Origin of the sequence: Flavobacterium quisquiliarum (assembly GCF_019308285.1) — a bacterium.
In the GTDB taxonomy this organism is placed as follows: Bacteria; Bacteroidota; Bacteroidia; order Flavobacteriales; family Flavobacteriaceae; genus Flavobacterium; species Flavobacterium quisquiliarum.
This window is the reverse complement of record NZ_WWEM01000040.1, coordinates 43,040-273,725: the sequence shown is the minus strand read 5'-3', so window position 1 is coordinate 273,725 and position 230,686 is coordinate 43,040. Positions and strand designations below refer to the sequence as shown.

220 protein-coding genes, 2 tRNA genes and 6 pseudogenes (1 of these 228 only partly in view) are annotated in these 230,686 nt (G+C 35.0%); 130 read left to right on the top strand and 98 right to left on the bottom strand.

The features are described from left to right. Window positions 1-61, bottom strand: partial view of a phenylalanine--tRNA ligase subunit beta gene (gene pheT, locus GSY47_RS24730; RefSeq protein ID WP_179004671.1) — the 5' end (the start) only. It extends 2,360 nt beyond the left edge of the window; 61 of the gene's 2,421 nt are visible here — the first part of the coding sequence; the start codon lies at window positions 59-61; the stop codon falls past the left edge of the window. A 275-nt stretch (window positions 62-336) separates the two neighbouring features. Between pheT and GSY47_RS24725 the strand changes: the two genes are divergently transcribed. The 3 genes from GSY47_RS24725 to GSY47_RS24715 all read left to right on the top strand — a co-directional run bounded on the left by GSY47_RS24725 (window position 337) and on the right by GSY47_RS24715 (window position 3,379). Next, window positions 337-1,842: an aldehyde dehydrogenase family protein gene (locus GSY47_RS24725; RefSeq protein ID WP_179004669.1), complete on the top strand. Its 1,506-nt coding sequence runs from the start codon at window positions 337-339 to the stop codon at window positions 1,840-1,842. A gap of 61 nt (window positions 1,843-1,903) precedes the next feature. After that, window positions 1,904-2,938: an alcohol dehydrogenase AdhP gene (gene adhP, locus GSY47_RS24720; RefSeq protein ID WP_179004666.1), complete on the top strand. Its 1,035-nt coding sequence runs from the start codon at window positions 1,904-1,906 to the stop codon at window positions 2,936-2,938. A 66-nt stretch (window positions 2,939-3,004) separates the two neighbouring features. Then, the gene (locus GSY47_RS24715) at window positions 3,005-3,379 is read left to right on the top strand and encodes a DUF779 domain-containing protein (RefSeq protein ID WP_179004664.1); all 375 of its coding nucleotides are present in this window, start codon (window positions 3,005-3,007) and stop codon (window positions 3,377-3,379) included. Between the two features lie 87 nt (window positions 3,380-3,466). On the opposite strand, the gene GSY47_RS24710 is transcribed toward GSY47_RS24715, so the two are convergent. From GSY47_RS24710 to GSY47_RS24690, 5 genes are all read right to left on the bottom strand, one after another. Beyond that, entirely contained in the window at window positions 3,467-4,390 is a 924-nt protein-coding gene (locus GSY47_RS24710; protein WP_179004662.1) for an AraC family transcriptional regulator, read from the bottom strand. Window positions 4,391-4,463: 73 nt separating this feature from the next. Then, window positions 4,464-5,327: a bestrophin family protein gene (locus tag GSY47_RS24705; RefSeq protein ID WP_179004660.1), complete on the bottom strand. Its 864-nt coding sequence runs from the start codon at window positions 5,325-5,327 to the stop codon at window positions 4,464-4,466. Window positions 5,328-5,545: 218 nt separating this feature from the next. Further along, complete coding sequence (locus GSY47_RS24700) at window positions 5,546-6,856, bottom strand: TolC family protein (protein ID WP_179004658.1); 1,311 nt, start codon at window positions 6,854-6,856, stop codon at window positions 5,546-5,548. Between the two features lie 64 nt (window positions 6,857-6,920). Further along, complete coding sequence (locus GSY47_RS24695) at window positions 6,921-10,019, bottom strand: efflux RND transporter permease subunit (RefSeq protein WP_219071576.1); 3,099 nt, start codon at window positions 10,017-10,019, stop codon at window positions 6,921-6,923. 87 nt (window positions 10,020-10,106) lie between these two features. Continuing rightward, window positions 10,107-11,165: an efflux RND transporter periplasmic adaptor subunit gene (locus GSY47_RS24690; RefSeq protein WP_179004654.1), complete on the bottom strand. Its 1,059-nt coding sequence runs from the start codon at window positions 11,163-11,165 to the stop codon at window positions 10,107-10,109. A gap of 491 nt (window positions 11,166-11,656) precedes the next feature. Between GSY47_RS24690 and GSY47_RS24685 the strand changes: the two genes are divergently transcribed. The 4 genes from GSY47_RS24685 to GSY47_RS24670 all read left to right on the top strand — a co-directional run bounded on the left by GSY47_RS24685 (window position 11,657) and on the right by GSY47_RS24670 (window position 14,202). Beyond that, the gene (locus tag GSY47_RS24685; RefSeq protein ID WP_179004652.1) at window positions 11,657-12,256 is read left to right on the top strand and encodes a TlpA family protein disulfide reductase; all 600 of its coding nucleotides are present in this window, start codon (window positions 11,657-11,659) and stop codon (window positions 12,254-12,256) included. A 32-nt stretch (window positions 12,257-12,288) separates the two neighbouring features. Beyond that, window positions 12,289-13,143, top strand: coding sequence for a histidine kinase (locus tag GSY47_RS24680; RefSeq protein ID WP_179004650.1), 855 nt, complete (start codon window positions 12,289-12,291; stop codon window positions 13,141-13,143). 51 nt (window positions 13,144-13,194) lie between these two features. Then, window positions 13,195-13,539: a hypothetical protein gene (locus tag GSY47_RS24675; protein WP_179004648.1), complete on the top strand. Its 345-nt coding sequence runs from the start codon at window positions 13,195-13,197 to the stop codon at window positions 13,537-13,539. Window positions 13,540-13,602: 63 nt separating this feature from the next. Next, window positions 13,603-14,202 carry a PAS domain-containing protein gene (locus GSY47_RS24670; RefSeq protein ID WP_179004646.1) on the top strand — a complete coding sequence of 200 codons (600 nt, stop codon included), beginning with the start codon at window positions 13,603-13,605 and terminating at the stop codon, window positions 14,200-14,202. 221 nt (window positions 14,203-14,423) lie between these two features. On the opposite strand, the gene recG is transcribed toward GSY47_RS24670, so the two are convergent. Beyond that, the gene (recG, locus tag GSY47_RS24665) at window positions 14,424-16,532 is read right to left on the bottom strand and encodes an ATP-dependent DNA helicase RecG (RefSeq protein WP_219071575.1); all 2,109 of its coding nucleotides are present in this window, start codon (window positions 16,530-16,532) and stop codon (window positions 14,424-14,426) included. 260 nt (window positions 16,533-16,792) lie between these two features. Here recG and GSY47_RS24660 point away from each other — a divergent pair, with 260 nt between their 5' ends. The 4 genes from GSY47_RS24660 to GSY47_RS24645 all read left to right on the top strand — a co-directional run bounded on the left by GSY47_RS24660 (window position 16,793) and on the right by GSY47_RS24645 (window position 20,079). After that, window positions 16,793-17,206 carry a hypothetical protein gene (locus tag GSY47_RS24660; RefSeq protein WP_179004642.1) on the top strand — a complete coding sequence of 138 codons (414 nt, stop codon included), beginning with the start codon at window positions 16,793-16,795 and terminating at the stop codon, window positions 17,204-17,206. 136 nt (window positions 17,207-17,342) lie between these two features. Continuing rightward, on the top strand, window positions 17,343-19,097 hold the full coding sequence (locus GSY47_RS24655) for a hypothetical protein (RefSeq protein WP_179004640.1): 1,755 nt from the start codon (window positions 17,343-17,345) through the stop codon (window positions 19,095-19,097). Between the two features lie 41 nt (window positions 19,098-19,138). Further along, a complete protein-coding gene (locus tag GSY47_RS24650; protein WP_179004638.1) occupies window positions 19,139-19,678 on the top strand; it encodes a DUF1697 domain-containing protein in 540 nt (179 codons plus the stop codon). Next, entirely contained in the window at window positions 19,678-20,079 is a 402-nt protein-coding gene (locus tag GSY47_RS24645) for a DUF4348 domain-containing protein (protein WP_179004636.1), read from the top strand. Before GSY47_RS24650 ends, GSY47_RS24645 begins: the two co-directional genes overlap by 1 nt. Here the strand turns inward: GSY47_RS24645 and GSY47_RS24640 are convergent. Beyond that, complete coding sequence (locus tag GSY47_RS24640) at window positions 20,072-20,356, bottom strand: hypothetical protein (protein ID WP_246611387.1); 285 nt, start codon at window positions 20,354-20,356, stop codon at window positions 20,072-20,074. The genes GSY47_RS24645 and GSY47_RS24640 overlap by 8 nt on opposite strands. A 101-nt stretch (window positions 20,357-20,457) precedes the next feature. After that, window positions 20,458-21,201, bottom strand: a complete 744-nt coding sequence (locus GSY47_RS24635) for a Dph6-related ATP pyrophosphatase (RefSeq protein WP_179004631.1) — start codon at window positions 21,199-21,201, stop codon at window positions 20,458-20,460. Between the two features lie 88 nt (window positions 21,202-21,289). Between GSY47_RS24635 and GSY47_RS24630 the strand changes: the two genes are divergently transcribed. The 4 genes from GSY47_RS24630 to GSY47_RS24615 all read left to right on the top strand — a co-directional run bounded on the left by GSY47_RS24630 (window position 21,290) and on the right by GSY47_RS24615 (window position 25,798). Then, window positions 21,290-21,952: a transposase gene (locus GSY47_RS24630; RefSeq protein WP_179004629.1), complete on the top strand. Its 663-nt coding sequence runs from the start codon at window positions 21,290-21,292 to the stop codon at window positions 21,950-21,952. Between the two features lie 68 nt (window positions 21,953-22,020). Continuing rightward, a complete protein-coding gene (locus GSY47_RS24625) occupies window positions 22,021-24,081 on the top strand; it encodes a M1 family metallopeptidase (RefSeq protein WP_179004627.1) in 2,061 nt (686 codons plus the stop codon). 107 nt (window positions 24,082-24,188) lie between these two features. Beyond that, a complete protein-coding gene (locus GSY47_RS24620; RefSeq protein WP_179004625.1) occupies window positions 24,189-25,097 on the top strand; it encodes a patatin-like phospholipase family protein in 909 nt (302 codons plus the stop codon). Window positions 25,098-25,204: 107 nt separating this feature from the next. Continuing rightward, window positions 25,205-25,798 (top strand): hypothetical protein, encoded by a 594-nt coding sequence (locus GSY47_RS24615; protein ID WP_179004623.1) that lies wholly within the window; start codon window positions 25,205-25,207, stop codon window positions 25,796-25,798. Between the two features lie 55 nt (window positions 25,799-25,853). Here GSY47_RS24615 and GSY47_RS24610 read toward each other — a convergent pair whose 3' ends face one another. Continuing rightward, window positions 25,854-26,375, bottom strand: a complete 522-nt coding sequence (locus tag GSY47_RS24610; protein ID WP_179004622.1) for a DUF7935 family protein — start codon at window positions 26,373-26,375, stop codon at window positions 25,854-25,856. Between the two features lie 124 nt (window positions 26,376-26,499). Between GSY47_RS24610 and GSY47_RS24605 the strand changes: the two genes are divergently transcribed. The 4 genes from GSY47_RS24605 to GSY47_RS24590 all read left to right on the top strand — a co-directional run bounded on the left by GSY47_RS24605 (window position 26,500) and on the right by GSY47_RS24590 (window position 31,277). Beyond that, window positions 26,500-27,267: a sulfite exporter TauE/SafE family protein gene (locus GSY47_RS24605; protein WP_179004620.1), complete on the top strand. Its 768-nt coding sequence runs from the start codon at window positions 26,500-26,502 to the stop codon at window positions 27,265-27,267. A gap of 97 nt (window positions 27,268-27,364) precedes the next feature. Further along, window positions 27,365-27,664, top strand: a complete 300-nt coding sequence (locus tag GSY47_RS24600) for a hypothetical protein (protein WP_179004618.1) — start codon at window positions 27,365-27,367, stop codon at window positions 27,662-27,664. Window positions 27,665-28,221: 557 nt separating this feature from the next. Further along, window positions 28,222-30,558 carry an ATP-dependent helicase gene (locus GSY47_RS24595; RefSeq protein WP_179004617.1) on the top strand — a complete coding sequence of 779 codons (2,337 nt, stop codon included), beginning with the start codon at window positions 28,222-28,224 and terminating at the stop codon, window positions 30,556-30,558. A gap of 98 nt (window positions 30,559-30,656) precedes the next feature. Further along, a complete protein-coding gene (locus GSY47_RS24590; RefSeq protein WP_179004615.1) occupies window positions 30,657-31,277 on the top strand; it encodes an L-threonylcarbamoyladenylate synthase in 621 nt (206 codons plus the stop codon). 156 nt (window positions 31,278-31,433) lie between these two features. Here the strand turns inward: GSY47_RS24590 and GSY47_RS24585 are convergent, their stop codons facing one another. Genes GSY47_RS24585 through GSY47_RS24575 form a run of 3 tightly spaced genes read right to left on the bottom strand, consistent with a single transcriptional unit; the run spans window position 31,434 to window position 33,793 of the window. Beyond that, window positions 31,434-32,267, bottom strand: coding sequence for an OmpA/MotB family protein (locus GSY47_RS24585; RefSeq protein ID WP_179004614.1), 834 nt, complete (start codon window positions 32,265-32,267; stop codon window positions 31,434-31,436). A 32-nt stretch (window positions 32,268-32,299) separates the two neighbouring features. Continuing rightward, window positions 32,300-33,319 carry a glycosyltransferase family 2 protein gene (locus tag GSY47_RS24580; RefSeq protein ID WP_179004612.1) on the bottom strand — a complete coding sequence of 340 codons (1,020 nt, stop codon included), beginning with the start codon at window positions 33,317-33,319 and terminating at the stop codon, window positions 32,300-32,302. A gap of 21 nt (window positions 33,320-33,340) precedes the next feature. Continuing rightward, the gene (locus tag GSY47_RS24575; RefSeq protein ID WP_179004855.1) at window positions 33,341-33,793 is read right to left on the bottom strand and encodes a type I restriction enzyme HsdR N-terminal domain-containing protein; all 453 of its coding nucleotides are present in this window, start codon (window positions 33,791-33,793) and stop codon (window positions 33,341-33,343) included. A 70-nt stretch (window positions 33,794-33,863) separates the two neighbouring features. Here GSY47_RS24575 and holA point away from each other — a divergent pair, with 70 nt between their 5' ends. The 3 genes from holA to ettA all read left to right on the top strand — a co-directional run bounded on the left by holA (window position 33,864) and on the right by ettA (window position 36,857). Beyond that, window positions 33,864-34,868, top strand: a complete 1,005-nt coding sequence (holA, locus tag GSY47_RS24570; RefSeq protein WP_179004610.1) for a DNA polymerase III subunit delta — start codon at window positions 33,864-33,866, stop codon at window positions 34,866-34,868. A 64-nt stretch (window positions 34,869-34,932) separates the two neighbouring features. Then, the gene (locus GSY47_RS24565) at window positions 34,933-35,115 is read left to right on the top strand and encodes a CAL67264 family membrane protein (protein WP_091497659.1); all 183 of its coding nucleotides are present in this window, start codon (window positions 34,933-34,935) and stop codon (window positions 35,113-35,115) included. A 50-nt stretch (window positions 35,116-35,165) separates the two neighbouring features. Continuing rightward, complete coding sequence (gene ettA, locus GSY47_RS24560; RefSeq protein ID WP_109193367.1) at window positions 35,166-36,857, top strand: energy-dependent translational throttle protein EttA; 1,692 nt, start codon at window positions 35,166-35,168, stop codon at window positions 36,855-36,857. 105 nt (window positions 36,858-36,962) lie between these two features. On the opposite strand, the gene GSY47_RS24555 is transcribed toward ettA, so the two are convergent. Both GSY47_RS24555 and GSY47_RS24550 read right to left on the bottom strand, forming a co-directional pair. Then, on the bottom strand, window positions 36,963-37,376 hold the full coding sequence (locus GSY47_RS24555; RefSeq protein WP_179004608.1) for a thiol-disulfide oxidoreductase DCC family protein: 414 nt from the start codon (window positions 37,374-37,376) through the stop codon (window positions 36,963-36,965). Window positions 37,377-37,667: 291 nt separating this feature from the next. After that, complete coding sequence (locus tag GSY47_RS24550; RefSeq protein ID WP_179004606.1) at window positions 37,668-39,833, bottom strand: endonuclease MutS2; 2,166 nt, start codon at window positions 39,831-39,833, stop codon at window positions 37,668-37,670. A gap of 120 nt (window positions 39,834-39,953) precedes the next feature. Here GSY47_RS24550 and GSY47_RS24545 point away from each other — a divergent pair, with 120 nt between their 5' ends. After that, on the top strand, window positions 39,954-40,619 hold the full coding sequence (locus GSY47_RS24545) for a uracil-DNA glycosylase (protein WP_179004604.1): 666 nt from the start codon (window positions 39,954-39,956) through the stop codon (window positions 40,617-40,619). 180 nt (window positions 40,620-40,799) lie between these two features. Here the strand turns inward: GSY47_RS24545 and GSY47_RS24540 are convergent, their stop codons facing one another. The 5 genes from GSY47_RS24540 to porX all read right to left on the bottom strand — a co-directional run bounded on the left by GSY47_RS24540 (window position 40,800) and on the right by porX (window position 45,349). Further along, window positions 40,800-41,174 (bottom strand): DUF4258 domain-containing protein, encoded by a 375-nt coding sequence (locus tag GSY47_RS24540; protein ID WP_179004602.1) that lies wholly within the window; start codon window positions 41,172-41,174, stop codon window positions 40,800-40,802. A 36-nt stretch (window positions 41,175-41,210) separates the two neighbouring features. Continuing rightward, window positions 41,211-42,410: an alanine dehydrogenase gene (locus GSY47_RS24535; protein WP_179004600.1), complete on the bottom strand. Its 1,200-nt coding sequence runs from the start codon at window positions 42,408-42,410 to the stop codon at window positions 41,211-41,213. 99 nt (window positions 42,411-42,509) lie between these two features. Beyond that, the gene (locus GSY47_RS24530; RefSeq protein ID WP_179004598.1) at window positions 42,510-43,280 is read right to left on the bottom strand and encodes a DUF4262 domain-containing protein; all 771 of its coding nucleotides are present in this window, start codon (window positions 43,278-43,280) and stop codon (window positions 42,510-42,512) included. A gap of 4 nt (window positions 43,281-43,284) precedes the next feature. Continuing rightward, window positions 43,285-43,692 (bottom strand): tRNA (adenosine(37)-N6)-threonylcarbamoyltransferase complex ATPase subunit type 1 TsaE, encoded by a 408-nt coding sequence (gene tsaE / locus GSY47_RS24525; protein WP_179004596.1) that lies wholly within the window; start codon window positions 43,690-43,692, stop codon window positions 43,285-43,287. A gap of 103 nt (window positions 43,693-43,795) precedes the next feature. Continuing rightward, window positions 43,796-45,349 carry a T9SS response regulator signal transducer PorX gene (porX, locus tag GSY47_RS24520; protein WP_179004594.1) on the bottom strand — a complete coding sequence of 518 codons (1,554 nt, stop codon included), beginning with the start codon at window positions 45,347-45,349 and terminating at the stop codon, window positions 43,796-43,798. Between the two features lie 226 nt (window positions 45,350-45,575). On the opposite strand from porX, the gene GSY47_RS24515 reads away from it, so the two are divergent. The 21 genes from GSY47_RS24515 to GSY47_RS24415 all read left to right on the top strand — a co-directional run bounded on the left by GSY47_RS24515 (window position 45,576) and on the right by GSY47_RS24415 (window position 70,840). Continuing rightward, window positions 45,576-46,805 (top strand): HD domain-containing protein, encoded by a 1,230-nt coding sequence (locus GSY47_RS24515; protein ID WP_179004592.1) that lies wholly within the window; start codon window positions 45,576-45,578, stop codon window positions 46,803-46,805. 39 nt (window positions 46,806-46,844) lie between these two features. Beyond that, complete coding sequence (lpxD, locus tag GSY47_RS24510) at window positions 46,845-47,888, top strand: UDP-3-O-(3-hydroxymyristoyl)glucosamine N-acyltransferase (protein ID WP_179004590.1); 1,044 nt, start codon at window positions 46,845-46,847, stop codon at window positions 47,886-47,888. Next, window positions 47,881-49,269 (top strand): bifunctional UDP-3-O-[3-hydroxymyristoyl] N-acetylglucosamine deacetylase/3-hydroxyacyl-ACP dehydratase, encoded by a 1,389-nt coding sequence (locus GSY47_RS24505; protein WP_179004588.1) that lies wholly within the window; start codon window positions 47,881-47,883, stop codon window positions 49,267-49,269. The genes lpxD and GSY47_RS24505 overlap by 8 nt, the downstream gene beginning before the upstream one ends. 74 nt (window positions 49,270-49,343) lie before the next feature. Continuing rightward, window positions 49,344-50,129, top strand: a complete 786-nt coding sequence (gene lpxA / locus GSY47_RS24500; protein ID WP_095951251.1) for an acyl-ACP--UDP-N-acetylglucosamine O-acyltransferase — start codon at window positions 49,344-49,346, stop codon at window positions 50,127-50,129. A gap of 123 nt (window positions 50,130-50,252) precedes the next feature. Further along, window positions 50,253-50,819 carry an elongation factor P gene (efp, locus tag GSY47_RS24495; protein ID WP_095929274.1) on the top strand — a complete coding sequence of 189 codons (567 nt, stop codon included), beginning with the start codon at window positions 50,253-50,255 and terminating at the stop codon, window positions 50,817-50,819. A 122-nt stretch (window positions 50,820-50,941) separates the two neighbouring features. Next, on the top strand, window positions 50,942-51,871 hold the full coding sequence (locus GSY47_RS24490) for a UDP-3-O-(3-hydroxymyristoyl)glucosamine N-acyltransferase (protein WP_179004586.1): 930 nt from the start codon (window positions 50,942-50,944) through the stop codon (window positions 51,869-51,871). Between the two features lies 1 nt (window position 51,872). Continuing rightward, a complete protein-coding gene (locus GSY47_RS24485; RefSeq protein ID WP_179004584.1) occupies window positions 51,873-52,235 on the top strand; it encodes a nuclear transport factor 2 family protein in 363 nt (120 codons plus the stop codon). A gap of 86 nt (window positions 52,236-52,321) precedes the next feature. Then, window positions 52,322-53,194, top strand: a complete 873-nt coding sequence (gene sucD, locus GSY47_RS24480) for a succinate--CoA ligase subunit alpha (protein WP_115887225.1) — start codon at window positions 52,322-52,324, stop codon at window positions 53,192-53,194. 139 nt (window positions 53,195-53,333) lie between these two features. Next, window positions 53,334-53,762: a hypothetical protein gene (locus GSY47_RS24475; protein WP_179004582.1), complete on the top strand. Its 429-nt coding sequence runs from the start codon at window positions 53,334-53,336 to the stop codon at window positions 53,760-53,762. A 556-nt stretch (window positions 53,763-54,318) separates the two neighbouring features. After that, complete coding sequence (locus GSY47_RS24470) at window positions 54,319-54,924, top strand: RNA polymerase sigma factor (RefSeq protein ID WP_179004580.1); 606 nt, start codon at window positions 54,319-54,321, stop codon at window positions 54,922-54,924. 90 nt (window positions 54,925-55,014) lie between these two features. Next, window positions 55,015-56,130 carry a FecR family protein gene (locus GSY47_RS24465; RefSeq protein ID WP_179004578.1) on the top strand — a complete coding sequence of 372 codons (1,116 nt, stop codon included), beginning with the start codon at window positions 55,015-55,017 and terminating at the stop codon, window positions 56,128-56,130. Window positions 56,131-56,360: 230 nt separating this feature from the next. Next, window positions 56,361-60,086 (top strand): SusC/RagA family TonB-linked outer membrane protein, encoded by a 3,726-nt coding sequence (locus GSY47_RS24460; RefSeq protein WP_179004576.1) that lies wholly within the window; start codon window positions 56,361-56,363, stop codon window positions 60,084-60,086. Between the two features lie 11 nt (window positions 60,087-60,097). Continuing rightward, window positions 60,098-61,576, top strand: coding sequence for a RagB/SusD family nutrient uptake outer membrane protein (locus tag GSY47_RS24455; protein WP_179004574.1), 1,479 nt, complete (start codon window positions 60,098-60,100; stop codon window positions 61,574-61,576). Window positions 61,577-61,595: 19 nt separating this feature from the next. Next, on the top strand, window positions 61,596-62,456 hold the full coding sequence (locus tag GSY47_RS24450; RefSeq protein ID WP_179004572.1) for a substrate import-associated zinc metallohydrolase lipoprotein: 861 nt from the start codon (window positions 61,596-61,598) through the stop codon (window positions 62,454-62,456). 11 nt (window positions 62,457-62,467) lie between these two features. Then, window positions 62,468-63,832 (top strand): DUF4302 domain-containing protein, encoded by a 1,365-nt coding sequence (locus GSY47_RS24445; RefSeq protein WP_179004570.1) that lies wholly within the window; start codon window positions 62,468-62,470, stop codon window positions 63,830-63,832. Window positions 63,833-64,334: 502 nt separating this feature from the next. Further along, the gene (fabG, locus tag GSY47_RS24440) at window positions 64,335-65,081 is read left to right on the top strand and encodes a 3-oxoacyl-[acyl-carrier-protein] reductase (RefSeq protein ID WP_095929284.1); all 747 of its coding nucleotides are present in this window, start codon (window positions 64,335-64,337) and stop codon (window positions 65,079-65,081) included. Window positions 65,082-65,161: 80 nt separating this feature from the next. Continuing rightward, the gene (locus GSY47_RS24435; RefSeq protein ID WP_179004568.1) at window positions 65,162-67,189 is read left to right on the top strand and encodes a hypothetical protein; all 2,028 of its coding nucleotides are present in this window, start codon (window positions 65,162-65,164) and stop codon (window positions 67,187-67,189) included. Between the two features lie 64 nt (window positions 67,190-67,253). Further along, a complete protein-coding gene (locus tag GSY47_RS24430) occupies window positions 67,254-68,087 on the top strand; it encodes a DUF4846 domain-containing protein (RefSeq protein ID WP_179004566.1) in 834 nt (277 codons plus the stop codon). Further along, the gene (locus GSY47_RS24425) at window positions 68,088-68,834 is read left to right on the top strand and encodes a M15 family metallopeptidase (RefSeq protein ID WP_179004564.1); all 747 of its coding nucleotides are present in this window, start codon (window positions 68,088-68,090) and stop codon (window positions 68,832-68,834) included. A 69-nt stretch (window positions 68,835-68,903) separates the two neighbouring features. Then, window positions 68,904-69,800, top strand: a complete 897-nt coding sequence (locus GSY47_RS24420; RefSeq protein ID WP_179004562.1) for a LysR family transcriptional regulator — start codon at window positions 68,904-68,906, stop codon at window positions 69,798-69,800. A 74-nt stretch (window positions 69,801-69,874) separates the two neighbouring features. Beyond that, a complete protein-coding gene (locus GSY47_RS24415) occupies window positions 69,875-70,840 on the top strand; it encodes a YeiH family protein (protein ID WP_179004560.1) in 966 nt (321 codons plus the stop codon). Window position 70,841: 1 nt separating this feature from the next. Here GSY47_RS24415 and GSY47_RS24410 read toward each other — a convergent pair whose 3' ends face one another. Beyond that, window positions 70,842-71,792 carry a hypothetical protein gene (locus GSY47_RS24410; RefSeq protein WP_219071574.1) on the bottom strand — a complete coding sequence of 317 codons (951 nt, stop codon included), beginning with the start codon at window positions 71,790-71,792 and terminating at the stop codon, window positions 70,842-70,844. A gap of 176 nt (window positions 71,793-71,968) precedes the next feature. On the opposite strand from GSY47_RS24410, the gene GSY47_RS24405 reads away from it, so the two are divergent. Then, the gene (locus GSY47_RS24405; RefSeq protein WP_179004556.1) at window positions 71,969-72,967 is read left to right on the top strand and encodes a zinc dependent phospholipase C family protein; all 999 of its coding nucleotides are present in this window, start codon (window positions 71,969-71,971) and stop codon (window positions 72,965-72,967) included. Between the two features lie 79 nt (window positions 72,968-73,046). On the opposite strand, the gene GSY47_RS24400 is transcribed toward GSY47_RS24405, so the two are convergent. Continuing rightward, window positions 73,047-75,188, bottom strand: a complete 2,142-nt coding sequence (locus GSY47_RS24400; protein WP_179004554.1) for an LTA synthase family protein — start codon at window positions 75,186-75,188, stop codon at window positions 73,047-73,049. Window positions 75,189-75,387: 199 nt separating this feature from the next. On the opposite strand from GSY47_RS24400, the gene GSY47_RS24395 reads away from it, so the two are divergent. The 11 genes from GSY47_RS24395 to GSY47_RS24345 all read left to right on the top strand — a co-directional run bounded on the left by GSY47_RS24395 (window position 75,388) and on the right by GSY47_RS24345 (window position 86,361). Then, window positions 75,388-76,050 (top strand): response regulator transcription factor, encoded by a 663-nt coding sequence (locus tag GSY47_RS24395; RefSeq protein WP_109193394.1) that lies wholly within the window; start codon window positions 75,388-75,390, stop codon window positions 76,048-76,050. Between the two features lie 5 nt (window positions 76,051-76,055). Further along, window positions 76,056-77,456, top strand: a complete 1,401-nt coding sequence (locus tag GSY47_RS24390; protein WP_219071573.1) for a sensor histidine kinase — start codon at window positions 76,056-76,058, stop codon at window positions 77,454-77,456. A gap of 314 nt (window positions 77,457-77,770) precedes the next feature. Beyond that, a complete protein-coding gene (hisG, locus tag GSY47_RS24385; RefSeq protein WP_109193396.1) occupies window positions 77,771-78,628 on the top strand; it encodes an ATP phosphoribosyltransferase in 858 nt (285 codons plus the stop codon). A 118-nt stretch (window positions 78,629-78,746) separates the two neighbouring features. Further along, a complete protein-coding gene (gene hisD / locus GSY47_RS24380) occupies window positions 78,747-80,045 on the top strand; it encodes a histidinol dehydrogenase (protein ID WP_179004550.1) in 1,299 nt (432 codons plus the stop codon). 82 nt (window positions 80,046-80,127) lie between these two features. Continuing rightward, window positions 80,128-81,177 carry a histidinol-phosphate transaminase gene (hisC, locus tag GSY47_RS24375; protein WP_179004549.1) on the top strand — a complete coding sequence of 350 codons (1,050 nt, stop codon included), beginning with the start codon at window positions 80,128-80,130 and terminating at the stop codon, window positions 81,175-81,177. 109 nt (window positions 81,178-81,286) lie between these two features. Continuing rightward, window positions 81,287-82,423 (top strand): bifunctional histidinol-phosphatase/imidazoleglycerol-phosphate dehydratase HisB, encoded by a 1,137-nt coding sequence (hisB, locus tag GSY47_RS24370; RefSeq protein WP_179004547.1) that lies wholly within the window; start codon window positions 81,287-81,289, stop codon window positions 82,421-82,423. Between the two features lie 242 nt (window positions 82,424-82,665). Next, window positions 82,666-83,247, top strand: a complete 582-nt coding sequence (gene hisH / locus GSY47_RS24365; protein ID WP_179004545.1) for an imidazole glycerol phosphate synthase subunit HisH — start codon at window positions 82,666-82,668, stop codon at window positions 83,245-83,247. A gap of 90 nt (window positions 83,248-83,337) precedes the next feature. Further along, window positions 83,338-84,063 (top strand): 1-(5-phosphoribosyl)-5-[(5-phosphoribosylamino)methylideneamino]imidazole-4-carboxamide isomerase, encoded by a 726-nt coding sequence (gene hisA / locus GSY47_RS24360; protein ID WP_179004543.1) that lies wholly within the window; start codon window positions 83,338-83,340, stop codon window positions 84,061-84,063. A gap of 96 nt (window positions 84,064-84,159) precedes the next feature. Then, window positions 84,160-84,915: an imidazole glycerol phosphate synthase subunit HisF gene (hisF, locus tag GSY47_RS24355; protein WP_179004540.1), complete on the top strand. Its 756-nt coding sequence runs from the start codon at window positions 84,160-84,162 to the stop codon at window positions 84,913-84,915. Window positions 84,916-85,013: 98 nt separating this feature from the next. Next, entirely contained in the window at window positions 85,014-85,610 is a 597-nt protein-coding gene (gene hisIE / locus GSY47_RS24350) for a bifunctional phosphoribosyl-AMP cyclohydrolase/phosphoribosyl-ATP diphosphatase HisIE (protein WP_179004538.1), read from the top strand. A 157-nt stretch (window positions 85,611-85,767) separates the two neighbouring features. Then, window positions 85,768-86,361 carry a hypothetical protein gene (locus GSY47_RS24345; RefSeq protein WP_179004536.1) on the top strand — a complete coding sequence of 198 codons (594 nt, stop codon included), beginning with the start codon at window positions 85,768-85,770 and terminating at the stop codon, window positions 86,359-86,361. 12 nt (window positions 86,362-86,373) lie between these two features. On the opposite strand, the gene GSY47_RS24340 is transcribed toward GSY47_RS24345, so the two are convergent. After that, window positions 86,374-87,036: a carbohydrate-binding family 9-like protein gene (locus tag GSY47_RS24340; RefSeq protein ID WP_246611386.1), complete on the bottom strand. Its 663-nt coding sequence runs from the start codon at window positions 87,034-87,036 to the stop codon at window positions 86,374-86,376. A 204-nt stretch (window positions 87,037-87,240) separates the two neighbouring features. Between GSY47_RS24340 and GSY47_RS24335 the strand changes: the two genes are divergently transcribed. Both GSY47_RS24335 and GSY47_RS24330 read left to right on the top strand, forming a co-directional pair. Further along, a complete protein-coding gene (locus GSY47_RS24335; protein ID WP_179004532.1) occupies window positions 87,241-88,896 on the top strand; it encodes a M1 family metallopeptidase in 1,656 nt (551 codons plus the stop codon). 29 nt (window positions 88,897-88,925) lie between these two features. Then, complete coding sequence (locus GSY47_RS24330) at window positions 88,926-89,765, top strand: class D beta-lactamase (RefSeq protein ID WP_179004530.1); 840 nt, start codon at window positions 88,926-88,928, stop codon at window positions 89,763-89,765. A gap of 150 nt (window positions 89,766-89,915) precedes the next feature. On the opposite strand, the gene GSY47_RS24325 is transcribed toward GSY47_RS24330, so the two are convergent. Next, window positions 89,916-91,460: a hypothetical protein gene (locus GSY47_RS24325; RefSeq protein WP_179004528.1), complete on the bottom strand. Its 1,545-nt coding sequence runs from the start codon at window positions 91,458-91,460 to the stop codon at window positions 89,916-89,918. Window positions 91,461-91,615: 155 nt separating this feature from the next. On the opposite strand from GSY47_RS24325, the gene GSY47_RS24320 reads away from it, so the two are divergent. The 7 genes from GSY47_RS24320 (at window position 91,616) to acs (ending at window position 102,249) form a co-directional block, all read left to right on the top strand. Beyond that, the gene (locus GSY47_RS24320) at window positions 91,616-92,791 is read left to right on the top strand and encodes a 2-isopropylmalate synthase (protein WP_179004526.1); all 1,176 of its coding nucleotides are present in this window, start codon (window positions 91,616-91,618) and stop codon (window positions 92,789-92,791) included. Between the two features lie 54 nt (window positions 92,792-92,845). Next, the gene (leuB, locus tag GSY47_RS24315) at window positions 92,846-93,964 is read left to right on the top strand and encodes a 3-isopropylmalate dehydrogenase (RefSeq protein ID WP_179004524.1); all 1,119 of its coding nucleotides are present in this window, start codon (window positions 92,846-92,848) and stop codon (window positions 93,962-93,964) included. A 269-nt stretch (window positions 93,965-94,233) separates the two neighbouring features. Beyond that, the gene (gene ilvD, locus GSY47_RS24310) at window positions 94,234-95,907 is read left to right on the top strand and encodes a dihydroxy-acid dehydratase (RefSeq protein WP_179004522.1); all 1,674 of its coding nucleotides are present in this window, start codon (window positions 94,234-94,236) and stop codon (window positions 95,905-95,907) included. Between the two features lie 103 nt (window positions 95,908-96,010). Then, a complete protein-coding gene (gene ilvB / locus GSY47_RS24305; RefSeq protein ID WP_179004520.1) occupies window positions 96,011-97,699 on the top strand; it encodes a biosynthetic-type acetolactate synthase large subunit in 1,689 nt (562 codons plus the stop codon). 89 nt (window positions 97,700-97,788) lie between these two features. Next, complete coding sequence (ilvN, locus tag GSY47_RS24300; protein ID WP_179004518.1) at window positions 97,789-98,310, top strand: acetolactate synthase small subunit; 522 nt, start codon at window positions 97,789-97,791, stop codon at window positions 98,308-98,310. Window positions 98,311-98,373: 63 nt separating this feature from the next. After that, window positions 98,374-99,843, top strand: coding sequence for a ketol-acid reductoisomerase (gene ilvC / locus GSY47_RS24295; protein ID WP_179004516.1), 1,470 nt, complete (start codon window positions 98,374-98,376; stop codon window positions 99,841-99,843). Between the two features lie 495 nt (window positions 99,844-100,338). Next, window positions 100,339-102,249 carry an acetate--CoA ligase gene (gene acs, locus GSY47_RS24290; RefSeq protein ID WP_179004514.1) on the top strand — a complete coding sequence of 637 codons (1,911 nt, stop codon included), beginning with the start codon at window positions 100,339-100,341 and terminating at the stop codon, window positions 102,247-102,249. 64 nt (window positions 102,250-102,313) lie between these two features. Here acs and GSY47_RS24285 read toward each other — a convergent pair whose 3' ends face one another. The 5 genes from GSY47_RS24285 to GSY47_RS24265 all read right to left on the bottom strand — a co-directional run bounded on the left by GSY47_RS24285 (window position 102,314) and on the right by GSY47_RS24265 (window position 106,968). Further along, window positions 102,314-102,706, bottom strand: coding sequence for a hypothetical protein (locus GSY47_RS24285; protein ID WP_179004512.1), 393 nt, complete (start codon window positions 102,704-102,706; stop codon window positions 102,314-102,316). Between the two features lie 163 nt (window positions 102,707-102,869). Further along, window positions 102,870-103,466, bottom strand: a complete 597-nt coding sequence (locus GSY47_RS24280) for a 3'-5' exonuclease (RefSeq protein ID WP_091497795.1) — start codon at window positions 103,464-103,466, stop codon at window positions 102,870-102,872. Window positions 103,467-103,469: 3 nt separating this feature from the next. Next, window positions 103,470-105,383, bottom strand: a complete 1,914-nt coding sequence (locus tag GSY47_RS24275) for a DUF294 nucleotidyltransferase-like domain-containing protein (protein WP_179004510.1) — start codon at window positions 105,381-105,383, stop codon at window positions 103,470-103,472. A gap of 696 nt (window positions 105,384-106,079) precedes the next feature. Further along, window positions 106,080-106,463 (bottom strand): hypothetical protein, encoded by a 384-nt coding sequence (locus tag GSY47_RS24270; RefSeq protein ID WP_179004482.1) that lies wholly within the window; start codon window positions 106,461-106,463, stop codon window positions 106,080-106,082. 88 nt (window positions 106,464-106,551) lie between these two features. After that, window positions 106,552-106,968 carry a hypothetical protein gene (locus GSY47_RS24265; RefSeq protein ID WP_179004480.1) on the bottom strand — a complete coding sequence of 139 codons (417 nt, stop codon included), beginning with the start codon at window positions 106,966-106,968 and terminating at the stop codon, window positions 106,552-106,554. Window positions 106,969-107,112: 144 nt separating this feature from the next. Between GSY47_RS24265 and GSY47_RS24260 the strand changes: the two genes are divergently transcribed. Beyond that, window positions 107,113-108,342, top strand: a complete 1,230-nt coding sequence (locus GSY47_RS24260) for a multidrug effflux MFS transporter (protein ID WP_179004478.1) — start codon at window positions 107,113-107,115, stop codon at window positions 108,340-108,342. 195 nt (window positions 108,343-108,537) lie between these two features. Here the strand turns inward: GSY47_RS24260 and GSY47_RS24255 are convergent, their stop codons facing one another. The 4 genes from GSY47_RS24255 to GSY47_RS24240 all read right to left on the bottom strand — a co-directional run bounded on the left by GSY47_RS24255 (window position 108,538) and on the right by GSY47_RS24240 (window position 113,572). Beyond that, entirely contained in the window at window positions 108,538-109,803 is a 1,266-nt protein-coding gene (locus GSY47_RS24255) for an NAD(P)/FAD-dependent oxidoreductase (RefSeq protein WP_179004476.1), read from the bottom strand. Between the two features lie 80 nt (window positions 109,804-109,883). Then, window positions 109,884-111,218, bottom strand: coding sequence for a DEAD/DEAH box helicase (locus tag GSY47_RS24250; protein ID WP_179004474.1), 1,335 nt, complete (start codon window positions 111,216-111,218; stop codon window positions 109,884-109,886). Between the two features lie 172 nt (window positions 111,219-111,390). Then, complete coding sequence (locus GSY47_RS24245; protein WP_179004472.1) at window positions 111,391-112,929, bottom strand: DEAD/DEAH box helicase; 1,539 nt, start codon at window positions 112,927-112,929, stop codon at window positions 111,391-111,393. Between the two features lie 109 nt (window positions 112,930-113,038). Continuing rightward, on the bottom strand, window positions 113,039-113,572 hold the full coding sequence (locus GSY47_RS24240; RefSeq protein ID WP_179004470.1) for a DUF6155 family protein: 534 nt from the start codon (window positions 113,570-113,572) through the stop codon (window positions 113,039-113,041). A gap of 103 nt (window positions 113,573-113,675) precedes the next feature. Between GSY47_RS24240 and GSY47_RS24235 the strand changes: the two genes are divergently transcribed. Together GSY47_RS24235 and GSY47_RS24230 are read left to right on the top strand one after the other, a co-directional pair. Next, window positions 113,676-113,969 carry a DUF3817 domain-containing protein gene (locus tag GSY47_RS24235; protein WP_179004468.1) on the top strand — a complete coding sequence of 98 codons (294 nt, stop codon included), beginning with the start codon at window positions 113,676-113,678 and terminating at the stop codon, window positions 113,967-113,969. Then, window positions 113,962-115,218, top strand: a complete 1,257-nt coding sequence (locus tag GSY47_RS24230) for a mechanosensitive ion channel family protein (protein WP_179004466.1) — start codon at window positions 113,962-113,964, stop codon at window positions 115,216-115,218. The genes GSY47_RS24235 and GSY47_RS24230 overlap by 8 nt, the downstream gene beginning before the upstream one ends. A 147-nt stretch (window positions 115,219-115,365) precedes the next feature. Here the strand turns inward: GSY47_RS24230 and GSY47_RS24225 are convergent, their stop codons facing one another. The 8 genes from GSY47_RS24225 to GSY47_RS24190 all read right to left on the bottom strand — a co-directional run bounded on the left by GSY47_RS24225 (window position 115,366) and on the right by GSY47_RS24190 (window position 122,766). Next, window positions 115,366-115,782, bottom strand: a complete 417-nt coding sequence (locus tag GSY47_RS24225) for a hypothetical protein (RefSeq protein ID WP_179004464.1) — start codon at window positions 115,780-115,782, stop codon at window positions 115,366-115,368. 187 nt (window positions 115,783-115,969) lie between these two features. Beyond that, window positions 115,970-116,797, bottom strand: a complete 828-nt coding sequence (locus GSY47_RS24220) for an RteC domain-containing protein (protein WP_066434328.1) — start codon at window positions 116,795-116,797, stop codon at window positions 115,970-115,972. A gap of 151 nt (window positions 116,798-116,948) precedes the next feature. Next, a complete protein-coding gene (locus tag GSY47_RS24215; RefSeq protein WP_066434334.1) occupies window positions 116,949-117,170 on the bottom strand; it encodes a heavy-metal-associated domain-containing protein in 222 nt (73 codons plus the stop codon). A gap of 122 nt (window positions 117,171-117,292) precedes the next feature. Continuing rightward, window positions 117,293-118,147: a heavy metal-binding domain-containing protein gene (locus GSY47_RS24210; RefSeq protein ID WP_219071571.1), complete on the bottom strand. Its 855-nt coding sequence runs from the start codon at window positions 118,145-118,147 to the stop codon at window positions 117,293-117,295. A gap of 182 nt (window positions 118,148-118,329) precedes the next feature. Beyond that, window positions 118,330-119,526 carry an MFS transporter gene (locus GSY47_RS24205; protein ID WP_066434337.1) on the bottom strand — a complete coding sequence of 399 codons (1,197 nt, stop codon included), beginning with the start codon at window positions 119,524-119,526 and terminating at the stop codon, window positions 118,330-118,332. Between the two features lie 163 nt (window positions 119,527-119,689). Then, window positions 119,690-121,990, bottom strand: coding sequence for a multicopper oxidase family protein (locus GSY47_RS24200; protein ID WP_219071570.1), 2,301 nt, complete (start codon window positions 121,988-121,990; stop codon window positions 119,690-119,692). A 70-nt stretch (window positions 121,991-122,060) separates the two neighbouring features. After that, the gene (locus tag GSY47_RS24195; protein WP_065720927.1) at window positions 122,061-122,504 is read right to left on the bottom strand and encodes a DUF3347 domain-containing protein; all 444 of its coding nucleotides are present in this window, start codon (window positions 122,502-122,504) and stop codon (window positions 122,061-122,063) included. 40 nt (window positions 122,505-122,544) lie between these two features. Beyond that, window positions 122,545-122,766, bottom strand: coding sequence for a heavy-metal-associated domain-containing protein (locus GSY47_RS24190; RefSeq protein WP_065720928.1), 222 nt, complete (start codon window positions 122,764-122,766; stop codon window positions 122,545-122,547). 357 nt (window positions 122,767-123,123) lie between these two features. Here GSY47_RS24190 and hppD point away from each other — a divergent pair, with 357 nt between their 5' ends. The 3 genes from hppD (at window position 123,124) to GSY47_RS24175 (ending at window position 125,730) form a co-directional block, all read left to right on the top strand. Beyond that, window positions 123,124-124,284 carry a 4-hydroxyphenylpyruvate dioxygenase gene (hppD, locus tag GSY47_RS24185; RefSeq protein ID WP_159333301.1) on the top strand — a complete coding sequence of 387 codons (1,161 nt, stop codon included), beginning with the start codon at window positions 123,124-123,126 and terminating at the stop codon, window positions 124,282-124,284. A 73-nt stretch (window positions 124,285-124,357) separates the two neighbouring features. After that, entirely contained in the window at window positions 124,358-125,215 is an 858-nt protein-coding gene (locus GSY47_RS24180) for a helix-turn-helix domain-containing protein (protein ID WP_219071569.1), read from the top strand. 104 nt (window positions 125,216-125,319) lie between these two features. After that, window positions 125,320-125,730, top strand: a complete 411-nt coding sequence (locus GSY47_RS24175) for an OsmC family peroxiredoxin (protein WP_038330952.1) — start codon at window positions 125,320-125,322, stop codon at window positions 125,728-125,730. 249 nt (window positions 125,731-125,979) lie between these two features. On the opposite strand, the pseudogene GSY47_RS24170 reads toward GSY47_RS24175, so the two are convergent. Next, window positions 125,980-126,195 (bottom strand): annotated as a pseudogene (locus GSY47_RS24170) (dihydrolipoyl dehydrogenase); the annotation flags it as partial. 62 nt (window positions 126,196-126,257) lie between these two features. Between GSY47_RS24170 and GSY47_RS24165 the strand changes: the two are divergent. Then, complete coding sequence (locus GSY47_RS24165) at window positions 126,258-127,490, top strand: hypothetical protein (protein WP_219071568.1); 1,233 nt, start codon at window positions 126,258-126,260, stop codon at window positions 127,488-127,490. 37 nt (window positions 127,491-127,527) lie between these two features. After that, window positions 127,528-127,713, top strand: a pseudogene (locus GSY47_RS26250) (MFS transporter); the annotation flags it as partial. Here GSY47_RS26250 and GSY47_RS24160 read toward each other — a convergent pair. From GSY47_RS24160 to GSY47_RS24110, 11 genes and pseudogenes are all read right to left on the bottom strand, one after another. Further along, window positions 127,668-128,771, bottom strand: a pseudogene (locus tag GSY47_RS24160) (Nramp family divalent metal transporter); the annotation flags it as partial. The pseudogenes GSY47_RS26250 and GSY47_RS24160 overlap by 46 nt on opposite strands. A 63-nt stretch (window positions 128,772-128,834) precedes the next feature. After that, window positions 128,835-131,042: a heavy metal translocating P-type ATPase gene (locus GSY47_RS24155; protein WP_219071567.1), complete on the bottom strand. Its 2,208-nt coding sequence runs from the start codon at window positions 131,040-131,042 to the stop codon at window positions 128,835-128,837. A gap of 157 nt (window positions 131,043-131,199) precedes the next feature. Further along, a complete protein-coding gene (locus tag GSY47_RS24150) occupies window positions 131,200-132,507 on the bottom strand; it encodes an efflux RND transporter periplasmic adaptor subunit (RefSeq protein ID WP_066434357.1) in 1,308 nt (435 codons plus the stop codon). A 1-nt stretch (window position 132,508) separates the two neighbouring features. Next, window positions 132,509-136,826 (bottom strand): annotated as a pseudogene (locus GSY47_RS24145) (CusA/CzcA family heavy metal efflux RND transporter). Window positions 136,827-136,866: 40 nt separating this feature from the next. Continuing rightward, window positions 136,867-137,274: a hypothetical protein gene (locus GSY47_RS24140; protein WP_146193372.1), complete on the bottom strand. Its 408-nt coding sequence runs from the start codon at window positions 137,272-137,274 to the stop codon at window positions 136,867-136,869. Window positions 137,275-137,398: 124 nt separating this feature from the next. Then, on the bottom strand, window positions 137,399-137,890 hold the full coding sequence (locus GSY47_RS24135; protein ID WP_219071566.1) for a Fur family transcriptional regulator: 492 nt from the start codon (window positions 137,888-137,890) through the stop codon (window positions 137,399-137,401). 48 nt (window positions 137,891-137,938) lie between these two features. Continuing rightward, window positions 137,939-138,502: a DUF2652 domain-containing protein gene (locus tag GSY47_RS24130; RefSeq protein ID WP_066439821.1), complete on the bottom strand. Its 564-nt coding sequence runs from the start codon at window positions 138,500-138,502 to the stop codon at window positions 137,939-137,941. Window positions 138,503-138,584: 82 nt separating this feature from the next. Beyond that, window positions 138,585-139,880, bottom strand: coding sequence for a TolC family protein (locus GSY47_RS24125; RefSeq protein ID WP_066439822.1), 1,296 nt, complete (start codon window positions 139,878-139,880; stop codon window positions 138,585-138,587). Window positions 139,881-139,889: 9 nt separating this feature from the next. Then, the gene (locus tag GSY47_RS24120) at window positions 139,890-143,021 is read right to left on the bottom strand and encodes an efflux RND transporter permease subunit (protein ID WP_066439828.1); all 3,132 of its coding nucleotides are present in this window, start codon (window positions 143,019-143,021) and stop codon (window positions 139,890-139,892) included. Window positions 143,022-143,024: 3 nt separating this feature from the next. Continuing rightward, entirely contained in the window at window positions 143,025-144,095 is a 1,071-nt protein-coding gene (locus tag GSY47_RS24115) for an efflux RND transporter periplasmic adaptor subunit (RefSeq protein ID WP_050377138.1), read from the bottom strand. Between the two features lie 239 nt (window positions 144,096-144,334). Beyond that, on the bottom strand, window positions 144,335-144,925 hold the full coding sequence (locus GSY47_RS24110) for a helix-turn-helix domain-containing protein (RefSeq protein ID WP_066439830.1): 591 nt from the start codon (window positions 144,923-144,925) through the stop codon (window positions 144,335-144,337). A gap of 207 nt (window positions 144,926-145,132) precedes the next feature. On the opposite strand from GSY47_RS24110, the gene GSY47_RS24105 reads away from it, so the two are divergent. The 3 genes from GSY47_RS24105 to dapB all read left to right on the top strand — a co-directional run bounded on the left by GSY47_RS24105 (window position 145,133) and on the right by dapB (window position 146,568). Beyond that, window positions 145,133-145,399 carry a hypothetical protein gene (locus GSY47_RS24105; RefSeq protein WP_050377136.1) on the top strand — a complete coding sequence of 89 codons (267 nt, stop codon included), beginning with the start codon at window positions 145,133-145,135 and terminating at the stop codon, window positions 145,397-145,399. A 117-nt stretch (window positions 145,400-145,516) separates the two neighbouring features. Beyond that, the gene (locus GSY47_RS24100; RefSeq protein WP_219071565.1) at window positions 145,517-145,756 is read left to right on the top strand and encodes a phosphoribosylpyrophosphate synthetase; all 240 of its coding nucleotides are present in this window, start codon (window positions 145,517-145,519) and stop codon (window positions 145,754-145,756) included. 11 nt (window positions 145,757-145,767) lie between these two features. Further along, window positions 145,768-146,568, top strand: a complete 801-nt coding sequence (dapB, locus tag GSY47_RS24095) for a 4-hydroxy-tetrahydrodipicolinate reductase (RefSeq protein ID WP_066439833.1) — start codon at window positions 145,768-145,770, stop codon at window positions 146,566-146,568. A 61-nt stretch (window positions 146,569-146,629) separates the two neighbouring features. Here dapB and GSY47_RS24090 read toward each other — a convergent pair whose 3' ends face one another. From GSY47_RS24090 to GSY47_RS24050, 9 genes are all read right to left on the bottom strand, one after another. After that, window positions 146,630-147,700, bottom strand: coding sequence for a flavin reductase family protein (locus GSY47_RS24090; RefSeq protein ID WP_164467814.1), 1,071 nt, complete (start codon window positions 147,698-147,700; stop codon window positions 146,630-146,632). Window positions 147,701-147,808: 108 nt separating this feature from the next. Further along, window positions 147,809-148,225, bottom strand: a complete 417-nt coding sequence (locus GSY47_RS24085; RefSeq protein ID WP_109568750.1) for a helix-turn-helix domain-containing protein — start codon at window positions 148,223-148,225, stop codon at window positions 147,809-147,811. 105 nt (window positions 148,226-148,330) lie between these two features. Next, window positions 148,331-148,576, bottom strand: coding sequence for a heavy-metal-associated domain-containing protein (locus tag GSY47_RS24080; RefSeq protein WP_066439837.1), 246 nt, complete (start codon window positions 148,574-148,576; stop codon window positions 148,331-148,333). 107 nt (window positions 148,577-148,683) lie between these two features. Continuing rightward, window positions 148,684-149,193 (bottom strand): plastocyanin/azurin family copper-binding protein, encoded by a 510-nt coding sequence (locus tag GSY47_RS24075; protein WP_066439840.1) that lies wholly within the window; start codon window positions 149,191-149,193, stop codon window positions 148,684-148,686. A gap of 169 nt (window positions 149,194-149,362) precedes the next feature. Next, complete coding sequence (locus GSY47_RS24070) at window positions 149,363-149,701, bottom strand: four-helix bundle copper-binding protein (RefSeq protein ID WP_066436100.1); 339 nt, start codon at window positions 149,699-149,701, stop codon at window positions 149,363-149,365. A 250-nt stretch (window positions 149,702-149,951) separates the two neighbouring features. Beyond that, on the bottom strand, window positions 149,952-150,341 hold the full coding sequence (locus tag GSY47_RS24065) for a hypothetical protein (protein ID WP_066436101.1): 390 nt from the start codon (window positions 150,339-150,341) through the stop codon (window positions 149,952-149,954). A gap of 48 nt (window positions 150,342-150,389) precedes the next feature. Continuing rightward, a complete protein-coding gene (locus GSY47_RS24060; protein ID WP_066436104.1) occupies window positions 150,390-151,340 on the bottom strand; it encodes a cation diffusion facilitator family transporter in 951 nt (316 codons plus the stop codon). A gap of 88 nt (window positions 151,341-151,428) precedes the next feature. Further along, window positions 151,429-153,840 carry a heavy metal translocating P-type ATPase gene (locus tag GSY47_RS24055; protein WP_066436105.1) on the bottom strand — a complete coding sequence of 804 codons (2,412 nt, stop codon included), beginning with the start codon at window positions 153,838-153,840 and terminating at the stop codon, window positions 151,429-151,431. Window positions 153,841-153,930: 90 nt separating this feature from the next. Next, window positions 153,931-154,494, bottom strand: coding sequence for a helix-turn-helix domain-containing protein (locus GSY47_RS24050; RefSeq protein WP_066436106.1), 564 nt, complete (start codon window positions 154,492-154,494; stop codon window positions 153,931-153,933). 229 nt (window positions 154,495-154,723) lie between these two features. Here GSY47_RS24050 and GSY47_RS24045 point away from each other — a divergent pair, with 229 nt between their 5' ends. The 8 genes from GSY47_RS24045 (at window position 154,724) to GSY47_RS24010 (ending at window position 167,055) form a co-directional block, all read left to right on the top strand. Beyond that, a complete protein-coding gene (locus GSY47_RS24045) occupies window positions 154,724-155,569 on the top strand; it encodes an RteC domain-containing protein (protein WP_066436109.1) in 846 nt (281 codons plus the stop codon). A gap of 262 nt (window positions 155,570-155,831) precedes the next feature. Further along, window positions 155,832-156,185 (top strand): helix-turn-helix domain-containing protein, encoded by a 354-nt coding sequence (locus GSY47_RS24040; protein WP_109568748.1) that lies wholly within the window; start codon window positions 155,832-155,834, stop codon window positions 156,183-156,185. A gap of 11 nt (window positions 156,186-156,196) precedes the next feature. Beyond that, entirely contained in the window at window positions 156,197-156,505 is a 309-nt protein-coding gene (locus GSY47_RS24035; RefSeq protein ID WP_002978404.1) for a helix-turn-helix domain-containing protein, read from the top strand. An 85-nt stretch (window positions 156,506-156,590) separates the two neighbouring features. Beyond that, the gene (locus GSY47_RS24030) at window positions 156,591-158,069 is read left to right on the top strand and encodes a DUF3945 domain-containing protein (protein WP_213189188.1); all 1,479 of its coding nucleotides are present in this window, start codon (window positions 156,591-156,593) and stop codon (window positions 158,067-158,069) included. Window positions 158,070-158,075: 6 nt separating this feature from the next. Next, a complete protein-coding gene (locus GSY47_RS24025) occupies window positions 158,076-160,169 on the top strand; it encodes a type IA DNA topoisomerase (protein ID WP_213189189.1) in 2,094 nt (697 codons plus the stop codon). Next, window positions 160,159-161,040 (top strand): ORF6N domain-containing protein, encoded by an 882-nt coding sequence (locus GSY47_RS24020; protein WP_109568747.1) that lies wholly within the window; start codon window positions 160,159-160,161, stop codon window positions 161,038-161,040. Before GSY47_RS24025 ends, GSY47_RS24020 begins: the two co-directional genes overlap by 11 nt. A gap of 146 nt (window positions 161,041-161,186) precedes the next feature. After that, on the top strand, window positions 161,187-161,624 hold the full coding sequence (locus GSY47_RS24015) for a DUF1896 domain-containing protein (RefSeq protein ID WP_066434609.1): 438 nt from the start codon (window positions 161,187-161,189) through the stop codon (window positions 161,622-161,624). Further along, a complete protein-coding gene (locus tag GSY47_RS24010) occupies window positions 161,611-167,055 on the top strand; it encodes an N-6 DNA methylase (protein WP_213189190.1) in 5,445 nt (1,814 codons plus the stop codon). The genes GSY47_RS24015 and GSY47_RS24010 overlap by 14 nt, the downstream gene beginning before the upstream one ends. 65 nt (window positions 167,056-167,120) lie before the next feature. Here GSY47_RS24010 and mobC read toward each other — a convergent pair whose 3' ends face one another. After that, window positions 167,121-169,118, bottom strand: a complete 1,998-nt coding sequence (gene mobC / locus GSY47_RS24005; protein ID WP_109568746.1) for a conjugal transfer protein MobC — start codon at window positions 169,116-169,118, stop codon at window positions 167,121-167,123. A gap of 101 nt (window positions 169,119-169,219) precedes the next feature. After that, window positions 169,220-169,618 (bottom strand): annotated as a pseudogene (locus GSY47_RS24000) (conjugal transfer protein MobB); the annotation flags it as partial. Window positions 169,619-169,620: 2 nt separating this feature from the next. Here GSY47_RS24000 and GSY47_RS23995 point away from each other — a divergent pair. The 11 genes and pseudogenes from GSY47_RS23995 to GSY47_RS23945 form a co-directional block, all read left to right on the top strand. Next, window positions 169,621-170,079, top strand: a pseudogene (locus GSY47_RS23995) (TraG family conjugative transposon ATPase); the annotation flags it as partial. 28 nt (window positions 170,080-170,107) lie between these two features. Beyond that, window positions 170,108-170,740, top strand: a complete 633-nt coding sequence (locus tag GSY47_RS23990) for a DUF4141 domain-containing protein (protein WP_037438479.1) — start codon at window positions 170,108-170,110, stop codon at window positions 170,738-170,740. A 2-nt stretch (window positions 170,741-170,742) separates the two neighbouring features. Next, entirely contained in the window at window positions 170,743-171,738 is a 996-nt protein-coding gene (gene traJ / locus GSY47_RS23985) for a conjugative transposon protein TraJ (protein ID WP_002978255.1), read from the top strand. A gap of 19 nt (window positions 171,739-171,757) precedes the next feature. Beyond that, window positions 171,758-172,381, top strand: a complete 624-nt coding sequence (gene traK / locus GSY47_RS23980; protein ID WP_002978256.1) for a conjugative transposon protein TraK — start codon at window positions 171,758-171,760, stop codon at window positions 172,379-172,381. A gap of 11 nt (window positions 172,382-172,392) precedes the next feature. After that, a complete protein-coding gene (locus GSY47_RS23975) occupies window positions 172,393-172,821 on the top strand; it encodes a hypothetical protein (RefSeq protein WP_156309101.1) in 429 nt (142 codons plus the stop codon). Between the two features lie 19 nt (window positions 172,822-172,840). Beyond that, entirely contained in the window at window positions 172,841-173,125 is a 285-nt protein-coding gene (locus tag GSY47_RS23970) for a nitrogen regulatory IIA protein (protein WP_156309102.1), read from the top strand. Further along, window positions 173,112-174,461 carry a conjugative transposon protein TraM gene (traM, locus tag GSY47_RS23965; RefSeq protein WP_219071564.1) on the top strand — a complete coding sequence of 450 codons (1,350 nt, stop codon included), beginning with the start codon at window positions 173,112-173,114 and terminating at the stop codon, window positions 174,459-174,461. Before GSY47_RS23970 ends, traM begins: the two co-directional genes overlap by 14 nt. Window positions 174,462-174,548: 87 nt before the next feature. Next, a complete protein-coding gene (gene traN / locus GSY47_RS23960) occupies window positions 174,549-175,442 on the top strand; it encodes a conjugative transposon protein TraN (RefSeq protein WP_219071563.1) in 894 nt (297 codons plus the stop codon). A 20-nt stretch (window positions 175,443-175,462) separates the two neighbouring features. Beyond that, window positions 175,463-176,023 carry a conjugal transfer protein TraO gene (locus GSY47_RS23955; RefSeq protein WP_219071562.1) on the top strand — a complete coding sequence of 187 codons (561 nt, stop codon included), beginning with the start codon at window positions 175,463-175,465 and terminating at the stop codon, window positions 176,021-176,023. Window positions 176,024-176,034: 11 nt separating this feature from the next. Beyond that, window positions 176,035-176,484, top strand: a complete 450-nt coding sequence (locus tag GSY47_RS23950) for a DUF3872 domain-containing protein (RefSeq protein WP_219071561.1) — start codon at window positions 176,035-176,037, stop codon at window positions 176,482-176,484. 101 nt (window positions 176,485-176,585) lie between these two features. Then, window positions 176,586-176,864, top strand: a complete 279-nt coding sequence (locus tag GSY47_RS23945; RefSeq protein WP_219071560.1) for a molybdenum ABC transporter permease — start codon at window positions 176,586-176,588, stop codon at window positions 176,862-176,864. 85 nt (window positions 176,865-176,949) lie between these two features. On the opposite strand, the gene GSY47_RS23940 is transcribed toward GSY47_RS23945, so the two are convergent. Continuing rightward, window positions 176,950-178,986 (bottom strand): ATP-binding protein, encoded by a 2,037-nt coding sequence (locus tag GSY47_RS23940; RefSeq protein ID WP_219071559.1) that lies wholly within the window; start codon window positions 178,984-178,986, stop codon window positions 176,950-176,952. Between the two features lie 233 nt (window positions 178,987-179,219). On the opposite strand from GSY47_RS23940, the gene GSY47_RS23935 reads away from it, so the two are divergent. From GSY47_RS23935 to GSY47_RS23925, 3 genes are all read left to right on the top strand, one after another. Next, window positions 179,220-179,531 carry a helix-turn-helix domain-containing protein gene (locus GSY47_RS23935; RefSeq protein ID WP_135834316.1) on the top strand — a complete coding sequence of 104 codons (312 nt, stop codon included), beginning with the start codon at window positions 179,220-179,222 and terminating at the stop codon, window positions 179,529-179,531. Then, complete coding sequence (locus GSY47_RS23930; RefSeq protein ID WP_049038341.1) at window positions 179,512-179,811, top strand: helix-turn-helix domain-containing protein; 300 nt, start codon at window positions 179,512-179,514, stop codon at window positions 179,809-179,811. The genes GSY47_RS23935 and GSY47_RS23930 overlap by 20 nt, the downstream gene beginning before the upstream one ends. Before the next feature lie 272 nt (window positions 179,812-180,083). Next, window positions 180,084-180,473, top strand: a complete 390-nt coding sequence (locus tag GSY47_RS23925) for a response regulator transcription factor (RefSeq protein ID WP_037438467.1) — start codon at window positions 180,084-180,086, stop codon at window positions 180,471-180,473. Between the two features lie 11 nt (window positions 180,474-180,484). On the opposite strand, the gene GSY47_RS23920 is transcribed toward GSY47_RS23925, so the two are convergent. After that, a complete protein-coding gene (locus tag GSY47_RS23920; RefSeq protein ID WP_219071558.1) occupies window positions 180,485-181,474 on the bottom strand; it encodes a hypothetical protein in 990 nt (329 codons plus the stop codon). 95 nt (window positions 181,475-181,569) lie between these two features. Next, window positions 181,570-182,037: a DUF1905 domain-containing protein gene (locus GSY47_RS23915; RefSeq protein WP_219071557.1), complete on the bottom strand. Its 468-nt coding sequence runs from the start codon at window positions 182,035-182,037 to the stop codon at window positions 181,570-181,572. Window positions 182,038-182,434: 397 nt separating this feature from the next. Between GSY47_RS23915 and GSY47_RS23910 the strand changes: the two genes are divergently transcribed. Both GSY47_RS23910 and nhaA read left to right on the top strand, forming a co-directional pair. Next, window positions 182,435-183,478, top strand: coding sequence for an IS110 family RNA-guided transposase (locus tag GSY47_RS23910; RefSeq protein ID WP_041461711.1), 1,044 nt, complete (start codon window positions 182,435-182,437; stop codon window positions 183,476-183,478). Window positions 183,479-183,699: 221 nt separating this feature from the next. Continuing rightward, window positions 183,700-184,887 (top strand): Na+/H+ antiporter NhaA, encoded by a 1,188-nt coding sequence (gene nhaA / locus GSY47_RS23905; protein WP_002978293.1) that lies wholly within the window; start codon window positions 183,700-183,702, stop codon window positions 184,885-184,887. A gap of 2 nt (window positions 184,888-184,889) precedes the next feature. Here the strand turns inward: nhaA and arsB are convergent, their stop codons facing one another. From arsB to GSY47_RS23810, 19 genes are all read right to left on the bottom strand, one after another. Further along, window positions 184,890-185,930, bottom strand: a complete 1,041-nt coding sequence (gene arsB / locus GSY47_RS23900; protein ID WP_002978295.1) for an ACR3 family arsenite efflux transporter — start codon at window positions 185,928-185,930, stop codon at window positions 184,890-184,892. 2 nt (window positions 185,931-185,932) lie between these two features. Next, a complete protein-coding gene (gene gcvH / locus GSY47_RS23895) occupies window positions 185,933-186,310 on the bottom strand; it encodes a glycine cleavage system protein GcvH (RefSeq protein WP_002978297.1) in 378 nt (125 codons plus the stop codon). Between the two features lie 16 nt (window positions 186,311-186,326). Further along, the gene (locus GSY47_RS23890; RefSeq protein ID WP_002978299.1) at window positions 186,327-187,100 is read right to left on the bottom strand and encodes a metallophosphoesterase family protein; all 774 of its coding nucleotides are present in this window, start codon (window positions 187,098-187,100) and stop codon (window positions 186,327-186,329) included. 43 nt (window positions 187,101-187,143) lie between these two features. Beyond that, window positions 187,144-188,271 carry a chromate efflux transporter gene (chrA, locus tag GSY47_RS23885; protein ID WP_002978301.1) on the bottom strand — a complete coding sequence of 376 codons (1,128 nt, stop codon included), beginning with the start codon at window positions 188,269-188,271 and terminating at the stop codon, window positions 187,144-187,146. Continuing rightward, the gene (locus GSY47_RS23880; RefSeq protein WP_002978304.1) at window positions 188,261-188,692 is read right to left on the bottom strand and encodes a DoxX family protein; all 432 of its coding nucleotides are present in this window, start codon (window positions 188,690-188,692) and stop codon (window positions 188,261-188,263) included. The genes chrA and GSY47_RS23880 overlap by 11 nt, the downstream gene beginning before the upstream one ends. 12 nt (window positions 188,693-188,704) lie before the next feature. Continuing rightward, a complete protein-coding gene (locus tag GSY47_RS23875; RefSeq protein ID WP_002978305.1) occupies window positions 188,705-189,178 on the bottom strand; it encodes a DUF6428 family protein in 474 nt (157 codons plus the stop codon). A gap of 66 nt (window positions 189,179-189,244) precedes the next feature. Then, a complete protein-coding gene (locus GSY47_RS23870) occupies window positions 189,245-189,574 on the bottom strand; it encodes an ArsR/SmtB family transcription factor (protein ID WP_002978307.1) in 330 nt (109 codons plus the stop codon). Window positions 189,575-189,685: 111 nt separating this feature from the next. Continuing rightward, a complete protein-coding gene (locus GSY47_RS23865) occupies window positions 189,686-191,221 on the bottom strand; it encodes a SulP family inorganic anion transporter (protein WP_002978310.1) in 1,536 nt (511 codons plus the stop codon). A 474-nt stretch (window positions 191,222-191,695) separates the two neighbouring features. Beyond that, window positions 191,696-192,502 (bottom strand): PRTRC system ThiF family protein, encoded by an 807-nt coding sequence (locus GSY47_RS23860; protein ID WP_156309112.1) that lies wholly within the window; start codon window positions 192,500-192,502, stop codon window positions 191,696-191,698. Further along, complete coding sequence (locus GSY47_RS23855; RefSeq protein WP_156309113.1) at window positions 192,502-193,224, bottom strand: PRTRC system protein B; 723 nt, start codon at window positions 193,222-193,224, stop codon at window positions 192,502-192,504. The genes GSY47_RS23860 and GSY47_RS23855 overlap by 1 nt, the downstream gene beginning before the upstream one ends. Beyond that, window positions 193,221-194,384: a hypothetical protein gene (locus tag GSY47_RS23850; protein WP_156309114.1), complete on the bottom strand. Its 1,164-nt coding sequence runs from the start codon at window positions 194,382-194,384 to the stop codon at window positions 193,221-193,223. The genes GSY47_RS23855 and GSY47_RS23850 overlap by 4 nt, the downstream gene beginning before the upstream one ends. A 15-nt stretch (window positions 194,385-194,399) precedes the next feature. Beyond that, on the bottom strand, window positions 194,400-194,618 hold the full coding sequence (locus GSY47_RS23845; RefSeq protein ID WP_037438461.1) for a PRTRC system protein C: 219 nt from the start codon (window positions 194,616-194,618) through the stop codon (window positions 194,400-194,402). An 18-nt stretch (window positions 194,619-194,636) separates the two neighbouring features. Beyond that, window positions 194,637-195,248: a PRTRC system protein E gene (locus tag GSY47_RS23840; RefSeq protein ID WP_156309115.1), complete on the bottom strand. Its 612-nt coding sequence runs from the start codon at window positions 195,246-195,248 to the stop codon at window positions 194,637-194,639. Between the two features lie 12 nt (window positions 195,249-195,260). Continuing rightward, entirely contained in the window at window positions 195,261-195,443 is a 183-nt protein-coding gene (locus GSY47_RS23835; protein WP_156309116.1) for a 3-isopropylmalate dehydratase, read from the bottom strand. A gap of 18 nt (window positions 195,444-195,461) precedes the next feature. Continuing rightward, window positions 195,462-195,800, bottom strand: a complete 339-nt coding sequence (locus tag GSY47_RS23830) for a molybdenum ABC transporter ATP-binding protein (RefSeq protein WP_156309117.1) — start codon at window positions 195,798-195,800, stop codon at window positions 195,462-195,464. 11 nt (window positions 195,801-195,811) lie between these two features. Further along, window positions 195,812-196,294 (bottom strand): DUF1281 family ferredoxin-like fold protein, encoded by a 483-nt coding sequence (locus GSY47_RS23825; RefSeq protein ID WP_037438458.1) that lies wholly within the window; start codon window positions 196,292-196,294, stop codon window positions 195,812-195,814. A gap of 52 nt (window positions 196,295-196,346) precedes the next feature. Beyond that, complete coding sequence (locus GSY47_RS23820; RefSeq protein WP_156309118.1) at window positions 196,347-197,420, bottom strand: DUF932 domain-containing protein; 1,074 nt, start codon at window positions 197,418-197,420, stop codon at window positions 196,347-196,349. 43 nt (window positions 197,421-197,463) lie between these two features. Then, window positions 197,464-197,841 (bottom strand): single-stranded DNA-binding protein, encoded by a 378-nt coding sequence (locus GSY47_RS23815; protein WP_135834327.1) that lies wholly within the window; start codon window positions 197,839-197,841, stop codon window positions 197,464-197,466. A gap of 648 nt (window positions 197,842-198,489) precedes the next feature. After that, on the bottom strand, window positions 198,490-199,740 hold the full coding sequence (locus tag GSY47_RS23810) for a site-specific integrase (RefSeq protein WP_037438455.1): 1,251 nt from the start codon (window positions 199,738-199,740) through the stop codon (window positions 198,490-198,492). Between the two features lie 334 nt (window positions 199,741-200,074). Between GSY47_RS23810 and GSY47_RS23805 the strand changes: the two genes are divergently transcribed. The 4 genes from GSY47_RS23805 (at window position 200,075) to GSY47_RS23790 (ending at window position 202,618) form a co-directional block, all read left to right on the top strand. Then, window positions 200,075-200,476: a glyoxalase gene (locus GSY47_RS23805; protein WP_091497824.1), complete on the top strand. Its 402-nt coding sequence runs from the start codon at window positions 200,075-200,077 to the stop codon at window positions 200,474-200,476. Between the two features lie 19 nt (window positions 200,477-200,495). After that, window positions 200,496-200,966 (top strand): hypothetical protein, encoded by a 471-nt coding sequence (locus tag GSY47_RS23800; RefSeq protein WP_179004462.1) that lies wholly within the window; start codon window positions 200,496-200,498, stop codon window positions 200,964-200,966. A gap of 26 nt (window positions 200,967-200,992) precedes the next feature. Then, a complete protein-coding gene (locus tag GSY47_RS23795; protein ID WP_179004459.1) occupies window positions 200,993-201,568 on the top strand; it encodes a Crp/Fnr family transcriptional regulator in 576 nt (191 codons plus the stop codon). 78 nt (window positions 201,569-201,646) lie between these two features. Then, window positions 201,647-202,618 (top strand): quinone oxidoreductase family protein, encoded by a 972-nt coding sequence (locus tag GSY47_RS23790; protein WP_179004458.1) that lies wholly within the window; start codon window positions 201,647-201,649, stop codon window positions 202,616-202,618. A 248-nt stretch (window positions 202,619-202,866) separates the two neighbouring features. Here GSY47_RS23790 and GSY47_RS23785 read toward each other — a convergent pair whose 3' ends face one another. Beyond that, entirely contained in the window at window positions 202,867-204,843 is a 1,977-nt protein-coding gene (locus GSY47_RS23785; RefSeq protein ID WP_179004456.1) for an alpha-ketoacid dehydrogenase subunit alpha/beta, read from the bottom strand. 189 nt (window positions 204,844-205,032) lie between these two features. Here GSY47_RS23785 and GSY47_RS23780 point away from each other — a divergent pair, with 189 nt between their 5' ends. The 9 genes from GSY47_RS23780 to abc-f all read left to right on the top strand — a co-directional run bounded on the left by GSY47_RS23780 (window position 205,033) and on the right by abc-f (window position 212,415). Further along, window positions 205,033-205,983 (top strand): isopenicillin N synthase family dioxygenase, encoded by a 951-nt coding sequence (locus GSY47_RS23780; RefSeq protein WP_179004454.1) that lies wholly within the window; start codon window positions 205,033-205,035, stop codon window positions 205,981-205,983. 116 nt (window positions 205,984-206,099) lie between these two features. Further along, window positions 206,100-206,432 (top strand): translation initiation factor, encoded by a 333-nt coding sequence (locus GSY47_RS23775; RefSeq protein WP_179004452.1) that lies wholly within the window; start codon window positions 206,100-206,102, stop codon window positions 206,430-206,432. 88 nt (window positions 206,433-206,520) lie between these two features. Next, on the top strand, window positions 206,521-207,390 hold the full coding sequence (locus tag GSY47_RS23770; protein WP_179004450.1) for a nucleoside phosphorylase: 870 nt from the start codon (window positions 206,521-206,523) through the stop codon (window positions 207,388-207,390). A gap of 28 nt (window positions 207,391-207,418) precedes the next feature. Then, window positions 207,419-207,811 (top strand): VOC family protein, encoded by a 393-nt coding sequence (locus tag GSY47_RS23765; protein ID WP_179004448.1) that lies wholly within the window; start codon window positions 207,419-207,421, stop codon window positions 207,809-207,811. Continuing rightward, on the top strand, window positions 207,811-208,284 hold the full coding sequence (locus GSY47_RS23760; RefSeq protein WP_179004446.1) for a DUF4265 domain-containing protein: 474 nt from the start codon (window positions 207,811-207,813) through the stop codon (window positions 208,282-208,284). The genes GSY47_RS23765 and GSY47_RS23760 overlap by 1 nt, the downstream gene beginning before the upstream one ends. Before the next feature lie 54 nt (window positions 208,285-208,338). Continuing rightward, window positions 208,339-209,190, top strand: a complete 852-nt coding sequence (locus GSY47_RS23755; protein ID WP_179004444.1) for a substrate-binding domain-containing protein — start codon at window positions 208,339-208,341, stop codon at window positions 209,188-209,190. A gap of 19 nt (window positions 209,191-209,209) precedes the next feature. Then, complete coding sequence (locus tag GSY47_RS23750) at window positions 209,210-210,142, top strand: transglutaminase (protein WP_179004443.1); 933 nt, start codon at window positions 209,210-209,212, stop codon at window positions 210,140-210,142. 118 nt (window positions 210,143-210,260) lie between these two features. Continuing rightward, the gene (locus tag GSY47_RS23745; protein WP_179004441.1) at window positions 210,261-210,629 is read left to right on the top strand and encodes a hypothetical protein; all 369 of its coding nucleotides are present in this window, start codon (window positions 210,261-210,263) and stop codon (window positions 210,627-210,629) included. 199 nt (window positions 210,630-210,828) lie between these two features. After that, on the top strand, window positions 210,829-212,415 hold the full coding sequence (gene abc-f, locus GSY47_RS23740) for a ribosomal protection-like ABC-F family protein (RefSeq protein WP_179004439.1): 1,587 nt from the start codon (window positions 210,829-210,831) through the stop codon (window positions 212,413-212,415). 16 nt (window positions 212,416-212,431) lie between these two features. Here the strand turns inward: abc-f and GSY47_RS23735 are convergent, their stop codons facing one another. After that, the gene (locus GSY47_RS23735) at window positions 212,432-213,406 is read right to left on the bottom strand and encodes an alpha/beta fold hydrolase (RefSeq protein WP_179004437.1); all 975 of its coding nucleotides are present in this window, start codon (window positions 213,404-213,406) and stop codon (window positions 212,432-212,434) included. Window positions 213,407-213,677: 271 nt separating this feature from the next. Between GSY47_RS23735 and GSY47_RS23730 the strand changes: the two genes are divergently transcribed. The 5 genes from GSY47_RS23730 to GSY47_RS23710 all read left to right on the top strand — a co-directional run bounded on the left by GSY47_RS23730 (window position 213,678) and on the right by GSY47_RS23710 (window position 216,597). Continuing rightward, a complete protein-coding gene (locus GSY47_RS23730) occupies window positions 213,678-214,727 on the top strand; it encodes a linear amide C-N hydrolase (protein WP_179004435.1) in 1,050 nt (349 codons plus the stop codon). A gap of 131 nt (window positions 214,728-214,858) precedes the next feature. Beyond that, on the top strand, window positions 214,859-215,176 hold the full coding sequence (locus tag GSY47_RS23725; protein ID WP_179004433.1) for an ArsR/SmtB family transcription factor: 318 nt from the start codon (window positions 214,859-214,861) through the stop codon (window positions 215,174-215,176). Between the two features lie 3 nt (window positions 215,177-215,179). Beyond that, on the top strand, window positions 215,180-215,647 hold the full coding sequence (locus GSY47_RS23720; protein WP_179004431.1) for an SRPBCC domain-containing protein: 468 nt from the start codon (window positions 215,180-215,182) through the stop codon (window positions 215,645-215,647). Between the two features lie 2 nt (window positions 215,648-215,649). Then, window positions 215,650-216,027, top strand: coding sequence for a DoxX family protein (locus GSY47_RS23715; RefSeq protein WP_219071556.1), 378 nt, complete (start codon window positions 215,650-215,652; stop codon window positions 216,025-216,027). Between the two features lie 12 nt (window positions 216,028-216,039). After that, window positions 216,040-216,597 carry a DUF4256 domain-containing protein gene (locus tag GSY47_RS23710; protein WP_179004427.1) on the top strand — a complete coding sequence of 186 codons (558 nt, stop codon included), beginning with the start codon at window positions 216,040-216,042 and terminating at the stop codon, window positions 216,595-216,597. A 47-nt stretch (window positions 216,598-216,644) separates the two neighbouring features. Here GSY47_RS23710 and GSY47_RS23705 read toward each other — a convergent pair whose 3' ends face one another. Together GSY47_RS23705 and GSY47_RS23700 are read right to left on the bottom strand one after the other, a co-directional pair. After that, window positions 216,645-216,995 carry a DUF2200 domain-containing protein gene (locus GSY47_RS23705; RefSeq protein ID WP_179004425.1) on the bottom strand — a complete coding sequence of 117 codons (351 nt, stop codon included), beginning with the start codon at window positions 216,993-216,995 and terminating at the stop codon, window positions 216,645-216,647. A 30-nt stretch (window positions 216,996-217,025) separates the two neighbouring features. Then, window positions 217,026-217,790: an XAC2610-related protein gene (locus GSY47_RS23700; protein WP_219071555.1), complete on the bottom strand. Its 765-nt coding sequence runs from the start codon at window positions 217,788-217,790 to the stop codon at window positions 217,026-217,028. 111 nt (window positions 217,791-217,901) lie between these two features. On the opposite strand from GSY47_RS23700, the gene GSY47_RS23695 reads away from it, so the two are divergent. Together GSY47_RS23695 and GSY47_RS23690 are read left to right on the top strand one after the other, a co-directional pair. Continuing rightward, window positions 217,902-218,306 carry a VOC family protein gene (locus GSY47_RS23695; RefSeq protein WP_179004420.1) on the top strand — a complete coding sequence of 135 codons (405 nt, stop codon included), beginning with the start codon at window positions 217,902-217,904 and terminating at the stop codon, window positions 218,304-218,306. A gap of 166 nt (window positions 218,307-218,472) precedes the next feature. Continuing rightward, window positions 218,473-218,892 carry a serine O-acetyltransferase gene (locus GSY47_RS23690; RefSeq protein ID WP_246611383.1) on the top strand — a complete coding sequence of 140 codons (420 nt, stop codon included), beginning with the start codon at window positions 218,473-218,475 and terminating at the stop codon, window positions 218,890-218,892. A gap of 46 nt (window positions 218,893-218,938) precedes the next feature. On the opposite strand, the gene map is transcribed toward GSY47_RS23690, so the two are convergent. The 3 genes from map to GSY47_RS23675 all read right to left on the bottom strand — a co-directional run bounded on the left by map (window position 218,939) and on the right by GSY47_RS23675 (window position 221,427). Next, on the bottom strand, window positions 218,939-219,703 hold the full coding sequence (gene map / locus GSY47_RS23685; protein WP_179004416.1) for a type I methionyl aminopeptidase: 765 nt from the start codon (window positions 219,701-219,703) through the stop codon (window positions 218,939-218,941). Between the two features lie 337 nt (window positions 219,704-220,040). After that, window positions 220,041-220,778, bottom strand: a complete 738-nt coding sequence (locus GSY47_RS23680) for an SDR family oxidoreductase (RefSeq protein ID WP_179004414.1) — start codon at window positions 220,776-220,778, stop codon at window positions 220,041-220,043. Between the two features lie 79 nt (window positions 220,779-220,857). Further along, window positions 220,858-221,427, bottom strand: coding sequence for a Crp/Fnr family transcriptional regulator (locus GSY47_RS23675; protein ID WP_091497885.1), 570 nt, complete (start codon window positions 221,425-221,427; stop codon window positions 220,858-220,860). A 111-nt stretch (window positions 221,428-221,538) separates the two neighbouring features. Between GSY47_RS23675 and GSY47_RS23670 the strand changes: the two genes are divergently transcribed. Next, window positions 221,539-221,997 (top strand): DUF4262 domain-containing protein, encoded by a 459-nt coding sequence (locus GSY47_RS23670; protein ID WP_179004413.1) that lies wholly within the window; start codon window positions 221,539-221,541, stop codon window positions 221,995-221,997. Window positions 221,998-222,001: 4 nt separating this feature from the next. Here GSY47_RS23670 and GSY47_RS23665 read toward each other — a convergent pair whose 3' ends face one another. Further along, a complete protein-coding gene (locus tag GSY47_RS23665) occupies window positions 222,002-222,397 on the bottom strand; it encodes a VOC family protein (RefSeq protein ID WP_179004411.1) in 396 nt (131 codons plus the stop codon). 124 nt (window positions 222,398-222,521) lie between these two features. On the opposite strand from GSY47_RS23665, the gene GSY47_RS23660 reads away from it, so the two are divergent. The 4 genes from GSY47_RS23660 to GSY47_RS23645 are packed head-to-tail and all read left to right on the top strand — an operon-like array spanning window position 222,522 to window position 225,554. Beyond that, window positions 222,522-223,037 (top strand): hypothetical protein, encoded by a 516-nt coding sequence (locus GSY47_RS23660; RefSeq protein WP_179004409.1) that lies wholly within the window; start codon window positions 222,522-222,524, stop codon window positions 223,035-223,037. Between the two features lie 24 nt (window positions 223,038-223,061). Further along, the gene (locus GSY47_RS23655) at window positions 223,062-224,432 is read left to right on the top strand and encodes a hypothetical protein (RefSeq protein WP_179004407.1); all 1,371 of its coding nucleotides are present in this window, start codon (window positions 223,062-223,064) and stop codon (window positions 224,430-224,432) included. A gap of 6 nt (window positions 224,433-224,438) precedes the next feature. Further along, a complete protein-coding gene (locus tag GSY47_RS23650) occupies window positions 224,439-225,011 on the top strand; it encodes a hypothetical protein (protein ID WP_179004405.1) in 573 nt (190 codons plus the stop codon). A 39-nt stretch (window positions 225,012-225,050) separates the two neighbouring features. Beyond that, window positions 225,051-225,554, top strand: a complete 504-nt coding sequence (locus GSY47_RS23645) for an endonuclease V (protein WP_179004403.1) — start codon at window positions 225,051-225,053, stop codon at window positions 225,552-225,554. A 47-nt stretch (window positions 225,555-225,601) separates the two neighbouring features. Here the strand turns inward: GSY47_RS23645 and GSY47_RS23640 are convergent, their stop codons facing one another. Continuing rightward, window positions 225,602-226,177: an HD domain-containing protein gene (locus GSY47_RS23640; protein ID WP_179004401.1), complete on the bottom strand. Its 576-nt coding sequence runs from the start codon at window positions 226,175-226,177 to the stop codon at window positions 225,602-225,604. 121 nt (window positions 226,178-226,298) lie between these two features. Between GSY47_RS23640 and GSY47_RS23635 the strand changes: the two genes are divergently transcribed. From GSY47_RS23635 to GSY47_RS23615, 5 genes are all read left to right on the top strand, one after another. Then, window positions 226,299-226,862 (top strand): Crp/Fnr family transcriptional regulator, encoded by a 564-nt coding sequence (locus GSY47_RS23635; RefSeq protein ID WP_179004398.1) that lies wholly within the window; start codon window positions 226,299-226,301, stop codon window positions 226,860-226,862. A gap of 73 nt (window positions 226,863-226,935) precedes the next feature. Then, window positions 226,936-227,736, top strand: coding sequence for an MBL fold metallo-hydrolase (locus GSY47_RS23630; protein ID WP_179004396.1), 801 nt, complete (start codon window positions 226,936-226,938; stop codon window positions 227,734-227,736). A gap of 83 nt (window positions 227,737-227,819) precedes the next feature. Then, window positions 227,820-228,320: a hypothetical protein gene (locus tag GSY47_RS23625; RefSeq protein WP_179004394.1), complete on the top strand. Its 501-nt coding sequence runs from the start codon at window positions 227,820-227,822 to the stop codon at window positions 228,318-228,320. 2 nt (window positions 228,321-228,322) lie between these two features. Further along, the gene (locus GSY47_RS23620; RefSeq protein WP_179004392.1) at window positions 228,323-229,111 is read left to right on the top strand and encodes a hypothetical protein; all 789 of its coding nucleotides are present in this window, start codon (window positions 228,323-228,325) and stop codon (window positions 229,109-229,111) included. Between the two features lie 18 nt (window positions 229,112-229,129). Continuing rightward, the gene (locus GSY47_RS23615) at window positions 229,130-229,801 is read left to right on the top strand and encodes a hypothetical protein (protein WP_179004390.1); all 672 of its coding nucleotides are present in this window, start codon (window positions 229,130-229,132) and stop codon (window positions 229,799-229,801) included. Between the two features lie 7 nt (window positions 229,802-229,808). Here the strand turns inward: GSY47_RS23615 and GSY47_RS23610 are convergent, their stop codons facing one another. The 3 genes from GSY47_RS23610 to GSY47_RS23600 all read right to left on the bottom strand — a co-directional run bounded on the left by GSY47_RS23610 (window position 229,809) and on the right by GSY47_RS23600 (window position 230,539). Beyond that, entirely contained in the window at window positions 229,809-230,216 is a 408-nt protein-coding gene (locus tag GSY47_RS23610; RefSeq protein ID WP_179004388.1) for a helix-turn-helix domain-containing protein, read from the bottom strand. 114 nt (window positions 230,217-230,330) lie between these two features. Next, window positions 230,331-230,411, bottom strand: a tRNA-Tyr gene (locus tag GSY47_RS23605). 53 nt (window positions 230,412-230,464) lie between these two features. Continuing rightward, window positions 230,465-230,539 (bottom strand) — tRNA-Val (locus tag GSY47_RS23600). Window positions 230,540-230,686 lie beyond the last annotated feature (147 nt).

Genomic DNA, 230,686 nt, shown 5'->3' with positions numbered 1-230,686 from the left:
TCTGTTCAGATGTCCAATCTGTTTTAATAAATTGTTTTAACCAGTTGTAAGATATTTTCATTGTAACTTTTTTATTCTTAAATCAAGGTTACAAATATAAGGATTGCGTCGTGGAGTAAGAAAAAAATATTTGGTTTTTTCTTGTTGATTTTTATCTGTAAAAAAATACCTAATACTGAGTTTTTGATAATTTGACTGCTAAAATTTTATTAATTAAATATTATAAAAGCTTTAAAAAATCGAATGTGTAATTTTTGTGCTATAAGATGAATGATTAGTGCTATTCTGTTTCTTTTTATGAGACTAAATTTGGATTAAATCAAAAAAGAATATCTTATGAATACCACAGCAAAAAGACCTGAATTTAAGGCAAAATACGATAATTATATTGGTGGAAAATTTGTCGCACCAATCAAAGGAGAATATTTTGATGTACTTTCTCCAATTGATGGAAAAGTATTTACAAAAGCGGCACATTCCGGTAAAGAAGATTTAGAACTGGCTGTTGATACAGCTTATGAAGCATTTAAAACCTGGGGAAAAACTTCTGTAACCGAAAGAAGCATTTTATTAAATAAGATTGCTCAAAAAATTGAAGACAATTTAGAGTACATAGCAACGGTTGAAACTATTGATAACGGAAAACCTATTCGTGAAACTTTAGTTGCAGATATTCCATTGGCAATTGATCACTTTAGATATTTTGCAGGCGTAATTCGTGCTGAAGAAAGCTCAATTGCAGAATTGGATTCGCAGACAGTTTCCATCGCATTAAGTGAACCGTTAGGTGTTGTAGCGCAGATTATTCCGTGGAATTTTCCAATCTTAATGGCAGTTTGGAAAATTGCTCCAGCACTTGCAGCAGGAAACACAATTGTTTTAAAACCAGCAGAGAGCACACCAATTTCGATTATGGTTTTAATGGAATTAATTGGAGATATTCTTCCTTCGGGAGTTCTAAACATTGTAAATGGTTTTGGTGCCGAATTAGGGCGTCCGTTAGTAACCAATAAAAAAGTATCTAAAGCAGCATTTACAGGTTCAACTACTACAGGACGTTTGGTAATGCAGTATGCGACTGAAAACATTATTCCTGTGACTTTAGAATTAGGCGGAAAATCTCCAAATATTTTCTTCCCTTCTGTTGCAGATCACGATGATGATTTCTTTGATAAAGCAGTTGAAGGAGCGGTTTTATTTGCACTTAATCAAGGAGAAATTTGTACTTGTCCTTCCAGATTATTGATTCACGAAGATATTTATGACAAGTTTATTAAAAAAGTAATTGAAAGAACTGAAGCAATTGTAGCTGGAAATCCGTTGGATAAATCTACTATGATTGGCGCTCAGACTTCGATTGTTCAGAAGGAAAAAATCATGTCTTATATTAAATTAGGAAAAGAAGAAGGTGCTGAACTACTGACTGGAGGAGATGAAAATAAACTAGGAGGAGAATTAGAAGGTGGTTACTACATTAAGCCAACTTTGTTTAAAGGGCATAACAAAATGCGGATTTTTCAGGAAGAGATTTTTGGGCCTGTTTTGGCAGTAACAACTTTTAAAACTACTGAAGAAGCGATTGAAATTGCAAACGATACCATGTACGGTTTAGGAGCTGGAGTTTGGACGCGTGATGCACATGAAATTTATCAGGTGCCAAGAGCAATTCAGTCTGGTCGTGTCTGGATTAATCAATATCATTCTTATCCTGCAGGAGCGCCTTTTGGTGGCTACAAACAATCTGGAATTGGTCGTGAAAACCATAAAATGATGTTGAGTCAATACCGTCAAACTAAAAACATGCTGATTTCTTATGATAAAAAGAAATTAGGTTTCTTCTAAAGAATATAAACCAGAGAATTGAATTTCGATAGATTTTCTATTCTCGTAAAACCATAGAATTATGCTTCCAAAAACAATGAAAGCCGCGGTCGTCAGAGAATTTGGATCTCTTTTAAAAATCGAAGAGGTCGAAGTAAAACGCCCAGGCAGAAATGAAATTCTTGTAAAAGTAATTGCAAGCGGTGTATGCCATACCGATTTACATGCCGTTGAAGGAGACTGGCCGGTTAAACCTAAAATGCCATTAATTCCAGGACACGAAGCTGTTGGTTATGTTGCCGCAGTGGGACAGGATGTTAAAAACGTAAAAGAAGGTGATGCCGTTGGCGTGCCTTGGCTTTACAGCGCGTGCGGTGGCTGTGATCATTGCATTACAGGCTGGGAAACCTTATGTGAAAGTCAGCAGAATGGAGGTTACAGCGTAGATGGGGGATTTGCAGAATTTGTTATTGCAGATGCCAGATATGTTGGGATTTTACCTTCGAATGTAAACTTTATCGAAATGGCTCCGATTTTATGTGCTGGTGTTACTGTTTACAAAGGATTAAAAGAAACTGAGGTTAAACCTGGCGAATGGGTGGCGATTTCTGGGATTGGAGGTTTAGGTCACGTTGCAGTACAATACGCGAAAGCGATGGGAATGAACGTGGCTGCAATTGATATTGGAGATGATAAATTGGAACTGGCAAAAAAACTAGGTGCCGATTTGGTTGTGAATGCGAAAAATCAAAATCCTGGAGAATTCTTAAAGAAAGAAGTTGGTGGAATGCATGGGGCGTTGATTACCGCAGTTTCTCCAATTGCTTTCAAACAAGGGCTTGAAACATTGAGAAGAAAAGGTACAATGGCATTAAACGGACTTCCTCCAGGGAATTTTGATTTGTCTATTTTTGATACGGTTTTGAATAGAATTACGATTAGGGGTTCAATTGTTGGAACTCGTAAAGACATGAAAGAAGCCATCGAATTTGCTGCTGACGGAAAGGTTAAAGCAACCGTAACAACTTCTAAATTAGAAGATGTAAATACCGTTTTTGATAAAATGAAAAAAGGACAGATTGAAGGAAGAATTGTTCTGGATATCGCAAGTTCTTAAATAGTTGGTTATGTTAAAGCAGTAAACCTTAAAAAAGTTTGCTGCTTTTTTTAAATTTAGAAAGTTATGATTAAACGTATTGATGCCACAGAAAAAGCAGTTGAACTAATCAATATACTAAAAGAAAAACACGGCGATTTGATGTTTTACCAAGCTGGAGGATGTTGTGAAGGAACGCAACCGCAATGTTTTGAAAAAGGAGGTTATTATCAGCGAATGGGAGACGTTTGTATTGGTACAGTTGAAGACGTCGAATTTTGGGTAGATAAAGATCTATTCGAATACTGGAAACATGCTCATTTTACACTAACTGTAATTGATGCCTTTGGTGTAGGCGGTTTTTCCTTAGAAACTCCATTAAAAAAGACTTTTCAAATAGAATATAGAATTTTTACTCCAGAAGAAGAGAAAGATTTAGAACCAGTTTTTAGGATTGAGTAGCGTTTTTTTGTTTCAAGTTTCAAGTTTCAAGTTTCAAGTTTCAAGTTTGAAAAACTTAGAATCTTAGTGTCTCAGTATCTTAGCATCTTAGTTAATATAAAGTAACTGATACTGTTTCGGTGTAATTCCTTCGTGTTTTTTGAATAATCTAATGAAGTAATTTGCATCTTCAAATCCTGCTAAATAACAGACTTCGTTGATTTGCAATGTTGGATTTTTTAAAAGATTTTTAGCGCATTTTATTTTTTCACTCAAAATATATTCAATAGGACTCATTCCGAGTTCGCGTTTGAAAAAGCGATAGAAAGAAGTAGTGCTCATGCAGGCTTTCTCGCTTAAAGTTTTCAAATTCATGTTTTCCTTCAAGTTCTGCTTGATGTATTCTGTGACTTCTGTGATTGGATTATTAGTTTCATGAAATTTTCCTTCGTCCAAAGATTTTACAGTTTGGGTCTGAATAATTCGGATCAATAATTCTTTTAAAGTCAAATCAGCTAGAATGTCTTTTGTAATCGAAGTGCTCATGCATTCTTTGATTAATTTATTGATTGTAGCTGCCATTTCGACGTTATTGTAAAAGAAATAATTCTGATAATTTAACTGCCAGAACATATTGTTTCCTTCTTTTGGATATTGTTCGTTTAAGAAGTTTAATATTTCAGCGATTTTTGCTTGATCAATAGCTAAAGCCAGACATTGTGTCGGATTGTTTTTAGAAGCTTCAGGAAAATCAATTTTCATTTCTACATTCGATGGGACAATTACCGTTTCGCCCGGCAGATATTCAAATTCAGGATCGTCAAAAAGATGCATAACTTTCTTTCCGCGAAGCATGCTGGTCACAACCAAATCATTAAATTTTAACGGAACCATTTTAGTCGATTCGTAGGTTTCAAACAAATTCAATTCACAATGACTAAGATTGTAAATAGTTCTATTTTCAACAAGAGTCTTTAACGATTTTTCTTGTGATAATTGAAGAGGATTGACTAAAAATCGTTGGTTGTTCATTGAAATTTAATTTTTGGTGAAGACTCTAAATTTAATGAAAATAAGTAAATAAACAGGTAGATTTAACGTTTTATTAAATCAATTCTTCTACATGTTTTTTGATGTTTTCTGAGATTTTTTTAGTTGGTAAATCATTTTCATCGTCACCAAAAGGATCTTCAATTTCTTCAGCAATCAACTCTAAACTCGCCAATACATAAAATATAAAAACAACAACTGGAGCAACTAGATAACCTAAGCTAACAGAGTAACCAAACGGCAGTGTCATGGTATAAAAGAAAATGAATTTTTTTATAAAGGCACTGTAAGAGTAGGGAATAGGTGTGTTTTTGATACGTTCACAAGCGCCACAGATATCGGTAAAAGCAACCAATTCATCATTCAAGGTAATTAGTTGATCGCCAGAAATTTTCCCTGCATCGTACAAATCATTAATTTTATGATACATGATTCTTTTTAACTGATTTGGCTTGTGTTTGTGCTGGTCGATTTCTAACTCTACATCTTCAAAGAGTTGTTTACTGGTATCTTCATCTTTTAAATGTTTGTGTAAAATATCAGCATACATCGGAATGTATTTTTTAAAAAACTTTCTGTCATTTTCATCTTTTAAAATTGCAGAAAGTTTGATCGCAAAATTACGGCTGTTGTTTACTAGTCCGCCCCAAAGTTTACGGCCTTCCCACCAGCGGTCATAAGCGGTATTGGTTCTAAAAACAAGCAAAAGAGAAATTACAAAACCAAGCATTCCGTGCATAATTGGAATATTGTGGATATAATCGTTTTTAGTTACTTTAAAATATTCGACTTCGAGATAACCAACAATAGCGGCGTAAATTCCAATAGCAATCATAATCGGAAACAGTTTTCTAACTGTATCAGATTTATGAAAATGAAAAATAAAAGTAAACCAGTCTTTGGTATTGTATGTTATCATTTAAGTTTGTTTTGAAACAAATTTAGCTTAAAAAATATCTCATTTTTATAAAAAGGAAAAAATATTTTAACTCAAAAAAGTATTATTTTTTGGTAAAATTTAAAGCTATCAAATTTTCTGGTATGTATAAAAAAAATCTGCTGATCTGCCAAATCTGCGAGAGTAAATTTTAGCTCGCAGATTTGGCAGATCAACAGATAATATATTTTAAATAAGAATTAAAAATTAATAGTTCCTGCTAGTTCTTTTAGTGCAATTTCAGATAATTTGGCTTCATACTGTGCATTACTATAACGCACTTTTGCATTAACATAATTCAACTGAGCTGTTCTGAAATCTATAGTTGTAATGGTTCCGATTTTGAATTTATCCAACGTAATTTCTAGATTTTGTCTCGCAATAGCTTCATTATCTTCTTCTAAATCAATTAGCTCTAGATTGGTTAGGTAAGTCTGAAATGCAGTGCTTAATTGTGTGTTCAGAATCATGCCTTGTTGTTCGATAGCAATCTGCGTATTTTCAATCTGCATTTTGGCTACTTTTTCATTTCGATGCTGATTGAAACCATCAAAAATATTCATTGAAGCATTAAATCCGTAGTTCAAACCTCTTGAAGAGTTTTCGCTGGTAAAACCTAAACTCGACTGGCTTTCAGCAAAATTGTAACCGGTAGTTAATCTTAAAAGAGGATAACGATCTGCTTTAACTTGTTTTAATTGCAGTTCTGCAATACGTTTATTGATAATCTGCGATTCTAATGCGGGGTTTTGTTTCTGCGCCAATTCCATTAAATCTGCCAAAACAAGTTTATTGTCTACATTTACTTCATCTGTAACTTTGAAGTCAATTTTTGGGTCGCGTGCAAGATATTGGTTCAGTAAAATTTTAGCATTAGCGTAAGATTCCTTTTGTCTCAACATGGCAACTTGATCTGAATTTAAATCAACTTGTGCATTTAAAACTTCTAATTTGGAAGCTTTTCCAATGCTGAATCTGTTTTTAGCTAATGTTAATCTTTGGTTAGAAATCACAATGGTAGTATCTAAAGCCGCTAGTTGATGTTGTTGCTGCACGAGATCATAATAAGCTGAATTTACCTGACCAATTTTAACTAAAATAGTTCTTTTAAGCTCGGCATCGCCTAATTTTTGAAGTTCTTTCAATTGATCCAATTTGGCAAACATCTTCATACCATCAAATACAGTCCATCCTAAACTAACTCCATAGTTTAAACTATTGTTTTTAGCATTGTTTAAGGTAGTCGATGTACCATCTTGACGAACTTGTGTAGAATTCGTAAGGTTATTATTGTCAACAATTGAAGCCGTTGCAGTTGGAAGCATTCCAGCATTACCAATAGTTACGTTTGTTTCGCTTATTCTAGAATTATTCTTTGCGATTTTAATTTCAAAATTATTTTCCAAAGCTATTGTCATAGCCTGTTCAATAGTCAAGATTTCCTGCGCATTTGTCTGAATAATACAGGCAAACAGAATTAGTAAAGTGCAGTATATTTTTTTGATATTCATTTTTAATTTCTTTTACCGAATAATCACGAATTTTTGGTAAAGTAAAATTCGTGATTTTTTGGTTCTATTTAATACTTTCTCTTTCGTATTCATCGATATGGTCAAACTCAGGATAGTGTTTTCTAGCTCGAGACCACATTAAATAAATGGCAGGAATTACAAAAAGCGTTAATGCTAATGAAAATATAGTTCCTCCAACAATTACAACTCCCATACCAATTCTACTGGTTGACGCAGCTCCAAGTGACATTGCGATTGGAAGTGCTCCTAAAGCAATTGCTAAACTGGTCATTAAAATTGGACGTAAACGCGCTTCTGAAGCTTCTAAAATAGCTTCTAATTTCGGTTTTCCCTGCTCTCGCAACTGATTTGCAAATTCCACAATCAAAATACCATTTTTAGTTACTAGACCAATTAACATTACGGTACCAATCTGGCTGAAAATATTCCAAGTTTGATTGAATAACCATAATGAGAATAAAGCTCCTGCAACCGCCATTGGAACAGTAAGGATAATAATAAACGGATCAATGAAACTTTCAAATTGTGCCGCAAGAATCAAGAAGATTAATAATAATGCCAATCCAAAAGCGAAAGAAGTGTTTGAACTACTCTCTACGAAATCTCGTGATTCTCCAGCTAAATCAGTTGTAAAGCTTTCGTCTAGAACCTTGGCTTTAATTCGATCCATTTCTTTAATTCCTTCTCCTAAACTTTTTCCAGGTGCTAAACCAGCAGAAACGGTAGCTGACATATAGCGGTTATTATGATACAACTGCGGAGGATTACTCTGTTCGTAAACTTTTACAACGTTATCCATTTGAATCAATTGGCCGTTTTTATTTTTAACAAACATCGAGGTCAAGTCCAAAGGTTTAGATCTGTCTTTCTGGTCAAATTGCCCGATTACCTGATATTGTTTTCCGTTTTTAATGAAATAACCAAAACGCTGTCCGCTTAAAGAAAGCTGTAAAGTCTGTGCGATATCTAAAATAGAAATTCCTAAACTTTCTGCTTTTGCACGATCAATTGTTACGTTGATTTCTGGTTTGTTAAATTTCAAGTTTACATCAGTAGTAGAAAAGACATCGCTTTTTCCTACTTCATTCATAAACAACGGAATTTTTTCTCTCAATTTATCAAAATTGGGAGCCTGAATAATATATTGAATTGGTAAACCTCCACGTCTGTTTACAGCAATTGTTGGTTGTTGTGTTACAGAGGTTTTGGCATTAGGATATTTTTTTGTCCATTTAGTTAACTGGTCGGCAATTTCTTTTTGAGATTTTGTTCTTTCGTCAACATCTTTTAGCGTAAGTCTAACCAATCCGCTGTTTACAGAGTTGGAACTAAATCCAGGCGAAGTGATAACCAGACTCACTTTTTTCTCTGGAATAGAGTCATCAATCAGTCTTGAAATCTCCTGCATGAATTTGTCTGTATACTCGTAAGACGATCCTTCGGGAGTGGTCATACGCATCGTTACAGAACTACGGTCGTCATAAGGTGCTGTTTCTTTTGGAAGAATAGTAAAGAACAAATAAATCAATCCAAAACAAGCAATTAAAATTGGGAAACTAATCCATTTTCGATCCATGAACTTTGTTAGAGCTTCTGCATAACTACTGTTCATTTTTTCAAAAAACGGTTCGGTTTTAATGTAGAATTTAGATTTCTTCTGTTCGCCGCCTTTCATTAAATAAGCATTCAGCATTGGCGTTAAAGTCAGAGAAACGAAAGCTGAAATTAAAACAGCAGAGCCAATTACAACACCAAATTCCCTAAATAAGCGACCGACGAAACCTTCTAAGAAAATTACAGGTAAAAATACCGCGGCCAAAGTTACCGAAATCGAAATTACGGCATAGAAAATCTCATTTGAACCTTTAATTGCGGCTTCAATCGGAGACATTCCTTCTTCGACTTTTTTGAAGATATTTTCGGTTACAACAATTCCATCATCTACAACCAAACCAGTTGCCAAAACAATCGCTAATAATGTTAGTACATTAATTGAAAACCCAAACATCCACATAATAAAGAAGGTGGCAATTAATGAAACTGGAATATCAATTAAAGGCCTGAAAGCAATTGCCCAGTCTCTAAAAAACAGGTAAATAATGATGATAACCAAGATAATTGAAATTCCTAAAGTCTCAGCCACCTCAAGTACTGATTTCTTTACGAAAATGGTATTATCAAGTGCGATATTTAATTTAATATCTTTTGGAAGATCTTTCTTTAAAGCTTCGTATTTTTTGTAAAACTCAGCAGAAATATCCAAATAGTTTGCTCCTGGCATTGGTACGATAGCTAAACCAATTAATGGAAGTCCAGATTGGCTAAGTTTTGTTTCTAAGTTTTCTGGCCCTAATTCAGCACCACCAATATCGCTCAAACGAACAATTTTATCTCCATCGGTACGAATAATAATATTATTGAATTCTTCTGCTTTAGAAAGGTTTCCAACGGTTTTTACTGTTAATTCCGTATTGTTTCCAGTCAATTTTCCCGAAGGTAATTCGACATTTTGTGCATTTAAAGCGGTACGAACATCTGCTACGGTACAACCATAAGCAGAAAGTTTTGCAGGATCAATCCACAAACGCATGGCGTAACGTTTTTGTCCCCAAATCTGAACGGCACTAACGCCTGGAATGGTTTCCAATCGCTGTGAAATAACGTTTTCAGCATAATCGCTCAATTCTAGTGAACTTCTCGTATCACTTTGGACAGTCATCGAAATGATAGCTTCACTATCGGCATCGGCTTTAGATACAACCGGCGCAGCGTCTATATCTTGCGGTAAACTTCTAATCGCTTGCGAAACCTTGTCACGAACATCATTTGCCGCTTCTTCAAGATCTTTATCAAGATTAAATTCTATAGTGATGTTGCTGCTTCCTTGGTTACTAGAAGACGTAATATTTCGGATTCCATCAATAGCATTTACTGCTTTTTCAAGAGGTTCGGTAATCTGTGATTCAATAATGTCAGAATTCGCACCCGTATAATTGGTACGAATCGATACCTGTGCAGGATCGATAGAAGGGAATTCTCGAACGCCCAAAAAAGTATAACCAATAAAACCGAATAGAATAATTAATAAATTCAGTACAATGGTTAAAACGGGTCTTTTTATACTTGTAGTTGATAAACTCATGTTTGATTTTAGATTTTAGAGTTCAGATTTTAGATTTAATGAGATTTTAAAACTCATTACTCATGATCTGTAACTCATAACTCATAATTATTGTACTTTAACTTTAATTGGTGCTTCATTTTTTAATGACATAACACCACTTGTAATTAAAGTATCTCCAGCTTTCAATCCTGACAAAATCAAGATAGAAGAATCCGTTCTTGTTGTAGCGTCAACCATTACTTCTTTGGCTTGACCATTATTAGCAATAAATACTTTTTTACCGTCTTGAATTGGAATGATAGCTTGGGAAGGAACTACAATTGCATCTTTAATAGTATTTAAAGGCAATTTGATATCAGCAAAAGTTCCTGGGAAAAGTTTTCCGTCTGTATTATCTGCTATGGCACGAATTTGAAGTGTACGCGTTGCAACTGCAACTTCAGGTTCTATAGCATAAATTTTAGCATTGTAAGTTTTATTTGAACCAGAAACAGTAAAATCAATTACAGATCCTGATTGTACTTGCGAAGCATATTTTTCAGGAATAGAAAAAGTAATTTTTAGTTTGCTAGTATTTACCAATTTTGCGACTAAAACAGTTGGTGTGATATAAGTTCCAGGAGAAATATTACGCAATCCAATTTTTCCTGAAAATGGAGCTCGAACAGAAGTTTTTGAAATTTGTGCTCTAATTAACTGACTTTGTGCCTGTGCTGAAGCGTGATCTGCTCTTGCAATATCAGCTTCTTCTTGGCTGATGGCTTCTTTTTGAAGTAAAAGTTTGGCTCTTCTTTCATTTTCGGCTGCCAAACCTTCTTTGGTAACAGCTTGTCTTAACTGTGCTTTTAATTCAATATCGTTTACTTTAAAAAGGACTTGTCCTTTGGTTACAAAAGAGCCCTCGTTAAAAAATATTCCTTCTACAATTCCCGAAACCTCACTATGAATTTCAATTTGCTCATTGGCTTCTATCGAGCCCGAAAGTGATAAATTATTGTCAAAAGTGGCTGTTTTTATTACAATTCCGTTAACAGTTGTTGGAGAATTTTTATCATTAAATTTTTTAGAGTCATCATTTTTGCTCTTGTTTGATATAATTCTGTAGGTGATAAAACCTCCAATTGTGATGATTAAAAGGGTGTAAATGAGGTGTTTTACTTTCATAAAATTGAGGTGAATATAGATTTAAAGGTTTTTGTTTTTAGTAAGCTCACAAATTTAACTTTTTGGCACGAATTCAGAAGCTGTTAGCTTTTATTTAACATTTGTATGTACAAAGGTTTGCAATTAGACTGAAAAGAGATTAAAAGGTTTAATTAAAGATTAAATTTTTTAATTAAGGTTATCAATCATTTTTTTAATGTTTACAAGAGTTTAGGAAGAATTTTACAAAATAGAAACTCTAGCAAAATAATGTCAAAATTAAATTTCATGCATTTTGTCTGATTTTTTTTGCACTTTATCGATTTTATTTGTAACATTGGTATGTTAAACAAAAATATTTTTTTTAGCGATAATATTGATGTTTTATAACTGCGTTATTGTTAAAATTAAGGTTTGGAAGTTGTTTTTTAAGTTTTTTACAGAATATAGTTAATAAAAATATTAACAAGTGTTTACTTTTTTATTGTTCAAACTAATATAAAAGATGATTTATGAAGAAAAAAATACTTCTAACGTTATGGTTTTCCTTATTACTTCTTGCTATTGGTTATTTGTTTTGGCAGAACGAATTTAAATACAGTCTTCCAACACCAGTGCCTCAAAATTATAAAGCTATAGCAATGGGCTCTAAAATAGATTTAGGAGCTTGCTGTCCTTATGATCAAAGGCCCATTTTTATTCATTTCTTTAATCCGGATTGCCCTTGTTCACGATTTAACGTGCCTCATGTAAAAGATTTGATTAAGACGTATGGCAATCGAATCAATTTTAAAATTGTGGTGTTAAACAAAGAGAAGCGTTTTACCATTGCAGATATTCAGGAAAAATTTGATGCTGAAATTCCTGTGTATTTTGAAGAATCTATTGCTGAGAGTTGTGGTGTTTTTTCTACGCCTCAGGCAGTTCTATTAGATCCTTCGCATAATTTATATTATCGTGGTAATTACAATAAGACTAGATATTGCACAGATGCTAAGACTAACTATGCTCAAATGGCAATTGATTCTCTGTTAAATAAAAATCACAATCCTTCTTTTGACGCTTTCGCCATGAAAGCATACGGCTGTTCGTTACCAAAATGTACTAAATAAATCTATTTCCAAAAATCCAAAAACTAAAACCTATGAAAACTAAAGCTAGCTTAAACGAACAAGATTATCTGCACAGTTTTATGTCAACTATGACTCAAAAGTCAGATACTATTATTAATTATGTACTTGCCGTGTATTTTTTACTCGGTATAGGGTTGTCTTTTAAATATGACACTTTCGAAATTGGCGTTGGAGTCGGGACGCTGAATCTTTTGGCTTATTATTCTGCAAAGTTTTTTATAAAGAATTCTAAGTTTTACCAGTATGTACTGGCTGTTGTTTTATCCATTTTTATGGCGCAGTATATTTATCAAATGCATGGTATGTTCGAAATGCATTTTACGGTATTTATTGCCAGTACTATATTAATTGTATATCAGAACTGGAAATTACAGATTCCGTTAACTCTTTTGGTTATATTGCATCATGCTGGTTTGGCGTATCTTCAGAATTTCGTTTATAATGATGCAAACGGACTTCAAGTTTATTTTTCTCAAGTAAACTTCGACTTAGAAACACTTATTATTCATACTGTTCTAGCGGCAGTTGTGTTTTTTATGAATGGCTACTGGGCTTACTATTTTAAAGAGCATAGCGAAAATCATATTTCAAAAATCTCTGATGAATACGAATTAGAAAACATGAAATTGGCTTCTGCAAAATACAGCTCAATGTCGGCAACAAAAGACTACAATGATTTTATTCATAGAACCACTTTAGATTTAAAATTACCAGTAAATTCGGTTTTAAAACTCATAGACGTTTCGAAAGGTCATACAGATAACGATAAGCTTTTGTCTTATTTGGAAATGATGAGAGAAAGTGCCAAAAAAATTGATGATTTGGTTAATGATATTCATGTCAAATCAACAAACAGCAGAAATTAGCCTTAACTAATTAAGATTTATCCCCCAATATTAATTTTTTAACCCTGTTGTATGTTTAAGTATGATTTGCCTAGTGCAGTCCCTACACTGCATAATTTAAAAAAAACTATTAATCATTTTTTGAGTGACACCATTACATTAAATTCAATCGATAAAATTGGAGCCGATTCAGAATTCGCTTTAGAAGTTGCTGATATTCTAAAAGGATATAGAGATAATTTTCAAGTACATGATCTTGATTATCAATATAAAAAATTAATTCAGATTACAAATGATATTCACAATCTAAATCTGGCTGTTAATAATGAAATTCCCGAATGGCTTGAATATGAATTAGGAATTGTGTTTCATAAAATCAGAAATATTCTGCTTGTTTTAGAAATTGAGTTAAATTAAAAATTATTTAAGAATTCTTTTATGCGCTTAATCGAATTGTAAATTAATTTAAATGTAAAAGATATGGATACCAGAATTAATCGTCCAACACCTTCAGATAGAGAAGTAGATTGGAATAAGAGTAAAGTGCTGCTTAGTAAGACCGACAAAAAAGGAACCATTTTATATGCCAATGAAGACTTTATAGATGTTTCTGGTTATGACGAATTCGAACTTGTTGGACAGCCCCACAATATTGTTAGACATCCAGATATGCCCAAAGTAATTTTTAAATTTCTATGGGACAGCATTAAATCAAGTGAAAACATTCATGTAATTATAAAAAATATGGCCAAAACAGGCCGTTATTACTGGGTTGTAACTGATTTCAAAATTATCGCCGATACCGACGGAGAAATTGTTGGTTTCTTTGGAACTCGAAAATCGGTTCCAAATGATATTATAGTCAAATTTATCGAGCCTTTGTATAAAAAACTTTTGCAGATCGAAGAAACCAGCGGCATTCATGCCTCCGAAGAATATCTTGTTGGTTTCTTAGAGGAACGAAAAAAGACTTATATGGAATATGTTGATCATTTAATCGCAACAGGAAAAGATGATAAAAACAAAATAAGCAAAGGTCTTTTCAGCGGATTATTTGATAAGAATCCTTCAAAGAAATAAGATTTCTAAGAATATGCTTCATTGTATCATTTAATATTCAATAAAAAATTTGCCCCCAACAAATCTAAATCACCTGAATATTTAAAAACTTATTTTAAGTGAGATGCAGTGAAGTGTATTTTTTTTGAGGTACAAAGTAACAGAGTGGCAAAGTTACAAAGCTTTATAAAGTCACTTAAATTAAAGACTTTGTAACTTTGCCACTCTGCATCTTTGTCCCATTACGAAATATAATTCCAAATATTTTTCTTCTTAGTCAATTCAATGAAAATAGCTCTTAAAATCGCATTTTCAGGTTTTTGAAGAGCAGAATCTTCCTTTAATATTTTCAGAGCATAATTTCTTGCTAGAGATAAAATTTCTCTGTCTTTTACAATATCAGCAATTTGAAGATTTAAAACACCACTTTGCTGTGTTCCCATTAAATCACCGGGACCACGAAGTTTTAAATCTACTTCGGCTATTTCAAAACCATCATTGGCCTGAACCATTGTTTCCATTCTTGTTTTACTGTCAGAACTTAATTTATGTCCTGTCATTAAAATGCAATAGCTCTGTTCTGCACCACGGCCAACACGGCCACGCAATTGGTGTAATTGCGAAAGACCAAATCGTTCGGCACTTTCTATGATCATTACACTGGCGTTTGGAACATTTACACCAACTTCAATAACTGTTGTAGCCACCATTATGTTTGTTTTTCCTTCAGAAAAACGTTTCATTTCGGAATCTTTATCTGCTGGTTTCATTTTTCCATGCAAAATCGAAATCGAATATTGTGGCAGCGGAAAATCACGTGAAATACTTTCGTAACCGTCCATTAAATCTTTGTAATCCATTTTTTCAGATTCCTGAATTAATGGATAAACGATATAAATTTGTCTTCCCTTTGCAATTTCATCACGAAGAAATTTCCAAACTTTTAATCGATTAGAATCAAAACGATGTACAGTTTGAATTGGTTTTCTTCCCGGAGGCAGTTCATCAATTACGGAAATATCCAAATCGCCGTATAAACTCATTGCTAAAGTTCTTGGAATAGGAGTGGCAGTCATAACCAAAACGTGCGGAGGAATATCATTTTTCTTCCACAATTTAGAGCGCTGTTCTACACCAAAACGATGCTGTTCGTCAATTACAGACAAACCTAAGTTTTGAAATTTCACTTTGTCTTCCAGTAAGGCATGCGTTCCAATCAAGATTTTCAAAGTCCCGTTTTCTAATTCTTCATGAATAATTTTTCTTTCAGAAGTTTTAGTTGAGCCCGTTAATATTCTAATATTGATGCCAAGCATTTCAGCAAAATGAGATAATCCAAGAAAATGCTGATTGGCTAAAATCTCTGTAGGCGCCATCAAACAAGCCTGAAAGCCATTATCAATTGCCAGAAGCATGCTCATAAAAGCCACAATCGTTTTTCCAGAACCTACGTCACCTTGAAGCAGGCGATTCATTTGGGCGTTGCTCCCCATGTCAGTTCGGATTTCTTTGATTACCCTTTTTTGTGCGTTTGTCAAATCAAAAGGAAGGTGATTTTTATAAAATGCATTAAAAAGTTCACCCACTTTTGTAAATGGATGGCCTTTAATTTTATGTTTTCGAATTAAATTTTTGGTAATTAACTGCAGCTGAATAAAGAACAATTCTTCAAATTTCAATCGAAATTGTGCTTTCGCTAAAATATCGGCACTTTTGGGAAAATGGATATTAAATAAAGCCGCTCTTTTTGGAATCAGTTTTAATTCTTCGATTAAAGAAGGCGGAAAAGTTTCTGTGAATAATGCCTGTGTTTCTAGAAACAATTGTTCCATCATTTTATTAATGGTTCGATTTGAAATGCCTTTGTTGGCTAAAGCTTCTGTAGAAGGATAAACAGGCTGCATCGCAGAGCGCAGACTTTTTTCATGTTCGCTTAAAAGTTCAATTTCCGGATGTGCCATGCTAAACTGGCTTCCATACAAAGAACATTTTCCAAAAATTACTAGTTGTTCATTTAACTTTAAACTTTCGCGAATCCACTTATGGCCTTGAAACCAGTTGAGATCAATTTGCCCCGTTTCATCAACAAAACTAGCTACTAAACGTTTCTTATTTTTGGCAAATTCAACGGTTTTAATGTTAATTATTTTGCCGATAATCTGTACTTCAGAACCTGTATTCTGTAGTTCATTAATCTTATAATAACGTGTTCTGTCAATATATCGATTGGGATAAAAATTGACTAAATCCTCATATTTATGAATACCCAATTCCTTACGAAGAAGCTGACCACGGCTTGGCCCAACACCTTTTAAGTATTCGATTGGAGTATCTAGGAGATTATTAGACATTAAATTATTTTAGATTTTTGATTTAGAATAAAGAGTATGGAACTTAGAACATAGATTTTAAACTTTATACTCTTTATTCTATGTTCTTTTCTCTATTTTCTTTAAAAAAGCGAAGATAGATTTTAATTGGGAATTTTGAAAGTCAAATATGGTTCTTAAGGTTTTGAATGTTAAGCTTTCGTTACCATGTAAAAATTAACGCAACTATTTTAAGGAAGTAAAATCTTAATAATAGTTAATAATCATAAAACCTTAAAATAATGAAAAAAATTGGACTTTTAATCGTATTGTTTATTTCTTTAACTTCTTGTTCTAACGATTCAGATGACACTAAGTCTCCTAATTCAGTTTATTACGGAAAATGGATTGAGGTTCCAAATCCTGCTGCTAATAGTATTGCTGGTATGGAAGTTTATTATGAATTTAATAAAAATCAAACCTTCGTTAAAACGGTGCCGTATAGTGAAGGCAATAAATCTCTTTCGGGTAAATATGAGATCGTAAAAAATGATGCTGGAACTAGTTTTGTTTTAACTTATTTAAGCACTAACGAACTGATATCAAATTGCACAAGTGGTGCTTTAACTGAAACTTTTAAAATAAACCAAATGGATTATTTGGTTGATCAGGCATCATCATGTGGGAGATATAGAGTATTTAAGAAAGCAGAATAAATTTTTAATATTAAAAAAACTTGTAAAACTTCGTTAGAAAACTATCGGAGTTTTTTTATTTAATATCAGTATTGTTTTAATAAAAAAGATAATTCTTAGATTTGTTAAAGCATTTTAAAAAGTATAAGCCCCAAATATGAGCAAAGAAGAAAAAGTTCCTTTTGAAACTATGATATTTTCTGGTGTTACATTCAAAGTAATCAACCGACATGAAGCACATGAGATTATTGGAGATCTTACCGATTTTAAAGATCAAAAAATCTATAATGTTTTTGAAGACACTTGGCGTTTTCCTGATTATGAAGAAAATCCGTTATTTCTTTTGGCAGAAGAAGATGTCGAAATGGATTTGTTTGAAATGGATTTCAGTACAGAACAACATCCGGATATCTTTATTCTAGGTTTTATTTTTAAAGGAAATCTTAATGTCAGTAAATTAATAACCTCTTACGATACTGATAATTCTCCTGCTTTAATAGTATTTGGAAAAACAACTACCGTCAATATAACTTTGTTTGGAAGTGTACATTATTTAGGAGGTGGTTTAAAATGCGATGTTCTAACTGGAGAATATAATCATGGAGAACTTTTTGTAAAAGGAAATATTACAGCTTGGTTAATCTACAGTGATGATATGTGGATGCATTTCGAACGTTTTACAGATGTTCAGGCAATCGTGAATGTAAATAGGCCAGATGTGTTAATCTGCAGCAGCGTTACAGATACAGATGGGTCGGTTATTATGGTCGAAAACTACTTTCCTTCAACTCATAAATTGTCGGATATTGTTAATGATGATTTTATTGAATACACAAGTTACGGGACAGAAATATTAGGCAATAACTATTTAGACGTTTTTAAAGAAGGACTTTCAATTATAGATTACGATAAATCAGATCAATATTTATTTACTGATTTCCGCAATCAGTTTATAGAAATGGTTCAGGTTTTATCTGAAAAAAACGATGGAAGAATTCGTGAAAAGATTTCTGAGACAGAATATCAATATGTTCCTTTTGTTTATGAAGGACTCAATTACAGTCAGATTTCCGAAGAAATTGGAAATGGCTTTAATATTCAAATGAGAGCTTTGTGGTGTCACGATAATGAAGAAATCATGCTGATACTGGAATATCAAGATGAAGAAGGAAATCCAAAATACCAATGGATTAATAACGAAACTGCACCCGGAATAGAAATGTATTGCGTAAAAGCTGCCGCTATAAAAGCTTTTGAAGTTCTTACAGCAGAAACCGATTCTGATGAAGATGAAGACGATGAGACTGAATATGCGGAATATGACAGCAGTTTTTCATTAGAAGATTTTGCGGTTCAATTTGGAAATTATAAGATTCCAGAAGATTTAGTAAGATTGTATGAATTTCAGCAAGAATACGGCTCAGAAACTTATTCGGAATGTTTTGGATTATTAGTAATGAATGATAAAACAGGAATAAAAACTTGGTCTGAAGAAGAAGAATTTTACAATAGTTTTATTGAATTTGCTGGCGCAAATGGCTCAGGAAGTTCCTATGCTTATTGGCTTATTGATGAGGATTTAAATAATTGTCCGATAGTTGTTTTTGGTGATGAAGGAGGAATTCATGTTGTGGCAGAAAATATCCGTAAATTAATTCACTTGCTGACTTTGGACACTGAAATTTCCGTTGATTTTGATTACTGTTATTTTTACAAAGATGAAGAATACTACAGCGAAAATGAAAATAAAGACGAATTTCACGATTGGGTAAAAAGAGAATTTAATTTTGACGCCATAGAATCAAATGAAGAAACAGAAGTGATTATAAATGAGGCCAAAGAAAAGTATAAAAGAAGACTGAACGATTTTCTAACAAAATTTGATATCGAAATAGGAGACGAAGTGGAATAATCCTAAAAAGGAATTTTTATCTTTGAATAAATTTAAAAAGAATGATAACACATTTAGCTCTTTTACGAGGAATCAACGTTTCTGGTCATAATATGATGAAAATGGAAGCTTTAAAAGCAATGCTGGAAAATTTAGGCTTTCAAAATATTCGGACTTATCTGCAATCTGGAAATGTTTTTGTAGATAGTGAAGAAGATGCTGCTAAAGTCGGATTTATGATTAAACAGGAAATTTTTAAAGTTTTTGGGCATGAAGTTCCCGTTGTAATGATTACTAAAGAAAATTTAGAATCTTGTTTTGCTAATAATCCGTTTTTGAAAGAAAAAGAGATTGATACTAAGAAGCTTTACGTAGCTTTTGTTTCAACTTCACTGAAGAAAGAAAGTATAAATGATCTTAAAATCAGTCAGTTTAAACCTGATGAAGCCAGCATTGATGAAAACAGAATTTTTATAAAATATGCTGTTGGAGCTGGAAAAACACGTTTTGATCAAAAATATATCGAGAAAAAATTAAATGTAATTTCAACTATTAGAAACTGGAATACAGTGACTAATTTGCTTAATATGTATTCAGAATAATGAAAAAGTATCTTTTAATGTTTTTTGTTTTTACGATGAGTTTAACTTCTGCTGTTTACGCTCAAACTGCAAAAACAGCTCCTGAAGATTTTAATATGTTTTTTAAGAAATTCAATGAAGATCCGAAATTTCAGGTCAGCAGAGTGATTTTTCCTTTGAAGTATCAAATGAACAACGATGATTTTGAATTATCAGACTACACCATGGCAAAAGATAAATATAAAGTGCTAAAATTGAATAATAAGGCAGACGAAAAGTATTTGAAACGAACGATATCTATAAAGAAACATAAAGCTACAATTCAGCAGCGCGGTCTCGATAATGGAATTTATGTGGATTATATTTTTGAATTAAAAGACAATCAATGGTTTTTAAAAACCTGGATTGACCAATCTACTTAATTAGTGTCTTTTTTAAGTATAATGTATCCATTTTATGCAAGGCTCCTTTTTTCATTCCGCCTCCAAAAGTTTGCATAAAATTGATTTGCTGTGATTCATAACCTTCTTTGTTTATTGGTTCGTTTACCATTAAAGTTGGGGCTTCAAAACCAAAAAAAGTAAATTGGTGGTAACGTTTTTCATCCAAAGAAAAGTAGCCGTTTTGTTGACTTAAAGTTTCACCAACTTTACAGTTTGCAATTGGAAGTTTAGTTTCTGAATCGTAAATATAACCCATAATTTGCGGTCTTTTACATCTATTTACTAAACAGCTTTGTAGAGAAAAAGAAACTACAATTATGGTTGTTGCAAGTGCAATTTTATTATAAAAAGCCTTCATTATTTTTTAATTAAATCACAGTACCAAAATCCAAAATCAAAAGCCGTTTGATCATTTGTATCACATGCGGTCTTAGATGAATTTTGATTTTCAGGTTTCTCATATTTTCGATAAACAATCTCACCAATTTCAAAATCAATTGGTTTAGAAAAAATAGGGCCGTCAAAAGTAAAAGTGTGGAATTCTCCATTTTCACCACAAACATCAACGTTTTTAGGTAAATCGTTTATAAAATCCTGATCAATAATTCTTCCAACAAAACTTTTATCTAAATATTTCTCGTTTACACAGACCACAATAGTTTTAAATCCTAATGAAATAAAATCTTGAATCAAATCTCGGGTCGGTATTTTCCAAATAGGGAAAATACCTTCAAAGCCAATCTTTTCTAATTTTTTTTCTCGATACAATCGTAAATCTTCCAAAAAAATGTCTCCAAAAACAGAATATTTGACACCTTTAGTTTTTAATTCTATCAGCGTTTCCATCATTACATTTTCATAAACTTCCATTGTAGGCATTTCGGGAATTTCCATAATTTTTAATGGAATTCCAATGCTTTCGGCCTGTGATTGTAATAGGTCTACACGAACGCCATGCATAGAAATTCGCTGGTATTGCTGGTTTACGCTAGTCAGCAAATATTCAATTTTGTAATCAGGATTTTGTAGTATTTTATAAAGAGCCAAAGAAGAATCTTTTCCGCTGCTCCAATTAAATAAGGCTTTTTTGGGTGTAGGCACGATTTTGTATTTTATAATGTAAACTTACAAATTTCATTCTATTTGTTTGTGAAAGGTTTGTAACTTTGGGATTTTACATGCCAAAATGATGATGTTGTATAATGATAAATTTAAAACCGATTCTAACCGATTAAAAAATTGGGATTATTCTAGTGAAGCTGTTTATTTTATCACGATAGTGACAAAAAACAGAGAATCAATTTTCGGAAATATTGAAGAAGATAAAATGATTTTAAATGAAAATGGACAGATTCTTGAAAGAGAACTTTTGAGATCGATTAAAATCCGAAAAAATTGGTTTTTCCATAACTGGATTATTATGCCAAATCACATACATTTATTAATTGAAATTCAAAACGAAGATATTTCGACCGAAACGAATACGACGTCATGTATCGTAGAGACGCACAGCGGTGCGTCTACGCCCAGCATATCCACAACAGAATGCAACGAATCTTTGTCGATAAACGTTGCGGAGACGCACTGCAGTGCGTCTCTACAATGCCAATCTGATGAAATCATAGATTCCAAATTATCCACAACGAATATCGTAGAGACGCACTGCAGTGCGTCTACATCCAGTATATCAACAAAGAAATGTAGCGAATCTAAATTTTCTCGAAAATCTAATTCAATTTCATCCTTTGTAGCAATTTTTAAATCGATAACGACCAAACAGATAAACGGTACAGAATCAATTTGGCAAACCAATTATCACGATCATATTGTTAGAAATTACAAAACTTTTTAAAAGATTTACGATTATATTAAGCACAATCCAATATCTTGGGATACAGATTCTTTAAAATAAAATTTTCAATGAAATATATTCTCCTATTATTTACCAGTTTTATTTTTGCACAGCAAACACAGAATGTTGATTTCAAATCGGTTTCAGGACAATTGTCTTTGAATTCAAAAGAAAAAACAATTTCTGGCGCCGTTGATTTTCAATTTGAGGTTTTAAATGATTGTGACACCATTTCGCTTGACGCTAAAAAAATGGAATTTTCCAATGTTAAAATCAATGACAAAGAAGTAGTCATTCAAAATAATAATAAACAATTAAAATTGATTTCTCATTTTGAGAAAGGCCAAAATCGTTTAACTTTCAATTATAAAACAAAACCAAAACAAGCCTTATATTTTGTTGATATTGAAAATGACGAAGTTCAGATCTGGACACAGGGACAAGGGAGATATACCAGCAATTGGTTTCCAAGTTTTGATGATGTAAATGAGAAACTAATTTTCAATTTAGGAATTTCATTTGATAAGGAATATCAGGTTGTTTCAAATGGACTTTTAAAAGAAAAGAAAGAAGATGGAAATCTAATTTATTGGCAGTACAAAATGGAAAAACCAATGAGTTCCTATTTACTGATGTTGGCAATTGGAAAATTCGATAAAAAAGAATTTAAATCTAAAAGCAGAATTCCATTAGAGTATTATTACGAGCCAAAAGATTCCAATCGTTTTGAACCGACTTATCGTTATTCAAAACGTATTTTTGATTTTCTGGAGAAAGAAATCGGAGTTAAATATCCTTGGCAGATTAATAGGCAAATTCCAGTTCGTGATTTTTTATATGCGGGAATGGAAAATACAACTTCGACACTTTTTGCGACTCGTTATGTTGTAGATTCAATTGGTTTCTGCGATCGAAATTATACCAATGTTGATGCTCATGAATTGGCGCATCATTGGTTTGGCGATTTAATCACAGCAGAAAGCAGTACACATCATTGGCTTCAAGAAGGATTTGCAACTTATTTTGCTTTATTGGCGGAAAAAGACATTTATGGAGAAGATTATTTTTATTCCAAGTTATACGATACCGCACAGCAAATCAAATTTGCCTCCAGAACGGATACAATTCCAGTGTTAAATGAAAAGGCAAGTTCACTTACATTTTACGAAAAAGGAGCTTGGACTTTATTTGTTTTGCATGAATCTATTGGAGATAAAGCTTTTAAAAAGGCAATAAAAAGCTATTTGAATAAGTATGCTTATAAAACGGTAAATACACAGAATTTCTTCGACGAAATTAGAAAAGTTTGCGATTTTGATTTAGACAAGTTTCAGAAAACATGGCTGGAATCAACAACTTTTGATACATCAACAGCGAATGCATTACTGAGCAAGAATAAAACAATTGAGAAGAGACTGGAAATTGACAAGCTGAAGAAAACAACTTTAACTGAAAAAGCAGATATTCTAAAAGCTACTTTAGAATCTAATGTTTATCGTTCCGTAAAAGAAGCGATTGTAGATCAATTGGAAAATGAAAAATATGAAGCAAAGAAAGAGCTTCTACTTTTAGCATTAGAAACCAATGATATTCAGGTTCGACAAAATGTAGCCGAAACTTTAACTAAAATCCCGGAAGACTTCAGAGCAAATTATGAAACTTTACTAGATGATAAATCTTATCAAACACAAGAAATAGCCTTGTATTGGCTTTGGAGAAATTTTCCCTCTCATAGAGCAGAATATTTGGATAAATCTAAAAACTGGATTGGTTTTAATGATTACAATCTTCGTACATTGTGGCTTTCACTTGCATTATCAACGACAAATTACACTTCTGATCCTGAGTCTTTAATCAATGAATTAACAGCTTTTTCTTCTACTAAATATGAAGCTACAACTAGACAAAATGCTTTAGAAAAATTAATTGCTTTTAAAATAATTAACGATCAGGTTTTGAGTAATTTAGTTGGAGCAACGACACATCATATGTGGCAGTTTTCGAAGTTTGGAAGAGATACGATCCGGCTTTTATTAAAAAATCCTGAAATGCGTGCTTCATTTAATAGAATTTTGCCTAATTTAAACCCCGATGAACAATTTCAATTAGAGCGTTTATTGAAAGAGTAGAGCATAGAAAATAGAGTAAAGAAAATAGATATTTGAGAAGTCTATTTTCTATGTTCTAGTATCTATTTTCTTGAATAAAATCCAAAATAAAACCTACAATATATTTTATGAGAGCATTGGTTATTTCAGGTGGTGGCAGTAAAGGCGCTTTTGCCGGCGGTGTTGCCCAGTATTTAATAGAAGAAAAAAAGCACGAATACGATTTGTTTATAGGAACTTCAACAGGGAGTTTATTAATTCCGCATTTAGCTCTCGGTCATATTAAAAAAATACATTCTGTTTATACCAATGTTACAATGGCGAGTATTTTTAATATCTGCCCTTTTGTTGTTAAAAGTAAAGATGGAGTTGATATTGTAACTATTAATCACTTTAATGTTTTACGTCAGTTTTTTAAAGGAAAACGAACTTTTGGAGAAAGCAAAGGATTAAAGAAATACATCCAAAATAACTTTTCTCTATCTGATTTCAATAACCTTAAAAAACTGAAAACTGATGTTATTGTGACGGTAACTAATTTTACCAAAAACGAATCAGAATATAAATCGGTAAAAGATTGTAGTTACGAGGAGTTTTGCGAGTGGTCTTGGATTTCCAGCAACTATGTTCCTTTTATGAGTTTAGTTGAAAAAAACAACTGTGAATATGGAGACGGAGGATTCTCAAGTTTGGTTCCAATACGCGAAGCAATCAACAGAGGAGCTACTGAAATTGATGTTATTGTTTTAGAAACAGAAGTAAATACAACAAAAACAGTTATTGGTAAAAACCCGTTTTCTCTGATGATTGATTTATTCCGAATTGCTTTAGATCAAGTCGAAAAACACGATATTGCTATTGGAAAACTTATGGCAAGTAATAAAAATGTTAAACTTAACTTATATTATACTCCAATAAAATTAACTGATAACGCCTTAATCTTTAATAAAGATGTTATGAAAGAATGGTGGGAACAAGGTTATGAATATGCGCAGAATAAATCGGAAGTTATGAGTGATAATAAGATATTGATTTGAGAAAAGCTACACTAATTCTTTGTTTCTTTTTGAATTTCTGTTTATGGAGTCAAAATTTGTGTAGAACTCAAATTCTTGCAAAAGAGGAATTATTTCCTAAAAATGAAATGGATAAGTATCTGAAAAATGATTTTTCAAATATATGGAACAAAACAGAAAATAATTTGGTTTACGGAATTATTGGGGACAATTATGAGAGAATACTAATTAAGTTTACTTCAATAAGAAAAAGCAAAGAGAAAACAAATGAATATTTAGTCTCTGGTATATCTAAAGTTAAATCTAATAGTTGCAATTTTAAAGGAAAAATTACAATAATATCAATTAATGAACTTAAACAAGTAAAGTTTGGCGTTGATGACGAATATAAAAATGCTGGAATAAAGAAGCAGGGATTATTAAAAGCTGTCTACGAGTTTATTGAAGATGAAAAGCAAAAAGGTTCTGGTAAGTTTTCAGGAAAATTAGAGTCAATTTGGTATTTGGATAAAAATGATTTGATACAATATAATGATATCGAAATTGATTCAGATAAATATTTTAATAATGCGTTTACTGGTGTTTGGAAATCAAATAATACAGGAAACCAAAAAATATGCAATTGGGGAGATTACAGAGTTCCAAATGTAAATTGCGATTTTGATATTGGAAGTGCAGAGTTAAGCGTTTCTCAGAAATATCAAAAGAATGGATGGAAATAAAAACTAAATTAGTGTTTATAGAAAAGGCAAGATTTTAAATCTTGCCTTTTTAATTTTACCAAAGTTCAGCTACCTCACTTTTAATAAAGCTCAAAGCAGCATTACTTGGTGGTTGTTTTTCTAATAAATCATTCAAAATTACTTCACGTAATTTATCTGCATTTTCAATTTTATCACTCATTGCAGCTTTACGAATCATTTGAATTGTTGCATTTTTAGCTGTTGCTATAATGGTCCAGCATTCTTCAGACATATAAATCTGTTGCGTTAAATTGTGTTCGAATTCTTGTTCTATTTGATCGATTAGAAAGTTTTCGTAATCGTGCTTGTTTTGAGATATTGGAGCAATTCTAATCAATAATTTAGTTAGATTAATACGCTCTAAAAACAAAGTCATACGCTCGAAAGCCTGCAGTCGGATTGGAAGAGATTCTTTGTGGGCTTGTTTGTTTAGTAAAAAAGCACGCTTTCTGTCATTATTTTTAATATGCAGCTCAAAAAAACGATAAGCTACAAATCCTGTAACTATTGCCGGCAAAGTGTAACTAGCGAGTTCTATTATTTTGTTAAAATCCATTGGTATAATTTTTAAGCAAAAATATACTTTTTGATGAGAAATCCATTTTAAATTTGTGACAATAAACAAAAAGGAAGCTGTACTTTTGCGACTTGTTTTTTAACGTTGGTGAAATATATTTTTAATGGATTCATACATAATACTTTTCCTTTGTTTGGCCGCTTTTGCCGCGGGATTTATTGATGCTATTGTTGGTGGTGGCGGATTAATTCAAACTCCAATGGGATTAATTTTGTTGCCTAATCTACCAGTTTCTACAGTTATTGGCACTCTAAAAATTCCAGCTTTCAGTGGTACCGCTTTTGCCGCTTTTCAGTATTTAAAGAAGGTTGTAATTCAATGGAAATTATTAATCATCATGATGTGTTTGGCAGTTCCGTCTGCTTTTTTAGGATCGACAGTTTTGACGCTTGTCAGTAATGATTTTATGAAACCGCTTTTATTAGTTGTTTTATCGTTATTGTTTATCTATACGTATGCTAAGAAAAATTTCGGACAGCATGTGGCCAAAGATCATTCTGAAGTGACACAAATAATTTATGCCGTTGTGATCAGTATGATTGTTGGTTTTTATGATGGATTCATCGGTCCAGGAACTGGGAGTTTTTTTGTGGTTGCTTTTATAGCGCTTTTAGGTTTCGATTTTCTTCACGCTTCAGCGAATGCTAAAATGGTCAATTTGGCAACGAATTTTGGTTCGATTTGTTTATTTATGATAAAAGGAAAGATCATTTGGACAATTGCAATTCCAATGGCCATAAGCAACGGACTTGGAGGATGGCTTGGCGCTAAACTGGCGATTAATAAAGGAAATGGTTTTATTCGGATTTTCTTTTTAATTGTGGTTGTTGGAACTTTAATCCGATTTGCTTATGATGTGTTTTTTAAATGAGTTAAAAAGGCTATAAGACAATAATATAGTAGTTATAGTGTTATTATCAAAAAAGAACTATATTTGTATTGTATTTTAATACTTAAAGTATCAAAAAATGATAGAAATAGTTCAGAATTACGAAAATTACATTAATACTATTCCTGAATTAATAGGGAAATCTTATTATAAAGCTGAATTTTTTATGCAGAAGCTTGGCCTCAAACATGCAACGTATTATAGAAAACTGAAGTCAAAAAGCTTCACACATCAAGAAGTTAAGCTAATTACTAGTTTGTTATTTCCAGAAGAAATTTTGATGCAGGAATTACAGAAAAGTGAAGAAGATATAAAAGCTGGAAGAACTATTGATTTTGAAGACTTTAAACAAAAACTAAGAGCTAAGTATAACATCTAATTCTAAGGGATTTCTTTTATTATCCCAGAATACAACAATATATAAAGTTTGTTTTTCAATTGTATAGAATAAATAGACCTGATTCGATACTAGAAACTTCCGAAAGGAAGTTTTTTTATATTTTGTGCCAATATAATTGTTTTGTACAATCATTTCTATTGTCTTGATAGTTTGATTTGAAAACTTAGAAGCTTTGATATCACTGTATTTATTTATGATATGAGCAAATGTCTTTTCTGCGTTTTCTGTTAATTTTACATTCATTTACAATTATATAATTTTTGTAAATATAAGTAATTTTAAGTTTTTTCTTTCAAATTGTTTTGGAAAAGCCTATTGTTTAAATCTAGCCCCGATAGAGGCGATATCCTCGTATCCCGATGATAATCGGGAGGAGAGATAAAGCCGAAAGCGGGAATCCATGTTAAGAAAAACGCCTATTGTTTGGCTTCAAAAAAACTTAGAACCTTAGCGTCTCAGTATCTTAGAACCTTTGAATAGTATCTTAGGAACTTTCTTTTTTAATTCTTAATTTTGCATAAAAGGAGAAAAATTACATGCAGAAATATATTGACCAGCTCAACGAAGCACAAAGAGCACCTGTTTTAAAGAAAGACGGGCCAATGATTATTATTGCTGGTGCAGGTTCGGGAAAAACCCGAGTTTTAACAATTAGGATTGCCTATTTGATGGCTCAAGGAATTGATGCTTTCAACATTTTGTCGCTTACTTTTACCAATAAAGCAGCCCGCGAGATGAAACACAGGATTTCGGATATTGTAGGTGCGAGTGAGGCAAAAAATCTTTGGATGGGAACTTTTCACTCGATTTTTGCGCGTATTCTTCGAGCAGAATCAGATCATTTGGGATATCCTTCCAATTTTACCATTTACGATTCTCAGGATTCAGCGAGATTAATTTCTTCAATTATTAAAGAAATGCAGCTGGATCGTGATATTTATAAACCAAAGCAAATTCTGGGTCGTATATCTAATTATAAGAACAGTTTGATTACGGTTAAAGCGTACTTTAATAATCCGGAATTGGTTGAAGCCGATGCAATGGCTAAAAGACCAAGATTGGGAGAAATTTATCAGCAGTATGTAGAGCGCTGTTTCAAAGCTGGAGCAATGGATTTTGATGATTTGTTGTTGAAAACCAATGAATTATTGAATCGATTCCCAGAAGTTTTAGCTAAATATCAGGATCGTTTTCGTTATATTCTGGTTGATGAGTACCAAGATACGAACCACTCTCAGTATTTGATTGTTAGAGCTTTATCAGATAGGTTTCAGAATATTTGCGTGGTTGGAGATGATGCACAGAGTATTTATGCTTTCCGTGGTGCGAATATTAATAATATTTTGAACTTCCAGAAAGATTATGAAGGTGTAATAATGTTCCGTTTAGAGCAGAATTATCGTTCAACGCGAAATATTGTGGAAGCGGCCAATACCGTTATGGAGCATAATAAAACCAAACTGGATAAAGTAGTTTGGACAGCAAACGAATTTGGACCAAAAATTAAAGTTCACAGAAGTTTGACAGATGCTGAAGAAGGACGTTTTGTTGCGAGTACCATTTTTGAGCAAAAAATGCAGCATCAATTGCATAATGGATCTTTTGCAATTTTGTATCGTACCAATGCGCAGTCACGTGCGATGGAGGACGCCTTAAGAAAACGCGATATTCCGTATAGAATTTATGGAGGATTATCATTCTACCAGCGTAAAGAAATTAAAGATGTTTTGTGTTATCTGCGTTTGGTTTTAAATCCGAAAGATGAAGAAGCATTAATTCGTGTGATTAATTATCCAGCGCGTGGAATTGGAGATACAACTGTAGAAAAATTAACTATTGCGGCTAATCATTACAAACGTTCGATTTGGGAAGTAATGGTGAATATTGATAAAATAGACTTGAAATTAAACGCTGGAACAAAAAACAAATTAAAAGATTTTGTGACGATGATTCAGAGTTTTCAGGTAATTGATCAAAATCAGGATGCCTTTTATATTACGGATCACGTTGCCAAGAAAACTGGTTTGGTTCAGGAATTGAAGAAAGATGCGACTCCGGAAGGAATGGCAAAGATTCAGAATATCGAAGAACTTTTGAACGGTATTAAAGATTTTACGGAAGGACAAAGAGAAATTGACGGAGCAAGAGGTGCGCTTTCTGAGTTTATGGAAGATGTAGCTTTAGCAACAGATTTAGATAAAGATACAAATGACGATGATCGTGTAGCTTTAATGACCATTCACTTAGCAAAAGGATTGGAGTTTCCTCACGTCTTTGTGGTGGGTATGGAAGAAGATTTGTTTCCAAGTGCAATGAGTATGAGTACGAGAAGTGAATTGGAAGAAGAGCGTCGATTATTTTATGTAGCTTTAACAAGAGCAGAACATCAGGCGTATTTGACTTATGCACAATCACGTTACCGTTGGGGAAAACTAACAGATAGCGAACCTTCAAGATTTATTGAGGAGATTGAAGATCAATATTTGGAATATCTAACTCCTGCAGAAACCAATTACCGCTATAAGTCGCCAATCGATGGCGATATTTTTGGAGACGTTGACAAATCTAAATTAAGATTAAACAAACCTGTTGCAGGAACTCCTCCTAAAAATATTACAGATAATAATCCGAAACCGGATCTTAATATTAGAAAATTAAAGCCTGTTGCAGGAACTAATCCAAATACAAGTGCATCAAACTTGTTTGATAGTAAATTGACCATTGGAAATATTGTAATGCATGAACGTTTTGGGAAAGGCGAAGTTGTTAATATGGAAGGTGTTGGTGCAGATAGAAAAGCAGAAATAAAATTTGAAGTTGGTGGAATTAAGAAATTACTTTTAAGATTTGCTAAATTAGATGTTATCGGATAATCTTTTAATTATTATGCGATAAATATGAAATATGAAATTTTAAAAGTGTAATGTTCTTAACTCGAAACAAACCTAACTTTAAATAAAAAAAAAACAAAATGGCCGAATTTATAAAAATATACCCAGATAAGCCAAGTGAAGCTGCAATTGCAAAAGTGGTAAAAGTGCTTCAGAATGGTGGATTGGTTATTTATCCAACCGATACAGTTTATGGTTTAGGCTGTGATATTACCAATTCAAGAGCTTTAGAAAAAATTGCAAAAATAAAAGGTGTTAAGTTAGAGAAAGCAAATTTTTCATTTATTTGTCATGATTTGAGCAATTTATCAGATTATGTGCGTCAGATTGATACATCAACTTTTAAAATTTTGAAAAGAGCTTTGCCAGGCCCGTATACTTTTATTTTGCCAGGAAATAATAATTTGCCAAGAGAGTTTAAAAAGAAAACTACGGTTGGTATTCGTGTTCCAGACAATAATATCATTTTAGAAATTGTGCGCCAGTTAGGAAATCCAGTAGTTTCTACTTCTATTCGTGATGAAGATGATGTAATTGAATATACTACAGATCCGGAGTTAATTTTCGAAAAGTGGCAACATCTTGTTGATATGGTGATTGATGGAGGTTATGGAGATAACGTTGGTTCAACAATTATTGATCTTTCTGAGCATGAACCTGTTATTGTAAGAGAAGGGAAGGGCGATATTGATATTTTGTAAATAAATACTTTAATTGTATAAACTTAAAAAAATAATGACTAACTTTATTACAGTTAAAATTTAGTTAGTTATCTAAAATACTTTTTATTCTTTTTAGAATACAAAAAAGCAGGTCAATTGACCTGCTTTTTCTGTTTTATAAAATCTAAACAAGAATTATTTAGCTTGTTTTTTCATTTCTTTTTCAATCATATCATAGAATTGATCGATTTTCGGCATAACTACGATACGTGTTCTTCTGTTACGAGCTTTGTCTTCAGCAGTATCATTAGCAACTAATGGTACATAAGAGCTTCTACCTGCAGCAATTAATTTAGCAGGGTTAACACCAAGATCGTTTGTTAATACACGAACGATAGAAGTAGAACGTTTAACACTTAAATCCCAGTTGTCTAAGATAATTCCATTGCTTTTGTATGGTACATTATCAGTGTGTCCTTCAACCATACATTCGAAATCAGGTTTATCATTTACAACTTTAGCAACCTTAGCTAATACAGTTTTAGCTTTGTCACTTACATCATAGCTTCCGCTTTTGAATAATAATTTATCAGCTATAGAGATGAATACAACTCCTTTTTCAACATTGATTTCGATGTCTGGATCGTTGATTCCAACTGCTCCTTTCAAGCTTGTAACTAATGCTAAAGTAACACTGTCTTTTTTAGTTAAAGCATCCTGAAGTCTAGAGATTTTTAAATCTTTTTCTTTTAAGCTTTCAAGAGATTTTTCTAGGTTTTCAGCACCTTTAGTTGTTAAGATTGTTAAATCTTTTGAACTGTTGATTAAGTCTTGATTATGTTGTTTGTAGCTTTCAGCTGTTGCAGCTAATCCAGCTTTTTCTTCTAAGCACGTATTTAATTTTACAGTACAAGAGTTTAACAAATCTTGAGTCTCTTTGTTTTTAGCTTCTAATTCCGCATATTTCTTTTTAGAAACACATGATGTTAGGGCCATTAATACTGATAGTGCGATAACTATTTTTCTCATAAATTTAATTTTAATTAGACTTGATTACAAATTTAGTTTTTAATATTTTGAATACTGTTAAAGATTTCTTTAAATAAGGTCATTTTCCTGATATAGTAAAGGAAAACGATGCTTTTTACCATATAGTATTGCTGAATCTGAAATTCTTTTCGTTTTTCGAGATATTTTAAAGATAAGCAATAAAATGAAAAATGTGCCTTTAAAATAGCAAAAGTATGTCCGATTTTACCTTGTGTAAGAAAACGGATACCTGCAATACCGTCTAAAACCATACGGAAGAAAATTACCCAGAATAATCCTCTTTTTGGCAGATTTTTGACAAGCATTAATAATGAATTTCTAAAATTCAGATACGTTTTTTTGGGATTTCCTTGTTGTAAAGTTGCTCCTCCAACATGGTAAACCAAAGATTGATAATTATACTTAATAATATGACCTTCGTTAGCGGCTCTCCAGCATAAATCTATTTCTTCCTGATGTGCAAAAAAGCTTTCATCAAACCCTCCTAATTCGTGATAAACTTTTTTTCTGATGAAGAAACAAGCACCAGACGCCCAGAACAATTCACTGTTATCATCGTATTGGCCGTTATCTTTTTCTAACGTTTCGAAAATTCGTCCCCTGCAGAAAGGAAAGCCATATTTATCAATGAAACCACCTGCGGCTCCAGCATATTCGAAATTTTCCTTGTTTTTAAAATCAAGGATTTTAGGCTGGATAATAGCAGTTTGTTTTTCATTTTCAAAAGTTTCAAGAATTGGTTTAAGCCAGTTTTCGGTAACTTCAATATCTGAATTTACTAATGCATAAATTTCAGCATCAATGTGTTTCAAGGCATCATTATAACCTTTTGCAAAGCCATGATTGCCAGTATTTTTTACAATTTTAATTGTAGGGAAATTTTGTTGAACAAATTCAACTGAATTATCTGTAGAGTCATTATCTGCAACGTAAATTGTCGCGTCTTCTGAAAACTGAATAACAGATGGTAAAAACTGCTCTAGCAATTTTACTCCGTTCCAATTTAAAATGACAACTGCTATCTTATCCAAAAGTACTTTAATTATTTATTTTTAATGGTTTTCTTTATAGTCAGGCAGGTTTCTTAAAAACTCATATCTTTCGTTTTCAAAATCCATTTGACAATAAAAATGGTTTAGTCCGTTTGTGACATTCAAAAACCGTGCCTGCATTGTCATATTATAACGAGCAATTTGATCAAAAGTTGCCTGAGAGATTTTAACTTCGGGTGCTTTGCACTCTACAAGTATGTGTATAGTACCATCTGGATTAAATACGACTACATCATATCGTTTTCGTAATCCATTGACAGTTAAAACTTTCTCTACATTAATTAAAGATTTAGGATATTTTTTTTCATGCATTAAAAAATGAACAACGTGTTGACGAACCCATTCTTCAGGCGTAAGAATTATAAATTTTTTCCTGATTTCATCAAAAATAGAGACTTTATTTTCGCTATTTTTGAATCGGAAAGTATAAGCAGGGAAATTAAGTTTAAGCATAAAGCAAAAATAGAAAATAGTTTTTTGTTTCAAACCAACTTGAAACTTTAAACTTGAAACAAAAAAATAAATGGACGAAGTAATTAAAATTGTCAACGATATTAAAGCTGGAGATATTAAACCAATTTATTTTTTAATGGGTGAAGAACCTTATTATATAGATAAGTTATCCGAATATATTGAAGGAAATATTTTAGCCGAAGAAGAAAAAGGTTTTAATCAGACGGTTTTATACGGAAGAGATGTTTCTATAGATGATATTGTTTCAACGGCCAAGCGCTATCCGATGATGGCTGATCGTCAGGTGGTTATTGTAAAAGAAGCCCAAGAATTATCTCGAACAATTGATAAAATAGAATCTTATGTTGATAATCCGATGCAGACTACTGTTTTGGTTTTTTGTTATAAATATAAGACACTTGACAAACGTAAAAAGGTTACTAAACTATTAGCACAGAAAGGCGTTGTTTATGAAAGTAAAAAGTTATACGAAAATCAGGTAGGAGATTGGATTAAACGGGTATTGGCTGGAAAAAAATATACAATTGACCCCAAGGCAAATGCTATGCTCGTTGAATTTTTAGGAACAGATTTGAGTAAAATCAATAATGAACTGGAAAAACTTCAGATCATCTTGCCGAAAGGCAGTATGATTACTCCAGAACATATTGAAGAAAATATTGGATTTAGTAAAGATTATAATGTTTTTGAACTTCGAAAAGCAATTGGTGAACGTAATCAATTGAGAGCTTATAAGATAGCAGAGAACTTTGCTCATAATCCGAAAGAATATCCATTGGTTATGACAACAGGTTTGGTTTTTGGTTTCTTTGTGCAACTTTTAAAATATCATGGATTAAAAGATAAAAATCCTAAAAATGTAGCATCGGTTCTTGGTGTAAATCCGTTCTTTTTAAAAGAGTATGATTTGGCGGTAAAAAATTATCCAATGAGAAAGGTAAGTCAGATTGTAGGTGCTTTGCGGGATATTGATATTAAAAGTAAAGGTGTGGGAGCGAATGCTTTACCGCAATCTGATCTCTTAAAAGAAATGCTGTATAAAATATTTAATTAAGCCATTAAAATTCACGATATTTGCGTTTCTAAAAATTTTACTACTTTAAAATTATTACACAATTATGGGAATGAATAAAAATACTGTCTTAGGTTGGGCAACTTTTATAATGGTACTGATGGGATTCTTACTTATAGGTCTTGGAGCTTTTAGATATAGTGATGTTTCAGGCTGGGGATTTGGAGCTGTGGGAGTTGGGTTTTTAGCTAATGCATGGGTTTTTAATGCATTAAAAGGTAGAGTTTAAGATATTGCAATATCAATAAAAAAGTAAATAATTAAAATTAAAAATAAAAAATGTCAGACGATAAGAAAGTAATTTTCTCAATGCAAAAATTGAGTAAAACCTATCAAGGAGCAGACAAACCAGTACTTAAAAATATTTATTTGAGTTTCTTTTATGGAGCAAAAATTGGTATTTTAGGTCTTAATGGTTCTGGAAAATCTTCTCTTTTAAAAATTATAGCAGGAGTTGATAAAAATTACCAGGGCGATGTAGTTTTTCAGCCAGGTTACACTGTAGGTTATTTAGAGCAGGAACCAATTCTTGATGATTCTAAAACCGTTATCGAAATTGTTCGTGAAGGAGCTGCAGAAACTATGGCAGTTTTAGAAGAATACAACCAAATCAATGATTTATTTGGTCTTGAAGAAAATTATTCAGATCCAGATAAAATGGATAAATTAATGGATCGTCAAGCGGCATTGCAAGATAAAATCGATGCTCTTGGTGCTTGGGAAATCGATACCAAACTTGAAATTGCAATGGATGCGTTGCGTACTCCAGATGGCGATACGCCAATTAAAAACCTTTCAGGAGGTGAGCGTCGTCGTGTTGCTTTGTGTCGTTTGTTATTGCAACAACCAGATGTATTGCTTTTAGATGAGCCTACCAACCACTTAGATGCTGAGTCAGTTCTTTGGTTGGAGCAACATTTAGCACAATATTCAGGAACTGTAATTGCTGTAACGCACGACCGTTATTTCTTAGATAACGTTGCAGGATGGATTTTGGAACTAGATAGAGGAGAAGGTATTCCATGGAAAGGGAACTATTCTTCTTGGTTAGATCAAAAATCAAACCGTATGGCTCAGGAAGAAAAAGTAGCTTCAAAACGTAGAAAAACTTTAGAGCGTGAGTTGGAGTGGGTTCGTCAAGGTGCAAAAGGTCGTCAGACAAAACAAAAAGCGCGTTTACAGAATTACGATAAATTATTAAATGAAGATCAAAAACAACTAGATGAAAATCTAGAGATCTATATCCCGAATGGACCTCGTTTAGGAACAAATGTTATCGAAGCTAAAAATGTAGCTAAAGCTTTTGGTGATAAATTACTATATGATAATTTGAACTTTACTTTACCACAAGCGGGTATTGTTGGAATCATCGGGCCAAACGGTGCTGGTAAATCTACTATTTTCAAAATGATTATGGGAGAGCAAGCTACTGACAGCGGTGAATTTACGGTTGGTGAAACAGTTAAAATTGCTTACGTAGATCAGTCTCACGCTAATATTGATCCAAATAAATCGATTTGGGAAAATTTTGCTGATGGTCAAGAATTGATTATGATGGGAGGTAAGCAAGTAAACTCAAGAGCTTATTTATCACGTTTTAACTTTGGTGGCGGAGAGCAAAACAAAAAAGTATCCATGTTGTCTGGTGGAGAGCGTAACCGTTTACACTTGGCGATGACTTTGAAAGAAGAAGGAAACGTACTTTTACTGGATGAGCCTACGAATGACCTTGACGTAAATACACTTCGTGCACTTGAAGAAGGTTTGGAAAATTTCGCTGGTTGTGCTGTAATTATTTCTCACGACAGATGGTTCTTAGATAGAATCTGTACGCACATTTTAGCTTTTGAAGGAGATTCTGAAGTTTATTTCTTTGAAGGAAGTTTTACAGAATATGAAGAAAATAAAAAGAAACGTCTTGGTGGTGACTTAACTCCAAAACGTATTAAATACAGAAAATTGATTAGATAAGTTTAGTTAATTTCTAATTCTTAAAAATCCCAAATTCCAAATTTATTGGAGTTTGGGATTTTTTGTTTGAATTATACTAAATTGGAATTTTAGAATTGGAATTTTCTACAAAAACTTGGATTTCAATTCCGGAGTAGGAATCATACAACTTTCTTTTTTGCCATACCAGTTATATCTGTTTTTTGCAACATAATCATAAATTCTGTCACTGATAAAAATGGGAACAATTCTAAAGATTAAAAGTAATTTCCAAAAACCACCAAAATTTTTAGCTATTTCAATAACAGCTGAAGATTTGTAAAAATAAGCAGTTCCGGGATTGTATAAAATAATGCTGTCCATTTTAGAAAAACTAATTCCGAGATGTTTGCAAATTTTTATTCCTAATTCTGATTGCAATGCGACAAATCTGAAAATATCTTTTTTGTCATGTTTGATAATAAACTGCACAGCAGAATCACAGAGATTACAAACTCCATCAAAAAGAATTATTTTTTTATCTTTTGGAAGACTTTCCATTAAAAACAGAATTTTAGATTTAATATTTCAAGTTTTAATAGGTGTAAAAAGTATTAAAATAGACGAGAAAAACAGATTATGGAGGTTGTATTTTTAAAATCTATTAAATTTTAATTTTTTATAATTTTTACATATCAAAATAGACTTTCATAAATTGATTTAAATGTGTTTTTAAAAAATATCGACCTCTTTTATTGTTTGTTTTTTTATCGTTTCTTAAATCGCTTTATTTTAATTTTGACTATTTTTTAGTCTTTTTTAGACTAAAAATCGTATCGGCGACTGAAAAAATTATTTTTTAACTGCTTCGACTAATTCAAGTTCGTCCAAACTAACTTTGGAAGTGAAAATCCCATAATTTACAATTGCTTTATTTTTTTCTATCAAATCAATACTTCCAACAGATCTTCCGTCAAGCATTCTAACACGATCGCCAACTTTTAAAATTGGTTTTGGTTTTTCAATAACTGGTTTAAGTTTTTTCTCTTTTTTCTCTTTTCGAATTTCTTCTACTTTTACCTGAACTTCAGCAATAATTTCTTTTTGCTTTTCAACTTTTGCTTTGACTTCTTTCGGAGTCGCTTTTTTACGTTTAGAATTTTCAATCTCAACAATTTTCAAAAATTCACCAATAAGTTCTTTTTTGTTTTTGTTGTTGAAATATTTTTCAGCGATGTCATCAATTTTTTGTCCGATGTAAATTATCTTTTGATTACTGTCATATAATTCCTGATAGCTTTCTAATTTCTGCTGGATTTTAGTATTGATGTTTTCCATCTTTTTACTTTCTTCACGAGCACGGGTTTCTTCTTCTTTTAAATTCAAAGAAGTTTTTTCGAGTTTCGATCTTTCTTTTTGAAGTGTTGCGATGGTTTTATCAAAACGAACTTTTCCAACTTCAATTTTCTTTTTCGCACGATTGATCAATCCAAATGGAATTCCGTTTTTTTGAGCAACTTCAAAAGTAAACGAACTTCCAGCCTGACCCAAAGCTAATTTATACATTGGTTCAAGTGATTTTTCGTCAAACATCATATTCGCATTTGTTGCGTATGTCAATTCATTTGCTAAAATTTTCAGATTAGAATAATGCGTTGTGATAATTCCGAAAGCTTCACGATGATAAAATTCTTCCAGAAAAATTTCCGCCAAAGCACCTCCTAATTCCGGATCAGAACCTGTACCAAATTCATCAATTAAAAACATGGTTTTTTTATTACATTTCTTCAAAAAGTAATTCATGTTTTTTAAACGATAACTGTATGTACTTAAGTGGTTTTCAATAGATTGGTTGTCACCAATGTCAGTTAATATTCTGTCAAACAAGAAAGTTTCACTTCTTTCATGAACTGGAATTAATATTCCGGATTGCAACATCAATTGTAATAAGCCTACTGTTTTTAAAGAAATGGTTTTTCCTCCGGCATTTGGTCCTGAGATTACAATAATTCTGTTTTCTTGTTTTAGCTCAATGGTTTGCGGATAAGTAATTTCCTTTTTTTGTTTGTTGTTCAAATACAAAATTGGATGGTATGCTTCTCTAAAGAATAATCTTCTTTCTTCTGTAATTGTTGGTAAGATTGCATTAATACGATTTGCATATTTTGCTTTACCGGCAACAACATCTATATCACTTAAAAAGTCTTGATATTCAATTAGTAAAGGAAGGTAAGGACGAATTACATTGGATAAATTCTTTAGGATTCTAGTAATTTCTTCTTTTTCTTCATATTCCAGATTTGCTAATTCTCTAGAGTATTTTAAAGTGGCTTCAGGTTCGATATAAGCAATACTTCCAGTTTTGGAACTTCCTAAAATAGAACCTTTTACCTTACGACGATACATTGCGAGAACTGCCAAAACTCTTCGATTTTGAACAAAGCTTTCTTTGATATCATCTAAATATCCTAAGCTATTATATTGAGTTAACGCTGAACCAAAACTTTGATTAACTTTTCCGCGAACTAAATTCATATTCTGACGAATGCCGGCCAGAGCAGGAGAGGCATTGTCTTTTATTTCTCCGTATTTGTCTACAATAGCATCAATCGCTGAAATGATATCTTTAGTCAATTCTACCCTAGAAGCTCTTGCATTAAGATTAGGATAATAGTCATCGAATTTTTTTAAGAAATTCAACAATACATTTGTAGTTGCAGAAAGATTGGCAATTTTTCTAAAACTTCCCACTTCAAGAAAACTATCTTCAATGGCTAGAAATTTTATTTCATGAGAAATTGCATCAAATCCATGATTCGGAATTGCGTTATTATTTTGAAAAGAAGATACATATTCTGATGTCTGCATTAAAGATTGCATCAATTCTTCTTTATCTCTAAATGGTTTTATTTGTAAAGCTTTTTCTTTTCCAATATCGGTGTTGCATCCATCTGAGATGGTTTCTAGAACGGTTGGAAATTGTAAGTCTTGTAACGTTTTTTCGGTAATACTGATCATTTAATAACTTTATGAAAGTAAACGCAAAAGTACAAAAACATTATGATTGAAATCGAAATTTATGTTCGTATAAATATGATTTTTAGTATTAATTTCTGAAATTCGCAAAAAAAAAAAGTTATGGACGTAAAAATGCATTCTTCTTGGAAACCAGTTTTGAATGAAGAATTTGAAAAACCTTATTTCAATACTTTAATTGATTTTGTTAAATCAGAATATGCAACTAAAGTTTGTTATCCAAAAGGAAATCAGATTTTTTCGGCTTTTGATCATTGTCATTTTGATCAGGTAAAAGTGGTAATTATTGGACAAGATCCTTATCACGGACCAAATCAGGCAAATGGATTGTGTTTTTCAGTGAATGACGGAATTCCGTTTCCGCCATCTTTGTATAATATTTTTAGGGAAATCGAAACCGATTTGGGTAAGTCATTGCCAAAAACCGGAAATTTAGAACGATGGGCAGATCAGGGAGTTTTTCTTTTAAATGCTACTTTAACCGTAAGACAATCTGAAGCCGGAAGCCACCAAGGAAAAGGATGGGAAAAATTTACAGATGCTGTAATCAAACAAATTTCAGCCGAATCTGAAAATGTTGTTTTTTTACTTTGGGGTGGTTTTGCTCAGAAAAAAGCGGCTTTGATTGATGCTTCAAAACATCATATTTTAAAATCGGGGCATCCTTCACCATTAAGTGCCAATAGAGGATTCTGGTTTGGAAATAAGCATTTCAGCCAAACAAATGAATTCTTAAAATCTAAAGGATTGAAAGAAATTGAGTGGTAGCTTTTTTAAGTTGCAAAGTTTCAGAGTAACAAAGGGGCAAAGGGAAAAATTTTGCTTTTTTTTTCAATTTTGTCATTTCGACTAAAAGGAGAAATCGCACTAGAAGCTCTACAAAGATTGAATTTTACTTTGCGGAAATTCTAGTGCGATTTCTCCTTTTAGTCGAAATTGACAGAAAAATTATTTTTTTACAATTTCTTCTAAAACGGCTTTGTTTTCGTAATTCACCACTTTCAAGATAATCGGCTGATTTTTTACCGTTTTTCCTTCAATGATATAAAGTTTTCCTTTTTTAAACGGAACATTGCTTTGATCAAAATCTACATCTCCGTAAGTTAAAGTGTTTTTTACATCAGCAGTATCAACCCATTTTTCGGCTAGGGTTTGAACAGCTTTTTCTGAATATTGAAAAGGTTTTGTTCGAAGATTATTTAAAACTCGGGCATTTGGGAAATAATTGCAGCGGGTGTCTTTACCAATAAAAAATCCTGAAACAATAAAACAACCCATAATTAGGCCGATTAAGTAATATGCAAAACGGTGTACAAACTTCATGAAATAATTTTTTTGCAAAGGTACATTAAAGTTCCTTTAAAATACAAGTAAATTAATATCGTTATCAGGTAAATCAAACCAGTCGCCAATTGCTTTGTTTGTTAGGATTCCGTGATACAGATATATTCCATTTTTAAGTCCTTTGTTGCATCTTATGGCGCTCTCTAAACCACCATCTTCGGCTATCTGATGAAGATAAGGTGTTAAGATGTTACTTATTGATAATGAAGCAGTTTTAGAATAACGCGAAGGGATATTTGGGACACAATAGTGTAAAACGTTGTTTTTTATAAAGGTTGGTTTTTCGTGAGTTGTAACTTCTGAAGTTTCAAAACATCCTCCAGTATCAATACTGACGTCTACAATTACGGCGCCTTTTTTCATGTGTTCTACCATAGTTTCACTTACTACGATAGGACATCTTTCTTTTCCGCGCATGGCTCCAATGGCAACATCACAACGTCTTAAAGCTTTTAAAAGACCTTTTTGCTGTATGGTTGAAGTGAAAATTCTTTGGCTTAAATTATTCTGCAAACGACGCAATTTAGTAATTGAATTATCAAAAACTTTTACATTAGCGCCTAATCCAATTGCGGTTTTTGCAGCAAATTCGCCAACAGTTCCTGCGCCAAGAATTACAACTTCAGTAGGAGGAACGCCAGTTATGTTTCCAAATAAAAGTCCTTTCCCAAATTCATTTGTGATCATTAATTCGGCAGCAATTAAGATGGATGCAGTTCCGGCAATTTCGCTTAAAGATTTTACGGCAGGATATGATCCGTCTTCATCTTTAATATATTCAAAAGCTAAGGCAGTGATTTTCTTTTTTGCTAAAGCTTCGAAGTATTCTTTCTTTTTAGTTTTAAGCTGGATAGCAGAAATAATAACTGTTTCAGGATTTATCATTTCGATTTCTGCCAATGTAGGCGGTTCTACTTTTAGTAAAAACGGACAGCCAAAAACTCTTTTAGTGTCTTTTGTAATTTCTGCACCGGCATCTGCGTATTCCTTGTCTGTATAACTTGAACTTTCTCCAGCTCCAGACTCAATCATAACGCGGTGTCCTTCGTAAGTTAAGGAATTTACGGCATCCGGTGTAAGGCAGATACGGCGCTCCTGGTAACTTGTTTCCTTTGGAATTCCAATAAATAGTTCTCTTTTAAAACGACCAACCTCAAGTTTTTCTTCCTGAGGTATTAATTGTTGTTTTGTAAACGGAGTTAAGGTAATTGACATGGATAGTGCGAAAAATTAAAGGTACAAATTACGTAAAAAGTTTTAAAATTAATGCAAAAATTCTGCTAATACTGTAAATGGGAATGTTAAGATATTTTATTATTCTTCATTGTCATATTCAACTTTATTTCTCACCCATTCGTCTCCAATGAATTTTCTTTCTGCTTCTTCTCCATAATTAAGGTCAAAGAGTTTGTTAAGTGTTTTATCTTTTAAGATTATTTGTTCTAAAGCAACAATGATGATATTTTCGGTTGAAATTTCGTCATCTGTCAAAAACTGCCAATCTCCATCTTCGTCGTGTACAACCCTAATGATTGGTTTTTCTGTATCTAACCATTGTCTAGTTGTGAAAGCAGTAAGGTTTTTAGGTTCGTTAAATTTGAAATCGATGTTTCTGTCTAACAAAGGTTGCTTGTAAAGAAATTCTTCTTCGAAATTTTCCTCCCAAGGAAATTTATCATTTCGATCTGTCCAAACCAATTGCAAGGCGGTAAAATCTTCTTTCTCGTAGTAATTAATTGCACTACCAAAATAGTCTTGAATATTTTTTGGATGAACTTTTAGGAATTCAGATCTGCTATGTTCAAAAATGTTTGAGTAATTTTTCTTTTCGGTAATTTTTTCATTTTGCTTGACTATCTCGGCAACATCATTTATAATTTCATGTAAAAGAGATTTTGACAATCCAAAACAAATAATTTCTGGATGATTGTATTTTTGCCAAAGTCCAATACTGTAAGCAAATGAAGGTAAATAATCAGTCGCTTCTATGATTATAACTTGCAGGCCATATTTTTCAATATTGATTTTAATGTTATTCATTAAATCATCAAAATCAATACAATTGTGATTATGTTCTTCTGACATGATGTTAATTCAGATTCAATTCTCTTTTTCCGTCAGCTAGCAATTCGATGTTAATAGTAGAATGTTCTTCTGGAATCAAACTTGCTATTTTTTCCGACCATTCAATAAAACACCAATTTCCTGAATATAAATAATCGTCGACACCCATATCTAGAGCTTCGGTTTCTTTATTCAATCGATAAAAATCAAAGTGATAAACTACTTGATTGTTAACAGCATAATACTCATTTACTAATGAAAATGTTGGACTGCTGGTTGCATCTTCAACTCCTAAAGTTTTGCATAATTGCTTAATTAATGTAGTTTTTCCAACTCCCATTTCTCCATTAAAAAGGATAATTTTTTTAGGATTTGAATCTATAATCTGCTGTGCAACTTCTTGAATTTGATCTAATGAAAAAACGATGTTCATTGTATGTTTTATTTTTGCCACGAATTTCACGAATTTTCACGAATTATTTTTTTCTTTTAAATTTAAATTAGTGTCAATTCGTGAAATTCGTGGCGATAAATTTTTATTTCGGATTAAATACCAAAAACGGAATAATCATTTCTTCTAATGAAATTCCGCCATGCTGGTACGTGTTTTTATAATAACTCACATAATGGTTGTAGTTGTTTACATAGGCTAAGAAAAAATCATTTTTAGCAAAAATAAACGAACTACTCATATTTATAGCTGGAAGACCAATTGTTTTAGGTTCTTTCACTACGTATACATCTTTTTGTTCGTATGTCAAACTACGCCCTGTTTTGTAACGCAAATTTAGACTTGTATTTTTATCTCCCACAACTTTCGACGGATTTTTTACATTTATTGTTCCGTGGTCAGTTGTCAGGATTAATTTGAATCCTAAAAGCTGTGCCTGCTGAATGATTTCTAATAGTGGGGAATTTTTAAACCAGCTTAATGTCAGCGAACGATATGCTTTGTCGTCTGATGCTAATTCTTTTACGACTTCCATTTCAGTTTTAGCGTGCGAGAGCATGTCGACAAAATTGTAAACTACCGTGACTAAGTCGTTTCCTTTTAAAGCTTTAAAGTTCTCGGCTAACTTTTTACCTCCAGAATAATTTGTGATTTTGAAATAATCTTCCTTAATATTTAAGCCTAAACGCTTTAATTGCGCTGAAAGAAATTCTGCTTCATATAGGTTTTTTCCTCCATCTTCCACATCATTTTTCCAGTATTGAGGGAATTGTTTTTCCATTTCAACCGGCATTAAACCTGAGAAAATTGAATTTCGGGCGTATTGCGTAGCGGTTGGAAGGATAGAATAATAAGGAACTTCTTTTTCTAATTTGTAATAATTTGATACTACACTTTCAAAGGATTTCCATTGATCGTATCTCAGATTGTCAATTACAACAAAAAGAACTGGTTTATCTTTCTTTTTAAGTTCAGGAACTACTAATTCTTTAAATAAAGTATGAGACTGTATAGGTTTATCTGCTTTTGGTGCGAACCAATCTTCATAATTTCGTTCAATGAATTTTCCAAATTGCGAATTAGCTTCTACTTTTTGAGATTCCAGAATTTCGATCATCGCAGTGTCATTGATATCTTCGAGTTTTAATTCCCAGAACAATAATTTTTTATACAACTCGATCCAATCTTCATAAGAATTAACCATTGCTAATTCCATTGCAATTTTTCTGAATTCCTTTTGATAATCTAAAGTAGTTTTTTCAGTAATTAACCTTGAATCATCCAGATTTTTCTTTAAGCTTAATAGAATCTGATTCGGATTAACCGGTTTAATTAAATAATCGGCGATTTTAGAACCTATGGCTTCTTCCATAATATATTCTTCCTCACTTTTGGTAATCATAATCATGGGAATCGCTGATTTTTTTTCTTTCATTTCAGAAAGGGTTTCCAAACCGCTCATTCCAGGCATGTTCTCATCCAGAAAAACAATATCGAAATTATCTTCTTCAAATAAGGCAATCGCATCGAGGCCGTTATTACAAGTAGTAACTTCGTAGTTTTTCTTTTCTAGAAATAATATGTGGGGCTTTAAAAGATCGATTTCATCATCGACCCAAAGTATTTTGATCTTATCCATAAAACAAATTAATTTATTACTGCAATTTAAAAGTAATAGAACTTAAAAACTATTAAAAATAGTATAAAATTACTAAAGCTGAACTATGAATTAAATTTAAATTTTAACATTTTTTAATCTATTTTATTGATAATCATCATAATTTCGACTTTCATTTTTAAATAAAAAACACCAATCTCTTTATACTTATTTACTTATATTTGTTGACCTAAAAAATATCGCACTAGTGACTCATATCAACAAACTTAAAATATTCAACGATCCTATATATGGTTTTATAACGATTCCGAATGAGCTGGTTTACGATTTAATTCAGCATCCGTATTTTCAACGTTTACGTAGAATTTCTCAAATGGGATTATCGTATTTGGTGTATCCAGGTGCAAACCATACTCGTTTTCATCACGCGTTAGGATGTATGCATTTGATGAAAAAAGCGATTGATACGCTTCGTTTTAAAGATGTTGTAATTTCTGAAGAAGAAGAAAATGCTTTATTAATCGCGATTTTACTTCACGATATTGGACACGGACCATTTTCTCATGCAATGGAAAGAAGTATTGTGGAAGATGTACATCATGAGGCTATTTCCTTATTATTTATGAACCAACTTAACGAGGAATTTGATGGGAAATTGAGTTTAGCCATTCAGGTTTTTAAAGGGGAGTATCATAGAAAATTCATGTTGCAGCTGATTTCAAGTCAATTGGATATGGATCGAATGGATTACTTAAAACGTGATAGCTTTTATACAGGAGTTGCAGAAGGAAATGTGAATTCTGAACGTTTGATTCAGATGATGAATGTGGAGAACGATGTTTTGGTTATTGAAGAAAAAGGAATTTATTCAGTAGAGAAATTTTTGCTTTCTAGAAGGTTAATGTATTGGCAGGCTTATTTGCATAAAACCAGTTTAGTTGCTGAATTAATTTTGATGAAAGTCCTTAAAAGAGCGAAAGAATTGACGTTAAAAGGAGTTAAGTTACCTTGTAGTGAGCCACTTTCGTATTTTATGCACAATAAAATTACGCTTGAAGATTTTGATGCCGAAAAACTGGATTTATTTTCTCAATTAGATGATTTTGATATTATAAGCGCCTTAAAAGCTTGGCAGAAACATAATGATTTCATACTTTCTACTTTAAGTAAAATGATCATTAACAGGGATTTGTTGAAAATTAAGTTAAGTGCAGAAAAGATTCCGGTGGAAGAATCACAGTCTTTGAAAGAAGAATTTGCAGAAGCACATCATATTTCGGCTGTAGATGCAGGTTATTTTATTTTTAGAGGAAAAATTAAAAATCAAGCTTACAGTAAAGAAGCAGAACCTATTCGAATTTTGAAAAAAGATAAAACAATTGAAGATGTTGTAGAAGCTTCTGACCAGCTGAATTTGAAATCGTTATCTAAATTGGTCACAAAATATTATATCTGTTTCCCAAAACAACTTATCTAAAATTAACATTTAAAACCTATTTTTTATATTTTTGTCGCGATGAAATTTACAGCAGAACAAATAGCAGGAATTTTAGAAGGAGAAGTTGTTGGGAATCTCAATGCAGAGGTTTCTAAGCTTTCTAAAATTGAAGAAGGCGAGGAGGGATCGCTTACTTTTTTGGCTAATCCAAAGTATATCAATTATATATATACGACCAAAGCGACAGTGACAATAGTTAATGATAGCTTTATTCCCGAACAAGAAATTACTACTACTTTAATAAAAGTAGAAGATGCTTATGCAGCGTTTTCTAAACTTTTACACTTCTATAATCAGGTAAAACTAAATAAAAACGGTATCGAACCTCAATCTTTTATGTCAGAGGGAACTAAATACGGTGAAAACTTATATTTAGGAAGTTTTAGTTACATTGGACAAAATGTAGTTTTAGGTGATAATGTTAAGATTTATCCAAATAGTTTTATTGGAGATAATGTTGTTATTGGTAATAATGTATTCATTTTTGCCGGAGCAAAAATATATTCTGAAACTGTAATTGGTAATAATTGTACAGTTCACTCAGGTGTTATCATCGGAGCTGATGGTTTTGGTTTTGCACCAAATGAAAACGGAGAATATAGCAAAGTACCTCAAATCGGTAATGTGATTATAGAAGACAATGTTGATATCGGCGCAAATACAACTATTGATAGAGCAACTCTTGGTTCTACAATAATTAGACAAGGAGTTAAGTTAGACAATCAGATTCAGATTGCTCACAATGTAGAAATCGGAAAGAATACGGTTATAGCTGCTCAAAGCGGTGTTGCAGGCTCTACAAAAATTGGAGAAAACTGTATGATAGGAGGGCAGGTAGGTATTGCAGGTCATTTAACTATAGGAAATAATGTTAGGCTTCAGGCACAGTCTGGAGTTGCTAGAAATATTAAAGATGATGAAGTGTTACAAGGAACTCCATCTCTTGGATATACGGAATTTAATAAATCCTATGTTCACTTTAAAAATCTTCCTAAAATAGTGGCTGAAGTTCAAGAATTAAAAAAACAAATAATAAACCCAAAAAATGGAAATAATGGTTAAACAGAAGACCATCAAAAATGAAATTTCACTAACAGGAGTTGGATTGCATACTGGAAAAGAAGTTACAATGACTTTTAAACCTGCTCCCGTTAATAATGGTTTCACTTTTGTAAGAGTAGATTTGCAAGGTCAACCAGTCATTGAGGCTGATGCTAATTATGTTGTTAATACTCAAAGAGGAACAAATCTTGAGAAATTAGGAGTAAAAATTCAAACACCTGAACATGTTTTAGCTGCAGTAGTTGGCTGCGATTTGGATAATATTATTATTGAATTGAATGCCTCTGAACTTCCAATTATGGATGGTTCATCAAAATATTTTGTTGAAGCTATTGAAAAAGCTGGTATTGAAGAACAAGATGCGCAACGTAATGTTTATGTGGTAAAAGAAGTAATTTCATTTACTGACGAAGCTACAGGAAGCGAAATCTTGGTTATGCCAAGCGATGAATATCAAGTAACTGCAATGGTTGATTTTGGTACTAAAGTTTTAGGTACTCAAAATGCAACTTTAAAAAGTTTAGCTGATTTTAAAGAAGAAATTGCTAGTTCTAGAACTTTTAGTTTCTTACATGAATTAGAATCATTATTAGAACATGGTCTAATTAAAGGTGGCGATTTAAACAATGCAATCGTATATGTAGACAAAGAAATCTCTGAATCTACAATGGAAAATTTAAAGAAAGCATTTGGTAAAGATGAAATTTCTGTAAAACCAAATGGTGTTTTAGATAACCTTACATTACACTATCCAAACGAAGCGGCAAGACACAAATTACTTGATGTTATTGGAGATTTATCTTTAATTGGCGTTCGTATTCAAGGAAAAATTATTGCCAACAAACCAGGGCACTTTGTAAATACTCAATTTGCAAAAAAACTGGCTAAAATTATCAAAATAGAACAGAGAAATCATGTTCCTACTTATGATTTACATCAAGAACCATTGATGGATATTCATAAAATTATGGCGATGCTTCCTCACAGACCTCCATTTTTGTTGATTGATAGAATTATCGAAATGTCAGATCGTCACGTGGTTGGATTAAAAAATGTTACTATGAACGAAAATTTCTTCGTAGGACACTTTCCGGAAGCTCCAGTTATGCCGGGGGTTTTAATTGTAGAAGCAATGGCACAAACTGGTGGAATCTTAGTATTAAGTACAGTTCCAGATCCAGAAAATTATTTAACATACTTTATGAAGATTGACAACGTTAAATTTAAGCATAAAGTGTTGCCAGGAGATACATTAATTTTTAAATGCGAATTGATTTCTCCTATCAGAAGAGGAATTTGTCATATGCAAGCAAATGCTTATGCGAATGGTAAATTAGTAACTGAGGCAGAATTAATGGCACAAATTGCAAGAAAACAATAATAAATTATCAAATTTATTGTTTAGGTTTGTTGCCTCAAATTAGAATATTTTAATTAAAAATATAAAACATACAGATGAATCAACCATTAGCATATGTTCATCCTGGCGCTAAAATCGCTAAAAATGTTGTAATCGAACCATTTACAACAATTCACAATAATGTTGTTATTGGTGATGGTACTTGGATTGGTTCAAACGTGACCATTATGGAAGGTGCTCGAATAGGAAAAAATTGTAATATTTTTCCAGGAGCAGTAATTTCAGCTGTGCCACAAGATTTAAAATTTGGCGGTGAAGATTCTTTAGCAATTATCGGTGATAATTGTACTATCAGAGAATGTGTAACTATTAATAGAGGAACAATTGCTTCTGGACAGACTGTAATTGGAAATAATTGCCTAGTAATGGCTTATGCTCACATAGCGCACGACTGTGAAATTGGAAATAATGCAATTATCGTTAATGGTGTTGCTTTAGCTGGTCACGTAGTTGTAGGGAATCATGCGGTTATTGGCGGTTTAGCAGCTATTCATCAATTTATTCATATTGGAGATCACGCAATGATTTCTGGTGGATCTTTGGTAAGAAAAGATGTTCCTCCTTTTACAAAAGCGGCAAAAGAACCATTGTCTTATGTTGGAATTAACTCTGTTGGTTTAAGAAGAAGAGGATTCAGTACTGAAAAAATTAGAGAAATTCAGGAAATCTATAGAATTTTATATCAAAAGAATTATAATACAACTCAAGCTTTAAGTATTATTGAAGCTGAAATGGAAGCGACTCCTGAAAGAGATGAAATTCTTGATTTTATCAGAAATTCTTCTCGAGGGATTATGAAAGGTTACTCTGGAAACTATTAATTTTAGTCCCGATAGCTATCGGGATAGATTTCTGAATTATAAATTATAAATAAAAAATAAATATGTAGATCGATTTTTTTTAATCTAAAATCTACATTCTAAAATCTAAAATAAAAAAACAAAATGGCATCTACATCAGATATTAGAAACGGATTGTGTATTAAATTTAATCACGATATCTATAAAATTATTGAATTTCTTCACGTAAAACCTGGAAAAGGTCCAGCTTTCGTAAGAACAAAATTGAAAAGCTTAACTTCAGGCAAAGTATTAGATAATACTTTTTCTGCAGGTCACAAAATTGACGTTATCCGAGTTGAAACACATACATTTCAATATTTGTATCCAGAAGGTGATGAATTTCACTTTATGAATGCTGAAACGTTTGAACAAATTTCTTTAAACAAAAACATTTTGGACGCTCCAGATTTGTTAAAAGAAGGAACAAACGTAATGGTTCAAATCAATACAGAAACTGATTTACCATTATCAGTGGATATGCCAGCATCTGTAATTCTTGAAGTTACTTATGCTGAACCAGGTGTAAAAGGAAATACTGCTACAAATGCAACGAAAAATGCTACAGTAGAAACTGGTGCTAACATCAACGTTCCTTTGTTCATTAATGAAGGAGATAAAATTAAAATCGATACGGCTTCAGGTTCTTACATGGAGCGTGTAAAAGAATAATTTTTTTTAATTAAGATAATTTGACAATGAGTCAGTTAGATGATTTATGAATCGACATATTTTTGTATATTCATATTCTAATTGACTCATTTTCTAATTGACAAATTTTCTAATTATACTATATGAAATTTCAAAAGATTCATTCTTTACAAGAAATTGCAAATTTGCTTAACTGCAAATTTATTGGTGACAAAGACTTCCAAGTTTTAGGCATGAACGAGATACATGTGGTTGAGCCAGGTGATATTGTTTTTGTTGACCATCCAAAATATTATGACAAAGCTTTACAATCGGCAGCAACCATTGTTTTGATCAACAAAGAAGTGGATTGCCCAGAAGGTAAGGCTCTTTTAATTTCTGATGATCCATTTAGAGATTTCAATATTCTGACCAAACACTTTAAGCCTTTTCAATTTGCAAATGTTGCTATTGCACCCACAGCAGAAATAGGAGAGGGAACTATTATTCAGCCTAATACTTTTGTTGGTAATCACGTAAAAATTGGAAAGAATTGTTTGATTCATTCTAATGTATCCATTTACGATCATACTATTATTGGTGATAATGTAATTATTCATGCAGGAACTATTTTAGGAGCTGACGCCTTTTATTATAAAAAACGTCCTGAGGGCTTCGATCAGCTGGTTTCAGGTGGAAGAGTAGTTATTGAAGATAATGTTGGCATTGGAGCACTTTGTACAATTGACAAAGGAGTTACAGGCGATACAACTATTGGAGCAGGAACAAAATTAGATAATCAGGTTCATGTTGGACATGATACTGTTATCGGTAGAAAATGTTTAATAGCTTCACAGACTGGTATTGCTGGCTGTGTAATTATTGAAGATGAAGTTACGATGTGGGGTCAGGTTGGAACAACTAGTGGTATTACTATCGGTACAAAAGCGGTGGTAATGGGACAGACGGGTGTGACAAAATCAGTTGAAGGAGGAAAATCTTATTTTGGTACTCCAATTGAAGAATCTAGAGAGAAATTGAAACAATTAGCCAATATTAAGAAGATTCCTGAAATTTTAAGTAAATTGAAGTAATATGTCTATTAAAGAATTTGTTCAGAAATTTTATAAGTCAGATGCCTTAATTGATAGCGAAATTTTAAAAACATATCTGCATCCTGACGTTACGCTTGAATGGAACAGCAGTAAAGGTTTTATTCGGATGGATTATGACTCGATAATCGAAATGGCCAACGAACTTAGTCGTGCTTATGTACGTTCTAAAGTTAGAATTAGTCATATTATTAGCGAAGATGATTTAGTATCAGTGCGTTATTCTCATTTTGTAAAAACAATTGAGAATCCTAGAGAAGAGATGCTTCTGGCACATTTTTCAACGATTTGGCAGATAAAAGATGATAAACTTTATAGAGGTTATCAAATGAGTCAATTTTCTTAATATTTTTTTGACAATAAAAGAGGCAAAATACATTACAAAACCTTATTTTTGCAACACAAATTTAAAAACTACATAAAATATATATCATGAGTGTTTTAGTTAATAAAGATTCCAAAATAATTGTTCAGGGATTTACAGGAAGCGAAGGAACTTTCCACGCTTCTCAAATGATTGAGTACGGTACTAATGTTGTTGGAGGTGTTACTCCAGGAAAAGGTGGAACAAGCCACTTGGACCGTCCGGTTTTTAATACAGTAAAAGACGCTGTTGATCAGGCTGGAGCAGATACTTCTATCATTTTCGTTCCGCCAGCTTTTGCTGCTGATGCAATTATGGAAGCTGCTGATGCTGGAATTAAAGTAATTATTGCTATTACAGAAGGAATTCCTGTAGCAGATATGATTAAAGCAAATAATTATGTTAAAGAAAGAAATTCTAGATTAATTGGTCCAAACTGCCCAGGTGTTATTACTCCAGGTGAGGCTAAAGTTGGAATTATGCCAGGTTTCGTTTTCAAGAAAGGAAATGTTGGTATTGTTTCTAAATCTGGAACTTTAACTTACGAAGCTGCTGACCAAGTTGTAAAACAAGGTTTAGGAATCACTACAGCTATTGGTATTGGTGGAGATCCAATCATTGGAACTACAACTAAAGAAGCTGTTGAATTATTAATGAACGATCCAGAGACTGAAGCTATCATCATGATTGGTGAAATTGGAGGTCAATTAGAAGCTGATGCTGCTAAATGGGTAAAAGCTGATGGTAACCGTAAACCAGTTATTGGATTTATCGCTGGAGAAACTGCTCCTGCTGGTAGAACAATGGGTCACGCAGGTGCTATTGTTGGTGGTTCTGATGATACAGCTGCAGCTAAAAAACAAATCATGAGAGACAACGGAATTCACGTTGTTGATTCACCAGCTGAAATTGGTAAAAAAGTAAAAGAAGTACTTGGATAATCTCCAGATATTCAAAATAACAAATTCCAAAAAAGTCTCAATATTTGTTGAGACTTTTTTACATTTTAAAAACTGAGGTATATATCGAAAAAACTTAGCATCTCAGAACCTCAGTATCTTAGAAGCTAGAAAAGAAAATATGAGTAAAGAATTAGAAAAATTTAAAGTAAGCAACAGTTTTACTTTTACAGTTGAAGATAGTTTAGAAGAAGTTTGCAATGCACCAGAAGGAAGTGCTGGTGTTTTTGTTGTTTATGCTGTTGAAGGAACAGAGAAAGAATTAATTATGGTTGGATCTACAGGAACTGTTCAGAATGACGGAACTTTAAAAAGCAAAAATGGCGGACTATACGATAAAATCGTAAACGGACACCAATTTGCTAAAACAGGAAGAAAATATTCTTGGCCAGCTCAAATGAAATTAGAAAACATTGCTGCCCTTGAAGTAGTTTGGTACGAAACTTTTACTGGAGATGTAAAAGCAATTCCAACTGCTGTTGAAGGACAGGTTTTGCAAAATTTCTTAGATGAAAATGCAAAATTACCTAGATGGAATGTAGCTTTTTAAAAAGAGAAACTTAATGAAATATCAAGAAGCCTTACTAATTATAGTAAGGCTTTTTTGTTGAAGTAATAATCGATTTCATTTAATCATAAGTACTATCTAAAACTTCAAATTTATTTACTATATCAAATTTGTAGGAATTGGCTAAAATGCCGTATTCGGTATTTTAATGATGAAGTATGTAATTCTATTTAGTTAATTAAAATTTAAGATATGGTAAATTTAAGATTAAGTAAAAAAAAGACCGCGAATACTGACGAATTTAGAAAAAGCTCCATTTTTTTTGTAATAATTGGTTTTTTAACATTAGCTTTTCTATATTTATCACACAAAAACAAAAAATAATGTTAAAATTTGATTCATTTTGTATGAATTAAATCTTCTTTTCATGTAAAAATCTTGTTTATTTTTTGTTAATAGCAAGAGATTAAAAAGAAGATGAGATTTTTTTTAAAGAATCAAATGAAAAGCCAATTTTAATAAATGTAATTAACGTGTTGTTTCAAGAAAGTTTACTTTTTTGAATGATTTGATTTTTACGCCTCAAAGTTTCTGCATTATGAGCCACATTTTAAAAAACAAAGTGTTAGACGATTTTATTCTTTGGAGTAATTTGAAAAACGGTGACGAAAGATCATTCTCTTTACTTTTTGAAAAGTATTATAGAGATTTAATCAATTATGGAAATTCACTTTGTCCATTTGCTGAAAAAGTTCAGGATTGTATTCAGGATGTCTTTGCTGACATCTGGCTTTATCGTGCATCATTACTTGATAATGTTATAGTTAAAGCTTATTTGCTTTCTAGTGTTAGAAAGAGAATTGCAAGGCTACATGAAAGAGATTATATTTTTAAAAAAACAACAACTACCGATGTTTTAGAATTTTTATTTGATTTTTCTATAGAAAATGCATTAGTCGAAGATGAAGTTACAGCCGAACGTGTTTTACACTTGAATAAATTATTAAATGATTTACCAGGGCGCCAGAAAGAAGCGCTATATCTTCGTTATCATCAAGGTTTAAGTGTAGATCAGATTGCTGAACTTTTAGAAGTGAATTATCAATCTGCCAACAATTTATTGCATCGTGGTTTGCTAAGTCTTCGTAAAGAATGGAAAGGAAGTATTCCTCTGTTAATCCTTATATATTCTGGGCTTTTGTAATTTTTTAAGAAAAAATCAAAAAAAAATCTTAAATAAGTGAGTATATAATATAAAAACTGTCCTCTATGTTTTTGTAACCTTAATAATAAGATGCAAAAACGTAATAATTATACCGAAATAGAAGACTTCTTAGCTGATGAATCTTTTCAATTATGGATTTTATCTAAAATTGATGAACAAGGCTGGGAAGAATGGACTTTAGAAAATCTTCAAAGAGCCAAACTGGTTGAAGATGCAAGGCTTTTACTTTTAGCCATGCGAGTACCCGACTCAAAATTATCTTCGAGTCAAGTTCATGAAGCGCTGCAACTGACTTGGCAAAGAATTGAACAAAGAGAAGCACTTTCTCAAGAAACTTTAAAAATAAAAAGACTTAGAACAATCAGATACTGGGGAACTGGAATTGCAGCAGCAATTTTGGTTGGTTTATTCTCTGCTTGGTTTTTTAAAAATGATATTTTACCACACGATAACATAGTAACTTACAATGAGTTAGTTGAGGAAAATAATGAAGGATTGGTAGAACAAACCAACAATACCGAAAAATCTCAAACCATTACATTATCAGATGGCAGTTCAGTTTTGTTACAACCTAATAGTAAATTAAGCTACCCGAAAATCTTTACTGGGAACGAAAGAAAGGTTTATTTGTCTGGTGAAGGTTTCTTTGAAATTAGTAAAAATCCCAAAAAGCCTTTTTTTGTGTATGCTAATGAAATTGTAACACGTGTTGTAGGGACCAGTTTCAGAATAAAAGCGTATCCAGATCAGCAAAATGTAGAAGTTTTGGTGAGAACAGGTAAAGTAAGAGTAAAATCTAATGATATGGTTCGTTCCGTTGAAAATGAAGAAATTATTTTGCTTCCTAATCAGGCTGTTCGATTTGCGCGTAAAGATTTTGTTTTTAATAAAATTACAAACATTACAGCGGATCCAATCTTAGTTAATAGTGTCACTAATATTGAACAATTAAGTTTCGAGTTTACTGATATCCCAGTTGCCCAAATACTTGAAACAATTGAGCAGGCCTATTTAGTAGATATTGATTTTCCAAATGATAAATTAAAAGACTGCCGTTTAACTACTTCATTAAGTGATCAGCCATTGGCAGAAAAACTAAAAATTATCTGTAAAAGTATTGGCAATGATACCAACTATGAAATGAATGGGAATCAGATTGTAATTACGACTTCTGGCTGTAACTAGAGAGTTTTAATTCAATTAAAAAATAAATAAAAAAGCCAAAATTAAACTGATTGTCTAAAACTAAAATAATAAGATACCTGCCTATGTAGAAAATAAACGCATGAAAAAAGTGCCGAATATGCTGTAACATTTTCGACACTTAAAATTTAGTAAATCACTCTCTGTAAAGAGTAATTTATGATGTTTCTTAAAATACACTCGAATAGTATTAATCAAAACAAACCAAAATTATGAAAAAACCTGTTGTCAAGCAACGATTACTTCACCAAATCATGAAAATAACGCTGTTTCAATTTGTGTTAGCACTTATATTTTCAAGTGTTACTTTCGCAAATAATGTAAATGGGCAGAAAAAACTAGATACTAAAGTTACAATTACAGTCGAAAATCTAACTTTAGACAATGCTTTATCTAAAATCGAAAAATCTGCTCGTGTAAAATTTTCTTATAATTCTAGACTGCCTCAGCTTTCGCAGAAAGTTAGTATAGAAGCAAACCAAGAAACTTTATCTAGTATTCTAAGCAGAATATTAGTGCCTTTTAATATTACTTTTTCAGAAGTAAGCAATCAGATTGTGCTTCAAAAGAATACAGCTGGTTCTTTTTCAAATATCAACAATCACGATTCATTGTTTGAGCTTTTGACTTTTGGCCCAATTATTAAAGGAAAAGTAACAGATCAAACTGGAAGTCCACTTCCAGGTGCTACAGTTATGGCTAAAGGAACAAAAACCGCTGTTTTAACCGATTTTGATGGAAATTTCGTTATCGAAATGCCTGCTAATGTAAACCGTTTAGTTATTTCATATGTTGGTATGGAATCTAAAGAAATTGGTATTGAAAATACTACACCAACAATTGTTTTAACAGAAGCGGGACAAAACCTTAAAGAGGTTGTTGTTACAACTGGATACGAAAAAACTTCAAAAAGAACATTTACTGGTGCTATCAGTAAAATTTCTGGATCAGAATTAAAAGTTGATGGTGTAGTTGACGTAAGTAGAATGATTGAAGGTAAAGCGGCTGGGGTAACTGTGCAAAATGTTACAGGAACCTTTGGTACAGCTCCGAAAATTACTGTTCGAGGATCTTCTTCTATTTTTGGAGATACAAAGCCGTTATGGGTAATTGATGGTGTGGTTCAAGAAGATATCATCAATATGTCTTTTGCTGATCTAGCTTCAGGTAATTCAGAAACTTTGTTGAGTTCCTCTGTTGCTGGTTTAAATGCAAACGATATTCAAAGCATCGAAATTCTTAAAGATGCATCGGCTACGTCTATTTATGGTTCAAGATCATTGAATGGAGTTGTAGTTGTAACAACAAAGCAAGGACGTAGAGATACGCCTTTAAAAATCACTTATGGCTTAGAACAAACTGTTAGAACAGTGCCAAATTATAGCCAATATGACATTTTGAATTCTCAAGAGACGATGAGTATCTTTAAAGAAATGGAATCAAAAGGATATTTAGATCTTCCAACAACTGTAAATGGAAGATATGGTGGGGTTTACAATATTATGGGGAGAGCTATTAACACTTATAATCCAGAAACAGGAGGGTATTTAGTTAACAATGACCCAGTAAGCAGAAATAACTTTTTGAAAAAATATGAATTAGCTAATACAGATTGGTTCAAAGTTTTATTTAGACCATCTATTACTCAAAATCACTCTTTAAGTTTTTCAGGTGGAGGAAAAAATAATACGTTTTATGCTTCTTTAGGATATTACACAGATCCAGGATGGACAATCGCTGATGATGTGAAACAAATATCTTCAAACATTAAAGGAACATTTTATGTTAATGACAGATTAAATATTACTCTTTCAACTTTGGCATCTGTTCGTGATCAAGGTGCCCCGGGAAGTTATGAAAGTGAAAAAGATGTTGTTTTTGGAAAAGTAACACGTGATTTTGATATCAATCCATTTAACTATGTTTTAAATACAAGCCGAACATTAAGGCCATATGATGAAAACGGAAATTTAGAATATTACAGAAATAACTGGGCAAAGATGAACATCATCAACGAATTGGAAAATAACTTCATGGAGATTCAAGTTAAAGATATTCGTTTTCAATTGGATTTAGATTATAAAATCAGTAAAAACTGGAATTATAATTTAACAGGTTCTGCTCGTTATGCAAATACTAGCCGTCAGCATAAAATTCTAGAAGCTTCGAATGTTGTAGGAGCTTATAAAGCGGGTACACCTGATGGTGAAGATGGTGTAAACACATTGGTTCGTAATGATAATATCTTTTTATACCAAGATCCTACTGATTTATCTGCTCCAAAAGTTTCGGTATTGCCAAATGGAGGTTTTCTTAGAAAGTTTACAAACGATATGACTTCTTACAATTTAAGAAATAGTGTAAATTATAGAAACATATTCAGTGATAAACACGAACTAGAAGGATTATTCGGAACAGAGTTAAGACTTGTAGATAGAAACAGTGACAATTTTACTGCTGCTGGTTTACAATATGATAGAGGATTAACTGCTTTTACTGATCCTAGATTAATTGAAAAAATTATTAACGGAGGAGATTCTTACTATGGATTTAATGCCGAAAGAGAAAGAACCGTTGGTTTCTTTGGTAAAGTAGGATATACTTACGATCGTCGTTATACTGCTTCTGTAACGGGGCGTTATGATGGTTCTAACAGACAAGGAAATAGTGATTCTTCTAGATGGCTTCCAACTTACACTTTTAGTGGAAAATGGAATGTAGCAGAAGAGAAATTCATGAAGAATGTAGAATCTATAAATACATTGGCGCTGAGAGCTTCTTATGGTTTAACTGCTACAGCAGGACCTGCTACAAACTCTTTGGCAATTTATAAAAGTTATATCACTAATCGTTTAAATCTAGATGATAGAGAGTCAGGAATTAATACTGAAGAATTGCAGAATGGCGATCTTACTTGGGAAAAACAATTTGAAACCAACATTGGAGTTGATTTAGGAATGTTTAATAACAGAGTTCAACTTACAACAGACGTTTACAGACGTAAAGCGTTTGATTTGGTTGATTATGTTATTACTTCAGGAATTGGAGGACAAAGAATCAGACAAGGTAATAATGCCGATATGGAAACTAAAGGTATTGAGGTAGGTTTTACAACTAAAAACATTGACACAAAAGACTTTAAATGGTCTACTACATTGAATTTTTCTGTTTACGATCAAAAAATTACAAAATTACAAAATACACCAACAGCTTTCGATTTGATTGATGCAAACGGAGGAAATACAGTCGGACATCCACGTAATTCATTGTATTCTTATCAGTTTACAGGGTTAAATAATGAAGGTCTTCCAACATTTGTAATGCAGGATGGTGCTGACAGTAATATTACTGGTGCAGATTTTCAAGATAATATTGATGTTACAAAATATTTAAAGTATGAAGGTTCAATTGAGCCAAATAAATCAATAGGTTTAGCAAATACATTTACTTATAAAAATTGGTCTTTATATGTGTTTTTCGTAGGTTCTGGAGGAAACAAAGTTCGTTTGAATCCTGTATATGATAGTACTTATGATGATTTAACGGTTTTTACTAAAGACTTTACAAATCGTTGGATTAATCCTGGTGACGAACAATACACTAACGTTCCAGTTATTGCTGACAAACGTTTAAATTCTAATTATGGCGGAGCACGTACATTGGCAAGAGCATATAATACTTATAATTATTCTGATGTTCGTATAGCTGATGGAGATTTTGTAAGATTGAAAAATATCTCATTGAGCTGGGAGTTTCCAAAGGAATTCAAGCAAAAAATAGGAGTAAGCACTTTTACATTAAAAGGCTCAGCTGTGAACCCTTGGTTGATTTATTCAGACAAGAGACTAAATGGTCAAGATCCTGAATTCCGTAATTCTGGAGGAGTTGCATTGCCAGTTACCTCTCAATATACTTTTACTTTAAATGTTTCATTATAATATTTAAAAATATGAAAAAACTTAAAATAACTTTATCTCTGTTGATACTTGTAAGTATTGTAGGTTGCGATGATTTCCTTTCTGAAAAGCCAGATAACAGAACTGAAATAGACACTCCCGAAAAAATCTCAGAATTATTAGTAACTGCTTATCCACAAATGAGTTACTTTGATATTGCAGAAACGATGTCTGATAACGTTTTTGATAGCCAGTTGCCAGAAACAATTCTGAAAAACGAACAGAATTACAATTGGGAAATGCAGACAGAAAATTCTCAAATTGATACTCAAGCTTATTATTGGGATGCCTGCTATAAAGCAATTGCACATGCTAATAAGGCATTAGAAGCCATAGTAGAATTAGGAAGCCCTGCGACTTTAAATCCACAAAAAGGAGAAGCTTTGTTAGCTAGAGCTTATTCTCATTATATGTTGGTGTCTTTTTGGTCACAACGTTATAATCCTGCAACAGCTGCAACAGACCTAGGAATTCCTTATATAACAAAGACAGAAAAGGAATTGGTTGTAAAGTACAAGCGTAATACAGTTGCAGAAGTATTTGATTTTATCGAAAAAGACATCGAAGAAGGTTTAAAATATGTGACAAATGATTATAAAGAGCCAAAATTCCATTTCAATAAAAATGCTGCCAAAGCTTTTGCTAGCCGTTTTTATTTAATAAAAGGAGATTGGGACAAAGTAATTGCTTTATCAGATGATTTTGCAGCTAGACCAGTTGGGAAATTAAGAGATTATGCAGCTTACAAGCTTCTTGCGCTTGAAAACCAAAGAATTGCTTATGCTAGTATAAATGAAGAGACCAATTTATTGATTGCTTCTCCAAATTCAATCGTTCGAAGATCATCTTATCAAAATAGATTTTATCTTTCCGCAGCAAGATACCCAGAGATTTTTGGATCAGCTACTAGTCTTTTTAATAAAACATGGTTGTATAGCTTTTATTCTTCAAATAGCAGTATAACGGTTTATGTGCCTAAGTTTTATGAGTATTTTAAATATACGAACGTGACTGCTGGAATTGGAGAACCTTATACAGCTGAAGTTTTATTGAGTAATGATGAGTTTTTCTTAAATAGAATTGAAGCTCATGTCATGAAAGGACAGATTGCTTTGGCAAATGACGAATTAGAGTACTTTTTATCTACAAGAACTACAGGTTATAATGCAACTACTGATAAAGTTACAGAAGCTAAGGTTGTAGCAAAATATCCAGTTATTGCTGACGAATACACGCCATTTTATACAATGACACCAGTTCAGACTTCTTATGTTAAAGCTATTGCAGAAACTAGACGAAGAGATTTTGTACATGAAGGAATGAGATGGTTTGACGTGAAACGTTTCAATATTGTGGTAACACATGAAACATACAATAAACCAGCTAATATTTTAGTGAAAGATGATAAGCGCCGTGCTTTGCAGATTCCTCTTCATGCATCAGCAACAGGTGTTGAGTTAAATCCTAGATAATCTTAAAAAATCAATTCTTATGAAATTTTTAAAATATAATAAAATAGCTATTCTGGCATTGGTTTCTGTACTTTCAGTTTCATGTGCGCATGAAGATCAGCCTACTGAAAGTCAGTTAGATTTTAATCAGCCTACAAAAACTGCTTTAGATAATTGGATAGATACTAATTATTTAAATCCATATAATATTAATGTACAATACAAATGGAATCAAAATACAGTTGATAACAGTAGATTTTTGTTTCCTCCTACAATAGATAAAGTTAAGCCAGCATTAGAAATAGTACAGACTATTTGGCTTAAAAGTTATGCTACAATCGGAGGTGCTGATTTTGTTAAAAAGATTGCGCCAAGAGAAATTGTTTTGGTTGGAGGTGTAAACTTAAACAGCGTAGGAACAAGAACACTTGGTTTGGCTGAAGGAGGACAACGAGTAACTTTGTTTGAAACAGATTATATCAACAAAAGGAATCGTGCAAATGTAACCGAGTTCATACACACTATTCAGCATGAATACATCCACATTTTAAATCAGCATAAACCATTTGATGAAAAGTCTTGGTCTGCAATTACTCCAGCTGGTTATACAGCAGATTGGTATAACTATACAATTCCCGTTTCAAATGAAATTGGTTTTATAACTAGTTATGCAAGATTGAATATTAATGAAGATTTTGCAGAAACAGCTGCCATGATTTTAATCAGTTCAAAAGCAGAATACGCGGCTTTTCTTGCTAATATTAAAAGCGCAACTGCTTTGGCGGCATTAAAAGCCAAGGAAGCTTTGGTTGTAAAATATTTTAAAGAATCTTACAATATGGATTTTTATGCTTTACGTGATGAAGCAGAGAAAAATACAACTGCAGTAGTAAACAACTAAAAAACAATATTATGAAAGTAAAAAATATAATTAAATACTTATTTGCAGCTTTTTTAATGTTGCAAATCACAGCCTGTAACAATGACAGCACAGAAGCGGAACCTCTATTTGACAAAACACCAACCGAGCGTTTAAATTCCCGAATGGATGAATTGCAACAAGTATTGCTTTCATCTCCGGAAGGGTGGAAAGCAGTTTATTTTACCGATAACACAATTCTCGGTGGGTATACACATCTTTTTAAGTTTGCAGCTGATGGTACAGTGGAAATGGCTTCTGATTTTGATGAGAGTCTAGATACAGATGTTATTCGTAAAAGTGAATATCAGATACAATTAGGTAGTACGGTAAGTTTAACATTTACTACAAATAACTGGATACATCTGTTGTCTGAATCAGACAATTATCCTATTGCCGCGTTACGTGCTAAAGGATATTTAGGAGATTTTCAATTTTTGTATTATGGACAAGAAAATGGTGAAATTATTTTTAAAGCCAATAGAAATAAACAAGAAATACGTTTTGTAAAAGCAACAAAAGCAGATTGGGATAATTTGCCTAAAAACTATGCCATGATACCAAATGTTATAGGCTCTTCTGCAAGACCATTATTCAGACTTTTAGAAACAAATGATGGAACAACTAAACATCAATTTGATTTCAGTTTTTCTCCAATTACTCGTTTTGCTGAAGCAAATTCGGTAGAAGCAGGTTTTTCATTTAGCTACGAATTAGGAATTGGTTATTCGCCTACGGGGATTGTTGTAAATCCGGCAATAGAAGTAGGAGGCCAAAAACTAAGTACTTTTGTTTACAATGACGCAGATGGTAGTTTCACTTCTACAGGTACAAATGGGGTAAGTGCAACTATTAAATATTCTAACAAACCTTTAGTTTTAACAGACGATTATAAACTTCTATTAAGTGGAAAAGGAAATCCTTATAAATATTTTGGTTATATAGCAGCTAATTTAGCTGTTGCACCAACAACAAGTAACTATTTTAAGAGTTTGGTAGCTAAAGCAAATGCAGCATTGCCAGCTAATCAGTCTATTTCTAGTATTTATCTTTATTTTAATACAGCAGCTAATCAGACTTATATTAGCTATAATTTCAATGGAGGAAAAGCTTCTTTAAATCATGTCGTAACATCAAAAGAAGATGCTGTAAATAAAACTTTAATTCTTACCCACGATTTTTGGGCTGGGGGAATCAGTACGCCAGCTTACTTAAAAGAAATTGATGATGAATTTACTAACCCGAAAGGACTATATGTTAAGAAAGAAAATTTCAAGATCACATATAGTAATGTTATTTACACTTTTACTAGTGCTGCGGACAGTGGATTTAGAATAACAACATACATTATAAACTAATATTTTATCTTAATTAAAAGCAACTCATTTTTTTTTTGAGTTGCTTTTAAATTAAATAATCAAATTTCCAACATCTTGAATTATGATAAAAAAAATAGTAACACCATCGATTATTGCAGTTTTCTTTTGGTGGATAGGACTTCTTATTATTAATGAAAAATATTATGACTATTTAAGGTCCTACTTATATCTCTCGATAATAATTGGCATTGGCTGGATGGTTTTTGATCAAATCAAGAAGAGGAAAGAAAACAGAGTAAGATAGTTCGATTCAATTGAAACAGTACATTTTTTGCTATCAATTGTAATTCGTAAACCAAACAGAAAAACAATTAAATTTTAGTTTTATTTTTTTATTTTGGAGAAGACAGCTCATTTATTGAGCTGTTTTTTTGTTTTATAAACGAATAAAATTATTAAGCCATTTTTTATACGACAAATTTTATTAAACGCCCAAATACTCTATATTTGTATTTCAAAAAATAAAAACGAATACCTTAATATGAAATTACTAGAAGGAAAAGTTGCAATTATTACTGGTGCAAGCCGTGGAATCGGAAAAGGAATTGCTGAAGTTTTTGCTAAACATGGAGCTAACGTGGCTTTTACATACAGTTCATCTGCTGCTTCTGCAGAAGCCTTAGAAGCAGAATTAAATGCTTTAGGAGTTAAAGCAAAAGGATATCAGTCAAACGCAGCAGATTTTAACGAAGCGCAAACCTTCGTAGATGCTGTTTTAGCAGATTTTGGAACTGTAGATATCTTAATCAACAATGCCGGAATTACAAAAGACAATTTGTTAATGCGTATGTCTGAGGCAGATTTCGACCAGGTAATAGATGTAAACTTGAAATCGGTTTTTAATATGACAAAAGCGATTCAAAAAACATTCTTAAAACAAAGAGCTGGATCAATCATTAATATTAGCTCTGTAGTAGGAGTTTCTGGAAATGCTGGTCAAACAAACTATGCCGCTTCTAAAGCGGGTGCAATCGGATTTACAAAATCTGTAGCATTAGAGTTAGGTTCTCGTAACATTCGTTGCAACGCAATCGCTCCAGGTTTTATTGAAACTGAAATGACTGCAAAATTATCAGAAGATGTAGTGAAAGGATGGAGAGAAGGTATTCCATTGAAACGCGGTGGAACTACAGAAGATGTTGCAAATGCTTGTCTTTTCTTGGCTTCTGACATGAGCGCTTACATTACTGGTCAAGTACTTAACGTTTGCGGAGGAATGCTTACTTAATAAGTTGATTGTTTATGGTTTGTTGTTTATAGTTCACAACCATAAACTTTAAACTAAAAACCATAAACTAAAAAATAAATATGACGACAAACACGATTCTTTTATTATTGCTTTCTTTAGTAATTGCTGGTGGTTTATCGTATTTTCAATATTTTTTCAAAGCCAAAAGTAAATCCAATGTGATTATACTTTTGGCTTTTTTACGTTTTCTCGCCATTTTCGGATTGTTGGTTTTATTGATAAATCCGATAATTTCTAAGAATTCGCTAGAAATTACCAAAACACCTTTAGCTATTGTTGTTGATAATTCAAGTTCTATTACCGCTTTAAAATCGGATAAAAAAGCAATTGAATTATATCAAAAATTGGTTTCGAATCCTGCTTTAAAGGAAAAATTTGAAATTCAATCCTATCAATTTGACAACGATTTTAAAACTTCAGATAAATTTGATTTTAAAGGTGATCAAACCAATTTAGATGAAGTAGCTAAAAACTTAAAAAGCATCAACAAAAACCTGATTTTTCCAACTGTTATAATTACAGACGGAAATCAGACTAGAGGAAATGACTACGTTTACAGATTCGATCCTGTCAATAAAGTTTATCCCTTAGTTGTAGGAGATACAACCACTTTTTTCGATTTAAAAATCAATCAGCTTAACGTAAACAAATACGCTTTTCATAAAAATAAATTTCCAGTAGAAGTTTTTCTTCAGTATGCAGGCACAAAAGCTGTAAATGCTGATTTTATAATTACGCAGGGAAATTCTATTGTTGCTAAAGAAAAGGTCTCTTTTTCACCTTCAAAAAAAACAGCTTCACTCAATTTGCTTTTGCCAGCTGATAAAGTTGGATTACAAATTTACAAAGCAAGTATTCAATCTGTTGCAAAAGAAAAAAACAGCTATAACAATATTAAAAATTTTGCAGTTGAAATAATTGATCAGAAGTCTACTATTGCTATTGTTTCGGCTATAAATCATCCAGATATTGCAGCTTTAAAACGTTCCATTGAAGTTAATGCACAACGTAAAGTAATATTGGTTAAGCCAAATCAAATTAATGATTTACAAGAATTTTCTGTTTTGGTTTTGTATCAGCCAACAACTGCTTTTAAAGCAATTTTTGATTCTAATAAATTAGCTGGAAGAAATACCTTTATTATAACTGGAAATAATACCGATTTTAATTTTCTGAATCAACAGCAAAATAATCTGATTTTTAAAATGAGCAATCAACGAGAAGATTTTCTTAGTGAATTTCATTCAGATTTTAATCTTTTTGCAATTGATAATATAGGTTTTGAAAATTTCCCGCCTTTGCAGAATCCGTTTGGAAATATAAGTACTGACGAAAATGTTTCTGTTTTACTTTCATCAAAAATTAGAAATGTTGCTACAAATGCTCCCTTATTGGCTTTCGTCGAAAATCAAGGAAAAAGAACCGTTTTTCTTTTAGGAGAAAACAGCTGGAAATGGCGTTTGCAGAGTCATGTCGACAATCAGTCTTTTGAAAAGTACGATGTTTTTATTGATAAAGTTGTACAATATTTAGCTTCATCGGCTTCAAAAAAATCTTTGGTTGTAACACATGAAAGTTTTTATAATTCTGGTGAAGAAATTATCATCAATGCGCAGTATTTCAATAAAAACTATGAGTTTGATGAAAAAGCCAGACTTACAATTAGTGTTGTAAATGCTACGACAAAACAAACTAAGAATTACGATTTGTTAAAAGGTAGTAATTCTTTCTCAGCTAATTTAGAAGGACTTCCAGCGGGAAAATATAATTTTACTGTAAAAGAATTAAATTCAAATACTTCATATGCGAGTCATTTTGAAATTTTAGATTTTGATATTGAAAAACAGTTTGTAAATCCTGATGTTTTAAAATTACAACAATTGGCTTTGCAAACAAATGGAAAAGCTTTCTTTGAAGATCAAGCTGATAATTTGATCAATACACTTTTAGAAAATAAAGAATACAAATCAATTGAAAAAAATATTTCAACTAAAACTCCAATTATTGATTGGGTTTGGCTGTTAATTTTGATAGCTGTTTTATTGACTACAGAGTGGTTTATAAGAAAATACAACGGATTGTTGTAATGAAATATAATCGACTTCCATCTGGATTTTTTAATTTTTTGATTGTCAATTAAAAATGTAAATTATGAGAGTTAAATCCTTGTTTATTGTAGCAATTTTGACGGTAATTCTTTGTTTTTTTTCATTTTCAAAGACAAATAATACTACCAATAATAATCTTTTAGGAAACACGATTCAGCAACGTTTCCAACTGCCTCAGGGATTTGTGAGAGAAGAAGAATCTAAAACTTCGTTTGATTTTTTTTTACGAAACCTTCCATTGAAATCTGTGGGTTCAAATGTTTTGTATTTTGATGGAACTATAAAACCAAATCGAAATGTTTATGAAGCGGTTGTAGATTTACCAATTGGAAAACAGGATTTGCATCAATGTGCTGATGCCGTGATGCGTTTACGAGCGGATTATTTTTACGGCCAAAAACAGTACGATAAAATACATTTTAATTTTACAAATGGTTTTCGAGCTGATTTTAGTAAATGGGCCGCAGGTCACAGAATTGCAGTTAAAGGCAACAAAACAAGTTGGGTTAAAACTGCAAAACCATCTGAAAGTTATGAAACTTATTGGAAATACTTAGAGACGGTTTTTATGTATGCAGGAACGGCTTCGTTAGAAAAAGAACTAAAACCAATTAATGTTTCAGACATAAAAATTGGGGATGTTTTTATAAAAGGAGGTTTTCCAGGTCACGCTGTCATTGTAGTTGATATGGCTGTAAATCCAAAAAATAATCAAAAAATTATGCTTTTAGCACAAAGTTATATGCCAGCACAGGAAATTCAAATATTAAAAAATCCCAATAACAGTTCGTTGAGTCCTTGGTACGCTGTTGATTTTGGAACTTCTCTAAAAACCCCCGAATGGACTTTTAGTTCCTCACAATTAAAACGTTTTTAAATGAAACGATTCTTTTTTTTAGTCCTTATCTTTCAAAATGCTTTTTCTCAAGAAATTCCATTGAATGTTCAAAAATTAATTAAAGCATATCCAGATCAAATTGTTGGTTATAAAGACAATAAAATTATTTTTAGAGATAAATCAAATTTAATTTACGATGATTTTAAAAATAAAACAAATCAAGAACTATTAGATAATCCTGATATTGAAGATCAATTTAAGTTTGTTTATAATAGAGCAGATAAGAATTTAATTCCAAAGGAAGATCCAGGAAGAATTCGAAATGAAGCTTTTTTTAAGAAAATTTACGGTAATTCGAAATCAGAAGTTGAATCAAAAATGACTGAAATTATTTGGTGTCCAAAATTAGTCAATCAGAAAATAAAAGTAACAACCGTAAATGGAATTGATAAAGTAGTAAAAAAACTCTCAGCAGAATTAGATCATAATCCAGAATTTAAAAAATATATTACTGACATTGGAGGTATATTTAGTTGGAGAAAAATTTCAGGAACAAACCGATTGAGTATGCATAGTTATGGAATGACAATAGATATTAATGTCAAGAATTCTAATTATTGGCAATGGGATTGTAAATGCAAAGATGAAGAAGTTGCTCTTTCGTATAGAAATCAAATTCCCCTCAAGCTAGTTTCAATTTTTGAAAAATATGGTTTTATTTGGGGAGGAAATTGGAAACATTATGACACGATGCATTTTGAGTATCGACCTGAGCTTTTGTTATAAAATTTTAAATTGTTTTATTGTAAAAAGTATTACGGAGTAAGGTAGATTAAGAATTAAAAATTTATGATTATGGATTTTAGGCTAAAAGTATTTTACACCGTTGCGCTCCGCCTTAATTTTACTAAAGCGGCGACAGAATTGTATATTACACAGCCGGCAGTTTCCAAACATATTCAGGAACTCGAAGAAACTTATAAAACCAAACTTTTTGAACGTAACGGTTCTAAAATTGCTTTAACTCCTGCTGGGAAGATTCTATTAAAATATACTAAGAGTATTTTTGATATTTACCGCGAAATAGATTTTGAAATGAGTTCTTTCAATAAAGAACGCCAAGGTTTATTAAGGTTAGGGGCAAGTACAACCATTTCGCAATATATTATTTCTCCAGTTTTAGCCAATTTTCATCAAAAGCAAAAAGACATAAAGGTTAATTTGCTGAATGGAAATACAGAACAAATTGAAAATGCCCTAATCAATAAAGAAATCGAAATTGGAATTGTAGAGGGGCAGTCAAAAAATCAATCCATAAAATACATTCCGTTTTTAAAAGACGAGTTAGTTTTGGTTTGCAACAGCAACAATTCTTTTGTAAAACAAAATGAAATTTCATTAAACGATTTAAAATCAATGAAATTCATAACCCGTGAACGCGGATCTGGAACACTTGAAGTTATAGAATTTGCATTAAAAAAAGTAGGTTTGAAATTCTCCGATTTACAAATTGAAATGCAGTTAGGAAGTACGGAAAGTATTAAATCTTATTTACTAAATTCAGATTGTTTTGCCTTTATGTCTATTCATGCTGTAAGTAAAGAATTGAGAAATAAAGAATTAATTGTTTTAGATGTGGAGAAATTATCGATTGAAAGATTCTTTTATATCATTACTTTAGTCGGGAAATCAGATTCATTATCAGAATTGTTTATTCAAAATTTAGCTTCTCATTATAACTTGAAGTTATAGTCGATTGTAATTTACGATTGGTATTTTTCGTTTAATCAACGGAACTTTGCAGGGTAATTATCAATTATCCTATTTTGAAAACAAAACAACAAACATCGACGCATTTACTTGAAATTAACCATTCATTACAGCAGGTACTTTTTACTATAGTAATTCTTCTGTGTTTGTTTTCGATTATTTCGCCTCCAATAGCTTTATTGTTAGGAGTTTTGCTAGTAAACATTTTCGGAAATCCATTTGTAGAATTCAATCATAAAGCAATAACATTTCTATTACAATTTTCAGTTGTTGGTTTAGGATTTGGAATGAATGCTTATAGTGCTGTTTCGGCAGGAAAAGAAGGTTTTGTTCTTACTATAATGTCAATCTTCAGCACTTTAGTTTTTGGCTTTCTTCTTGGAAAATGGCTGCAGACAGAAAAAAAGACTTCCCATTTAATTTCTTGCGGAACAGCAATTTGTGGCGGAAGTGCCATTGCAGCTATTGCGCCGGTAATTAAATCAAACGAAAATCAGACTTCAATTGCTTTGGGAGTCATTTTCATATTGAATTCTATAGCTTTGTTTGTATTTCCGTTTATCGGACATCAATTAGATCTCTCTCAAAAAGATTTTGGTTTATGGTGCGCTATTGCGATTCATGATACCAGTTCTGTTGTCGGAGCTGCAAATAAATACGGAGCAGAAGCTTTACAAGTGGCTACAACAGTGAAATTGGCAAGGGCTTTATGGATTATTCCAATATCTCTACTGACAGCTTTTGTCTTTAAAAACAAGAATTCTAAAATTAAAATCCCGTATTTTATAGGCTTATTTATTGTTGCAATGCTTTTAAATACTTATGTTCCTTCAATTAATGTTTTTGCTTCACATATTGTCGGAATTGCTAAAATTGGTTTAACAATTACATTATTTCTAATTGGTGCAACCTTAAATTTCGCAACTTTAAAAGCGGTAGGAGTAAGGCCTTTGTTACAGGGTGTCTTTTTATGGATATTTATTGCTGTTTTGGCTTTAGGATCGATTCTTTATTTGAGTTAAACTATTTTACATTTGTGAATTTCACAACAGGTTTTACTATCATCTGATAGGACTTGCCTTTAAAAGAATAACGTCTTTCTATTTCAAAATCAAATTTAGTTTTGGTTTTAGCCATTGCAGCAATTTCTTGCGGAATTGAAGCTTCAAATTCATCTTCTGCTTTCGCATCTTTATTAAAAGTGCCATTAGTGGTGACAATAATATCTCTAAAATGTTTTCTTGCGCCATCATCTACAACTTTATAAGAACCTGACCAATTTATACTGGCGACATTAGTTAAGTGATAAGCAGGAACTTCCATAATAATCTGATATTTACCGTCAAAACCAGCTACAAGATAGAGATAACCCTCATAAGGACCGCCCGCGCCACCATTGATATGCGATAACGTAAAAGCAAACTGATCTTCTCCAATTTCTACAATTTTAGGTGTAGGACATTGTGCAAATGCACCAAACGCGGCAACAGCGGGCTGAAAAGACCTCATTTCCCAGATTTTTCCATTTTTAGCAAATTTAGCGATTCCCAGCAATCCACCAGAAAAGCGTCCCGTTTGTAAACCATCTTCGTCGTGAACAGAATGGTTAAAAGCAATAATTTTAAACTTATTATCTTTAGAATCTGAATAATCAATATTAGCAAGAAGCCTTGTTGCTACACCATCAGTATAAGGAAACATTTGATCGCCTTCTACACCATTAACATCTAAAAAAGGAGCAGGCTTGCAGGTTTTACAAATCCAGCTCACAAAAGTGTTTTTATTTGCAAGATGATATAATTTGCCTGGAAATAATTTCTGCATGATCCTTTCTTCATTAAAAGGATCAGAGAATCTAAGTGTTCTTTTTGAATTTAGAATAGTGTCGCTTACATTTTTAGGCTTTACATCGTTTTCTTGAGCAAAACAAATAGTTGATAAAAAGAAGATTACATTTAGTAAAATAAAACGCATGTTTGCAATATTTAGTTTATAAACAAACTTACGAAAGAAAAATCTTTTTTGAGATGAATTTATGTTACTTAAATGGTTCAAAAATTTTAAATAAAATAATTTTAATAATCTTGAATGGTTATTGTTTGAATTATCCATAAATAAGGTAAATTTGCCCCTCTAATACAAAAACAAAAATGAAAAACTTCAAATCTAATCCAAAACTAATTGCTATTTGTGCTTTAATTGTTGGATTTTTTACTTTATCCTGGGGAATTGTTGGTCATGAAAGAATTAATAAAGCAGCTGTAATGGCACTGCCACGTCCACTTCAGGAGTTCTTTTATAATCATATCGATTTTATTACGCAAGAAGCTTCAGTGCCAGATATTCGTAAATACGCCTTAAGTTATAAGGATGAAGGCCCAAGACATTATTTTGATATGGAAAACTTTGGTTCTGCTGATAGTTATCCACAGAATTTAGAAGAAGCTAAGAAAAAATATGATGCTAAGTTCTTAAGCGATAACGGTATTTTACCTTGGTATATCGAAGATATGATGGCAAAGCTGACTAAAGCTTTTAAAGATAAAAACAGAGCAGAGATCTTATTTTTGGCTGCAGATTTAGGTCATTACATTGGCGACGCACACATGCCGTTGCACACTTCTGCTAATCATGACGGGCAATTGACAGATCAAAAAGGAATTCATTCTCTTTGGGAAAGCAGACTTCCAGAGTTATTTGCTAAAAACTATAAATTAAATGTTCCTTATGCTCATTATTATGATGATGTTCATAAAGCGATTTGGGATATGATAAATGATACACACAGTTTAGCACAGCCTTTATTAGATATCGATAAAAAATTAAGAACTGCTACTCCAGAAAATCAAGTTTTTAAAATGGATGCAGACGGGAAAGTACTGAAAAGCAAATATAATACAGCTGTTTTTTCTGATGAGTATGCTAAAAAACTACACGAGCAATTAAACGGAATGGTAGAAAGCCAAATGAAAAAGGCAATCACAGCAACAGCAAGTTTTTGGTATACTGCTTGGGTAAATGCAGGGAAGCCAGATTTGAGTGGTTTAGATTCGCCTGAAGTGACAAAAAGAAATGCTAAAGCTTTGAAAGAAGATTGGGAACTTTTTCAAAAAGGTGATTTATTCGGAATGAAAAATCAGAATGACTAATTTTTGTTTCAAGTTTAAAGTTTCAGGTTTACTGGGACTAAAAAAGCCTCAAGTCATTGAATTTGAGGCTTTTTTGCTACTAGCGATTTTTTGCGTATAACTTGGCATTCTTTGCTGTTAAACTTAAATCTTTAAACTGGTATTCCTTTTTCTTTAGCACATAAGAAGCAGATTGATAAAAAGCAATCGTTTCATCGACTAAATTTTTGTTTTCTGATTTTAAAGGAATTTGATCGTAATAGATTTGAAATTCCGGCAAAACTCCATCTTTTTTATTAAGCTTTAATTGAAATTGTTTAATCTGCTGTTTTGGAGATAAGATAGTCAAAACATCATCTTTAATTAATCCTAAATCCTGATAAGTCGCAATAAGAGCTCTTGGCTGATAATCGGGTTTAAAAACGTCTTGACCAAAGAATTTACTATCATAATCAAAATTCAGCAATCCGAATAAAGTTGGCATAATATCAATCTGCGACATTAATTGGTTATATTTTTCAGGTTTAATATCTGAAGAGTAGATTAGAGCAGGAATTCGATATTTATCCAAGGGAAGTTCTGTTTTTCCAGCGCTTGAAGCACAGTGATCTGCAACAATTACAAAAACAGTATTTTTAAACCAAGGCTGTTTTTGGGCTTTAGCGAAAAACTGTTTAAGAGCGTAATCAGTATATTTTACACCACCGTCACGAGATTTGATGTTTCCTGGTATATCAATTTTATTGTTCGGATAAGTAAAAGGTCTGTGATTGCTAACTGTCATAATATGATTGAAGAAAGGCTTATTTTGCTTTGCTTCAGAATTCATGATTTTAATTGCTTTATTATACATGTCTTCATCACAAACTCCCCACACATTGGAGAAAGTAATTTCTTTAGGCGCAAAACTCGATTTATCAATAATCTGATAGCCATTTCCAGAATAAAAATCCTGCATATTGTCAAAGAAAGCATCTCCACCATACATGAATTTTACGTTGTAACCTTTTTTTAGAAAAACAGATCCTGTAGAGAATTTATTTTTGTTGTCTTCTCTTTTTACAACACTTTCGCCGGCAGTTGGAGGTAAACATAAAGTGACTGCTTCAAGACCACGTACAGTTCTGTTTCCGGCTGCATAAGTATTGGTAAACAAAAGACTCTTTTGTGCTAAACTATCCAAAAAAGGTGTGATGTTTTGCTTGTTTCCATACATTTTCATAAAATCAGCGCTAAGACTTTCTACAGTTATTAAAACAACATTTTTACGTTTTTCTACTGAATCATTAGTGACTTTTTGTAATGTGTTTTGTCCTGAAATTGCTGGTATCTGTTGTTTCAAAAGCGCAAAAGCTTTCTGATCTGGAATAGTTTTGTAGAATTTAAAGTAATCCAGCTTGTTATTCTGAAATGCCAGATAGAACTTGTAGATTCCATTAGACTGCAACTCGTTAACAAAAATATTTTTTGAGTTCTCTGTTTTGGCTAAACCTGGAACGGCAAACAAGGAGAAAATAAACAAGGTGCAGTAAATTGCAGTTATTTTTAATTTTTCAGAGAGGTTTGGAATTTCTTCGATATAGTTTCGGGAGTACTTTATGATAAAATAAGTAATCGTTCCAGTAATAATAAACAATACAGAAAATATTGGAACAACAGGATAAGACTGCATAATGTTTCCTATAACTTCATTGGTATAGATCAGATAATTAACGGCAATGAAATTGTATTTTACTCCAAATTCATTCCAAAAGAAAAACTCACTAATTGCATTTTGTAAAATCAATAAAACATATAAAAAGATCACAAAAGCAAAAAGCCAGAACCTAATTTTAGTTCTCTGTTTTGGTAAAAAAAGAAATAATGAAAACAAAAACGTTTTAATCGAAACAAAAATTAATACGATTTTAGGTAAAGCGCCACCATATTCGTCAAAAATACTTTTTCCAGACGCGATATAAATTAAAAGTGTAATAAAGCCTCCAAGAATAATGTAACCATACGGCTTATTATATTTGGAATTAGAAATAAGAATAAGATATAGCCACAAAAAAGACGAAGCCAGAACAAACACAAAAAAATCTGAAATCAAACCTAAACTAAAGATTTTCAGACTTTCAGCAAATGTAAATGAACTTTGAGTAATAGGATGAAAAAGAAGTACTATTCTCAATACGAAACTTACAATAAAGTACAATAGGGCAAGATTGTAAAAAGGCGAAAGTTTTTTGTAAAAAGTCATTATAAATATTTTTTTACAAAATTACTTCCAAATTATTAACGTCAGATTAAGTTCGACTTTTACCTTACTTAACGTTATCTTAATGTTCGCTTAAGATTTTGGTTTTATTTTTATCTTTATTCTAAGAGCTTATTTGTGATTTTAAATACTCTATCTTTGGTGTACAAAAATTAATGCTAATCCTAATAAAATACGATAAATGCATATTTTAATAGTTGAAGACGAACTGGGAATTGTCCAGTTTCTTAAACAAGGTTTACAGGAAGAAGGTTATCAAGTAACCACAGCAAATGACGGATCTAAAGGTTTTGAACTAGTTCAGGAACAAAAATTTGATTTGATTTTATTAGACTGGATGCTTCCTAAAATAAACGGGCTTGATCTCTGTAAAGCAATTAGAGTTAAAGATCAAGCAACTCCAATCATTTTTTTAACCGCTAAAGACACTGTTCAGGAAACTATTGAAGGTCTGAAAGCGGGAGCGAATGATTATATCAAAAAGCCTTTTAGTTTTGAGGAATTGGTCGAACGCATAAAAGTTCATTTCAGAAACAAAAAACAAACTGAAATTTTAACGCTCGGAACCATTACTATTGATTTGTCAAAACATATTGTTTTAAAAGGAGAAGAAGAAATTTCGCTTACACAGAGAGAATTCGAATTGTTAACGTATTTGATACAGCATAAAGGAAAAGTCTGTACACGAAATCAGATTTTAAGGGATGTTTGGGAGATAAACTTCGAATATGATACTGGTGTAATTGATGTTTTTATGAATGCTATTCGTAAAAAACTGAACCTTAAGATCGAGGAAGATTATATTAAAACCATCCGTGGCATTGGATATATTGCCAATGATTAAAAACAATGACATCATTATCTTTTAAAAACAGAATTGCTCTAAATTATATTCTAACAACCGGACTTTTGGTTTTGGTAGCTTTTTCGGCTATTTATTTTATTGTAAAGCTTACAGTCTACAACCATATTGATGAAAATTTAAATATCGAGATTCAGGATCATTTAAAGGAAATCAGGATGGAGAAGAAAAAAGTAATCTTTATGGATGTTGAAGAATGGGAGGAACGGGAGCATAATTCTGTTGATGTGAATCCTGTTTTTGTTCAGTTTTTGGATTTGAACAAAAAAATAATCGAAAAATCTCCTAATTTGAAAAATGAAAAGTTGGTTTTTCATGTTAAAAAGGAGAATTTTCACCCCTTTGATACTAAATTGTTAGGAAATAAAATCCGTCAGATTCAGGTTCCTCTTCATTTAAAGGAGAAGAAAATTGGGTATTTGATTATTGCTATGTCATTATCAGATTCTTCAAAAGTTTTGGAGAATTTGCTGGATACTTTAATGATTGCGTTTCCAATTATTTTATTGTTGCTGTTTTTTCTAGCTCGTTTTTTTGCCGGAAGAAGTATAAAACCAATAAATGAGATCATAAATACCTCAAAAATTATCACAAAAGATAACTTAAAAACTAGGATTCCGCTTCCAAAAACAAGAGACGAATTGTTTACACTTTCTAAAACAATCAATAATTTATTAAACCGAATTGAAGATGCAATAGAGCGTGAAAAACAATTCACTTCAGACGCTTCTCATGAATTGCGAACACCTTTAACTGTAATTAAAGGAACACTTGAAGTCTTGATACGTAAACCTAGAGACAGTAAGGAATATGAAGAAAAAATAAATTACTGTATTAATGAAGTGGATCATTTAAATTCTTTGGTCGATCAACTATTAATGATGGCTCGTTTTGAGAATCAAAAACAGAATATTCGTCAGGAGAATGTTTATTTGAATGCGATCGTTTTAGATGTGTTGACTTTAAACTCAGAGAAGATAAAAACTAAAAAACTAAATGTCATTTTAGATGCTACAGAAGAATTTAATATCTATTCTGATAATTATTTGATCGTTACTATTCTTCGAAATATTATATCAAATGCAATAAAATATTCAAAAGACCATACTGAAGTTAAAATTTCATTGTCTAGAGAGAACAATAAAATTAATTGTGTTGTTTTAGATCAAGGAATTGGGATTGCAAAAGAGGATTTAGAATCTATTTTGAATCCGTTTTTCAGGTCAGATTCCTTAAATCATTCCGAAATAAAAGGAACAGGACTTGGATTGTTTATTGTAAAACGAATGACAGACCTGCTTCAGGTTAAATTTAAAATAGAAAGCGAGATAGGCACAGGAACCAAAGTTTTACTGGTTTTTAATGAGTTTGATAATTCGTTAAAGTAATTTAAAAATTAGTAAGCATAAAGCAGTCTGAAATGTTTTTTAACAATAAACTATCGTTAAGTTAAAATAAAAATTGCTTTTTAATGAATTTATCTATTATATTTGCAACCGAATCAAAGAAGTAAAAAACAAAACAAATCATGATTTCAATTCAATTACATCATCATCATTTACATTATTGCTCTCAAGCGATGTGTTAATGGTATGGATGTAAATCATCATATTTTAAAACCCGTTTGAGTACATCAAACGGGTTTTTTAATTCTAACTCTCTTTGTACTCAAACTATAAACCCAAAACAAACAACTAAAAAAATGAGTACTTTAAAAATTGCAATTCAAAAATCAGGTCGTTTAAACGAAGACAGTATCCAAATCTTAAAAGACTGCGGCATCTCAATCAACAACGGAATTGACCAGTTAAAAGCTGAAGCTTCCAATTTTCCTCTTGAAGTTTTATATTTAAGAAATTCAGATATTCCGCAATATTTAATTGATGGAGTTGTAGATTTAGCTATTGTTGGCGACAATCTTTTAGTAGAAAAAGGAAAAGGAATTGAAGTAGTTCAGAAACTGGGTTTTTCTAAATGTAAGGTTTCGGTAGCAGTTCCTAAAACATTCGAATACAATTCTGTACAAGATTTAGCAGGTTTAAGAATTGCAACATCTTATCCGAATACAGTTAACGAATATTTTAGTAAATTCGGTTTAACTGTAGATATTCACCAAATTTCAGGTTCTGTGGAAATTGCACCAAATATTGGTCTTGCAGACGCGATTGTAGATATTGTTTCAAGTGGCAGTACTTTGTTTAAAAACAATTTAAAAGAAGTTGAAGTTATCTTAAAAAGTGAAGCGGTTTTAGCTGTTTCTCCAAAAGTTTCTCCGGAAATCCAAAAACACATTGATACTTTGAAATTTAGAATTCAAGCGGTTTTAAGAGCAAGAAATTCTAAATATATTTTGATGAACGTTCCTAATGATAAAATTGATGCAGTTGGAAAAATCCTTCCGGTTTTAAGAAGTTTAACGGTTCTTCCTTTGGCACAAGAAGGTTGGAGCAGTGTTCACTCTGTAATCGATAAAGATACTTTTTGGGATGTAATTGATCAATTGAAAGAAGTAGGAGCAGAAGGAATTTTAGTTTGTCCAATTGAGAAAATGGTACTGTAAATAAAAGAAATTCCAATTGTATAAATCCAAATTCCAATTTTAGATAACAGCTTTGCGAACTTTGCGGTATAAATTTTAAGCAAAGAGTTGGAATTTGGAATTTAATATTGAAAATATTATGAATAAAATAAACAATCCAAAACCAGAAACCTGGTCAGATATATTAAAGAGACCAACGCAGACCATTGACGATATAGAGGTTACAGTAAAAGAAATCTTCAGAGAAGTTCAGAAAAAAGGAGATGAAGCTGTAGCAAAATACACTTCAATTTTTGACGGAATTTCATTAGAGAATTACGAAGTAACTTCAGAAGAAATTTCAGAAGCAGTTAATTTGATTCCAAGTGAATTAAAAGAAGCAATTGAATTAGCAAAAAATAACATTTATAAATTTCACAAAGCTCAGAAAACCGATAGAGTTGAAGTTGAAACTATCGAAGGCGTAAATTGCTGGCAGGAAAAAAGACCAATTCAAAAAATTGGATTATACATTCCAGGCGGAACTGCACCTTTGTTTTCAACAGTTTTAATGTTGGCTGTTCCGGCTGAAATTGCAGGTTGTAAAGAAATCGTATTGTGTTCTCCTCCTGATAAAAAAGGAAAGATAAATCCGGCGATTCTATACGCCGCGAATTTATGCGGCGTTACTAAAATCCTAAAAGTAGGCGGAATTCAGGCTATTGCCGGAATGACGTTTGGAACGCAATCAATTCCTAAAGTATATAAAATCTTCGGGCCAGGTAATCAATTTGTGACTGTTGCAAAACAATTAGCAACTCAGTTTGGCGTTGCAATCGATATGCCGGCTGGACCATCAGAGTTGTTGATTGTGGCTGATGATACTGCAGTTTCTGCTTTTGTAGCTTCTGACTTATTATCTCAGGCAGAACATGGAACAGATAGTCAGGTAATTTTGGTTTCAACTTCAAAAAAACTGATCGACGAAGTAGAAAAAGAAGTTCAATCACAATTAGAAGTATTGCCTAGAAAAGCTATTGCTGAAAAAGCGATCGAAAATTCCAAATTGATTTACGTTGAAAACGATCAGACAGCTTTAGATTTAATCAACGAATACGGGCCAGAACACTTTATTATCTGCTCTGAATATGATGATTTCTACTGCAACGGAATCGTAAATGCAGGTTCGGTTTTTATTGGAAATTACACGCCGGAAAGCGCTGGAGATTACGCTTCAGGAACAAATCATACTCTTCCAACAAACGGTTATGCTAAAAACTACAGCGGTGTAAACCTGGATAGTTTTATGAAATCAATGACATTTCAGAAAATATCTGAAAAAGGAATTCAGAATATTGGAAAAGCAATAGAATTGATGGCTGAAGCCGAAGGATTACAGGCACATAAAAACGCGGTAACTTTACGTCTGCAGTCCTGTGAGGTTTCCAAAACCTCGTAGGTCTAAATAGATTTACGATTTAGAAGCTTAATAAATAATACCTACAAGGTTTTGAAAACCTTGCAGGAATAAAGAAATTAGAATGAATACTTTCGATATAAATACAATTACACGTGAAAACGTAAAATCGTTAAAACCCTATTCTTCTGCAAGAGATGAGTTTGAAGATTTTGATACAGCCGAAATGATTTTTTTGGATGCCAATGAAAATCCGTATCAAAATGGCGTAAATAGATATCCCGACCCACAACAAAATTCAGTTAAAGCGATTTTAGCAAAAAATAATTTGACAAAACAAAGTCAGATTTTATTAGGAAACGGAAGCGATGAAGTGCTTGATTTGCTTTTCAGGGCTTTCTGCGAACCTAATAAGGACAATATTATTTCACTGCCTCCAACTTATGGAATGTACGGCGTTTTGGCTAATATTAATGCAGTTGAAAACAGGGAAGTTTTACTTACAATAGATTTTCAGCCACAAGTTGAGAAGATTTTAGAAGCAGTTGATGACAATACAAAAATCATCTTTTTGTGCTCTCCAAATAATCCGACAGGAAATTCATTTTCAGATGAAAGTGTGGTTAAATTGCTTCAAAACTTTAAAGGATTAGTGGTGATTGATGAAGCTTACATCGACTTTTCGGAAAAAGAAAGCTGGTTGGTAGAAATTGATGCTTACCCGAATTTAGTAATCACACAAACGCTATCAAAAGCGTATGGTCTGGCTGGAATTCGTTTAGGAATTTGTTATGCTTCTGAAGCTGTAATTTCAATTTTAAATAAAATCAAACCACCTTATAACGTAAACGAATTAACACAGCAAAGAGCAATTGAACGTTTAAAAGATTCAGAAAAAATAAAACAAGAAATAACTTCTATTATTGAACAAAGAGAAGAATTACTTAAAGTTTTGCTTGAAGTTAATTTTGTAGAAAAAGTGTATCCAACTGAAGCTAATTTTATCTTAGCAAAAGTGGATGATGCTAATAGAAGATACGATCAATTAATTGAAAAAGGAATTGTAATTCGTAACAGAACCACACAACCTTTATGCGAAAATTGTCTCCGTTTTACCATTGGAACAAAAGAAGAAAATGCGGTTGTAATTAGAGAATTGAAGTTGCTGAACTAGGTTTTATTTAACCGCTAAGTTCACAAAGAATTACGCAAAGAACACAAAGTTATTTCGCCAATGAAATTTAGTATAATTCGTGAATTCGTGGCAGAAAAAAATATAAATTATGAAAAAAGTACTTTTTATCGATCGTGACGGAACGATTGTTTTAGAACCTGAAAATTATCAATTAGACAGCTTGGATAAACTAGAATTTTATCCAAAAGCTTTTCAATATTTGGCTAAAATTGCCAATGAACTAGATTACGAACTAGCAATGGTAACCAATCAGGACGGATTAGGAACCGATAGTTTTCCTGAAGACACGTTCTGGCCAACGCAGAATTTTATTTTAAGAGCCTTTGAAAACGAAGGTGTTTTATTTGATGAAATTTTTGTTGATCGATCTTTTCCAGAAGAAAACGCGCCAACTCGCAAACCTAGAACCGGAATGCTGACTAAATATTTAAATAATCCAGAATATGATTTAGCTAATTCTTTTGTTTTAGGCGATCGTTTAACCGATGTAGAATTGGCTAAAAACCTTGGAGCAAAAGCCATTTTTATGAACGATACGGATGGAGCTGGTAGCAACGAAATTGCAGCAAAACGTGAAGAATTAGACGAAACAATTGTTTTACAGTCAATGGATTGGAAAACGATTTATGAGTTTTTAAAATTAGAAGCACGTTCAGCATCCATTACAAGAAAAACAAATGAAACTGATATTTACATCAATCTGAATCTTGACGGAACAGGGAAAAGTAAAATCGATACCGGAATTGCCTTTTTTGACCACATGTTGGATCAAATCTCACGTCACGGACAAATGGATCTGGAAATCCTTGTAAAAGGCGATTTAGAAGTCGATGAGCACCATACAATCGAAGATACTGCAATTGCTTTAGGAGAAGTTTTCGCGAAAGCGTTAGGAAATAAGCTAGGAATTGAGCGTTACGGATTCTGTCTTCCAATGGATGATTGTTTGGCACAAGCAGCAATTGACTTCGGAGGAAGAAACTGGTTAATTTGGGAAACGGAATTCAAACGTGAAATGGTAGGAAAAATGCCAACAGAAATGTTCTATCATTTCTTCAAATCATTTACAGACGGCGCAAAAGCAAACTTAAATATCAAAGCAGAAGGAATCAACGAACATCATAAAATCGAAGCTATTTTTAAAGCTTTTGCAAAAGCGATAAAAGTAGCTGTAAAAAGAGATACTGAAAAAATGATTTTGCCTTCAACGAAAGGAATGCTTTAAATAAATTTTGTTTCAGTTTTTTTAACCGCAAAGAACACAAAGTTTTACGCTTAAGTAGGCAAGTTTTTACACCAAGCTTTGCGAACTTTTTAAAGGTTTGCGTAGAAAAACCTTGCGGTCTTTGCGGTAAAATTATACTCAAAGTGAAGTAACTTGAAACATGAAACAAAAATAAAAGAGTAATAACGATTTCAGTATTTTGGAGAAATCTAAAATCTAAAATCTAAAATCTAAAATTAATTTTGAAAATAGTAATTATAAATTACGGAGCAGGAAATATTCAAAGCATTATGTTTGCCATTGAAAGATTGGGTTTTAAAGCTGTTTTGAGTAATGATCCTGAAGAAATAAAATCAGCTGAGAAAGTGATTTTTCCTGGTGTGGGCGAGGCGAGTTCAGCGATGACTAAACTTCGTGAAAGTGGTTTAGACAGTTTAATTCCAGAATTGAAACAACCCGTTTTAGGAATCTGTCTCGGAATGCAGTTAATGTGTAATAAAACCGAAGAAGGAAATACAGAAGGTTTGGGAATTTTTGATGTTGATGTTTTAAAATTCTCCAACAAAGTAAAAGTTCCGCAAATGGGCTGGAATCAGATTTATGATTTAAAGTCAGATTTATTTAAAGGAATTTCAGAAAATGAATTTATGTATTTGGTTCATAGTTTTTATGCGCCAAATTGCGAAGAATCTATTGCTACAACAAATTATGATGTTGAATATGCATCTGCATTACAAAAAGATAATTTTTACGGAACTCAATTTCATCCAGAGAAAAGTGGTGATGTTGGAGAAAAGATATTAGGCAATTTCCTTAAAATCTAATTTAAAGATCAAAAATCAATTTCAATCAAAATATCATCCCGATAGCTATCGGGACTAAAATCTGAACTCTAAAATCTAAAATATCAAAAAATGAGAATTATACCAGCCATAGATATCATTGAAGGAAAATGTGTTCGTTTATCCAAAGGGGATTATGATACCAAAATAATTTACAATGAGAATCCGCTTGAAGTGGCGAAATCATTTGAAGCTCACGGAATTGAATATCTGCATTTAGTAGATTTAGATGGTGCGAAATCAAGTAAAATCGTTAATTATAAAATCTTAGAGCAAATTGCCACACAAACCAGTTTAAAAATTGATTTTGGAGGTGGATTAAAATCAGATGATGATTTGAGAATTGCTTTTGAAAGTGGTGCAAACCAAATTACGGGTGGAAGTATTGCGGTAAAAAACAGAGCGATTTTCGAAAAATGGATTTCAGAATATGGTTCAGAAAAAATCATTTTAGGAGCTGATGCAAAAGACGAAAAAATTGCGGTTTCTGGCTGGTTAGAAGAATCAAACGAAGATTTAGTGCCATTTATTCAAGACTATAAGTCAAAAGGAATTCAGTACGTTATATGTACTGATATTGCTAAAGACGGAATGCTTCAAGGCCCAAGTTTTGATTTATACAGTAAAATTTTAGCAGAAGCTAAGGGAGTAAAATTAATCGCTTCAGGCGGAATTTCAAGTTTTGATGAATTACCAAAATTAGCTGAATTAGGATGCGAAGGAACCATAATTGGAAAAGCGATTTACGAAGGAAGAATTACATTAAAGCAACTTGAAAATTATATTTTAAATAAATAGAAATTTCGCAAAGATTCACAAAGCAAAATGCAAAGATTCACAAAATTTTGCGTAGCTCTGAGAATCTTTGCGAATCTCTGTGAAACAACAAAAAAAATGCTTGCAAAAAGAATTATACCTTGCTTAGATATAAAAAACGGAAGAACTGTAAAAGGCGTTAATTTCGTTGACTTGCGTGATGCTGGAGATCCAGTAGAATTAGCTGAAATTTATTCAGCAGAAGGCGCAGATGAATTGGTTTTTTTGGATATTTCGGCAACAGAAGAACGACGCAAAACACTGGTAAACATGGTGCGAAGCGTTGCAGAGAAAATCAATATTCCGTTTACAGTTGGTGGTGGAATTTCATCTGTTGAAGATGTTGATATTCTGCTGAATAACGGAGCTGATAAAGTTTCTATTAATTCATCGGCAGTGAAAAATCCGCAGTTGATAAACGATTTAGCACAGAAATTTGGAAGTCAGTGTGTTGTTGTAGCAATTGATGCCAAACAAATTGACGGACAATGGATAGTACATTTAGTTGGAGGAAAAGTGCCAACGGAATTAAATTTATTCGATTGGGCTGTTGAAGTAGCAGAACGTGGTGCGGGAGAAATTCTTTTCACTTCAATGGACAATGACGGAACTAAAAATGGTTTTGCAAACGAAGCTTTGGCAAAACTTTCAGAATTAGTAAATATTCCAATTATAGCTTCTGGAGGAGCAGGAAATATACAGCATTTTGTTGATTCGTTTAAAAAAGGAAAGGCAGACGCCGCTTTAGCAGCAAGTGTTTTTCATTTTAAAGAAATCGAAATTAAAGCTTTGAAGCAGGAAATTAAGAAAAATGGAATTGAAGTAAGGCTTTAAAAAAGAAGCAAGAAGAAAGAGAAGATTCAATCTAAAAAAATAATGAGAATTCAGAGAATTTAAAATCTAAAATCTGAATTCTAAAATCTAAAATAAAGATGAACATAGATATTAAAAGCTCACACGGATTAATTCCGGCTATCATTCAGGATTCAGAAACAAAAAATGTTTTGATGCTGGGTTATATGAACGAAGAATCGCTTCAAAAAACAATAGAAACGCAAAAAGTAACTTTCTTCAGTCGTTCCAAACAAAGACTTTGGACAAAAGGCGAGGAGAGTGGCAACTTTTTAAATTTGGTAAGCATCAAAAATGATTGCGATGGCGATACACTTTTGATTCAGGCAAAACCTGTTGGACCAACTTGTCACACTGGTGCCGATACTTGCTGGCAGGAACCAAATGATGTAAATTATGGTTTTATTTCTCACTTAGAAAACACCATCAAAACACGCAGAGAAAATGCTGATTCGGAGAAAAGTTATGTCGCTTCTCTATTCGAAAAAGGAATCAATAAAATTGCTCAAAAAGTAGGAGAAGAAGCGGTAGAAGTGGTAATTGAAGCAAAGGATAATAATGATGATTTATTTCTTAGCGAAAGCGCCGATTTACTATTTCATTATTTAATTTTGTTGCAGGCAAAAGGTTATCAACTAAATGATGTTGTTGAAGTTTTGAAGAAGCGTCAAAAGTAATATTTAGAACAAGTCTTGTCATTTCGACCGAAGGGAGAAATCGCACTAGAAACTCCGCAAAGTATATCTCCAATCTTTGTCGATTAACTGGTGTGATTTCTCCCTTCGATCGAAATGACAGAAAAAATGTATTATTTTAGTATTAAATAATATTGATATGAGATTAGTTGTATGCTTGCTTTTATTTTTAGTTTCGACTTTAAACTATGGTTTTAAGAAAAATGTTACCCCATATTCAATAGTTATTTCTAAAGCTGTTTTAATAGTTGATGGAACTATCTCTAAGGTCTCAAAAAACGAATATCAATTTACAATAACTGAATTTGTTAAAGGAAAATCAAACTCAAAAATAAATGTCGTTATTTGGGAAGAATGGTTATGTGATCCTAGAATTAAAGAATTAAAAAAAGGACGGAGACTAATTTTGTTTTTAGAAAAACTGCCAAATGGTAGTTTTTATCCAGTTAATGAAAGTACTGGAGAATTGTATGTAGATGATAATTCTTTTCCAAATATATTTCTCCCTAAGGATTTTTCAAATCCGATAGTTTTAAAGAAAGGTATTGCTATGTTTCTAGAAATCTATACATTTTATGGAAATTTTAATGGTAGATTTTATCAAAATATACATTTTGTACGCAATAAATCTATTTTTGAAGTTTATAAAATAGCCAAAACTAATACAGCTTTTAAGTTTTTAGCTGACGATGTAGAGTATTATAAGCCAAGTGAAGTACAGCAATTTTTCTAGTAGATAAGTTAATTATTCCAAAAACTCAAAAACAGCAAATTCTTCCGGCTGATGAAAGCCGAATTTTAAACTCTTATATGCTTGTAAAGCTTGATATTCAATCGTTTCTCCATAATCAATTCTAAAGGCATTTGCTTTCCATTTTGTACCTGTTTTTGGTTTAGAAAAATTAGCATTTTTAATTTTTTCTAAACTTGCGAAGGGAATTTTAATTTCCACAGTATATCCATCTAAATTGATATTACTAACGGTTTCCATTCCGTTAATATTAAAGCCTGTTTCTGTTTTCCATCCTCCGCATTCAGGCGAAATACACCTCAAAAGTAAATCATAATTGGTTGAAAAAGCATTTACTCCAATCTCAACATAATTTTGTCCGTCTCCATCAGGATCTATAAAAATTTCCACTAAATCGTCTGTGTAAAAGATTTGTGCATCTTTGGTTTGCGGTTTTCCAATGATATCTGAATCGGTGCAATTATATGCGATATACAGATTTTCATCATTCCATAAAAAAGAAACATAAGTATTTTGCAAAGCCTTTTCTCCTGAATTGTGAATGACAAAAGGCCCTAAAAAAGGCTTGTCCCAGTCCGATAAATTTCCATCAATTCTTATTGGATTATTGGTTTTATATACAGGAATATTTTGTGAATAGGCAACTATGGAAAACATTATTATTAAAAAGAAAACTAGTGTCTTTAATCTCATACTTATGAAATCTAAAATTTTAAAAGCACTAAAATAGAGAAGAATAATGAATTTGAACGTTGTTAGTTACTATTGAAAGTATAATTTTCTAAAAAACTTGATTCGAATGTTTACATTTGTTGAAGATTAAGCTGGTTTAATTGCCTTATTATTTCAAATTTATAAATAATGAAAAAATACTTCGGTGGCGTAGTTTTCGCCTTTTTGATTGGTTTCAATGCCAATGCTCAGGGACTTTTGAATAAGTCAGAAACGGTTTTTACACATCAGGACACTTTGCGCGGAAGCATTACAAAAGAAAGAGCTTGGTGGGATTTAAAATATTATCATTTGAATGTAAAAGTAAATCCTTCTGAAAAATCAATTTCCGGTTCTAATACAGTTCGTTATACTGTTTTAACAGAAAATAACAGAATGCAAATTGATTTGCAACAACCAATGAACATTACAAAAGTAACTCAAAACGGAAAAGAGCTAAAGTTTGAAAGAGATGGAAATGCTTTCTTCATTACTTTGAATGAAAAACAGAAAGTGGGCGACACTAAAGAAATTATAATTTCATATAGTGGAAAACCAAAAGAAGCTGTAAAAGCACCATGGGATGGGGGATTTTCTTGGAAAAAAGATAAAAATGGAAAAGATTTTATCGCAACATCTTGTCAGGGTTTAGGCGCGAGTGTTTGGTGGCCTTGTAAAGATCATATGTATGATGAAGTTGAAAATATGTTAATTAGTGTGAATGTTCCCGGAGATTTGACAGAAGTTTCAAATGGAAGATTGCAAAGTGTCAAAAAGGAAAAAGACGGAACTAAAACCTTCAATTGGTATGTTTCAAACCCAATTAATAATTACGGCGTAAATATCAACATTGGAGATTATGTGAATTTCTCTGAAGTATTTAAAGGAGAAAAAGGCAACTTGGATTGTAATTATTATGTATTGAGAGATAATTTAGCTTTAGCTAAAGAACATTTTAAAGATGCTCCAAAGATGCTGAAAGCTTTTGAAAATTGGTTTGGGCCATATCCGTTTTATGAAGACAGTTATAAATTGGTGGAAGTACCTTATTTAGGTATGGAACACCAAAGTTCTGTTACTTACGGAAATCAGTATAAACAAGGTTACTTAGGAAAAGATTTAAGCGGAACCGGTTGGGGATTGAAATTTGATTTTATAATTATTCATGAGTCTGGTCACGAATGGTTCGCTAACAATATCACGTATAAAGATATTGCTGATATGTGGATTCATGAAAGTTTCACTAATTATTCTGAAAGTCTTTTTCTGGAATATTATTATGGAAAAGAAGCCGGAGCTGAATATGTTATTGGATGCAGACAAAATATCGAAAATGATAAACCCATTATTGGTCATTATGATGTAAATAATGAAGGTTCAGGAGATATGTATCCAAAAGGAGCAAACATGCTTCATACGATTCGTCAGATTATTAATGATGATGCAAAATGGAAATCTATTCTGAGAGGTTTGAACAAAACATTTTACCATCAGACAGTTACTTCAAAACAAATTGAAGATTATATTAATGAACAATCTGGAATTAACTTTAACAGAGTTTATGCTCAGTATTTAACCACTACACAAATTCCGGTTTTGGAATATATGTTTAAAAACGGAACTTTGGGTTACCACTGGACAAACTGCGTTTCTAAGTTTGATATGCCTATAAAAGTTAAAATTAACGGAGTTGAAACTGTACTAAAACCAACTACAGAATGGCAGTCTGTCAAAACAGATAATGAAGACAGAAAATTGGAAGTAGATAAAAACTTCTATGTAACAACTTCTAATATCATAGAATAGATTTTAATTTTTTAAAAAAGTTCTGACGAATGATTCGTAAATTATTTTTAGTATTAATAAGCATAATTTTAATTTCTTGTATTTCAAATACAAAAAAGACAAATGATGTTTTACTAGAGAAGAAAGATTCAGTTGTTGTTCGTCAGGATTTTAAAAAATATTTTGACTCTTGTGGAGTTACAGGTTCAATTGTTATTTATGATAATGTAAAGCATAAATGGATTTTGTCTGATACCGTTGATACGAATGTTCAGACATTGCCAGCTTCTACTTTTAAGATCGTAAATCTTCTCATTGCGCTTGAAACAAAAACAATCAGCAGTGAAAATGATGTCGTAAAATGGGTAGGAACAACAGATACTGTAAAATACGGTTACAGGCCTGAAATCTATCATGATATGACAGTAAAAGAAGCTTTTGAAGTTTCCGCTGGCTGGGTATTTGTAGAATTGGCGAAGAAAATTGGGAGAAAAAATTACGAAAAGTACCTAAAGTTATGTCGATACGGAAATGTCAATCTTTCTCAAAAAGATAGCGACTTTTGGAACTTTGGTGATTTTGCCATTTCGCCTGTTAATCAGATTGAATTTGTAAAAAAGTTATATGAAGAAAAGTTACCTTTCTCCAAAAGAAACATGCAGATTGTAAAAAATGTAATGCTAAGTGAAACAGGTTCTGATTATAAAATTTATTCAAAAACCGGATGGACTCGCGAAAAAGGTTTCAATATCGGCTGGTGGGTAGGTTATATTGAAAAAGAAAATGGAACTTATTTCTTTGCTACGAGACTTTTACAAAATCGAAACAATAATAGAGCTGATTTCGGAAGTTGTCGAAAGGATATCACCAAAAAGTGTTTAAGGAATTGAAAATTACGAGTTTTTAAGAAATTGTTGTTTAATTTTTTTTACATAGTTTGTCATTTCGACTGAAAGGAGAAATTCAAAAAGGTTTAAAAACAATAGTTTTTAAACCTTTTTTATTGGAATTTGGAATTTTAAAAAAATTGGAATTTAAACCTATCGGTTGTTCAGCTTCGCTTTTTCCTTAATAATATCAGCGATTTTTCGGTTTTCAATTTTGCTTTCCAGCCACGAAATGATATCTAAATATAAGAAAGCTCTTTTTTCGTAAGTATTCTTTTCAAGCTCAACAAAACGAGCGTGCATTTTTTTGAATTCTTTCTTAATGTCGGTAGGATAAAAGTTGTTTAAATTTCTAAGGAATTTGATGATTTCTTTCTGGACTTCATGTAAATCATTCATTTTCAGTAAGAATTTGTAGGTGCTTTTCAGATGATTCTCTAAGTAATAATCTTTTCCAAGTTCATAATGTGCAATTAAAGATAACAATCTCGCAAAACACATTAAATCTTCACGCATTGTTAAGTTCTTGTTATTAATAATTTTATCTAAATAATTGATGCATTCGTTGTATTTTTCGATACCAAAATAAATAGAAGCAATTTTATAGAAGAACACCATTTCGTGATGCTCATCAAGATGTTCACTATGAATCTTAAGCTTACTTAAAATCTCTGGAATTAAATATTCGCTTTCCGCGAAAGTACCTGCTAAAATATGCAGATTTAATTTGTTGTTGTAGACATATAGGAAAGATAGTGATGCAAGATTGTCATTTGTTGGAAATTTAGGATCTGCAATCGTTTCTTCCAGAAGATTAAGGTATTTCTTGAAATTAGATTTATATTTTAGCATATAAAGGGATTCTAAGAAATAATGATTTCCTTTTAAAAAGAATACAGGATTCAAATAAATCATGTTCGGATTATCATAGAATAATTGTACCCATTTATAAGCATATTTATAACTAGCCAAGAAATCCTGCACTAGAAAACTTCGCCATAAATTAGCATTGTAAAACCAATATTTTTCGCGGAAACCAAATTTACTTTCATCCAGTTTTGCAATATGTCTGTTGAAATAATCGTCTATATATTTGTATTCGGCATCACTTTTTACATAGCCGGTCTTTAACATGATTCCATATAACTGAAGCGATAAATTTGATAATTTACTGGAAATCGTATTTCGATAGTTTAATTCTTTGGCCTGAACCACCAATTCGTCAGCACGTCCCTGAATACTTCTGGTAATATATTGGGATTCGATTAACTTTTCAAACTCAACAATTTCATACGCCATATATTTTTCATCATTTTCAAGCGCCTGTTGTTTGGTTTTGTCTAAAATTTTCAAACTCTGTTTGTATAATCCTTTGTTATAAAGAATAACAGCAAAATCCATCTGTTCGCGAAGTTGGTAACGAATATTCTGGCTGGGAATATTCAATCTTATACTAACCAAAATTTGCTTGTATAAGTATGATTTTAAGTTTGATAACTGTACTTTCTGAATGACACCACTTTTTAGAATGAGTTTTTCATCATAAACTTCAGATTTATCGAGAATATTGAATAATTCGATAAATTTTGTGTTTGAACTCGTCTCTAATCGGCTTGCAAAAATTTTAAACTGTCTTTTTTCTGATTTCGAAAGTGATTTGATTAAAACAAATAAGAAATCTTTTTGATGGTTAGCCATTGTAAAAAATAATAATGTAACTTGTTGAAAATAAATTAGTTAATTAGATATAAAACGTTTTATGAGCAGTATAATTTCATGAAAACGAATTTCGTACTGCGATAGTACAATATATATTTGTTATCAAGATGTGAAATTACATTAAATTAATGAATATGAATAGAGAGAAAGTTCAAATTTTTGACACCACTTTGCGAGATGGTGAACAAGTTCCAGGATGTAAGTTAGATACTAAGCAAAAATTAGTTATCGCAGAACGACTAGACAAAATGGGAGTTGATATCATCGAAGCAGGTTTTCCTGTGTCAAGTCCGGGCGATTTTTTATCGGTCTCTGAGATTTGTAAAATTGTAGAAAATGCAACCGTCTGCGGACTAACAAGAGCCGTAAAAAACGATATTGATGTTGCTGCAGCTGCTTTAAAGCATGCTAAGAAACCTAGAATCCATACTGGAATCGGAACTTCGGAATCTCATATACTCCACAAATTGCAAACTACTCCGGAAGATATTATTGCAAGAGCAAAATATGCAGTATCTCACGCTAAATCTTATGTAGAAGATGTAGAATTCTATGCAGAAGATGCAGGTAGAACAGATAATGCATTTTTAGCTAAAGTTTGTGAAGAAGTTATTAAATCTGGAGCTACAGTATTAAATATTCCTGATACTACAGGATATTGCCTTCCAGAAGAGTATGGTGCAAAAATTAAATACTTAAAAGAAAACGTAAAAGGAATTGAAAACGTAATCCTTTCATGTCACTGTCATAACGATTTAGGAATGGCAACTGCTAACTCAATTGCAGGAGCTATCAATGGAGCGAGACAAATAGAATGTACTATTAATGGTATTGGTGAAAGAGCTGGAAATACTGCACTTGAAGAAGTAGTAATGATTTTCAAACAACATCCTTACTTAAATTTAGATACAAACATTAATACTAGAGAATTAAACGAAATGAGCCGTTTAGTTTCTGAAAGTATGGGAATGATTGTACAGCCAAATAAAGCAATTGTAGGTGCTAATGCTTTTGCACACAGTTCTGGAATCCACCAAGATGGTGTCATCAAAAACAGAGCAACTTACGAGATCATGGATCCGCTTGAAGTGGGTGTAAACGAATCCTCAATTATTTTGACTGCAAGAAGCGGAAGAGCTGCTTTGGCTTACAGAGCTAAAAAAGTAGGTTATGAGCTTACAAAAACACAATTAGACATTGTATATATTGAGTTTTTGAAATTCGCAGATATCAAAAAAGAAGTAGTAGATGCTGATATTCATCAAATCATTGAAGCTTCTAAAATTGAAGGAGAATTAATTAGAAGCTAATTAACAAGAAATAGGAACAATATTAGGATTTAAATACATAAAGAACGAGACGTTATGAATTTGAAAATTGCAGTTTTGCCGGGAGACGGAATTGGACCTGAGGTTATTTTACAAGCAAAAAAAGCGTTATATGCTATTGCTGAAGTTTACAATCATGAATTTGTTTTTGAAGATGCGCTCATGGGAGCAGTTGCAATTGATAAAACAGGAAACCCATTGCCAGAACAAACACTTAATCTTTGTTTGAACACAGATGCAGTTTTGCTTGGCGCTATTGGTGATCCAAAATATGATAACAATCCAAATGCCAAGGTTCGTCCAGAGCAAGGATTATTAAAGCTTCGTAAAGAATTGGGGCTGTTTGCTAACATTCGTCCAATTAAACCTTACAAAGCGTTAATTGAAGCTTCTCCTCTAAAGAGAGAAATTATTGAGGGAGCTGATTTTACAATTTTCAGAGAATTAACAGGTGGTGCTTATTTTGGTGCAAAAACACTGAATGATGAAGGAACACATGCTTCAGATTTATGTGAATATACAGAAGAAGAAATTACCAGAATTGCACATTTGGCTTTCAAATCGGCACAAAAACGTCGCAAAAAGCTAACAATGGTTGATAAAGCAAATGTTTTGGAAACTTCAAGATTGTGGAGAAAAGTAGTTCAGAAAGTGAGCGAGAGTTATCCAGATGTTAAACTTGATTTTTTATTTGTAGACAATGCGGCAATGCAGTTGATTTTGAATCCGAAACAATTTGATGTGATTTTGACTGAAAATTTGTTCGGAGATATTTTATCTGATGAAGCTAGTGTAATTACAGGATCTATTGGTTTACTGCCATCGGTATCTTTAGGAGAAAAAAATGCTTTGTTTGAACCAATTCACGGATCATATCCGCAGGCAAAAGGAAAAAATATCGCCAATCCGATTGCTTCTATTTTGGCGGCCGCACTTTTGTTAGAGCATTTTGGATTAACTAAAGAAGCTAATGTAATCTATAAAGCAGTAGAAAAAGCAATTGAATACAAAGTAGTTACAGTTGATTTAAAACCAGATTCAAAATTTGGGACAAATGAAGTAGGGGAGTTTGTTTCAAATTTTATTTTCAGCAAAGACGATTTGCTATATTTTAATAATGACAATGTTAGTATTGGACAATCTACAATTGTTTAATATTTTTTGTTAAAAAGTGAAGATAATCACAAGAAGTGTTTGAAATGTTGAGATTATATTTTTTTAGTTCCTTAAGTTTATTTACTTTTGTGTCACTAAAAAAGAAAAGATGCAAATCTCAATTATTATTACTTCTGTCGTTGTTGTCAATGTGATTCACACATCTGCATCGGGAATGTTATAAATATAATTGAAAAACTATATTACAAACCTTCCAAATACTGGAAGGTTTTTTTTTGAATAAAAAATTAAAAAAAAATAAAACTATAATGGAATTAAATAAGTACAGCAAGACCATCACTCAAGATCAAACACAGCCTGCGGCGCAAGCGATGTTGTACGGAATTGGTTTAACTGAAGAAGATTTGAAAAAAGCACAAGTAGGTATTGTGAGTATGGGTTACGATGGTAACACTTGCAACATGCACTTGAATGATTTAGCAAAAGATGTTAAAAAAGGTGTTTGGGATGCAGATCTTGTCGGACTTATTTTTAATACCATTGGAGTTAGTGATGGAATTTCAAACGGAACAGAAGGAATGCGTTATTCTTTAGTTTCTCGTGATGTAATTGCAGATTCTATTGAAACAGTAGCAGGAGCACAATGGTACGATGGTATTATTGCAATTCCTGGTTGTGATAAAAATATGCCTGGAGCATTAATTGCAATGGGTAGATTAAACCGTCCGTCAATGATGGTTTATGGAGGATCTATTCATTCTGGTAAGTGGAAAGGAGAATCTTTAAATATCGTTTCTGCTTTTGAAGCTTTAGGAAAAAAAGTTAAAGGCGAAATTACTCCAGAAGATTTTAAAGGTGTTATTCAAAATGCTTGCCCAGGAGCTGGAGCTTGTGGTGGTATGTATACTGCAAACACGATGTCTTCTGCAATTGAAGCATTAGGTATGAGTATGCCATATAGTTCTTCAAATCCTGCTTTAAGTCAGGAAAAAAGAGATGAATGTGTTGCTGCTGGAGCTGCAATGAGAATTTTATTAGAAAAAGATATCAAGCCAAGAGACATTATGACTCGCAAAGCTTTCGAAAATGCTATTACGATTGTAGCAGTATTAGGAGGTTCTACAAATGCCGTTATGCACTTAATCGCAATGGCGCATTCAGTTGGCATTACAATCACTTTGGATGATTTTCAAGCAATTAATGACAGAACTCCTGTTCTTGCTGATATGAAACCAAGTGGTAAATATATGATGGAAGATATTCATGAAGTGGGAGGTATTCCTTCAGTTATGAAATATCTATTAAAAGTGGGACTTATCCACGGTGACTGTTTGACTGTGACAGGAAAAACAGTTGCTGAAAACTTAGCTTCTACTCCAGATCTACAAGATGGACAAGAAGTAATTCACGAAATTCAAAAAGCATTAAAACCAACGGGGAATATTCAAGTATTATACGGAAACCTTGCTTCTGAAGGAGCTGTTGCAAAAATCAGTGGAAAAGAAGGGGAATATTTCGAAGGTCCAGCTGTAGTATTTGAAGGTGAATTTGAAGTAATTCCAGGTCTTCAGGCTGGGAAAATTAAACCAGGTAATGTAGTCGTCATCAGGTATTGCGGACCAAAAGGTGGTCCAGGGATGCCTGAAATGCTGAAGCCTACATCTGCGATTATTGGTGCTGGATTAGGAAGCAGCTGTGCTCTAATTACAGACGGTAGGTTCTCTGGAGGTTCGCATGGCTTTGTCGTAGGACACGTTACACCAGAGGCTTATGATGGTGGTGGTATTGCACTGGTAAAAGATGGAGATATAATCGCTATCGATGCTGTGAAAAATACGATTGACCTCAAAATATCTGAAGAGGAATTTGCAGCAAGAAAAGCAAGCTGGGTTCAGCCGCCTTTAAAAGTGCAAAGAGGAGTTTTACTTAAATATGCAAGATCGGTTTCCAGTGCTTCAACTGGCTGTGTAACCGATAATTAATTTTAAAATAACAATATCAAAAAGCAAATTTCAACATCAATTAAAATTTAAAATTGATTTTTGACATTGAAATTGAAGTTTGATTTTTGAAAAACTATATACTATGAAAATATCAGGGGCAGAAGCCGTTATAAGATGTTTGTTAGAAGAAGGTGTAGACTTGATTTATGGTTATCCAGGGGGTGCCATAATGCCGGTTTACGATGAATTATATAAATTTCAAGATCAGTTACACCACGTTTTAGTGCGTCACGAACAAGGTGCTACACATGCTGCTCAAGGTTATGCCAGAGCTACAGGAAAAGTAGGGGTGGCAATTGCTACTTCGGGACCAGGAGCAACTAATTTAGTTACAGGTATTGCTGATGCGCAAATCGACTCAACTCCAATGGTTTGTATTACAGGACAAGTTGGAAGACATTTATTAGGTTCTGATGCATTTCAGGAAACGGATATTATCGGAATTTCAACACCAGTTACAAAATGGAATTTCCAAGTAACTGAAGCTTCTCAGATTCCAGAAATTATGGCGAAAGCCTTTTATATTGCTCGTTCTGGCCGTCCAGGTCCAGTATTGGTAGATATTACTAAAAATGCTCAGTTTGATGAGTTTGAATTTAGTTATGAAAAATGTACTGGAATCAGAAGTTATACTCCAGTTCCAAAATTAAATTTAGATAAAGTTGCCGAAGCCGCAGCTTTAATTAACAGTGCTAAAAAACCGCTTATTGTTTTCGGACAAGGAATTATTTTAGGTCAGGCTGAAGCAGAATTCAAAGCTTTGGTTGAAAAATCTGGAATTCCTGCGGCATGGACCATTTTAGGGTTGTCAGCTTTACCAACAGATCATCCATTAAATGTTGGTATGCTTGGAATGCATGGGAATTATGCACCAAACTTATTAACTAATGAATGCGATGTTTTAATCGCTTTCGGAATGCGTTTTGACGACCGTGTTACGGGTAATCTAAATACTTATGCAAAGCAGGCAAAAGTAGTTCACTTTGAAATTGATCCAGCGGAAATCGATAAAAACGTTAAAACAGAAATCGCTGTTTTGGGAGATGTAAAAGAATCTTTAGCTGCTTTATTACCATTGATTGATGCTAAATCGCATGATTTATGGCACAATGAATTCAAAGCATTAAAAGAGGTTGAATTTAATTCTGTTATTAGAGAAGAATTAAACCCAACAAACGGCAAAGGAATTTCGATGGGTGAAACTGTCGAAATGATTAACAAACATTCAAAAGGTGATGCAATTATTGTTACTGATGTAGGTCAGCACCAAATGTTTGCCTGCCGTTATGCAAAATTCAATTCAACCAAAAGTAATATCACTTCTGGTGGATTAGGAACAATGGGATTTGCTTTACCAGCTGCAATTGGAGCAAAGATGGGAAAACCAGAACGCGAAGTAGTTGCGATTATTGGTGATGGAGGTTTCCAAATGACAATTCAGGAATTGGGTACGATTTTCCAAACTCAGGTTCCAGTGAAGATTGTTATTTTAAATAATGAATTTTTAGGAATGGTACGTCAATGGCAGGAATTGTTCTTTGATAACCGATATGCTTCAACAAAAATGATTAATCCGAATTTTGTTGCGATTGCAGAAGGCTACCATATTAAATCTAAAAAAGTAACACAGCGTGAAGATTTAGACGAAGCAGTTGCAGAAATGCTCGCTTCAAAAGATTCTTACTTCTTAGAAGTCATGGTAGAAAAGGAAAACAATGTTTTCCCTATGATTCCAACAGGAGCATGTGTTTCGGAAATTAGATTAAGCTAGAAAGAGAAGTTTCAAGTTTAAGGTTAAAAGTTTCAAGTTAAGATTGGAATGGGAAACCTAAAACAAAACAAACTTTAAACAAAAATTACATGGAAGATAAAACATTTACCATATCGGTATACTCAGAAAATAACGTGGGATTGTTGAATAGAATATCAGGAATATTCTTAAAGCGTCACATTAACATATTAAGTCTAAATGTTTCCGAATCAGAAATAGAGAATGTTTCTAGATTTATTATTGTAGTGAATACTACAGAGAAATGGGTTCAGAATATTGTAGGACAAATTGAAAAACAAATTGAAGTAATAAAAGCATTTTATCATACAGATGAAGAGACAATTTTCTTAGAAAATGCCTTATTTAAAATCGCTTCAAGTTTGTTGTTTGATGAGAAACAAATTCAGAATATCATTAAAGAGAGCCAAGCTACGATTGTAACGGTATCTCGTGATTTCTTCGTGATTTCGAAATCAGGAAGACGTTCTGAAATTGAAGAACTATATGCAAAATTCAAACCATACGGAATTATGCAGTTTGTACGTTCGGGAAGAATTTCGGTTTCTAAACAAAAAATGGAAATTTCAACTTTGTTAGAATCGTTCAAATAAAATTATTATTAACTATAAATTAATCAATTATAAAATTTCATTTCATTAAATATTAAAACAAAAATGGCAAATTATTTCAATACATTACCACTTAGATTACAATTAGAACAATTAGGGGTTTGCGAATTTATGGAGCAATCAGAATTTGCAGACGGAATTGCAGCATTAGCTGGAAAAAAAGTTGTAATTGTGGGTTGTGGAGCACAAGGTTTGAATCAAGGATTAAATATGAGAGATTCTGGTTTGGATATTTCTTATGCATTACGTGCAGATGCAATAGCTGAAAAAAGAGCTTCTTATAAAAATGCGACTGAAAATGGTTTCAATGTAGGAACTTATGAAGAATTGATTCCAACTGCAGACTTAGTTTGTAATCTTACACCAGATAAACAACATACAGCTGTGGTAACTGCTATTATGCCATTAATGAAAAAAGATTCTACTTTATCTTATTCTCACGGTTTCAACATTGTAGAAGAAGGAATGCAGATTCGTAAAGACATCACTGTAATTATGTGTGCTCCTAAATGTCCTGGTTCTGAGGTACGCGAAGAGTATAAGAGAGGATTTGGAGTTCCAACACTTATCGCTGTTCACCCAGAAAACGATCCAAACGGAGTAGGTTTAGATCAAGCAAAAGCTTATGCTGTAGCAACTGGAGGTCACAGAGCAGGGGTTCTAAGATCATCTTTCGTAGCTGAAGTAAAATCAGATTTAATGGGTGAGCAAACTATTCTTTGTGGATTGTTGCAAACAGGATCTATTTTATGTTTCGATAAAATGATTGAAAAAGGAATTGATGCTGCTTATGCTTCAAAATTAATTCAGTACGGATGGGAAACTATTACTGAAGCTTTGAAACACGGTGGTATTACAAATATGATGGATCGTTTAAACAATCCTTCAAAAATTGAAGCTTACGAATTAGCTGAAGAATTAAAAGACATCATGCGTCCATTATTCCAAAAACATCAAGACGATATCATTTCTGGAGAATTCTCTAGAACTATGATGATTGACTGGGCTAATGATGATGTTAACTTATTAAAATGGAGAGCTGCAACAGGAGAAACTAACTTCGAAAAAACAGCTCCACAAGAAGCTCCAATTTCTGAGCAAGAATATTTTGACAATGGAGTATTAATGATTGCAATGGTAAAAGCTGGTGTTGAATTGGCTTTCGAAACTATGACAGAAGCTGGTATCATCGAAGAATCTGCTTACTATGAGTCATTACACGAATTACCATTAATTGCAAATACAATTGCGAGAAAGAAATTATTTGAAATGAACCGTGTAATTTCTGATACTGCAGAATACGGATGTTATTTGTTTGATCATGCATGCAAGCCATTATTGACTGAATTCATGAAAAAAGTAGATACTAATATCATCGGAAAACCGTTTTCAACTTCAAATGCCGTTGATAACGCAGTATTAATTGCTGTAAATAGAGAAATCCGCCAGCATCCTATTGAAGAAGTAGGAGCTTGGTTGAGAGAATCTATGACAGCAATGAAGAAAATTGGATAATTAAAAAATTGGGAATTCCCGCAGAATCGGATTTTGCGGGATTTGCACTGTATCAATGATTTGTAATATTTTGAATTAGTAAGCACTTATTAAAGAGAATAGATATAGATGCATATTGCATTCACTTAACTGCCGTGAGAGTGAGTTAAGTGAAGCTAATCCCTTATATTGGGGTATATTTGAAAAAATGTACTTGTTGAAATTTCTGTTTTAATTAATAATGATGCTGCTATTTTCAAAGTAGAGAAAAGTATTGTAAAGCAGTTTACAAGATTAATTGTTATTGAAATTTGTTAAATTAAAAAAGGCGTAATATCTATTTATTATGCCTTTTTTGCCTTTCTATTTTGGTTTAAAAAGTAAAATTTTAATTCAAATGCAAATAATTGTCATATTTTATTAAAGAAATGTTTTTTTTTGGTAAAATTTATGAATTAAATTGTTTTAAGAATACATTCAGATTTAATACATTTATAAAAAAATTCAACAACAAAGATGAGCTATTACAAAATTGAAAATTTAGAACAATATTTCAAGCATTACAATAAGTCAATAAGAGAGCCAAGAAAATTTTGGGGAAAAATAGCAGAAGAAAACTTCACATGGTACCAGCAATGGGAAAAAGTAGTTGATTTTAATATGGCTGAAGCTGAAGTAAAATGGTTTACAGAAGCTAAAGTTAACATTACCAAAAACTGTATCGACAGACATTTAAGCAAAAGAGGAGATAAAACGGCTATTATTTTTGAACCAAATGATCCTTCTGAAGAAGCTTTACATATAACGTATAACGAATTATACGAAAGAGTATCAAAAATGGCAAACGTTCTTCGCGAGCAAGGTGTTCGTAAAGGAGACAGAGTTTGTATTTATTTACCAATGATTCCTGAGTTAGCAGTTTCTGTGTTAGCCTGTGCAAGAATTGGAGCTATACATTCAGTTGTTTTTGCTGGATTTTCTGCTTCTGCAGTTTCAGCCAGAATTATTGACTGCGAATGTAAAATGGTAATTACTTCAGATGGTGGGTATAGAGGTAACAAAACAATTGATTTAAAAGGAATTGTTGATGAAGCTTTAGAGACTTGTCCATCTGTAACAAAAGTTTTAGTGGCTAAAAGAACTAATACTGATGTAAAAATGAAAGAAGGCCGCGATATTTGGTTACAGCCATTATTAGACGCAGCTCTTGATAACAGTGTTGCTGAAATTATGGATGCTGAAGATCCATTGTTTATCTTATATACTTCAGGATCTACAGGAAAGCCAAAAGGAATGGTACATACTACCGCTGGTTACATGGTGTACACAGCTTATACTTTTAAAAATGTTTTCAGTTACGAAGAAAATGATATTTTCTGGTGTACAGCAGATATCGGATGGATTACAGGACATTCTTATATTCTTTATGGCCCGTTATTAAATGGTGCTACTACTGTAATTTTTGAAGGAGTTCCATCTTATCCAGATTTCAGCCGTTTCTGGGATATTATCGAAAAACATAAAATCACACAATTTTATACAGCACCGACGGCAATTCGTTCTTTAGCAAAAGAGAGTTTAGATTATATTCAAAAATATCCTCTAAAATCGCTTAAAGTTATTGGATCTGTTGGAGAACCAATCAACGAAGAAGCTTGGCACTGGTTTAATGACCACGTTGGAGATAAGAGATGTCCAGTTGTAGATACTTGGTGGCAGACAGAAACAGGTGGAATTATGATTTCTCCTATTGCTTTTGTTACGCCTACAAAACCTACTTACGCTACATTGCCATTGCCTGGAATTCAACCTGTTTTAATGGATGAAAAACGTAATGAAATTGAAGGTAATCAAGTAGTTGGAAGTTTGTGTATTAAATTTCCTTGGCCTGGAATCGCTAGAACAATTTGGGGTAATCACGATCGTTATAAAGAAACTTATTTCTCTGCTTTCCCTGGAAAATACTTTACAGGTGACGGAGCTTTAAGAGATGAAGTTGGTTACTACAGAATTACAGGTAGAGTAGATGATGTTGTAATTGTTTCTGGACACAACCTAGGAACCGCTCCAATTGAAGATGCAATCAATGAACATCCAGCTGTAGCTGAATCTGCAATTGTTGGATTCCCTCATGATATTAAAGGAAATGCACTTTATGGATATGTTATTTTGAAAGAAACTGGAGAAGTTAGAAATAAAGAGAATCTATCTAAAGAGATTAACCAATATATTGCAGATCACATTGGACCGATTGCAAAACTAGATAAAATTCAGTTTGTTTCTGGTCTGCCAAAAACTCGTTCTGGAAAAATTATGCGTAGAATTTTACGTAAAATAGCTGAAGGAGATTTCTCTAACTTTGGAGATACTTCAACTTTATTGAATCCAGAAGTTGTAGAACAAATTATGAAAGAAAGAATTTCTTAATTAAAAATAATACTGAAAAAAAGCCTCTTAATTACTTAAGAGGCTTTTTCGTTTTTAATGTTTATTACTGTACAGTTTTTAGATTGACATCTTTAACAAAAATAAGAGGTTGCATATTGCTTAAGTTAATGAGTGATAAAATACCATTATTATTTTCGTTTATTCCATTTATTTTAAAACAGTATTCATCACCGTCTTTGTCTCTTAAAGTTATAAATTCTTTATTATCGTCTGAATAATTTTGACAGCTGTGTGAAATACTGTATTTATACATTACCTTCATTATGTCATTGTTGTAATTATAAGCTTTTCCATCTTGAGTGAAAGTCCATTTTACACTTCGGTTTGTATTAGAATACCAGTTTCCCAAAATGCGTTTTGATGATGGATCTTGATTTTGCGCAAAAATTGTTGAAGCAAAAAGAAATAGGGATAGTATAAATAATAACTTTTTCATGAATTTATAATTTAAAATAGGATTACAAATCTATGCAGAATAGAAAAAAAATGATTCTTTCGAAGCTATAAAAGTAATAGAATATGTTTTTTATTCAATAAAAAGCCTCTTAATAATTAAGAGGCTTTTCTTGTTTACTATATTGATTGGAATTTCAAAGATTTTACTTAATTCCTAATCTAGATTTTAGTTTTAAAAATAAGAGCCCAATTCTGTAAGCATCTTCAGAAGAAGAATTTCGGTCACTTTTAGGGATTTTATAAATTTCGCATAAATCGTCTAAAGAAAACTGTTTGTCATTGATGTCTGTCAGTTTTCTGTACATTACATCAACATCTAATGCTTCATTTTTCAAACGACCGCAATCTAAACGCTCTAGAGCAGCGTTCAACATTTCGACATCAAAATTAATATGATGTCCGACCAGAATTGAATTTCCAATAAAATTTACAAAAGCTTCCAACGCATCAGGTTCTGGCATTTTCATCATTTTACTTTCAATGATAAATTCATTAGAAAGACCGTTGTCTTGAAGATATTTATATTGTAATAAAACAGTTTCAAAACTTTCTTTTATAACAATACTATCATCAATAACAGCAAATGCCCCAAGAGACAATATGACATCTTTATCCGGATTTAAACCAGATGTTTCTGTTGATAAGACAACAAACCTATTTGGTCTAGATTCGAATTTTGTTAAGTAATCCTTCCAGAATTCTGGATAATCTTTATTAATATTTTTAAGCCAGTCTAGCATATTTTATGAGAATTGTGTCAATTGAAATTTACTCTTAATTAGTTCCTCGAGATCTTTCATTGGGGCTAAAGCATTTTTTAATTTCTCTTTATCTGTTTTAGACATTTCTCTTAAATTAATATATTGACCAGAGTCGTCATTTTTTAAACCCTCAACAGTTCTAAATTTAGAAAGTGTTAGAAAAGCTTCAGCACAGCTTAAATAAATTTCAGCATTTTTAGAATCTGTTATTGCTAACTGCTTGAATCTTAAATAGGTGTTTTGTATTCCTTTTATATTTGCATTCAAAATTAATAAACGTGCGCCATCTATCAAAGGCATTAAGGCACGAGTTTTAATATCAAATTTCCCTTTATGAGGACCTTCTTCTTCGATAATGAATTTCTTGAAGAAACTTAATGGTGAATTTCTTTTTAAAGCATCATTTCCTAAGAAATCAAAGAACAAAGTGTTATTTACAGCATTCTTGAAAATCACATTTTCGATGGCTTCTTCAATTTTCGGTTCACCAAAAACAATTTCATAGTCAAAGAAAATACTGCTCAAATCATTACTGTTTTCACCTGGAGTATTCATCCAGCTGTTATATTGTTTTGTCCAGTCACTCAATGATTTACACCAAAGCATATTGCTTCCCATGTGTCCATTTGGACAATATTCGTAGCCCACTTTTTCAAGGATAGAAGTAGTTCTTTTAGCTAATCTTAAGAAATAATCTTTTACTTCTCTGTATTTTTCAGGAGTAACATCTTCAAAAATCAAAATACTATCTTGGTCTGTTAGCAAAAGTTGTTCCTTACGCCCTTGACTACCAATGCTTAACCATGCGAAACGTGCAGGAGGGGAGCCCAAATCTAAAATAGAAAGCTCTACGGCACGTTTGATAATAGCCAGGTTGATTTCGCTTGCAATATTGCTGACATGTGAAATCGGAATATTTTTCTGAATTGAATTCTGAATCAAATCAGACAAGCGATCGCGAATTTGTTTTAAATCTTTCGGAAGCTGAGAACGCTTGATTTCTTTAATTAAAACTCCTGGGTTACTAGCTTGAGCTACAATAAGATCGTGCTCAGAAATAATTCCTTTTACAACAGATTTACTAGTACCGTCTTTTGTAACACATAGGTGAGTTACATTATGTTTCAACATCAATAATTGTGCTTCTGCCAAAGAAACGTTTTCTAAAACAGTTACAACTGGAGAAGACATAATTTTGTCTATAGTTTCCGTAATTGGGTAACGTCCAGTCGCAATTTTAGAAGACAAATCGGCATTTGTTACAATACCAATCGGGTGATTTTTTTCACAGATTATAATATTATCAACCATTGCTTCAGTCATCAAAATTGCCACATCTTTTACAATATGACTGGCCTGAGTAGTTAGCGGCGAATTATTATAGTTAAGCGATTGAATGTATTGCATTTCAGATTGCTGATCGATATAATCAACATCAGAAATAAGCTTGCCGTTAGAACTTACGCTGTCTTTTGTATGGCGTGAATTGACTGCAAAACTCTCTAACAAGAAGTTTAAAACATCTGAATTATTGGCCACAAAAGGTCTAAAAACAGCGATTGGAATGGCATATATAATGCTTTCTTCGCGTGCTTTAGCCGTCATCATGTAGTTATTTTTGGCAAAAAACGGACGTAAACCAAAAATATCGCCCTCATGGCATTTGTTTATAATAGTTTCCTCAGCGTCGGCAATTGTTGTAAGATTGATTACACCAGAAGCTACGACATAAAAACTATCATGAAGTGGATCATTATTTTGAAATAAGACCGCATGTTTTTCTAAATTAATGACACGAATATTGGTAGCAATATCCGATAATTCCTGAAAAGTTAAATTATCAAAAGGTTTGTATTCCTTCAAAAAATCAGCAATATGCTCAGCAACTGTATTCATACGTTTTTGATAAAATTTTAAAGTATCTAATGTAAAAATACTAAAATAAACTCTTACAATGAAAGCATCTTGATGAGAATCTAGTATATTTTAAAGAAATGTTAAGAATTACTGATAATAAGGCGTTAAAAGGTTTTTTTTGGATTAAAAAACTTCAAATCATTTGCACTAAAATATTTGAATGAATGCGATTATGAGAATTGAATAAAATGGAATTTATTTTATTATTTTTCAAATATGCGATTCTGAATAATTGATTTAATAGGTTCATCAAGTAAATTTTAGAAACCAAATTTCTCAGAATTGCTTAAAATCATTTTTTATCTGAATATTCATAAATCTACTTAAGAAAATCAAATTTATGAGAATCGCTTAAAACTGAATTTATTTTAATTTTTCTGAAATATTGGATTCTCATAGATGTGCCAAATCTTCATTTTTTTAAGCCAGTTAGACAATCTGCCAATTAAATTTGAAATTGAGATTTTATGAGAATGCTATAAAATAAAATTTTTAAATAAAATTTTCAATTATTGAATTCTCGTAGATTGAATTTTGGAAGATAATTAGAAGGTAGAATGATAAGACCGGTTGAATATTAAAATATAGCGATATGAAAGAGTGTGTAAAATCTTAAATTTTCTATTTTACATAATATAAATTATAGGTCAAAAAGAACACACCATAAAATAGGTGCTATTCGTATAATTTATTCAAAATAACTTCTTTAGGAACCAAATCAGCGCCACCGCGTTTTGTGAATTGTAAAACATTTTGATTTGTCATTAAAACTGCGCTTGATGAAATTCCGTCTTTGTCTTTCAGTTTAATCTGTGCTTTGTCATTATTTGGATATACATATCCAGTAACATCCAAAACCCCAGAATTTAATTCTTTGCGTTCACTCGTAATTTCTGCCGTGCCGACAATTGCATAATTTGACTGAGCAATTGTAATTTTGAAAATATAATCTTTTTTACAGTCTTTGCAATTCTCATTGCTCCAAGTTCCAGAAAATCTGTTGCTTTGTGAGAATGATTTTAGAGAGATCAAAAATGCGATAAAAAGAATTTTTTTCATTGTAAACGGTTTTATTAGAAAATCAGGATCAAATATAAACCAAAAAAGCATCACTATATTGTGATGCTTTTTGTTGGCTGAAAAAAAATTACAATTTTTTCAAGTAAACCGATTTTCCGTTTAAGGAAACATCAATCTGGTTTGTTTTCTCGTTAAAAGTTGTTCTTAGTGCATTTCCATTAAATATGGTAACATCACCGTACACGTGACCGGTTTCATTTGATACATAATCAAATTTAACTTTTTTGTTGTCTGGTTCAATGCCTAATTTATAACTTGAAAATTTAGTTCCTCTTAAATCAAAATCTTGTTGTGAATCGATAATGTTTCCGTCGGCGTAAAAATTAGTAACAGATTTACTCAATGTAATATCAGGATAATACTGATTTACTTTTTTTAGAAGTTCATATTGCGCCGTGCTTGCATCTTCTTGTTTTGACGTAATCGTTTGGGCAAATGAAATTGATGTGCATAAAACTGCTACTAGTAAAAGGTACTTTTTCATAATTTTTAATTTAAAGATTAATAAATGGTTATACCAAATTATACTGGCAATGACTTTAATTTATTGTTATAAACTCAATGAAGTTCTATAACAAGTTACGAAATCTTTACCTTTGCAAAAAATTAAAAGCCTTTTTTTAAGAAAATGACAACAAAAAAATACATTAAACTTATCCTTATTTTAGGTTCTTTAACCGCCCTTGGTCCTTTTTCAATTGACATGTATCTGCCTGGTTTCTCCGGAATTGCAAAAGATTTAAACACAACTGTAGCAAAAGTCTCTATGAGTTTGTCCAGTTATTTTATTGGAATTTCAGCTGGACAATTGCTTTATGGGCCATTATTAGATCGTTTTGGACGCAAAAAACCTTTATTTATTGGTCTATTGGTTTATATTTTAGCATCTTTAGGATGTATTTATGTTTCTGATATTGATGCTTTTATCCTGCTTCGTTTTGTTCAGGCTGTTGGAAGTTGTGCAGCAACTGTGGCTTCTGTAGCTATGGTTCGTGATTTATTTCCTGTAAAAGATATACCTAAAGTATTTTCTCTTTTAATGCTTGTAGTTGGACTTTCGCCAATGCTTGCTCCGACAATTGGTGGTTATGTTACCGAAGATCTGGGCTGGCATGCTGTATTCTTTATATTAATGTGTATGGGAATTGTGATTTTAGCTGCATCACAAATTGGCCTTCCAGATACATATAAACCAGACACGACTATTTCATTAAAACCTAAACCTATTATTACGAACTTTTTATCTGTTTTAAAAGAACCTCAATTTTATACGTACGCTTTTACTGGAGCAATCGCTTTTTCTGGATTGTTTTCTTATGTAGCCGCTTCTCCATTGATTTTTATGGATATTTATAAAGTAGATGCTAAAACTTATGGATGGATTTTTGCTTTAATGTCGGTTAGTTTCATTGGTTCTAGTCAGTTGAATTCTATATTATTAAAGAGATTTTCAAGTGAACAAATGATTTTTGGAGCTTTGATTTCACAATCAGTAATTAGTGTTATCTTTTTGATTTTAGCATTGAATGATCTTTTAGGATTGTACGAGACTATCGGAATGTTGTTTTTGTTCTTAGCTTGTTTAGGGATTTCAAATCCGAACACAGCTGGATTAACATTAGCTCCTTTTGCCAAAAATACCGGAAGTGCCTCAGCATTAATGGGAGCTATTCAGTTAGGATTAGGTGCCTTGGCGTCATTTGCAATTGGAGTTTTTGTAAAAGACTCTGTTGCTCCAATGGTTGCTGTAATGACGACAACGACGATTACGGCGTTCATTATTCTAAATATCGGAAAACGATTCATCAAAAATAAAGTTACAATCTCTGATAGTGATGATGTGATGATTGCTCATTAAAAAAATAGAAATTCCAATATGGAAATTCCAAATTCCAAAAAAAGAGAAAAGAAATTCCAATACTGAAATTCCAAATTCCAAAACTTGAAAAGTTATTTTAGTTACAATAAACGAAAAGCCGAAATCTAAGATTTCGGCTTTTTTATAACACATTCTCTTGGGATTTGGAATTTAAAAAATTGGAATTTTATTCTTTTAGTTTTGTGTTTTCTTATCTGGTCTAATGATCATTCTAAGAGATTGATCTTTTGCGAAATAAGCCACCATCCAATTCCAGAAAGTATTTAATCTGTTTCTATAAGTGATCAAGGAAATTAAGTGAATAAACAACCAAATAATCCAGGCAAAGAAACCTTTAAAGTGCCATTTTGGACTTGGCAAATCCACAACAGCTTTTGCTTTTCCGATAATTGCCATTGATCCTTTATCGTTGTAAGCAAATGGTTTAAGTGGTTTATTCGTAACCATTGCTTTAAAGTTCTTAGCCAGATTTAATCCTTGTTGGATTGCAACTTGTGCAACCTGCGGATGTCCATCAGGGAAATTTTTATCTCCGGCTGTAATGGCAGTATCACCAATTGCATAAATATGATCTACACCATTTACTTTGTTAAATTCATCTGTTGCCATACGTCTTCCGCGACCATAACTTTCTTTTGGAATTCCTTCGAAAATTTTAGCCGAAACTCCCGCAGCCCAAATTAAATTTTTGGTTTTGATGGTTTCTCCGTTTTCAAACATTACTGTATCATCAACATAATCAACTACCTTGGTATTTAATTTTACTACAACTCCTAATTTAGTTAAGGCTTCCAAAGTATCTTTTTGAGATTCTTTGCTCATTGGTGCTAATAAAGCATCGCCTCCATCAACTAAATAAACGTTGCTTGCAGAAGTATCTAATTCAGGATACTCTTTTAAAAGGATGTTTTTTCGCATTTCGGCAAACATACCAGAAACCTCCACTCCTGTCGGCCCCCCTCCTGCTACTACAATTGTAAGTAATTTACGTCTTTTGCGCATGTCTTTACAAATGGCCGCTTTTTCAAGGTTTTTAAGCAGTGTATTACGCATTACGATGGCATCATTTAAGGTTTTCATCGGAATGGCATTTTTCATTACGTTTTCCATGCCAAAATAGCTTGTTTCTGCTCCAGTAGCAAAAACAAGGTAATCATATTCTAAATCGCCGTTGCTTAAAGTGATTTTCTTTTCAGTAGGGGAAACAGATAGTAATTCGCCTAAACGAAAACTAAGATTCTTTTTACCAGCGAAAAATTTCCTAAAAGGATAACTGATGCTGGAAGGCTCTAAAAATGCCGTAGCAACTTGATATATAAGTGGTGGGAAAAAGTTATAATTATTTTTGTCTACAAGGGTTACTTGTATTTGAGGCTGATTTACAAGCTCTTTTGCTAGATTGATTCCTGCAAATCCGCCTCCAATAATGACTATTTTCATATAGGTTGTAATTAATAGGATTATAGAATAATTCCTTATAAAAGTACAACTTTAATATACAATGACAAAAGTCATATTATTTACTTTTTGAATTTTTTAACTGTTTTATCAACTATATCGATTTTGTTCTGTAAGACATAACTCGCCATTAATTTCTCGATTAGTTCTTCTTTCGTTAAATGATGAAAAACGGTTTTCACTTTTGTTTTTAAATCGGCAGAAAGATCATGATTTGGTTTTGTTTTGAAGATTTGTTTGGCCCATAAAAGCATATTATTTTCTTCAAGACTCGCTGCAGTTGGTTTTTTGAACTCAGAAAATTTAATTCCCAATTCTCTTTCAAAATCAGCAATTTCGAAAACTTCTTCTTGTTGTAATACAGTTAACGAAAGTCCTTTTGCCCCTGCCCTTGCGGTTCTTCCGCTTCGATGTACATAATTTTCGTAAGTGTCAGGTAAGTGGTAGTTAATTACATACGAAATCTCCTTTACATCTATTCCTCTTGCTGCTAAATCGGTTGCAACCAAAATATTAATATGTCCTTCACGAAACTGTTCCATTATTCTATCGCGAATTCCTTGTGTCAAACTTCCATGAAGTGCTCCAGACGAAAATTTATTGATTGCCAGATTTTTAGCCAGTTTATTTACAGCAGCTTTCGTTTTACAGAAAATAATTCCTCTTTCTCCATCTCTTGAATTTAAGAAATGCATTAAGACTTCTAATTTTTCAATTGGGTCAACCACAATATATTCATGATCTATTCCTTCGTTTCCAACAGTTTCCATATTGGCGCTTAGCTGCACTACATTTTTATTCAAATAATTCTGAATCAATTGTTTGATAGCGCCTGGAAGTGTAGCGGAGAACAATAAAGTACGGCGTTTTTTAGGAAGTTCTGCAACAATTTCGTCCAAACCTTCTTTTAGAATGGCTATCATTTCGTCTGCCTCGTCTAAAACTAAATATTCAGTAGTTTTTAAATCAATTGCTTTGCGCTGAATCAAATCTATTAAACGTCCAGGAGTTGCTACCACAATCTGTGCTCCTTCTTTTAATCTTTCGATTTGCGGTTTTATTGGAGTTCCTCCACAAATGGAAGCAATAGATATACTTGGAATATATTTTGAAAAACCTTCTAAGTTTCTAACAATCTGCTGTCCTAGTTCTCTTGTTGGTACCAAAATTACTGCTTGAACTGTTGTTGATTCTGCATTAACTAATTGTAGTAATGGAAGTCCAAAAGCAGCTGTTTTTCCTGTTCCGGTTTTTGCTAAACCTACAATATCATGATTTTCAGATAGTAAAAGCGGAATTGTTTTTTGTTGAATTTCAGTGGGTTCAACGATATTTAATTCGCCTAAAGCTTTTAGAATTGGCGCTGAAAGTCCTAATGTTGAGAATTGTTTAGACATGTTCTTTAATTTGTTTAAAGTTTCAGGTTTCAAGTTACACCAAAAACTTAATAAGTTGAAAGGAGAAATTACATTTGCTTTGAAATGCTATTTCTCCTTTTATAATTATGATAATATTTTAGATTCCAACAACTTGAAACATGAAACCTGAAACAATTAAACTTTTAAATTATCAATCTGGCTCATTCATGATTTTCTCACGATACTTTTTACCAATTAATAAAGTTAATCTTTGTTTGTAATCATCAACCAGCCATTCGCGGTAGTTTTTACTACATTGGCTTAAACATTTTGAATAACGTTTGATACGATCTTCAATATCATCATCCAGTTCTTTTGCCAGCATTTTAGCTTCCTGAAGTGTTTCTGTATTATCAACGCACATTCCGGCATGCTGATCTAAAGATTTATCTAAAACAACTTTAGAACGAAGATTTTGCTTGATGATTAATTTGTGCTCTTCATCAACATCAAAACTCACATCGGCCGTTTTGCTGAATTTAGCACGTAACTCAGCTGGCATGCTGTATTTGAAAAACATCTCAATTTCTTGGTCATCACGAAGGTTTTCCAAATAAAACTCCGGCGATTTAAAAATATGCTGCCAGTTTACAGGATCGCTCCATAAACCAAAACGTGCAGCATTGTTTCCTAAATCGATTACTGTAAATTCATCTTTTCCAGGTAATTTACGAGAACCACGACCGATCATTTGGAAATATAAAGTCAACGATTTTGTTGCTCTATTTAAGATAATTGTTTCTACAGTTGGTTCATCAAAACCAGTTGTCAAAATTCCGACAGAAGTCAAAATTGCGTCAGGAGTCTTTTTAAACCATTGTAATATATCTTTACGTTCTTCAGAACTACTTGTATTATCAAGGTGTCTAATATCGTAACCTGCTTCTCTAAAGGTTTCATAAACGTATAAAGAAGTATGTATACCGTTGTTGAAAATCAACGTTTTCTTACCTAAAGATCGTTCAGTATAAGCATGAAGCAATTTTTCCTGCATTAAAGTATTGGTATACAAATCATCAGATGATTTTACTGTATAATCACCGTTGATCCCAACCTTTAATGAAGTTAATCCAACATCATAACTGTAAGTTGTTGCTTTTGCCAAAAATCCTTTATCAATCAATGATCCAATAGTGTCTCCTACAATAAGCTCATTGTAGCTTTGGTGCATTGGCAGCTTTATATTAGAGCTCAAAGGTGTTGCTGTTACTCCAAGAATAAAAGCATTTTTAAAGGAGTTTAATAATTTTCTAAAGGAATTGTAATGCGCCTCATCAATAATAACCAAACCGATATTGTCTAAATGAAGTTTTTCATCATTAATACGGTTTTTTAAAGTTTCGACCATCGCCACAAAACAAGAAAAATCATTTTGGTCTGGCAGTTCTTTTACTTTACTATTGATTATTTTGTTTGTAACGCCAAAACCAGTCAACATTTTTGAAGTTTGTTTACATAATTCGATACGGTGCGTTAAAACCACCACTTTTTTATCATTGTGTGACAAATAGCGGCGAACGATTTCAGAAAATATTACCGTTTTTCCTCCTCCTGTTGGAAGTTGATACAGTAAATGATGTTTCGGAGGAGCATTATCTAAACGGTCAAAAATGGCATCAATATCGCCTTTTTGGTATGCATACAGCTCTTTTTTCTCTTCTCTTTGTATTTCTAAAGTGTTTTGAGACATTGTTTATTTTTGGATTTTTGCAAAAATACACCGAAAAAACAGTTATTCATCTTTTTTTAACCTAAAATAAATGTTTTTTTTAAACTAAGATTTTTTATGAGAAGGGTGTTTAGTAGTCGATTTTCTCTAAAATGGCCTCAAAATCGTACTTATTTTTCCATTTTTGGTCTACAGTTTCTTCCAAAACACCATTAATTCGCAATTTAAAATCATTAAAAATTCCATTTGAGACGATAAAATTAACAGCTTGTTCAAAAGAATTAAAGATGCTTTTGTAGAATAATTCCTGCTTGATGAAATTTTGAGAAGAATAGGTTTGGGCAATTTCGATATTGTACAACATAATATCAGCCAAAACAAAAGAATCGACTCCAAGCGTTATAAAATGTTTGATCAATTTCTGCGCAACAGATCTTCGCATTTTGGCTTTTGGACGCCATCTTGCTCCTGGTTTTTTAATAGGGAAATATTCGTGTGAGATTTTGACTTTTGCTTCCTGAAGTAATTTGTCTTCCTTCGGATTAAAAACAAAGTCGTAATAGGTTTTTACAGGAGCAAATTTTTCATACAATTCAATTAGTTGTTCTTCTAATTGTTCCTTAGTCAATTCGCCTAAATATTTTTTTAAATCTCTTTTACTCATTATCAAAACTTAAGATTACAAAAGTAAATTACTTTCTTAACAAATACCTCAAAAACCAACGATATTACTTAATTTTGCGCGCATAAACTTAAAAAATATATACATGCTCAAGATTTTCAAAGTTACCGCAATTTTAGAGGGAATCTCTTATTTAGTATTATTTGCTAATATGTTGATTATCAAAAATAATAATCCTGAACTTTATCATACATTATTACGTCCTTTAGGAATGACACATGGAGTGTTATTTATTGGCTATATCCTTCTGGCTTTTTTATTGAAAAAATCAATGAATTGGGATTTAAAAACTTTCGTCATTATTCTGGTTGCTTCACTTATTCCTTTTGGAACTTTTTATATTGAGAAAAAGTATTTAGAAACTAAAGCAAATGCATAAGCTTTTGGATAAAATATTTAATTTTTTATATCCCGTTTTCAGAGATTGGGGAATGAGTCGTAATGTTGCGTCTTATACCAGTTTAATCTTTAATATTGCTATTTTAATAGCTCTGGCCTATATAATTTATTATGCAGCCAAATTTATATTAGTCACTTTGACGGCCGTTTTTGCACAGCGTACCAAAACAAAGTTTGACGATTATTTAATTCAAAACAAAACAACCAGATATACAGCTTATCTAATTCCGTTTTTCTTTATTTATAAAGCAGTTCCCGTCATTTTAGATAAATACGAATATTGGGAATTAATTTTCGGAAAAATAGTTGGTGTATATATCGTTCTGCTAGGATTATGGATTGTTCGAACTGTTTTTAATTCGTTGCGAGACTATTTAAAACAAAAACCGGAATACAGCGACAAGCCAATTGATAGTTTCGTTCAGGTTATTATGATTGTGCTCTGGATTTTTGGAGTTGCGATGATTATTTCGACTTTGTTCGGAATCAAAAAAGGCGAATTGCTAACTATTCTAGGAACACTTTCAGCCATTATTATTTTGATTTTCAGAGATACAATTTTGGGATTTGTTTCAAGTGTTCAGGTTGCCATAAATGATATGGTTCGTATTGGCGACTGGATTACAATGGACAAATTTGGTGCCGATGGAGATGTTATCGAAATCAATTTGACAACAGTAAAAGTTCGAAATTTTGATAATACCATTACCACAATTCCAACGTATGCTTTAAGTTCGGATTCGTTTCAGAACTGGCGCGGGATGCAGAAATCTGAAGGAAGACGTATCAAGAGACATGTTTTAATCAAAAGCAGCACCATTCGTTTTTTAAATGATGAAGATTTAGAACAATTAAGAAAAGTGCAACTAATAACGTCTTATATCGACAGCAGACAGACTGAAATCGACAGATATAATGATTTAAGAGGTGTTGACAAAACGCTTTCGCTAAATGGTCGAAATATGACCAATTTAGGTTTGTTTAGAAAATATATCATGCAGTATTTAGTTAACCATCCGGGACTGAACAAAGACATGCATATTATGTGCAGGCAATTGCAGTCAACAGCGCACGGAGTTCCTTTAGAAATTTATGTTTTCTCAAGTGATAAACGTTGGGCAAACTACGAATACATTATGGCGGATATTTTCGATCACGTGATGGCTTCTGTAAAATATTTTGATCTGGAAATATTTGAACTTCCTTCTACTATAGGGAAATTTGAATGAGTTTTTTTGTTTAACCGCAAAGAATGCAAGTTTTTTTACTACACAAGGTTTTATAAAAACGCAAAGTTCGCAAAGCTTTGTGTAAAAAACTTTGCGAACCTTGCGTAAATCTTTGCGTTCTTTGCGGTTAAACTTTTGAATTTGAGATTATTTAGTCACTTCTTCAAAAACAAATTCCGAATTATTATATTCAATAGGAACATCTGGAACAAAGCAGGGAAGATTAAAATACGTTCCGATAACCCCTTTTCCTAAAATTAGTTTATTATCTTTCTTTAAAAGTGCAATTGGAACTCTTTTCCAGCCTCCGCCAAATGAAATATAATGATAATCACCACGAAGTGTATCGCCTCTTAAATCACCTCTGACATCTCCGGAATCTTTGCCTGTTCTGTAATGTGAGATTTCATATCTTCCGTAAAAGCGTTTGTCATTAATCTTAATGTCCAAAACAGCCGTATCTTTATTATTTACAGCACGATAGGATTTACGATTGTATTTTTCTTTGTTTTCTTTCGAATTGCAAGAAACTATTAAAAGACAGATAAATAGAAATAAGCGCATATTTTATTTTTGTCTAAAAAGATTAATTTAGTCAAAACTGACTAATAAAGAGTAGTTTACAAGAACCGAAAGAGTTATCGGTAACGATTTAGTAATGGTGCTTACTACACTTGCTTTCATTCAATTACCTTGTAAATCATTACTGCAAATGTATAAAAAATAAAGGTAAAGCAGTGAAACTTTACCTTTATTTTTCGTCTTGCTCGTCCATCCTTTTGATAAGTGCATCCCGAAGACTATCGAGGAACTTTGTTCGGTTTATCTTCCTGCCTTTCAGTTCCAAATAGGAATGGTAGAAATCCCCTAAGTCAATATTAAATATATTTTCAAAAGTCTTGGCGATGATTTTTATATCTGCATTACCATTGTCAATTGAACCCTGCGAATGCAGCGAATAAATCAACTCAATGAGTGAAGTTTTACTACCTGTCCAGTTTAGGGGAGGCGTTTCAAGTAGCTTTCTCTGATTGTTATTGCTCAACTGGTCTTCGAGGTAAACCTGTATCAAGTCGTTGGCAATAATCTTAGCTACCTTGTAATCGTGCGAGGTTGCAAAATTATGGTCTGCTTCAAAATAATAGGTGTCTAAACTCAACTTTATATCGTGCTTGCCACGTAAAAAGAATTTATAGTCCAGATGAGTGCTGTTGGTTCTGTAATACTTGTAAAATTCCAAATTAGCATCGAAATACCTCTTGATTTTGGAAAGCTCAACATTCAGATATTTCTTGATGATTTTATCGCCGCCTCGTGGTCTTTTTGTTTCAATCTTGTAAATGGCATTGAAGTAGATGAGCTTCGATACTAATTGAGGCTTTAGCTGTTTGAAAAAAAGTATTTCGGCTTCATCATCTTTAAATCCATTCTTCTTAATGTATTTTTTTATCTCCTCAAGTTTCTGCAAGACTAATATAATTGCATTTTCATACGATATCAATGAATTACTTGGCTCATAGGTCAATTCGTTAATTCTATCGTCTAATTCGTTTATTATAGTTTGGTAATAATTTGTCATCGAAAGCGAAATTTAAAGTATGAAACCAATTAAAAAGCACAAAATGAGGCAGCAATTGCAGATAGCCCACAATAAATTGCCTCATTTTAGTATGTATTGATTGAGTATAAGAGAGCCCTATCCTTAATTAAAACTGGATAGGGCTAAGAGATTAAACCACTAATGGTTCTGCTTTAAAGCCTTTTTTCTTAACGATGGCAACTATTTCATCTTGTGTTATACCCTCTGATTTTACGGTTAAAATTTTGTCATTGTTGGCTGTATCTACATTCCATTCGCAGATACCGTCGGTACTGTCCAAATCCGCTTTTACCTTTGATACACAACCGCCACAATTAAGATTGGTCTTGAACTGAAATTCTGTATTTTCCATATTTTTTTAAACTTATTTACTATTGTTTTGAACTGTCGCAAAATTCAACATAATCCCGAAGTCTGCTATTGTGATATTCCGGGTTTAATTTGTGACTTTTACTGTTTTCCTGTTACAGACTATTAATGGTTGTGCGTGTGGTGGCTGTGGTCTTCTACCGATTTTTCGCCTTCTGATACGGTAATAGTAAAATCTGCCGTATGTACCACATTGTTTATTTTGAACTGTGCCCACAATCTATAAAGCCCTGCTTTTTTGATAAGCGTTTCGGCATAGATTGGGAAATTCTCTTTTGATACCGGGTGTATATGTAGAAAATCCTTATTAGTTTTACTTATCATTACGATATGGGCAGTCGCTCCGAGATAATTCTGCATATCCTTTTCCTCTAATTTCTTGCCGTCCTTTTCTACCGAAAATTGCAAGCCCTGATTTCTGTTTGTTTTAAAGTCTTCGCCGTTAAGCAGCGTTACCGTAAAACCATCTACGGTTGAAACCAATTTTGTCTTTAAATCGGCTGTTTGTGTTGCTGCCGTACCTTTTACCTCAATGGTTTGCTTATTGACCTCTCCCTCGGCTCCGTTCGGTTTGTAGTCGGTAAATAACAGGTATTTACCTGCTGTAGGGAATGTTTCTGAAACCTTATAAGAACCGTCTGCCTGTTCTTCGGGGTGGATATGGTCAAACCAGGTCAGTTCTTCATTCACTACCAAAAGGTGCATTTTCATTTCGTGCACTACTTCCAACGGTACATTTTTACCGTGTTCACTAATGGCGATGGATAGATTAGTTGGTTTACCTGCTTCCACATTTTGCGGGTCGGCAGCCACTTTTACTTCATACTGGCTTTTCTCTTTATTAACAGGGCTCAAAGCCATACCACATTTAGGGCATTTATCGCCTTTGTTTCCTTTTACTTCCGGGTGCATCGGACAAGCGTATGCGCTGTCGTGATTTGCGTGCTGATGTGCATTCATATCCTCTGATTTTTTATTATTACTTTCTGAATTGTTGCAGGCAGATAACGCTGCCAGTGAAACAACCGTGCTTAGTAATATGGTTTTAAATTATTCATTTATTTATCTCTCTTATTACAATACAAATTTCCGCATTAAATGGGTTGTATCTATTGTGATATTCTTTGTTTGATTTACGATTTTTACTGATTGCTAACGCTGTTCTTTTGGCTCATTACAATCCTGATAACCGCTATCAATGTGATGATAAGCATCGGTATCAGTACAATGTTTACGCCATTCCAACCCCAGTAATTAAACAGGCTGCCTGCAAAGAAGCTAGCAATACTGATTACTGCAAAAACCGTGAAATCGTGGAAAGCCTGCGTTTTTTCTTTCTCTTCGGGACGGTACACTTTGGTAAGCAATGACGAACCGCCGATAAACAGGAAGTTCCAACCTAAGCCCACGATGAACAATGCGGAAACGAAATGCGCAAAGCCTGTTCCCATCAGGGCAATGATGATGTACAGGAACAAAATCGCCAAACCGGAAATAATGATACGGTAAACGCCGAATTTCTGAATAAGCATACCTGTAAAGAATGACGGCAGGAACATACCTAATACGTGCCACTGGATAACCGTTGCGGAGCTGTCGGACGAATGCCCTACGCTGTGCATTGCTATCGGGGTAACAGTCATAGACATTCCCATTACGGCAAATGCGGTAGATGATGCCAGTATTGCAAGTATGGTATCTTTATTCTTAATGATTTCTTTTAACGGGCGACCTTTCTTTACCGCTTCATTGGTTTGTACCGCAGATGTTCTTTGCAGCTTTAAAAAGGAAACAACACCCAAAGCGACCACGCTTAACAGGATAATAGAAAAGTAGGGATAAGCGTAAGGAACCGCCCCTAAATGCTGCGTAAACCTCGCTAAGTTGGGTCCTGCGAATGCTGCAACAATGCCACCTGCAATAACAAAAGAAATTGCCTTGCTTTTCGCATAGTCGGGAATGGCATCAGCCGCCGCAAAACGATAGTATTGCGAAAAGCCTTGATAAGTACCAATGAGCATATTACCCACTGAAAACAGCCAAAAGGAATTTTGGATAATACCGTACCACGAAACCAAACCCGACAAAACACCTATCAGTGTACCTATCATAAAGGCATTGCGCTGACCTAATTTTCTAATAATGAGGGATGCGGGTATCATCATACCTGCCGTACCTACGGTAATCATTGCCAATGGTAAGGTCGCCAGATTTTTATCGGGAGCCATTTGTAAGCCTACCACACCCGAAAGTGTAATGACCAATATGGATGCAGTCTGGAACAACGCCTGCGAGGTAAACAGTAGATACACGTTGTTCCATTTTATTTTTGCTGTCATAATCTTAAAATTTATGATGCAAAATTGGCAATTTGTTTCGGGCTGCCTATTGTGATATTTCTTGTTTGATTTGTGAGGTTTACTGATTTAGTCTGGTATTGTAAATGCAAAAAGGTTATAGCATAACCGCTACAACCTTTGTCTATTTTATGAATGAAATCCTTTAGTAATTGAGCGAAAGTCCTGCACCAAAGCCCATATCACTATCATAGTGCGCCCTGATACCGATATGCCTCGTCAAAATGTACCGCAGGTCTGCCATATATTCCAAATCGGTATTGACCATAAACCCGGCTCTTAACCGTCTGGAGATAGGTATATCCTCCCGCATCAATGATACCCTGAAAATACCGTCGTGGTAAACTTCTGCCTGTACGTTGACCAACATCGGCAAGGTGTACATTACCCCTAAGCTCACAGCAGCTCGGTTGTCTTTTTTATTAACCTGTCCGAAGAGGTTTTTCTCGTGCTCGTCCATTCCCATTCTGCGGTATCGCCAATCGAAACCGACAAAAGGCATCAGCCATTGCATTTTACCAATGTAACGTCCCAAATGCGTTTCCACTTCATAGCCGTGCATATCATTATAGCCTAAACGCCATTCCGTACCCAAACTGTAACGGGCGTTCATCAACATTGCTTCTCCGTCAATACCATTGGTCGCAAAATCACTTTGAGCCATCAAATGTGGCATATTGCTTTCACGCTGCAACATTTTATATGCTTTTTCCTTATTGGGTAAATACGGATTTTTGTAATCATCCACAGCGAAAACCCTATTCATACCTGCCATCATATGATACAGGATATGACAATGGAAAAACCAATCACCCTCGGTATTCGCAAGGAACTCTATCGTATCGGTTTCCATCGGCATAATGTCGATGATGTTTTTCATCGGTGCATTTTCGCCGTGCTCATTCAGCACCCTGAAATCAAAACCGTGCAGGTGTATCGGGTGGCGCATCATTGAGTTATTATAAATCGTAATCCTCAATACTTCGCCTTTTTTAACAGGTATCTTATCTGTTTCTGCCAAAACCTTGTTATCCATACTCCAAACGTAACGGTTCATATTTCCCGTTAAGGTAAATTTCAGTTCCTTAACCGGGGCATCAGCCGGAAGCGTGGTATTATGCGGCGATTTCAACATTGCGTAATTGAGCGTTTTAATGTCGCTCAACGCATTAGCATTATAACGGTTGGGGTCTTCGTCGCTATTCATCTTATGGTCGCCGTGATGCTCCATAGACGGTGCTGTACCCTTGTTTTTTTTGCTCTTTTCCTCGCCTGTAATCTCCGGGTACATCACTACGTTCATATCCATTTGGTTCAGGCTCATATTCATTCCCATATCTTCCAGGTCGCCGTTCATCTTCATCATATCGTTCATCATTTGCATACCCTCAAAATATTTCAGGCGTGGCATTTCCCCGACCAATTGTTTTGTACCGTTGCCAATAAAATAGCTTGTGGATTGGGTACGGTCTTCGGTGGTTGCCATAAATTCAAAGGCTTTGCCGTCCTCGGGAATGGTAACAACCACATCGTAAGTTTCCGATACAGCAATAATCAGCCTGTCCACTTCCACAGGCTCCACATCGTTGCCATCACTCGCCACTACGGTAATTTTACCGCCTGCATAGCGCAGCCAAAAGTAAGACGATGCACCCCCATTGGAAATGCGTAAACGTACTTTATCGCCTGCTTTTAAGGGCTTGCCGTCAATGCTTTTTAAATCGGTATGATGATTACCGTTCATCATTACACGGTCGTAATACACATCGCTCACGTCCATTGCCAACATACGCTTCCATTCGTTGTTCAGCTTGGTTTTGAATTTTCCGCTTCTAATGGCTTCGGCGTAGCTTTGTGTTGCGCCTTTCCTTATCGCAAACCAGTCGCTTGCTGCGTGCAGCATACGGTGTACATTTTCGGGCTTCAGGTTCGTCCATTCGCTTAGCATTATGGGAATTTCCGGTAAATCGTCAATCCCTTTTCTAAATGTTTTATCATCAGCTTTCTTATGCATGATAAAGCTCCCATACATACCAATCTGCTCTTGCAATCCTGAATGAGAATGATACCAATGCGTTCCCGTTTGAATAATAGGGAAACGATACGTAAAGGTTTCACCAGGTTCAATGGGCATTTGCGTTAAAAAAGGAACGCCATCTTCTTTATTGGGCAGAAATAATCCGTGCCAATGCAATGAGGTACTTTCTTTAAGTTGATTATGTAACACTATTTCTGCCGTATCGCCTTCAGTAAATTCAAGTGTTGGCATTGGTATTTGCCCATTTACAGCGATTGCTCTTTTTTCTTTGCCTGCATAGTTTACGATGGTATCTTTTACATACAAATCGTAACGTACTACTTTTTGGGCTATACCGACCTGTGATATGAAGAGCGCTAACAGAGTTAGCAGCAACAACTTTTTGTGAAGAAATTTTTTATTATTCATTTTAAAAATCGCATTGGTTATACAAAGATTAAAAGGCATTGCTCAATAAGCAATGCCTTAAAGGTTTTTATTATTTAGTTTCTGCAACTTTGCCACAGGTAAGCATTGATGAGCCATAATAAGGATTTTTAATATCTTTCTCTTTGCTCAACCAATATGCTTTTTTCATAGGACAATACTGATAATAAACAGGTTGAATTACTTTATCAGACGACTTTACCAGTTTCCACATTATAGTAGAAACATCGTTAAAAGCTGCTCTTTGCTTTTCAATATTGTTTCCAGCCTTGTTTAATTTTTCTGTCGCTTTTAACAGATCAGTTTTCTGTGAAAAATTATCTTCACCTTTTACTGCATCGTTGAAAACCGAAATTGCGGTGCTCGCTGCTTTGCTATCACTACTTACTAAAGCGTTTTTTACACTGATGTAACTGTTTAACAGATTGTTTGTGTTTTGTGCAAAGGCAGAAAATCCAAACAACATTACGGTTATTGCTATTATTAACTTTTTCATTTTTTATCTCTTTTTTATGATTAATGAATTGCTTATTATATTATTGTGAAATAGGTTCGGCTTTAAACCCTTTTTTCTTAATAATTGTAACGATTTCGTCTTCGCTGATTCCTTCCGATTTAACCGTAAGGACTTTATCACTATTTGTAGTATCTACATTCCATTCGCTGATACCATTAGCGCTATCTAAATCACCCTGTACTTTAGCAACACAGTTACCACAGTTAAGGTTTGTCTTGAATTGAAGGTTTTTGCTTTCCATTGTTTTGAACTTTTTAATTGTATTTCTTGAGTACAAAGTTCATAAGATAACAGGTAATATTGGTTGTGATATTCCTTGTTTGATTTATGACATTTACTGATTATTTACCAAAAACAGTTCCACTTGTAATATTTCTGGTTTGTTTTATGACTTTTACTGATTATAATGTTTGTTATAAATAAGTGAAATACATTTACCAAGGAATAATACTAACTAATTATAAAATGTCTATCAAAACCTTTCTTTCGGTTTTGCATCGTGCTATGTTATAGCTGGGATACAAGTTCTAAATACAACTACACTTCATCCAGTGTACACAAATCATGTATCAAAATCATATTATAAAAATAAAAAACAATGACAAATAAATTAAAAAGCGTTGAATACGGTTTAGAAAAAATATTTGAAGGAGCACAAGACTTTCTTCCACTTTTAGGAACTGATTATGTAGAATTTTATGTAGGAAATGCTCTTCAGGCAGCGCATTATTACAAAACGGCTTATGGATTCCAATCTGAAGCTTATGCAGGATTAGAGACAGGAGTAAAAGACAAAGTATCTTATGTTGTAAAACAAGACAAGATTCGTATTGTACTGACGACTGCACTTAACTCTTCTTCTCCAATCGGTGAGCATGTGAAAAAACATGGAGACGGAATAAAAGTAGTTGCTTTATGGGTGGAGGATGCCAAAAGTGCATTTGAAGAAACTATCAAACGTGGAGCTAAGCCATTTATGGAGCCTACCGTTACTAAAGATGAAAATGGAGAAGCAATACAAGCGGGTGTTTTTGTATATGGTGAAACGGTTTTTATGTTTACAGAACGTAAAAATTACAAAGGAATCTTTTTACCTGGATTTACGAAATGGGAATCAGACTATAATCCGGAACCTGTTGGTCTGAAATTTATTGATCATATGGTTGGAAATGTAGGATGGAACGAAATGGATACATGGGTAAAATGGTTTGAAGATGTAATGGGATTTGTTAATTTCTTATCTTTTGACGACAAACAGGTTTCTACCGAATATTCTGCCCTAATGTCAAAAGTTATGGCAAATGGAAATGGAAGAATTAAGTTCCCGATTAATGAGCCAGCTGAAGGTAAAAAGCGTTCTCAAATAGAAGAGTACTTGGATTTTTATGAAGACGCTGGGGTTCAGCATTTGGCATTGGCTACCGATGATATTATCAAAACGGTAGAGGAAATGAAAAAAAGAGGTGTCGAGTTCCTATCCGTTCCGCCACAGGCATATTATGATGCCATCCCTGATCGCATCAAAGCTCATGCTGACAATTTCAAAGAAGATTTAAATGAATTGCAAAAACTGGGAATTCTGATAGATGCTGACGAAGAAGGTTATTTGTTACAGATATTTACAAAACCTATTCAGGATAGACCTACATTCTTTTTCGAAATTATTCAAAGAATGGGAGCTAGAGGTTTTGGTGCTGGAAACTTCAAAGCTCTTTTTGAATCAATTGAAAGAGAACAGGAACGCAGAGGTACCTTGTAATGTATAATGTGTAATTTTAGTTTGAATATATACAAAGCCCTAAAAAAATAGGGCTTTGTTATTGAGAAAAACGTTGATACAAATATTCATAGATAGAGAAAAAATGGATGACGGATTAAATAAAAACCAATCGATAGGATATCTGGATTTTGATGATAAATCTGAAAATAGTATAAGTAGCAATACGCTGCTTGAAGACTACTATAAAATCATTTATATGGAGAAAAACGGTAGCATTATTGTAGATTTCGTAGAGTACAGCTTTACAGAAAACGCCTTGCTTTTCTTTAGTATTGGCCAGCATTTTCAAATATCCAAGGAATCTAGAGGAAGTATTATTTATTTCAATACTGATTTTTATTGCATAGCTTTCCATGATAAAGAGCTTGCCTGTGACGGGCTCCTTTTTGATAATGTATTCGAGCTGCCTTATCTAAATTTGTCAACGAATCTGGACATACTTTTCCTAAAACTAATATCTTCTATAAAAGTAGAGATTAATAAAAAAGATTTTTGGGCTGAAGAAATGATAAAAACATACATCAAACAAATAATCATTTCAGCAACCAGAACTTTAATAAAATCAAATAATGATAGTCAAATCGTTTCATATGATAAGGAGTTAGCCAGAAAATTCAGCCAATTGGTCGAGCTTCATTATCGTACGAATCATAATGTCTCTGATTATGCAAATATGCTGAATATTACACCTAAAAACCTCAATAGAAAAATTGTATCTGAAAAACAGGTAGCACCAAGCATCATTATTAAGCAAAGAATTATTCTTCAGGCTAAAAGGTTACTTGCTAATACAACCTTAAGCATTAAGGAAATTGCTGATTACCTCGGGTATGAAGACTACTCATATTTTGTGCGATTTTTCAAATCACAAACGGGTCTGCCACCTCTTTCTTTCCGAAACGCTCTTTAAAGAGTTCGTTGAAGGAAAAAAGTCCTATTAAGAATGAAGTATATGCATTGATGACACGTTTTATAGATAGTAATTTTGTCAAGTAATTTAAAACAAATTTAAAAATGAAAGCAAAAGTAACAGCTAAGTGGCAAGGTAATTTTAAAAATGGAAGCGGTAATTTCGATGCAGCACATTCAGCCATTGGAAGCAGTGTTTTTAAACACAATAAATCTGAAGGAGAAAATACCGCTACAAATCCAGAAGAATTGATGGCCGCAGCACACGCTGCATGTTATACAATGACGTTAAACTATATACTTACAAGCAAAGGGATTGAGGCAGAATCTTTAGAAACATCTTGTACAATAACAGCAACCAGCTTCGATATTACGAACTCTGATTTAGTGCTAAATGCAAAAATATCAGGTTTAAATGAAGAAGAATTTTTAAACTATGCAGAACAAGCAAAAGCTATGTGTCCGGTAGGAAAAGCTTATAAATTAGAAGTTTCACTAGTAGCTACTCTAAATTAAGACTAATTTCGTTTATTCTTATTAAAAAAGTCACGTTTTATATTCCGTGACTTTTTTAATAATTGAATTAATAGATAGAGGAAAGGCAGATGAAAATATCTGCCTTCTTAAAAATTACCAAATCTGGATTTTAGATCTGTATCAACAATCCGAGAAGTGAAGACAGTAACAGTACACACTTCCAACAGTTTAGTCTGTTTTTCATAATCAATCAATTTAAAGATAAATTTAAAAGTATTTTGTATTTATTTATAGATGTATTGCCTCACCTAAGGCATCTTCAATAGCATCTTTTATGGCTTCACTCATAGTTGGATGTGGAAAGATAGTATCCAATTGCTCGTGCCATGTTGTTTCCAATTTACGCGCAGTTGTGGTTTGAGCTATCAACTCCGTTACATTATAGCCAATCATATGCGTTCCAATCCATTCTCCATACTTGGCATCAAAAATCACTTTTACAAAGTCTATTAATTAAGTCAATACAAAATCACAAATAATGTACAACTAACACCATTTATTAAAAAATGAAAAAAATTTTTGTCGCAATTGCTCTACTATCCATTTTTGGAGCCACGGAATTGAAGGCTCAATATGCTTCTGAATATGACGGCGGTTTGGTCGTTAAATTAAATCCAGAAGGAAGTAAATATGTCCGATTTATTCTTTTGGGACAAACTTGGTTTCAGGATTACGAAGGAAAACACGCCAATGATGGATTTTCTATCAAACGAGCGCGCGTTCTTGCTTATTCACAAATCAATGATCGATTTATGATTTTAACACATTTTGGTGCAAATGGAATCTATGATAATAATCTTTCTCCGATGGGAAAAAGTACAGATGTATCGTTTTTCTTGCATGAAATGTTTTTACAATATAAGGTAACAAACAATTTAGCAATTGGTGCTGGAGTTCACAATTTTGGTGGAATTTCTCGTGGAAATGGTCAAGGTTCTATCAATATGTTGACCTTAGATAATAACAGAGCTGACTGGTCAACACTTGGTTTGTCTGATCAATTTTCAATTCATTTGGGAATGTTTGCAAAAGGGCGAATTGGAAAACTGAATTATCGTTTAGCATTAAGTGATGCTATTACTAATACTTTAGATGGAAACTCTTCGACAGTTTTAGAAAACGGACAAGAAAAGTATTTAGGAAAAGCGATACTTGGAGAAGGAAAATATGCGGTTTCAGGATATTTTGATTATCAATTTTTAGATCAAGAATCAAATGCTTTACCTTATCGCGTTGGAACCTATTTAGGAACTAAAAAAGTATTTAACATCGGAGCAGGATTTTTCAATCAAAGTAATGCAATTGTCAAAAAAGAAAATGATAATTTGGTTGGAGAAAATGTAACTCATCTTGCTGTTGATGCTTTTTATGATGCGCCAATCGGAAAATCTTCTTCGATAACAGCTTATGCGAAATATCAAAATTCGGACATGGGCGAAAATTATGTACAAGGAAATGTTGTAGGAGATGGAAATCAGTTTTCTGGACATGTCGGGTATTTATTGCCTAAAAACATCAAAGAAGGAGAAGGAAAATTCCGTAATAGAATTCAGCCGTATGTAGGATATTCTTACAGAGATTTCAAAGGTCTAGTAAAGCCTGCAAACGAATTAAAATTAGGTGGAAACTGGTACATTGATGGTCAGAATGCTAAAATTTCTGTAGAATATCAAAAATCTTTCGATCAACCAAAACACATGGACGACATGATAACAATACAAGCAATGATATTATTATAAAAAAACACACAAGAATTAACACAAAAACACATTATTTATGAGCGAAACTGCTAACAAAAAAACAATCTGGAAAGTGATTGGTGCTTCCTCGATGGGAACGCTAATTGAATGGTATGACTTCTTTATTTTTGGAAGTTTAGCTGTTGTAATTTCTACTAAATTTTTCCCTGCTGACAATCCTACAGCTGCCTTTTTATCAACATTAGCAACATTTGCTGCTGGAACTATGGCAAGTAACCTTGTGATAAGTCTTCGCAACAAAGGGTTCATTCGAAAGCGTAGATAACCTTCCATTACTATTTGTCCGGCAAGCGTACCCGTAATGGTACTGCTTTGTCCGGCAGCAATCAAAGCTACAGCAAATAGTTTTGCTGTAAAATCGCTTCCGAGGTGCTGTGGCAATAATTCATAAGCCTGCTTTAGCTCTGCCACGTCGGAACGTCCGGTTTTATAAAAAACTGTAGCGGCAAGAATTAATATAGCTGCATTTACAAGCAATGCCATATTTAGAGCAATGGCACTATCCCAAAAATTGAGCTTAATTGCTTTTTTGATACTGGCATCATCACGATTAAATTTACGTGTCTGCACCAGTGCAGAGTGTAGGTATAAATTATGTGGCATTACCGTTGCACCGATAATACCGATAGCAATGTACAATGCAGTATCATTCTGTATATGTGGTATCAGTCCTGTTGCAATTTCATCTACATTAGGGTCAGCTACCCATATTTGTACAAGAAACGACATTCCTATAACGAATATCAAACCGATGATAAAGGCTTCGAGCTTGCGCATTCCCCATTTTTGCAAAGTCATCAACAGGAATGTATCTAAGGCTGTAATAGCAACACCCCAAATCAAAGGCATTCCCGTGAGCAACTGTAAACCAATTGCCATCCCCAATATTTCTGCAAGGTCTGTCGCAACAATAGCGACTTCAGCAAGTATATATAATACAAAATTTACCTTCTTAGGATAAGTTTCCCGGTTTGCCTGTGCCAAATCTCTATTTCGAACAATCCCTAACCTGGCAGACAAGCTTTGTAGCAACAAGCCCATAATACTACTCATTACTAAAACCCAGAGTAATGAGTAGCCAAATTGGCTACCACCGGCCAAGCCTGTTGCCCAGTTGCCTGGATCCATATATCCGACACTGACAAGATAAGCCGGTCCAAAAAAAGCCAAAACTCTTCGCCAGCGAGATTGACCAGGAACAGTCGTGTCTACAGAATTATGTACTTCGCTTAATGAAGATTGTGATTGTTTTTTAGCCATTTCACAAATATTTTTAGGATAAAAAACTGCCGCAAGATTTCTTGCGGCAGTCTAGCTTCTTAGTTAGAACTTCATCTTTTGAATTCGAACCGCATTTAGAATAGCTAATAAAGCTACACCTACATCTGCAAATACGGCTTCCCACATAGTGGCTAATCCTCCTGCACCGAGTATAAGCACTATTGCTTTTACTCCGAATGCCAATGCTATATTTTGAAAGACGATTTTTTTAGTCTGTTTTCCGATATTAATAGCCATTGGTATTTTGGATGGCATATCATCCTGAATGACAACATCAGCAGTTTCAATAGCGGCATCACTACCTAATCCTCCCATTGCAATCCCAGCATCACTCAACGCAATAACAGGCGCATCATTTACACCGTCTCCAACAAACGCCACGCTGCCATTACGGGATTTGATTTCCTTTACTCTATTAACCTTGTCTTCAGGTAATAAATCTCCGTAGGCACTGTCAATGCCCAACTGTCCCGAAACAAACTGAACAACGGTATTTTTATCACCACTCAACATTGTGGTTTTTACACCCATTTTACGCAGCTTTTCAATTGCTGCTTTTGCATCTACCTTAATGCTGTCCGAAATGGTTAAATATCCTACAAACTTTCTATCATAAGCAACAGCTATTACCGTGTAAACGATGTTTGCGGTATCTGCATCATGGCTGATGTTGAATTTATCGAGCAATTTGAAATTACCTACTAAAAGCTCTTTACCGTTAACGGTGGCTTTTAATCCGTGTCCTGCTATTTCTTCAACATTTGCTAAATTTACGTCGGCATCTACCTCTCCCCAATAATTGTGGATTGCCGTTGCAACAGGGTGTGTACTTTGACTTTCCAATACGTTGACGAGGTTGAGAATTTCGTCTTTATTGAATTCTGGTTTGATAAAGACTTCCTGTACTTTGAAAACACCTTCGGTGAGGGTTCCCGTTTTATCCATCACTACATTTTCTACTTTGGCAAGAATATCAAGGAAATTAGACCCTTTAAGCAGAATACCATTTCGACTTGCGGCCCCAATACCACCAAAATAACCCAGAGGGATGGAGATTACCAAAGCGCAAGGACAAGAGATAACAAGGAATACCAATGCTCTATACAACCATTCACTGAATACATAATTATCTACGAAAAGTGCGGGAAGTAAGGTAATAGCAATAGACAGATATACGACTATCGGCGTATAAATTTTGGAAAATTTACGGATAAACAACTCCGTTGGTGCTTTTTGTGATGTAGCATCCTGAACCAGTTCCAAAATTCTGCTCAACTTACTATCCGAATAATCGGTTGTTACCTTTATTTGGCTTACGGTGTTGAGGTTAATCATACCTGCCAATACAGTTTCACCTTTACTTTTTGTATCAGGTTTGCTTTCTCCTGTAAGGGCTGCTGTATTGAAAGAGGCGGTTTCTGAAATTAACTCCCCGTCCAATCCTAATTTTTCGCCCGGCTTTAATTGAATAACATCACCTATGTAGGCATCTTCAGCTTTTACAACAATAGGCTTACCTGCTCTGATAACCGTTACCTCATCAGGGCGTTGGTCTAACAGGGCTTTAATATTACCTTTTGCTCTTGATACTGCAATAGTCTGAAAGACTTCGCCTACGGAGTAGAACAGCATTACAGCTACTGCTTCAGGATATTCGCCAAGTGCAAATGCACCGATTGTTGCAATAGCCATTAAGAAAAATTCTGAAAAGAAATCTTTGTATCTGATACTTTCAACAGCTTCTTTGATTACTGGCAACCCAACAGGCAAATAAGCGATAACGTACCAGGCAATTCTAACCCAACCCGTGAACCAGGTTTGGGGAAAGTAATTATCAAAACCAATAGCAACAAGTAATAAAGCTAAAGATATACCCGCAGGCATAAATAACTGAAAGGTGGTTTTACCCTCTATGTCGTGACTGTGGTCGTGGTCATCACCGTGGCTGTGCCCGTGGTGATCGTGATTGTGTCCGTGGTGGTCGTGATTGCGTCCGCTTTTTTCTATATGGTTGTGGTCATCATCACAATGTTTAGTATCGGCTTTACTGCAACTTTTGCCGCCAGTGTGTCCGTGTCCGTCATCGGAATGATTAGCATCTTTCAGCAAATCTGATGCACCTGCATTTTTATAAATCTTTTCTGTTTTCAAACAGCATAGTTGATTTCCCTGTGTATCATATTTATGTTTATGCTCTTTTTTATTTACCAGGTTCAGACTATCGTCTGTACTACAACATATTTTTGACATATCTAAAATTTTTTTTATTTCTATTTGTAAAACAAAATTACTCTGCCATTTTGGGAACCTGGTTGCAAAAGCGAAACAGCTACCATTTTAGCAAAACCCTTATATTTGATTTACTGGCTGATTGCTTATTAGGAACAATCAGAGGGTATTTGTTATTTTAGTGTGCGTGAGCGTGACCGCCACCACCTGATAATTTCGCATTGATGAAAAACGCACCTTTGGTAACTATCCTTGCATCTTTGGGAATTTCCGTTACTGGAGTAATGCTCGTATAACCCATTTCTGTAACACCTGTAACCACTTCAATTTTTTCAAAATTTACCGTGCCTGCCGCTTCCTCTTTATGCGCTGTCTTTTCATCGCCGTGGTCGTGCCCGTGTCCGTCTTCTTCTCCGGCTGCCTGCGGCTTTTTGTTGGTAATGACAAAGATGTATTTCTTACCGTCCGCATCTACCACCGCATCATTTGGAACTGACGGGGAAAGCACATTGTTGAGGCTCACAATCGCCGTAATGTTCATCCCGTCAATCAGTCCCTTTACATTGCCTTTTACACGGGCGTGTATGGGAATGGTTTTGCTGTCGTTTTCAAACGCCGAACCAATACCGTATATCACGGCATCGTGCTCGTTTACCGGATTATTGGTCAGGGTAAAATGTATGGTCTGCCCGGTTTTCAGCAAGGGCAAATCTTTTTCAAATACATTCAAATGCAAATGCAGGGAACTGTTATCTACAATTTCAGCCACAGGCGAAGAAACATCTACATAGCTGCCGATTTTGCCGTACACATTGCTAATGGCTCCGCTAATGGGGCTTGTAACTATCAGTGAGGATTTAAGTGAACTGTTGCTGACTGAATTTGGATTGATGCCCATTAGCTGTATTTGTTGATGCAAAGAGGCTTTGCGGGTTCTTAACGCATTGAGTTCGGCGGTGGCATTTTGCAGGTTTTTCAATGCCCCGGCATTGCCGGTGTTCAGTTCTTTTTGTCTTTGCATTTCCTGTTCGGCAAAAGTTATTTTACTGTTGATGGTCAGGTATTCTTCCTGCAACTGGATAAACTGCGGGTTGGCAATGGTGGCAATAACCTGTCCTTTGCGTACATAGTCGCCAATCTGTACATTAATAGATTTTATCACGCCACCGTATAAAGAGGTAGCATTTGCCTTGCTACTGTTGGGCAAACTCAAAATACCGTTCGCTTTAATAGTGGCGGTTAGTTCTTTCATTTCCACCACACCGTATTTGATACCTACAGCTTCAATCTGTTGGGGCGTAAGTGCCGCAACGGTGGCAGCGCCCTCTTCGGCTCCGTGCTCGTGTCCGTGCCCTGTATCGGCTTTTGCTTCCGTTTTGTGCTCGTGGTTATGACCGTCTTCGCTTTCCTTTTTTTGACTATCTCCACAGGCGGTCAGGGAAACTGTAAAGAGTGCTGCTAAAAACATTTTCGATATATTGTTCATCTTATTTGTTATTAAGGTAATTGTATTGAATTGCTGAGTGATTGTAACTGTTCAGAACGTCCAGATAATTTTGGCGGATATTGATTGCCTGCGTTAAGAACTGGCTTAGTTCTGCAAAGCTGATATCTCCCGAGCGGTAGCTTTGTGACGCCGCTTCGGTAATATCCTTTGCCTGTTGCAGTCCCGATGTTTCAAAGAAGCTCAACAAAGCCATATTCTTTTCCATTTCTGCGATGGCAGATTTCTTGTCCGTTGCCATTACCTGCGTTTGGTAAGACAATAGGTTTTCCTGTACTTCCTTTTCCTTGTTGGCTACATTCACTTTGTTTTTATACGCACCTGCACCAAACAACGGGAAGCCTACCGAAACCGAAAAGCCCGTAAACGGGTCTGAAACGCCGTACAATCTCTGGCTGAATACCCTTGCTGAAAATTCGGGCAAATTGCTTTTCTTTTGTATCTTGATATTTGCCGCCGCAACGCTTACATTTTGCTGCTGCAACTGCAATACCGGGTGTACATTGTTTTCATCATACAAGTTCGTTTCCAATTTCTGTAACGGCTCATCTATTGGGAGTATCCATTCGTTACGATTGAGCAATACCATTAATTGCTGTTGCTGTATTACAATTTCCTTATTGTTCTGCTCCACGTAGGCTTTTAACTGTTTGAGTTGGGCATCTGCCGCAATCTGGTCGAGCTTTGCGACGTCGCCCGTTCTAACCCGAACCTGTGTTGTATTGAAGAGGTTGGTGTAAATGCTGTCAAGGCTTTTCAGTAACAGATTTTTATCCTGCAAAAACCACAACTGGTAATAAGCGGTTCTAACGTCTTTTCGGATATTGGCATTCATAACCTCTGTATTCAATTCGGAATATTTTAGCTGTGCTTTTAAATAGTCCTTGCGGGCAGCATATAAGCCGGGCCACGCAATACTTTGCGTAAGCCCGATTTTCCATATACCCGTTTTGTCCGATGGTCTTAAATCTTCATTTTCTACAAATACCTGTGTCATTGGTATATCGTTAGCGGTCTTTACATTGTATTTAGCCGCATCAATCTCCGACTTATTGACGTTGACCTGCCCATTGCTTTGCAATGCGGTATTAATAGCAGTATCTATGCTTACCCTTTCCTGGGCATTGGCAGTGGTCATACCTCCGATACCCAGTAAAAGAGCGATTACGGTTGTTTTCACACCTTTACTGTTTTTGAAATTAAATTTTGAATTGAATATGATGTAGAGCAATGGCAATACAAACAGGGTAAGAAATGTAGCCGTTATTAATCCGCCAATCACTACTGTAGCCAATGGCTTTTGTACTTCTGCCCCGGCACTGGTGCTGATTGCCATCGGCAGGAAGCCCAGTGATGCTACCGTTGCCGTCATCAATACCGGACGTAACCGGATTTTTGTTCCCTCGATTGTCCGTTTTATCACATCATCCAAACCGTCTTTTTTCAGTTGGTTGAATGTGCCTATCAATACAATACCGTTCAATACGGCAACACCGAACAGGGCAATAAAGCCGATACCTGCGCTAATACTGAAAGGCATTCCCCGCAGCATCAAAGCAAACACACCGCCGATGGCACTCATCGGGATGGCAGTAAATATCAAACCTGCCTGCTTGAATGAACGGAATGTGAAATAAAGCAATGCGAATATCAATAACAGCGATACTGGTACGGCAATCATCAGGCGGTTACTGGCTTCTTTCAGGTTCTCAAACTGACCGCCGTAAGTAAAGTAATACCCTGTGGGCAATTTTACTTTTTCGGAAAGCTGCTGCTGAATATCGGTAACAACGCTTTGCACATCACGTCCGGCTACGTTAAAGCCAATCACAATGCGGCGTTTTCCCGCTTCACGGCTGATTTGTGCGGCATCCAATTTGTAATTGACATCAGCAACCTGCGATATGGGTATCTGAAAGCCTGTATTAGTTGGTATCATCAGGTTCCTTACATCTTCGATGCTGCTGCGGTGTACGCTATCCAACCTTACCACAAGCTCAAACTGCCTTTCGTTCTCATAAATAACCCCGGCTGCTTTACCTGCAAATGCGGTACTCACAATATCGTTTACCTGTTGTATCGTCAGCCCGTAATTTGCCATCCGGGTACGGTCGTAGTCGATGTTAATCTGCGGCAAGCCGTTTACCTTTTCCACCTGTGGCGGTGTGGCTCCTTTTACCTGCTGTACTACTTCGCTAACCTTATTGGCATACACGCTTAACGTGTCCATATTCTCCCCGAATATCTTAACGGCAACGTCCTGACGAATACCTGTCATCAATTCGTTGAAACGCATCTGTATCGGTTGGTTCTTCTCAAAGAAAACGCCCGGAATAACGGACAGCCTTTCCATCATTTCATCCCCTAACTCGTTGTAGCTTTTCTTGCTTTTCCATTCGTCCTGCGGTTTGAGGATAATCATCATATCCGTAGCTTCAGGCGGCATCGGGTCGGTAGGCACTTCGGCAGCTCCGGTCTTGCCGACTACCATTTTAACCTCGTCAAATTCTTTAAGAATGCGGGATGCCTGCATCGACGTTTCTATACTCTGATTGAGCGAACTTCCCTGAGGTAAAATACAGTGAAAGGCAAAATCTCCCTCCTGCAACTGCGGGATGAACTCGCCGCCCATTCTGCTGAACAGAATAACGGCAACTACAAATACCGCAGTGGTAACGCCCACTAACCAATATTTAACCCTGATAGCTTTCTGCAACAAAGGTTGGTAGAAGCCTTGCAGCTTATCCATAAACTTGTCGCTGAAATTCGGCTTGTCGTGCCCTTTTTTCGGCAGGAACAACGCACACATCATTGGGATATAGGTCAAGGACAATATCAATGCGCCGAAAATGGCAAAGCCTACGGTTTGCGCCATCGGTGTGAACATTTTACCCTCAACGCCTACCAACGTCAGGATTGGGATATATACGATAAGGATAATGATTTCGCCAAATGCGGCACTTGTCCTGATTTTGGAAGCGGACAAAAATACTTCCTCGTCCATTTCGCTTTGGGTCAGTTTATTGGTGGATTTCCGCAAGCCCAAATGGTGTAGGGTTGCTTCCACGACAATAACGGCACCGTCCACAATCAAACCGAAGTCAATCGCTCCCAGGCTCATAAGGTTGGCACTAACGCCAAACACGTTCATCATCCCCAATGCAAACAGCATCGCTAACGGAATGGCTGATGCTACGATTAGCCCGGCTCTTAGGTTGCCCAGAAACAGCACAAGCACAAAAATCACAATCAAAGCTCCCTCAATCAAGTTCTTTTCCACTGTGTCCATTGCCCTGCCTACTAATTCGGTACGGTCTAAATACGGCTCGATGGTTACATCTTCCGGTAATGATTTCTGAATGGTGGGTAATTTCTCTTTTATCCGTTTTACCACCTCGTTACTGTTCTCGCCTTTGAGCATCATTACCACACCGCCCACGGCATCTACTTCTCCGTTATAGGTTAGTGCGCCGTAACGCACGGCACTACCGTAACGCACATCGGCTACGTCTTTAATAAAAATGGGTGTATGCCCCGTGATTTTTACGGGTATATTTCTAATATCTTTCCAACGAAGTAGCCAAGCCCACACCACGGATAAAATAAGCGTTAGGCTTCTTGTCGATATATGCACCGCCCGTATTCTGATTGTTTTGTTCCAGTGCGTTGAATATGTCGGGAATACTTACGGTCATCGCTCTCAATCGGTCGGGGTTTACCGCAACCTCGTATTGTTTCAATTCTCCGCCAAAGCTGTTTACTTCGGCAATGCCTGGCGTGCCGTACAACTGGCGGGCAACAATCCAATCTTGCATTGTACGCAGGTCTTTGGCGTTGTACTTATGCTCGCTGCCTTTTTTGGGGTGGATGATGTATTGATAGACTTCTCCAAGCCCTGTACTTACCGGAGCCAGTTCAGGCGTGCCGATACCTTTCGGAATTTTTTCTTCGGCTTCTTTCAGTTTTTCATTGACCAACTGCCTTGCAAAGTAGATGTCTACATTTTCTTTGAACACTACCGTAACGACGGAAAGCCCGAACCGGGATATACTTCTTGTTTCTACTAAATCGGGAATGTTGGCGATGCTCTGCTCAATGGGGAACGTAACCAACTGTTCCACTTCCTGCCCCGCCAGTGTAGGACAGGCAGTAATAATCTGTACCTGATTATTGGTAATATCCGGTACGGCATCTATTGACAATTTGGTTGCACTCCATACGCCCCAAATGATAAGAACCAATGTCATTATAGCAATGACGATTTTGTTCTTGATGCTGAATTTAATTATACTATCTAACATTTGAATTTGTATTAAGCCTGAAATGTTTTGTATTTGGTGTCTACTGCGGATATTCCATCATTAAAAAGCAGCCGGAATATCGGTCGTCAATCATAATGAGAATTACAGGCTCCCGCAGTTCGTCGAGGCTTTCATCGTAGAAGAAGTCATAAGATTTCATCAGGGCTAAATTGCCAATGATGACTTCGTGCCCGTTTACAAATCCTTTGATACCATAACCAGGTATCTCTTCAAATTTTTCGACCTTGTAATCGGATAGCGTGATACCCGGAAGAAATTTGAGCAAACTGCTTGCTATACGGTGCGTGGAATGGGATTGCATTGCTGCCGTATAAGCAATCACGATTTCTTTTTCGGGTACTGCACATTCAAAGGAAATTACATCAAACAGGCGGTTGCTTTTGTAGGCTGTATCTATATCTGCTGAATAATGATTTTTTATTGCCATTGTCATATTATTTTAATTTACAAGGCAAAATTATCAGTCGGTTTTGGGAACCTGGTTGCAAATACAAACAGCCATATCGGGAAATATGGCTGTTTGTAAATTTAAAGATGAGTATCATAAAATATTATTTTGTTTTAACGAACCTCGAACATTCGTTGCACATTCCTTTCATTACAAAATTGATACTCTCCAACAAAAATTTGTCGGGCAACTGGATAGGCGGAATGGCAATACTTTCGAGGCAGAAGGTATTCTTGCATCGGTTACAGTTAAAGTGCACGTGCAAGTCGCCAACGGTGCACATACAGTTATCGCTGCAAATAGAATACTTCATTGCGCCGGAGCCATCATCAATAGTATGAATGAGTAGGTTATCGTGAAAGAGGGTCAACGTCCTGAATATGGTCGATTTATTGACCGTTTCCAGTTCGGTTTCCAAATCAGTCAGGCTGAAAGCCTTTTTAAAGTCAGACATTCTTCTAAAGATTAACAGCCTAACCGAAGTTGGTTTTATGTTCCTGCGCAATAGTTTTTCTTCTAAATCTTTCATTTTGTCATTGTCGGTTTTAGAACCGTATTTAAAATCTAATGTAAAATTATAGAAGCTGCTATGCACAAGTATTATAATTTCCTTTGATAAATTTGTGATTTTTACTGTTAGGTTTTATAGGTAATGGATATAACCTATTTCGGGCAGGTATTTACAGTCTTCGCAGTTGTCATACGCAACGGTTGCTTTTTCGGGTTGGTCAAAATTGATTTCCAAAAACGCATTAGAAAATAACGCATATGGCGGGTATTCCGCAATGTGATTTTTCAGCATCTTGTGGGCTTCTACCACTGGTGCTCCGTAGAGCTTCTCGAATTTCCCGATTTTGTATTTGGTAAATTCCCCGTAGTGTACAATTATCTTTAATGATAAAGGAATTTCTATTGCCAGTTGTAATGCGAGGCGTTTGCATTCCTTTTGAAAATCGTTGTACATCTGTTCTATCTGCATCAATGTTTCTTCAAAGGTGGGCAGGTTGTGGTACTTGTAAAAAAGTATCGCATCGCCCTCAACCTCGGAAATTTCAAGGCAAAGGATATTGCTATCCATTACTGATTTGAGCAGGCTTTCTGTTATGTATTTTCCAACAAACATATTTGATTTGATAACGAAATCCGTAAAGCCTGAAATGTCGGGTATCATTATCATACCGTTTTTATTGGCAGTATCGTGTTGCATTTATATCATCGTATTAACCATTAAAAATGCAGGGGCTTGTTACCGTCCCCCGCAAATTGAGTGTATCTCACTCCAACAAAAACTATTTTATCTGCCCAGTAGCTTTGTGGTACACAGCTTCGGCTATTTTGTACCGTATTTTTGCATCCAACATATTGCTGTATGCTCTTTGCCAAAGCGTTTCAGCTATCAGCACATCTTCTCCGGTAATGGTTCCGGCTTTAAAGCGGTCATTGCTCAACTTCAAATTTTCGTCGGCTTCAATTAATGACGCCTGCATCAAATCAATGTTATTCGCCTGCAATTGCAGATTAAGCATTGCGTGCTCAATCTCCACCGTGATTTGGCTTTTCAGTTCTTTCAAACCGTATTCAGCCGAACGTATATTAGCTTCCTGCTGTTTTACTTTTTCTTTTCTGCTACCCCAGTCAAAAACCGGGATTTTCACGCTTAGCATACCAAAGTAGGTTAGCATATGGTTTTTGGTCGGGTCGCCAAAGTTAATACCCTCTTTTCCAAAGGCAGCCATTCCATTGAGCGATAAGCCTACCGATGGTTTCAGGTCGGCTTTGAGCATACTTTTGGTAAGCTGGCTCATTTTAATGCCATTGGTTGCCAACTCAATTTCCGGTCGGTTCGCATCGACAGCATCCAAAACACCCTGCTTAGAAAAGTCGCCCGTACTCAATGTATCGGCTACGTCTATACCTGTTGGGGCTTCCATCCCGATTAACTGGCTCAATCTTCTTTTTGCCAGGATGAGCTTATTCTCCGCAGCCTGCAAACGGGCTTCGTTTTCATTCTGGAGCACCTTTGCCCGCAATACATCGTTTTTGTAAATCAATCCTGCCCCAAACTGGTTGTTCAGGAATGTATAATGCGAAGCCAGTTGCTTTTTAACCTGCTGTTCCAGTTTGATTTCTTCCTTAGCCTGCACTAAAAGCCAGTAAGCGGTTTCGGTAGCCAGTAATACTTCGTCTTCCACCAATCGTTGTTGCGCATTGCTCATCTGTATATTGGTTTCTGCCATCTGCTTGCCGTACTTAATCTTACCGCCTGTGTAAATCGGCTGTGTAACGCTGACCATCGGTGCAAACCCGTATTCGGGCAGCATTGTGTTCAATGGCTCGCCAAAGTAAAAGGCGGTTGCCGAAGCATCCAGTTTTGGTCTGCCTGCCACATCCGCAATCAGCTTGTCGGATTGGGTGGCAATTACGTCTTCTTTAGCTTTGCCTATTCTGTTATTGTTTTTTAATGCCAGTTCTTTGCTTTCCGCAAGGGTTAGCTGCTGTTGTGCAAAGAGGTTGTTTGTTCCCTGCAAAAGAACGAAACCGCATATAAAAACCTTTATGACTGTTTTATATCTTTTCTGTAACATAATCCCTTTTTATGATAAATATTTTTGGTGGTGAACATCGGTATCGGTATTGCGCTCGTGCTGTTCATCCGATTGTTTGTTTTTAGGTGGTTTTACGAACCTGTAATACAGTACCGGAACGATAAATAATGTGGTAATCATTGATACCAGAATACCGATTGAAATGGTACTTGAAATCGGTCCCCATTCCGGCGAGCCACTCGCCATTAACGGTATCAAACCGATTGCTGCCGCCATTGAGGTAAGGAAGATTGGTCGCATTCTTCGTTTAGCTGCAAACAGGGCTGCTTCTCTAATCGTATGACCGTGCTCCCTTACCAGTTCATCTGCATAGTCCACGAGGATAATCCCGTTACGGACTACGATACCCAGTAAGGCGGTAATACCGATGATTGCCATAAACCCGAACTCGTACCCTGTAAGGAACAAGCCCAACATTGCGCCCAGTAAACTCAACGGGAACGAAGCCAGTACAATGAATACTTTACCCACACGCTTGAACTGGAATAACAGCACAAGGAAGATGAGAACGAAACTTATCATAAAAGCCTTTCCCATTTTGGGACCGCTTTCCAGTCCATCCTCATACTCGCCGCCGTAGGCAATCTTAATGCCTTTAGGCAGTTTCAGGCTGTCAATTTTAGGCTGTACTTCTGCAAATACTTCTGCGGGTTTTCTGCCCAACTGCGCTTCGGAAGAAACGGTTAAGGTTCTTAACCCGTTACGGTGTACAATAGCCCCAGTATGCCACGACGGTTGTAAATCTACCACCTGCTTTAGAGGAACCTTAGCACCGAATGTTGAATTGATGTACATATTGCCCAAAGCATCCAGATTTTCCCTGTCGCTTTCGTCTGTACGCAATACAATGTCGATGGCTTTATTGCCCTCCCACATCTGCGATACCGGGTATCCTTTTATCTTTGCACCCAATGCCTGTGCTATCTGCGCTTTGGTAACGCCCAAACGCAAGGCTACATCTTCTTTAACCACGGCTTTCAGCCCTACATAATCATTCTGATAATCGGTGCGCACCCAGTTAGAACCTTTAGTGTTTTCCAGTAATGCTGCAACCTGCTTGGCTACTTTTTTCTGCTCGGTCATATCCTTGCCAATCACACGGATTTCAATCGGTGCGTGCTGCTGCTTCTTGCTTAGCTGCCTAACCCGCACATAACCGTTCGGCAGGTAGTTGTTGAATTTCTGTACATACTCGTCTATCATTTCTGCCGTTGCATCTTTGCTTGTGGTATTGATGAATACCTGCGCAAAGTTTTCCCGTGGGTGCTCCGGTGCATAGGTAGAGTAGAAACGTGGCGAGCTTGTACCGATAAAACTTGCTGTGTTTACAATGCGCTTATCGCCTGCAATTTCCTTTTCTATCTTCTTAACGGCTGCTTCGGTTTCGTGGATATTCGTACCGTTATCCATCCACAATTCAAGGTTGAACTGGTTTCTTTCCACGATAGGGAAAAATTCGGTTTTAACCTGACTACCTACCACGAAAGACAGTAAGAAGATAACCAAACCTGCTACCAACGTAGTTTTCTGCCATTTCATACAGAACTCGATTGCCCGGTCGAAACCGTCCTGCATCCGGTCTAAGAAATTGCGTTTTTTGGGTTTATCATCGTGCTTTTTCAATCCTTTTTTCAGGAAGTGGTAACACATATACGGCGTAAGGAACAAGGCTACAAGGAACGAAACCGCCAAAGCTATGCTTACGGTAATCGGTATCCATTGCACAAACTCTCTCGTAAGCCCGGTAAGCGTAAATGCCAACGGCAGAAACGATAGGACAATGGTAAGCGTAGCCGTGAAAATGGGAACCATCAACTGCGTGGCACTCTGCCAGGCGGCAGTCCACGACGGTATTTTTTCGTCCACTTTCTCGATGTAATTATCCACTACGATAATGGCATCATCGACCACCATCCCCAGTACGATAATCATTGCCGCCAAACTAACCTGGTGCATTTCGATACCCAACAAATTGAGGATAGCAAATGTTACGGCAATGGTAACGGGTGCTGCAATGGCTGAAATGGTGGCAACCCTGAACGGCAGCAGGAGCATTACGACCAAGATAACGGCTGCAATGGCGATACCGAACTCGATAAAGAAATGCCCCAAATTCATATCAACCACTTCGGGTTGGTCAACAATGGTGCTGACCTGCACATCTGATGGCAGGATTTCTTTTACTTCAGCAACTTTCTGTGTCAGCGCATTACCCAAATCGACAATGTTCTGTCCGGGCTGCATTTCTACGGTCAGCATCATTACATCGTTTCCTGAAACGGTAATTTTGCTTTTCAGGTCTTCATATCTTCTCTCGATGTTGGCTATATCCCGCAAACGGATATTGCCGCCCTGCGGGGAACTATATACAATCAGGTTCCCGATTTCATTTTCATTCTGATACTGCGCATCCGTGAAAATAAGGAAACGGTTTTTGTCAATTTCAATATCGCCACTCGGAATAGTTACATTCTGTTGGCTTAATGTGTTTGTGATTTCGTTGATACCGAAACCGTATTGCTTCAATACATCTTCTCGCAGGGTAATAAATACCTGCTGCTTCTGTCCGCCGTAACGCTTGATTTTGGAAACGGACGGTATCGTCTTAATGCCGTCTTCCAGTTCATCCAAATAGTTTTCCAACTGGGCGTAAGAACGACCGGGGGCTGATACGGCAATCATCTGAACAACCACATCGCCGAAATCGCTGTTCACATACGGTCCCTGTACGCCCCGTGGCAATGCTAAAGGCATATTGGCATCCAAACCGTGCTGTAAAGTATTCCAGAATTTTTTGGTGTCCTTTACATAGTCCTGCAATTCTACCGTTACAACCACCTGTCCGGGCTTACTTTCCGAATGGGTTTTTTCTTTTTTGATTTCCTCGAAACCGAACAGGTATTGTTCCAGCTTGTCGGTTACTTCTTTCTCTATCTGCTCTTCGTCGGCTCCGGGGTAGAAAGCCACAACAAGCCCCTGTCTAACTGTTACACGGGGGTCTTCACTTCTCGGCATCGTCATTAATGAAATTAACCCGGCAAACACCATAATAACGGTAATCGCTATCGGTACTTGCGGAAATTTCATTGCCGCTTCAATGAGGTTTATCTTTCTTTTCATAAATTATTCAGATTTTGGGGCTGATGCTGTTACCGATGTAGTTTGCGCTTTTACTTTCTGCCCGTCTTTCACGTTATTTTGCCCGGCAAGGATAATGGTCTGGCTTTCGTTAAGACCATCGGTTATAATAACCGCATCGCCTACGATTTTGCCCACTGTAACCCTCGTCAGCTTAGCGGTGTTGTTCTTATCTACCACGTACACGTGCGGGATTTTATCTACATTGTTGATGATGGCGGTAAGTGGTACACGTACCTGCTTAACCTTTACCGGGACGCCTGCAAGCACTTCGGTAATCATTCCCGGCATCAGCACGCCGCCCGGATTGTCCAAGCGTACTTTAAGGGTAAATGCTTTTGAAATTTCATCGGCTACGGGATTAATGATGGTGATTTTACCCGTGAAATTGCGTTGCAATGTAGGAATATTCACATCTACCTGCATCCCTTGTTTAAAGCTGCCGATTTCGCTTTCGGGTACGGCAAACTGCGCATATACCATATCTGTTTTTACAATGGTAAAGGCAGGAACGCCCGGTGCTGCCATACCGCCAACCTCGGCAGTTTTCACGGTAATTATACCATTGGTAGGCGAATGCAAACGGCTGTCGGCAATGCGCTTGCGGTTGATTTTTTTGTTGGCTTCTGCCTGCGCTACTTTGGTCTTGATGTCGATGTAATCCTTTTCAGGGAAACTTCCTTTTTTGTACAGTTCATCAAATCTTCTGAACGCATCCTGGCTCTGCTCTAAACTGGCATTGGCAATCTGCAATGCCGCTTCGTACTCGGTGGCATCAATGCTTGCAAGAAACTGTCCTTTGCTCACTCGCTGCCCCTCATTTACACCCACACTGTTAATCGTGCCGGGAACGGCAAAACTTATGGTAGTCATATTGTCGGGAACAATGGAACCCGAATAGGAAACGGATTGCTCGGTTTCCGAACTGTTGATAGTGGCTACGGTTACTACCGGAGGCTCATCTTTTAACTGTTTTTCTTCTTTTTGTTTGCAACTCTGTATCAATCCGGCTCCGATAAGGAAGAGGGATAACAAACCAATTTTACTTGTTCTCATCTTACATTTATTTTGTTACGCTTCTTTGTTTAGTTAAACTTTGAAAATTTTAAATACAGGGGCAAAGGTCGGGTTACAGCTAAGGTGCAGCTATACGAAATGACGGGTAAAAGTTGTGAAATTTACTTTTTTGATTTGGTGGTATCTGCCTGAAACAAACAGAGCTACTGATGTTTCAGTAGCTCCGATGCCTGCATTAAAAAAATAGCAAAATGCTTGGGGGATGGATTGGAAAACCCTTAATGCGGGGGTTGCGCTTCGTCCATCTGCATAGTAACGGCTTCCCCGTGTTCCTGCTTTACCTGCTTGAAATAGCTTGATGTAAAGCCCGTGTGTTTTTTCAACTGGTTGGAAAGGTATGCCTGACTGCTGTACCCCAGTACGTGGGCAATCTCGGTCAGCGACATTTCGGTATGTACCAAAAGGTCTTTTACCTTTTCAATCTTCCGACGAATGATGTACTTTTCGAGTGTAATTCCCTCCACTGAAGAGAATAAGGCACTCAATGTATCGTAGTTCTTGTGCAGCTTGCCACTGATTAAGGTTGTGAATTTGGTAGGTGTGCCGCTTTGCAGTTGCAACGTGATACCTTTCTCCACCAACTCTTTTATCCTGTTTATTGTCTTTTGGTTTTTGTCATACATCAGTTCCAAGCCGATGCCTTTCAGCATCGTTTTGATTACTCCCAACTTCTGCGAAAAGTCTGTCGTATCCTTTATGATGGCTTGCCCCAGTTTTATATCCAAAACCTCAAAACCCAAAGCTGTCAATTCCTGTTCAAGAACATAGGTACATCTATTGCACACCATTCCTTTTATTAATAGTGTCATATCTTCTAAAATGTATAAGTTCCTTTATTCAATGGTCAAAATTCTGCATTTGCCCCCGACAAACTATTATGATATTCCGGCTTTGTTTTGTGAAATTTTATGAAAATCGGTGCAGTAACATTAAATATCATAAACTAAATAAGGAAAAGTACATAGCTACTTCCGACCATCTTACGGAATTTTGTAATAGACAACATCCGTATAAAAATGAAGAACAAAAAGAGCAACGAACATCAGGTTTTAAAGGTGCTGAAAGATTACAACGCAGGTAAAAGCGGACTGGAACTTTTCGAGAAATACGGCGTTTACGGCACGAACATTTTTGAACTGAAACACAAATACAAGGATTTAGGGATGGATATTCTTGTAGAATTGGTAAATTTAAACGAAGAAAACAGCAGGCTGAAAACAATGTATGCCGAACTGTGCATACAGCACCGGAAGCTCAAAGACCTGCTGAAAGAAGATTTCTGACAGGACAGTCGGGAGCGGTAAGCAGCAATTTAAAATACTATTACTATGACAAATGTAACGTACAAATACGCTACGGTTTTGGTAGCAATACAGAACCTACGCAACGAGGGGTATAACGTGGATTTCAATCTCGAAGAGAACTGTTTAATCTGCGGCGATAACAAATATACCATTGATGATTTTGAGATTGAGCAGGTCTATCGCTATGAGGGCGAAAGCAACCCAAGCGATGAGGCTACGGTGTATGGCATTGCCTCGAAAGACGGTTTAAAAGGAATTTTGGTTACGGCTTATGGTGCTTATACCGATAGTATGAGTACGGCAATGCTCCGCAAACTGGCACTAAAAAACGATTAAGATTTTAAAGTATGATAAAAGTGTTTATAGCCGGAGCCACCGGGTGGGCAGGCTCGGCAATCGCAAAAGGTGTTTATAACGAAAAAGGAATGCAACTGGCAGGCGGCTTGTCACGCTTCAATAAACAAGAGAATTTAGCCGAAATCCTGGATTTCGGAAATGATGAAATCCCATTGTTCGGAACCATAGAAGAGGCACTGGAGCAAGTGGATTTTGATGTACTTGTCGAATTTACCAAACCAGATATTGCCAAAAAGAATATCCTGTCAGCCTTAAATAAAGGAAAAAAAGTTGTGGTGGGTACTTCGGGACTTACTAATGAAGATTATACCGAAATAGAAAAGGCAGCCAACGATAATAACACTTCAGTACTTGCCGCAGGCAACTTTGCCATTACAGCCGTCCTGCTATTCAAGTTCGCTTCTATTGCTGCGCAGTATATTCCCAATTATGAACTCATAGACTACGCAAGCCAAAACAAAGTGGATGCGCCGAGCGGCTCGGTAGCGGAACTGGCGCATCGTTTGTCGGGCATACAGCAATCGAATATTACGGTTCCCGTTAAGGACACCATTGGCAGCAAAGAAACAAGGGGTGCAGATATTGAGGGCGTACAGGTGCACGCTGTAAGGCTTCCGGGTCACGTGTTGGGTATTGAAGCCATCTTTGGAATGCCGGACGAAAAGCTGATTTTAAGGCACGATGCGGGAAACAGTGCCGAACCTTATGTAAAGGGCGCAATCCTTGCCATCGAAAAAGTAAGCACGTTCAAAGGGTTGAAAAGGGGTCTTGATGCGGTAATGGATTTCTAAAAAAACAAAGTGCAAAATAATAGCTGAAACTGATATTTTGCCTTTTTTCTATACCCGGTATTTACTGCACCGTCACACAAACATCGGCATTCATCGGGTAGCTTTGGCAAAGCAAAATTATTCCCTCTGCGATATCCTGTTCTGTCAGTGCCCCGTTATGGAGCATCCGAACTTCGCCATCGGTTTTTACTGCCCAACAAGCCCCGCAGGTTCCATTCTTACAGGAACTCGCCACTTTGATATGGTGCTCTTTCATCGCATCCAGAAGCGACTGCTTCGGCTGTACCTCAATGAGCGATGTGCATTCATACGTTTGCTTTTCCTCGTTCTCGTAGTAGTCCTCGTAATAGTTTACAATCACATCTTTAACAGTACCGTCCGTTTCCAAATCGCCCGCATTCCCCGGAACCGGGTCGAAGTATTCCAAATGGATATGGTCTTCGGGAATGTACAAGCCCGTTAAGGCATCCTGGTACAAATCCATCAGCCCGTTGGGTCCGCAGATGTAATAATGGGCTGCAGCAACATCGCCAACCAGTCTTTTAATGACCGAACGTAAAACAAGCAGATTGAACCTGCCTGCAACGTGGTTGAGTTTGGTGGAAATAAAATCAGGTGCAGTAAAGGAATAACAAATATTCAATTCTTGCGCTGCCTGCATCGCTTCCAGTTCATTCCAAAATATGGTTTCTTCCGGTGTTTTATTGCTGTACACCAGTAAGGGTATCCGATTGCTGTTTTCAACGCTTTTCAGCATTGCGTATAACGGGGAAATACCGCTACCGCCTGCCAGTAAAACAATTTGGGATTGCTCGGCTATCGGTTTTTCTAAAACAAAGCTGCCAAATGGGGCTTCTATTTCCCAGGCTTCGATGTTGTCTGCATTATTTAAGATGTAATTGCTCATCTTTCCACCTGTAACCCTTTTAATAGTAATGGCGGGAAATTCGTCAGACGGCACAGAACTGAACGAATACGAACGTATGAGCAGTTCGCCGTTTACGGTAAGCCTGATGTTGAGGTACTGACCGGGCAGGTAGGTAAACGCCTGCTGCTCCGTGTCAAAGTATAGGGTAATGGTATCTTCGGTTTCCTTTATAATTTTATGTGTTCGCCACGTGTATTTCTTCATCCCTCGGTTTTTAATGTCTTGCATTGCTGATAAAAAGAAAACCTCTGCTCCTGTACACAAAGCGAGGTTTCATAAAGACTTCTATTTAAAAGTTTGCTGTTCTGATAATTATAGTTCGTTTTGCTTTTCCTGTTGTCTTCTGATGATTTCGAGCTTGTTTTTTCGTATCTGCTTAAAATGGGCAGACGTTAATCCCGTATAGGTCATTAATTGCTCGGACAGTTCCGTCGGCTTTTGATAGCCTAACGCCTTTGCGATTTGTGACAGCGATTGCTCGGTGTACACCAGTAACTCTTTTACCTTTTCGATAATGCGCCTGATATAGATAATTTCAAGGCTCATATCATATTTAACAAGGAACAGATTGTTCAACTGGTGATAATCTGCTTTCAATTCGTTTGTAAGCTGTACGGCAAACGGTGCAGATTTACCTGTGTCCAACCTGTTCTGTATAATCCGGTCTGCTACATTGCAAACTTTCGTCATTATCTCCGAACAGTCGCCTGAATTTTGTTTCTGTAACATTGCTTTTTATTTATGGAACGAGATTTAACTGTTTCATACGCTGGGTAGCTTTGGTAAAAAATACCGGAGAAGTACTGGTGTGCTTGCTCCGGGACTGTCCAAAACTTATCCGCAGCATCCTGTTGAACAACTTGAAGCCTTTCCGCTGTCGTCGCCGCCAACTTTGTAGCCTGCTTTTTCAATCGCCTCAACCAACTCTTCTTTCACTTCGTCGTTTTCAACTGAAACAGATAATTTTCCTGCTTCCAGTTTTTCTACTTTAATGCCGTCAATGTCTTTGATTGCTCCGTTTACTCTCGACTGGCAGTGTGCACTTTGCATATCTGGTATGCTTAATTCTACATTTTTCATTTGAACTTATTTTTTATTGTGATACAAATTTCCGTATTAAACGAGGTGTTACTATTATGGTATTCCCTGTAAGATTTGTGATTTTTACTGATTTTGAAATCGCCGTGTTATTCCACGATTAATTTACCTTTCATATAGATGTAATGACCGGGAAACGAGCACAGGAAATCATACGAGCCTTTTGCCGGAGCCGTAAAGGTAATTTCTGTGGTTTGCCCACCGCCAATCATATCCGTTTTTGCGATTACGGCGTTTTCCATTCCTTTAGGTATGTAGCCGTTGTCCTTAGCATCTATCGCAGCATTGGCAAAAGTGTTGAAGTCTGTGCCCTGGGCAAGTATAACAACATTGTGCCCCATTGCCTCAATCGGTGCTTTTCCGATGTGCTTTAAAATGAGCTTTACGGTTTCGCCTGCTTTGGCTTTCAGTTCGGTTTTGTCGAATTTCATATCATCGCCGCCGCTAATGGTAATTACATTTTCGTTCCCTGTTTCTGCGGGGGCAACTGTTTCTTCTATTACAGGCTGATTGCTCTCCTGTGTGGTCTTGTCTTTTTGCTGATTGTTGTTACAGGCAGTAAATGCGATTACCGACAATGCTAACACTAACTTTTTCATTTCTATTTGAGATTTTATTTTGTTATCTGATAGTGCAAATTTCAGTACATAAGGTCACTTCCTCATTACGCTTTTCCCTGTTTGATTTGTGATATTTACTGATTGGACAGGGCACAAAAAAGAGGGCTGCAATAACCCTCTAAATTTTAAACAAAAAAAAATGCCAGTATTACGCTGCCATTTCCTCACAAGCCTTTGCACAAGCTCTGCACGCTTCTGCACATTCTTTACAATGCTCCATACCCATTGCAGCGTGTTTCTCACACTCTTCAGCACAAGCGTTGCAAATGTCAGCACATAGTTTGCAAATCTCTTTGCTAAATTTACCATCAAGACTTAATACGTTTGCTGCCGCTTGGCAAATAGCTGCACATTCCAGGTCTAACTGGATACATTTCTTTACGTGTGCAACATCATCTTCATTTAAACAAGCAATGGCACATTGGTTACAGATAGCTACGCACTTCAGGCAAGCCTCGATACACGATTGAAATTTTGTTTGTATCATAATATAAAATTTAAAAAATTAAGAAATAGATTTTATACTGTTTCTAACAAATATCAGTCCCTTGCAAAAGAAATGCTTTGTAAAATTCCTTGTTTGAATTGTAAGATTTACTGATTTGATATTTCGTAATATAAGGCTATATAAATAAAACCTACCTAATATTATTTCTGTAAAGAATTAGAATAAAAAAAACGACAGTCCCAATTAAGGAACCGCCGTTTTAGCAAACGCAATAAAGCTAAGTTCTACATTATTTTTTCAGTTTGTCGGCAGGAGGATTGTAATCAGACAATGTTGTTACCCTTACGGTATCAACCCCGGTAATATCCCAAGTGATAGGTATCATAGTCATATACTCACATTTCGGACACATATCACCCTCTGAACCTATCATTTCTTTATGACCGGGACAGCCTGTAATCAAATGTCCGTGGGCATCAATCAGCTCGCCTTTTTCGTTCCTGTCTTTTGCTGTAATTTTTTCGGCGGGTTTTTCAACCACCTGTTCCGTAGCGTGGTCGTGCCCGTCGCCCTCGGTGTGTGCGTGTCCGTCTTTTGCTGTTTTGGTATCGCCCCCGCAAGATGCTAAGAAAATCGCTAAGGAGGCAAATACGCCTATCAATAATTTGTTCACTTTCATTTCTATTTATTTTTTAGAGATTAAAAACTTGATTTTATTCCAGTAAGATTAATGATTATGATGGTCGTGTGCTGACGGTTCAGCCTTTACAATACATAGCACCGAATTATCGTGTAGATGTGCTGGTGTTTCCAACTGGATGGTAACGTGATGGATATTCATATGCTCTAATTCGTGTTCTACTTTACGAAGTAATATTTCACTTTCTTCGATAGTCATTTTTTCATTTACAACGGCGTGGCACGTAAGTGCATTCAATCCACTTGTAATTGTCCAAATATGCAGGTCGTGAATACTTTTAATACCATCGGTTTTAAGGATTTTTTCATTGACCTTATCCACTTCAACATTTTCGGGTGTGCCTTCCATCAATACGTGTACCGATGATTTAGTAACTAAATACCCACTTCTCAATACCAGTATCGAAACAATAACGCTTGCCAACGGGTCTGCCCACCCCCAACCGAAAAACATAATGAGCAACGCTGCGATAATTGCACCAACCGAACCGAGCATATCACTGATGACGTGCAGGTAGGCTCCACGCATATTGAGGTTTTCCTTTACGTCAGCACCACGCATCATTATCCAGGCTACAAGCACATTAACCAATAAGCCTACAATTGCTACAATGAGCATACCTCCTGATTGAATTTCCGGTGGGCTCTGAAAGCGTTCTATCGCCTCGTAAATGATATAAACTGAAATCAGGATAAGTGTTGCACCGTTGATAACTGCTGCAAGTATTTCAAAGCGCTTATAGCCGTAGGTCTTACTGTAATCGGCTATTTTACTGCTGAACTTAAAGGCCATCAGCGCAATGAAAAGCGATATTGCATCACTCAACATATGTCCGGCATCGGCTAATAAGGCAAGGCTGTTTGTCAGAAAACCTCCCACTACCTCCACTACCATATATGTAGTGATGATTACCAAGCTAATGGTCAGGGTCTTTTTATTCGCAGTATGCGAGTGGCTGTGTCCGTGGTCTTGTCCCATATTTACTTGTGATTATTGTTTCACTGCTGCAAATATCAGCAGCAAAACGTTTCTATCTATTTTAATATTCTTTGTGTGATTTATCGGTTTACTTCTTCCATTTCAAACGTAAACTGTTACTTACCACACTTACACTACTCAACGCCATTGCGGCTCCGGCAATCATTGGGTTTAGTAAGAAACCATTGATTGGGTAAAGAATACCTGCTGCAATCGGAATACCTATAAGGTTATAGATAAATGCCCAAAACAGGTTCTGCTTAATGGTTGATACGGTTTGTTTTGATAGTCTTATGGCTTGAGGTATTTTGGTAAGGTCTGATGAAATAATGGTCATCTTCGCCACGTCCATTGCGATATCCGAACCTTTACCCATTGCGATACTTACATCGGCAGTTGCCAGTGCTGTACTGTCATTGATACCGTCGCCAACCATTGCTACTACTTTGCCTTGCTGTTGCAGTTCTTTCACAAAATCAGCTTTGTGCTGTGGCAAAACTTCGGCTTTGTAATGCTTGATACCAGTTTGCTCGGCGATAGCTTTGGCGGTAGCCTCATTATCTCCCGTCAACATATACAGTTCGATATCCGCATCCTGCATTTCTTTGATAGCCTGTACCGATGTCTCTTTAATTTTGTCGGAAATAGCGATTACAGAAAGAGCTTGTTTACTGTTTGCAAACCATATAACGGTTTTAGACTGTGTGCCCCATTCGTCCGCCTGCTTTTGCAGTTGGTCGGCAATGGTAATGTTGTTTTCGGCTAACAGTTTTTTATTACCTACATAGTAAGTGTCGCTGTTGTAATCGGCTTTTGCGCCTTTACCTGTTATACTGTCGAAGTTTGATAATAAAGTTGTAGAAACGCCCTCCAAATTTTTCACAACGGCTTCCGCTAATGGGTGCTCCGATTGCTTTTCAATGCTCAATAAAACATCTTTCGTCGCATCGTCATTGTTCAGCCATTGGATGCCTGTAACCTGTGGTCTTCCCTCGGTAATCGTACCTGTTTTATCCAGCACGATAGCGTTTACTTTCTTCGCTAATTCCAAACTTTCCGCATCTTTAATCAGGATGCCGTTTTCTGCACCCTTACCAACGCCCACCATAATAGCGGTAGGAGTAGCCAAGCCTAAAGCACAAGGACAAGCAATAACCAATACAGTAACGGCTGCTAAAAGACCTTGTACAACACCATTCTCGCCTCCTAAGAAGAACCAAAGAATAAATGTCAGGATAGCAATACCGATTACTACCGGAACGAAAATACCTGCGATTTTATCCACCAGTTTTTGTACGGGTGCTTTACTTCCCTGTGCATCCTGCACCATTTTGATGATTTGGGCAAGCATTGTTTCTTTACCCACTTTTACCGCCTTGAACTGGAAGCTACCTTTTTGGTTGATGGTTCCGGCAAATACCTTTTCGTTTTCCTTTTTCAGTACCGGAACAGGTTCGCCGCTTAGCATACTTTCATCTACATACGAATTGCCCGATACAACTGTACCATCCACCGCAATTTTTTCGCCCGGCTTAACCAAAATAATATCGCCTGCGTTTACATCTTCGATGGCTTTTTGTCTTTCCGTGCCGTCTGCTTCTATTACGATAACCGTTTTCGGTTGCAAGCCCATCAGCTTTTTAATGGCTGATGAGGTATTGCCTTTGGCTTTTTCTTCCAATAGCTTGCCCAATAAAATAAAGGCAACGATTACGGCTGCGGCTTCAAAGTACACGTGTGCGTGTAAACCTCTTTGATGCCAAAAGTCCATAAACAGCATATTGAATACGCTGAATATATAGGCGATACCTGTACTCAATGCGACAAGTGTGTCCATATTGGCAGAACGGTGTTTCGCCTGCTTCCACGCATTGATAAAGAAGTCTTTACCTAACCATAAAACTACCGGAGTGGCGAATGCCCACATTATTTCATTACCGTAAGGCATATCCATAAAGAACATACCGATAATGACCACCGGTAGCGATAGGATTACTGCCCAAATGGTTTTGTTTTTAAGTTTTCTGAATTTTTCGGCGTGGATAGCTTCTAAAGTTTCCTGTTGCTTGCTCTCGTCTTCGAGCAATAGGTCATAACCGCCGTCCTGTACCGCTTTCCTGATTTGCTCGGAATTGGTTATATTCGGCAGGAATTCAACGTTGAGGTTTCCCGTACCGTAATTCACTTCGGCACTTACTACGCCCGGCGTATATTTTGCCATACTCTCGGCACTGCCTGCACAAGATGCACAGGTCATACCTAAAACGGGATAAGTCTTTTTAACAGTGGGAACGCCGTAGCCTAAATCTTTAATTGCTTTTACAGCTTCGCCTACTACCTCGTTATCATTAACGGTAATAGCCGCCCTGCGGTTATTTAGCTCTACTTTGTGGGTTTCTACGCCTTTTACCTGTGCCAGTCCTTTTTCGACGATTAATGCACAGTGCTCGCTTTCTACATCCTCTAAAGGAATGTAAATTGTTTCTTTATTGGTTGCCATATCTCGATTGCTTTATTTTCATAATGCAAAGGTGGCAACAATAAAGAGGAGTTCTATTGTGAAATTCTGGGTTTGATTTGTAAGATTTACTTAAACCTTATCCAGTGGCTTGCGCTTGTCTTCCCTTATCTGCTTGAAATGGCTCGGTGTAAGCCCTGTTACTTTCTTGAACTGGTTGCTCAAATATGCCACGCTCGAATAATTCATACGGTCGGCAATCTCGCTTAACGACAGCTCATCGTACACCAACAGTTCTTTTATCTTTTCTACTTTCTGTGCGATAAAGTACTTCTCAATGGTCGTACCCTCAATATCGGAAAACAGGTTGCTAAGGTAGTTGTAATCGTGGTGCAGCGCATCGCTCAACACATCCGAAAGATTGGTTTTCGCATCGTTGTCCTGATGGTGCACCAGGTCAATGATAACGTTCTTTATTTTCTCAATCATCCGGCTCTTCTTGTCGTCGATGACCTGAAAACCCAAAGGGTCTAAAACGTTTTCCAATGCCTCACGCTCTGCTGTGGTTAAATCTTTTTTAAGGATTATTTCGCCCAGTTTTATATTGGTAGCCTCTATGCCGAGTTTGTCGAGTTCGTTCTGAACTACGAGAATACAACGGTTGCAGACCATATTTTTGATAAATAATGTACTCATATTTCGCTAAATCACAATTCATTTTGTTGCATCAATACGCAACCACAAATTTAAGATTAAAAATTAAGTATTTATTGATTATGAGTGACTAAGTGATGCAAACGACGGTTTTCATAGGGGAAAATAGCTAAAATATTCCCCATTGTAGGGGAATATTGGCGGTTAAAGTGCTGTTTATTAATAACATTTGCTAAGGTACTCTGATATTGATAACGTAATCCTCCCTACTATGAGAAAGTTATTAGGAACTATTGTTACCGAAATTCAGGAGCAGGAACGGAAACTGTCAATTACGTGCTCGGGGCTAATTGAAGAGGCTTTTCAAATGACGGTCTTTCTTCAGGAGCTATTGGTTTCGGCAAAAGAATGTGTGCTAAGTTCGGAATTTGAGAACGATGCAAAAGAGATTGAGTTCTTTAAAATGATTAAGCCCCAAATCCTGGGCAAACTCATCTATTATAACAAGCTCTACCGGATAGAAACCTCGTGCCCGGTCAATAACGGGAAAATATATCATAACTATTTCTCGAACCATTTAACGGAGCTAAAGATTGAGTTTAGGGAACACATCTGCAACTCCCATTTTTATCGCTACTACCGTTCGGGCAGGGTGGATAAAGACCACGAATATTTTAAGCGTGGGCAGATAAACTACCTCGATGGGCTTAATAGTTACGTATTTGAAATCGACCCGCAATTCTCTACCTATTACGATTACAAAGTAGCCCGCATCCTCGCCAACGACCTCTTATACGCCTACCTCTTAACCAAAATCAGCCCCGAAGAAAATTCCGATACATTTTTCAGTAGCGCCAGCGAAATTAAAGAGCTATCCTGGACGGACAGCAAGAATGCTCTGATTGAGCTAACGTATGCCCTCTACGCATCAGGTGCTATTTCAGGAGGTAAGTTAGGCATCCGGAAGCTCACTGCTATTTCACAAGTGTTGTTCCGAATACCACTGACCGATGTGCATCACGCATTCCACCGTATGAAAACCCGTGCAGGCTCTCGCACCTTGTTTTTAGACCAGTTGAAACAAGCACTGGAAGAATATATGGATAAAGACTTATAAACACTCCATCAATAAAGGCTTTGAAAGCAATACGCATTCCGTATTGCTTTTTTTTGTGCCTGCGTTCGCCAATATATGGCAATTGGCGAACGGGCATATTTCCTTATCCCAAAATCGGAAAATCTGCCGAAACGCTTATTTAATAAGGCTTTCCGGCAAATTGTAAAATTTTCAAAAAACCGCTTTTTCAATTGGCAAGCATTGGCGGACAAACACTGCCACAATTCTGAATTTTGCCCTGTGAACATTAAACGACAGCGCAATGAATATAATAACAGTTGACGAAGAAGTGTGGCAGCACCTTAACGAACGGTTGAAAGCCATTAGCGAATATATCCTGAAACTGGAAGATACAAGCTATGATAGTTTGTGGCTCAACAATCACGAAGTCTGCCAGTACCTCCACATCAGCGAAAAAACATTGTGGCGTATGCGCACCAACGGGCAGATAGCCTTTTCAAAAATGTACGGGCAGTATTACTATACGATTGGTGCTATCAAGGAAATGCTTAACGCCAATGCCGTACAAACTACCGATGAGTATGTGGAGCAGCTTATGGCGAAAGGCAAAAGCTACATTAAACAAGGCAGAAAGCTAAAATCAGGTAATAAGTAAAAGTTTTGGGTATGAATATCGACAAAATGGAATTTGTGGCGTGGATGGAACGCATAATGGATAGGCTTGACATTCTCGGCAACCACATAGACGATTTACAAAAGAAGCGCAATAGCATAGACGGAGAAGAATTACTGGATAATCAGGATTTATTACAAATGCTGAAAATCAGCAACCGTTCCCTGCAACGGTATCGCTCCATCGGTAAGCTGCCTTACTATACCATCAGCGGAAAATTGTATTACAAACTATCCGATGTGCATCAGTTCATCAGGGAAAGTTTTAACCCGCCTTTGCCCAAACTGGATGCCAATAAGTGACAAACACTGCCTTTGAGTGCCACATAGTGCAATACGGTGCAGGCTTCCTTTACATTCGACAGCGAACTTTTAAAATTTTCAGAATATGAGTGAAGAAACAACTAATAAACAGGAAATGCCCGAACAGCTTTCGGACATATTACTCGTACTGGATAAAGAAAAAATGAAAATCCAGGCAGTGAAGAGTATCGACGAAAACGGGAAAATGGAAACCGTCGAACCCACGAAGAAAAACCAAAACCAGTTTATGCGTGTGGACAAAAGCGGCGATTTCTTTTCCAACTTCTTTTCCAATTTTTTCAGCCAGTTAAAGAACCCTACAAACTTTACTTTCTTCAAAGTACCCGCCCCTATTGCTGCTGAAAAAGCACAGGAATTACAAAAGCACGTAGATAAGCCCACTCCCGATGGCGAGAAAGTGCTGAAAGAACTCGAAGTAAAGGCAGAACCGCAACAGGACAAAAAACAAGAAAATCAAAATAATATGGCAACAGCACAAACAACAACGGAAACGAGTGAATATCGCTACAAGCCGGAGCAGATTGATTGGGACACAATGAAAAACCTCGGATTAAGCAAAGAGTATCTTGAAAAAAGAAACCTGCTTGACCCTCTATTAAGAGGTTACAAAACCAATGAACTCTTACCGATAGGCATTAACCTCGGCGGTTCTATTCTGCGCACGGATGCCCGCTTGTCTTTACAGCAAGCGGAAGACGGTAATGTTATCGTGGCAATACACGGTATCAAAAAAGAGCCTAACCTCCATTTTGAGTTTTTCGGTCACAAGTTTACGGACGAAGACAAGAAAAACCTGCTTGAAACGGGCAATATGGGGCGTGTAGTCAATTTGGTAAATTCTAAAACGGGCGAACTGATGCCGTCTATTATCAGCATTGACAGGCTTACCAATGATGTAGTGGCATTGCGAACTGATTTCATAAAAATACCTGATGAGTTAAAAGGTGTGAAACTGAATGACGAGCAAAAGCAAACCTTAATGGAAGGCAAACCGCTTTATCTGCAAGGTATGATTTCTACCAAAGGAACAGAGTTTTCTGCAATGGTACAGTTTAATGCGGACAAACGATATGTAGAGTTCCTGTTTGACAGAAGCAATAACCATCAGCAGGCGCAAACCAACCAACAAACCAATCAACAGGGCAATCAGCAGAATAATCAGCAAAGCCAACCGCAGGAAGCTCCGAAAACTTTCAGGGGCAAAGAACTGGACGATGAGCAGTACAACAAATTCAAAGCCGGGCAAACCATATATGTGGAATTGAAAGATAAAAAAGACCAACCCTACAAGGGTTATATCACTTTCGACAAAGATACCGGAAAGACCAACTTTGAATTTCCCGGTCAGTATAAAGCACGGGTAGAAACTGCCGAAACCCATAAAACACAGACTGCCGTTAATTCAGAGGGTAAGACCAATGAAGCAACCAAGAACATCAAAGAGCCTTTGAAGTCCGGGCAACAAAGACCGAAAAATGAAAAGCAGCAGGAACAACAAGAAAAACCCGAAACTCCTGCAAAATCCAAAGGCAGAAAAATGTAATACAGTATGAAAACAATTATAGCAGAAAAACCAAGCGTAGCAAGGGAGATAGCCGGCTTGTTGGGAGCATCTGAAAAAAAGGACGGCTACCTGACAGGTAACGGCTATTTTGTTACGTGGGCATTCGGTCATTTAATAGGACTGGGAATGCCCGAAGATTATGGGATTACGGGATTTGACAAAGCCGCTTTGCCTATATTGCCTAACCCGTTTTTATTGACCGTTCGCAAAGTCAAAAAAGATAAAGGCTATACTGCCGATGCTGGCGCATTAAAGCAACTGAAAGTAATCAAAGAATTGTTCAATAAAAGCGATAGCATTATCGTGGCGACAGATGCAGGTCGTGAGGGCGAACTCATTTTTAGGTACATTTATGAATACCTGAAATGCAACAAGCCGTTTGAACGCCTTTGGATTAGTTCGCTTACAGAAAAGGCAATTAGGCAGGGCTTTGACAACCTTAAAAACGGAAAAGAATTTGACGGGTTATATCAGGCTGCACAAGGCAGAAGCCGTGCCGATTGGCTTGTAGGCATCAACGCTACACAGGCGTTGAGCATTGCCGCAGGCAATGGTATTTACTCGCTCGGAAGAGTGCAAACTCCGACGTTGGCTTTGATATGCAAACGCTATCTCGAAAACAAAAATTTCTCTGTAAAGAAATATTGGCAGATACAATTGCTACATCACAAAGCACAGGTTGATTTCAAAAGTATTTCCGTTACCAAGTGGGATGAAAAGCATCTTGCTGATGATACGCTGAAAGCCATTCAGCGCAATGAAATTGCAACCGTTACATCGGTAGAAACCAAAAGCGTTACAGAACAACCGCCCTTGCTTTTTGATTTGACGGGCTTGCAAAAAGAAGCCAACAAAAGGCTGAAATTATCTGCTGAAGCAACGCTCAATATTGCGCAAAGCCTGTACGAAAAGAAGTTTATTACTTATCCCCGTACCGGAAGCAAATACATACCCGAAGATATGTGGGCAGAAATTCCCAACCTTGTGCGGGCATTGCAGAACCGTGAAGATTGCAAACAAGCCCTTACCAAAATCAAATGGGGACGGTTCAATAAACGTATCGTGAATGACCTCCGTGTAACGGACCATCACGGTTTATTGATTACCGACAAAGTGCCGTCTGTACTGAATGCAGATGAAGATAAGATTTACAATATGATTGCACTTCGCCTGCTCGAAGCCATATCACAAGCCTGTGTCAAAGAGATAACCGATGTATCATTGCAGGTGTTGCACTACGATTTTACGGCAAAAGGTTGTAAAATTCAGGAAGCAGGTTGGCGTTCCATCAAAGGAAGTTTTACCGATGATGGCGAAGAGCCAGTGCAGGAACTACCCGAACTGACTAAAGGCGATGAACTCAAAATAAAAGAAGCTGCCGTTTTGGAAAAGCAGACCAAACCACCAGTCCTTTATACCGAAGCCGGGCTTCTATCGGCTATGGAAACCGCCGGAAAAGAAATTGAAAACGAGGAAGAACGGAAAGCCCTGAAAAATATTGGTATTGGTACTCCGGCTACAAGAGCCGCCATTATCGAAACCTTGTTTACCCGTAATTATATCCAAAGGGATAAGCGTTCTTTAATACCTACAGAAAAAGGATTGCAGGTGTACGGGCTTGTTAAAGAACGCAAGATTGCAGATGTAGCTATGACCGCAGAATGGGAACTGGCATTGCAGAAAATTGAAAACAACGAAGCGGATGCCGGAGCATTTCAAAAGGAAATGGAAACCTATGCGAAATCTATTACCGATGAACTGCTGCAAACTTCTATTGCAAATACTAATCAGCCAAAATTGACCTGTCCGAAATGCAAAAGTCAGCAACTCATCATTCGTGACAAGATTGTGAAATGTTCTGATGAGGCTTGTAATTGGGTGCAGTTCCGTACCGTCTGCGGGGTACAAATCAGTATCGAAAATATTGTAAGCCTTATCAATAAGGGTAAAACGGCTTTAATCAAAGGAATGACGAGCAAAGCCGGAAAGAAATTCGATGCTTATATCGTGCTGAAAGAAAATGCAGAAACCTCCTTTGAGTTTGAAAAAAACAAAAGCAATAAGCGTAATGGAAAATAAATCGTCTATTATACCCAAAGAAATAAGGAACCTGATTTATACTATTCGGGGCAAACAAGTAATGTTGGATAGTGACCTTGCTGCCTTGTATCAGGTGGAAACAAAGAACCTCAACAAAGCCGTAAAACGGAATATCGAGCGTTTTCCTGCTTCGTTCTGCTTTCAACTGACTGAAAAGGAAGTTGAAAACTTGAGGTTCCAATTTGGAACCTCAAGTTTAAATTACGGTGGCAGACGTTATTTACCCTATGCTTTTACCGAACAGGGGGTTGCAATGGCATCTGCCATACTCCGTTCGGACATAGCGGTAAGAATGAGTGTTCAAATAATGGAAGCCTTTGTAGAAATGCGGCGTATGCTCATTAGCAATGCTTCTTTGTTTCATCGGCTAGATAATATTGAATTGAAACAACTGGAAGCCGACCAAAAATTTGAAGAGATTTTTAAGGCTTTGGAAAGCGACAAGCTGCACAGCGAAAAAGGTATCTTTTACAACGGACAGGTTTTTGATGCCTATGCTTTTGTTTCTGATATTATCCGTAGTGCCGGAAGTTCCATTATCCTGCTTGATAATTATGTGGATGATACGGTGCTTACTTTATTGGGTAAGCGCAATGATAATGTAACTGCCACTATCCTTACCAAAAGTATCAGTCACCAGTTACGGTTGGATTTACAACGCTACAACAGCCAATATACTGTAATAGATATTGAGATTTTCTCCGATGCCCACGACCGTTTTTTAATTATTGACAATACAGAGCTTTACCATATAGGGGCATCGCTCAAAGACCTGGGCAAAAAATGGTTTGCCTTTTCTCGAATGGATATTGAAGTCGGCAGGATGCTCCAAATCCTTAACAAGCCATAAAAATGAACCTCTGAATTTTTCAGAGGTTTTTTATTGTCCATTACGCCAAATACCGCCTCTCAAAGCCAAACCCTGCAACATTCACAAAGGCATTTGCTTTCGCTTATAATTTTAGGATTTAAGTAAAATTCTAAACAAAATATAGTATGGACGTACAGCAAAAAGACCTATCGTATTTCAGATTACGACTGCAAGAATTATTAAACAGCAGCTTCCCCGAAAAGGTACACGACCAAAAATTTATAGACCAACGGTCTTCGTGGGCTGCCAACGCTTATGAGGGGGCGTTCCGGTCGGGAAACGCCTTAGAGCAATGCAATGAAATAGCTAATTACATATTGTTTGAGGGCTTACACTTCTCCAAGTTCGACACGGTTTTTAAAGTGGTATGCAATGAGTTTGATACCATAATGGCAGATGAGGAACTGCGACCGTTCGCCCTGAAAATGTTTCCTGTTTGCGAACCTGTATTTGCAGGATATGAATTAACCGATGATTTCATCCACGGGTTTGAGTTCGATTTACTCTATACCGAACTGACCGGAACCATCGCAATATGGATTGAGGAAAATGGGCTTCAGTAAGCGGTTCCATCTCCAACAGAATATTGATGCCCTGCGAATTGTTTTTAAACTGGAAAAGGAGAAACGGCAAGCCACCGTAGGCGAAAGACTGCTAATGATGCAATACAGCGGATTTGGCGGTCTTAAATTCGTTCTGAACCCCTTTGAAAATGAAATAGACATCAATAATTGGAGAAAAACGGAACACGACCTCTTTCCGATTACGCAGGAACTCCACCAACTACTCAAAGAAAATTCCGAAGACGATAAGCAATACCGCAGGTATGTGGATAGTATGAAAAGTTCTGTTTTAACGGCTTTTTATACCCCGCCAGAGGTCATAGATGCCATTTCATCAGCCTTGCGGGATAGCGGTCTGCATATTGATAAATTCCTCGAACCCTCCGCAGGTATCGGCTCATTCATACAATCCTTTTCGGAAAGTCAAAAAGCCAATGTTACTGCCTATGAAAAGGACTTGCTGACAGGCAAGATTTTAAAGCAGCTCTATCCCGAAAGCAATGTACGTGTAAGCGGTTTTGAGGAAATTCCCGAAAGGGAACAAAACAGCTATGATGTAGTAGCCAGTAACATTCCTTTTGGCGATACTTCCGTATTCGACCTTTCTTATTCCCGAAGCAAGGACAATGCAAAAATACAGGCTGCCCGAAGCATACACAATTACTTCTTTCTGAAAGGTGCTGATATGCTCCGTGAGGGTGGTTTGTTAGTTTATATCACTTCACAAGGCATATTGAACAGCCCTAAAAACGAACCCATACGCAGGGCGTTAATGCAGGATAATAATTTGGTATCGGTTGTAAGATTACCTAACAACCTGTTTACAGAATATGCAGGTACGGAAGTGGGAAGCGACCTGATTATCCTGCAAAAAAATACGGCAAAAGAAAATCTGACCGACAGGGAAGATCTGTTTTGCCGAAGCAATCCAACCGAATACAATACACCAGGCAATGCCTTGTTTCAAAACAGTGCAAGGATTGTGCATACAGACTACAAATTAGATACTGACCCATACGGACAGCCTGCCTTAATCTATACGCATAAAAATGGTGTTGATGGGATTGCCAAAGATTTGAAACAAATGCTTTCCGAAGATTTCGGTAAGCATCTGAATTTGGGTTTATACAAAGGCAAACGGAACGATGAGCCTATTATACAAATTCCGATTGAGCCAAAGGTTATACCTCCGGTAATAGAGCCTGTAACCATTCGGCAAAAACTACAACCCGAACCAACTCCGGTAGTCCGTCAGGAAAGCCCGCAGGAATTGAAACAACTAAGCATTTTCGACCTGTTTGAAAGTGCGGGCGAACCTGTTGCCGTAATTGCGTTACCCAAAAGAACTACCCGAAGCAAAAAGCAAAGCACCCGAAAAAGCAGAGATACAATAGGTCGCCAAACCGATCTGTTCAGTGGTGCATTGCAGCAAACCTATATACCGCCAAAAACCAACGGTACTGCTAACGGTACTCCAAAGATAAACAGCAAAAATCAGGAAGCAATTGGCGACCTGTTTTCACAAATAAACGGGAATGGCCAGACTGATAAGTCAGCCGTTCCCAATGCCATTAATAACGCCATTCCCGAACCTACCCCGTATAGTGGCGAACTGCAATCATTCCACCGTAATGATTGCCTTGTTGCGGATAATGGTTGGGTTGGTTATCTGCAAGATGTCGAAAGAAACGAAGAAAAATCATCAGCAACCTTTCATACATTGCAATTACCGACTTTACAAAAAGCAAGAGCCGAAGCCTATATTGCCGTAAGGGACAGTTATATTAACCTCTATCAAAAAGAAGCTGAAAGGCAAACCGAACACAAGGAAGAACGGGAAACGCTGAACCTCCTTTATGATGCCTTTACTAAAAAATACGGCAATCTGAATGCTGCCGACAATGCCAAGCTCATAAAGACAGACAGCGCAGGTAAGGAAATACCGTATCTGGAGCGTATTATCGGGGGCGTAATTCACAAAGCAGATATATTCAGCCGCCCCGTTAGTTTTTCTACTACCACATTAGCAACCGACAATCCCGAAGAGGCTTTAGCGTCATCGCTGAACAAATACGGAAGCGTGGATTTGGATTTTATGTCCGAAATCAGCAGCCTGCCTGCCTATACGCTGAAAGAAGCCTTGCACGGGCGGTTGTTCTACAATCCGCTACAACAGGAATATGAAATTGCTGAACGGTGGATAGCGGGCAATGTTGTTGAGAAAGCAAATGATGTACGAGCATATCTCGAAAACAATCCTGATGATAAGGAAGCCAAAGAAAGCCTTACCGCTTTAGAAGAAGCCCGACCAAGACGGATTGAATTTGAGGAACTTGATTTTAACCTCGGTGAACGGTGGATACCCACGGGAATTTATGCCCGGTTTGCTTCGCATTTGTTTGATGCCGATGTACTGGTTCATTATTCGGAAAGCTCCGACGACTTTTCCGTAAAGTGTCATCAGGGCAATATGCACATTTGGGAAAAATATGCAGTCAAGGCAGAAAGCCGAACATTTGATGGTATTGCGCTGCTCAAACACGCCCTTGTCAATACCACGCCGGATATTACCAAAAAAGTAATGGTTGGCGACCAAGAGGTCAAGGTACGGGATATGGAAGCCATACAAATGGCGAACACCAAGATTGATGAAATCCGTACCGCCTTTACCGACTGGCTACACGCACAGAACGATGAGTTTAAAAACAGGCTGACCGACCAATACAACGATACCTTTAACTGTTTTGTTCGCCCGAACTATGACGGCAGCCATCAGGACTTTCCGGGATTAGACCGAAAGGCAGCAGGTATTGAAGACCTGTATTCAAGCCAAAAGGACACCGTTTGGATGATAAAACTGAACAACGGCGCTATCTGCGACCACGAAGTAGGTGCAGGAAAAACGCTGATAATGTGTACAGCAGCACAGGAAATGAAGCGGTTGGGCTTAGCCCATAAACCAATGATAATTGGGCTGAAAGCGAATATACCTGCCATTGCTGAAGACTACCGCAAAGCCTATCCACACGCTAAAATCCTTTATCCAGGTATTGATGATTTTACACCTCAAAAACGCCTCCGGATTTTCGGGGATATTAAAAACAACGATTGGGATTGTGTGATACTCACGCACGACCAGTTCGGAATGATACCGCAATCGCCCGAAATACAAAAGGAAATCCTCGAAATAGAATTAGACAGCGTAGAGCGCAACCTCGATGCCCTGCAATCGCAAGGTAAGGAAGTAACAAGAGGGATGCTTGCGGGTGTAATCAAAAGGAAAGAAAATCTTGAAGTAAAACTGAAAACACTCCAACACGATATTGAAAACCGCAAGGATGATATTGTGGACTTCAAAATGATGGGTATAGACCATTTGTTTGTGGACGAAAGCCACCAGTTCAAAAACCTGATGTTCAACACCCGTCATACAAGGGTAGCCGGACTGGGTAATGTGGACGGGAGCCAAAAGGCACTTAACCTGCTCTTTGCTATCCGCACCATTCAGGAGCGAACCAATGCGGATATGGGTGCAACCTTTCTTTCAGGTACAACCATCAGCAATTCCTTAACAGAACTGTACCTGCTGTTCAAATACCTGCGCCCTCGTGCATTGGAAAAACAGGGCATTCATTCTTTTGATGCGTGGGCAGCTATCTATGCAAGGAAAACGACCGATTATGAATTTTCGGTAGCCAATAATATAGTCGCTAAAGAGCGTTTCCGCTACTTCATCAAAGTGCCGGAACTGGCACAGTTCTATTCTGAAATCACAGATTACAGGACGGCAAAGGATATTGGTATTGACCGCCCCGAAAAGAATGAGGTATTGTACAATATACCGCCAACGCCCGACCAAGAAGATTTTATCCAAAGCCTGATGCAGTTTGCTAAAACGGGCGATGCTACTTTGCTCGGAAGATTACCGTTATCGCAAAGGGAAGAAAAAGCAAAGATGCTCATTGCTACGGACTACGCCCGTAAGATGTCCCTTGATATGCGAATGGTAAGCGGAATGTATGACGACCATCCCGACAACAAGGCTTCGCATTGTGCGGCAAATATTGCCAAGTATTACAACCAGTTTAATGCACAAAAAGGAACACAGTTCGTTTTCTCTGATTTGGGAACCTACAAGCCAGGCGAATGGAATGTGTACTCCGAAATAAAACGCAAGCTCGTGGAAGACCACGGCATACCTACAAACGAAGTAAGGTTTATTCAGGAAGCCAAAAATGATAAGCAGCGTAAAGACCTCATCAACGGAATGAACGAGGGTAAAATCCGTGTGCTGTTCGGCTCTACCAGTATGTTGGGAACGGGTGTTAATGCACAGAAAAGAGCCGTTGCCGTTCATCATTTAGATACGCCGTGGCGACCGAGCGACCTTGCACAAAGGGACGGGCGGGCTATCCGAAAAGGCAACGAGATAGCCAAATTCTTCGCTGATAATAAAGTTGCTGTGATTATCTATGCCGTTGAAAAATCTTTGGATAGTTATAAGTTCAACCTGCTGTATAACAAGCAACTTTTTATCGACCAGTTAAAGACTAATAACCTAAGCAAAAGAACGATTGATGAGGGAAGTATGGACGAAAAATCGGGAATGAACTTTTCGGAATATGTGGCAATCCTATCAGGAAATACAGACCTGTTGGATAAAGCCAAACTTGAAAAGCAGATTGCCGGATTGGAAAGCGAAAAGCAGGCGTTTAACCGTTCTAAATCCAGTGCCAAATTTAAGGTGCAGGATTATACGGAAATGTTGCAAAGTACCCAATCCCGTTTGAACCGGATGAGTACAGACTGGGAAAACTTGCAGCAACGCCTACAAAAGCATTCAGACGGAACAATCGCAAATCCGGTGCTGTTGGATGGCTTACCGCCGAATGCAAACCCGAAACAAATCGGTACGAAACTCAACCAGATTGCGGATAAAGCTCGTACCGCAGGGCGATATGAAGAAATCGGCAGCTTGTATGGTTTTACGCTGTTGGTTAAAACTGAAATCTCTGAAAAAGAGGGAGCAGATATTAGGGTAAACCGTTTTTTGGTTCAGGGCGAGGGCAACATCAAATACACCTACAACAACGGCATAATGGCGAAAGACCCTGAAACCGCAGCAATGAATTTTTTGAGGGCTTTAGAAAAGCTGCCGGGCTTTATTAAGCAGGAGCAGGAGAAAATTTCTGAAATACAAAAAGACCTGCCCATACTTCAGGAAGTGGTTAACGGTACGTGGGCTAAGGAAAGCCGATTGAGCGAACTTAAAACGGAACTGGCTGCTGTTGAGAGGAAAATACAGCTATCCATTACACCGGAAACAAAAGCAGATACTCCGGAACAAGTGGAAAAGCAGAAAGAAACCCCAATGGTTCAGGAAAGCATTGTACGGGCAAAAGGTATTCATATACCTCGTGGTATATTGTAGTAATATAGCATACGGGCAAAATAAAAGGGAGGTGTTAGACGGTGTTAGACTTCCCTTTTATTTTATCACTCCTGTACCAAATGCTGTAAATCGGGGTCATTCTTGATGCGTTCCATTTCACTTACAACAATATTTAGTATATCTGATTTTATCTGTTTGTAATTGGCTTCAATTTCCTGCTTCATTTTATCTTCACCCTGCTTATCAACAAAGGACAGGATTTCCGGTATTTTCTGATAGGCTTTTGTTTCGGCAGCAACTGTTTCATTATCTACCACAATTTCGGCGTGAAATATTTTTTGCTCGATACGTTCATCAAAGTTATCCGATACAGAACCTACAAACATACCTTGTGTCAAAGTTGAGATTTTTGATGCAGGTATGAGGCTGTCTAACTGTGTGGATATCGAAGTAGATTTATCATTTCTGTTAATGGTCATACTTTGGCGTTTCTGCAACACCTTGCCGAAGCGTTCAGATAAACTTTTTGCCGTTTCTCCAACCACCTGACCACTGAATATATTACCAACCGTGTTCTGTATTACCTTGCTCTCTTTGTCGCCGTAATCCCTCGTTAATTGCGAAAAGTCCTGAAAGCCCAGGCAAACGGCTACCTTATTACTTCTCGCCGTTGCGATAAGGTTATCCAGTCCCCTAAAATAAATTGTGGGCAACTCATCTATGATAACCGAACTCTTTAACTGCCCTTTTTTATTGATGAGTTTTACAATCCTTGAATTGTACAAACCCAAAGCTGCGGAGTAAATATTTTGACGGTCAGGATTGTTACCAACGCATAAAATCTTCGGCTCGTTCGGGTTGTTGATGTCGAGCGTGAAGTCGTCGCCAGTCATTACCCAATAAAGCTGCGGGCTTATCATTCTTGATAAAGGAATTTTTGCAGAAGCAATTTGCCCCTGTAACTGGTCTTGTGCGCCGCCTTGCCAAGCATCCATAAAGGGCGATAAATAATTCTCTAAATCAGGGTATGAGGTAAGAATTGTGAATACGTCCGAATACTTTTTATTCAGTAATTCAATGGCGTGCGGGAATGTGCAATACTTGCCGTTTTCATAGATTTTCAGATACCAAATAATAGCTGCAAGCAAGATAATTGGGCTTTCCACGAAAAAATCCCCTTGCTTCTGTATCCACGACCTGTTGAGGTTCAGCATTATGGTATAAGCTGCTTCGTAAGCATCGGAAATATCCGTCATAAAGTCGGGATTGAGTGGATTGCAACGATGGCTCTTGCGTGGGTCGTCAAAATTTATCACATAGAATTTCGGCTGAATTTTATACTTGTCGCGATGCTTCAGTAAGTGATTGTAGGCAATGGTAGAAAGGTCGTCGAATTTGAAATCGTAGATATACATACTAAAGCCTTTCTCAATCTGCTGCTTGATGTAGTTATTTACGATAGCATAGGATTTTCCTGAACCCGGAGTACCCAACACGATAGATGCCCTGAAAGGATTTACGATGTTTATCCAACCGTTGTTCCATTTGCCCTTGTAGTAAAATTTGGTGGGCAAGTTGACGGAGTATTCATTTTCCATCAGCTTGGTTTCCTGTTGGAAGCTCTCGTTTTCATTATTGAAAACGTCGTCCATAAGGTTAGTACGGAGCAAACGGCTCATCCATACACCTGCCATCAATAAGGAGATATAACCTAAAGAGATGGTAAGGATATACAGAAATGTGCCTGTTGCCGGAGATAGCTTTAATAATGAGGTATTAAGAAAAAACAGCACAAAGCCTACCCCCAAAGCCACATAAATTTTAGACCAGGTTATCTTCTCATTTTTTACGCCTTTCGTTCCTAAGCAACTCAAAGCCAACAAAACCAAAGCAAATGCTTTGGTGTATAAGGTATGTGAGAACAAACCTGCCGTTCTGTCGAAATTGCCCAGTATTTTGTTGATTACTTCCAACGTCCACCCACGTTCTAAAAAGAAACCGTAGCAGAACCAATAAAGGTGCATCAGTACCAAAAGAATACTGACTGCCCGCATAAAAGCCATTATCTTGGCAAGCCCTCTTAAATCGTCTTCTCCCTGCATTATTTTAAGTTTTAATGTTCGGGCGTGAATTTAAAGGCTCTATGGAGTGGCTATAAGAAAGTGGCAGCCAGTGGCGTTGTGTGGCAGTATTTGGCTGATTACTATTTCTGACCTCTTTGGCGTTTGCGTTTCTTCTTCATCTTGTTAGCAAAATCCAATTCTTCATAATCCTCGCCCTGGGCTTCGGGTAGCAAACCGCCCAATGCTTCAATCAAACCGTCTTCGTGTTTTTCCGTAGTTAAGAAATCGAACAAATGGTGTGCTTCTTCCGCAGGAAGATCCGCATCATTTGATGTGGATATTTTGGGTTGCTGTAAAGCAGGTTCTTTTATCTCCGGTTTGATGTTATTGTTCCAATAATCATTAAAGACATTGGCAGAAAGTTCCTTTGCTAAGCGTGAACCGTTCCAAACCGTTTTAGAATTATGGTCTATAAAAGTCATTCCGTAAATGCGACCTGTATCATTCCGGCGTACCACTACGTTAATGCCCTGTTCAGCCGGCAGAATACATCAAGTACCTCTTTAAGACTGTTCGCAAATTCTTCGGAGAAGCGATTGTCGTAACGCAAGAGGTCGATGATATTATCCAATCGCCCATCGTCAAAGAAAGTATCATCAATAACTCTGACTGTAAAATCCTCTTAGATCAACGCAAGTATATGAACAAGTTCGATGATATACAGGCGATGTTGGGGCTTACAGATAAGGAAAAAGGGCAGGTACTTTCTATCAATATGAACAACGATGCAAGCCGACTTTACAAAGAGGTTTGGATAGGCTTAGGTGGTACGCACTCGACAGTCTATGCCACCGAAGTTAGTTTGGAGGAATACCTTGCTTACACCACCGAAGAAACCGAAAAAATGGAAGTGATGCAGCTTGCTGCTGAACTGGACGGCAATGTAGAACTCGCCATCAAGCATATCGCAATGCAAAGGCGTGACAAAATAAATCAATAATCAATTAACATTTTAAAATTTAGAAGCAATGAAAAAAATCTTTTTTACAGTGTGTACGGCATTAATGCTCGCCGTAGCACCGTCAGCTAAAGCCCAATTTGTAGTAACTGACCCTGCAAATCTGGCATCAGGAATTATCAACAGTGCGAACGAAATCATACAGACTTCTTCCACCGTGAGCAATGTGGTAAAGAACTTCAACGAAGTGAAGAAAGTGTACGACCAGGGCAAGGAATATTACGATAAGCTGAAAGCTATCAACAACCTTGTGAAAGATGCCCGTAAAGTACAGCAAACCGTATTGTTGGTAGGCGATGTGTCCGAAATATATGTTCAGAACTTTGGAAAAATGATGAACGACCCCAATTTTACACCACAGGAATTGGTTGCAATCGGCAACGGTTATTCGGCACTGCTCAATGAAAGTACCGAACTGCTGAAAGAATTGAAGCAGATTATAACCTCGTCAAGTCTTTCCCTGAACGATAAAGAACGTATGGATGTAATTGACCGTGTGTACAAAGAAGTTAAGGATTACCACAGCCTTGTTCGCTACTACACGAATAAGAACATTTCTGTAAGCTATCTAAGAGCGAAAAAGAAAAACGACGCACAGAGAGTGCTTGAACTCTACGGAACTTCTAACCAAAAATACTGGTAAAAATGGAATGGGATAATCTTCACGAACTCCTTCGTTCACTTTACGATGATATGATGCCACTTGCTGGTGATATGGCGGCTGTGGCTAAAGGATTGGCTGGATTGGGTGCGTTGTTCTATGTAGCATTAAAGGTTTGGCAGGCTTTAAGCCGAGCCGAGCCTATCGATGTGTTTCCGTTACTGCGTCCATTCGCTCTGGGTCTTTGTATAATGTTCTTTCCAACCATCGTGTTGGGAACCATTAATGCAGTATTAAGCCCGGTAGTTACAGGAACTCACGCCATACTCGAAGACCAGGTGCTTGACCTCAACCAACTCCAGCAACAGAAAGACCAATTGGAATACGAAGCAATGGTACGAAATCCCGAAACCGCCTATATGGCATCAGACGAAGAGTTTGATAAAAAACTGGATGAATTAGGATGGTCGCCTTCCGATGTTGGTACAATGGCAGGAATGTATATGGACAGGCAAGCCTACAAGATAGAGAAAGCAATAAAGGATTGGTTTCGCAATTTATTGGAAATACTCTTTCAGGCGGCGGCTTTAGTTATTGATACCATACGAACATTTTTCCTGATAGTCCTTTCGATACTGGGGCCAATAGCTTTTGCTATTTCCGTTTGGGACGGATTTCAGTCAACGCTCACGCAATGGATCACGAGGTATGTAAGTGTTTACCTGTGGCTTCCTGTTTCCGATTTGTTCAGTTCGATGTTGGCAAGAATACAATCCCTCATTTTAGAACGGGATATAGCAATGCTTGCCGATCCAACTTACATACCCGATACGAGCAATACGGTGTACATCATCTTTATGATTATCGGTATCGTTGGCTACTTCACAATTCCAACAGTAACAGGTTGGGTAATCCAAGCCGGAGGTGCAGGAAACTTTACTCGTAATGTAAATCAAACAGCGATGAAGGCAGGAAACCTTGCAGGTGCTGGTGCAGGATCTACAGTAGGAAACATCGGCGGTAAACTGATGAATAAATAACAATAAATCATTAAAAAAAATGGAATTTAAAACGCTAAGAAATATCGAAAACAGCTTTAGGCAGATAAGACTATATGCCATTGTGTTTGCGGTTCTCTGCATTGGCGTGGTAGGATATGCCGTATGGCAGTCCTACCGCTTTGCAGAAGAACAACGCCAAAAAATCTATGTATTGGATAACGGCAAATCTTTGATGCTTGCCTTATCGCAGGATGCGAGCATCAACCGACCTGTGGAAGCAAGAGAACACGTTAGAAGGTTTCACGAACTGTTCTTTACACTTGCTCCCGACAAAAACGCTATAGAAAGCAATATGAGCAGGGCATTCAATCTTGCTGACAAAAGTGCCTTCGACTACTATAAAGACTTGTCGGAAAAAGGCTATTACAGTCGTATTATATCAGGAAATGTACAGCAACGCATCGAAGTAGATAGTGTGGTCTGCAATTTCGATACCCATCCTTATGCGGTACGAACCTATGCAAAACAATTCATCATTCGGTCAAGCAATGTAACCAGACGTAACTTGATTACTTCCTGCTACCTAGTCAACTCCGTTCGCTCTGACAACAACCCACAAGGCTTCAATATCGAAAAATTTGCAGTCGTGGAAAACAGGGATATAGAAGTCATCGAACGCTAAAAAATAATCTTATGGAAGTATTATCAGATTTAAACACGTTCGCAAAAATCCTTACAGAAAAAGGATATAACGGCTATTTCCATACGCAGGGTGCGTATGCCGGAAAGCTGAAAGAAAGCATCAGCGATTACCTTGAAAGTTACCAAAAAGGTACAGACAGTTTACCCAAACAGGATTTATTGTTGACAGGCTATCTGCAATGGTTGGGAGAAGACAAGCCCCGTGTAGAATGCAGTATGTGGGTAAAGTACCTGAACGGCAAATTCTCATTGAGCCGAATGGAAATAGCCAAGAAAGACAGCTTTGGGCAACTGCTTAAAAAATCGGAATTGACAAACCTTTCAATCATATCTGCACCCAAATTAACTGAAGCGATCGCACTGGTCAATGATGAACAGAAACAAAATCTGGGCTCAAGTTCAAAACGGTTCAAGCTCTAACATCAGAAATAATAAGAATATGAAAAAACTAAGAGCAAATATGGACACGTATTTTGACAAGCTTGATGAACGTTGGCAGACGTTACCAGTACGCAAACAGCACCAATATACCCTGTGCTTTTTTGTGGGATATCTACTGCTTACCGCAGGTGTAATTTTCAAAGTCTGGTACGATACAAAGTCTGGAAACGATATGATCATAGAGCATATCGAAAACCCTGTCCTCAAAAAAAATGGAAGTCCTGCAAGATTGCAGGATAGTGTATCAACAATTTTAAAAAATAAAATTTATGAAAGAAAATGAGAACAAAAAGTCAGTTGTTCGGGTAACAGAAGGTAATCCGTCTGCAACTGCTGATGTGTTACAAGACGGCACACAGAATAATAAGGAGAAGCTCAAAAAGCCCTTAATTTTCGGCTTAATGGCGATTGTTTTCGTGGGTTGTATGTACCTCATATTTAAACCATCCGAAGACAAAAAGACAATTGAAAATGTAGGGCTGAACGATGCGGTACCAGAGGCTACTGGAACTGGAATGCCTGCCGACAAAGGCAAGGCGTATGAACAGGAAATGCTCGAACGCAAAGAGCAGGAAAAACGCAATGCATTGGCTACACTTTCAGACTACTGGAATACAGAAGACAAAGAAGAGCCAACCGACGAACCGTTTAATGAAGAAGAGGAAAACAACAGCTTTGGCGGTAGTGGAAGAAATTCGGCAAGAAGCAGTAATCCTGCTTTGAACAGCTATCGAAATAGCCAAAGCGCATTGAGTTCCTTTTATCAAGATGATAACGCTGAAACAATGGAACTGCGTAAGCAGGTGGACGAATTGAAAGAAAAATTATCAGAAAAGGGTGTGCCACCTGTGGCCACAGTTGATGACCAATTGAAGCTAATGGAGAAATCTTATGAAATGGCAGCAAAATATCTTCCGAAGAATGAAAATTCCGAGAACGGTACTCCTGCCAATGGTACTGTTCCGGTTGCTGTTAGTGCTGCTGGTACTAACCAAAAAGAGCATTTTGTATCGTTTACGCCTACAAGAAAAAATGCCGTATCAGCCCTGTACCGTGAACCATCGGACAGTGCTTTTTTAGCAGATTGGAGCGAAACAAAGAACCGTGGGTTTTATACCGCTGGTTCTGTGGAACAAATGGCACAACCCAAACACAGTATCAAAGCCTGTGTACACGATGCCCAAACAGTAGTTGGCGAAACAGGTGTGCGTTTACGATTATTAGAGCCTGCAAAAACACCGAGCCGTACCATTCCAAAAGGAACGATTTTAACGGCTAATGCGAAATTTCAGGGAGGGCGTTTACAACTAAAAGTTACCTCGATAGAACTGGAGGGCAATATCATCCCAGTAGATATAACCATTTACGATTTGGACGGACAGCAAGGCTTGTACGTTCCTTATTCGCCCGAAATGAATGCCCTTACCGAAATGGCAGGCAATATGAGCCAGACAGGAGGAACAAGCGTAATGCTCACGCAAAATGCTGGACAGCAAGTTGCCGCAGACCTTAGTCGTGGTGTGGTACAGGGAATTTCGGGCTATTTTGCTAAAAAGGTAAGAACCCCAAAAGTTACGCTGAAAGCAGGACATCAGGTCTTCCTTGTATCTAAACAATAATGTTGAATTCAAATAAATAAAACAATGAAACCTGTTCCGTGCAGCGGAACACGCTTCATTACCATTAAAAATTAAATATTAAAGACAATGAAAAATCATTTAAAAACCTTTTGGGCAATTGCCCTGATACTCGGCTTTGCCGTACAATCTTTTGCACAAGACAGCATCAGAACTCCGCTTGCATTAGGCAAGATAGAACCGTATAAAATGGAAGTTACCTACGATAAAACTTCGCACTTGATTTTTCCGACCGCTATCCGTTATGTGGATTTGGGAAGCGAATATCTGATTGCAGGAAAAGCAGAAGATGCAGAAAACGTGTTGCGTGTAAAAGCAACGGTAAGGGATTTTGAACCAGAAACCAATTTTTCGGTCATTACCAATGACGGACGTTTTTACAGTTTCAATGTATATTACAGTTCCTATCCCGAGGCATTGAGTTATGACCTGCTCACAATGCAAAAGGCAGTAGACAAAGCCAATGGAAACGATGTGCTTCTTGAAGAGTTGGGCAATAATTCGCCTTCGCTGGCAGGATTGCTTTTGGAAACGATTTACAAAAATGATAAGCGTATTGTAAAGCATATTGGGGCAAAGAGTTTCGGTATTCAGTTTATCCTTAAAGGTATTTACATTCACAATGGCAAATATTATTTCCATACGGAATTGAGAAATAAAACCAATGTGCCTTTCCAGATTGATTTTATCAATTTCAAAGTAGTAGATAAAAAGGTAGCCAAACGTACAGTTGTACAGGAACGCCCGATGATACCATTACGCACTTACAAACCTTTGGACGAGATTGGCGGGAAACTAACCGAACAAAACGTGTTCCTGTTAGACCAATTTACCATTGCCGATGACAAGGTACTGTTGATTGAGATTTTCGAGAAGAACGGTGGCAGACATCAAACTTTGCAGGTAGAAAATTCGGATTTGATAAAAGCTCGTTTGATAAACGATATGCACCTAAAATTTTAATAACCTTTTAATGCAATAATATGAAAAAGTATATCTATACCGTGATGTTCATTTTGATGACCATCACGGTTACACAGGCACAAAGAATGCTCCCAAAACAGAAAGGACTGGAAGTAAGTACAGGTGTAGTATCCAACGATAAAATCGGTAACGATTATTATATCAATCTTGGTATGACCATAAACGGTAAAAACGGTAACTATCAGCTTTGGGCATTGGAATACACGCACCAATACCACGACTATAAAGACCTCCGCATACCGCAGGAAACTTATACTGCCGAAGGCGGTTACAGTTTCTTCCTTTTGGGCGATGCTCGTAAAAACATTACGCTGAACTTCGGAATAACAGGTGTAGTCGGTTACGAAAGCATCAATCGTGGCGAAGCGATGTTGTATGACGGAGCAAAGATTTTGAGCGAGGATAACTTCATCTACGGAGCTGGTGGACGGCTCACTCTTGAAACATATCTATCAGACCGTTTTGTGTTAATCCTACAAGGACGCACAAAGGTATTTTGGGGTACGGACTTAGAGCAATTCAGACCATCCGCAGGTGTGGGACTAAGGTTTAATTTTTAATACATAAAACAATGATAGCAATATTCAATAAATTCAGAATAGGATTAAGCTCAATATATGTACTCTTGGCAATCCTAACAGCTTCGGTTTCTTTGGTATCTTGTAGCACAGATGATGAGCTCGAAATACAGAACGATTTTCCTTTTGAGGTAAATGTGATGCCGGTTCCCAAAGATATAGCCAATGGGCAGACGGTAGAAATACGCATTGCCATACAGCGAACAGGCAATTACAGCAACACACAGTATTTTCTTCGCTATTTCCAATTTGACGGACAAGGCACGTTGCGGTATTACGATGAGCAACCATATTTACCGAACGATTTATACCCATTACCGACAGATCAGTTTCGATTGTACTATACTTCAACATCTGCCGTTTCGCAATCCTTTGATGTTTGGATTTCGGACAGCTTTGGAAATAAAAAACAGATAAGTTTTCAGTTTAATAGTGCTGATTAAAAACAATGAAATCCTGCCACAAAAAGCAGGATTTCTCTTTTTAAGGGATATTAAAACTGTTTTTTTTGTAAATTTAAAAGGTAAATTTTAAGTGTTTTGTTATGGTCGCATCATTAGTTATAGGAATAATATTTTTGGTTGCTGGTTTAGGGCTTAGATACTGGATTAACCGTAGAAAATTTTACAGGCGAAGCCCAATGGGAGCTGAGGGCTTTTCATCTTATGAAAGTTCGGTTTTCATTAAATTGATTGAAAAGTTTGGTAAATGGGTAGCTTATGCACTGATTATTTTTGGACTTTTGTCATTATGGGTTTATTCTCGTGAGAAAAAAGAAAAACAGCAGTCAGAAGTAAGAACTGAGCAACCTGCACAACGCTGATCAAATTTTCTTGTTTTACTTTAAGTACTAGCTTTTTCGTTTGTACTGTATGATAACATTTTCTATTTACTACTTTTTTTATAATTTAAGACATCGCCACTCTTTTTAGAGAGGAGCTCACTTTACTGAACTCAATATCTGCAAAATCTTTTTCTGCTTTTTCCTGAACATCAATATCTTTGGTATTTAAGATAGCAGACATATATTTTAGCTTTCTTTTTACATTTTCCAATAAATCCGACCATTTCATTATCCATATTTCAATATTTTTATTTTCATTCCTAAAATAGAAGTAAGGATTGTCTTCATTTCTTTGATTACCTTTTATTTGAAATTCTGCATCAGAATTAATCTTTGAGCTAATCAATAAAATTTTGTAATGAATATTTGAACTTGAAGCATCAAGTTTTTCGATTTCTCTGGCATACTTCATTACTTGCTCAATTTCTTTTGGGCTAATTTTTACTTTTGGGGCTTTTAATTCAACAACTAAAACTTCTCTTCTTTTAGCGTCTAAAACCCGTTCATTATACATAAATAGGTCAGTAATAGATTTTACCGGTTTTTCATCAATGACATTTATGTTATCTCCATCTTTTGATGGTTTAAATATTAAGCAATCGTCTCTTAATTGAGTTAGATTTTTTTCTAAATTTTTATCTGACAATAGTTTGGTACTTTCGGAATACTCTTCTCCAAAAACCCATAACATCCTTTCTAAAAACTTATGAAGTTCTTTTCGTTCTTTCACATTTTTAGATATTTCGCTATAAACAAGTTTTTCAAGAAATTCAATATCTTCAATTTTCGAAGCAACTTTATCAGAAAATTCAACAATATTATCTAAATCGGTTTTTTCCAATAAATCCGAGAATTTAGAAATCATTTTGTTGTTTAATTTTAGAACGCTTCTTAAAATATTATTCAATTCTCCATTGGAAATTGTTCTATCTATAAGCGGATATATGATTTCTCTTAATTGATTATTATCTTTTAAAATATGGTATTTATCTTCCACTAAATATGCTAACTTATCAAAGAGTATAACTTTTGATTTTGAGCTTGCCCGTTCTTTATATGGATAATAATCGTCATTTTTAAGGTTGTCAGAAAAATTGTCAAACTCAAAGTTTCTGTCCTTGAAGAATGTGTTTAATTTGTCTTTAATAAATTCTCTTACTTTTCTCCAATCTGGGTCTAAATCATCTAAATCTATGTTTCTATAAATATCAGATGAGAGCGTAGATGAAGATACATAAATAAACCATCCTCCTATTTTTGGGCTCAACCAACTGGCATCATACTCCAGACTTCCTGCTATTGTATTTAGACCAGCATTTTGTGCAGTTAAAAAAACTTTTATTTTATCCATTTTCTTAATCTGCATAAAATCAAAAAGAACTTTGTGTTCTTTGCCTTTAGTGTCAGTATAAGTCTTGGCTAGTTTTATAGGTTTGTCAATTACGAAATCATTAGGGTTTAAAGCTTTACCATTAATGTGAAATGTAACTTCTTTGTTGAAAATTTTTAAAGGGTATCTCTCAAAAATAGCATCTGAAATATTATCTTTAAGAAATTTATCAATTATTTTCTTTTTTGGTTCATTTTCTGTTGTCGTATGTGGATACAAATTTGAAATAGTTACTTTGTAGTAAGTATTATGATTATTTCCTTTTAGAATATTTTCTTTTGTCGCTAACTCAATTTCAGAAACATTGATGTTTTTACCAAAACTATTAAATGATAACGGAATGTATGTTTCAGTAAAAGTATTTTCTTCTTGTGAATATCCAATAGTTTCAATTTCGATTTCTTGTCCAATTTGAAAACTGGCAAATCTTCCAATTCCTTTTCCGCCATCTTTATTTGCTGTTCCAATATCCAATAATTTTTTTTCGATATCAGACATATGAACTCCGTTACCATCATCTTTTACTGATATTTTTTTGATTAAAAGAGGATGTATTTCAGTTTCTAAAGTGTAATCTATGTCGATCCAAATGTTTTTACTCTTTGCTTGAATTGAGTTGTTTAATAGTTCGCAAAAAGCAGTGAATGTGCTGATGTAATTAGCAAATAATTCATTGACTAATCTTGAGTTTGTCGTAAGTTTTCTATTCATAGTTTCTTGCTAGGTATTTTTTGGTTATACTTGCTATTAAATTCTCAAACATACAAAATGTAAAATTTGTATGTTTAACGGCAAAATTACTTTCTCCAAATCTACAAAATAAATTGTTTCTAAATTGTTGTTCCAGTGACAAATACTACCTTTCAACGACAATCAATACAACATTTCACAAGCCTTTACAAATAATTGATAAATTCGACTTCCACAGCAAAATTGAGCAGATTATGGAAGTTATCGCAATACAAAAATCCGCATTGGATGGAATGACAAATGAACTGAAAGCACTTTTGGAATTGACCGAAAATGCCACAATGAAATACATTTCAATTTTCAAAGAAGAAAAATGGCTAGATAACCAGGAAGTTTGTTTGATGATGAAGATTACTAAACGGACTTTGCAGACCTACAAGGACAAAGGGCTGTTACCTTATTCCAAACTGAACCGCAAGAATTATTATAAACTCTCGGACGTACGGGCTTTGCTCGAAGCTGGACAGCCGTACAATACCAATGATAATGGATTTACTGACGAATGATAATGAAGAAATCATTTCCCATCAAGAAATGATTTTGATATTGAGAGACCGTATTGAAAATATATTAAAAAACTATCGTCCCGTAATGAATGGAGAAATTTATTTGTCGGGCGAAGATGTATGCAAACTGTTACACATTAGCAAACGCACTTTACAGCAATATCGTGATGATAATATCCTGCCGTATATTCAGATTGGTGGCAAAATTATTTATAAGGAAACAGATTTGATGACAATATTGGAGCAGAATTATATCAATCACAAAACTAATTCAGACTAAGCTTTTTTATTGCATTAATACATCTAATAGCAAGAGTTTAGTATCTTTGCTATGTAAAATATAGAAATACTTAAAGTGTTTTTGCTTTAAGTCCCACATTGAAAACTGGTAATTTTTAGACAACGGGACGATAAGGAAGAACGCTCATGCCATAGGCGTGGGCGCTCGCTTATTCGTTGTCGGGTATACCAGTGCCTCAATGTGCGGTAAGTGTAGTGGCCTGCGCTTTCTTTTTGTGCAGGGCTACATCAACTTTAAAAAAGTATGATGATATGAAAACTGGTACATCCCAACAAAAAATTACACTCGCCTTTATCAATGATAAAAGCCCAATTTTAGATTTCATTTGTAAAGACCTCATTGCTTCAGGAACTGAAGTCTTATTTCGTTCGGAAAGCATTGAAGATGGACTATCACAATTATCTTCATTAAATGAACTCCCAAAAATTTGTATTATCGACCTTGATTTTTACAACAAGAATGTTTTTGTTGAACTTCAAGAATTAAGAACAAAATATCCAACTATAAAACTTATTGCACATAGTGATATTGATGATGAGAAAGTAGGTAAATATCTTTTAGATATTGGTTTTTCAAGTTACTTGCTGATTGGTAATGATGCGGAATATTTTAGAAAAGTAATAGAAGCCGTTATCAATTAGGATAAAATTCACTAATTCTCATACAAAATACTAGCGATTTTTTTATCATTTAGTACAAACCTTATCTGCTCATATTTTTGAGTAGGGTGCATATCCTTTTCTGTAACTGGCGGAAAATATTTTACTCCAATAGTCACGTTTGGTAAACTAAAACTCCAAGATGACCTGATTTTAAAATTCTTACCACACAATTGTTGATTGGATGAGTTCAGATATTCTTTGAATTTTGAAAGCCCTTCGATTTCAAATATTGTTTTCCAGTTTTTACGAACTTCAAAAACGATATTTTCGTCAAGATTTTTCAGGATACTACTTTCATCGGAACTGTTACAGGCGTTTATAAAATCTCTGATGATTTTTCGTGGTTGTTTTTGAATTTCTCTGATTTCTTTCTTTTTGTTTTCAAGATAAGTGCTAAAATCCTTGTCAACCAATTCAGATAACTTATAGTATCCTGAATGAAAAGCTTCTAATGGAGATTTGTATAATCTATCTTTAAAAAAAGTTGCTTCATCTGTTTCATTGGCTTTAAAATGATCCAGAAGCAAAAAACCTTTTTCTTCGGTTGTACTGTTAACACCATCCACAATGTTTACAAAGTAGAACTGCTCTTTATCTTCGAACAAAACTTTAATTTTAGAGTTGAATTTTTCAGACTTATTTGCCGATGCTTTCACAAGATATTTCGTTTCATCCAAAGGATTTTCAATCCGTCTTCCCCAGCCATCAGTAGATAATTCAGATTGGTATCGGGATATTTGTATCCGTATTTCCTTCCGTCCTTTTTCGAGGTCGGTGGTAAATTCATATCCAGGAAAAGAATTGAGAATAGCTGTGTCTAATTCCCATTCCTCATAATCACTTGTGAAATTTATTTGATAGCTAAATTCATATTCCCGAATGTAAACCGGAAATTGGAACTTGTTCCCGACAATTGTTTGCGCTAATAAGGTAATATCGGATTTTCTGTTTACGGTTATTGAGATTTCTGTTTCAATCATTTTGAAATTTATTTTTACTGACAGTTTTTAAAGTAATGCCATTTTTTTTCAAACCATTCTGCTTGAGAGTAGAAAGGAAATCAAGTGAAGACTGCTTAATCATTGTCGTCACCCAATTGGTCAATGTATTTCAAAATTATATTTACTTGTTTGTCCTCGGATTTTGTAGAGGATATTTTTTCAATAATTTTAATCCTATCTTCTTTTGGTAATTTATTGAACGATTTTAAAACCCCCGATTTTCTAAAAGTATCTAAAATTTCTTTTTCTGTAATCGACTCCTTTGAAGTCAATAAGTAAAGTGTAACAGTTACAGTGTCGCCACCACTTTTGCTGATTGCTTTCCTGATTTTGTCATTAATTGAAATTAGCTTGTCTTGTCCCCCAATTGTAAACAAATTAATACTGTCAATTGTGTAGTTGTCAATTGTACCAGATACTTTCAATGAACCCCATTTTCCTACGATATGTTTAGTGTTAGGTACTTGGATGTGATATGTCCAAGCACCTTTACCTGCTTCATATTTCAATTCAAGTTCCTCGTCTTTTACTAAGTATTCCATCTTTATGACCTGTATTATAGCTATACCGCTAACCCCTTAATTTAGAAAATTTGGGTATTTTGTATAGGAATTAGTCTATTTGTTTTAAGGACAAATTTAATGAATTAGATGCTAGGGTTATCGCAAATATTCTATTATAAACCATCATTAATCAGGCGACGTTCTTTTGCTTCTCCTATGTTTGTATAATATAATCTAAGTGAAGAAGGGCGAGAGCAGATTTTGCTTTAAATAGCCTATATGGTATATTCAAGAAAAGAAACTGCCTCCTCTTCTTTAACCTTTTAGAATCTGAACAGAATGTAAGGAATTTGCTCATTATGATGAGTCTTATAGCCAGTATATCCAGTCAGGAGAAAAGATGAAGAAAGGTTATCACTTACCTAAACCAGATAAGATGAAGGTATTATTAAAGCAGACAGTAGGAATTGATGTAGCACAAAATGAATTAGTTGTATCGCTTGGTCGAATGGATGAACAAATCAGCATAGAAGTTTATGCATACAAAGTATTTCCCAATACTCGAAAGGGTTTTTCAAGCCTTGTGTCATGGGTAAATAAGCAGACATCAATTACAACAGAAGTACGGTACGTAATGGAAGCAACAGGCGTTTATCATGAATCCTTAGCCTATTACCTATGCAGTATTAAAAAACAAGTCAGTATCGTTCTGCCAAACAAGATTAGTAATTATGCGAGAACACTTGACATAAAAACCATAACTGACAAGAGCGCTTCACAAGCCATTTCGAGATTCGGTTTGGAAAGGCAATTGGAAGTTTGGCAACCTCCTTTAAAAATATTCAATGATTTGAGACAGCTTTGTCGGGAACGAGAGCAGTTGGTACATGAGCGTACAATGTTAAAAAATCAACTGCATGCAGAACGTACTTCTGAAACATCAAGTGAAAGCTCAGTGAAACGAACAAAAAAAAGAATAGCTCTTATTGATTCGCAGGAAAAAGAGATAAGAGAAGAAATTGCTATACTTATCAAAGGAGACGAAGTTCTACTAGAAAAGATGAATATGGTATCTTCTATTCCTGGAATTGGAAACTTAACCGCTGTAACCATTATAGCCGAAACTAACGGATTCGAGTTAATAAAGAATAAAAGACAATTGGTCAGTTATGCAGGATTAGATGTAAGAGAAAAAACATCTGGAACCTCAGTGAAATCCAAACCCCGAATATCCAAGCGGGGTAATCGGAATTTAAGGAAAGTAATGCACTTTCCGGCACTGGCTGCAATCAGGACTGATGAAAGATTCAGAGATATTTTCTTAAGAATAGTTTCAAGGCATGGGATTAAAATGAAGGCTATAGTTGCCATCCAAAGGAAATTATTGGAATTGACATACATATTATGGAAAAGTAATGCCTATTATGATTCAGAATATGAACGCAAAATAATCTCATCAGAAGTTATAACATTACCATAATTAAGGAAATAGCCCCAACACAGTTCCTTACAATTTTAAAGTGTATTAGCTTACTAGCTATTATGTCAGGATTTTACATGCATAATTTTAATAGATCTTCACTACAAAGTGACACGGATTTATTACCCAAATTAAGCTTATTTCATAGATTTAGAACCCATCTATGAGGCAGAGTAAGTTAATATTGGTAAATTGCGATATTTAACTTTTACATTTAAAACATGAAGGATAAGATCAATCTAAATATTTTCAAAGACTTTGTTCAATCAAGTAATTTTGGAGGTTTCCTCCTTTTTTTATGCGTAGTGATTTCAATGATAGTGGCAAATACATCAATGGCCGTTCCGCTACAAAATTTATTGGACACAAAGCTGGGGTATGAAAATGAAGCCATACACCTCAATTATTCCGTAAGTATGTGGATCAACGACGGATTGATGGCAATCTTTTTTCTGTTGGTAGGTCTGGAAATTAAGAGAGAAATTGTTGAAGGAGAACTCTCTTCTCCTAAAAAAGCAATCTTGCCTATCCTTGCTGCTATCGGTGGAGCAGTTGTCCCCGCATTGATTTATTTATATTTTAATTCAGGAACCCCGACAGCTTCCGGCTGGGGTATTCCCATGGCTACCGATATTGCTTTTGCATTGGCCGTAATTTCGCTGTTAGACAAAAGAGTACCAACCAGTTTAAAAATATTTTTAGCGGCTTTGGCGATAGTGGATGACCTCATAGCTATTTTAGTAATTGCCATTTTCTATTCATCCGGAATTGAGTTAGGCTATCTAGGCTATGCCGGAATTGGAATACTAGTACTGATTTTGATGAACCGATTCAATATTAAGAATCCCTATCTATATCTAATACCAGGAGTGTTTATATGGTATTTTGTGCATCATTCTGGCATTCATGCCACTATAGCAGGTGTACTGGTAGCGATGACCTTGCCAACCAATGATACAGAAGTTGAATCTCCGTTAGAGAAACTAGAACATGCACTTGTAAAACCTGTTAACTTTCTAATTATTCCCATTTTTGCATTCGCCAATACAAATATTACAATTCATCAGGAAATGATAGAAGGACTGACTTCCCCTTTAGGTTTAGGTATTTCACTGGGATTGATTTTTGGTAAGCCCATTGGCATTGTTGTAACCTCTTTGATATGCTCTAAATTAGGGATAGGTCAACTTCCTGCAAACAGTAACTTTATTCACATTATTGGCTTAGGATTATTAGCTGGAATAGGTTTTACAATGTCCATATTTATATCTATGCTTTCATTTGACAATCAGGTTTTCATTGAAGAGGCCAAGCTATCTGTTTTAATAACATCACTCATTGCGGGTATAATAGGATATGTGATTTTGAATTTATCAAGTAGAAGAAAGAGTAAGAAGACTGAAATTTAAATTCAGTCTTTTTTACTATAATATTTCTCCTTTAGCCATAAACTTGCCTTTACCAATAATATCAGTACCGGAACTTCTACCAGTGGGCCGATAACACCCACAAATGCCTGTGGCGAATGAATGCCGAAAATCGATATTGCTACGGCTATTGCTAATTCAAAATTGTTTCCTGTGGCTGTAAATGCGATGGATGCGTTTTTGTCGTAAGGAACTTTAAGAGATTTATTGATAAAGAAGCTCACGAAAAACATCAACACAAAATAGATGATTAGCGGTATGGCTACTTTTACTACATCCATTGGTAATTCCAATATTTTATCGCCTTTCAAGCTGAACATTAATACTATCGTAAACAGTAAAGCGTACAAGGTAATTGGCGATATTGCGGGGACGAATTTTCGGTTATACCATTCTATACCTTTTGATTTTATAAGGAAGTAACGGCTTAAAAAACCTGCTAGGAATGGAATACCTAAATATATCAATACGCTTTCGGTAACATCTTTCATGGATACGCTTACATTGAAATTGGCTAATCCTAATTTTGCAGGTAATACGTTGATGAATAACCAAACTAAAAAGCTGTAAGTAAATATCTGGAAGATGCTGTTTAATGCAACTAACATAGCTGTATATTCTCTGTTTGCTTTAGCTAAGTCACTCCAGACGATGACCATGGCAATACATCTTGCCAAACCGATAAGAATTAAGCCTGTCATATAATCGGGTTCGTTACGTAAAAACAAAACCGCTAATCCAAACATCAATAGCGTGCCGATTACCCAATTGAGCAATAAGGATATGCCAATTACTTTTTTATCTCTAAATGCTTTGGGCAATAAGGAATAATCAACCTTTGCCAAGGGGGGGTACATCATTAATATCAATCCTATTGCCAATGGAATATTGGTAGTGCCAACAGATAAGCTGTTGGTAACATTAGAAATATTGGGAAAGAAATGACCCAAACCCACGCCAATTGCCATTGCAAGGAATATCCATAAAGTAAGGTATCTGTCTAAGAATTTTAATTTTGGTTGCATTGCTAATTTGTAAGTTCTTTATATTGGTTTGATGTCAATAAGTCTTCTAATTCTGTAATGTCTTTTATTTCAATTTTAATCAACCAACCGTCTTTATAAGGATGGTCGTTTATGAGTGTTGGTGCTTTCAAAAGTAGTTCGTTCGTTTCAGTGATTTTACCCGATACAGGCATAAATAAATCACTGACCGTTTTAACTGCTTCAACAGAGCCGAATACTTCGTCCTGCTGAAAACTATATCCAACGTTTGGTAAATCCGCATATACGATTTCGCCCAATTCACTTTGCGCAAATTCTGTAATGCCTATTGTACCTGTGTTGTCCTGTATGCTTATCCAGGTATGTTCTTTTGAATACTTTCTTTCGGTTGGAAATTCCATTTTTATAAATTTTAGATTAGTAACCTCTTCTTAAATTTTCTGCGTATTCGTTTGGTAAAATGCTTTCTTCAACTGCTTTTGCAGCCCTTTCAATATCATAATCAAAGCGTATAAATTCTACACTGATACTATCTTTGTCCAACACAGAACTGTTTTCATTAATCGTAAACATTACATAACCGCCTCTTACATCGCTGTCCTTCGGTTTACCAACCGAACCGATATTAATGGCGTGTCTGAAATGATTTTGACCGTCAATACCCGAATTTAAAACTCTGTGATAAGGTTTGTGTGTGTGTCCGAAGCACATAATGTCTGCATCGGCTTGCTCCATAATGCGAAGCATACTTTTTTCCTCACGGTCTTCAAAAAGATATTCGTTTATTTTTCTCGGACTTCCGTGTACCAAAAGCAAATTCAATTTATCTTCATTCAGTTGAAATTCTACTTTGATATGGGCTGGAAGTGTACGCAAATACGCTCTTTCTTCATCTTTCATCAAAGAATTTGTGAATGAAATAGAAATATTTCCGTTATCTTTTTCACTGTCTGTTTTGTAGGCACAACCGCATTCGTTGCTCATTCTGCCAATGCCAAAATCGTAATTTCCGGCAATGGTTGGTATTCTCCTTTTACGGATTTCGTTTACCACTTCGTTTGGCCAAATATTATAGCCCACCAAATCGCCCAAACAATAAATACTGTCTGGTTTTCTTTTTTCAACATCTTCAAAAAATGCTTCTAATGCAGGTAAATTGGCGTGAATATCACTGAATAATGCTATTTTCATTTTGTCTAATTTTTATTGTTTAAATATTTTGTTTAAGATAACTTTAGATAAGATTAAATAAATACCCTAATAATGCTCCTCCAATAACCACAAAGGCACTATTTATTTTTTTGAATTTGAAAACTACGATCGCACTTATCATTGCAATTAATATCGTCCGCCAATCAGTAATAGTTTCTTTGCCCATTGTAAGACAAATAGCGGCTATGATTGCAACAGATGCCACATTGACCGCATCGAGAAAAATGGACAGTCCTTTAGATTGGCGCATTTTTTTCATTAAGGGATTTAGCAATGCTACTAAAATAAACGACGGCAGAAAAATAGCAATCGTAGAAATAACTGCTCCGGATAGTCCGTTGATTTGATAGCCAATAAACGTAACTGAAGAAAAAACAGGACCTGGGGTAAACTGTCCAACAGCAATAGCATCCATTAATTGCTGCCGGGTGAGTAAGCCCGTTGCAACTAATTCCGTATCTAAAAAGGCGAAAAGAACATAACCGCTTCCGTAGAGGATAGCACCAATTTTCAGGAATATCCAAAATAATTTGGTATTTGTTTCAGACAGTAAGGGGCTTTGTGCGATTTGTAAGAATGCGAGCGGGATAAAACTTTGGAGCGTATTTTTTGTATCCTGAAGGTAATACAAGGCCATTGCCAGCAATCCCGCTCCAAACATCAAATAGATTTCACTAATGCCGAATAATGACAGTACCAAAACAAGAATACCTACAACCGCCAAGAATGTGGACTTTACTGATTTCTTTGCTAATGGAAAAACAGCTCCTATGATAATAGCGATGATTGCAGGTTTGATACCGTAAATAAAGGGCTGTACTTCGGGCAATTGTCCGTATTGCTGATACAACCATGCAAATATCCCGGTAATGAAAACCGCAGGTAAAATAAAGCATAACCCTGCAAAGATTAATCCTTTCCAACCGCCTTTGTCATAGCCGATGTGTATCGCCATTTCTGTACTGTTGGGGCCAGGAATGAGATTAGTAGCTCCCAACAAATCCAAAAAATGCTGTTCGCTCATCCATTTTCTTTTCACTACTACCTCCTGCTGCATCATAGCAATATGAGCCGCGGGACCTCCAAAACCAATAAAACCGAGCTTTAGAAAGAGTTTGGCAATTTCCTTTATTTGAATATCACGCTCCATTTCTCATTACGATTTTATCAATAGACCAATTACCTCCGCCTTTGATTAACAAAAACATACTTCCCAAAAGCATCGCCCAATCCGTACGGCTGCCGTGCAGCAATTCCCAAATACCCTCGCTAGCCAAAATAGATGTTTTGGTCGTGGCAATGGCAACCAGCATAATGATGATGAGCGGAATACTTGCTAACCTTGTAAGCAACCCCAGCAAAATAAACGCTCCGCAAAGGATTTCAAATATGCCTACAAAACTTCCAAAAAATTCAGGCGATGGCAAGCCAATTTTTTCAAACCGTCCCGCTCCACGAATGGCAGGAAACAGCAATTTTTGAATGCCCTCCGATAAAAAAACACCTCCAACAATCAGTCGGATTATGATTGTTGTCTTTGAATTATCTGTATGAATGATTTTTGAAAACATAAAAATTCAATTTTAACAACATCCGCCACCTGGAGTACAAGCATTAGCATTATTTACAGGCAGTTCTGCCAAATTTTTCTTTACTTTTTCGGAAGGAATACCGCAGGCATCTTGAGCCAAACAAGCTGTTGTTTTATTTTTCAGTACAAATGTATCTCCGTTGAAATCCAAATCATACTTACCAATCGTTTCGCTTTGGTATTCCACTTCAATTTCCGCATCTTCTATGCCCAATTTTTCTTCGGATAGCTTGATGATGTTTAATAGCTTAGCTGGCTTTAATTTGTGCTCGAAATCGTCTGCATTCCATAATTGGAAGTTTACAACTTTTTCCGAACGGATTACGCCACCACAGTCTATAAAGTTTTTAGTAATTTGTCCCACTTCGGTAACGTGGAAATGTTCTGGAACTAAGGTTCCGTTTTCTAATTGAAATCCAACATTTACTAATGTTGGCAGGATTTCTTTAATTTTTGATAGCTTCATATTTCTGATATTAACTCAATAAATGTTATATTGCAATGTTACGATGATTTGGTGTTAAAAAAAAGCTTAACAGCATTCTTTACTATTTACATTCTCGACAAAAAAGCTATTGAGTTCCTTCTTAATCTCATTCCAGACTGTTTCATTAATACAGTAACATACACTAGTTCCTTCTATATTTCCTTTAATGATACCAATATTTTTCAGCTCTTTCAAGTGTTGTGAAATTGTCGCTTGTGCCAATCCCAATTCTTCTACAAGATCATTACAGATGCAGGCATTTTGTTTAATGATATGTTGCAGTATAGCTATACGAGCAGGATGAGCCAGTGCCTTTAAAATACTAGCTAAATGGTTCTGCTGTTCTGTAAAAATTTCGGTTTTTGTGACACCCATCAGTTTTATAAAAATAAATATATCGCAATATTACGATAATAAATTTAAACAGCAATAATTTTTTTTAAAATTATTGCTGTAGTTGTAATATTAAACTTGGGTATTCCGATGCTATTTATTAGTCATTACTTTGTAGGTAGGATCTTCAATAATATTCACATCAATAACTGTTTCTGCATTTTTAAGTAATTGCCTGCAATCTTGGCTTAAATGACGTAAATGTAGTTTTTTACCTTCCTTGTGATACTTCTCCGTAATTTTATTTAAAGCTTCAATAGCAGACATATCAACTACTTTACTTTCCTTAAAATCAATTACAACTTCATTCGGGTCATTTAGTACGTCAAATTTTTCAATAAATGCGGCAGTAGAACCAAAGAAGAGCGGCCCAAAAATTTCGTAATGCTTTACACCATCTTCATCTACATATTTTCTTGCACGTATTCTTTTAGCACTCTCCCAGGCAAATACTAGAGCCGAAATGACTACACCAATCAAAACCGCTAAAGCTAAGTTGTGCAATACTATGGTTATAACTGCTACCAACATGCCAATAAAAATATCGTGTCGAGGCATTTTATTAATAATTCGAAAGCTGACCCACTCAAATGTACCTATAGCTACCATCATCATCACCCCGACTAATGCCGCCATTGGAATTTGCTCGATTACAGGACCAGCAACAAGAATGATCAATAAGATTGCTATGGCTGCAACTATTGAAGAAAGTCTGGCTCTTCCTCCAGCTCCTACATTCACTAAAGTCTGGGCAACCATTGCACATCCACCCATTCCTCCGAAGAAACCGTTGGTGATATTGGCTATACCTTGTGCGGCAGCCTCACGGTTAGATTGTCCTTTTGTGCCGGTTATTTCATCAACCATATTAAGCGTTAACAGACTTTCAATCAATCCAACCCCTGCCATTACCAAGGCATAAGGGAAAATAATTTTCAATGTTTCCAGAGTAAAAGGAATAGCAGGGATGTGAAATGAAGGTAAAGAGCCTCCTACAGAGGCGATATCAATAACTTTTTTAGTATCGATGCCGAAAAAATATACAATACCAAAGACAACTATTATTGCTACTAAAGATGCAGGAACCGCTTTTGTAAATTTTGGCAATATAAATACGATGGCTATAGTTAATAATGTCAATCCAGCCATTAGATAAAGCGCCGGCCCCTGCATCCAACCTTCTATCCCGTTTTCTACAACTTTAAATTGAGCTACCTGTGCCATGAAAATGATTACTGCAAGGCCGTTTAAAAAACCATACATTACTGGTTGTGGGATCAGGCGGACAAATTTACCCAGTTTAAAAATTCCTACTGAAAATTGCAGTACACCTGCTAATATAACCGCAGCAAAAAGATATTCCACACCGTGTGATGCTGCCAATGCGATAAGTACTACTACCGTTGCTCCGGCTCCCCCAGAAACCATTCCGGGTCTGCCTCCCAAAATTGCAGTAACAATACCCATTAAAAAAGCTGCATAAAGCCCTGTCAAAGGCGAAAGCCCTGCCAGAATAGCAAAGGATAAAGACTCAGGTATCATGGTCATAGCCACCGCAAGACCCGCAAGAATTTCGTTTTTGTAATTAATTTTCTGTTTGAAATCAAACAGATTAATAACTTTCTGCATAAAAAAGTATGTTTAAATATTAAAAATGTAAATAAAAAAGAGATGCACCAAAAGAAAAAACCTTTGGGTACGATAAAAAAGCCAATAAATTAAAATTGGGAAATATAACAGTTAGCCTAAGATCAAGGCGGAGTAACTTGGGATGATATTTGTACTGTTCTTTTCATTGAGTGGTGCAAAAGTACAATTTATAGTTATTGTACACAATTTAACACCAAAAAAACTAAAAAAAATTGTTTTACAACACAGAATCTTTTCTTTGGTCGCAGTGTGAAAAGAAAAGAAGTCAATACTAAATACAGCAAATGGGATAGCGAATATCCCACATAAAAATCTCGCAACCTGTTTGTTAAAATGTGAAGAAAGGGATTGTGTAGCGGTGCATTTTGAGAAAGGGGTTGCACCAATTTTAAATGCAAAAATGCGTTTCCGACCGTAGGAAGGAATTGCATTTTTGCCCGCCGATTTCGGCTTTTAGGCAACTTTTATCGGGTGGGTGCGGAAATCTTTCAGATTGTGAAAAAATCCCTTGTATTCGGTCATTCCCTTGCGAAACAAGTTCCACAACAAAGAACAACCCATTTGTGTAAGCGATGAATTGATAAACAAATCTTGGTGTTCCAACGCTTCAGCAAGTGAGCAACTTGGCGTATTGTCCTCTTGCTCGGATTGCTTCAGCAATTCGCCAAATTCATCGGTAACAAATGGCAGGCTTGCCACCGTTTCGTACTTTTCAGAATTGGGTTGTTTTATCTCTCCGATAGTGGATAATATCACTTGTCCTGTATCTTGGCTGTTGCCAAAATCCAACCAATATTTTGGCTCATCTTGGTAGTGTTTGCGATAGCTTATTTCATTAAGAATTTCAGCAACGCCAAACCTCGCCTGCACATTGTCCACACACGTAATGGTAATGATTGCCCTTGCTTTTTCGGGAAGTCTGCCAAAATTGTCTTTTTCAAATTTTACCGTTTTGGCTTTCCAATTTGTTCCTGCCCAACGGTTGCAACGATTGATTAAAGCAACGGATTTATATAATCCTGTTTCACTTTCTGCAAATCGTTGTCTGCCCAAATTGGCACTCGTGATAACATCATCGTCCCAAAGGCGGACTTGTAACCCTGCGTGTCCCAACGCAATCAAACTTTCGTTTATTTCCATTAAAGCAGTCAATACTTTTGAGCCTGTGCCACCTGCCCCGATAAGGTTTACCGAAATCGGATTGGTAGGATTGAGCAGGTAATTATCTGTAAAATGTACTGCGGTTTTTGCTGTATTCATTACAATAGATTTTTAAGGGTTTTGTTGTTCTTTTTTAATACTTCTTTCGGAAAAGGTTTATCCGTATTGATAAGGTCTTTCCAAAGGTTTACAATGTTTTTTTTCGTCAGGTTTTCACATAATGAATGACTGAAATAAGAATTGAAAAAATAATGTTCCCACGCCTGTATAAATTCCTCAACCGAAGCCGAATTTTTAATATCAACACTCACCGTACCCATACATACATTGCCCTTTTCGTAGATATTGAAGAAAGGTGCATAATGCAATGGCGTTTTCTCGGTGGGTCTTCTGTCATTTGCCAAAGCAAATACGGTAAGACTGCTTTTGCTCGCTAACCATAGCATTGGCGGTACTTGTGATATTCCGCTGGGTATGCCCAAACTATCCACAAAATACAGTTTCCGTTGTTGTGTTTTAGTGTACCAAAGTACCGTACCTTTTTCCGCATTTGGATTGATATGCAGAATATTGGTAGGCAAAATTCCCTTTGGTTTTAAAAAGGCTTGGTTCTTTTCTTCATCGGTCTGTAAGGACTTTGCTAAAATATTGGCTTCCTTTACGGTTAATGGATGGGCATTGATAGGCATTCCGTTGCTGTCCATATCAAAATGCTCCACGTACATATCGTTTTCTGTTCCTTTGGTTTCATAGAAAACCAAAGCGGATTTTGCATAGTACAATGTTCCAAAATGGTCTTTTATATCTGTTGTTGTATTCATTTTTCTATCGTTTTGTATTCGTATAATATTCCACTCAAATCATTCAATAAACCAAATAAACGGTTCTCAAAATCAAGGTTTGCTGTTGGTATTTCACTTCCGTCAAATCGCTTGGAAATAGTAGGTTCTGCCATTGCTCCGTACTCGTTAAATTCATTGTTGATGGTATCTGAAAGACTTTCGTACAACCAGCCTTTAGTATCTGCAATAAATGAAATGTATTTTTCCATTCCGATTATTTCATTCTCGTCATTATCATAAGGGTCTTTTTCGGGCAATGTTGCGTTGCTAAAAATAGTGGTGTTCGGATATTCTGTGCAAAGGGCAAACGCATTACAAGCCACTTGCCAACATTCCTTGTCGAACATATCAACACTTTTAAATCGGTTCAAACGCTGTTCAAATACCTTTAGATTAGTTCGATTAAATAGCTTTTGTTCTATTCTATCGCCAATGTATTCGGCATTTCTCAATTCACTTTTATAGCTTTCAGTTTCTTCCGTTTCCTCGTCCTGTTCCACCCAATCGTTCATCATTTCGTAAAGCCAATACAAGTAACTTTCTTCCTGCCTGTAATACGGAATTTGAGCGATATGATACAGATAACTACATACCGATAGTAAAAGCTGTGCGGTCTTTTTACGCTTTGGGTCTTTGAGCATTTTAAAGAGTGGCACAACGGGAATGTAATACAAGGTTGTTCCTGTGTTGTATCGTTCCTCGCCTATAAAATAGGTTTTCCTGCTATCCTTTACCAATCTGAAACCATCCCAATTGCTGTTGGTACGCTTTACTTTGTTTTCCATATCCCACATAGCCAATGTTATATTGTAGGGAAACTTAAAACTGTTGGTCTGCATTGGTTCAATCCTGTAATGCTCGGCAAGTTTGGAAAGGGACTTGTAAAAATCCCTCTCCGTTTTCTGACAAGCCTGTACGGATGGTGCCGTTTTTAGTTTGGGCAGAAACGTACACTTTAGAATACCATTGGTAGCATTGCTATTGGTACGGATTTCTGCTTGTCTTTCTGCACTTGGTTTGCGTCCTTTGGTCTTTGTAGCCAATTGGCGAACTCGCCCAACTGTCGGTGCAATTGCCGTTGTCGTTTCTGTTCGGGTATGCTGATAGTTCCCGATATGATGTTGCGTTGCATAATTCATCGCTTTAATATTTGGTTAACCTTTCGTACCCATTACACTCTCAAACTTGTACTCGACTGCATCGTCTTTTATTTGTGGTGCAGATACTTTTGCCGTTGTCAAAATCGGGTACATATTGGCGTAAAAATTCATTACGGCTTCCACGCTCCAACGTGGTTCGGGGTCGGTCAGTCTGATGTCCTGTCCTTTATCTTTGAGTATAAAAACTCTTTCTAATTGCGTTGCTAATAACATAATGTTCTGTTTTAATGATTAATATTCGTTTTCATCTTCGTGTGTTTCATCAATAGGATAATCGGCAGTAACTTCTTCCGCTTGTAGAAGTTTGGGGTTTGTTTCGTCAATTGCTCCGAAAAGGCTCGGTGTTGCGAATTTGTCGGATAATGCTGTTTTGCGTTTGCGTATCTCGTCTGCTTTTTCGGGAAACTCCGTTATATCGGGAACTTTTATCCACGCTTCACGGAACTTACCCTCTTTTTCCAACTCGTCCGCCTTTGCTATAGCATCTTTAAACTTCTTGTCTTTGGTTTCCTTGTCCTTTTTCGCTTTCTCGGTTTTTTCCTTTTCTATTGCCGATTGTGCTTTGGCTTCGTCCAATTGCTTTTGGAATTTTTCCATATCCACCATTAAGCCCGATACCTTTTGTATGGGTGTAGTTATCTGCTCAAAAAATCCCTCGTCAAACTCTTGGGGCGTGGCGTTAAAGGTCAATGGGGGAATTAGATTTTTTGCACTATCTCCGCATTGTTCGTTGTTGAGCAATACTGTTACAATTAGGTTGCTTTCTATCCCTTTTGAAATGTTCAGTTGCAATACTCCTGTAAAGTCCAACTGCTGTATCTGATTGAAAAAATTGGTGTTCATCGTTCTGAAATTTTAATTGTTAATACTTTTTTCTTTTTTAAGTTTCTCGTGCATATCTGCCCAATATTTCTGTCTTTCCTTGTCTGTTTCTGTTGGTGGGTCGTGCAGATATTCTTTATACCAACCAGTTTGCTGGATAGCTTTTATGAGGTCGGTAACTTCAACCCAATTCCCATTTTTATCTATGATTTTCATTGTACTTGGCTTTAAATGTTATTTGCTGATTTCCGCTATTTGGTCAATCCTGCCATATATGATACTTCGAAGACTTGTTTTGTCGGGAGCGTTGTATTCTAACCAACTGCCGTACTGCTTTACGATATAGGATTTTAAAACATCCTCAAAACCAAAACGATAACCCATAAGCGGTACAGCTCTTTTGAAATAGGCGTTTCGGTTTACTGCTTCTGCAAGCCAATTTTTTTCGGCTCGGTTCAATTTTTCGCCTTTGTTCAGTTTTTCCCTTAATAAGTAAACCTTTGCATTTTGCAGGGTTGCCAATTCGGGTACATCTTGGCGTACAAACTTTGTAGCTATTGTTCTTGTTTCCATTGCCTTTGGTTTTAAGTTTCTTGAATTTTAATTTTCCGCTCCAACAAGTTTTCTAATATCTCGTAATCGCTTTCGTAATCATTACCCTCAAAATGGTAGGTTTCGTTTTCTTCATCAAATTCGTATTGCTCAAAATCCACGTCTTCCAAATAAACATCTGTGAGTAGCTTGTCATAAAATGTTGCCCTGCCATATACAAGATTGCCCATTTCTTCATAGTCGTGTGTGAAATTCACTTCGTAATGCTCCGCTATCTTTTGAATGATTTCCATATTGGGCGACCACTTTGTTTCATATTGAAATTGTCCTTCATCGCCTTCATTCCAATAGATATTGAAGAAATAACCACCATTATCTTTAGAAATAAATTCGGGTAATTGTCCTTCTTCGATTTTTTCTTCCTTTTCCTTCATTGATTGAAAAAGTTCCTGTATTGCTGTGATTGTTTCGGGTTTCCCCTCGAATACAACTGTATTACTGCACCAATTTGCCATAACTTTTGTTTTTAGTAGGCTACCACCGATTAAAGCGGTAGCCTGTTGTTATTTAATTAAGGTTTAGGGTTTCTGCACCATCTAAAGCAAAACCATTACACAATTCAAATGCTTTCTGTGATTTGAGTTGAGCAGTGCCACCCAATACAATGCTCTGCAACTTGGCTTCATCATTCTTGTAATTTCTTACGTTCTGATAGTAACCTGTAACCGCATTATAAGCTCCGAACAATGTTCCTTTTGTAGTATCCATTTGTTGGGTGTCGCTTATCATTGCGTATGCAAAAGCATCTTCAACGGTGTTTTTGAACACGGTTGAAATTTCATCTTCCGCACCTTTTTTGATTAAATCAAAGGTTTCCTTATTCGGGCAAAGTGCCAATTGAATTAGCTTTTTAACCTCTCGGTCTGTTACCTTTACTTTTGCCCATTCATTGAAAATTCCCTCTAATTGGTTGCTCAATGTGTTGGCAAGTCCCATAATCTTGTGAGCGTTCTCGATACGTCCTTTTGCTCCCGAAGTGTGTTTGATACGGACAACATTGGTCATATTGCGTAATGAAGCGTTTAAGGTATTTTGGCAAACGATACGGATTGGTGTAAATGCGGCTGTGATACTTCCGCTACCATCGTGCGAAGTGGTTAGGAAAATGTATTTTTCCGTAACATCATCGCCATTGCCTACACGGATATAGTCAGGCAGTTTGGCTGTGATAAAAATACGTTCTCCGTTGCCTAATGCTCCTGCGGTTTCGTACAGAATGCCCTCGCCACCACCTACAATAGCATCAAAGAAATTAAAGGCTTCACGGTTTTGTACGATATGGTAATCCTTGCCGACTACTCCCAATACCTTATTGTTATCGGTGCGAATGTTGGCGAAATAGTTAGGTACTTCTAATTCGCTACTGCCTATCTCTATACCGTTAGCCGTTTCGATAATGCCCGAACCTTTGGTAAAAAGTGGGGATTTTACGACTTCGTAATCTAACCCTGCGTGTTTGATAGCTTCCTCGCTTGTCGGGTATTGCTCCACGATTTGCCCCAAGTTGTGCCATGCTTTTTGTTGTACGCTAAAAAATGAATAACGTCCTGTTCTCTCGTTAAAATTGATATTATGTGCCATAATGTTAGAAATTTTGATGTTAAAAATGATTGAATGTTCTTGATTAAAATGGGAGGTCGTCTTCTGCCTTGCTATTGTTTGTGCTTGTGGTAGCTTGTGCCGTTTCCGATTTTTTGCCACCTCCGTGCAATTTGATTTGAGAGGTATGGAAATTCAGTCCTGCTCTTGGTTCTCCATCATTACCTGTCCACGCTCTTGTGCTTACTCGTCCCGATAGTTCTACCAAAGTACCTTTTGTGAGTAGCTTGGCTACATTCGGGGTTATCCAATAGGAGCAATCGAAATAGGTTGTTTGCTCTATGCGTTCGCCCTGTTTGTTACGGTAGCTGTCGTTGGTCGCTACTGAAAAGTTTACTACTTGTTTGTCCTGTGACGTTGTGCGTACTTCCGCATCCCTTGTCAATCTTCCTGTGATGTTCATATTCTTTAATTTTTAGTTATTGATTTTGATTTTTTTTGATTTATTCGGCAATGAGAGGAGGTGCTGTTTCGTTTCATTACCATTTCCAATGTTTTTAATCTTCATATCTGACATTTTTTTTTATTCGTTTAAAGAGCCGGAGTATGCTATGTTTCGTTTCACGAGCATAAAAGGTTCGTGTTTAGCATCACCAAGGTTTTGGAAAAAAATACTACCCAACGGGTGGAGATTATTTTCCAAACTTGCTTGACATTTGTGATGCGTTAAGAACACGGAAATACCTTTGCTCTTGAAATGGGACAAAAAAGCATACGGGTCTTTGGATAAAATGAATGTGGAAGCCAAGAAGATGGCATTGAGAAATGGTTTACAATGAATTGAAATAACACTTCCAATTCGCTGAATTTTTAAAACACTTTTTTAAAGCGGTGGGGCTATCAAAGCCACACTAATAGAGGATTAAAAAATTGTATTTGTGTGGGAGGCGTAGATGGCAACATTTTTTAATCTTCTGTTCCAGAAGTAGCCGAAAAGCTCTTTTACAGAAAGGGAATAGCAGAGCGAAGTAAATGTGCTTTGGCTATAAAATATGGGTATAAAAAAAGCAGAACCGTTAAGTTCTGCTAGTAATTATCAAATTGTGATTAACTATATAACCTGTAAAAACGCTTCTTCAATCTCCTTAAATTTAGGAGCTACTAAATCCATATCCTTACTAATCTTTTGGCTGGTAATTTTAGCATAAATCTGTGTAGTTGAAATGTTTTTATGTCCCATCATTTTGCTAAGGCTTTCAAGAGGTACGCCTTCGGTCAAAAACATCGTTCCAAATGTGTGTCTTGCGGTGTGAAAAGTTACTTTTTGTTCTGTAATAATTTCAGCTTTTTCAATTAATTTGCCAATGTGAGTATTGCAGGTTACATTAGTTGGAACTGGAAAGATAAACTCATTACGAGTGCTACCGAGGTATTTTTCTATAATACGTTTTGGGATTTCCATTAATCGAACATTAGAAGCAATATCTGATTTTTTTCTTCTGCTGATGATCCATTGATGGCCATCGAAGAAAGACTGAATATTGTTCCTTGTTAGTTTTTTAATATCCGCATAAGCAAGTCCGGTAAAACAACTGAAAATAAAAAGATCTTTCACAAGCTCATACCGTGGGTGGGGCGGTGCACACATCATCAGTTTTTCTACATCTTCTTTAAGAATATAACCCCTGTCGGTTTCTTCCATATTAATTTCATAATCTTGAAACGGATTATCACGTATCAAACCTTTTTTTATAGCCAATTCTACCAGACTTAGTACGGGCATCGTGTAAACCCAAACCGTATTATGTGTAGATTGTAAATCGTACCGAAGATAAAAATCGAATTCCCTAATAAAATCTCCAGTCAATTCCCGAAAGGCCATATCATCACGATGATAGCGTTCTTTGATAAAAGTGGTAAGATGATTATAAACCGTGATGTACTTGTTGTAGGTGCTTTGTGAACGTTCTTCCTTGTCAACCAATTTTTTAAAATCCTCATTTTTATCGTTAAAGACTTTTAGAATTGCATCATCCATTACACCAACACCCAAGAATGAGAGCTTTACTTTTTGGGAAGTAGCAAAGCCCTCGTGTTTCAGCATATCTTCATAAATTTTGTCGATACGCCCACGTATGTTATCCAACTTTTTATTAATATTTAAAGCTGTTGCGCTTTTGCCCTCAACTCTTCCATATTTTAGATCCCAATTGCTAGGGTCAATTTCTAACTTTGTCCCAAAAGTTTTAGGTGTTCCGTCAATGGTAATACGTGCCATAATTGGAGCATTACCATTTTTTTTCAGTTCGTTCTTTTTCAAGTAGAAAAGCAGTTTGAACGTTGATTTTTTTGTCTGCGTCATAACTCAAATGTTTAATGTTTAAAATTAATTTACATTGAGTTACAAGGAAATATAAAAATAAGTGCAAAACACTGAAATATAACCGTTTAAGCTAATAAGGAACCTCTATTAATCGGTAACGAATTAGTAACTTAACTTTGTCATTTCAAGCCCAAAACCTATCAGACACCGAGTTCCAAATAAAGACTACTTCTTTATAAAACATTGTATAGCAACGGATTTAATCGTTTTGCTTAACTTTGCTTTTTACTAATCTTTTTTATAAAAAAACAAAAATAGGTTTTTAGCGTGGGATTATTTCTTTAACTTTAAAGAAAACTAAAAACAAAACCCCATGGAAGATAGAGACACTTTTTTAAAAGAATTCAGAGGCGAAACTTTAGGAACTGTAAGTGCTCAATCTTCTCCAGATGAGATCTTTCAAAATCAGACGATTAGACCGATATTAAAGCTTCAAAACGATTTATTTATAGCTGTTTTTATTAATTACGTAAACAAGAACAAACCCGATTTTTATTCTTATTCGGTTGAAAAGAAACTGCAGACAATTGAAAACTCCATTCAAAAAGATATTAAATTTAGAAATTCTTTGAAAGGAATTGTTATGGCGCTTTTTACAGTAGATGAATACAATACATATATCCAAAATTCTTCTGACTTAAATAAACGAATGATGAATTTACTGATTGATCGATTGAAGAATCAAGTGCAGTTGTTTGAAGTGGAATCGAATTAAAAGTATATGATTTATTAAAATGAAATTTATTTTAGATTTTACAACAGATTATGGTCAATTTTATATAAATGAAAAAGATGAAGTGGGAGATACTGGAAGCGAAGGTTTTTGGTCTAATGAAGCTTTTAATGATAAGCTAGCTGTAGAAAAAGGAATTTTAGGAATCTCAATTGAAAATAGTGAAGGAATTGTAAAATGCGAACTGGAGATTTTAGATTCTAAAAGTTTAATTTCGGATTTCAGTGATTTTGACCATGTTGTAGAAGCCAATTTAGAAATAAAAACGGGTTTTGTACAAATTAATGATTGCCCGTTTACAATTTTAGTTTTAGAAGAAAAAGTTGAAATTGGAAATTATCGAGTTCGTGTTTACTACAGTAATTTAGAATCGGCATATTCTGAAGATCCAAAGGATTTTTATAGAATTGAAATGTGGAAAGATATTTTTTCAGATAGACATGTTTTAAAAAGATTTGAAAATAAATTCTAATACAGTAAACTTACTATTAAAGACAAATGTTCAACCAATTCCGAAGCAAATTCCCTTTATCAGAAGAAAAATGGAACCAATATATGGGTTATTTTAACCGTATTGAAGTTCCTGCCAAAACAACGCTTTTGGAAGAAGGAGAAATTTCTAAAAAGCTTTTTGTTATTGAAAAAGGCTGTATTCGGGTTTGGTTTAATCATAACGGAAAAGACTTGACTTCTCAGTTCTTTTTCGAAAATCAAAGTGTGGCTTCGATTGAAAGTTTCATGAAAAAATTTCCAAGTCCTGTTTTTGTTGAGACAATCGAACCTTCAGTTTTATGGTGGATTCATAAAAACGATGTCGATACAATCATAGAAGAAATCAAAGAAATTCCGGAATTAAGAGACCGATTAATCGATATGCTTTTTCAAAGAACATTTGATTATATGAAACATTTTTTTTCTTTTATAAAAGATTCTCCTGCTCAGCGTTACCAAAGTTTAATTGAAGAAAAACCTCAAATTGTTCAAAGAGTTCCACAGCATTATATCGCTTCTTATCTGGGGGTGAGTACAGTACATTTAAGTAGAATCAAAAGTAAACTCCTGCGCGAAAAATAACCCAATTTCATTTGATAACAAATGTTATCGTCTGGCTTTAAACGGCTGTCTAATTTTGCTTCATAAAATTTAATAATTATGAAAGCAGCAGTAGTTTATAAAAAAGGCGAATTGCCAAAATATGCAGATTTTGCGGAACCAATCGCATTAAATGAAAATGAAGTCCTAATGACGGTTAAAGCCGTTGCCATTACCAATTTGGACAAAGGAATTGCCAGTGGTGATCATTACTCTTCTGAAAAAGATAACCAAAACGGATTTATAGTTGGCAGTGACGGAATAGGTGTTTTAGAAAACGGAACAAAAGTCTATGCACGTGGTATTTCAGGAACAATAGCGGAAAAAGCTTTGGTCGAGAAAAATCGAATGGTTGTTTTGCCTAACGAAATTGACGACGCAATCGCTGCCGCAATGCCAAATGCAGTGGCTGGTTCAGCAATGGCGCTTCGTTTTAGAGCCGGAATAAAACATGGAGAAACCGTTTTAATAAATGGCGCAACCGGTTTTACCGGACAAATGGCGATTCAGATTGCAAAACATTACGGTGCAAAAAACATCATCGTAACAGGAAGAAATGAGAAGGTTTTTGAAAATCTTAAAGAATTAGGTGCTGATGTAGCTGTTTCTTTAAAACAAGATGATGCTTCATTCATTTCTCAACTGAAAGAAATTCATCAGGAAACACCAATCGATATTGTGATTGATTATCTGTGGGGACATTCAGCTGAACTTATTTTTTCTGTTTTAAAAGGAGATGGAAAATTCACCAATAAAACCAGATATGTTTCAGTTGGTTCAATGTCTGGAGATAGTATTTCATTGTCTGCCCAAATTCTTAGAAGCGTTGATTTACAGCTTTCAGGATCTGGTTTAGGAAGCTGGACAAGAGATGAAGTAAAGTTGTTATTTTCAGAAATACTTCCTGAAATGTTTCTTTTAGCTTCGCAAAATATACTAAAAGTAAATATTGAAACAGTAAATCTAATCGATATCGAAGAAAAGTGGAATACTGAAGTTGCTGATGGAAAACGTCTAGTTGTGGTAATCTAAAAATTTTAAACACATAGAAACATAGGTTTGCTTTATTTTTAAAGAGAATTAGAAAGAAACTAGTTTCTCACACATCGCTATGTGTTTCTAAATAAAGTGAAACGCCTTTTTTAGATTCTAAAATTCTATGTTTCTATGTGTTTAAATTTTATGGTTTAATATTCTAATAATTCTTTAAGAACTTTCTCAAAGCGATTGGTAGTTCTCGTTTAAAGATTCCAAGTTTTTTTACTCAGAATCTTAGCGTCTTAGTAACTTAGTAACTCTAACAAAGTTTCTTCAAAACGATTTTTTGGCAAAAACTGATCTTCCAGCGCTTTTGTAAATGGAATTGGCGAATCTAAACTGGCAACTCTTTTTACTGGGGCGTCAAGATATTCAAAACAATTTTCCATAATTAAAGCTGAGATATCACTTGCAATACCTCCAAAAAGTGTGTCTTCCTGATAAATTAAAGCTTTTCCGGTCTTTTTAACCGAAGCAAAAATAGTTTCTGTATCCAAAGGCTGTAAAGTTCTTAAATCGATTAAATCTGCTTCAATTTCAGGATGTTTAGATAAAGTATCTAAAGCCCAATGAACCGGAGCTCCAAAAGAAATAATAGTCACTGAGTTTCCTTCTTTTACTAAAGACGCTTTTCCAAAAGGAATGGTATAATAATCTTTTGGAACTTCTTGATAGATACTTCTGTATAATAATTTATGTTCAAAAAATAATACCGGATTTGGATCGTTTATGGCCGTATTTAAAAGCCCTTTTGCGTCATACGGAAATGCCGGATAAACTACTTTTAGACCAGGAGTTTTGGTAAACCAGGCCTCATTGGTTTGTGAATGAAACGGTCCTGCCTGCGTGCCGCCTCCACAAGGCATACGAACCACTACATCGGCTTTTTCGCCCCAGCGGTAATGCGATTTTGCTAATAAATTTACAATCGGATTAAATCCTGTAGAAACAAAATCGGCAAACTGCATTTCTACAATTGCTTTATAACCGTTTATAGATAATCCCATTCCTGTTGAAACTACAGCGCTTTCACAGATTGGTGTATTGCGGATTCTGTCTTTTCCAAAAGCATCAACAAAGTTATCTGTAATTTTAAAAGCACCGCCATATTCAGCGATATCCTGCCCCATAATGACAAGATTTTTATGACGCCACATAGACTGCTCTAAACTATTTCGGATGGCATCTATAAAACGAATATTTTCTGATTCATAATTATGACTATATTCTTCATATTGAAACTCTTCGTAAACATCATCTAACTCTCCGCTGTAAGTAGGTTCAATTTCAGGTTCAGCATTGGCTATTGCCCAATTTTCATCAATTTCCTGTTTGATTTCGGCGCGAAATTGTTCATCCAATTCAGTTGTAAGCACGCCAATTTCAGTTAAATATTTTCGATAATTGGTAACAGGATCTCTCAATTCCCATTGATCCATTAACTCTTGAGGGACATATTTTGTACCACTCGCCTCTTCATGGCCACGCATTCTGAAAGTTTTAAATTCTAATAAAACCGGATGCGGATTCTCTTGCATTTCTTTTTTTAACTGGGATAGTTTATTATAAACTTCTAGAATATTATTTCCGTCAATAATCCAGCTTTCAATTCCATAACCAAAACCTTTATCTGCAAGATTTTCGCAGGCATATTGCTCATTTGTTGGCGTCGAAAGTCCGTAACCGTTATTTTCAATAATAAACATCACAGGAAGTTTCCATACTGCGGCAATATTTAAAGCTTCATGAAAATCTCCTTCACTAGTTGCACCTTCTCCCGTAAAAACTGCGGTTACTTTTTTGTTATTCTGAAGTTTATCGGCTAATGCAATTCCGTCAGCAATTCCTAACTGCGGGCCTAAATGCGAAATCATTCCGATAATATTGTATTCTTGAGTTCCAAAGTGAAAACTTCTGTCACGGCCTTTGGTAAAACCATTTGCTTTTCCCTGCCATTGTGAGAACAGACGGTGAAGCGGAATTTCTCTAGTGGTAAAAACTCCCAAATTTCGATGCATTGGAAGCACATATTCAGATGGATCTAAAACAGCGGTAACACCAACAGCAATCGCCTCCTGTCCAATTCCCGAAAACCATTTAGAAACTTTTCCTTGCCGAATCAAGATAAGCATCTTTTCTTCGATTAATCGTGGTTTTAATATTTTTTTATATAAGTCTAGTAATTGAGTGTCACTAAGGTTTTGTCGGTAAAAAATCATGTGGTTATTTTGTTTTTTAGTGTTTCAAATATAACAATTTGCGCTAATTTTATTGGATTATGAAATGTTTTTTTAGTCAGAAACCTTCTTTTAATGGCTGAGCTTAAGATTATTTTCTAAAATATTCTATACCTTTGTTTACGAAAGGTGCTTATGACACCTTTCTTTTTTAAATAAAAAATGTAAAGTATGCAAAACATTCCTAGTGTAGACTTACGTGATTTCCTTTCGGACGACCCGAAACGTAAACAAAAATTTGTAAATGAAATCGGCAGTGCATTTGAAAACATTGGCTTCGTAGCCTTAAAAGGTCATTTTCTTGATGATCAATTGGTAAACGAACTTTATGGCGAAATTAGAAACTTCTTCGCCTTGCCAATAGAAACTAAGCATAAATATGAAATCCCTGGAATTGGCGGCCAAAGAGGTTATGTTTCTTTTGGAAAAGAACATGCTAAAGGACGCAAAGAAGGAGATTTAAAAGAATTCTGGCATTTTGGTCAATATGTTGATGCAGATTCCAGATGGGCTTCAGAATATCCTGAAAATGTTGAAGTGACTGAATTACCCCGTTTTAATGTTGTTGGTAAAGAGGCTTATCAAAAATTAGAGAAAACTGGAGTTTATGTTTTAAGAGCTTTGGCTTTGCATTTAGGTTTAGATGAGTTTTATTTTGATGAATATGCAAAAGAAGGAAACTCAATTTTAAGACCTATTCATTATCCTCCAATTACTTCTGAGCCAGAAAATGCAATTCGTGCCGCGGCTCATGGCGACATTAACCTGATTACGCTTTTAATGGGAGCTCAGGGTAAAGGATTACAAGTGCAGAATCATGATGGTGAATGGATTGATGCCATCGCAGAAGATGACGAGCTGGTAATTAATGTCGGAGATATGTTATCTAGACATACTAATAACAAACTAAAATCTACGATTCACCAAGTGGTAAACCCGCCAAGAGAATTATGGGGAACTTCACGTTATTCGATTCCTTTCTTCATGCATCCTGTAAGCGATATGCGTTTGGACTGTCTTGAAAACTGTATTGATGAAGAAAATCCAAAGAAATACGAAGACATTTCTGCTGGCGAATTTCTACACGAACGTTTGGTAGAATTAGGTTTAATTAAAAAATAAACTGAAATAAATTCCATTTTATTAAAAATTCCAAATTCCGACTTTCTGTTGGAGTTTGGAATTTAATTTTTAAATATCTTTATACTGGGAATTTATTTTTTAGAATAAAAAAAAATATGGATTTAAAAGATCAATTAAAGAACTTGTTTCCAGATCATGTTGAAACAAACGAACCAGAACAGGTTGAAGAACAAGAACATGTGTTATATGTTCAGAAAGAGCCTGTGATCTGTAAATTTGAAAAAAGAAAAGGAAAGGCAACTACAATTATCGAAGGTTACGAAGGATCTGACGAAGATTTTAAAATTTTAGCCAAAGAGATAAAAACTAAATTAAGCGTTGGAGGAACTTTTAAAGATGATTCGATCATCATTCAAGGTGATTATCGTGATAAAATCATGGCAATCCTAAAAGAAAAAGGATTTAAAACAAAACGTGTTGGTGGCTAGTGTATAAAATTCCAATTTTAAAAGCCCAAATTCCAAGATAAAAACTTAGAATCTCAGTATCTCAGAACCTTAGAAACTTAAAAAAAAAATGATTCAATCATCAGAATTAATACTAAATCCAGACGGAAGTGTTTACCATTTAAACCTGCGTCCTGAACATATTGCTCACGACATTATTTTTGTTGGAGATCAAAATAGAGTTGAAAAAATCACACAATTTTTCGATTCAATCGAATATTCAGCTCAAAAAAGAGAATTTAAAACCCAAACAGGTATTTATAAAGGCAAAAGAATTTCTGTAATCTCAACAGGAATTGGCCCAGACAACATTGATATTGTATTGAATGAGTTAGATGCTTTAGTTAATATCGATTTAAAAACACGTGAGCCAAAAGAAACGCTAACTTCACTAAATATTATCAGAATCGGAACTTCTGGTTCTTTACAGGAAGATATTCCAGTTGACAGCTTTGTAATGTCAAAATTTGGTTTAGGTTTGGATAATATGCTCCGCTCCTACCTAATTGATGACGTTTCGATTACTGAAATTGAAGACGCATTTGTAAAACATACCAACTGGGATCCTAAAAAAGGAAAACCTTATGTGACGCCATGTTCGGAAAAATTAGAAAAACTAATTGAGTCGGACAAAATATTCAAAGGAATTACGGCAACTGCTGGAGGATTTTATGGTCCACAGGGAAGGGTTTTACGCTTAAATATTCAAGACGCAGAATTAAATAATAAAATGGATAATTTTAGTTTTAATGAAACTAAAATCACTAATTTAGAGATGGAAACCGCAGCGATTTATGGACTTTCAGCTCTTTTAGGCCACAATGCCTTATCGTTAAATGCAATCATTGCTAATCGTGCTTCTGGCACTTTTAGTGAAGATCCTTATAAAGCGGTTGATGAGTTGATTGCTTATACTTTGAATAAATTGGCTGGCAAATAAATGAGATAATTTTTATAAGGTCTAAATTATGTTTTTAAGAGTAGCACGACATACCAATGATTTAAAGAAAATAGAAGATTTTTATGTAGATATTCTTGGTTTTGAATTATTGGGAGGTTTTGAAAAACACAATAATTACGATGGAATTTTTATTGGAAAATCAGGTTTAGACTGGCATTTTGAATTCACACAATCTAATGCAAAGGCCAATCATTCTTTTGATGAAGATGATATTATAGTGCTTTATCCAAAAACAATTGCCACTTACAACGAATTAATACATAAGCTTACACACCATAATATTCCAACGATAGAACCGGTTAATCCATTCTGGAAGGAAAACGGAAAAATGATTCAGGATCCAGACGGTTACCGAATCGTAATATCATCACTAAAAGCCATAATAAACGAAATTGAATAATGTCTGAAACTCATAAAAAAATACTATTTAAATATTACAGCGATTATCTGGACGAAGTAGTTTCTGAAACGATGTGGGCAGAAATTATAGATCTTGAAAAAGGTCTTTTTAAACTGGATAATATTCCATTTTTTGGACCATTAATTGCTACAGACGACATTTTTTATGCAGAATATGATGAAACAGAAGAGCGTTTCATGCATAGAAAAACAATACAAAACTCAGGAAATTCAATTGTTCAGATTGCTATTTTAGAAAAAGGTTTTGACAAAGAAATCATCCGCGAAAAATTGAAGGCAATAAATTGTTTGTCGGAAGGATTGAACGAAACTTTTTTTGCTGCAGAAATTGTGAAAGATGTAGATTATGCTTTGGTAAGAAGTGTGCTGAACGATTATGAGGCACAGGAAATTATTGAATATGCAGAACCTTGTCTTTCAGAAAAACATCGAACAGATTTACTTAAAAACTAAACAAACTTAAGATTACGCATACCAAGCAGGCAACTTAACTTAAACTTAAAATAAATGAAAACTGTCAAAATTGCGGGTGTTCCGGAACACTTCAATTTGCCGTGGCATCTATGCATTGAAAATGGCGAATTTGAAGAAGAGAACATCGACTTACAATGGAGGAATGTTCCCGAAGGCACTGGGAAAATGTGTCAAATGCTTCGTGACGGCGAAACTGATTTAGCGGTTATTTTGACCGAAGGAATCTTAAAGGATATTGCAGCAGGAAATCCGAGCAAAATTGTCCAGATTTACGTGCAATCGCCTTTAATTTGGGGAATTCACGTAGCGGCGAAATCTGATTTTCAGACTTTAAAAGATTTGAAAAACAAAAAAGCGGCAATTTCAAGAGTAGGTTCAGGATCTCAGTTAATGGCTTATGTTAACGCAAGTGAACAAGGCTGGCAGCCTGATGATCTGGAATTTGAAATCGTAAATACAATTGACGGAGCTGTTGATGCTTTGATGAACCAGAAAGCAGACTATTTTATGTGGGAACGTTTTATGACAAAACCTCTTGTTGATCAAGGTATATTCAGACGTATTGATGACTGCCCTACTCCTTGGCCTTCTTTTATTATTGCGGTTCGCGATGAATTCTTGAAAAAGAATCCTAAAGTGGTAGAAAAAATTTTGGATATCATTAATAAAACTACGGTTGATTTTAAGGAGATTCCTGAGATTGATAAAAAGTTATCTAAACTTTTTAATCAAAAAGCATCAGATATAAAAGAATGGCTGAAATTGACACAATGGTCACAAAAGAATTTAACAGAAAAGTCTTTTAATAAAATTCAAAATCAATTATTTGATCTGGGAATTATTGATAAAAAAAGTATTTTTGTAGAAACCGTAAAAGCACTGTGATACTGCTTTTTTGATTCGTATGATGAAATTCCCTAAAATCGACTTTCCGAGATTAAAATCTAAACTGCAGGTGAAATCACCGTGGGACAGAATTATTATTTCGATTTTAAGTTTTTTGATTACAATTCCGATTTTCATCATACTGCATCAAAATTTAATCGATTTGGAATGGGCATTCAATCTGGATCGCGTATTCATCTTTATATTTGTTTTTGCCGCTATATTTTTTCTTCTGATGTATCTCAGAACCATAATTATTTTGTGCATTGCAGCTTATTTACTCGTATTGTTTTACGGAAGTGTTATTGGAAATTACGGTTTCAGTGAAATCTCAGAAGATTACAATTCGATGATTTATACCATGTCCGACAATCCGTATCCGCAGGATATTATTGTGGCTAAACTGCTGCCTTTTCCCAATAAATCAAAAATTATCAATGCGATAGAATATCAGAATCCTAGAGTGCGAAATTTTGCTATTATGGCAACAAGTAAGCATTTTAAAGGAATTAGAGGATATTCAGATTATAGAACTATTATTCAATGCTTTGCTGTTTTTAAAGAGATAAACAGCCGATGGAACTACGTTAACGATCCAAAAGATGGTGATTATATCGCAACCGCCAGCGAATCCTTAGATTATTTCTCTGGCGATTGCGACGATCACTCTATTCTGATGGCAGCAGCTATTCGATCCATTGGAGGAACTCCAAGGCTTATTCATACAAAAGGCCACATTTATCCAGAGATTTTAATTGGTTCAATGATAGACTTGGAAAAAGTAAATTACTTGATTAAAAACGTTCTTTTTGTCAAAGAAAGCTATGGTAAAAAACTTCATTATCATATTGACGAACGCGGACAAGTCTGGATGAATCTCGATTATACGGCAACTTATCCTGGCGGGCCATTTATGTACGAGGAAATACTGGGAGCTTTAACCCTTAACTAGAGTATGTTTTTTTGTGATTTTGCTAACAAAAAAAATCTTCATAAATATTTGGCTTCTAATAATTTAATGTCATTTTTTTTTGTAACTTTTTCCTGTTTAACTTTTTAATCGCATAATCATGAAAAACTCTAAATTATTTACCCTCGTAATTGCAGTTGTTGTTTTATTAATGGTTTCATGTCATACTAAAAGAAATAGATTAGTGAATTCATGGAAAGTCACTGCAATCGAACCAAAAACACCAATGTCAGATTCTACTAAAAATGCCATTTTAACTAATGGAACCCTCACATTTACAGAAGACGGACATGTTACGGGATATTTGCTTCGTGAAATAACAGACGGAACTTATGCTTTAACCAAAAAAGGAACAAGTCTTGTTATCAAAGATGAAGTTGGCACACCTTATCCTTGTGTAAGCACCATTACGGATGATAAATTAATTTTAGATGCAAAAGAAGCTAAGATTACACTTGATAAAATTTAAATACACACTTAAATCCAATACAAAAAGCCATTCTTTAAACTGTTAAGGATGGTTTTTTGATTTTTAAAACTAAAATAAATATCTTTGCACTTCTTCAAATGTGTTTTAGAATATGTGAAAAATAATTTCTTTCAGAAAATTTAGTGAGTAACCGCCAATCTGCGGTGCTTGATTATTTATCTATATAAAGAAAGGAATTATGCTTATTCTTCAAAATATCTCGTACCAGCATGAGAATAAAAACATGCTGTTTCAAAACATTAGTTTTACTATAAATAAAAATGACAAAACAGCTTTAGTCGGAAATAATGGTGTTGGAAAATCTACATTATTGAAAATTATTGCGGGACAATTACAGCCAATTTCTGGTCAGATTATTCAAAACTCAATCCCCTATTTTGTACCGCAATTATTTGGTCAGTTTAATGATGTTTCTATTTCTGAAGCCTTATCAATAAAGGATAAAATAAAATCACTTAAAGAAATACTTGAAGGCAATGTAACAGAGGAAAATCTTCAATTATTAGACGATGACTGGACTATTGAAGAGCGTTGTACAGAAGCATTATCGTACTGGCAGTTACAGGATTTAGATTTAGAACAAAAAATGGGAACACTAAGTGGCGGGCAGAAAACAAAAGTATTTTTGGCCGGCATTATGATCCAGCAGCCCGATTTGGTTTTGTTAGACGAACCGAGTAATCATTTGGATTTTGCAGGAAGAAAATTGCTGTATGATTTTATAAAATCTACATCAAGTTCACTTTTAATTGTAAGTCATGACCGAACGCTTTTAAATCTTCTAAACAAAACTTTTGAAATGAGTAAAAACGGCATTGCTGCTTATGGCGGGAATTATGATTTTTACAATGAACAGAAAAAGATAGAAAAGAATGCTTTGGAGCTTGATGTACAAAGCAAAGAAAAAGCGCTTAAAAAAGCGAAAGAAAAAGAACGGGAAACAATTGAACGTCAGAATAAATTAGATTCCAGAGGAAAAAAGAAACAGGAAAAGTCTGGAGTTGCTAGAATTATGATGAATACGTTGCGAAATAAAGCCGAAAACAGTAGTTCTAAACTAAAAGATGTTCATGCAGAAAAAATCAGTGGTATTTCAGATGATTTAAGACAGCTTCGTTCATCGCTTCCGGTAATAGATCAAATGAAGTTTGGATTTTCTGATACTACATTTCTCAAAGGAAAAACCATTTTTAGAGCAGAAGAATTAAATTACAGCTATAATAATGAATCGCTCTGGAAAGAAAATCTCAATTTTGAAATTCTTTCTGGTGATCGCTTAAGTATTAAAGGTTTAAACGGTTCAGGGAAAACGACTTTAATTAGAATTATTCTAGGAGAATTAAAGCCTAAAAATGGGAACGTTACTTCGCTGGCCAAAAAAACAATTTACATTGATCAGGATTATTCGCTTTTGCATAATGATTTGAATATCTATGAACAGGCTCAGCAGTTTAACGATTGCAGTTTGGAAGAACATGACATCAAAATGAGACTCAATCGCTTTTTATTTTCTCAAAATGATTGGAATAAATCGTGTAACACTTTAAGCGGAGGAGAAAGAATGCGTCTTATGCTATGTTGTTTGACAATTAGTAATGAAGCTCCTGAAATTATCATTTTAGATGAGCCTACAAATAATTTGGATATTCAAAACATAGAAATTCTTACTGCGGCTCTCAATGAGTATCAAGGAACATTAATTGTGATATCTCACGATGAATCTTTTTTAGATGAAATAAAAATAAAAGGAAGTATTATGCTTTAAAAAAAATGCGCCAGAATTATTCTGGCGCTAATCTTTTAATTTCGTTGCAAATCAACTCTGGTTCTTGAAGTGTTATATAATGACCGCTTTTCTGTGCGAAGACTTGTTTACTTTTAGAAGAAAGATTTAGAAGGTCTTTTTGTAAACTGTTATGGACGGTTAAATATTCTTTTTCCAACTTTTCATCTTTAGCGCCTTCCACTCCATTTGGATAACCTGCTGTGATTATAGTTAAAGGAACAGAACCAAAATCATCTATTTCTGAGGCTTCTTTCATTAGTTTTTTATCATTCTCCAATTCGGTCATCATTCCATCAAAAATACGGTAGAAATAGGTTTTTACATTTTTATTGAACCAGTGTTCTTTTGGGACTGCAGTTGTAAACGGAACATTACTGTATAGAATTCTGATTACTCCTATTTCATTTAGGAAACTTAAAAAAGCTCTCGGAGGTGGCTGAACAGAGTTTTTAAGCGCTGTAGATGATTTTTCTAACTGTTTTGGATGCGAAACATCAACAAATACAATTCCTGCCAAATCTTTGATATTTTCTTTAATAAATAATCTTGATGTAATGCCTCCAAATGAATGTCCAACCAAAATATAAGGCTTTGGACAATTGGTTTGCTCTAAAAGCTGTTTAAGATCGTCTGCATATCGTCTCAAGGAAACTTTTTCCGTTGGATCACTCCACATAATTCCTGCTTTATCATAAGCAATTGTGGTGTAATTTTTAGAAAGTTTCTTCTGTATTTCCTGCCAATGCAGATAATCTCCACCTAGACCAGATTCAAAAACTACTGTGCAATTTCCTTTTCCTTCTTTTTTATAGTGAATTTTTCGACCATCAATTGTAGCAAATTCTGAGTCAGCTGGACCCTTTGTGTCAAAATAAAAACGTGAAATATGCTCAAACACAAAACCAATTGCAATTAAAATTAAGAGAATAAGTAATGCTATTTTTAGGACTTTAAATAACTTTTTTATCATTTTGAATATATTTTTGAAGGAACTCAACTTGAACCAATCCCTTCAAAAATAGCGTTATTTTGTTCAAAAATCAAAACTATTTATAATTATTCTAAATAATTTTTGATATAAAAAAACTTTTTTACTCAAGCTCAAATTTATTTGCAATACTATTTATTTGATATTCATAATTTTATAGGAATTGCGTAAATTGCAGAGAAAGGTTTTATGTACAAATTTTTATTCCTCTACTTCATATACTGATTAACGTTTAACTAAAATGTAAAATACCATGAAATCACGAAACAAAATTTTCTCGCTTTTACTTGCTTTTACTCTCATCAGTGAAACGGTGCTCCCGTGTACAAGAGTTGTGTACGAAGGTTTAAACGGTACCATAATAACAGCCCGCTCGATGGACTGGCGTAGTGAAATACCTGCCAATTTATGGATTTTTCCACGAGGTATTGAACGTGCAGGTGAAGTTGGCACAAGTTCAGTGAAATGGAAATCAAAATACGGAAGCGTTATTACAAGCTCTTGGGATATTGCCTCTTCTGACGGAATGAATGAAAAAGGATTGGTAGGTAATCTTTTATGGCTGGTTGAATCTCAATATCCAAAATTTGAAAAGAATGGTAAAGTAAAAGGTTTAGCGGTTTCATTATGGCTTCAATATGTTTTAGATAATTTTTCGACCGTTTCCGAGGTTGTGGCTGCTTTAGAAAAAGAAGATTTTGTTGTGGCTTCCTCTCATATTCCGGGCACAAATATTTTTGCAACGGTACATTTAGCCGTTTCTGATGCTTCTGGCGATAATGCGATTTTTGAATATATTAATGAAAAGCTGGTCATTCATCACGATAGAAAATATGTAACCATGACCAACTCTCCTATTTTTAATGATCAATTGGCTATTAATACCTATTGGAAAAGCATTCCTGGAACAGTTATGCTTCCAGGAACAAACAGAGCAGCCGATCGTTTTGTAAGAGCTTCTTACTATATAGATGCCATTCCGAAAACAGATAATACTAGAAATGCTTTGGCAAGTGTCTTTGGTGTGATTAGAAATTGTTCTGTACCATTGGGAATTGCTTCACCAACAGAGCCCAACATCTCCTCTACGCGCTGGAGAACGGTTGCAGACCAAAAAAATCTGGTTTACTATTTTGATAATGTGCTGAATCCGAATGTGATTTGGGTAGAATTCAGTAAAATTGATTTTAGCGAAAAAGCTAAAATTAGAAAGTTGAGTTTGGCTAATAATGAGAATTATTCTGGTGAATCGTTGATTAATTTTAAAGAGGCCAAACCTTTTCAGTTTGCGGGTCTGGATTAATTTATTGGTTGCAAAGAGCTTTAAAAACCTTCAAATTAACCATTTGAAGGTTTTTCTTTTTTTTAAATAAAACCAAAATAAGATTGTGCAATCAAATGACTTCATTATATTTGCAGTCAAATAACTGCGTAATGGAAATTAGAAGAGATGTATTTCAGGCAATAGCCGACCCGACCCGAAGAGCTATATTGAGTCTGGTTGCCGTACAAGCAATGACGCCAGGTGCCATTGCAGCCAACTTTAATTCGTCAAGACAGACGATTTCGAAACATATTCAGATTTTAAACGAATGTGAATTATTGCATCAAACACAAAGCGGAAGAGAAATTTATTATCATTTAAATCCTCAAAAAATGAAAGAAATTGACAACTTCATTGAACCGTTCAGACAAATGTGGGACGATCGTTTCAACAAACTCGAATCGATTATGAAAAACTATAAAAAATAAACCATGGAAAAGAAAACAAAAATTCATGCCGAAGACAACAGACACGATCTTACGATTACCAGAGAATTTGATCTGCCTGTAGAATTGCTTTTCAGAGCCTACGAAGATCCTGAAATTGTAGCACAATGGATGGGAACTAAAGTGATAAAACTGGAAAGTAAAAAATACGGTTCATGGGAATTTGAAACCAGTGATCCTAATGGAAGTGTTGTTTTTAGAGCAAACGGGGTGATTCATGATTTTATTCCGAATGAAAGAATTGTCCGCACTTTTGAAATGGATAATATCAATTTTGCACCGCAGTTGGAGTTTTTGGAATTCGACAAACTTACAGATGAAACCAGTAAACTTACGATGCAGATTATTTACAAATCAATTGAGCACAGGACAAATCAATTGAAACTGCCATTTGCACAAGGTTTAAATATGGCTCACAATCGATTAGAAGAAATTGTAACTAAAATAAAATAATCATGAGTAAACGAAACAAAATCATCTATTGGATTGCCACACTTTGGCTGTCTTTAGGAATGATATCGACAGGAATTGTACAATTAATGCTGATAAAAGAAGAAACGGAAATGATGAAACATTTAGGTTATCCGCTTTATTTTCTAACGCTTTTAGGTGTCTGGAAACTTTTAGGTGTGATTGCGATATTAATTCCGAAATTTGGCTTACTGAAAGAATGGGCTTATGCAGGCTTTTTCTTTGCCATGTCTGGAGCTGTAGTTTCTCATCTGGCGGTTGGTGACAGTGCTAAAGAACTTTTCGGCCCAATATTATTAATTGTTTTGACCATTGTTTCCTGGTATTACAGACCAGAGAACAGAAAATGTTCTGCAAACTAAAATTTGAATGTTATGAAAAGAGAATTGACTGCCAACGAACAAGAAGAGATTTTAAATACGTTGGAAAAACGTTTTGAAAAAAATCCAAACAGACATAAAAATTTGGAATGGTCAGCTATTGAAGCCAAATTAAAAACCAATCCTAAAAAATTGTGGTCATTGGATGAAATGGAAAGAACTGAAGGCGAACCGGATGTTATTGGCTATGATGAAAAAACAAAAGAATATCTTTTTGTAGATTGTTCTCCTGAAAGTCCAAAAGGTCGAAGAAGTGTTTGTTACGATCATGAAGCGCTTGAAAAAAGAAAAGAGCACAAACCTTTAAACAGCGCTATTAATATGGCGGAAGAAATGGGAATTGAAATTCTAAATGAAGAACAATACAAAGAGCTCCAAAAGTTTGGAAAATTTGATACTAAAACATCAAGCTGGATTTTAACTCCAACAGGAATTAGAAAATTAGGAGGAGCTATTTTTTCTGATTTTAGATACAATACCGTTTTTGTTTATCATAACGGCGCAGAATCTTATTACGCCGCACGAGGATTTCGCGGTTTACTAAGAGTTTAGAAATAATGACATAAAACCTTCGGAATATTATTTTGGAGGTTTTGTTTTTATTCCCTCAGAATCTTTTCCATTTTCTTTCCTTTCGCCAATTCATCTACTAATTTATCCATATAACGAATTTTTTTCATCAATGGATCTTCAATTTCTTCAATACGATAACCACAGATCATTCCCGTAATTTTTGAAGCATTAGGATTTAGTTTTGGTGCTTCATCAAAGAAAGTTTGCAAATCTGATTTCTTTTCAATCTGATCTTTAAATTGAGATTCGCTATAACCTGTTAACCATAAAATTACGGTGTCTACTTCTTCTTTGGTTCTTCCCTTCTTTTCTGCCTTTTGAATGTACATTGGGTAAACACTGGCAAATAGTATTTTGTATACTCTGTCGTTTTTCATGAGAGTCTTTTTTAAGATTTATAATTAATTCTATTGTGTTGAATTAACTTCATAATCATATTCTTCAAGAGGATTATAATTTATGAATCTAATCATTTCATCATTTGAACCGGAATAAGTTTCAGATCGAAGCTTTCTTTTTTTATTTTTTTCAATCAAATAAATTTCAATTTTTCCATCCATAAAATCTACTCTGGCAAATTCAACTAAATGATCTTTTCTAAGTTTTAAAAATGTTGTGCTTGAACCTGCATAAACACTTAAAGCGTCAATACAATCCAGCTTTTCATTGTATTGAAGATTAGGATACAAATCTGAATTCTTTATTTCTATAAATTTATGCTCTTTATTTGAAAAAATAAACAATTTTCTGATATCATTAGCTCCTCTTCCAGCTGTTGAATAATGAATTGTAAAGTCATTGAATCCGTCGTTATTGAAATCTTCAATTTCTGTAATCAAAGGGATATCACTTTCTTTTGGTAAAGAATATTTTTGAATATTCTTCCATTTATCATTTTGCTTTAGAAAAAGTTTAAAAGAAACATTGGTATTATTATCAATTGTAGTTTGGGTAATTTCAATTTTATATTTTCCCTTTTCAGCAATTCTAGTGCTGTCTATAAAAGTTTCAGTTTCTGTAAAACTCTCTTCTGCTTTAATTATTTTATGTTTAACCTGATTCTTTATTTCTTTCTGGTTCATAACTACTTTTGAAGAAGTTTTATTATGCTCAGATGATTTATTGCAATTGGCAAGAAAAACAAAAATTATCAATAATGGAATATTTTTCATTTAGATTCATTTGACCTTAAAATTATAAAATTATTTAAATAGACAGCAGAATATAAAATACGATCGTACAGAAAAATAATTTACCTTAGATATTAAATAAAAGAAGAAATCATGAAAGATTATAATTCATCAGACAAAACACCAAAAGTAACAGGACTTGGAGGTATTTTCTTTTTTATGGATAATCCAAAAGAAACGAAAGACTGGTACGCCAAAAATTTAGGATTGGAAATTAACGATTGGGGATCGTCAAGTTTTGAGTCCCGAAATATTGATAATCCGGAACAAATAGAATCAACACAATGGTGTCCTTTTAAGAAAGGTGACGAATATTTTTCGCCATCCAAAAAAGAGTTTATGATAAATTACCGTGTTCAGAATATCGAAGGTCTTTTAGAAAAACTCAAAGCAAACGGAGTGACGATTCTCGATGATATTGAAACGTACGATTATGGAAAGTTTGTTCATATAATGGACACTGAAGGCAATAAAATTGAACTTTGGGAACCGATTTAATTAGGAATTATAAATTGTTAATTATAAGTGTAATGATTAATATTTGATAAAAAATATGTTTAATACATTGGTTAGAATAAATTGCCATTCAAAGAACAGTTTTTTAAGAGAAATTGCAGGCAATTTATTAGAAAAGCTTTATTGCTGTGAAATAAATTGTGCCGAAATGGACAGAAGCGTTTTGTTTGCACATCATGGACGAGGATGCACAATTGTGGCTTCTAAAATCTGTGAAAATGTCGTCATCTTTCAAAATGTTTCTATTGGAGCTAATCTGAAATACAGCAAAATCACCAATGAATGGGAGAATGTTGGAAATCCAATTATTGCCAGGAATGTTATTATTGCTGATGGGGCCAAAATTTTAGGACCAATAGTAATTGGAGAAAATTCGGTTATTGGTGCCGGAGCCATTATAACCAAAAGTATTCCTGCAAATAGTGTGGCTTATGGTGTAAATCAGTTTAAAGTGAAAGATAAAGATTATGATTTCATATTTAATTCAAATATGATTAATCCTCAGAAAATCATAGAAACAAATAAAAACTTAGTAGCGAAATTTAATAAACAGAATAATCTCGCTTAAAAAAACTCCATTAGAAGTAATGGAGTTTTTGTGTATTAAGAATTATTTAATTCCAGATTTCATTCATTTCTGTCAAAATGATTGGCTTGCCTTCTGTAACGACAATTGTATGTTCGTGTTGTGCCATAAAACCGCCTTTATTTCCAACCATTGTCCAGCCGTCTTTCATTGTTTCTGCATAAGTAGAGGTCGTAGAAATAAACGTTTCAATTGCGACAACCGAATTCTTTTTAAATCTTGTTACATTAAAACGGTCTCTGTAATTGGCAATTTCGTGCGGTGCTTCGTGAAGACTTCTCCCTACTCCATGTCCGGTTAGGTTTTTAATAACTTTATAACCTTTTTTCTTCGCTTCGGTTTCAATTAAAAATCCGATGTCAGAAATACGAACACCGCCTTTTATGTTATGAATTGCTTTATGAAGAATTTGTTTAGAAGCTTCAATCAGTTTTTGATGTTCATTTACATCTTCTCCAATCACAAAAGAACCTCCATTATCTGACCAAAAACCGTCTAATTCGGCAGAAACATCAATATTGATTAAATCTCCTTCCTGCAGAATTCTTTTATCAGAAGGAATTCCGTGGCAAAATTCATTATCAACACTGATGCAAGTCCAGCCTGGAAAACCATAAGTTTCATAAGGTGCCGATTTGGCTCCGAAACTTTTTAGTATTTGTCCGCCGTATTCGTCCAATTCTTTGGTTGACATACCTGCTTTGGCAAACTTTCTCATTTCTTTTAAAGTAAATGCAACGGCCTCGCTGGCTTTTTTCATTCCGGCTAATTCTGCTTCTGTTGTAATTGACATGCTTTTTGTTTTAGAAATTTTCAGGCTACTAATTTACCGCTTTAAATTTTATTATTCTTTCTCTCAGGGTATTTTTAAACACATAGAAACATAGTATTTGCTTGTCTGAAAAAGAAAACAAAAAGAAACTAGTTTCTAACACATAGTTTTTGCTATGTGTATTAATATAAATGAAATGCCTTTAAGCGGTTCTTGAAATTATGTTTCTATGTGTTTAGAAAAACTATACTCAAAGTATTTTACTAATTATAATTTAATTCTAAAAACGATTGGTTTTAAAAATAAAAACTCCAAAATCTACTTGACTTTGGAGTTTTTGTAATGTTTTAAAAATCTTTTACCACGGACTTTCTTCACTTTTGTCTTCGATATCATTGCTGAAGAATTTTCCGGTTGGTCCGTTTTCATCTGTCAGAGTATGTTTAATGATAAAGCTTGAAGCACTTTCTACACTTCCAGGTCCGCTGTGATGATTAAAATCTGTTGCGGTATAACCTGGATCAATCGCATTTACCTTGAAACCTAAATCTTTTAATTCATAAGCTAAAGTCACAGTGAACGCATTTAAGGCCGTTTTAGATGAAACATAAGAAACTGCCTTAATTGCATAATATTTCCAGGCAGGATCGCTGTGTAACGTTAACGAACCAAGACCAGATGTAATATTGCTTATTCTAGGATTTTTAGATTTTTTAAGCAATTCCAGAAATGTCTGTGTGACTCTGATGACACCAAAAAAATTCGTATCAAATACATTTTGAATATTTTCAACCGAAGTTGACGAAGAATCTTGTGGTACATCTCCTAGAATTCCGGCGTTATTAATTAAAATATCGAGTTTTCCCTGTTCTTTCTCTACAAGATTTTTAGCTTCCAAAACACTTTCAGCATTTGTAACGTCGATTTGAATTGCTTTAATGTTTTCGAATCCGTTTTGAGTTAGTTCTTTTACAACTTCCTCACCTTTTTGAAGATCACGGCATCCTAAATAAATGAATAATCCTTTTTTTGAAAGCTGTTTTGCAGTTTCTAAACCTATACTTCTATTTGCACCTGTAATTAATACTGAATCCATTTTTTATCTTTTTAAATTATTGATTACAAAGTTGCACCGATAAAAAACAAAAACATTTGCCAAATGACAAAAAGCAACTTTAGCGGATATTTTTTCGGATTCGGCTTAAAGAAGATTGTGTTATTCCCAAATAAGAAGCCAGATAAGAAAGCGGAACACGATTGATAACATTAGGAAACATTTCCATAAAGGACAAATAACGAGTTGTGGCATCTTCTGAAACCAGCGGACTTCTTCTGGAGACTTTATCAATCAATGCTTTATTAATGATTTTGTGAACGATTTTATCCCAGCCAATAATTGTATTTAAAAGTTCTTCCCAGTCTTTTTTAGAAAAAACAATCATTTTGCAATCGGTAACAGCTTCAACGTATGCCGAAGAACAAATACTGTTTTCAAAACTTTCTAAATCTACAACCAGATTGTTCTCGTCAATAAAATATTTAGTGATTTCTTCGCCTTTGTTGTTGTAATAGCAGACTCTCATCACTCCATCGATAATAAAACCAACTTCTACAGACACTTTTCCGGCTTCAGAAAAATAGTTTTCTTTTTTAATTTCTCTTTCTTGGGCTTTGCTTAAAATTAAATCAATCTGTTGCTGATTCAAACTGCCAAATTTCAATATGTATGCTACTAATTCTTTCATGCACGAAAGTTAGGGATAAGTTTTTAATGGAAATTTGTCATATGGCAAAAAGAATGAAGTTATGTTTTATATTAGCCAATCTATTTAATAAATATGTCTAAAATTATTACAATGAAGAATACTGAAAAACAAAAAGAATTATACTTTGAAAAAGTTTATGATAATATTAGAAATAAAGGATATCATACTACAGCTGTATTAGAAGAGGATAATTTTACACCTTTTGCATATTCAACAGGCATATTTGAAAACTTTAAAATACCCGAGTTATTTATATCTGGACTTGGGCCTAATTTGTCAGGAGAAATTATTCAAAATTATGTTGAAAAATATAAGTTTAGTGAAGTTTCTTTAAATGAAAAGATAGATGATTTGGTAGAAAATTTCCCAGTTTATTTTATCAAAATAAAAAATGAAAATCTTTCAGAATACGTATTAACATCCATCAAATTTTATGAAAACAAAGAATATGCTTATCTACAACTTATATTTCCAGATTTGAAAGGAAAATTTCCAAATGAGCCAGGATATGATTATGACCAAACTATTGTTGGAGAATTTTTACTTTAAATTTTTACATTCCCGGCCAATACAGAAAATTAAATTTATGTCCATCAGGATCGGCAAATGTAAAAGTATAACCTTGTTCGTAATTTTCGGGTTCAGAGATTATTGTTCCGCCTGCTTTTTGAACTATTTCGACCCATTGTTCTACTTCTTCCCTGCTTTGAGCAGATAAAGAAAATATAACTTCATTTTCATTTAAAGCATTGGTTAATTTTCCTTTTAAGGCATTTTCGAGTCTTTTCGCAATAAAGAAATTGATTATAAAATTATTCTCTGCAATTGAAAAACTGACTAGTTCATCTGTTTCTTTTCCGTTTTGACTAAATCCTAAACCGGAATAAAAATCAATTGTTTTTTGTATGTTCTGTACAGCCAGATTTGCCCATATCATTTTCGTTTTCATCTGTTTTGGTTTTATATGAATAGATAGTTTGTTAAAGTTAAGCAATTTAGCCTTTAGTTGGATTTTAAAGATATTTCTTATATTAGCTCAAATAGATTTTATAGAAAACAAAATAGTATTTGATATGAAAAACATATTCATTTTGTTAGTTTTATTTTTAAGCATTTCGACTATCTGTGCACAGCAAAAGAAGACTAAGAAAGCAATAATAAAACCCGCTGTTTCTAATACAGCTTCAACACAAAAAAAGCGAATTGAAACTATTAAAATCAAAGGCAATTTATATGATGTTTATTGGGTGTACGAAAAAAAACTCATGTCTGAACAAACACCACAAGATACCTTAATTTGGTATGATTTCACCTTTAAAAACACTAAAGGAAGTGCCTATTATAAAGAGTCACAAAAATATGCCACTATAAAAGGCAAAATTGCCAGAGAAGGATTCTACAAAATAAAAAATGATACGTTAGTAATAACGGTTAATTATTATGATCCGTATCACGGTGGTAGATTAATTGATTATTATGTTCCTGACAAAAAAGGATATTTACGCGAAGTAAAAAGCGAAATGAAAGGTATTGATACCGATACTGTTTCAGATCGATATATTAAAACAGAAAGAATGAAAGCTCCATAAAAAACTAAAACCTTAAAAACCAATATGAAGAAAATATTTCTACTAGCCTTTTTATTTTTAACATCATTAATATTCGGACAAAAGACCACTTTTACTATTAAATATTCAGAACAGTTAGCGGTTTATCTTTTTATAGAAAATCTTTCTGAACATTATCCTGAAAACGTCTTTAAGACTGAATTTCAAAAATCTAAATACAATACGGAGAAATATAAGAACATAATTTCCAAGTTTGATAAACTGATAGTAGACTATAGTTTTCGATTTGATGAATATCCGTATGGATCCAAAAAAAATATGCAAACAAATGATCTTCTGAAAAAAAATCTTATCGAAACCAATAATCTTAATGATTTTAAACTTCGTTCTGCTGGCTTTATTCCAATCCAAACTTTGAGCGATTTAGCTTCTTGCATTGCTGAATTTACAGATGTTTACAATGAGTTGATTTACAATCCAAATAAAGAAAAATTTGAAAAACAATTAAGAGATATGATAAAATACTCAAGCGATAATAATATCGTTGGCTATTTTGAAACGGGACTTTTGTTTTATAATTCAAGCTGGGATAATGCGATTCCGTTTGTTTCTGCATTTTATCCTTTGCCAAATTCAAAAGGATTTACAGCTCAGGCTTTTTGCAACAATTTTATTAGTGCTGTACAAGTTGATCTGAATTCGAATAAGGATTTGTTTAGTGTAATGATGCACGAAACGTATCATATTGTGTATGATGAGCAATCATTTGAAGTCAAAACAGAGATTGACACTTATTTCAAAGAAAACAAATCAAAATGCAGTAATTACGCCTATCAGCTTATGAATGAAGTTTTAGCCACTGCTTTAGGAAATGGCTATGTCTATGAAAAACTAGATGGGAAATTAGACGCTGGGGATTGGTACAACAGAAAATATATCAATTTGATGGCAAAAAAGATTTATCCAATTGTGAAAGAATATATCGATCAGAAAAAGGCAATGGATAAAAACTTTATTGATACTTACATCAAGCTCTATGAAGAAAATTTTCCAAACTGGATCGATGAACTCGATAACATAATGACTTACAGATATGTCCTTTCTGAAAATGAGACTGATTTAAGGGGAATTAGTAAATTGTTTCGTTATCGTTCTAGAACAGAGTTTGACTCTGAAATTACAGAAAACAGCATCAATAAAATGAAGGATACTCCTTTGACGAAAGTTGTAATCATTTCTAAAAATACTGCTGAGAAAGTTAAGCTTCTGAAAAATAAATTTCCTGAATTAAAAGAATGGAAATCCAATGCAAACAAAGAATTTGCTAATAAATTTTTCCTAAATGATAAAAGCCAATTAATCATTATTAATCAAAAAGAATCTGCAATTGAGACACTTTTTAAACTAATAAAATAATTGAATATGAAAATTTTAAAACCTTTTTCCTCATTATTTTCTTTAATACTTACAGGTTGTGTTGGAAACATGAATCCAACCGGTGGAAATTCGTCACCAGATTATCCTTATTACATTACTACAGAACCCATGATGGTGAAGAAAATTATGGTTCCAAAAGGCACAAAACTGACTTATGACGAGCACTTTTTTGTATCGGGAGAACAAACTCATAAAATGAGCGAAAAAAGGCTGACTGATATAAAATTACCAGAAGGACAATACATAAATTGGGGCGGAGTTCCTGTATATGAAATTTACAAGTTTTTTAACTCCGAAATGCGTGGTTATTCTGTCTACGCAGATTTCAGTAAATTAAGTGCAGATAAAAAAACAAAATTTTCTGACCTCTGGCAAAGCTGTAGCAATGACATAGGAATCACAATTAAAAATGATGAGGATTGGTCGTTCAATAAAGACAATATAGCCGATGTAGAAAGTTGCAGCGTATTGTACCAGCGTTATTTTAAAGATGATGCCAAACAACAGGGTTTTCTAAATGAAATGTTGACAGAACTAAGAAAAGTTAACTCTAAGTAACCTATCTTCGTTTTAAATAAATAAGCCTTCTGAAAAATTATGATCTTAGCTTTTGATACCTATTATTTTGACCAAAAAGCCAAAACCGTTTGCCTTGAATTTTCTGAATGGAATGAGGATAAAAACTTTAAAGTTTACACTGAAATTATTGATAATGTTGAAGAATATATTCCAGGTGAATTTTATAAAAGAGAATTACCCTGTATTTTAAGTTTGCTAAATCAAATTGATTTAGCAACAATTGATGTAATCGTTGTAGATGGTTTTGTGTATTTAAATGATGAAGGAAAATACGGTTTAGGCGGTTATTTGTATGAAAAATTAAATAAACAAATTCCGATTATTGGTGTTGCCAAAACAAATTTTGCTTCTATAGAAAAGAATAAAAAAGCTTTATTTAGAGGAGACAGCAAGAAACCTTTGTATATTACTTCTGTCGGAATCGATTTGGAGGAAGTTTTCAAAAAAGTTGAAAGTATGCATGGAGAATTTAGATTTCCGACTTTGCTAAAAGAATTAGATAGACTAACAAAGGAAATTTGATTAAAAAAAAGCTCCAAAATCTATATGAATTTGGAGCTTTTCTGTTATTAATTTGAAGTACTCAGAAAACGATAATACTCTTTAATCTTATTTTGCAGTCTATTGGCTAAATACTGATTTCCGTCTTTTAATTCGTACAATATAATTTCAGCTTCCTGAATATATTTTAGTTTTTTTTCGTCATCCCAGTAATATGGTGGTTGGTATAAATTACAGATTCTATCTGCCATTTTAACTGCCCAGACTTCTATAGGCTGTTGTTTGATTCTGCTTAAACTATCCAGCATTTTTTCTAGAGAATCCTTAATTTCATCATTCTTCGTTAATGCTAGAACTCCTGAAGCCACTTCACTTCCAAATAAATCATTTACTCTTTCATAATCAAATGCAGTATCTTCTATGGTATCATGAAGCATGGCACATTTAACGGCCAGATCAGCATTCATATTTTCAGTTAAACGCGTGGCATTTAAAACTTCAAAAACAACACTTCCAATATGATTGATATATTCTACTCTTTCTCCCGCATTACTTCCACCATATTTTTGTCCGTCATGAAGTTTTGAAACCAATTGCCAGGTATTCTGAATTTCGTCTATTGACCAGTCTTTTTCTTGTTGCATGTAGAAATGTTTTTTGATTGATTGTAATTTATGGCTTTTTTTGAAAATTTGCAACAATTCATTAGCTTGTTCTGTGTTTTCAATTGTTGGAATGATTGTATATTAGCTTAAAAATAATGAAATGACATCATTAATTGAATATTTTAGAAAATTAGGTTTTGCTGAAAATACTTTAAGCGAATTTTTAAGCTGTATAAAAACACGACAATTCTCAGCAAACGAACTAATTCTTGTTCAAGGACAGATTGAAAACTATTTATCTTTTATAGATACTGGAGTTGTTAGATATTATGTTGTTGCAAACGACAAAGAAATTACGTTTGATTTTGCTTTCAAAGATACTTTCTATTGTGCATATGATTCTTTTTACAATAGAACCCAAACCAGAATTTATGTTCAGGCATTAACTGATTGTCAACTATATTCGATATCTCATGAAAACTTACAGCGTCTTTACGAAAAATGTGAAACAGCTAAAAAACTTGGACGTATTGCCACAGAATATCTATTGGATAAAAAAGTCAAAAGAGAATTAGCTCTTTTGACCAAAACACCGCAAGAGCGATATGAAAAACTGCTATTTGAACAGCCTAAATACATCAAACAGATTCCGCTAAAATATCTTGCATCTTACATAGGAATTGTACCCGAAACTTTGAGCAGAATTAGAAAACGCATTTCTTGACTAAAGTCAATTTGCAGACTATTTATTTAACTCAGCTTTGTATAAACATTTTATTACTTAAAATTTTATGCAAATGAAAGTTACTATTACTCATATCGACACAGCTTGTGTACTGATAAATATAAATGGTTTTAAGATTTTAACTGATCCAACTCTAGACAAAAGAGACAGATTCTTTCCTCAATATGTCAGCAGTCCGATGGCATTTTCAAAAAAATATTGCAGTCCTTCCCTATCAATTGAAGAAATTGGAAAAGTAGATTTGGTTCTATTAAGCCACGATCATCACAGCGATAATTTAGACAAAAAAGGACGATCTTTTATTAGAACAGTTCCAGTTGTACTTTCTACAAAAGATGCCGTAGAGCGTTTAAAAGACACAAATACTATTGGGCTTGATAACTGGCAGGAATATGAAGTTGAAACAGAAAAAGTAAAAAACCTAAAAATTACTGCTATACCAGCTCAGCATACCAATATTAAAAGATTGAATAAAGTTATGGGCAAAGTAATAGGTTTTACTTTAGAATGGACAGGACAGACAAACGGCTGTCTTTATATTTCTGGCGATACGGTGCTTTTTGAAGGATTATACGAATTAAAGAAAAAGAAAAAAGTAGATATTGCAATTCTACATTTAGGTGCCGGTGCATTTCCTTATCTAAAAAAGAATTTGAGGGTAACAATGAACGGCAAAGAAGCTATTGAAACAACCCAGCTTTTAAGCCCGAACCTTGTAATTCCGATACATTATGAAGGTTGGTGGCATTTTAAGCAATCTGTAAAATCTTTAAAAAGCGAAATTGAAAGCTCTGAGGTAAAAAATAAGTTTTTATGGCTGGAAAGCGGTACAGAAGTTTTTTTACCAATTTAAATACCAATAAAAAATAAATATGAAATGATGCTTAATCAGGTTTTATTTATATTAGCGAAGTATTAAAGAAATTCAATATTTCTATGTCAGTCGTCAAAACAATTATTGAGAATTTAAAAATCTTATCGGAGAATTTCAAGTACAAGTCAGATACCTTCTCTAACTCGGTTATTTTTATTAATGAAGTAAACAAAATCAAAATCCAGCCTGAGAACAAAGTAGGTTTTAGTATTACTTATAATTTGTATTTCGGAGAAAAAATGCTCTTGGTATCAGAAGAAGCAGTTTATCATTTTTGTCTGGACTTGTTCAAAAGGAAAAATAGTGATATAGAAGTGATTTATCGTGCGGGTAAGCCAATTGATGTTAGTGAATGGTTTAAAATTGAAAGAAAAGAAGCTTTGGATGCAATTGACGCTATTCAAAAAGAATTGGAGTACAATTACAGACTTAAATATTTATTTTTAGAAAGTAAACGATTCGATATCATCTATTTTAATGATCTAATGATTATAGAAGACAAAAAGAAGGAATATTTGTTTAATGTATTTGATTTTAAAATCTTAAAACTCTATGAAAACTAAAAATGAATCTATTAAAAATATTTGACCAGACATTTACCCATAAAAAAAGGTTTGTTTTCTTTATTTTGTTTGAATTATTGAGCAATGCTGAGTTTGAAGAAACAATGCCTGTAGAATATGAAGAATTATTGTCAAAATTTAATCTAAAACTTGATTATGGCAGTTTTAACGAATTTGATTTAAATGTTGTTCTCAATCAAGAAAATAAAGCTTTATTTATAAAAATATTCGAATCAATAAATTCTAACAGATTTAACTTAGTCTCGAATGATGCTAACCAAGTATTAAAATCGAAGCTATTCTCAAATCGGGATCGTAAGAAAATGGGTAGGATTATCTGCGATGAACTTGAAAATAAAATCTATATCACAGATATTTTTAATGCAATTTTAAATGGTTTAAAATTTGAAACTTTTTATGAAGTAAGTGTTGTTGCTTCAGATGATTTAATCGGTGATTGGACTTCAATTAAAGAAACAGGTCAGTTAAGGATAAACTACAACATGACAGATTGGATGCCAATTGGTTCTAAAATTAAACTGAAAATTGAACCATTTAAAGATGAACTTTATAAATTCATTGGTTTGGCAACAGTAATGGACTATAATACAAAAGAAACTTTTTTGATAACCGTTCATGAAACTAATGTTCACATAAAAAATGGCTTTTTTTATCATTATCATTTCCAGACAAATAATTTTTTATATAAAAAACCAATCTACGAGTTTGAAAATGATATTTTTAAGACCACGATTGATAATTATGATTTTGTTTTCAAAAGAGAATACTAATTAATCCCTAAGTTAAATATGAAGTTTTGTATAAATATTTATAAGTCAGATCTAGAAGGTAAAGAAGCTATCGCAAATTTTACAAGTCTTAAAGAAGATGAAGACTATTTTTATATTGAAAAAGATGAATATTACAGATTTCAAATTGATTTAGAAGATTTGGTTCGCGGAGATATAATTGGAGATTTATACGAAAATATCAACCAAGTTAATTTTGATGAAACAACAGTTTTTCTTTTTCAGAAATTAAATTTGAATAATGATGAATCTTTATTGCGTCTTATTCCTGAAATCAGTTTATCAAATCAGATTTTATTTGATTTTAGCACCAAATTAATTGAATACTATCAAAATTCTGATGAAGATGTATATTTCTATAGTTTGGAATATGATAACTTGGTTTCGACACTTCATAGATTTACTGTCACTAATGAAAACTATAAAGTAGATACTTATGACACTATTGACAACAGAATAGATGAAGTTGAATTATACAATTATTCAAATAATACATCTCAAAAATTAGTAGTAAAGAATAAAAATGAAATAAATATTTTGGGAAATAAGTTTATAGTCAAAAAAACATTCTTTAAAGAGAAAAAAATCGAACGACTATCAAAGTTGTTAAAACTTCTTGAAGTTGCTAAACACTATAAAGGGATTAATTGTGCAATTGGAATGTATGTATGATAAAAAATTATTTTTCTCTTACTAGTTTTTCCAAAGCTTTAATATGCTCGTCTTTCGCTTTTAAAAGTTCTGAATTCAATCGCTTAATTTCTTCCAAAGCTTCTACCCATTTGTCTACTGGATTTACATTGAAAGTTGGATAATAATTATAACCGTTAGATTGGTCGTTAAAAGTGTTAGAAATAATATGTACTGCTTGTTCCTCATCAAAGTTCTGAAAAGCTTCTACAGGAATTCTCAAAAAATTAGAAATTTGTTTTAACAGATTTTCTTCAATAACATCTTTCTGTTCAAGCATAGAAATTTTCTTCTGACTCCAATCTTCTCCAAGATCATAAGCCAAGGCTTCCTGTTTTATACCTAACATTTCTCTAAAACGCTTTACGTTTCTTCCCTGATGAATTTTCTGTTCCATGATGAATATTGATTTTCTGAAAACTCAAAGATAAACTTATCCTGAGTAAAAGTCTCTATTTCAAAGATAAAAAAAAACTCCAAAATCAAATGATTTCAGAGTTTTGGAAATTTGTGGGGAGAGCAGGATTCGAACCTGCGAAGTTCACACAGCAGATTTACAGTCTGCCCTCGTTGGCCGCTTGAGTATCTCCCCAAAATGTATAAAAGTGTAAAAAAAAAATCCTTAATTGCTTAAGGAGTCTTTTGTGGGCGATGAGGGGTTCGAACCCCCGACCCCCTCGGTGTAAACGAGGTGCTCTGAACCAGCTGAGCTAATCGCCCTATTTTACTAGGTTGCTATTTTCTTGAATAGCTAGTGCAAATATTTTTCTAGATTTTATATTTGCTAATATTTTAAGTTAAAAACTTGTGGGCGATGAGGGGTTCGAACCCCCGACCCCCTCGGTGTAAACGAGGTGCTCTGAACCA

Coding starts and splice junctions, on each gene's coding strand:
- GSY47_RS24280 (WP_091497795.1), bottom strand. CDS start 103,466: ATGCTAGACTGGCTTAAAAATATTAATAAAGATTATCCAGAATTCTGG.
- abc-f (WP_179004439.1), top strand. CDS start 210,829: ATGCTTATTCTTCAAAATATCTCGTACCAGCATGAGAATAAAAACATG.
- GSY47_RS23645 (WP_179004403.1), top strand. CDS start 225,051: ATGATCTTAGCTTTTGATACCTATTATTTTGACCAAAAAGCCAAAACC.
- GSY47_RS24595 (WP_179004617.1), top strand. CDS start 28,222: ATGCAGAAATATATTGACCAGCTCAACGAAGCACAAAGAGCACCTGTT.
- GSY47_RS23730 (WP_179004435.1), top strand. CDS start 213,678: ATGAAATCACGAAACAAAATTTTCTCGCTTTTACTTGCTTTTACTCTC.
- GSY47_RS23675 (WP_091497885.1), bottom strand. CDS start 221,427: ATGAAAGAATTAGTAGCATACATATTGAAATTTGGCAGTTTGAATCAG.
- traJ (WP_002978255.1), top strand. CDS start 170,743: ATGGAATGGGATAATCTTCACGAACTCCTTCGTTCACTTTACGATGAT.
- GSY47_RS24535 (WP_179004600.1), bottom strand. CDS start 42,410: ATGTCAATTACCTTAACTCCGTTTACAAAACAACAATTAATACCTCAG.
- GSY47_RS24715 (WP_179004664.1), top strand. CDS start 3,005: ATGATTAAACGTATTGATGCCACAGAAAAAGCAGTTGAACTAATCAAT.
- gcvH (WP_002978297.1), bottom strand. CDS start 186,310: ATGGAATTTCCAACCGAAAGAAAGTATTCAAAAGAACATACCTGGATA.
- GSY47_RS24140 (WP_146193372.1), bottom strand. CDS start 137,274: ATGGCAATAAAAAATCATTATTCAGCAGATATAGATACAGCCTACAAA.
- GSY47_RS24410 (WP_219071574.1), bottom strand. CDS start 71,792: ATGCGTTTTATTTTACTAAATGTAATCTTCTTTTTATCAACTATTTGT.
- GSY47_RS24010 (WP_213189190.1), top strand. CDS start 161,611: ATGGGCTTCAGTAAGCGGTTCCATCTCCAACAGAATATTGATGCCCTG.
- GSY47_RS23880 (WP_002978304.1), bottom strand. CDS start 188,692: ATGTTTTCAAAAATCATTCATACAGATAATTCAAAGACAACAATCATA.
- lpxD (WP_179004590.1), top strand. CDS start 46,845: ATGAAATTTACAGCAGAACAAATAGCAGGAATTTTAGAAGGAGAAGTT.
- GSY47_RS24400 (WP_179004554.1), bottom strand. CDS start 75,188: ATGACTTTTTACAAAAAACTTTCGCCTTTTTACAATCTTGCCCTATTG.
- GSY47_RS23935 (WP_135834316.1), top strand. CDS start 179,220: ATGGAAGTTATCGCAATACAAAAATCCGCATTGGATGGAATGACAAAT.
- GSY47_RS24325 (WP_179004528.1), bottom strand. CDS start 91,460: ATGGCTAACCATCAAAAAGATTTCTTATTTGTTTTAATCAAATCACTT.
- GSY47_RS24260 (WP_179004478.1), top strand. CDS start 107,113: ATGACAACAAAAAAATACATTAAACTTATCCTTATTTTAGGTTCTTTA.
- porX (WP_179004594.1), bottom strand. CDS start 45,349: ATGGATAAGATCAAAATACTTTGGGTCGATGATGAAATCGATCTTTTA.
- GSY47_RS24125 (WP_066439822.1), bottom strand. CDS start 139,880: ATGTTACAGAAAAGATATAAAACAGTCATAAAGGTTTTTATATGCGGT.
- GSY47_RS24020 (WP_109568747.1), top strand. CDS start 160,159: ATGGAAAATAAATCGTCTATTATACCCAAAGAAATAAGGAACCTGATT.
- GSY47_RS24670 (WP_179004646.1), top strand. CDS start 13,603: ATGGATACCAGAATTAATCGTCCAACACCTTCAGATAGAGAAGTAGAT.
- GSY47_RS23805 (WP_091497824.1), top strand. CDS start 200,075: ATGGAAGATAGAGACACTTTTTTAAAAGAATTCAGAGGCGAAACTTTA.
- GSY47_RS23715 (WP_219071556.1), top strand. CDS start 215,650: ATGAGTAAACGAAACAAAATCATCTATTGGATTGCCACACTTTGGCTG.
- GSY47_RS24650 (WP_179004638.1), top strand. CDS start 19,139: ATGATAACACATTTAGCTCTTTTACGAGGAATCAACGTTTCTGGTCAT.
- GSY47_RS23775 (WP_179004452.1), top strand. CDS start 206,100: ATGGATTTAAAAGATCAATTAAAGAACTTGTTTCCAGATCATGTTGAA.
- GSY47_RS23930 (WP_049038341.1), top strand. CDS start 179,512: ATGGATTTACTGACGAATGATAATGAAGAAATCATTTCCCATCAAGAA.
- GSY47_RS23640 (WP_179004401.1), bottom strand. CDS start 226,177: ATGCAACAAGAAAAAGACTGGTCAATAGACGAAATTCAGAATACCTGG.
- GSY47_RS24065 (WP_066436101.1), bottom strand. CDS start 150,341: ATGAAAGTGAACAAATTATTGATAGGCGTATTTGCCTCCTTAGCGATT.
- GSY47_RS24430 (WP_179004566.1), top strand. CDS start 67,254: ATGAGAGTTAAATCCTTGTTTATTGTAGCAATTTTGACGGTAATTCTT.
- hppD (WP_159333301.1), top strand. CDS start 123,124: ATGACAAATAAATTAAAAAGCGTTGAATACGGTTTAGAAAAAATATTT.
- GSY47_RS23705 (WP_179004425.1), bottom strand. CDS start 216,995: ATGAAAAACGACAGAGTATACAAAATACTATTTGCCAGTGTTTACCCA.
- GSY47_RS24600 (WP_179004618.1), top strand. CDS start 27,365: ATGATAGAAATAGTTCAGAATTACGAAAATTACATTAATACTATTCCT.
- GSY47_RS23790 (WP_179004458.1), top strand. CDS start 201,647: ATGAAAGCAGCAGTAGTTTATAAAAAAGGCGAATTGCCAAAATATGCA.
- GSY47_RS24685 (WP_179004652.1), top strand. CDS start 11,657: ATGAAGAAAAAAATACTTCTAACGTTATGGTTTTCCTTATTACTTCTT.
- efp (WP_095929274.1), top strand. CDS start 50,253: ATGGCATCTACATCAGATATTAGAAACGGATTGTGTATTAAATTTAAT.
- GSY47_RS24035 (WP_002978404.1), top strand. CDS start 156,197: ATGAATATCGACAAAATGGAATTTGTGGCGTGGATGGAACGCATAATG.
- GSY47_RS24395 (WP_109193394.1), top strand. CDS start 75,388: ATGCATATTTTAATAGTTGAAGACGAACTGGGAATTGTCCAGTTTCTT.
- fabG (WP_095929284.1), top strand. CDS start 64,335: ATGAAATTACTAGAAGGAAAAGTTGCAATTATTACTGGTGCAAGCCGT.
- GSY47_RS24625 (WP_179004627.1), top strand. CDS start 22,021: ATGAAATATATTCTCCTATTATTTACCAGTTTTATTTTTGCACAGCAA.
- GSY47_RS24455 (WP_179004574.1), top strand. CDS start 60,098: ATGAAAAAACTTAAAATAACTTTATCTCTGTTGATACTTGTAAGTATT.
- dapB (WP_066439833.1), top strand. CDS start 145,768: ATGATAAAAGTGTTTATAGCCGGAGCCACCGGGTGGGCAGGCTCGGCA.
- GSY47_RS23940 (WP_219071559.1), bottom strand. CDS start 178,986: ATGAATAGAAAACTTACGACAAACTCAAGATTAGTCAATGAATTATTT.
- GSY47_RS23795 (WP_179004459.1), top strand. CDS start 200,993: ATGTTCAACCAATTCCGAAGCAAATTCCCTTTATCAGAAGAAAAATGG.
- GSY47_RS24150 (WP_066434357.1), bottom strand. CDS start 132,507: ATGAACAATATATCGAAAATGTTTTTAGCAGCACTCTTTACAGTTTCC.
- GSY47_RS23925 (WP_037438467.1), top strand. CDS start 180,084: ATGAAAACTGGTACATCCCAACAAAAAATTACACTCGCCTTTATCAAT.
- GSY47_RS24040 (WP_109568748.1), top strand. CDS start 155,832: ATGAATATAATAACAGTTGACGAAGAAGTGTGGCAGCACCTTAACGAA.
- GSY47_RS23865 (WP_002978310.1), bottom strand. CDS start 191,221: ATGCAGAAAGTTATTAATCTGTTTGATTTCAAACAGAAAATTAATTAC.
- GSY47_RS24705 (WP_179004660.1), bottom strand. CDS start 5,327: ATGATAACATACAATACCAAAGACTGGTTTACTTTTATTTTTCATTTT.
- adhP (WP_179004666.1), top strand. CDS start 1,904: ATGCTTCCAAAAACAATGAAAGCCGCGGTCGTCAGAGAATTTGGATCT.
- tsaE (WP_179004596.1), bottom strand. CDS start 43,692: ATGAACATCGTTTTTTCATTAGATCAAATTCAAGAAGTTGCACAGCAG.
- GSY47_RS24640 (WP_246611387.1), bottom strand. CDS start 20,356: ATGGGTTATATTTACGATTCAGAAACTAAACTTCCAATTGCAAACTGT.
- GSY47_RS23770 (WP_179004450.1), top strand. CDS start 206,521: ATGATTCAATCATCAGAATTAATACTAAATCCAGACGGAAGTGTTTAC.
- GSY47_RS23620 (WP_179004392.1), top strand. CDS start 228,323: ATGAATCTATTAAAAATATTTGACCAGACATTTACCCATAAAAAAAGG.
- GSY47_RS23615 (WP_179004390.1), top strand. CDS start 229,130: ATGAAGTTTTGTATAAATATTTATAAGTCAGATCTAGAAGGTAAAGAA.
- GSY47_RS23835 (WP_156309116.1), bottom strand. CDS start 195,443: ATGAAAATCATAGATAAAAATGGGAATTGGGTTGAAGTTACCGACCTC.
- GSY47_RS23800 (WP_179004462.1), top strand. CDS start 200,496: ATGAAATTTATTTTAGATTTTACAACAGATTATGGTCAATTTTATATA.
- GSY47_RS24435 (WP_179004568.1), top strand. CDS start 65,162: ATGACGACAAACACGATTCTTTTATTATTGCTTTCTTTAGTAATTGCT.
- GSY47_RS23830 (WP_156309117.1), bottom strand. CDS start 195,800: ATGGAAACAAGAACAATAGCTACAAAGTTTGTACGCCAAGATGTACCC.
- GSY47_RS24345 (WP_179004536.1), top strand. CDS start 85,768: ATGAGATTAGTTGTATGCTTGCTTTTATTTTTAGTTTCGACTTTAAAC.
- hisC (WP_179004549.1), top strand. CDS start 80,128: ATGAATACTTTCGATATAAATACAATTACACGTGAAAACGTAAAATCG.
- GSY47_RS24250 (WP_179004474.1), bottom strand. CDS start 111,218: ATGTCTAAACAATTCTCAACATTAGGACTTTCAGCGCCAATTCTAAAA.
- GSY47_RS23660 (WP_179004409.1), top strand. CDS start 222,522: ATGAAAAACATATTCATTTTGTTAGTTTTATTTTTAAGCATTTCGACT.
- hisA (WP_179004543.1), top strand. CDS start 83,338: ATGAGAATTATACCAGCCATAGATATCATTGAAGGAAAATGTGTTCGT.
- GSY47_RS23825 (WP_037438458.1), bottom strand. CDS start 196,294: ATGGCAAATTGGTGCAGTAATACAGTTGTATTCGAGGGGAAACCCGAA.
- GSY47_RS24725 (WP_179004669.1), top strand. CDS start 337: ATGAATACCACAGCAAAAAGACCTGAATTTAAGGCAAAATACGATAAT.
- GSY47_RS24645 (WP_179004636.1), top strand. CDS start 19,678: ATGAAAAAGTATCTTTTAATGTTTTTTGTTTTTACGATGAGTTTAACT.
- GSY47_RS23815 (WP_135834327.1), bottom strand. CDS start 197,841: ATGAACATCACAGGAAGATTGACAAGGGATGCGGAAGTACGCACAACG.
- GSY47_RS24225 (WP_179004464.1), bottom strand. CDS start 115,782: ATGCGCTTATTTCTATTTATCTGTCTTTTAATAGTTTCTTGCAATTCG.
- hisD (WP_179004550.1), top strand. CDS start 78,747: ATGAATAAAATAAACAATCCAAAACCAGAAACCTGGTCAGATATATTA.
- GSY47_RS24030 (WP_213189188.1), top strand. CDS start 156,591: ATGAGTGAAGAAACAACTAATAAACAGGAAATGCCCGAACAGCTTTCG.
- GSY47_RS24450 (WP_179004572.1), top strand. CDS start 61,596: ATGAAATTTTTAAAATATAATAAAATAGCTATTCTGGCATTGGTTTCT.
- GSY47_RS23820 (WP_156309118.1), bottom strand. CDS start 197,420: ATGGCACATAATATCAATTTTAACGAGAGAACAGGACGTTATTCATTT.
- GSY47_RS24540 (WP_179004602.1), bottom strand. CDS start 41,174: ATGAAGTTTGTACACCGTTTTGCATATTACTTAATCGGCCTAATTATG.
- GSY47_RS23680 (WP_179004414.1), bottom strand. CDS start 220,778: ATGGATTCAGTATTAATTACAGGTGCAAATAGAAGTATAGGTTTAGAA.
- GSY47_RS24620 (WP_179004625.1), top strand. CDS start 24,189: ATGAGAGCATTGGTTATTTCAGGTGGTGGCAGTAAAGGCGCTTTTGCC.
- GSY47_RS23780 (WP_179004454.1), top strand. CDS start 205,033: ATGCAAAACATTCCTAGTGTAGACTTACGTGATTTCCTTTCGGACGAC.
- GSY47_RS24240 (WP_179004470.1), bottom strand. CDS start 113,572: ATGAGTAAAAGAGATTTAAAAAAATATTTAGGCGAATTGACTAAGGAA.
- GSY47_RS24485 (WP_179004584.1), top strand. CDS start 51,873: ATGTCTATTAAAGAATTTGTTCAGAAATTTTATAAGTCAGATGCCTTA.
- GSY47_RS24275 (WP_179004510.1), bottom strand. CDS start 105,383: ATGAATACAGTTGCTGAGCATATTGCTGATTTTTTGAAGGAATACAAA.
- GSY47_RS23610 (WP_179004388.1), bottom strand. CDS start 230,216: ATGGAACAGAAAATTCATCAGGGAAGAAACGTAAAGCGTTTTAGAGAA.
- GSY47_RS24425 (WP_179004564.1), top strand. CDS start 68,088: ATGAAACGATTCTTTTTTTTAGTCCTTATCTTTCAAAATGCTTTTTCT.
- chrA (WP_002978301.1), bottom strand. CDS start 188,271: ATGGAGCGTGATATTCAAATAAAGGAAATTGCCAAACTCTTTCTAAAG.
- GSY47_RS24530 (WP_179004598.1), bottom strand. CDS start 43,280: ATGTCAGAAGAACATAATCACAATTGTATTGATTTTGATGATTTAATG.
- GSY47_RS24465 (WP_179004578.1), top strand. CDS start 55,015: ATGCAAAAACGTAATAATTATACCGAAATAGAAGACTTCTTAGCTGAT.
- GSY47_RS24340 (WP_246611386.1), bottom strand. CDS start 87,036: ATGTTTTCCATAGTTGCCTATTCACAAAATATTCCTGTATATAAAACC.
- GSY47_RS24130 (WP_066439821.1), bottom strand. CDS start 138,502: ATGCAACACGATACTGCCAATAAAAACGGTATGATAATGATACCCGAC.
- GSY47_RS24190 (WP_065720928.1), bottom strand. CDS start 122,766: ATGGAAAGCAAAAACCTTCAATTCAAGACAAACCTTAACTGTGGTAAC.
- GSY47_RS24080 (WP_066439837.1), bottom strand. CDS start 148,576: ATGAAAAATGTAGAATTAAGCATACCAGATATGCAAAGTGCACACTGC.
- GSY47_RS24320 (WP_179004526.1), top strand. CDS start 91,616: ATGAATAGAGAGAAAGTTCAAATTTTTGACACCACTTTGCGAGATGGT.
- GSY47_RS24335 (WP_179004532.1), top strand. CDS start 87,241: ATGAAAAAATACTTCGGTGGCGTAGTTTTCGCCTTTTTGATTGGTTTC.
- GSY47_RS23745 (WP_179004441.1), top strand. CDS start 210,261: ATGAAAAACTCTAAATTATTTACCCTCGTAATTGCAGTTGTTGTTTTA.
- GSY47_RS24475 (WP_179004582.1), top strand. CDS start 53,334: ATGAGTAAAGAATTAGAAAAATTTAAAGTAAGCAACAGTTTTACTTTT.
- GSY47_RS24045 (WP_066436109.1), top strand. CDS start 154,724: ATGAGAAAGTTATTAGGAACTATTGTTACCGAAATTCAGGAGCAGGAA.
- GSY47_RS24655 (WP_179004640.1), top strand. CDS start 17,343: ATGAGCAAAGAAGAAAAAGTTCCTTTTGAAACTATGATATTTTCTGGT.
- GSY47_RS23950 (WP_219071561.1), top strand. CDS start 176,035: ATGATAGCAATATTCAATAAATTCAGAATAGGATTAAGCTCAATATAT.
- GSY47_RS23750 (WP_179004443.1), top strand. CDS start 209,210: ATGATGAAATTCCCTAAAATCGACTTTCCGAGATTAAAATCTAAACTG.
- GSY47_RS24420 (WP_179004562.1), top strand. CDS start 68,904: ATGGATTTTAGGCTAAAAGTATTTTACACCGTTGCGCTCCGCCTTAAT.
- GSY47_RS24055 (WP_066436105.1), bottom strand. CDS start 153,840: ATGGCAACCAATAAAGAAACAATTTACATTCCTTTAGAGGATGTAGAA.
- GSY47_RS24235 (WP_179004468.1), top strand. CDS start 113,676: ATGCTCAAGATTTTCAAAGTTACCGCAATTTTAGAGGGAATCTCTTAT.
- GSY47_RS23785 (WP_179004456.1), bottom strand. CDS start 204,843: ATGATTTTTTACCGACAAAACCTTAGTGACACTCAATTACTAGACTTA.
- GSY47_RS24505 (WP_179004588.1), top strand. CDS start 47,881: ATGGTTAAACAGAAGACCATCAAAAATGAAATTTCACTAACAGGAGTT.
- GSY47_RS24270 (WP_179004482.1), bottom strand. CDS start 106,463: ATGAAAAAAATTCTTTTTATCGCATTTTTGATCTCTCTAAAATCATTC.
- GSY47_RS24695 (WP_219071576.1), bottom strand. CDS start 10,019: ATGAGTTTATCAACTACAAGTATAAAAAGACCCGTTTTAACCATTGTA.
- GSY47_RS24585 (WP_179004614.1), bottom strand. CDS start 32,267: ATGAGAAAAATAGTTATCGCACTATCAGTATTAATGGCCCTAACATCA.
- traN (WP_219071563.1), top strand. CDS start 174,549: ATGAAAAATCATTTAAAAACCTTTTGGGCAATTGCCCTGATACTCGGC.
- GSY47_RS24165 (WP_219071568.1), top strand. CDS start 126,258: ATGAAAAAAATTTTTGTCGCAATTGCTCTACTATCCATTTTTGGAGCC.
- GSY47_RS23975 (WP_156309101.1), top strand. CDS start 172,393: ATGGAAGTATTATCAGATTTAAACACGTTCGCAAAAATCCTTACAGAA.
- GSY47_RS23735 (WP_179004437.1), bottom strand. CDS start 213,406: ATGATAAAAAAGTTATTTAAAGTCCTAAAAATAGCATTACTTATTCTC.
- GSY47_RS23665 (WP_179004411.1), bottom strand. CDS start 222,397: ATGAAAACGAAAATGATATGGGCAAATCTGGCTGTACAGAACATACAA.
- GSY47_RS24470 (WP_179004580.1), top strand. CDS start 54,319: ATGAGCCACATTTTAAAAAACAAAGTGTTAGACGATTTTATTCTTTGG.
- GSY47_RS23725 (WP_179004433.1), top strand. CDS start 214,859: ATGGAAATTAGAAGAGATGTATTTCAGGCAATAGCCGACCCGACCCGA.
- GSY47_RS24155 (WP_219071567.1), bottom strand. CDS start 131,042: ATGTCAAAAATATGTTGTAGTACAGACGATAGTCTGAACCTGGTAAAT.
- GSY47_RS23760 (WP_179004446.1), top strand. CDS start 207,811: ATGTCTGAAACTCATAAAAAAATACTATTTAAATATTACAGCGATTAT.
- GSY47_RS23655 (WP_179004407.1), top strand. CDS start 223,062: ATGAAGAAAATATTTCTACTAGCCTTTTTATTTTTAACATCATTAATA.
- GSY47_RS23670 (WP_179004413.1), top strand. CDS start 221,539: ATGAAGAATACTGAAAAACAAAAAGAATTATACTTTGAAAAAGTTTAT.
- GSY47_RS24710 (WP_179004662.1), bottom strand. CDS start 4,390: ATGAACAACCAACGATTTTTAGTCAATCCTCTTCAATTATCACAAGAA.
- GSY47_RS24550 (WP_179004606.1), bottom strand. CDS start 39,833: ATGATCAGTATTACCGAAAAAACGTTACAAGACTTACAATTTCCAACC.
- GSY47_RS24110 (WP_066439830.1), bottom strand. CDS start 144,925: ATGACACTATTAATAAAAGGAATGGTGTGCAATAGATGTACCTATGTT.
- hisB (WP_179004547.1), top strand. CDS start 81,287: ATGAAAAAAGTACTTTTTATCGATCGTGACGGAACGATTGTTTTAGAA.
- ilvC (WP_179004516.1), top strand. CDS start 98,374: ATGGCAAATTATTTCAATACATTACCACTTAGATTACAATTAGAACAA.
- GSY47_RS23855 (WP_156309113.1), bottom strand. CDS start 193,224: ATGAATACAACAACAGATATAAAAGACCATTTTGGAACATTGTACTAT.
- GSY47_RS23635 (WP_179004398.1), top strand. CDS start 226,299: ATGACATCATTAATTGAATATTTTAGAAAATTAGGTTTTGCTGAAAAT.
- ilvN (WP_179004518.1), top strand. CDS start 97,789: ATGGAAGATAAAACATTTACCATATCGGTATACTCAGAAAATAACGTG.
- ettA (WP_109193367.1), top strand. CDS start 35,166: ATGTCAGACGATAAGAAAGTAATTTTCTCAATGCAAAAATTGAGTAAA.
- GSY47_RS24405 (WP_179004556.1), top strand. CDS start 71,969: ATGAAAAACTTCAAATCTAATCCAAAACTAATTGCTATTTGTGCTTTA.
- GSY47_RS23970 (WP_156309102.1), top strand. CDS start 172,841: ATGAAAAAACTAAGAGCAAATATGGACACGTATTTTGACAAGCTTGAT.
- GSY47_RS23875 (WP_002978305.1), bottom strand. CDS start 189,178: ATGAAGCTATCAAAAATTAAAGAAATCCTGCCAACATTAGTAAATGTT.
- GSY47_RS24175 (WP_038330952.1), top strand. CDS start 125,320: ATGAAAGCAAAAGTAACAGCTAAGTGGCAAGGTAATTTTAAAAATGGA.
- GSY47_RS24330 (WP_179004530.1), top strand. CDS start 88,926: ATGATTCGTAAATTATTTTTAGTATTAATAAGCATAATTTTAATTTCT.
- GSY47_RS23945 (WP_219071560.1), top strand. CDS start 176,586: ATGGTCGCATCATTAGTTATAGGAATAATATTTTTGGTTGCTGGTTTA.
- GSY47_RS23890 (WP_002978299.1), bottom strand. CDS start 187,100: ATGAAAATAGCATTATTCAGTGATATTCACGCCAATTTACCTGCATTA.
- GSY47_RS24700 (WP_179004658.1), bottom strand. CDS start 6,856: ATGAATATCAAAAAAATATACTGCACTTTACTAATTCTGTTTGCCTGT.
- GSY47_RS24085 (WP_109568750.1), bottom strand. CDS start 148,225: ATGTTACAGAAACAAAATTCAGGCGACTGTTCGGAGATAATGACGAAA.
- GSY47_RS23870 (WP_002978307.1), bottom strand. CDS start 189,574: ATGGGTGTCACAAAAACCGAAATTTTTACAGAACAGCAGAACCATTTA.
- GSY47_RS24075 (WP_066439840.1), bottom strand. CDS start 149,193: ATGAAAAAGTTAGTGTTAGCATTGTCGGTAATCGCATTTACTGCCTGT.
- GSY47_RS23625 (WP_179004394.1), top strand. CDS start 227,820: ATGTCAGTCGTCAAAACAATTATTGAGAATTTAAAAATCTTATCGGAG.
- GSY47_RS23840 (WP_156309115.1), bottom strand. CDS start 195,248: ATGAACACCAATTTTTTCAATCAGATACAGCAGTTGGACTTTACAGGA.
- GSY47_RS23765 (WP_179004448.1), top strand. CDS start 207,419: ATGTTTTTAAGAGTAGCACGACATACCAATGATTTAAAGAAAATAGAA.
- GSY47_RS24490 (WP_179004586.1), top strand. CDS start 50,942: ATGAAATTTCAAAAGATTCATTCTTTACAAGAAATTGCAAATTTGCTT.
- traM (WP_219071564.1), top strand. CDS start 173,112: ATGAAAGAAAATGAGAACAAAAAGTCAGTTGTTCGGGTAACAGAAGGT.
- GSY47_RS24205 (WP_066434337.1), bottom strand. CDS start 119,526: ATGACAGCAAAAATAAAATGGAACAACGTGTATCTACTGTTTACCTCG.
- GSY47_RS23810 (WP_037438455.1), bottom strand. CDS start 199,740: ATGACGCAGACAAAAAAATCAACGTTCAAACTGCTTTTCTACTTGAAA.
- hisIE (WP_179004538.1), top strand. CDS start 85,014: ATGAACATAGATATTAAAAGCTCACACGGATTAATTCCGGCTATCATT.
- GSY47_RS23700 (WP_219071555.1), bottom strand. CDS start 217,790: ATGAAAAATATTCCATTATTGATAATTTTTGTTTTTCTTGCCAATTGC.
- GSY47_RS24605 (WP_179004620.1), top strand. CDS start 26,500: ATGGATTCATACATAATACTTTTCCTTTGTTTGGCCGCTTTTGCCGCG.
- GSY47_RS24200 (WP_219071570.1), bottom strand. CDS start 121,990: ATGAATAATAAAAAATTTCTTCACAAAAAGTTGTTGCTGCTAACTCTG.
- GSY47_RS24590 (WP_179004615.1), top strand. CDS start 30,657: ATGGCCGAATTTATAAAAATATACCCAGATAAGCCAAGTGAAGCTGCA.
- GSY47_RS24265 (WP_179004480.1), bottom strand. CDS start 106,968: ATGAAAAAGTACCTTTTACTAGTAGCAGTTTTATGCACATCAATTTCA.
- GSY47_RS24390 (WP_219071573.1), top strand. CDS start 76,056: ATGACATCATTATCTTTTAAAAACAGAATTGCTCTAAATTATATTCTA.
- GSY47_RS23955 (WP_219071562.1), top strand. CDS start 175,463: ATGAAAAAGTATATCTATACCGTGATGTTCATTTTGATGACCATCACG.
- GSY47_RS24565 (WP_091497659.1), top strand. CDS start 34,933: ATGGGAATGAATAAAAATACTGTCTTAGGTTGGGCAACTTTTATAATG.
- leuB (WP_179004524.1), top strand. CDS start 92,846: ATGAATTTGAAAATTGCAGTTTTGCCGGGAGACGGAATTGGACCTGAG.
- acs (WP_179004514.1), top strand. CDS start 100,339: ATGAGCTATTACAAAATTGAAAATTTAGAACAATATTTCAAGCATTAC.
- GSY47_RS24660 (WP_179004642.1), top strand. CDS start 16,793: ATGAAAAAAATTGGACTTTTAATCGTATTGTTTATTTCTTTAACTTCT.
- GSY47_RS24575 (WP_179004855.1), bottom strand. CDS start 33,793: ATGCTTAAACTTAATTTCCCTGCTTATACTTTCCGATTCAAAAATAGC.
- GSY47_RS23850 (WP_156309114.1), bottom strand. CDS start 194,384: ATGAATTATGCAACGCAACATCATATCGGGAACTATCAGCATACCCGA.
- holA (WP_179004610.1), top strand. CDS start 33,864: ATGGACGAAGTAATTAAAATTGTCAACGATATTAAAGCTGGAGATATT.
- GSY47_RS24445 (WP_179004570.1), top strand. CDS start 62,468: ATGAAAGTAAAAAATATAATTAAATACTTATTTGCAGCTTTTTTAATG.
- GSY47_RS24215 (WP_066434334.1), bottom strand. CDS start 117,170: ATGGAAAATACAGAATTTCAGTTCAAGACCAATCTTAATTGTGGCGGT.
- ilvB (WP_179004520.1), top strand. CDS start 96,011: ATGAAAATATCAGGGGCAGAAGCCGTTATAAGATGTTTGTTAGAAGAA.
- GSY47_RS24220 (WP_066434328.1), bottom strand. CDS start 116,797: ATGACAAATTATTACCAAACTATAATAAACGAATTAGACGATAGAATT.
- sucD (WP_115887225.1), top strand. CDS start 52,322: ATGAGTGTTTTAGTTAATAAAGATTCCAAAATAATTGTTCAGGGATTT.
- GSY47_RS24460 (WP_179004576.1), top strand. CDS start 56,361: ATGAAAAAACCTGTTGTCAAGCAACGATTACTTCACCAAATCATGAAA.
- nhaA (WP_002978293.1), top strand. CDS start 183,700: ATGAAGGATAAGATCAATCTAAATATTTTCAAAGACTTTGTTCAATCA.
- GSY47_RS24615 (WP_179004623.1), top strand. CDS start 25,205: ATGGATAAGTATCTGAAAAATGATTTTTCAAATATATGGAACAAAACA.
- GSY47_RS23690 (WP_246611383.1), top strand. CDS start 218,473: ATGGACAGAAGCGTTTTGTTTGCACATCATGGACGAGGATGCACAATT.
- GSY47_RS24090 (WP_164467814.1), bottom strand. CDS start 147,700: ATGAAGAAATACACGTGGCGAACACATAAAATTATAAAGGAAACCGAA.
- arsB (WP_002978295.1), bottom strand. CDS start 185,930: ATGCAACCAAAATTAAAATTCTTAGACAGATACCTTACTTTATGGATA.
- recG (WP_219071575.1), bottom strand. CDS start 16,532: ATGTCTAATAATCTCCTAGATACTCCAATCGAATACTTAAAAGGTGTT.
- GSY47_RS24120 (WP_066439828.1), bottom strand. CDS start 143,021: ATGAAAAGAAAGATAAACCTCATTGAAGCGGCAATGAAATTTCCGCAA.
- mobC (WP_109568746.1), bottom strand. CDS start 169,118: ATGCAGGGAGAAGACGATTTAAGAGGGCTTGCCAAGATAATGGCTTTT.
- GSY47_RS24210 (WP_219071571.1), bottom strand. CDS start 118,147: ATGAATGCACATCAGCACGCAAATCACGACAGCGCATACGCTTGTCCG.
- GSY47_RS24285 (WP_179004512.1), bottom strand. CDS start 102,706: ATGAAAAAGTTATTATTTATACTATCCCTATTTCTTTTTGCTTCAACA.
- GSY47_RS23710 (WP_179004427.1), top strand. CDS start 216,040: ATGAAAAGAGAATTGACTGCCAACGAACAAGAAGAGATTTTAAATACG.
- GSY47_RS24195 (WP_065720927.1), bottom strand. CDS start 122,504: ATGAAAAAGTTAATAATAGCAATAACCGTAATGTTGTTTGGATTTTCT.
- GSY47_RS24690 (WP_179004654.1), bottom strand. CDS start 11,165: ATGAAAGTAAAACACCTCATTTACACCCTTTTAATCATCACAATTGGA.
- traK (WP_002978256.1), top strand. CDS start 171,758: ATGGAATTTAAAACGCTAAGAAATATCGAAAACAGCTTTAGGCAGATA.
- GSY47_RS23720 (WP_179004431.1), top strand. CDS start 215,180: ATGGAAAAGAAAACAAAAATTCATGCCGAAGACAACAGACACGATCTT.
- hisG (WP_109193396.1), top strand. CDS start 77,771: ATGAGTACTTTAAAAATTGCAATTCAAAAATCAGGTCGTTTAAACGAA.
- GSY47_RS23630 (WP_179004396.1), top strand. CDS start 226,936: ATGAAAGTTACTATTACTCATATCGACACAGCTTGTGTACTGATAAAT.
- GSY47_RS24675 (WP_179004648.1), top strand. CDS start 13,195: ATGTTTAAGTATGATTTGCCTAGTGCAGTCCCTACACTGCATAATTTA.
- GSY47_RS23860 (WP_156309112.1), bottom strand. CDS start 192,502: ATGAATACAGCAAAAACCGCAGTACATTTTACAGATAATTACCTGCTC.
- GSY47_RS23915 (WP_219071557.1), bottom strand. CDS start 182,037: ATGGAATACTTAGTAAAAGACGAGGAACTTGAATTGAAATATGAAGCA.
- GSY47_RS24555 (WP_179004608.1), bottom strand. CDS start 37,376: ATGGAAAGTCTTCCAAAAGATAAAAAAATAATTCTTTTTGATGGAGTT.
- GSY47_RS23910 (WP_041461711.1), top strand. CDS start 182,435: ATGAAGGTATTATTAAAGCAGACAGTAGGAATTGATGTAGCACAAAAT.
- GSY47_RS24050 (WP_066436106.1), bottom strand. CDS start 154,494: ATGAGTACATTATTTATCAAAAATATGGTCTGCAACCGTTGTATTCTC.
- GSY47_RS24255 (WP_179004476.1), bottom strand. CDS start 109,803: ATGAAAATAGTCATTATTGGAGGCGGATTTGCAGGAATCAATCTAGCA.
- GSY47_RS24115 (WP_050377138.1), bottom strand. CDS start 144,095: ATGAGAACAAGTAAAATTGGTTTGTTATCCCTCTTCCTTATCGGAGCC.
- GSY47_RS23845 (WP_037438461.1), bottom strand. CDS start 194,618: ATGTTATTAGCAACGCAATTAGAAAGAGTTTTTATACTCAAAGATAAA.
- GSY47_RS24060 (WP_066436104.1), bottom strand. CDS start 151,340: ATGGGACAAGACCACGGACACAGCCACTCGCATACTGCGAATAAAAAG.
- GSY47_RS24015 (WP_066434609.1), top strand. CDS start 161,187: ATGGACGTACAGCAAAAAGACCTATCGTATTTCAGATTACGACTGCAA.
- GSY47_RS24545 (WP_179004604.1), top strand. CDS start 39,954: ATGGACGTAAAAATGCATTCTTCTTGGAAACCAGTTTTGAATGAAGAA.
- GSY47_RS23695 (WP_179004420.1), top strand. CDS start 217,902: ATGAAAGATTATAATTCATCAGACAAAACACCAAAAGTAACAGGACTT.
- ilvD (WP_179004522.1), top strand. CDS start 94,234: ATGGAATTAAATAAGTACAGCAAGACCATCACTCAAGATCAAACACAG.
- GSY47_RS24230 (WP_179004466.1), top strand. CDS start 113,962: ATGCATAAGCTTTTGGATAAAATATTTAATTTTTTATATCCCGTTTTC.
- GSY47_RS23920 (WP_219071558.1), bottom strand. CDS start 181,474: ATGATTGAAACAGAAATCTCAATAACCGTAAACAGAAAATCCGATATT.
- GSY47_RS24245 (WP_179004472.1), bottom strand. CDS start 112,929: ATGTCTCAAAACACTTTAGAAATACAAAGAGAAGAGAAAAAAGAGCTG.
- GSY47_RS24070 (WP_066436100.1), bottom strand. CDS start 149,701: ATGATACAAACAAAATTTCAATCGTGTATCGAGGCTTGCCTGAAGTGC.
- GSY47_RS23990 (WP_037438479.1), top strand. CDS start 170,108: ATGAAAAAAATCTTTTTTACAGTGTGTACGGCATTAATGCTCGCCGTA.
- GSY47_RS24105 (WP_050377136.1), top strand. CDS start 145,133: ATGAAGAACAAAAAGAGCAACGAACATCAGGTTTTAAAGGTGCTGAAA.
- GSY47_RS24630 (WP_179004629.1), top strand. CDS start 21,290: ATGATGTTGTATAATGATAAATTTAAAACCGATTCTAACCGATTAAAA.
- lpxA (WP_095951251.1), top strand. CDS start 49,344: ATGAATCAACCATTAGCATATGTTCATCCTGGCGCTAAAATCGCTAAA.
- GSY47_RS24680 (WP_179004650.1), top strand. CDS start 12,289: ATGAAAACTAAAGCTAGCTTAAACGAACAAGATTATCTGCACAGTTTT.
- GSY47_RS24610 (WP_179004622.1), bottom strand. CDS start 26,375: ATGGATTTTAACAAAATAATAGAACTCGCTAGTTACACTTTGCCGGCA.
- GSY47_RS23755 (WP_179004444.1), top strand. CDS start 208,339: ATGAAAACTGTCAAAATTGCGGGTGTTCCGGAACACTTCAATTTGCCG.
- map (WP_179004416.1), bottom strand. CDS start 219,703: ATGTCAATTACAACAGAAGCAGAATTAGCCGGAATGAAAAAAGCCAGC.
- GSY47_RS23650 (WP_179004405.1), top strand. CDS start 224,439: ATGAAAATTTTAAAACCTTTTTCCTCATTATTTTCTTTAATACTTACA.
- hisF (WP_179004540.1), top strand. CDS start 84,160: ATGCTTGCAAAAAGAATTATACCTTGCTTAGATATAAAAAACGGAAGA.
- GSY47_RS24025 (WP_213189189.1), top strand. CDS start 158,076: ATGAAAACAATTATAGCAGAAAAACCAAGCGTAGCAAGGGAGATAGCC.